We start from the raw sequence: 207,696 nt of genomic DNA, 5'->3' as shown, positions 1-207,696 counted from the left end.
TGGGTCAGCGAGTTACTTTCAGTGGCGAGGTTAACCTGATAGGGGAGCCGTAGAGAAATCGAGTCTTAATAGGGCGAGAGTCGCTGGGAGTAGACCCGAAACCGGGCGATCTAGTCATGTGCAGGATGAAGGTTGGGTAACACCAACTGGAGGTCCGAACCGGGTAATGTTGAAAAATTATCGGATGACGTGTGACTAGGAGTGAAAGGCTAATCAAGCTCGGAGATATCTGGTTCTCCCCGAAAGCTATTTAGGTAGCGCCTTGTGGGTTGATTACTGGGGGTAGAGCACTGTTTCGGCTAGGGGGCTGTCATGGCTTACCAAACCGATGCAAACTACGAATACTGGTTAATTGGACCACGGGAGACACACGGCGGGTGCTAACGTCCGTCGTGGAGAGGGAAACAACCCAGACCGCCAGCTAAAGTCCCAAAGTTATGGTTAAGTGGGAAACGATGTGGGAAGGCATAGACAGCCAGGAGGTTGGCTTAGAAGCAGCCATCCTTTAAAGAAAGCGTAATAGCTCACTGGTCGAGTCGGCCTGCGCGGAAGATGTAACGGGGCTAAAACCATACACTGAAGCTGCGGATGTGCATTAGATGCACGTGGTAGGGGAGCGTTCTGTAGGTCTGAGAAGGTGACTTGAGAAGGTTGCTGGAGATATCAGAAGTGCGAATGCTGACATGAGTAACGATAAAGAAGGTGAAAAGCCTTCTCGCCGTAAGTCTAAGGTTTCCTGCACGACGTTAATCGGAGCAGGGTGAGTCGGCCCCTAAGGCGAGGCGGAGACGCGTAGTCGATGGGAACCAGGTTAATATTCCTGGACTTTTTATAAGTGCGAAGGGGGGACGGAGAAGGCTAGGTGAGCCAGGCGATGGTTGTCCTGGTACTTGCATGTAGGCGGGCGAGTCAGGCAAATCCGACTTGCTGCTAACGCTGAGGTGCGGAGTGGTTCAGACACTTTGGTGTGCTGAGAAGTTATTGATGCCAAGCTTCCAGGAAAAGCCTCTAAGCGACAGCTTATAGAGAACCGTACCGCAAACCGACACAGGTAGACGAGTAGAGAATACTAAGGCGCTTGAGAGAACTCGGGTGAAGGAACTAGGCAAAATGGTACCGTAACTTCGGGAGAAGGTACGCCTTTGCTGGTTAGTTGCTTTACGTAATGAAGCTGGCGAAGGCCGCAGAGACCAGGTGGCTGCGACTGTTTATTAAAAACACAGCACTCTGCAAATTCGTAAGAAGACGTATAGGGTGTGACGCCTGCCCGGTGCCGGAAGGTTAATTGATTTGGTTAAGCGCGAGCTGAAGCTGATGATCGAAGCCCCGGTAAACGGCGGCCGTAACTATAACGGTCCTAAGGTAGCGAAATTCCTTGTCGGGTAAGTTCCGACCTGCACGAATGGCGTAACGATGGCCACACTGTCTCCACCCGAGACTCAGTGAAATTGAAATTGCGGTGAAGATGCCGTATACCCGCGGCTAGACGGAAAGACCCCGTGAACCTTTACTACAGCTTTGCACTGGACTTTGACAATGACTGTGTAGGATAGGTGGGAGGCTAAGAAGTATGAACGCTAGTTTGTATGGAGCCGACCTTGAAATACCACCCTGTGATTGTTGAGGTTCTAACTTGGTCCCATGAACTGGGATGAGGACAGTGTATGGTGGGTAGTTTGACTGGGGCGGTCTCCTCCCAAAGAGTAACGGAGGAGCACAAAGGTACCCTCGGTACGGTCGGACATCGTACCAAGAGTGTAAAGGCAAAAGGGTGCTTGACTGCGAGAGCGACGGCTCGAGCAGGTACGAAAGTAGGTCTTAGTGATCCGGTGGTTCTGTATGGAAGGGCCATCGCTCAACGGATAAAAGGTACTCCGGGGATAACAGGCTGATACCGCCCAAGAGTTCATATCGACGGCGGTGTTTGGCACCTCGATGTCGGCTCATCACATCCTGGGGCTGCAGCAGGTCCCAAGGGTATGGCTGTTCGCCATTTAAAGTGGTACGCGAGCTGGGTTTAGAACGTCGTGAGACAGTTCGGTCCCTATCTGCCGTGGGCGTAGGAAAATTGAGAGGAGCTGCTCCTAGTACGAGAGGACCGGAGTGGACAAACCTCTGGTGTACCGGTTGTGACGCCAGTTGCATTGCCGGGTAGCTAAGTTTGGACGGGATAACCGCTGAAAGCATCTAAGCGGGAAGCCTCCCTCGAGATGAGTTTTCCCATGAAGCCCGTTGAAGACGACGACGTTGATAGGCGAGGTGTGGAAGCGTAGTAATACGTGAAGCTAACTCGTACTAATTGGCTGATTGTCTTGACCATATAACCTGAGTTGATTCAGGTTAACGCATGCGTTTGTGTATGCCTCAATCTTTACCACTTGGAAGCGTAAGCTTCCAATACCGTTTTTCCTGGCGACCATAGCCGTTTGGAACCACCTGATACCATCCCGAACTCAGAAGTGAAACGAACGCGCGCCAATGATAGTGTGGGGCTTCCCCATGTGAAAGTAGGTCATCGCCAGGGCTTTTTTCCTAAAGCGGCTAAAGAGCCGCTTTTTTTTTTCAAAAAATTTTATCTTTTTTATCTCAGTTGTTTACCGGTCGCTCATTTTTAATGAGTCCTCTGTTTTTCTTATGATTGAACGGATTGAACATTTTTTAGTCAGTGGAATTTTCATAGCTGTTCTTTAATCGAATATAATGCTGCGCTGAATATTCTAGGTGACTTAATTCCTTAGTTGTTAATGGCCGAATGGCGCGTGCTGGATTGCCAAGGTATAAGTACCCCGTTTTTAATTGTTTGCCAGGAGGTACTAGGCTGCCTGCTGCAATCATGACGTGGTCTTCAATATAGGCGCCGTCAAGAACGATGGTTCCTATTCCAATGAGGCAATAATTGCCAATGCGGCAGCCGTGCAGCACGGCTTGATGCCCCACTGTAACACCTTCTCCCAAAATTAGCGGATGCCCATCTGCTGTATAGGGTCCAGGATGGGTAACATGCAGGGTGGCTCCATCTTGGATATTGCATGAATTTCCAATATGAATGGTGTTGACATCCCCACGGATAACAGCCATGGGCCATATGGATACTTCATCACCGATGGTCACATCACCAATGATCACCGCTTGCGGGTCAATGTAGACCCGTTGCCCGAGTATTGGGTATTTATCTTGATAAGATCGAATTGATTTATTCATAATGATGGCTGTTCTATAGGAATTTTAAGGGTATGCTATACCTTAGGGACTGTAAAACAATAACTTGGACATTTTAACATCTCATCTTATTATGATCTTGACCCGTTCTTCAATAATAAAAAAGCTGCACTATGTATGAATGAGTATGAAAACGAATGAATGTTAGAACGATAGCCAGTTTAATAGGGATGGTATGTCTGGTTGGTTGTGGTCAATCTGATCATGACCAATATCAAGGTTATGTGGAAGGTGAGGCAATTTATCTTGCTTCCCCTTATTCTGGCGTTTTAGTTAAAAAAGTTGTAGAGCGAGGACAACAGGTTAAGAAAGATGAATTGTTATTCAAGCTTGATGAAAATCCGGAAATTTTGATCATTAAGGAAAGACAATCTGAGATAGCTCAAGCTCAAAAAATTTATAAAGATTTGCAAAATCCGAAACGTATCCCTGAAATTGCCGCAATTCATGCAAAAATTTCCCAAGTGGATTCGCAATTGCAACTGGCAGAGTTACGTGTTAATCGCTATCGCACTTTATATGAAAAAGATGCTACGGATAAGGATAATTATGATGAAGCATTGGCGAGATTTAAGGAACTGGAACATTTAAAAGCCCAATATCAATCCGATCTGGAATTAGCCTTATTGGGGAGTAGAGAGGAGCAACTCAATGCCCAAAAAGCAAAAATATCTGCCTTGAACGCTCAATTAAATCAAGCGCAGTGGCGATTGGCACAAAAGCGTGTTGTTGCTCCTGAAAACGGTGTGATTTTGGATACTTATTATCAGCAAGGTGAATTTGTTGGTAGTCAAAAAGCCGTCATGTCTTTACTAGCGCCCAGACATATGCGAATTGAGTTTTTTGTTCCAGTCAAACAATTGGCTAAACTACATCTAGGCCAAGTGATTTCTTTTACCTGTGATGGATGTGATAAAAAAAACAAAGCCGTCATTAACTATATTTCTCCAGAAGCGGAATTTATCCCACCTCTCGTGTATAGTCGTGAAAACAGTGATAAATTGGTTTTTAGAGTAAAGGCCAGTATAGAAAAACCAAATCAATTTAAACCAGGTCAACCTGTCATTGTGTATGGTATTGAAAGTGGCTCGTGAAACGGTCATCGATGTGAGTAAGTTGCGAAAATCATTTGACAATAAAGTCGTGGTTGACGAGGTTGATTTGCAAGTAAAAAAGGGGAAGTATTTGGTTTTCTCGGCCCGAACGGCAGCGGGAAAACGACGACTATTCGTATGCTTTGTGGGTTATTAACCCCAGATTCCGGATCTGGAACCTGCCTGGGATATGATATTACAAAAGAATCGGAAAAAATTAAGGAGCGAGTAGGCTATATGACGCAAAAATTCAGTTTTTATACTGATTTAAGTGTCAAGGAAAATCTGAATTTTATTGCCAGTGTGTATGGGCTGAATAATCGAAAGCAGCGGGTAACTCGCATCATGGAAAGTTTTGAGTTGACGAAACGACAGGATCAGTTGGCAGAGGAATTATCGGGTGGGTGGAAACAGCGAATGGCTTTAGCTGCTTGCATGTTGCATGAACCGGATTTGCTGTTGTTGGACGAACCCACGGCAGGTATTGACCCCATCGCGCGGCGTGATTTTTGGGATAGAATTCACTCATTAAGTGAACAAGGAGTGACAACGCTGATGACGACACACTATATGGATGAGGCGGAGCGATGCACTCGATTGGCTTACATTGCGCACTCAAAATTGTTAATTACCGGTACCGTTGATGAAGTCATCAAGAGCACAAAATTAAAAACATGGGAAATTCGTGGCGACATTACCACAACATTGCTGCAAAAAGCCAAACAAATTGATGGCGTGATTCAGGCAGCATTATTTGGGAGGCATATTCATGTTTGTGGTTTTAATAAAGAAGACATTGAAAATGGTTTGGATTCTTTAAAAAAAGAACACGATATCCGCTGGTATGAAATTGAGTCTACTTTAGAGGATGCTTTTTTAAGCTTAGTCAGGCAATCCTCAGGAGAACGGGATTGAAATTCTGGATGAATTCACGCCTATTGGCAGTGATTATTAAAGAATTTATTCAAATGCGCCGTGATAAAGCAACGTTCGCCATGATCGTCGGTATCCCATTGATTCAACTGATTTTATTTGGTTACGCGATTAATCTTAATCCTCGACATTTGCCTACGGCTATTGTTGGTGATGATCACAGTGACATGAGCCGTCGAATTTTAAAAAGTATGGAAAATTCAACTTATTTCCAATTTATTAATCCATCTTCATCAGAAAGAGAAGCCAATGATTTGTTAAAGACAGGAAAAGTGCAATTTGTGATTAATTTTCCTCCCGACTTTTCCCATGATTTGCTCAAGGGGTTAAAACCTTCGTTGCTATTAGAAGCCGATGCCACGGATCCGGCGGCTACTAGTCGGGCAGTAGAGGTATTTAGTGAATTAGCGCATTTGGCATTAAATGAAGATTTGACAGGGCCTCTTGAATCACTGCGTGCAGGTTCTCCTCCTTATATTCCTTTGGTGCATGCAGTATACAATCCTTTGGCTATTACAGCTTACAATATTGTTCCCGGCTTGCTTGGTGTGGTATTGACCATGACCATGGTGGTGATTACTGCATTGGCCATTACCCGAGAATATGAAAGAGGAACGATGGAAAATTTGCTAGCAACCCCACTTAGGCCGCTTGAGGTCATGATTGGTAAAGTTCTTCCTTATATTATCGTCGGTTATATTCAAATTCTACTGATTTTACTGATGGCCAAGTTTTTATTTAATGTGCCAATGCAAGGGAGCATTTTATTGTTATTAGTCCTGTGCTTGCCCTTTATTGCTGCGAATTTAATGATGGGCTTAACTTTTTCTACGTTGGCAAGCAATCAATTGCAGGCGGTGCAAAGTGCCATGTTTTTCTTTTTACCATCCATTTTATTATCAGGATTCATGTTTCCCTTCCGTGGTATGCCTGAATGGGCGCAATTCTTGGGTAATTTCTTGCCGCTCACACACTTTTTAATCATCGTTCGCGGCATTCTTTTGAAGGGTAATCATTTTGTGGATGTATGGCGTGAAGTGATTCCCATTGTTGGTTTTACGGGAGGGGTGATGTTGATTGGCTTTAAACGCTACCGAAAAACGTTAGACTGAAAATCTATATGATAATGATTAGCGTACGGAGCCCAAATCTCTATCTTTTTCTTTTGCTTCATGAAGAAACGTTAATTCCTCACATGCAACAATTTTCTTGTTTTTAATGGTGAACTGGGCAATGACTTTACCTCGTACTGGATCACCTTCTTTAGTCAGAGCATCAATTAAATGAACCGTTGCGACTTTATCATGTTCAGCAATCATGGATTTAAATTCGATGGATACGGTAGCCACTCGTTTTTTCTGTGCCTGAATATGTTTTATGAAATCTTGATAATCCAGTTCATGGCCATCTACCCATTGCCGATACTCTTTAGAAAAGAAAGCAGCAATCGTTTCCTCATTAACGACGTCATGTTCAAAAATGGCTTTAAATGCTTGTTTTAATAATAATTTGTTTTCTTCAGTCATCATAATCTCTATTATTTATTTTTTTATTGGGCTTGCTATTTTATTACAGGTAATGATGGGTGATAATAGTAAGGGCATGGTGTCTGTATGGGAACCATGCGGCTTTTTTCTGAGTGATCATAGCAAGGTTAGCTACATTTCCCCAGTAAAGATAGCAATTGTACCTTAAAATAAATTCGAGAATTTTATTCTAAGGTATTTCTATTATGATAATAATTATAATCAGCAAGCTCATCGGTTAAATAAACAATAGCATAAGGCTTAAGTTCATTGTTGTTATATTTGCATAAATAAATAGGATAGAGAGAGCTTATGCTTAATGAAGTCATGAGGTTGGCCATTGATGTTAAAAGATAAAATTGTATTGATAACCGGAGCGTCTAGCGGTATTGGCAAGGCATGCGCCAAACAATTTGCTTACGCCGGAGCTAGATTGTTGTTATGTGCTCGTCGTCTGGAGCTTCTTCATGCTTTTGCAGCACAATTACGGGAGGAATATGCTGTTGATGTCCATGTTTTTAAACTGGATGTTTGCCAGCACTCTCAAGTCATGGAGGCTTTGAATGATTTACCTGCTTCTTGGAGAAACATTGACATTTTAATTAATAATGCAGGTTTGGCTTCGGGTCTTGAAGCAGTCCAGCACGCTGATGTTAGCGATTGGGAAAAAATGATTGATACGAATGTCAAAGGGTTATTATACGTCACTCGCGCCGTTCTTCCTCAAATGGTTGAGCGAAACTCTGGACATGTGATTAATATTGGTTCTATTGCGGGTCATCAGGTTTATCCTAAGGGAGCAGTCTATTGCGCTACTAAACATGCGGTTATGGCATTGTCTCAAGGGTTTCGGCAAGATTTATTGGGCACAAAAATCAGAGTGAGCTCTGTTGACCCAGGAGCGGTTGAAACCAATTTCAGCTTGGTGCGCTTTAAAGGGGATAAAGAGCGTGCGACAGCTGTTTATGAAGGAATGGAGCCGCTTTCTCCGGATGATATTGCGGATGCTGTCTTCTATTGTGCAACGCGTCCTGCGCACGTTAATATCAATGAGATTATTATATTACCTACGGATCAGGCGTCGGCAACGATGATATCACGCCATTCAAGTCATAAAAAATAGGATGATAAATGGCATGATTTTTTCTTCCTGCATGTTCTAGACATTTGTGAATATCGAACTAGACTTAATCATTAAATTTTAGGGCGAGGATCATTATGCATTCATCTAACTACGTGTATCATCATGGCGAGCAAGAACTATATGGTTATCTTGCTTACGATGATCAAACGATTAAACCCAGGCCAGCAGTACTCGTTATTCATGACTGGACAGGACGAAATGATTTTGCATGTCAGAAGGCTGAGTTGTTGGCAGAAATGGGGTATGTGGGCTTTGCTGTCGATATGTACGGATTTGGTCGTCAGGGAAAATCTGTGGATGAAAAACAAGCCCTTATGACGCCCTTGATGAATGATCGTCGTTTGTTGCGAGATCGTATTCAAGCCGGGCTGGACGCTGTGGTAACCATGGATGAGGTTGATAATAAGCGCATTGCTGTGATTGGCTTTTGTTTTGGTGGGCTTTGTGCTTTGGATCTGGCACGTAGTGGTGCTGATATTACCGGAGTGATTAGTTTTCATGGATTGCTGAATAAACCGGAAGGGATTTCTCAGCAATCTATAAAAGCCAAAATTCTGGCTTTACATGGATATGATGATCCTATGGTATTGCCTGAACAGATGGCGGCATTCTGCCAGGAAATGACGGAAGCAAACGTTGATTGGCAGGTTCATATGTATGGCCATACCAAACATGCTTTTACCAATCCACAAGCCCATGATGAATCCTTAGGTACGGTTTATAATGCTAAGGCTGAACGTCGTTCCTGGCAGGCAATGACGGATTTCCTTCAGGAAATATTTCAATAAGCTCAGAATTTAAAGAGCGGTCTTTAAGGTCAGGATCTCATGCCAACCGAAAGGAAAATACATCAGCTTGCCGAACAGTTGGGTACGATTTTATTAAAGCGTAATCTACGTTGTGCCGTTGCGGAATCATGTACGGGTGGTAGTTTGGCTGCGGCGATCACGGAGGTGCCTGGGAGTTCCCAATGGTTTGACCGAGCGTTTATTACTTATAGTAATGAAGCCAAAGAACAAATGCTGGCTGTTTCTCATCAGACCATCCGTACTCATGGAGCCGTGAGTGAGGCGACTGCACGAGCCATGGCGTTGGGAGTTATTGCTCATAGCGAGGCGCAAGTCAGTGTCGCAATTACTGGCATCGCAGGTCCGGATGGGGGTAGCAAAGAAAAACCGGTTGGTATGGTATGGCTAGCATGGGCTGGAGATTTTCAACCTATATACAGTGCATGTTATTTTTTTAAAGGCGACAGAACTGCTGTACGTCAACAAGCCGTAGAAGTGGCGTTGCAAGGTTTGATTCAACGATGTGCTCTTCCAAAAGACTTGCCTTATTCCACGAGAAAAGAGCGTTATTTTTTTGCGCTGCGCCCCGATGAGAAAACAGCCTTGGCATTATATAAATGCAGTCAACAAATCACCGCCAAGGTCGCCTGTTCTCCAGTTGCCATGAATCATTTGCATATCACGTTGGCTTATTTAGGCAGTGTCTCTCCTGAGTTTTTAAATGCCGTAAAATCTATGGCCTCTTTAATACACAGTCCACCGTTCACAGTGAAAATCAATGAAGTTGGTTGTTGGTTACCTACCAAGGTTTGTTGGTTAGGTATGGAAGAAAAACCAGCTGAATTGGAACGGTTACTGAATAGTCTTAACCATGGTTTAATCACCGCAGGATTTAAGCCTGATACATCGCTTTATCTTCCGCATGTGACCATCGCTCGCAAGTGGGTACAGCCATTTGCTACACGGTCTATCCCACTCATATCCTGGGTGGTTAAGGATTTTTGCTTATTAAAATCAATGTCTACTTCTGGACCTGTACAATATGATGTGATTGATTGCTGGCCATTAAATCGTAGGGGTAAATAATTTACAGCCAGCATGATACGTTTTGTGCGATTAATCAAGCGATTGTGGGTTAATGCGCAGAATCCGAGCGTCGTTGGCGGCAGGCTGGCCACGACATAAGTATAGCGAATGATTTGGTTTTGCAGAGAATCATTGGAGCGAGTCGTCACATAAAGATATAGGTGATGTGTTTTTGCAAACTGGGGATCAAGCGCCATACCTAAAAGTCCGCCTTCACCAATGGCATATACCTCTGGAATCTTGAGATATTTAGAAAGTGCTGTAAAAAGTATGGGAAAATTGCAAGTTCGACGTCTTATTGTATTGGATAATCGTGATAATAAAAAAATGGTAGGGATTCTTTCATTGGGTGATATTGCTAGAAATACACATGATAAAGCCACTTGTGGACAAGTAGTAAATCGTGTGTCTGAAGATCGTGAACAACACGCCCATTAAAAAATGGTGGCCTCTTTTTCATTGAAACCAATAGGCTTTGATAAGGCTGGAGAGATTTTAAGAAAGTTCTATTGTATAAGGACTTTCAAAATCCTCCTGACTTTTCAGGGCATAGGATAAAAAACTCATCTCTAGGGTATTTTAAGAAAAAATTCAACAAAGCTTGGATTATGAATAAAATCATTTGTATATTAGGGTCTGTTTACATTTTATTTTGCGAAGCGAAAACTTGGGTGATTGAGTGTCACTTTGCAGTTGAGTGAGGCGAATAACAAGCTCTATTTAACGAATTCAAACGTCATGTGGCGCCAATCAGACAAATTTGCAGCCGTGAAATGAAATGTAAACAGACCCTATATATTTTTGTAAAATAAACCTACCGTAATTAACGCTCAATAAAAGGATAAGGTTATGTCAGATAAATTTACCCAAATTACAAGGGATATTAGTACACAGCTAGGAAAAATGCGTAAGGAAATGCCTGAAGTCATGTCGGGTTTTGCTGCTATTTCGCAAGCGGCAAGTAAAGATGGTGTTTTGGATAAGAAAACGAAAGAATTAATTGCTATGGCTCTGGCCGTTGCTAATCATTGCCCCGGTTGTATTGGGTTTCATGCCCACACGTTGGTTAAGCTGCAGACTAGCCGCGAAGAATTACTTGAAACATTGGCGATGGCAATTTACATGGGTGGCGGGCCCTCGCTTATGTATGCTGCCGAAGCTCTGGAAGCTTTTGAAGAATTCAATAAAAATTAGCTAATAATCAATAAATTATTTAATCATCGGTAATCCACTTTGGTGAAGCATGCCACTGGTTTGAGAGTTTACGGATGAGGATTGGTTATACCCTGACTGCATCGCATTGTTTTGGACGCTTCCTGGCTGGCATGGATATTGTTTGCTGACACCTAACAAAGCAACCTGTGAGACGGTCATTTTATTTTTGTCACTTTGCTGGCTTGATAGGGAGCGGTAAGTTTGCTGAATGAGGCTATCAAGCAGCTCAGCTTTAAGTTGAGTTCCTGCAGGTAGACAAAATAATGGTTGTCCTTGAGATTTTGCCGAATCATTGGCCAATATAAGTGTTTCGGCAATGCTTTCACAGGTTAGGGTAAGAATATTTCGGGCGGATCTAGCCCATGCTTGTGATTGTGGATCAGCCTTCATCTCCATTTGTGGAATATTGTTTACAATATTCATATAATGATCGATGGTATCGGCACAGGCACCGGTGGATATTGCTAATAAAAAATAAATAATACGCCTCATGTAATGCTTACCTTAAATCAATTCTTGCTGTCTGGACTCGACATTAGCAAGTTATAATGCTCTGGATTATCTGGACAAATAAGAACTCCACACTCGATAAATGTACTGATTCCATTGGCAAGAATCAAGATGAGAAAACCACCCATCAATAATAGAGTTGGTTTTCCCAAAGGGATGAGCGTGTCGGAAAACCCATGTTCAAGAAGCATAGCAATTGCTATAAGACCTAAAATGATGAAAAATCCTACGGCTGACCAGGTATAGAGGTGGAGATTAAAAAGCAATGGTCCATAACCAGGATCACCAGGAGCCATATGTAAAAATAATTGTCGTAAAGAGATTGCAAACCCCAGGACAGCTGACAAGAGCATCAAACCATAATGGGAGGGTTTAATTCCACATTTAAGATTCATGCAGCAGCATAAGCCAATGCCCACAAACGCAATGCGTTGCAATAGACAAAGAGGACAGGGGATGTCGTGTCGGAACAATTGATCGGCAAATGCGAAGATCAAAATAAAACTTACGATGATAAGTCCTATACGATTACCCACGAGATGTAATTTATGTTGTGTCATCATAATACAGATAAATAAGCTAACAAATGGCTGTGAAAATTAAAACTAAGCATAGTAAGAAACAAACAAAATAAAAACTGTAATTTAATTAATGAGTTAGGTTTAAATATTATTTGAATGCCAATCAGAAAATAAAACAGGAAAATAAGTGCTATCATGCTTAATTAAAATAGGACTAAATTCATCATTATGGCATACAATCGGCTCAAATGAATATGAACTTGTGTCAGTTTTTTAAACGTCTTATCGTTTTCTTTAAAGCGCGCGTTTAATTTCATTCTCACCTCATATGGAATGAGGCGAGATAATGCCAAGGGCAAATGCTAAAAATAAAAAATAAAAAGACAAAGTGATAAACCAATTCTCCACGTTAATGCTTTAACCGTGCGTTTGGATTTGCCCGCATCTTTAACAAGAAAAATAAGACTGCTTGCCAGAGCTGCCAGGATGATTAACATGATAAGAATGATGATGCCTTTAATAAACATTGCTATACTCCTGCTTTTTGAGCGGTCACCCCGACTGAATCACTGCATCATGTAAATTGACATCGATAAAAAATGTTAAGTTTAACCGGTTTTAAAATTCGTTTCACCTTAAATTGGCCTATGGCAATATTGGCATTGTGTGCAATCTTGGTATTTATGCGCTTGGGATATTGGCAATTGGGGCGTGCCCATGAGAAAGAACGGATGCTTAATTTAGAAAGACAATTTGTAAATCAACCCCCTGTAGATTGGACACCCATAAGCGAACTTCCAACCCAATATCAAAAGCTTAGGGTTCATGGGCATTTTCTTCCCCAGGTCGTGCTGTTGGATAATCAACATCATCAACATCAATTTGGATATCATGTTTTTTCACCCATGCAATTATCCAATCATCAAATTATTCTTGTTGATAGAGGTTGGATAGCCGGCGATATGACCCGACAATCTTTGCCTGCCATTCATACTCCGCTTGGAGAGACTGAAATAACAGGAAGTAGTTATTATCCACCGGAAAAAGATTTTTATTGGGGCAGGTTTTGGAAAAAAAACAAGATGAAAAAATGGTCATTGAGTGGATTGATACAAAAATTATTAGTCAGTTTTTGCATAAATCAGTCTATCCATTTATTATTCGCCTTGACAAAAAGGAAGCGAATGGTTTCATTCGTGCATGGGATATTGTTTCCATGCCTCCGCAGCGACATTACGCTTATGCATTTCAGTGGTTTGCCATCGCATTGGTTATTTTTGTCTTGTTTATTTCCTTAAATAGTAAGAAAAGAACATGAAAATTATCTGGCGTCAGTATTTTATTCCAATTTCACTGGTTTTATTGTTTGCCGCTCCTGGTTTTTTTGCTTATGTTTTTTATCAGCATCCTCAATGGTTGGGAGCCACCAAAACCAATAAGGGGAAATGGTTAAAGCCGCCAATATTAATCTCGCGATCTGAAACCGCAGCTAAGTGGCGAATGTTACTTTGGAACCCACAAGGATGTGAGAAACAATGTATGCAACAATTGAATAAATTGGCACGAATTCGATTGGCGTTGGGGCGGCACTTGTATGAAGTTGAATCTGGGTTATTGATAAGCATCGATGCTCCGTCATTATCAGCCGAATTAGCTGATATTTTGCGTGACCAGGATATTCATGTGTTAAAATTAACCGCTGGTGATCTTAAAGTTTTATCTATTTTACCGCGTGTGCCGCAAATATATCTTGAAAGTCCTGATGGATTTTTGGTACTGGCTTACTCAACAGAGGCTAAGCCAGAGGATATTTTTCATGACGTTAAACGTTTATTAAATACAAAAGAGTAACGGATTAATGAAAATAAACATGTTGCGCCGAATAACGACATTGGCAATTATTTTAGCTTTGACAGTAGTCATGTTGGGAGCCTACACCCGACTGACAGATGCTGGCTTAGGATGTCCTGATTGGCCAGGGTGTTATGGCCAAATGGTATTGCCTTCTGGAAAAAGTGAGTTGTCATTCGTACAAAAACAATTTCCTGAGCAACCCTTTGAAAAACGTAAGGCATGGACGGAGATGGTGCATCGTTATGCCGCAGGAACATTGGGTCTGCTAATTTTAATTATATTCTTAAGTTGTTTGTTTACCCGTGCTTTAAAAGCAGTACCCAAAACCGTGCCTTTGGGATTGATGTGTTTGGTGATATTCCAAGCGATGTTAGGGATGTGGACGGTTACTTTAAAATTGCTCCCCGTGGTAGTGATGGCGCATTTGCTTGGCGGGATATTGATTTTTGCTGGTCTTTGTTACTTTGGCTGGCAATTAAGTGATGTCAAAGGACAAAATCTGGCAAATTGGCGTTTTTGGATTATCTTAGGAACTATTATTGTTTTTTTACAAATCGGATTAGGCGGGTGGGTGAGCTCAAATTATGCAGGGATTGCATGCATTGGTTTTCCCAAATGTAATGGCACATGGATTCCAAAACTATATTTTTCGCAGGGCTTCAATTTATTTTTACCGGTAGGGGCTAATTATCAGGGCGGCTTATTAGAATCTCATATTCGAGTCACCATCCAATTTATACATCGTTTGGGGGCCGTTGTGACCGCCGGTTTTGTTCTTTTCCTGTCGGGGTTTATCATTGCTCGGGTTCGTTCAAATTATCTGCGAGCAGTTGCCATGGCAGCCATTATACTTGTGCTGGTGCAATTTTTATTAGGGGTGATGAATGTGATATATTTTCTACCATTATGGGTAGCGGTTGCCCATAATGGCGTTGCTGCATTACTGTTTGTCACCCTGTTTAGCTTGCTGTATTTATCCAAAGGAGGTGTGGCTGATGCACCTCAAGCATAACTCGTGCATGAGCACGACATGGCGAGATTATTTGGAGTTATGCAAACCTCGTGTCGTGGCATTAATGTTACTGACGGTATTGGTCGGCATGTATCTTGCGTCCCCAGGATGGGTTTCATTGACTTTATTAGGAATGTCTCTTATTGGGATTGGGCTATGTGCAGGAAGTGCTGCTGCAATCAACCATTTACTGGATAAACGCATCGATGCCATTATGTCGCGAACTAAAAAGCGGCCAATAGCGCATGGACGAATTTCTGTAAGGCAGGCGTCTTGGTTTGCTCTTGCTATGGGAAGTTTGGGAATTGTTATTTTGATTTTTTTGTCAATACCCTTACGGCATTCCTGACCTTCATTACCTTAATTGGTTATGCCGGTATATATACGGGATATCTCAAGCGTGCCACGCCCCAAAATATTGTCATTGGTGGGTTAGCGGGTGCTGCTCCGCCTTTGCTGGGCTGGACGGCTGTGACCAATCAATTGGATCCACAAGCGCTACTGTTAGTATTAATTATATTTACCTGGACCCCTCCTCACTTTTGGGCGCTGGCTATTTACCGGTTTGAAGATTATCAACATGCGGAAATTCCAATGTTGCCTGTGACGCATGGAATTCAATTTACTAAATTAAATGTATTGTTATATACCATTTTGTTGGTCGTTGTCAGTTTATTACCTTTTATTGTGAGGATGAGTGGCTGGTTTTATCTTACTGGAGTGTTATTGTTAGGGGCCCGTTTTTTATATTGGGCCGTTATTTTATATCGCAGCGATCAGCCGGTTGTGGCCATGCATACATTTAGATTTTCTATTATTTATTTGATGTTGTTATTTTTATTCTTATTGTTGGATCATTATTTGTAAGGGGAACAAATGGCTAATAAAAAAAATGGTGTGGCATTGACGGTGATTGCTTTAGTAGCATTTGTTGCTTTAGTATCAGGCCTGTTTGTTTCACAATATATGCATAAGAAAAAGAAGATTGATGAGAGTCAATTCCACGGTACCTTGCTGAATCACCCAAGAGAAGTCAATTCCTTTGCCTTGACTGGCATTGATGAGCAACCATTTAATAATGCAAAGTTGCAAGGGCAATGGACTATGATGTTTTTCGGCTTTACCAATTGTGGCTATCTTTGTCCAACCACCATGGCGGAACTTGGTAAAATGTATCGTTTGCTGGAGGAAAAAGGCGCAAAAACCTTACCGAAAGTGGTTATGATATCCATTGATCCACAGCGTGATGATCTGGAAAAGCTGGCTCATTATGTTCATGCGTTTAATTCTAATTTTTATGGAGCTCGTGGAGATAAAAGCACCATAAAGGCTATGACACGTGAAATGGGCATTGCTTATGCAAAAGTTGCTCTTAAAGACAACAAAGATTCAGAAAATTATGATATTGAACATACGGGAACGGTTTTGTTGTTTAATCCACAAGGGCAATTAATTGCTTTCTTTACAGTACCTCATCAAGCAGACAGTCTGGCGAATGATTACCTATTGTTGGCGTCCTAATGAAACAAATTGGTTTGGCAGACTCATCCTGTGGAGTTGAGCGGATGATTGATAATTTTTTATAGAATGCTCAGTAAGTACTGTCAAGGTGATCTACACTTTTTATAGGATCTTTAAAGCAGCGCATGCATGGAATGCTAATGCTTGCTGCGGTGCAAAATATATGTATCCGTTTGAATTTATTTAAATTATTTATTATTAGACGGGAATAAATAGTACGGGCTTCCTAGTACCGTTTCCATTTAATTTTGACAGGTTGAGTGTTCTGTTTTTTGTTGAGTTACAAAAAGTTCTATTTTCTGTCATCCTCGCTCTGTTTTTTGTCATCTCCGCGAAGGCTGGGATCCATTCTGAACAGAGCACAGGGCCAGATTAAACAGGTTTCCTGCCTTCGCTGGAATGGCAGATAACCTGTCAAAATTAAATGGAAAAGGTACTAGGATAGGCTTATTAATAACAATTAAGGTTAGTAGTTATGAAAATCGCAATACTGGCGACAAATCCTAATTTATACTCTCATCAGCGTTTAAAAGCAGCTGGCGAAGCTGCAGGTCATGAAATTAAAATAATCAATTTTTTGTATTGCTATATGAATGTGGCGGCTTCAAGTCCGAAAGTTCATTATCGGGGTGGAGAAACATTACCGCATTTTGATGCCGTGATCCCGCGTATTGGCAGTTCCAATACGTTTTATGGCACGGCCGTGTTGCGTCATATGGAAACCATGGGCATGTATACTTTGAATGAATCAATAGCAATTTCGCGTTCAAGGGATAAGTTTCGCTCTTTACAACTGTTGGCGCGTAAAGGCATTCCTATGCCACTGACAAGTTTTGCTCAGTCGCCAGGTGATACAGAAGATTTAATCCGCATGGTTGGTGGTACTCCATTAGTGATTAAACTATTGGAAGGAACTCAAGGGAAAGGCGTGATTCTGGCGGACACCCAGCAATCAGCTATTAGTATCATCAATGCATTTAAAGAAATGCACGTTAATATTTTGCTGCAAGAATTTATTTCCGAATCACACGGTACGGATATACGATGTCTGGTGGTAGGTGATAAGGTGGTTGCTGCTATAAAGCGACAAGCCAAAGAAGGAGAATTTCGCGCAAATGTTCATCAAGGAGGAAAAGCCTATAAGGTTAAATTATCCTCACAGGAGCGTGCGCTTGCAGTTGCTGCAACAAAAACTATGGGCCTTAAAGTAGCTGGAGTTGATATATTAAGGTCTAATCATGGGCCTTTGGTTTTAGAAATCAATTCTTCTCCTGGCCTTGAGGCGATTGAAAAAACCACTCACATTGATATTGCCGGTGAAATCATCCAGTACATTGAAAAACATGCTAAACCCATGGGGATTAACAAGCGTTTTCAAGGATGACAGAAACTTCATAAGCTTTTAATTGTGTTTTTTGTCGCTTTTCCCCAAGAGCCAATCGGTGCTGACTTCCAATTCTTCAGCTAAAAGATCAAGTAAAGGGGCTTCAAGATTCGCATTGCCGTTTAATAGTGCTTCTGCTTTAAATCGGGGGACTTTAATAAGTTTGGCGAGTATTTCTACACGTTCATGACTACGTTGGGGTACACCGATTTCATCGAGCTCTTTATTAAGGCGTTCTGAGAATTGTTTATTACTCATATCAACCTCCTCGAAGAAGTCATCTTGTGCTGGATCAAAAATTATACTGTCTTTCGAATGGGTATAGCATAAAAATCAGGTTTTGCAATTTGCAGGGCATTTGCGAGTATTTTGCTCAATTGTTTATGTTAGTGCTTTTGAAATGTAGTTGGTGAGTCGGGTGATGTTGGTGAGTTAAGTTTGGTTAATGCTAGGATGGCATCAACCCAGTGTTCATCGTCATTCAGGGATGGAATCAGCGTAAGTCGTTCGCCTCCCATTTGATGCCATTGTTCTTTGGCACGGAGGCCAATTTCTTCCAGCGTTTCCAGACAATCAGCAACAAAGGAAGGGCAGACGACTGCCAACCGTTTAATGCCGCGGGCTGCTAGGTCTTCGAGTGTTTTATCTGTGTAGGGTTTTATCCAGGCGGTTTTTCCCAATCTTGATTGAAATGAGGTGGCGTAGCATTGCTGTGTTAGTGATAAGGTGTGGGCCAGTAATGCCGTAGTACGTAAACATTGTGCGCGGTAGCAGCTGTGATTATTGGGAGAAGCTGGATTGCAGGAATGGGAGCAATCCTTTTTACAATCTCCAATGAGTAGATGATTTTCTGGGATGCCATGATAGCTGAAAAGAATGAATTCATGGTGTTTTAAGTGGGGGGCTATGATTGCGGCTTTGGCTTGAATATATCCTGGATGCTGATGAAAATTATGAATAACATGGATTGAGGGAATCCTATTTTGTTCGGAAAGAAGTTGCAATACCTTGGCTATCGTAGAGCCGGTTGCTGCTGATGAGTATTGTGGATAAAGCGGTAATATCGTAATGGTTTCACAGTCTTGTAATTCCATTAATGCCTGCTCTATGGAAGGTTTGCCATATCGCATTCCAAGGGCAATTTTGCAATGTTCATCAACCCGAGATTGTAATTTTCTCAATAAATTTTGACTGTGATGTAGCAAGGGTGAGCCTTCGGAAAGCCAGATTGATTGATAGGCGCGGGCTGATTGTTGTGGCCTGAAAGGAAGTATAAAGCAATAAAGAATGAAGTACCGCATGATGCTTGGCAAATCAATAACTCGTTTGTCGGCAAGAAATTCGCGCAGATATCGCCTGACAGAAGGAGTATCGGGATGATCAGGAGTGCCAAGGTTGATTAATAATAAGCCATTTTTCATGAGGAAGAGACAGTAAAACACCCACGTTCATTGTATCCTAATGTTTTAGGGTTGTGTACCGCGGCATGAATTTATTTTTTGATTATCAAATAACCTAATAATACAGCAGGTACCTGCTGTATTATAGGACTTATCTGGTGGTGATTGGCGCTATTCTGCTTCTGCTGTTTCTGCCAGGGCTGAGACGTTGGTAGCATGCAAGCCACGTTCGCCTCGCTCCAGGTCAAAACTAACGATTTGACCTGCCACTAGGGTTTTATAGCCAACGCCTTGAATGGCGGAAAAGTGAACGAAAATATCATCGCCGCCTCCTTCCGGTACAATAAATCCCCAGCCTTTGGCATTATTAAACCATTTAACTTCGCCTGTAGCCATAATTTCCTCCTTATGCTAAAGCTTATTCATTTTGGCCAGCTCTGATGTTTACTGAGCCAATTGGCAAATCGCATTTCTCCCTAAATGACCATTGCTTGTACCAAACCCAATTTTCTAGGGGTGTATTTCAACATACCGCATAAATGACTTAATGCTCAATAGTTTTTTGTAAAATCAGTGAAAGATAATTTATTAAATGATCAATGAGATAATTATTTAAAATAATTGTACTTTATATGGCTTATTAATAAGCACGTTCTTTCATCAAATGGCATTACGCGAAATCAGAGGCTACTATTATTTTATGTGCATACTTTGTCATGGTCATAAAAAGCGGTAGCTAAATAATTACTTGTTATTAAATATAATTTAATAAATTTCCAGGGGAAGGAAGCGTTATGTATGAGGATGTTTATCAGAAATTTATTGCGGCCATTGATCACGCGGCAATTCCTATTGGAGAACATGAGAAGCAGTTTTTTTCTTTATTGGAAAAGATAGGGGACGCACGCTTTGTATTGATTGGTGAAGCCACGCATGGAACGCATCAGTTCTATCAAGCCCGTATTGAAATCACGAAGCAATTGATTTTGAAAAAAGGTTTTATGGCTGTGGCAATAGAAGGTGATTGGCCTGATGTACATCGTATTCATCGCTTTATACAAGGGCATGAAGGTGAAACAACACAAGAGGATGCTTATGCGTCGCTGGCTGATTTTAAGCGCTTTCCAAAATGGATGTGGCGTAATACAACGATGCCTCCATTTCTTAATTGGCTTCGCCACCATAATGATGCATTACAATCCGTTCATGAGAAAATAGGATTCTATGGATTGGATTTATATAGTCTTAATGCTTCTATGGAGGCAGTCATTAATTATTTAATGCAGGTTGATCCCAATGCTGCCGACCGGGCTCGAGAGCGTTATTCCTGCTTTGATCACATGAATATCGACCCGCAAACGTATGGTTTTTTAATCACTGCGGGGATAAAAAATAATTGTAAACAGAAAGTCATCGAACAATGGTTAGAATTGCAGCATCAAGCGTTTGGATATTTAAAGAGTAATGGCATGGCGGCAGAAGATGACTATTTTTTTGCAACACAAAATGCTCGGGTGGTCAAAGACGCGGAAATATATTATCGCTCCATGTTTGAGGATCGGGTTTCTTCCTGGAATATTCGTGACAAACACATGGCAGAGACGGTTTATACCTTAGCAAATTACTTGGAAAATCGTTATCAAAAACCCGCCAAAATAATTATTTGGGCGCATAATTCTCATATTGGTGATGCGCGTGCTACAGAAATGAAGGAGATGGGGGAAATAAATATTGGGCAATTAATAAGAGAACATTATGATGGCAGTACTTATTCAATCGGTTTTTCCACTTATGATGGACAGGTCACAGCAGCTTCCCACTGGGGAGCGCCTGTTCAATGTAAATCAATTGTTCCAGGCATGGAAGGCAGTTATGAAGCAGTCTTTCATGATGGTAAATACAAAAATTTTATTTTATATCCCCATGAACAAGAATCTCTGGAACATTTTTTAAAAATTCCTCGTTTACAACGCGCCATCGGGGTTATTTATCGACCGGAAACAGAACGTGCGAGTCATTATTTTTTTACGCATTTGCCCACTCAGTTTGATTGCATGATTCATTTTGATAAAACAACAGCCGTCCGGCCTTTAGACATTAATGAAGATTGGAAATAAGAATGTCCAAACACAATTTAGGTGCTTATAAAAAGAACAGAGATTTTAAAAGAACAAACGAGCCGAAAGAGGATAAGGCAGCCTCAACCTGCCGACGTATTTTTGTTATTCAAAAACATGATGCAAGTCATTTGCATTATGATTTTAGGTTGCAAAATGAGGATGTTTTAGTCTCTTGGGCGGTGCCTAAAGGTCTTTCGACGATTCCAAATAAAAAGCATTTAGCGATAAGAACAGAAGATCATCCAGTGGATTATGCACAATTTGAAGGCGTTATACCTAAAGGAGAATATGGAGCAGGAACCGTATTGGTATGGGATATTGGTGATTATGAACCACTGATGGAGGATGGTGAAAAATCAATGAATGAAGCGCTTGTAAAAGGTGCATTGAAAATCAAGTTGCAAGGCAAAAAGTTACAAGGAGGATATGCGCTTGCGCGCATCCGGAAAAAGAAAGATAAAGAACAATGGGTTATTTTCAAATTGGATGATAAGTTTGCTGATGCCAGGCGTAATCCAGTCAGCACGGAACCAGACTCAGTTTTGAGTGGTCGTTCTCTAGAAGAAATTGCCGAAGAAGAACAAGATGATGAATAAAGTCTTGAACGATTTACCTGGAAAAATAAAAGAAAAATTAATTAAAAAATCTCAGGATGATGTTATTTCTCCTATGTTGGCAACACTCACGAAAGACTATTTTTCTAATAAGGATTGGATATATGAACGTAAGCTTGATGGTGAGCGCTGCCTACTGCATAAGCACGGGAAACGAGTCAAAATGTTGTCGCGTAATAATAAGGAACAAAATAATTTTTACCCGGAAATAAGTCAAGCTTTGAAAGAATTTCCAGGAAATTTTATTTTAGATTGTGAATTGGTTACTTTTGATGGAAAAATAACGAGTTTTTCCCGATTGCAGAATCGCATGCACGTTAAAAATCCTTGCGAAAAGTTAATTAGAAAATACCCGGTATTTGCTTATGTATTCGATATTCTCTATCTGGATGGTTACAGCTTGGAAGAATTGCCATTACGCAAGCGCAAGGTTATTCTGAAAACTGTTTTTGCGTTTAAGGGACATTCCATTCGCTACTTACCTCATCGTAATGAACTAGGTGAACAGTATTTGCATGAAGCTTGTTCCAAAGGTTGGGAAGGAGTCATTGCTAAACATGCAAACAGTCAATACGTACGTCAACGTTCAAGACAATGGTTAAAATTTAAATGTGGACATGGACAGGAGTTTGTTATTGGTGGCTATACACAGCCCCAAGGGCAAAGAATTGGGTTCGGAGCATTACTTCTGGGATATTATCAAGATAAACAATTGAAGTATTGCGGGCGTGTAGGTACAGGGTTTGATGATGAGTTTCTCGAGTTTTTACATCATCGCATGACGTCTTTGCAGTCTGACGCATGTCCTTTCACTGATTTTTCAGAATCAAACGACCATATTACTTGGATAGAGCCGAAGTTGGTTGCTGAAGTTGGATTTACCGAGTGGACATCGAATCATAAATTACGTCACCCATATTTTTTGGGGTTAAGGAAGGATAAAGACGCTAAAGAGGTTTGTAGGGAGGATAAATAAGATGACCAATCATTTTTATATTGGTACCTCAGGATGGAGCTTTGAGGATTGGGTTGGTCGATTTTACCCAAACGACATCGCGGCTGCTCATCAACTCCAGTCGAGGACGAATGATGGAAATACATGAGGTTGAAATTTCACATCCAGACAAAATTCTTTTTTCTGAAGACCACTTTTTAAAAAAAGACATTGCTGAGTATTACTGCCGCATTGCTCCTTATATTTTGCCATGGATAGAAGGACGGCCCATCACGTTAAAACGTTATCCTGATGGTATTGAGCACGAGGGGTTTTTTAACAAGCATGTTCCGGATTATTTTCCAGATTTTATCCAACGATTGCAGGTGCCTATGGAAACAGAAGGCGGCTTAAATATGAATATGGTTGGAGTGAATGAAGCCCGGGATTTGGTTTATCTGGCTGGGCAAAACACCATTGAATTACATGTGGCATTGGCAAAAATGCAGGATGTAAAAAAACCGGACCAAATCATTTTTGATCTTGATCCTGCCGATAATGATTTTGAAAAGGTACGTGCAGTGGCTTTGGAATTAAAGGATTTGCTTGATTTTATGGAGGTATCTTCTTTTGTAAAAACATCGGGTTCAAAAGGCGTGCATATTCATGTTCCTATCAAGGTTTGTGGTTCTTTTAAAGAAATTAAAATCATTGCGAGAAAGCTTGCTGAAAAATTGCATGAGCGGTGTTTGGATTTAACCACGTTGGAACAGCGTAAAAAAAACGAGGTCGTAAGGTTTTTATTGATTATTTGCGTAATGATTACGCAATGACTGCCGTTGCCCCATATTCTTTGCGCGCGTTACGACATGCACCAATAGCTACCCCCATTGAATGGGAGGAGTTGGCTGATAAAGCACTTGGTCCACAATCCTATCATTTGAAAAATATTTTCCGGAGATTGGCAAAAAAACAAAATTCATGGAAAAATTTTGCGCAAAAAAGCAAAGACATTCGTTCTTTCACATTATAATCTTTCATGCGATTACAAAAAGTGAGCTAAGCTTATATAAATCAGCATCTATCAGGAAATAGATTTATGAATAAGGATATTTTTCAAGGTGAATGGCAAGAGTTAAAAGGTAAATTAAGACAAGCTTGGGGGAAGTTGACTAATAATGATTTAGAGGAAATCAAAGGAAACCAGCAAGAAATTTATGGCAAGTTACAAAAACATTACGGTTATACAAAAGAGGAAGCTAAAAAAGCGGTCCAGGATTTTCTCAGTTTTTACCGAGATTAGGAATTGAGGAGTTAAACCTTTCTTCTCCATGCGCTGTTTTTTTAAAAGGATTTAACCATGGCTCAAGGAAATCGCAAGCCAATCATTGTTATCACCGGATCTTCAGGAAACATAGGCACGTCATTAAAAGAGGCACTGCAGGATGAGTTTCAAATCATTGGGTTTGATCGAGATGATGCCACCTGTGATATTGCTTTTGATATTACTTCTGATTCTTCCGTTGCTTTGGCATTTAAATTATTAAAAGAACAGTATGGTGTAAAGATTAAAGCAGTGATCCACCTTGCTGCTTATTTTGATTTTAGCGGGGAAGACTCTCCTCTTTATGAAGAAGTTAACGTTAAGGGAACAAAACGACTGTTGAAAGCACTGCAGCATTTTGAAGTGGGTCGATTCATATATTCTGGTACGATGTTAGTGCATAAACCGTGTGAACCGGGCGAGATAATCAATGAAGATACGCCTCTTGCTCCTAAATGGATTTATCCAGAATCCAAAGTTCGCTCGGAAGAAATGATTAAAAAATATCATGGTAAAATGCCTTATCTCATCCTGAGGCTTGCAGGATTATATAATGAATTTACCTGTATTCCGACGCTTGCAAATCAGATTGCACGAGTTTATGAGCGAGGTATAAAAAGTCATTTGTATGCGGGAAATCGCAAAGCAGGGCAATCTTTTATTCATCAAGATGATTTGGTTGCATTATTTAAAAAAGCAATTCAACACCAAGATGAGCTCGATGAAAAAGAGATTATTCTTGCCGGCGAGCCAGAAACCGTTAGCTATGAAACATTACAAACACAAATTACGGATTTGATTCACGGCGAAGAAGCTCAATTATATAATATTCCGCCATCCATTGCTAAAGCGGGTGCCTGGATAGAAGAACAATCAGAACCAGTCATTCCTGATGATTTTGATCAAGGTGAAAAACCATTTATTCGCCCGTTCATGATTGATAGAGCATCGGATCATTATGCGTTGGACATTCGTAAAGCACGAGAAAAGCTTGGGTGGGAGCCTCAACATTCAATTAAAAACACACTGCCTAAGATAATAAATCATTTAAAGCATGATCCTAAACGCTGGTATAAAGAAAATGGCTTGACTGCGCCAGATTGGATGCAGGCATTGGGAAAAAAACGACTTGAGACAATACGCACGCGTTATGAGACTGAATTTAGGCAGCAACATCAGCAAAATCTATGGGCGCATTTTTTAAATATTGGCATGGGGTTTTGGCTGATGACTTCCCCTGTTATGTTTAACTATGAATCTTCTCCCCTCGTCGTTAGTGATGTGATCAGTGGTGCAGTATTGGTTTTTTTAGCATTTGCCTGTTTATCCTGGCGATTTGCAAGTATTCGCTGGGTTTGTGCGCTGGTTGGATTATGGGTAATTTTTGCTCCTCTTGTCTTTTGGGCTCCTACGGCGGCAATTTATCTGAATGATACGCTTGTTGGCTCACTGGTGATTGGTTTTTCGGTGCTCGTGCGGCCAGATGTTGGCGTTGCTCCCCATGCAGCGTTGACTGGCCCTGTTATTCCTCCTGGGTGGGATTATTCTCCTTCAAGCTGGTTTCAACGACTGCCTATTATTATCCTTGCTTTTATTGGGTTATTTATTTCTCACTATCTGACTGCTTATCAACTGGGATATATTGACCAGGTATGGGAACCTTTTTTTCCGGGAAATTTACAGGACCCCAAAAATGGAACGGAAGAAATCATTACTTCCTATGTATCCGCAGCTTGGCCAGTATCCGATGCTGGCCTTGGGACCGTGGTTTATCTTTTGGAAATCCTGACTGGTATTATTGGGGGGGCGAATCGCTGGCGTACCATGCCGTGGCTAGTTTTATTATTTGGTATCATGATTGTTCCTCTGGGGGCGGTATCGATAACGTTTATTATCATTCAACCAATCTTATTGGATACTTGGTGTACCTTGTGTTTAATGGCGGCCGTTGCCATGTTGATTCAAGTTCCCTATTCATTTGATGAACTGATCGCAACAGGGGTATTTTTATGGCGACGCTGGAAGGCTGGGAGACCATTGTTCCGTATTCTTTTTGTCGGTGATACGGATGAAGCATATAGGAAAAAAAGAGAATACGATGATTTTGAACAATCCCCAGGAACCATCATCAGAGAAATGCTCAATGGTGGTATTACATTACCTTGGAATTTGTTAGGGTGTATCGCCATTGGTGTATGGTTAATGTGTACGCGGTTGACTCTGGACGCATCAGGAGGGATGGCTAACGCCGATCATTTGTTGGGTTCCTTAATTATTACAGTTACTGTAACAGCGTTGGCGGAGGCCGTGCGGGTATTGCGTTTTATTAATTTAGCGTTTGCATTGACATTATTCATAACGCCATTTGTCTATGACGCTGGCTTGGCCGCAACATTGGCCAGTATTATTTGTGCGGTATTGCTTTTTATATTGACCATACCTCGTGGCAAAATTATTTCATCGTATGGTCAATGGGATAAAATGATCGTCTAAGAGCTTGTTAACAAATTCTACTAAAAATGAACACTAACCGTCATTTCCTGTGCTCCGCTGCTCATGTACTTCTATGTACACTGCGCTGCAGTGCTCGAAAATAACGGCTATCGTTCTATTTTTAGCGAATTTGTTAACAAGCTCTAAGGGTTAAAAATTTAAAATTATCTTGGCGATCATGAAGTAAATTAAAAGCCCGGTTGCATCAATGATGGTGGAAACAAAGGGTGCGCTAACTACAGCAGGATCCAAACGTAGAACCCGCGCCAAGATTGGCATAAGCGAGCCCGTCAATGCCGCCATAGTACAAATAGCAAGCAAACTGAACGATATAATCAAAGCAATTTTTTGCCGAAAAATAAGCCAAACGATGAAATAACCTGCCAATCCTAAACTCAGACCAATCAAAATTCCAACCGCCGTTTCGCGTAGGGCAACCGTCAAAAAGTCACTAACGCGCACGTCTTCTACTGCAAGAGCACGGACAATGGTGGTGGCGGATTGCGAGCCGGTATTGCCACCAATACCAATCAATAAAGGGATGAACAGAGCAAGAACAATGACTTGATTGAGTGTTGTTTCAAAGGTGTGTAAAACATTGACGGTCAATGTTCCGGCAATAGCGAGCATTGACAGCCAGATAATCCTTATTTTCATTAAACGGAAAATAGGGACAGAAAGATAAGGTTTGCCGAGAGGTCCTGAAGCGCTCCCTCTTATGATGTCTTCAGTTTCTTCCAGTTGCATGATGCTCATGGCATCGTCGATCGTGACGATGCCTACCAGACGCTGGTTGTCTTCTACGATGGGCACAGCAAGCCAATCCGTTGACTGGATAAAGCGTGCGACTTTTTCCTGATCATCATAGACAGAAAAACTTTTTATTTCTTTATACATTAATTGGGCAACCCGTTGTGTTGGGTCAGCCATCACCAATTTGTCAAGTTCTACCACACCTTGCAGATGCATGTCTTGATCGACGACTGGCAAAATATAGATGGTTTCAGCGTCTTTTCCCTTGGTTCTTACGTGTCGTAACGATTCTTCTACGGTCATGTCCGTGTGTAATGAAATGAAAAAAGGACTCATGATACGTCCTGCTGTTTCATTGGGGTATTTAAGCAGTAAAGAAGTGGCTCGACGTTCTTTGACACTTAGACGGCGAAGAAATCGTGCGCTGGTTTCTTCGGGTAATTCATCAAACAGTCTGGCACGATCATCTGGTTCCATTTTTTCCAGCAAAGCCAGCGCTTTCTTATTGTCAATGTCGCGGATTATTTGTGCTTGATGAACGGGTTCCAGGTAACTAAATACTTTATCGGCTTTATTGGCAGGCAAAAGATTAAAGATTTCACCTCGACGCTCTCTTGCTTCATGATTGATTTCTTTAACAATGATGGGAACGCTTGCTTCTGAGAGAAACCGGATCAATTCTTTTGTCGGCAAATTTTTTTTACTTATTCTCATCGCTGCTCCACGACTTTATAGAATAAAGGTAATTTCTTTGCATTAGCCATGGCCTAAATAAGTATGCCAAATGCGTTTTGCCCGAGATAAATAATTTCTTTTGCAAGCCAATAGTTATAAAAATCAATTACAAGCGTAGTCGGTTCTTATTATTTTTTCCAGAAAAACCAAAGCGAAGCTATCGTAAATTTGCTATACGTTAAAGGATAAAGAATAAAGGGAGTCAGGAATGAGTCGCAAAACAGGAAAACCCCATCCTGAAATTCAGGACATTAAAAATATTTGCGATATTGTGCAGAAAGGAAATAGAGAAATAAATCCGCCACAAAAACAAGAAAAACAGCCAGGATTATAAAGCAAAATATATCCCGAACCGGTGTCAATGTATGCGGATTATCGACCGGCGAACAAGCTAAAGAATAAAGTTGTATTAATAACAGGAGGCGATAGTGGTATTGGGCGAGTGGTGGCTTATCATTGCATTGCTGAAGGCGCTAAAGTGGCCTTGGTTTATTTAAATGAAACCTCTGATGCAGAGCAAACCTTGCAGGAAATAAAAAAAATGCATGGAGAAGTCATTGCTATCCAAGAAGATTTAAGTCAGAAGGGTTCTTGCAAGAAAGCCGTTGTCATTCCTGCCAGTTTTTCAGCGGAAGAAGTTGCCAGTTTTGGTTCTCAGTCTCCTATGAATAAGCCAGCTCAACCCGCTGATATAGCCCCCTGTTATGTTTTTCAGCGCTTTTATGACAGGACAAATTTTGCATCCAAACGGTGGAGAATTTTTTTATTAATCAGAGATTTCTTATGGACAAACAAATCAAGGCATTATTAAAGGAATATCATCCAAATCAGCCAGAGTTTCATCAGGCTGTGGAGGAAATCTATAAAGACATTGCGGATTTTTATCATGATCATCAGACCTATCGTGATTTTAAAATTCTTGAGCAATTGTTAGAGCCCGACCGCGTGATTCGTTTTAGGGTATGTTGGGAAAATGATAAGCATGAAATTTGTGTTAATCGTGGATGGCGGGTGCAATATCACAACATCCTAGGCCCTTATAAGGGAGGGCTTCGTTTTACCCCTAATCTGAATGAAAGTGTTTTAAAATTCTTAGGATTTGAACAGTGTTTTAAAAATGCTTTAACCAATTTTCCAATTGGCGGTGGTAAAGGGGGGGCGGATTTTAATCCCAAAGGCAAAAGCAATCATGAAATCAGACGGTTTTGTTGGGCATTTATTGAAGAACTGCGTAAATACATCGACCGAGATGTTGATATACCAGCGGGTGATATTGGTGTGGGGGCACGCGAAATTGGTTACATGTTTGGCCATATCCTTGAGCTGGATAATAAATACACTGGCGTTTTAACGGGCAAAGGCATACAGTTTGGCGGCAGTTGCGGTCGAGAGCATGCCACGGGATATGGTTGTATCTATTTTTTAAAAGAAATGTTAAAGGCTCATGATCATGAGTTCAAGCATAAAAAATAGTGATTTCGGGGGCGGGGAATGTTGCGCTTCATGTGGCTGAAAAAAGTATTTTTGAACAAGCTAAAGTTCTTACTCTCTCGGATAGGGAAGGTTTTGTTTATTTTAAGCAGGGGCTTTCTTTCGAGCAGTTAGAGGACATTAAAAAATTAAAATTTAAACAATATGGTTCTTTGAAACAATGGGCTGCTGATAAATCCAATGTTGAATTTTATGAAGACAAAAAGCCTTGGACTATTCCCTGTGATATAGCGATACCTTGTGCAACTCAAAATGAAATGGATGATAAGAGTCTAAAGCAACTACTGGATAACGATGTATTGGCCGTTTGCGAAGGGGCCAATATGCCGCTTACTGCTGCAGCACAATCTTTAGTACAAGACGCTGGAGTTTTGTATGGTCCCGGTAAAGCGGCTAATGCGGGTGGGGTTGCCGTTTCGGTACTGGAACAATTACAAAATCTGGAACATATTACCTGGCCACTGGAGCGTGTTGATCAAGAATTACAGCAAATCATGATAAGCATTCATAAACGTTGTCTTGAATACCTGACAAAAGAGAGGAGTGTTTATGATTACAAGAAAGGGGCAAATCTATGGTCATTTAAAAGATTGGCTGATGCTTTAATGGCGTATGGTATTAAGTAGTACCAATGGCATTCATCAAAAAAAGTAAGTTATTCCGCCAATGCCTAGCATACCTGCCAGGAATAGACTCATGGTAAGTGCGAAACGATTATGGGCAATGACCCAGATGAGTCCAAATTTAGAAAGGAAGCTTGCGGTAACAACGATGGCCAATAATTCGGTGCTTTCCAATAAAGAAAGACTTTTTTCATTATAGAGCAATGCGATAGCATAAGTCATTCCATGAATTTCAAATAAGCCAGTGATGAACGCAGTAAAAGGCAATGCTCGTGGGCCAAGGTATTGTTTTGTTACCGCCACTAGAAGCAAAATACTCATAATTAGTAGGCCCAATTTAAGAATCGCTTTAATGTCCAGTGGATTGGGGTAAGTTATTTTTATTTTTTGCTTGCCATTTTTGTGCATACATAGCCAGGAGGAAATGCCACCTAATATAATGGCAGCGAGAATAGGCCAAATGATGTATTGCAACAAGGCAGGCGCAACAACAAAAAGGACTATTAAAAATCCCAATAAAGTGGCAATGGTTGCAAAAATTCCAGCAATAACGGCAGAAAAGGCGGCGTGTTTTTGCTTGCGTTTTGCTTGTGAGAGGGATGCAAATACCGCCGTAGAGGATACAAGTCCACCAAAAAATCCCATTAAAATCATACCAATTCGCTCACCAAAAAGGCGAATGCCAATATAACCACCAAATTGCAAGCTTGCCAGGATAAGTAAAATAATACCGAAATTTTGAGGGTTGAGTAGTTGCCATGGATCGATTGTTCTATCTGGTAAAAATGAAATAATACTTAAAGAAATAATGAGAATCGTGATGGCAGCTTCAATTTCTTTCGTGGTTATTTTTTCTTTGGCAAAACGATGAAGACTGCGTCGTCCATATAAAATAATGAGGATGGTTGTCGCGATACAAATGGCGAGCAATTTTTGCTGCAATATTAAATAACCTAACATGAATACCGCTGCAGCAGCCATTTCAGTCGTAATACCGATGATTTTACTTGTCTCACAATCTCGAGTTGCTCTTAGATAACTAAGTAGTATGGCAGCAAAAACAAACAAACTAAGAGACAAGGTCAGGCTGTTATTATTAATTTTCGCTGCAAGCGTGCCCAACACGGCAAATAATATAAAGGTACGTATGCCAATGGCCTTGATGCTTTCAACTTGACTGCGTTCTCGTTCAATGCCAATCAGTAAGCCGACCATAAAAGACAGTAAGAAAGGCTGTATGGTTTCAAGCATAAACGGCCTCCTCATCGTTTATCTTCTTATTATGGTCAATTTATAAGTGATTGTCTGCTGGCTGTTCTATACTTTTAAGATGATTAGGATATTTTTTCCATGGAAGGAGTAAAAAAATGAATTCATTAGTCAATGATTACCCTGCTTGTTTTTTTAACAATAAGGAAACCCCTTGCATTTCTCTTTATCAACCAACCCATCGTACGCGGCCTGATAAAGAGCAAGATATTATTCGTTTCAAGAATTTGCTTAAGTCCATTGAAAAATCATTACAACAGCAATACCCAGAAGAAGAAATTCAGTTGTTGCTTAAACCATTCCATTCATTAATGGCCAATCATGAATTTTGGAATTATACGCTGGATGGGATGGCTGTGTTGGCAACACCAAACTCATTTCGGGTTTATACCTTTCCAAGATCGGTAGCAGAGTTGGCGGTCGTAGCGGACACATTTCATATCAAACCACTCATACGTTTGATGCAAACGGCCGAGCGTTATCAAATTCTTGGTTTAAATCGTGAACGGGTTAAACTCTTGGAAGGGAATTGTGATGGACTAGAAGAGGTGAAACTGGCTAAAGAAGTTCCGGATACGATCATTAAGGCTCTGGGATCTGAATTAACCGAACCTCATTTAAAAGTTAGCAGTTATGGTCAAGGAACAGAAGGGCCAGCCATGCATCATGGTCATAGAACTAGAAAAGACGATATTGATTTGGATGCAGAGCGATTCTTTCGTCAAGTCGATGAAACCATTCTAAAATATCATTCTCGAATTGCAAAATTACCGCTGATTTTGGCAGCACTGCCGGAATATCATCACTTGTTTCATAAAATAAGTGAAAATCCTTATTTGCTTGCCGATGGCATTAAGCTAAATCCGGACGCTGCATCACTGGATGAATTACGAGAGCAAGCCTGGAAGTTGATGGAACCTCATTATTTAAAACGGTTGGATGAAATTATAAATAAATTTTTAAAAGCGGATTCCAAACACCATGGTTCAGATGATTTAAAGAATATTGCCAAAGCAGCGGTTGCAGGAAGAGTGTCTACTGTACTGATTGATGCTGATAAGCGAATTCCAGGGCAAATCAATCATGAATCGGGTGATGTAAAGGTAAATGAGCTGCTAAATCCAGACATAGATGATTTATTGGATGACATTGGTGAGTTGGTTTTGAAAACGCATGGCGATGTCATCATTGTGCCAAGCGATAAGATGCCGACGACATCAGGCATTGCAGCCATCTATCGTTTTTGAGTAAGGTCGGCCTTGATTTAAAGACCAAAATAGAGAATAAGGCTATTTTGAGAACAGTAAGGATAAAATAGATGCAATATTGGGATGTGTTTCTTAAAACATTAAATAAATTTGCACAAAATTTTATTGCATTGCTGCCCAATCTTGTTATGGCGCTTATTATCGCGTTCATTACCCATATCGTTGCTGTTTTATTAAGTCGTCTTGTTGGTACTGGTTTGCCACGCATTGCCATTCGCGCAAATCTGGTTTTGGTTTTTCAAAAAATAGCCATTGTAGGAATATGGTTTATTGGAATTTTAATCATGGCTGCCATATTGGTTCCTTCGGTGACCACGGCAAATGTTTTGGCGACTCTGGGGCTGACTTCAGTTGCCGTTGGCTTTGCCTTTAAAAGTATTTTTGAAAATTTTTTTACCGGTATTATGCTCTTGTTAAGAGAACCTTTTAGTATAGGCGACTTAATCATCATTGATGATCAACAAGGCTACGTTCATCATATTGCTGTTCTTAATACGCATTTACGTAAAACAGATGGTACGCGCGTATTTGTGCCAAATTCCAGAATGTATAATAGCCTTGTACAAGTATTAACTGATACTAAATTAAGACGTGAAATGATTACGTGTAGCATTGATTTTAGTGCTGATATAGAAAAGGCGCGTTCAACCATTAGAAAGTGCATGGAGGAATGTGAGACAGTCTCTAAGGATAAATACATACAAGTGTATGCCGTGTCTTTTTCATCAAATGGCGTTGATTTTGAAGTATACTGGTGGACAAAACCCAAACCTAGTCAGATTCGTCGTTCTCGCGATGAAGTATTAACAAAGATTAAAAAAGCTCTGGATGAGGCAAATATTCCATTTACGTATTCTATTCCCATAAGCTTTCTTAACCCTTTAAACTCAAAAGAAAATAAAGAGGATGCTGACTCGGATTAGAATACAAATAAATTCTTCTGACTGTCTAAATAGCTCCTTGGCTATTGCAGACACTCGCGATGATATTTTAATGACGGCCTAGTTGTTCTATTTGATATTTATGCAGTAATCGTTCAACGTCGGCGATATAAGTTCGGGCATTATCTTGCGTTTGCATATTTTCTGCTTCGGCAATTTGTCTTAGATTAATATCATCTAACCAGTTTGTTAATAATTTTATTTTTCTGTCACCGATAAAGTTTTATCCTGTTCGACTTCCACTGGTTTTTTATAATAATTAAGTGGGTTGGCGATTTTATCCAGCGTTGTATTCATACGATTCCCTTATTCATACCATCTTTATATTAATTTTAGTCGATCAGGTTTATTTTTGGGGAGGATTTTTAGGATTCGATGCCCGCCATAAAGGCCCATTTAAGTGCTTCTTTTGCTGTTAAATCTACGGGGGTTACCGAAGTTTTAGGAACGTAGATGGTAAATCCTCCAATTTGATAACTCATTGGAATGTATACAGAAATCAAAGACTCATCACCAATGCCTGCTGGTGATGCTTCAAAATTAGTGCGCGTGACAATACCAAGCATGTTAAGATTTAAGTTCTCGAAATGAACCATAACGACTTCTTGCCGGGCTGGTTTGGTGGGGGTTGTTAAATATTTAATAATCGATTGCAAAGAAATATAAAGCTCGCCTAAGATAGGTAACTTACCTATAAATTTATTTAATGCATGGTTCAAATGCTGGGTGATGTAAATTTGCAGTAAAAGCCCTATGGCAAAGACAATCAATAAGGCAGTCAATAATCCCATCCCTGGAACATAATAAGAGCCTAACATTGCTTTTAGAAATTGACTAAACGTTGCTTCAATACTTTCTAATAACCACCAAAGAAAATACAGCGTTAAATATAAAGGTAATAAAGTGAATAATCCCTTCCAGAAAATCGATGAAATTTTGCCATTCAAACGCACTTTTTTCTCCTTAATCAGGCAAAAGGCTTTGACTATGGTGAGGCTATTCAGCCTGTTTTGCCAAGATTAACATGAATATGGTTTTTTCATAGGCTAAAAATGCTATTGTAGTCGAAAATTTGGTAGAAGAAGGATTTCTTATGTCTTTTCTTGTGGATGACCGCATTGCATCGACATGTTTTGAGCTGGGTGATTGGCCATTGTCGCGTGTATTTTTGAAAAATAATGCTGAATTTCCCTGGCTTATTTTGGTTCCCCGTGTGGAAAATATGCAAGATATTGAGCAATTATCACAAAATCAGCGTTATTTATTCATGGATGAAATCAGTGAATTGTCTGCTATTGTTCGTGCGTATTTTAAGCCGGATAAATTAAATATTGGCGCATTAGGCAATCTTGTTCCCCAATTACACATGCATGTGATCGCTCGCTTTGTGGATGATAAATTATGGCCACATGGCGTTTGGCAGGTTGCACAACCTGCTCAAGATTATGCGCCTGCTGAGCGTGATGAGTTGATTCAAAAACTTACAAACCGAATCCAATCCTCATCTGTATTCTTCTAAAGGCTGCTGATCAGGAAAGATTTCTGCCAATGAAACAGAAAAACCGTCTTCTCTTACAATTCTTGCATGTTTGCGTTGTAATTGTCTGGGTTCATCTACGCCGCACGAATGACAAAGAATAGCGACTTCATGAGCCATGTTATTGGCATAGTGGTAGACACGCTCGGCTTTATCTTCGACAACTAGGCCGCGCTGTAGGCGCGTATTATGGGTGGTTATGCCGGTAGGACAAGTATTATTATGGCATTTCATCGCTTGAATACAACCTAAAGCCAGCATGAATCCACGTGCGGAATTAACGAAATCTGCACCAGCGCAAAGAGCCCAAGTGACGTCCGCTGGGGTGATGAGTTTTCCGCTGGCAATGACCTTGATTCGTTCGCGTAAATTGTAAAGTGTTAATATATCAACCAATCGGGGGAGGGATTCTTGAATTGGAATGCCCATGTAATCCATGAGGCCCTGCGGCGAAGCCCCAGTGCCACCGTCGGCGCTATCCAGAGCAATGAAATCGGGTGCATAGTCTATTCCGCGCCTATGAATACTTAGGCAAAGCTCATGAAGCCATTCATAACTGCCTAACACAAATTTATATCCCACGGGTTTTCCGGTAATGTTGCGGATGTGTTCCGTAACGTCCAGTAATTCTTCTACATTGCTAATGTCGGTATGGCGATTAGGGCTGATTGAATCTGTATGAATGGGGATACCTCGAATGTTTGCAATTTCTTCCGTGACTTTAATGGCTGGCAAAATACCTCCTTTCCCTGGTTTCGCTCCCTGACTTAGTTTTATTTCAAACATTTTGATGGCATCTTCCTCGGCCATTTTGCGTAGACGTTCGTCAGAAAGATGCCCGGTTGCGTCGCGAAACCCGTATTTAGCTGTACCAATCTGGGCAATGATGTCGCAGCCATATTCTAAATGGTAAGGTGAAACACCTCCTTCGCCAGTATTGAGCCAGCAGCCGGCCATTTTTGCCCCTTTGCCCAGAGCCAAGATAGCGGGTTTAGATATAGCGCCATAGCTCATGGCGGAAATATTAAAAATATGAGAAGACGTATAGGGTTTTCTGCATTTTGGGCCAATGGTTAAGGGACGTATGGTAGCTTTATTTCTAGCCAGCGGAGGAAAAGGCGCACTGACAAAATAAACCGTACCAGTATTATGCAATGGTCGAGTTGAACCAAATCCAATGGTGGTATCTACGTTTTTAGCGGCGCGATAAACCCAGCTGCGTTCTGCGCGATTAAAAGGCAATTCTTCACGATCCCCGGCGAAGAAATATTGTCGTAAATACTCACCTAAATATTCACCAATATAGCGAAAATGGCCAATGACCGGGAAGTTTCGTAATATCGTATGTTTTTTCTGTGTTCTATCCCAAAGGTATAGGCTTATGATAAATACCATTAGACTTAGGCTAATGATAAGCCAAAAAAGCTGATCAATTTCCCAGGCGCGAAGTAAAAAAGATCTCGGGGTCTTAGCTCAATATTATCCACAGTATTTCCTTTATACTTTTAGCGTAATCATAACGTGTGCCAACCTATAAATTCCATACTTTCATACCGATGGGTTTAAAAACAGTTTTGAGGCTGTGGTATATACTTATAATAAGTGGATTATAAAGAGGGCATCGTTATGGCATCCAATACTTCCTTGGCGAATCATTTATTGATTGCAATGCCCTCCTTACGCGACCCTAATTTCAAGAGGGCAGTGATTTATGTTTGTGAACACCATGTTCAAGGCACAGTGGGGCTTATTATAAACCGTCCTATGGAGTATCCTTTGGGTATGGTTTTTAATCAGTTGCATATTGAACCAAGGTGTGTTGAACGAAATGATATGCCATTATTATTTGGTGGGCCAATCCAGCCGGACCGAGGCTTTGTTATTCATCGTCCTTTTGGTGAATGGCGTTCAAGTTTGGCTTTGCGTGATGATGTGACGGTGACGACTTCAAATGATATCATCCGTGCAATTGCCGATGATCATGGACCAAAAGATGTGCTGGTTACCTTAGGTTATGTCGGTTGGGGTGAAAATCAATTGGAACAGGAAATGCTTGATAACGTTTGGCTGGTTTGTCCTTGCACGCCGGAATTATTATATGAAGTTCCTTTTGAAGAGCGCTGGGAATATGCGGGTTTAAGCATCGGTGTCAATATGAATCAATTAACGTCCAGTGTGGGTCATGCGTGAAGGCGTTTTTTTAGGGTTTGATTTTGGCTATAAACGCATTGGTGTGGCAGTCGGCCAGCGCTTGACTGGTAGTGCTTCTCCTTTGGCTACGGTAGAAGCAAAGCAAGGAGTCCCTAATTGGGATACTATTCAAAAATTAATTAACGAATGGCGTCCTGCTGGCTTGGTAGTCGGTTTACCAACGACCATTGATGATGGTGAGCTTTACACAACCAAGGCCAGTAAGACGTTCGCCTCTCACCTTAAGCAACGTTTTTCTCTTCCGGTATATCTTGTCGATGAACGTTTATCCACCGTGGAAGCTCGCGCACATTTATTTGCGCAAGGCGGGTATCGTAAAATCAAACAGACAGAAATTGATAGCATTGCTGCCTGTATTATTTTGGAACAATGGTTACAGCATCCAGAAATTAAAAGTAACTCATTTTAGTGCCCATGTTCTGTATTAGCGGATATTTTTTGTTTACCCGGGGCAAAACGAGCAGCGGAGAATCATTAATGAAAAATAAACCGTTTAGGATATGGGAAAGGGCAAAATCATCCTTTGATTGCATGATATCTTATTTGCGTCATTTCCATATCTGATTTGTGTCATTTCCGCGTATGCGGAAATCCATCTTACAACCGAAGCCATGTCCTATCCTAAAAATAGATTTCCAAATGACAAATTATTACCACCTAATATGATTATTTTTAATAAAATGGCATAATTTTGCTCTGATACTATAGAGACTCGCTTTTTTTGATTATTGCATTATAAAATACCCCACTCATATGTTTCTGTTATAGGTATAGGTAATGAGACATTTTTGCAAATCAGTCAATTGTCTCGGCAAGAAGCAGAGCGCTTGATAGAGCGTGCTCTGATCTTTAAAAACCATGGCCGTTTTCCCACTTATGCGCAGCATACGGTCGCTAATCTTTTTTATGAAAACAGCACTCGTACACGGGTGAGCTTTGAGCTTGCTGCTAAACACCTGAAGATGCCAGTGGTTAATCTGGATTTACAAAGTTCTTCGGAAAAGAAAGGTGAGGTTATCGAAGACACGATAAAAACGCTGGCTGCTATGGGTATTTCACTGATGGTTATTCGCCATGCAAAAGATGGTTTGCCGCAATCATTGGCTGCCCAATGCGGCGATATGATTCAAATCATCAATGCCGGGGATGGCCGGCATGCTCATCCTAGTCAAGCCATGTTGGATATGATGACGATTATGGAGCTTAAACCATACTTAGAACGGTTGAAAATTGCCATTATTGGCGATATTCGCCATTCGCGTGTTGCCAATTCCATGCAGACACTCTGTTCCTTGATGGGTGTTGGTGAATTGATTTTTGTTGCCCCCGAGATTTTGCAGCCTCATTCAGTGGAGTTTGGGCATGTCACTTCGTCATTACAGGATGGCATAAAAGACGCCGATGTAGTGATGTGTTTGCGAGTACAACGCGAGCGTTTATCCGCCTCGGAGCATCTTGATGTGGAGACTTATCGTCGTGATTATGCTTTGACCAGGGACACATTAGCTTATGCTAAAACCGATGCTATTGTGATGCATCCTGGTCCGATGAATCGCGGTATTGAAATCGATAATGACGTAGCGGACGGCCCTCAATCCGTTATTTTGCGACAAGTCGGCAATGGTGTATTCATGCGTATGGCCATTTTTGACTTATTATGTAAAGCAGCCTAGGTTCTGTGCACTTATCTAAAGGAAGGAGTATTATTGATTTTCTAGCCAACGTTTTATTTCTTGCATGCTTTCTTCAATCGTGGTCACAGCTTGCTGATACAGTTTTTCAAATAAGTCACGTTGACCTGATTTCCAGTAACGCTCAAGGAACTGACAAGCCATTTTGATTTTAATGGTGCCAACGTATACGGCACCTCCTTTAATTTTATGAGCAAGTTGTTGGGTTTTGTCCCAATTATGGGATTCATAAGCGGCTTTCATCAGAGCTAAATCCTTTGGCAATGAATCATTAATCATGAAGGTTAACATGTCAGCTAACATGGATTTATTGCCTGTGGTTTTAATTCCTTCTTCAATGTCTAGGGTTGGAAACTCGGATAAATTAAACAATTCTTCCTCTTGTTCTGGTAAATCAGATAAATAATGCTCATTATTTTGTGATGTTTCTTCTTTGTGTCGTCCTGGAATAAAGGCATCGACGATATCCGTACAGCTTTTTATAGTGAGCGGTTTGGTTAAGACGGCGTTCATGCCTGCATCAATGCAGCGTTTTTTATTTCATCACCCGCATGAGCGGTGAGTGCTATGATTGGGACATGGGTGTTTTTTGCTAATTCTTGCACACGAATCAGGCGAGTCACTTCATAACCGTCTATATCGGGCAGGCCAATGTCCATGAACATTAAGTCATAATGGCCCTGTTTCCATAGTTCAACCGCTTTTTTACCTGTTTCGGCTATATCGGTGTCACAATCTAATTGAGCGAGAATTGATTTGGCAACTGTTTGTGCGATGACATTATCTTCTACCACTAAAACTTGGAAGGATCTTGCAGCAGCTTTGCTGATGGTAGGTTTTATTTGCTCCGTATAAGTCATTTCATAAGGATGGTCAATGGCTTTTTCCATGTCTTCATCAATACCTAAATCATCATCCAGAAGAGGTTCTTGTAAGGGTATAACACAGGTGAAGCGTGTACCTTTCTTAGGCTCACTTTCTACATAAATTTCGCCATCCAGATCATCAATAAACTGTTTTATCACGGAAAGACCGAGTCCGGCTCCTTTGTAAATACCTTGATAGGAAGGAGTAAGTCGTTTGAATTGTACATAAATTTCTTGTTGTTTCTCTTTAGGGATGCCAATCCCTGAGTCTTTTACTACTAATTTAAGAATCAATTCCCTATGATGGCGTTTTGCAAGCTTCACTGATAGTTTAACAAATCCAATATCAGTAAAATTTAGTGCATTGGCGATGAGTTCTAGCGCAATCCGGTGAAAACGTACTTTATCTCCAAGCACATAGGTTGGAATAGCGGCATCAACATCTAGTGAGAGCGTCAATTTTTTTTGTGCAGCTTTTGCACGATTCAATTCAATGACATTCTGTAACGATTTTTCCAGATTAAATTTTTTCTTAAGTTTTGGAATTTCACCTGAGCTGACACGAATGGCTTCAAGTACTTCATCCAGCAAATGAAGAAGAGCATGGCTTGAGGCAACTAAATTATCCGCATACTCTCGTAATTGCGGGCTATTGGCTTCTATCTTGATAATATCCGCAAAACCAACAATGCCTGTTAAAGGGGTTCGAATGTCATGGCGCATGTTTTCGAGAAATTCGGTGCGAGCAATATCAGCCTGTAACTCTTTAGTAATGTCTAAGGATGTACCCATTAATCCAATGACTTCGCCTTTTTCATCACGTATTGGAATTTTTTTTGTCATATAGAAAGCAGGACAGCCATTTGCATCAATACCCTCTTCTTTAAGGCTTTCTTCAATACCGGAGGTCATAATACGGCGATCAGTTTCCTCTAGGAGGGACAGTTTTTCACTGCTCATGACAGAGGCAAATAGGTCACGATCCGTTTTACCAACTAGATCAGAAATTTGATTTAACCCAGCAAGTTTAATGAATGCTTGATTAGCGCCTAGGTATCGTCCTTCTTTATCTTTCCAATAAAGATTGCCGGCAGCATGTTGTAAGATGAAATTTAAATCCATGAGTTTCTTAGAGATTTTTATTAAATTATAGCTACAATTTTAAATTGTAACCAAATGCAGGCTGACCATTATTATGGAAAAAAATTAATCACATATGTTAAAATGTTTGCCTTTTATACAAGGAGGCATTCATGACATTATCTTTTTCTGCCGTAATACCCGCCAATATTCCGCCTCATGAAACCATTGTTTTACCAATCAGTATGAGCCAACCCTTGGAGCGAGGGGAGAGATTAGCGGCTATTATCCAATCCATACGGGATCACAAATATGATGATCGCACAACCATTCTTGTGTGTGATTTTCTAAATCGGCACAATTCTAGTGATTCATCGTCTTTGGATCAGGGAGAAACCTTTTTGAAGGAGCATGAGACCATTTTAAAACATTTTCGTATTGTGCGGTGGCAGGAGTTTATATCTAGTAGGAATGAAGTTTTTTTAGAAAAATATGCTGAAGTATGTGATAAAAATAAAGATGCTTCTCATTTTTACCTTAAGATGAAAAAACATGGGAAAAATGCTTAAGTGCTACGCAATCGCTAGAGGCATCTGTTCAATATCAGTTGGAAGAATATGCTGCCGTGTTATGTATGGATGAATACGACCATCTTTTTTACCCAAAGCGTATTACCAATGGCCTAGCTTATGTTTATAACTATTTTTCTGGGAAAAAGCCCCAATACCATCATATAAAAATATCTGAAGCTAAGATGTTATCCAAATCAGAATTATTTGCCGATCTTAATGCGGAGCTAGAAAAGAAAGACAGACGACATATACACATTGCGTTTAGGGCATTGCTTGATCATATGGATGTTTTATTAGCTTCTGGCGAACTATCTGACAAAGCTAAGAAAGTATTTGCCGAGGAAGTTGAAAATTTATTAATGTCATATGGATTGTTAGGCGTTTCGTTAGAGATTAACCATCATACTGTTAAGCAACTTATTGTTTCTTGAAAGGTATTTCAATTTTTTTATAAGTTGCTAATTATCAGCACCAAAGAGATGTGAAATTCTGTTTTTGGCCGGATTGGCAAACAGTAGTGAGGATTTCGCCGCATCCATGCAGCGATAGATCATCTTAATCTATAACTTGTCTTTTTAAAACATTCCTTGTTATTCCTCTATTTTCAATCATATCAAAGCTAATAAAGGAGTCATTATGTGAAAAACGCAATCTTATGTAAGAAATATCTTAGATTCGATTATTAGATGTGATAGTCATAATATATTTATTTGCTTTTTTTTAAAATGGCATTAAAAGAGCGGAACTGAAGATATGTTGCGTAGCTGTGCAAAGCGAATGTATTAGAAAATGTGCAGAAAGAACATCAAAAAATGACAAACCCATGGTTCATATTCAGAAAATTAAGATTTAAATTTTTAAAGAGAGAGCCTTACGTAAAAATGCGTTATTTGTGCGCGCAGTCGATTGTCTTACTTGGGTTTCTTTTTAACGGTATACTTAAACTTTATAAGTGCCGGGTTTACTTCAATACTGACCTCTGTCTCAGAAGTGTCGAGATCGTCGGGAACAACCAATTCAGATATAAGATCACCTGTTTTTCGTTTTCATTCAGTTCAATCAAATAACCCTCAGGGAATTTTTCTGGATTTCTGCTTACGGCTTCGTTAATTTTTTTTGTTTTTGATTTCGATTATTTTATCTTCTACGTCTAATTGACTGATGTTCATTATTAAACCGATTATCTCTAGATGTTCTCTTATAAAGTGAGCTGCGTTTTTATCCCAGACTACTTTAAGAGGGCAAGGGGTAGGGGTATTTGAACTTAGTTAAGATGCATTATCATTTGAGTTAGATAACGTACCCTTTTTATCCCAAACTACATAGAGTCTGGCCATTTCATTGAGCTATGTAATACTCTTAATATTTCAATTTGCTCTGATTTAATCCTGTAAGGAACAATAAATGGAGTTCCATTAATTATTAATTCGCGCGTGTCAAAAATTCGACCTGTTCTGCCCAGAGCGGGGTTCTCAGAAAGCATTCCAACCGCCGTAATGATTTTTATTATTATATCAACTGCTGCTTTGGGATTATCCTGTGCAATATAGTCTTCGATTTGATTTAAATTATTTTTTGCGCCTTTAGTCCATTTGATTCTCACTTTATCTTGTTCTCCCAGAACTTAAGGATGCTTTCATGGTCTATTAGTTGACCTTCATCTGCCTCTGCAATACCTTTTTTAATTTCAATAAGCTGCCATTCTTGAACCTTAAGATATTCATTTATTGCTTCGGAGGCCAAGAAAGATTTGCTACGATGAGTAATTTCAGCCAACTTATCTAAACGAACTTTCATGTCAGGTTCTAGCCGAATAGTCATTGTCGTTGATGTCATCAGAGTCTCTCAATGTGTTTATATGTACACATTATAGCACAATGTGTGTGGCATGAAATGAAGTAAGTGTCCAATTGATATAATTTGTATTATTTTTCTTGAGCCAGATACGTACCTTTTTTAGAGCAGTATCTTGAATAAAGACATCCAGAGCTAGAAGAACCATTATTTGTAAGCAGGTATAATACACGCCTCAAAACGCTCGATGTCTATAGACTTTGTCAGCGACTTGTAAAACAAACTTTGGCATTTTTACCTGAAGAAGATAAGTTTGATTTTACACCGCATATGCTTCGCCACACCTTTTTAAAAAAGGTGACTGATAAACACGGAATGCACTTTGCTCAAGAGATTAGTGGTAATGTTTCGATCAAAGAAATACTTCGCTATGCTAAGCCGAGCGAAGATGAGATGCAGGAAACGGTAGAGTTGCTGTTTGATTAAACCAATGGTGAGTTATTTATGATTTGTGATCTTTCAACCACTGATTTTGATGAATTGATTAATGTGTGGGAGCAATCTGTTCGTGCTACCCATCATTTTTTAAAAGAGCATGACCTTCAAGAAATTAAGCAACAAATATTATCTGTCTATTTTGATGCGGTTGAATTGAAAGGTTTTAAAGGCGATAACGGAAAAATTCTTGGCTTCTCAGGTGTTACTGAGCAAAAGTTGGAAATGCTTTTTGTGCTGCCAAACGCACAGGGGCAGGGCGTTGGATCTTCTCTATGTCGGCATGCACTTGAGCAGCAGAAAGTCAGTCTTGTTGATGTAAATGAGCAAAATTTACGGGCAATAAAATTTTATAAAAAAATGGGGTTTAAAAAGGTAGGGCGTTCCAGTCTTGATGGTGAAGGTAGGCCATATCCCGTATTGCATCTGTTGAAGGAATAAAATGGCTTATCAAACGATATCTGAAAACCTAGGTTTATGAGGTTTCATAAAATTTTTGTGTTTCTTATGGCTTAACGGTTTGTTTAAATGATAACGCTTGTTGTAAGTCTGATAATTCAACCCGCTCTCCATATCGCATATCGGTAATGGTTCGCGCTACCTTAAGAAGCCGATGAAAAGCTCGCGCAGATAATTTAAAGTGCTTCATGGTTTTACTTAAAAATTCTTGTTCTTTATTTCCTAAGAGACAAACTGCTTCACAGTCTTTAGTATTGAGTGCCGCATTGATGCACCCCTGTCTTGCCATTTGATGTCGGCGAATATCTTCTACGATTTTTCTTATTTTTGCGCTTTCTTTGGCAGTGGTTTGATTTGGTTTAACTAATTCTTCTTCAGAAAGAGCCTGGACATTGACTTGCAAATCAATGCGATCCAGTAAAGGTCCGGAGAGTTTAGCAAGGTAACGGCTAATTCGGTCAGGTGTGCATAGACAGGTTGCTTTTGGATTTCCCCATTGACCACAGGGACAGGGATTCATGGCAGCCAGCAATTGAAAGCGTGCGGGAAATTCGGTTTGGATTGCGGCTCTGGAAATGCATATATGACCCGATTCCAGCGGTTCACGTAGGGTTTCCAGGACTTGACGATGAAATTCTGGCAATTCATCAAGAAATAATACACCATGATGAGCAAGTGAGATTTCACCAGGCGTGGGTGGATTGCCCCCTCCGACCAAGGCAACTGGCGAGGCAGTATGATGGGGTGCCCGGAAAGGAGGTTGACGCCAATTGGAAAAATCGGGTGTGCGTCCACGGATGGAGCGAATCGCTGCGCATTCTAAGGCTTGCGATTCAGATAATGCCGGAAGCAACGTGCGAAAGCGGGTGGCCAGCATGGTTTTTCCACTTCCAGGCGGACCACTGAGTAAAATACTATGCCCACCACAAGCTGCAATTTCCAGGGCGCGCTTTGCATGCGCCTGGCCTTTGATGTCTGACCAGTCTAAATGCTCATCCTCTCGTTCGATTTTTGGTCTTTCTGGTAAGTCATGCAATGGAATGTCCTGGCTCAAATAACCGCAGACGGCACGTAAGTTGTCGGCTGTTTTTACATAGCTTTGCCCGGCAAGAGAAGCTTCTTTTCCATTTGCATGAGCAATAATCAGTTGATGTTGGTCACGCTGCGAGGCAAGTACGATTGGAATAATTGCTGATATCCCTCGCAGGTTACCATTCAGTGCCAGTTCGGCAATAAATTCATGAGAGTCTAATGTATGCAGAGGAATTTGACCTGACGCTGCTAGGATTCCAATGGCAATAGGTAAATCAAATCCACCACCTGTTTTTGGCAAATCAGCAGGCGCAAGATTGACGGTGATTTTCCGACATGGGAAGTCAAACTGACTATTAATAATAGCGCTTCGTACGCGATCTTTGCTTTCTTTTACGGCGGTTTCTGCCAGTCCCACGATAGTAAAAGCAGGTAGGCCGTTGGATAAGTGAACTTCTACCGAGACGGGTTGTGCGTCAATGCCTAAAGCACTGCGCGTTTTAACAATCGCCAGGCTCATGATTAAACTCTATTTTTTAGGTTGGACTAAACTCATTCTACTTCATGAATACGAAGCCGTCGATGTTTTTGCGTAGGATTAAATGCAAGCGTTTAGGTCAAAGCATTATCGTCTTTATGTTCAGAAAGCAATGCGTCAATTTGCTTTTGCAAGGAATCAACTTTTTCGCGAGTACGTGCCAGCACTTTGAGCTGAACATCAAATTCTTCACGAGTGACCAAATCCATCCGGACAAATGCAGATTGCAATATTTCTCGGAATTTTTGTTGAATCTCATTTTCAAAATTTTGTACACTGGCGGGTAAAGCAGCGGAAAGCTTTTTTGCCAGCTCTTCAAATTGGCTGAGTTCAACCATCACATAGGCTCCTGATGTAGGGGTTATTGCTGAGAGCTAAAGTCTAGCAAAATTGGCCTAAAACAGCTATGTAAAATCTTTACTGACGATTTAAAGGTAAAAAATGAAAATGATTACCGCAATTATCAAACCTTTTAAACTGGATGATGTTCATGAGGCATTGATGGAAATTGGTGTTCCAGGCATTACGGTATCTGAAACCAGAGGTTTCGGACGACAAAAAGGTCATACCGAACTCTATCGGGGAGCGGAATATGTGGTTGATTTTTTACCTAAAATAAAAATTGAATTGGCACTGCCTGATAATATGGTTGAACTGGCCATCGATGCCATTTGCAAATCAGCCTATACCGGTAAAATTGGTGATGGCAAGATATTTGTTTATGATCTGCAGCAAGTGGTCAGAGTAAGAACGGGGGAAGTAGGGGAAGATGCATTAAATTGAAAATCTTTTTTATATGATTGAAGCATGTTCCTTTGAGCAAAGAACATTCGAACCCTTTTGAGAAACTCTCTGCAGTGCATTTATTTTATCGTAATTTCTGGTTTATAAAATTCCACGCTTGGGCGCTGACAGGCATAACGGATAAACGATTGCCCTTGCGCAGCAACGGCATGCTGCCTAATTCAGGGTGGTATTTGAGTGTATTTAAGGGAATGATTTCCGGAAATTTTTCTTTAAAACGAATATCCACCATAAACCACCTTGGGTGTTCAGGCGTGCTGTTGGGATCCGGATGCTCGCTATTAGGATCAAACGCGGTGTAATCAGGATAGGCAGAACTTACAATTTCCGCAATGCCTACAATACCAGGAGGATTGCAATTTGAATGATAAAAAAAGACCAAATCGCCAATGTTCATTTGATCACGCATGAAGTTTCGAGCTTGATAATTACGTACTCCATCCCAGGGGGTTGTTTGCTTGGGAGCATTCTGCAAATCATCAATGCTGAAACAAGATGGCTCAGATTTCATTAACCAATAATGGGTCATATTTTACTCCAGTATATTGTGCGGTCAGTTATGATGGCTGATAACGGTACATCCCAAGGTTGCGCCTCGATGAAGGGAAGACGCTGAAAATCGTAGGCCACGCCTATTAAAAGGCGGGCCTTATATTTTGCTAACGTTCGATCATAGTAGCCAGCCCCCATGCCTAAGCGTGTACCTCGTTCGTCAAATGCAACAAGTGGCATAAAAATAATATCAAGCTCATCGGGTCTTAAAACCTCATCAAGGCTGCCATGCGGTTCTTGAATGCCATAACGGTTTTCATAAAAGTGAGTTGCGGGTGTTGCTGGAAGGAATAACAAGCTCAAATCTTCCCTAAGGATAGGGAAATAACAATATTTGCCTTGTAAAGGCGCAGATTTCCATAAGCTGTTTAAATTAACTTCACCGTGAATAGCGTGATATAGAGCGATGCGCTTGGCATAACGATACTCTTTTAGTGCGCGAATTTGCGTGCATATTTTTTTTGCAGCAGCTTGCTTGTAAGCGTGTGGGAGATTTTTACGTATTAAGCGATAAGTCTGTCTCAGTGCTTCTTTGAATTGGTCAGCCATACAAATTGATAGATAATTTTTTTTATTGATTATCACGTAGATATATTTCATAGTTCAAGACAAATAAAAAAATAGCTAGGCAAAAAAAAAAAAATAGGGTATATAGCTTTCACCTTTTTAGAGTCTTTGCTTCATGGAAGGCAATAAAGGGCCTGAATCGCAGGAGCGAAGATTATTGCTATTTAAACTTTCGAGAGGATAGCATGAGCGAACTATATGATGATGAAGAAGAAAAAGAATTGATTGCAGAAGATGAGTTTATAGAAACGGAGGAGATCATTTTAGACGATCCTAATCGTCCTCCTTCTGATGCTCGCAAGCGTTTGGAAAACTTATTGGAAGAGAAGCGATTGCGTGATGAGCTAGAGGATTTTCTTGACTATTAAATATAGCGATCAACGGGTACCATTTCGGGCAGATGATCGTATTTTTTAGGTGAGGGGTTATTTGAAACCATAAAAATTGAGAATCATCTGCCTCTTTATAGCAAGCTGCATTGGCAGCGTATGTCAACTTCTGCAATACAGCTTAAAATTCCTTTTAACCATGCTTATGAAGCTTGGTATGAGCTGCTCCTTCAGCGCATAAACGATGCAAACATTCAAGCTGGCGGAATCAGAATCATTCTGACTAGCGGCCGTGCTACCCGCGGATTAGCTGTGGAAGGGGATTGTCCAAGTTTATTAGTCGAACCCTTTAAATATCAACCATTGACGCAGGCTTTAAATTTGGTAACGACCCCTTGGTCGCGCGATGCCGTTAATCCTATTTATCAATTTAAAACGGTTAACTATCTGGAGTCTGTTTTGGCTCGCCGTCATGCATTGTCTGTAAAAGCAGATGATGCTTTATTTTTTAATACACGACGCTATGCCACGGAAACTACCGTCGCCAATCTTTTTGTTGTTCGTCAAAACAAACTTTATACTCCAAGCCTTACCTGTGGAGTATTGCCAGGCATCATACGGAGTCGACTATTTAGCATATGCTCGGAACATGCAATTGAATTGAAGGAGGATAGCGTGTCTCGAGAATTCATCATGAATGCGGACGCTGTATTTGTTACCAATGCTCTACAGGGCATTAGACCAGTCAAATCTTTGGATGGTGTTGTTTTAAACATTGAGCATCCATTGTTAAACCAATTACAGTACTTATTGAAATGCGATAGACAACGTTAGTTGCGTTTAAACCATCGGAATAAAATAAGTAAGAAACCAAAGATAAACAGAAAAATCAAACTGATTCGTTTATACACTTCCCCGGAATGGATAAAAGCATCCATGCTGGCATAACCGCAATACGTTGAAACAATTTCAGTAGGTATTAGAAAAATAATGGTCGTTATTAAATAATGGCTAAATTTTATACGTGTCAAACCCAGGCCATAATTAACCAAATTAAAAGGAATGACAGGTACAATGCGTAACAAGGCTACAAACTGCCACCCCCAGCGTTCAACACCAGCGATAAGTTTATTGATACGTTTATTTTGCTTGCTGACTATCCAATCAAAAACCAGATGACGACTGATGAAAAAAGCGCAAGACGCCCCCAAGGTGGCTCCTATTAAATTAAACAAAATGCCGAGGACAGGACCAAAAAGGGCGCCACCAGCCAGGGTCAAGATCATGGTGGGAAGAAAAAAAAGCGTGGCAAAACAATATAAAAGCAAAAAAATAATGGGGGCAATAAAGCCTAAGGTATTAATCCAGTGAATTAGGCTTGAAACATTTTGTTGAAAAATAGATGCGCAAACAGCAAACGCTGCTATCGCGAAAGCGATGCAGAGTCCTTTCATGGATGGTAATAAATAGGCAGCATGCTGGATACTGTATTACAGGTATTTAATTAAGGCAAGTTTGGAGTAGATAATAAAACCTTAATCTTTGATGTGTATGATGAATTCATGGGCTTATTTTAAAGGAGCCATGATGAGTGGTAGTACAACGTACATGCTGGGTAAACTGAAATCTAGGCATTCACAGAAACAAACTATTGAACCTGAAAAAACACAGGCAAGTAACGATGGGAATGCTAGGTTAGATGGTGGCGTTGATTCTCAGCTTCTTCAGGAAGCGTTGATAAGTCATCAGGATATCGCCCAGCCGCAATTACAACCACAACCAACGAAACGTCCTTTGCCTGCGTTAGCGGATGTTCTGGCAAATTGCTTATCTCCTCAAGAGAAAAGCGAAAATACCATCCTATAATACTAATTATTGCTAAAATTCTGGCTTGCATTGCCTTTCTCACACGATATACTTAGTTAGAGAGATGAAATACAGGGGAATGGCATGGCTGGATTTTCGCAAACATCACATTGGCGTGATTCTGCTCGCAGCGCTCGGTTTTTTATGGTGGATGCCAGAGCAGCGTTCCCCATTTTTCTTTTTCTGATGCACATTCGAATATGGACTGGTGTGTTGGTTGTACTCTCTGCTATATTTTTTGGTATTCTTGAGCATTACGGTTTTACCGTGCCGGTTTTTTTACGTTGGATAAGGACGTTCATTGCCGGCAGTGTTAAATCTTCCCAGCCCTGGTGGCGATAAATGAAAATAGATCTCAGCAAAGGTATGGCGCTCATTGCTGCCAGCATGAATGCAAAATTTTATTTAAATGATCGCTTTGTCAGTTTTGAAGAAGTATTTTCCCCAACTGGCTTATTGCCAGCAATAGCTCGGCGCGCCGATCAACTTTGTTCATTATGCTTGGGGTATGGGTTAGGAGTGACATTTGACGAAGCAGAAAATGCACTGTTGGGAACTCGCGTTGTTTTTGATGAAGTAACACCCAATGTGTTGCGTTTATTATGCATGACTGATGTGTTGAATGAATTGATCCAAGGTGGACCAAGCCGTGATTATACGCCTTTGGATGAACTGATGTATGATTAGAATTTCAATATGAAGTGTAAAGAATATGCAAATAAGAGATTTTTTAAGATTATGTTAAGCTAAATTCTGTTAAGCTATAATCAATTAAAGAGCATATTTTTTGAGGTCATTATGGTTAATCCATGGCGAACGAGAGCGGGAGCTCAACAAGGTAGGGACACACTAGGTTTTTTTGCACCCACAAAAGAAGGCACAAGTATAGATACTGCCACGAAGACGTTGGCAGATTATAGACAGAAGGTCATGGATCCTCTTACGAAACTAGCATCTATCTCTCCTACAGAGTCTGCAAAACTAGGATTGGAAGTTGCTTCCGTATGCTGGCAAGCAATGAAAACTGTTATTTCTGGCCCTTCTGCAACGGTACAACAGTCTGCCGAAAGACAACCTGAAGTTAGAGAGGAAGCCAAAGAGGATGAAGAAAAACATCGTTCATTAACAATGTAACTATGAATTCAATGAGTTGAATTCATAGGTCTATCATATGCTAAAATAAGTTAAGAAATAAGCTGCACACCATCTACTTGCAATACAATTGGTGCTATAATTTATTGACCATAGGTGTGCAAAATCCTGCTGCTTTCCGCACCAACGTGTTGCACGTTGATTTGTGCTTGCCACCTTACCTATAGTAGCGTTTCGTACAAGTATTTGGACGAAACAAGTTGTCTGGCATACTCAAATTGGTGGTAGAATCCTGACTTTTATGAAAGATGAATTATCAGAAGAACAAGCAAATGCCATATTAAAAGCTCTGGATGATGCAATTGAGCAAGGTCCGTGGGAGGAATCAAATTTTTTGCGTGTTATTGGTAAAAATTTACGTGAAATCCGTGAACATTTTGCCAGTCAAGTGCAGACATCCGGTCAAGGAAAGGAAAAAATAGCGTCTCATTTAGCGAATAGAATTGCTCTGCGCAGCGGCCAGCGGGAAATATTTGTTGCGCTTTATTCTTCCAGTGGCAGTAGTCTATCGTCATGGGAGCGTATTATTACTAATTTGCCAGGGCAAATGATTTCACGCCCAATTTATGCTAATGAAAAAGACGTGAAAGAAATCATAGGAACTAAGGAAAATAAAGTAAACGAAGGTTATGTTTCCATCTATGTGAGTCAAACTGATATTTTACCCACTTCTCCAGAAAAAACACCAACGGACAAACTCGGCAAGCCATTGTTAACTCTAAAAGACAGGGCATTGAAATTGGAAAATCTTAACCGTTTTATCCACATGACCGGTACTTATAAATACGTCGGGGGCCGATTGGTTAAAATATCCAATCATGAATTAGAAAAACCAGCCTAACTAACCTAAGCTGCATATCGCAAAACAGTTAAAAATAGGTATATACTTTAATTTAAGTAATCTTAAAATTATTAGTTTCGGATGGCACAACAACCACAGCAACAATCTGGCGATAATTCAATGGCCCCAGTATGGGTCATGGTATTATTTATTTTAACGGTGTATGTCTTGTGGAGTGTCGGACACAAGTACATTGTTTCCGCCGTTTTTTATATTAATATTCTGCAAGCGAAACTGATTAATTTTTTCATAGGTTCTGGTCAGTTATCGAATGAAATCTATTTAATGCAGACTCTTGACCCGAGTGCGGTAGACTGGGAGCAAATGCTCATACTGTCAAGAAGCGTGGGCGATTATACGCGTTATCCGGTTGCTGCTGCGTTGGTTGCTCTGGGGATTTTTCTTTATAGGTCAAATGTTACTTTAAAATTTCGTAAAGTATATAACATGCTGACGTTGCGGGCACAGGAACAGTATAACTGGCCGGCTATTATGCCAGTAGTCAAGCTGGATTTGGTAAGCATTGATATTAATGAAGGTCCGTGGGCAATGGCAATGACTCCCATGGAGTTTGCGCGTAAATATCAATTGTTAAAAAAAGAAGATGTTTTACTGGATAAGCCCATACCTGGGCAAGAAATGACGGCGGGGTTGCGGCGAGGCGATGCCAAAAGAGTATTCACGTTGCAGCTGGGGCCTTATTGGGATGGATTTGAACGGTGTCCCCCGCATGCTCGTGCGTTAGCTGCTGTATTTATGGCGCGTATGAATCGCGACAGAGGTTCTGCGGTGATGATCCTGGAATCCCTTGATAAAGGTTATGCTGAGGGAAAACCAGATTATAGCGTCGCAAATAACACACTTAGAAAATTTCAGGATGCAGAAAATGTACAGCAAATTGTTACAAAACATGCTTATCTTTTAACAGTAATGGCTTCTTTATTACAGGCAGCCAGGGATGATGGTGTTGTGCCTAGTTCCGAGTTTTTATGGTTAAAGCCAATAGACCGTCGCCTTTGGTATATGTTGAATTGCGTAGGAAGACAAACCCCATACGCAGAGGTTGCTGGGCCTTTTGCTCATTGGAAGGCGGAAAAAGCCATGGGACGCCGCTCGTTGGTACCCATGATTGATGAGGCGATTAAGGCTCTTGAAATTGCCGTTAAAGACGTCAAATTGTCTCCAAAAGAAATGCAGGAGTTAGAACCATGATGCGCGGTATTGATTCCCGTAGTGAAATTGACCCAACCCAGCTTTTGCGGGATACGCGAACGGTCGGTCAGCGTATTAGTGATTTTTTCTCTAATCCTACTAATATTTCTATTGTGCTGCTGTCTTTGGCTGTGTGCGCCTATTACATATCGGAAGCAGCGATTTTATTATTCATGATTGGTTTTTTCTGCTTTCTTTTTGCATTTACTCGCAAGCAAACATTACCGTTTCGCTTACCTAAAATCGCACGGGTTAAGGATTATAATGATTTAAAACCGGGCATTCAAACTCCTAACCTGGCGCGTGGCATCGCTTTTTTTGGTAATGATCGCAAAACTAATGAAGAACTATGGTTTGCCAACGATGATATGCGAACCCATGCATTGATTTTTGGATCAACGGGTAGTGGTAAAACAGAAGCGCTGGTTTCAATTGCTTTTAATGCTCTGGTGCAAGGGAGCGGTTTTATTTATGTGGATGGAAAAGGCGACAACTCATTATACGCTAAAGTGTTTTCTATGGTTAGAAACATGGGACGCGAGGATGATTTACTGCTAGTCAATTTCATGACGGGTGCACGGGATATTATTGGACCACAAGAAAAACGATTATCAAATACCTTAAACCCATTTTGCCAGGGCTCTTCCAGTATGTTAACCCAATTGGTCGTTAGCTTGATGGGGGGGTCGAGTCAATCATCCGATGGTGACATGTGGAAAGGTCGAGCCATTGCCTTTGTGGAAGCACTGATGCGATTGCTTGTGTACATGCGTGATGAAGGCGCTATTTTGCTCGATGCAGATACCATTCGTAATTACTTTGATTTGCAACGGTTGGAGACAATTGTTATTGATAAGATTTTTCCACGAGATGATCAAGAAAGCATTAACATCGAATCCGTACCCAAGTTGGTGACAGACCCGTTGCGTAACTATCTTGGAACATTGCCTGGATACAATAAGGAGAAAAAAGGAAAGCAAGTCTCGCAAGTATTTGAACAACATGGATTTATTACCATGCAGTTGGTACGAGCCTTTTCATCTCTTGCAGATACTTATGGCCATATTGTTCGCACCAATTTGGCGGAAGTTGATTTTAAAGACGTGGTATTAAACAGGCGGATTCTCGTGGTGTTGCTTCCTGCCTTAGAGAAATCCCCCGACGAATTATCCAACTTAGGGAAAATTATTGTTTCTTCTTTGAAAGCTATGATGGCAGCCGGTCTTGGTGAAGAAGTGGAAGGGGATTATCGTGATGTGATTGAACGTAAACCTACCAATTCTCCAACGCCTTACATTTGTGTTCTGGACGAATACGGTTATTATGCTGTTCAGGGATTTGCCGTTGTTCCAGCCCAGGCACGGTCATTAGGCTTTTCAGCCATATTTGCTGGACAGGACTTACCTGCGTTTCAGAAAGCATCTAAAGAAGAAGCAGCATCAATCGGTGCAAACACCAACATTAAAATCTGTATGAAATTGGAAGACCCAACTGAAACCTGGGACTTTTTCACCAAAACAGCTGGTGAGGCTTATGTAACCAAGGTTGATTCCTTCCAGACTAAAGAGACAAGTATTGCCAATAGTTATATGGACACTAAAAGTTCATCGTTTGAAAAACGCTCTCGTATTGATCTATTGGATTTAAAAGAGCAGACAGAAGGTGAAGCACATATCTTTTTCCGTTCAAAAATTGTGCGCGCCCGTATGTTTTACGCCAATCCAAAACCAGTAAAAAAATTAAAATTAAATCAATTTTTGAAAGTAGAGGCACCAGCAGATGATTATCTTGATAAATTACAAAAACAACTTACAGGTTTCCAAAGCATCGTAGAGAGTGGTGACATCAGTATCCACAAGGAAGTACAGAATGAAGAAATTGCACTGATAAGCAAGGCATTGCATGAATCTAAAATTACTGAACCGATTGAACGCGGTGTAGCGGCCTTATTGGCTTTCCATGGGCATAATGAACCAGAAAAAATAGAAGAGCTTATTGAAGAAGAGCCAGTAGGTACCTTAACGATATTTAGTAAATTGCAATCTTCTGCAGGCGCTTTACCCATTTTGGTGAAAGATGTTGAGCGTTTTTCAGAGCCATTGTTGCCTATTAATGAAACCCGTGATTACCTGATGTCGATCGAGCGATTGAGCGGTGAAAAAGATAAACTTGCAGGCAACATTGCTAATGAATTAATAAAAGACTTTCAAATGGCCACTTCATATCCACCGGATGAACGGGATCAAATCAGTTCTGATGAGCTAGGGGCTTTGGTGGATTCATTATCGGAAAAACTCCGAAATGAGCGGGAAAAGGCAAAAAGTACCGCATAGAACATAATTCTTGCCCTATTAAATCCATTGTTTCTTACAGCCTGGGTTATTTCTATAAAATAAAATACTTAAGTCCATTCATGAAAATGCATTAAGCTGATTTTTGTTATGAGCTACCGTATTTAAATTTCAGTGAATGATCAAGTGCACTTCTTACCCTCATTATGTGTTTATATTTATTCCAAATTAGAATATTTTTTTCATAAATGATGCGAATTATTGAAATTTTCATGTACTGCTTGTAACGTGATGATTTGTATGTTTTTATTTCTCTAGAAATTTTATTGTTTTCGATATGAGGGTTTACATTGAGACGATTGCATGCTCGTTTTATAAGCTTCTCAACATGGCTAGTTTCATTTTCCATGCTTGTTATGACGGGTTGTTATAAGCCTGTTCAAACGGTAGCTAGTACACCCGCCTCGTTGCCCTACAAAGTGGATGGAGCATTGGACACTGCTGTCATAAAAATGCAGGAGAATTTTAATAAAAACGGCATTCAGGTCATTACTCTTGGCCAAGATTATTTAATAAGCATCCCGTCCAGTCATTTATTTGCCAATCAATCTCCTCGGCTCACATGGGTGTCTTACGCACTTTTGAATGATATCGCTTGTTATCTGAGGCAGTTTCGCAAAATTACTATTCATATCACTGCATACAGCAGCAAGTGTGGTTCTCCGCAACGTGAGCGTGCCTTAACGCTGGCAAGAGCAAGGGCGGTTGCTAATTATTTATGGACACAAAATATTGATAGTCGTTTTATCTTTACACATGGTTTAGGTAGTGATAAACCTATATTAGGACTTGTCCAGGGTGGTGACAAATCACCAAATTCCAGAATTGAAATAACATTTCGGGATGCTGTGGCTTAGGATGGAGATAAGATGAGTCGTGCAACTTGGGATTTAATTAAGAATTCTAAACGTTTTTACGTTAATACTTATCGGAAGGCTGCAACATTCCTCCTGATTTCTGCTGTATTTAATGTACTTTTAGGAGTCGCTATTTATTTCGCTTATTTTAATCTCCCAGATCCGGATTTTTATGCAACAAGTGGCGTGACTCCTCCAGTTATGCTAACAGCTTTGGATGAACCAAATTATACCTCTGATCCATTACTGGCGAGTGAAAGCGGAACAATTGATAACAAAGTCATGCCTAACTAACTGAGGATATTATGGCTGAAGATGCATTAACAGCGGTCGTGATGAGAAATAAATTTTATCGCGATGGACAACGAAAAATAATACTTATCTTAATGATTTCCATGACAGCCAATTTTATATTGGGAGGGATACTCACATATATCATGACGCATCCACCGGAACCAAAGTATTTTGCAACAAGCATTAACGGTCGAATAACACCATTATTTCCACTGAATGAGCCTAACCAATCGGATTCAGCTGTTTTACAATGGGCAAACCAGGCTGCCATTGCCGCATTTAGTTATAATTTCGTTAACTATCGCAGTGAACTACAAGCTGCGTCTGGCTTCTTTACCGCCGAGGGATGGACGCAATTTCTAAATGCCCTCCAGCAATCTAATAACTTGGATGCTGTTAAAGCTAAAAAGCTGATTGTTTCTGCCGTGGCGACAAGAGCACCAATTATTTTACAAAAAGGTATTTTGAACAATCGGTTTTCGTGGCGCGTGCAAATGCCAATTTTAGTAACTTATCAAAGTGCCAGTGAATTTTCTCAACAGAATAACGTGGTCACGATGTTGATTACTCGCGTATCAACATTAAATTCTCCTAGAGGAATTGGAATAGCCCAGTTTGTAGTTGGACCTGCTAGTGGTGAGATGAGCTGATGAGTTATAATAAATTAGCAATAAAAATTTCTTTATTGGCATTCTTTGTACCTGTTTCCATCGCTGTAAGTGCTCAGCAAGCAGATTCTGCTCAGCAAGCTTTAGAACAGTTACGGATGTTACAGCAACGTTTGTCTACTTCTCCTGATAATCAGCAAGCGGCTGAAGGAGGTTCGGCTACGCCGCCGCCGACAGGATCTCGAGCTCAATCTTCTGCTGCTGCCCCGTCAAGAGGTTCTCAGCCGGCTTCGGGAGCCAAGCCAGAAGCTCCGAAGCAAGGAGCGGATAATGCAAGCCTTGATCCAATGGTTTCTTCTGATAAAGAAGCATTTGATGAGATGGCTTTTGAAAATGTAACCGATCAATTATTTCCTTTGTCCCCGGAGCAGACCATACAACTTAAACAAATGTATCAAACCTCCGAGTATGCTAAGCAATCTCCGATTGGGACCCCACCAAAGCCAACAGCCACCTCCCAAATAGTCAATTTATCTCCTGGGTCTACCCCGCCGGTGATTCGGCTTTCGCAAGGATTTGTTTCTTCTTTGGTGTTTCTTGATTCAACGGGTGCTCCATGGCCAATCAGTGCTTATGATCTCGGTGACCCCTCTGCTTTTAATATTCAATGGGATAAGACCAGTAATACGTTGATGATTCAGGCAAGTAAATTATATACCTATGGGAATCTTGCCGTTCGATTGCGTGATTTGAATACTCCTGTCATGCTGACGTTAATTCCGGGGCAGCAGGCAGTTGATTATCGAGTTGATTTACGTATTCAAGGCTATGGACCTAATGCTAAAAATCTGCCTACTGAAATAGGCATCCCCCCATCGGCCAATGATGTGTTATTGAATGTTCTGGACGGTGTGCCTCCTCCAGGAAGTACAAGACTTACAGTTAGTGGTGGAGATGCAAGAGCTTGGCTGTTGAATGAGAAAATGTACGTAAGAACTAATCTTACTATTTTGTCGCCAGGCTGGATAGGAAGCATGACAAGTGCGGATGGAATGCATGCTTATGAAATGCAAAAATCCCCAGTTTTACTGGTTTCTTGGCATGGTAAAGTCATGCAACTCAAGGTAGAAGGGTTATAAAAAAATGGCAGGCAAAAAAGAAAATTTAAAAGCGCTATTTACGAATACTCGTTCAAGAGTAATTATTATTTTTACCGCTGTCTTGTTGATCATTGCCGTTTTAATCGGTGTTATCCGATTCTCGGCTTCTACATCGAGGACAGGACTTACCGCGGGGGCTCAAGTTGGTACTGCCCCGGTGGGAATTCAGTCTATCCCGGGTTCCATGGACCCTACTGCTCAATATGCTGCATTACAAGCTCAGCAAAATGTGGAACAAGCTAAGCAGGCAGCGGAGGAGGGTGGTAGTGCTATTCCAACCATTATTCGTACGCAAGCTTTTGGTGGCGATATCCAATCCGTAGGGCCTCAGCACGGAGAGGGAGGGGTTGGGTTTTCGACATTAGCTCTTGAAGGCTCAATGGGCCCGCAAAAGAATCAATGGATACAATCATTGAAGGATGCTAATTGCAGCAGTACCGCAGTTCAGCAGGCACTTCAGCAAGGAGCAACTTTAAATGACCTCAAAGAAGCTTGTACCTGTCTACAATTAAAAGATAATGGTTATAAATTAACACAGTTGCAGCAAGTTTGTTCTTGTACTCAATTAAAAGCTTCTGGGTTTAATGCAAGGCAACTGAAAGAAGCTGGTTATACGGCTGGTCAGCTGAGAATATGTGGTTTTGATGCTTGTGAATTGCGGAATGCCGGGTTTACTGCCCAAGAAATGAAAGATGGAGGATTTTCTGACGGGGAATTAAAAGGGGCTGGATTTTCAGAGAAGGAAATTGCTCAAGCAGGGGGGTTACCTGATGGTATTACTGCGGCTGACGTCACTAGAGCGGGTTGTGATCCGGATGCATTGCGCAAACTTCGCGAAGCAGGAGTAAGTGCTGGCGCTATTCGTCGTATCAGTGGCTGTAGTGCTGCGCAATTGAAAGCAGCGGGTTACACAGCCCAAGAGCTTAAAAATGCTGGGTTTAGCGCGGCTGATTTGAAAAATGCTGGTTTTACCCCAGACGAATTAAGACGAGCGGGTTTTAGTGCCAGAGATTTATTAAATGCGGGTTATAGTCCTGCTCAGCTGGCAGCAGCAGGTTATACTCCCTCTGAAATTAGCCAAGCTGAAAATCAGTTGCCACCAGGCATGACGGATCAAGATGTCAAGGAAGCAGGTTGTAACGTTGAAGCGTTGAAAAGAGAGCGTCTTGCCGGTGTGAGTGCAAAATTAATTCGCCAAGACGCAGGCTGCAGTGCTGCAGCCTTAAAAGCTGCAGGGTTTACTGATAATGATCTGGCAAATGCTGGCTTCACCCCTGCCCAAATAGCGGCGGCTCAGGGAGTAAACGATGCGGCCATCCGTGCAGCGGGTTGCGATCCGACGAAATTGAGTGCATTGCGTGCACAAGGTGTGACGGCAACGCAGATTCATGAATTAAATGGCTGCAGTGCGGCAGCGCTTAAAGCGGCAGGATTTGATGCAAGACAGCTGACGGATGCAGGCTTTACCCCACAGGAGTTGGCTGCGGCGGGATTTACGCCGGCGGAAATAAGTGCAGCGCAACAAGCCAGTGATGCGGCGATTCGTGCGGCCGGTTGTGATCCGACGAAACTAAGTGCACTGCGCGCTCAGGGAGTCTCGGCCGCACGTATTCGTCAAGTCAATGGTTGTAGTGCGGCAGCGCTTAAGGCAGCAGGTTTTGATGCGCGAGATTTGGCGGCTGCAGGTTTTACACCGCAGCAATTGCTGGATGCTGGTTTTACTCCTGCCCAAATAGCGGCGGCTCAGGGAGCAAACGATGCTGCCATCCGTGCAGCGGGTTGCGATCCGACGAAATTGAGTGCATTGCGTGCACAAGGTGTGATGGCAACGCAGATTCATGAATTAAATGGCTGCAGTGCGGCAGCGCTTAAAGCGGCAGGATTTGATGCTAAAGATTTGGCAAACGCTGGATTTACACCGCAACAATTACTTGATGCTGGATTTACGCCACAACAATTAACCGCGGCTGGGTTGAATCCGGCGGGTGTAATAGCAGCAGGAAGGACGGCAGATTGCAGCGTCGCATCACTAAAAGCAGCCCATGCAATGGGAGTGTCTGCTAGTACAATTAAAGATACATTAGGTTGCAGTGCGGCAGCACTTAAGGCAGCTGGATATACGGCGGCAGAATTGAAAAATGCTGGATTTACCGCAGCAGAATTGAAAAATGCTGGATTTACTGCAGCAGAATTGAAAAATGCCGGTTTTTCAGCAAAAGAATTACGCGATGCCGGATTCACAGCCCAACAATTAAAAGATGCTGGGTTTAGTGCTTCTCAGCTTAAAAATGCTGGTTTCAGCGCTGCTGATTTAAAAAATGCCGGATTTACCGCAGCTCAGCTAAAGGCGGCTGGATATAGTGCAAAAGATCTAAAAGATGCGGGATTTAGTGCGGCGGACTTACGGCAAGCGGGTTATTCCGCAAAAGAAATGAAGGATGCCGGATTTACCGCAGCACAATTAAAAAATGCCGGCTTTTCAAATCAACAATTACAAGATGCAGGTTTTTCACCTCAAGAATCTGCAGTTGCCGGACTGGGAGAAGCTCCAGAAATACCGGGAGGTCCTTCTGCTGTTGCAGCAATTCCGGGCATTGCCGGCCCCACATTGGCAAGCCAGGCTGATTCTGATGCCAGTGCCAAGCAATTACAGGACATTTTAAAGCGGCAGCAAACTCAAATGGCTGATCAGCGTTACCAACAAAAACTCCAGGCACGAACGAATGTGATGCTTTCTACGGCTACGCAATCCATACAAGATTGGCGTAAAGTCGGCCAACAAGTATATATTGAAGGAAAAGAGAAAAGTGGAGCAGCCCAGGAGAAAGCAAATGTTGCTGTGCCTGGTTCGCAACCTGGTGCTCAACCGGCTGGGGGGCCTGCTGGTACAAGTGGGCAAAAAGCTCTTATTAAGACGGGAGAGGTTATGTTTGCTGTGCTGGATACGTCCGTCAATAGCGATGAGCCAAGCCCTATTTTAGCAACGATTGTCTCAGGTAAATTTAAAGGTACAAAATTAATTGGTAGCTTTAATTTGCCAAGTAATGCGGACAAAATGGTGATTAGTTTTAATACGATGTCTGTACCTGGGGCTGCAAAAACAACGTCTATTAGTGCCTATGCTATCGATCCAAATACGGCACGTACTGCGCTGGCAAGCTATACAAATCATCATTATTTGCTTCGATACGGTTCTTTATTTGCCTCTTCTTTTTTGGAAGGATTTGGAAATGCGTTTCAGTCAGCTAATACAACCATAACCATTGGTGGAACGGCTGGTGCCCAGACCACGACGGTTCAAAGTGGTATTGGGCGGTCTATTATGGAGAATGCTGTGATTGGTTTGGCAACCCTTGGAAAGAACTGGGGGCAAGAAGCACAGCAATTGTTTAACACACCAACTACTGTGGAAGTATGTGCTGGTACGGGTATAGGGATCCTGTTTACTCAGGACGTAACATCACTTTAATTTGATGAGTGGGTAAGAAATGGCAGATAATGATCAATATAATGATGAATATCAATTCTCAGATTTGGATGCTCTTAGTCCTGAGCCTGTAGAAGAAACCCAACAAGGGACACGGACAGTTCCGCCGGCGGATAGGAAAGGGAACCTGTTTGCTTCAGGAAACTTGAAACGCAACGTATTAATCGTTGTGGGAATGATTATCCTCGCTATGATCGTTTATAAGTTTCTTGGCTCTTTTTTTGCTGACAGAAAAACAACCACTCCAGGGGATGTTGCTGTTGCTCCCTCAACTCCAATACCCGAGCAGCCCGCTCCAACGCCTTTACCCCAGCAGGTGCAACCCATCCAGCCTGTTGCATCTCCTGTTGCGGTGGATCCTAATATGGCACAAAAATTATCTGCACTGGAAGTAACCCAGCAAAGCATGCGCTCGGAAGTTAGCTCCATGAGCAATCAACTGGGTGGGGTAAATTCTAATGTCAATGAATTAGCGGCACATTTGTCGCAGCTTAATCAGGCCATAACCGCTTTAAATGCTAAAATTGATGAGCAATCACAGGAGATAGAGCAATTGATGGCTAGAACGAAGCCAAAATCGGCTCCTCGTCTTGTGAGGAAAATGGTTCCTGTAAAAAATATTATATTCAGGCCGTAATTCCCGGTAGAGCGTGGTTAATTTCTTCAAATGGTACTACACTTACTGTTAGAGAAGGGTCGATTGTTCCTGGTTATGGTTTAGTAAAATTGATTGATCCTAATCAAGGACGAGTCATGACTAGCAGTGGTCAGATTATTAGGTTCAGTCAAAGCGATAGCTGAGGTAGTTTATGGCTGATTGGAACTGGGGCTGGGTTACTGATAATGCCAATATATTAGTTAATATTGCTAATAATATGGTGCCTGTTCAAAGTATGCTTACAGGTGCCGCTTATTTAATAGGATTGTCTTTTGCATTTAAAGCCATATATAGTTTAAAGGTGTATGGGGAAGCGCGGACGATGATGTCATCCAACGCGAGTATAAAGGAGCCATTAACGTATCTTTTGGTTGCCGGCATATTTATTTATTTTCCCACGGCCTTTGAAATATTTTTGAATAGTACCTTTGGTTATACTAATGTATTGGCATACGCGCCAATTAATACCAGCAACCAGACTTTGGATTTCTTATTTGGGCCAGATAGTGTGGTTGGCCAGCCGTTGGCCATTATCATTCGGACGGTTGGCTTAATTGCTTTTATCCGCGGCTGGATTTTGATTGCTCGCTCTGCCTCTCAGGGACAACCGCCCGGAGGTACTGGCAAAGGAATGATGCATGTATTTGGTGGAATTCTTGCAATGAATATTGTAGGAACACTGCAAGTGGTTAATAATACTTTATATGGTTAAAATTGTAATATCATCAAGGGGGAAATAACTGTGAAAAATACTCTAAATTGTCAATTGTACAAGTGGGCAATTCTTTGCTTCGCTTTTTTGGGTCTGGCGCTGTTTGCCGATGTGGCCGCAGCGGCAGCTACGTCGGTAGGAGCAATGGCTTCAACAATAACGGATTCCTTCGCAAGAGTTGGTAAATTAATTACAGGGGGATCTTATCTTGCAGGTCTTGCTTTCTCCATCGGTGCTATCATGAAGTTTAAGCAACATAAAGATAACCCGACTCAAATACCTATTGGTACGCCAATTGCATTGGTATTAATAGCGGCAGCACTGCTGTTTTTACCAACATTGCTTTCAGTCACAGGCGGAACCATGTTTGGGGCTGGTGCTAAAACAGCTGGTCCTGGTGGTGTTACTTATACTGGTGAGTAATCCTAGTTACTCCGGGGATAGAATGTATTTCTTTCCCCGGAATTTTATTTCCTTAGGTCAATAACTGGATAATTGGTGAGTTAAATTACATGATGAGTAAGCAGGAGCGCTGCGAATTAAAATTGATCGCTAGTCCAGGCTCTTGGCGCCTATATTCTGCAAGAAAGGCAGATCCCCGTTTTAAATCATTCGAACAGAAAGTCTTTCAGCGTGATCGCTATACCTGTCAATTTTGCGGTTTTCAGGCAAGGCTTTATCAAGATGTTATTAATTTGGATGGTAATTACAATAACAATAGACTGGCAAATTTGGTAACTGCTTGTTGTTTTTGTTCCCAGTGCTTTTTTATTGAATCTGTTGGTGTGGGGGGATATGGGGGGGGGACATTAGTGTATCTGCCTGAACTAAGTCAGTCTGAACTAAACAGTCTGTGCCATGTTTTATTTTGTGCCATCACGAATGACACTGGATATAAAAATAGTGCTCAAACCATCTACCGCAGTTTTAAATTTCGATCTCAGGTCGTTGAGGAAAAATATGGAGAGGGAACCAGTGACCCGGCTATTTTTGGGCATCTGTTAATTGATTCTGGCCATATAGCCGATGAAGTATCGGTTAAAATATTTAACAATATTCGATTACTGCCTTCCAGAGCTAAATTTCGCAAGCAAATTGAGCATTGGGCCGCGAGTGCTTTGGAAGAAATTGCAGAAAAATAAACGGTACGTTTTCACAGCAATCATGATGATTTAATGGTATCAATTTGGGGATATGGAATGGGGAAGTGGGCAGATTCTTTTTTTGAAAGCGTAGATACCTTTTTTGCCTGGTTAAGCACGTCATTAAAGCAAACGACGGAATCCTATTGTGAACTGGAAACAGCAGATAGTCCGACCGTTTTGGTTAATCATGATGGCACTCTTATTTCTATTTTACAGATTGAAGGAGTGACGACACTTGCCGGGGCGGATGAATTTGAAATGCTTGTCGAGGGATTAACCAATTCATTTCAAGCGGCTATGGGACGTCCGGGCCATGCTTTGCAAGTTTATTTTAGTCATGATAAACAAAATATCCAAAAAGTGATTCGAGATATTTATGCTCCGGCCGAAGCGACGGAAAAGCGTTTGGAGCTTTCTCTTGAGGACTTATTTAATGAAAGGGTTAATTTTTTATCACAATATTGCGCTGAAGAATGTGTTTATTTTGTTTTAATGACAAGACCGTTTAATTTACCTGGCGATCAATTAAAGGCTGCCAATAAAGCCAAGCTTAAAATGATTCAGGAAAAAAAGTTTCCAGCCTTTAAAAATTCGCAAACCATTTATGCAGCCATCCCCGAGCTACGTGACACGCACAGTGCATACGTGCGTGCGGTTCAAAATGATCTTGAACAGCTCAATGTGATGGCAAAGCTCCTAGATGTTCATGAAGCTATCCATGCAATCAGAATGACTGCGGATCCTGATTTTACTGCCGATGATTGGAGAGCGACACTTCCTGGCGATAAAATTCGAGTCAGAGAAGTCAACAGCTTTGAAGGTGATGCGTCTGATTTATTATGGCCATCGTTGGCAAAGCAAGTGATCCCACGAGATGCAGAAATTCTGGACAGAAGAACGGTTCAGGTTGGCAATAAAATTTATTCCTCGGCTTATATCGATCTTTTTCCTAAAGATATTCGGCCTTTTCTTATGCTTTTTTCTCGTATTTTGCCCACCCATATCCCTTGGCGAATTTCATTTTTGCTGGAAAGCGAAGGGTTGGAGACCATGAAGCTGAAAGGATTATTGGCATCAATTTTGAGCTTTTCTTCAGCGCAAAATCGATTGATCAGTGATTCGGTTAACTTATTAAAATATTTGCAAGTTAACACGGACGAAGCGCTTATTCGTCTGCGTGTGGTTGCCACCACATGGGCACCAGAAGGGAATATACCATTATTGCGACGTCGCAGTTCGGAGTTGGTGAAAGCCATTGAAGGATGGGGTTCCACCGATGTATCCGAGATTTGTGGTGATCCTTTTGCAGGATTTGTATCCAGCATGCTTGCTGCCACAACGGCAAGTTCTGCAGTGCCTGCTGTTGCCCCGCTTTCAGATGTGATTGTCATGCTGCCAATCACCAGACCGGCTTCTCCTTGGCAAACGGGTGCTTTATTATACCGTTCTCCCGATGGGAAACCCTGGCCATTCCAGCCTGGATCCTCTCAGCAAACTACTTGGATTGATTTGGTGTATGCTCGTCCGGGTTCGGGTAAGTCCGTATTATCAAATGCACAAAATTTGGCATTATGTTTATCTGCTGGTCTCACACGCTTACCTCGTATTGCTATCATTGATATTGGTCCTTCCAGTAGTGGTCTGATTTCACTGCTAAAAGAAGCATTGCCTGCTTCCAAGCGTCATCTAGTGGCGTATCACCGAATACGCATGACACCGGAATACTCTATTAATCCGTTTGATACCCAGCTCGGGTGTCGGTTTCCAACGGCACTGGAGCGTTCTTTTTTAGTTAATTTTTTAACCTTATTGACAACACCACTTGGTGCCAGCAAACCATATGATGGTATGGCGGATTTGAATGGTATGGTGGTTGATGAATTATATAAATCGTTTTCCGATGATTTTAATCCAACGCCTTATTCTCCCGGCATAGAAGAATTCATTGACAGTATTTTGGAAGAAATTGGCTTTGTGCGTGATTCCAAATCAACGTGGTGGGAAGTAACAGATGCGCTTTATTCAGCGGGGTTTGTGCATGAAGCCATGCTGGCTCAACGCTATGCGATGCCGTTGCTTGCTGATGCAGCATCCATTTGTCGTACTCCTTCTATTGAAGATTTATATGGCAAAATTACAGCACCTACTGGTGAATCTCTCATTAGCTCTTTTTCAAGAATGGTATCGGGGGCCGTGCGCGAATATCCTATATTATCACGGGTGACGGCTTTTGATATTGGTGATGCCCGTGTGGTTTCACTGGATTTGGATGAAGTGGCTAAAAGTGGCGGGGATGCTGCTGATCGTCAAACGTCGGTCATGTATATGTTAGCCCGCTATGTACTTGCTCGTCATTATTATTTAACAGAAGAAAGCATGGGGAATATCCCTGAGCAGTATCAATCCTATCATGCGGATCGTATTTCTGAAATTCGTGAAGATCCTAAACGAATTGTCTATGACGAATTTCATCGAACTTCCAAATCTGCTTCAGTACGCGAGCAAGTGATCATTGACATGCGGGAGGGTAGAAAATGGAAAGTACAAATTTCTCTCTTGTCGCAGTCCGTGGACGATTTTGATCCCGTCATGATTGAATTTGCTACGTCCATTTATATTATGGATGCAGGGCCCGCTCAGGCGATTGAGAAAACGTCTAAGATTTTTGGATTATCGGAAACTGCCAAAACTGCTTTGCGTACCCGTGTGCATGGCCCAAGACAAGGAGGAGCTACCTTTCTGGCGCAGTTTGCAACCAAGCAAGGTGTTAACGTGCAGTTACTGACATTAACCCTTGGTCCTATTGAATTATGGGCATTTAGTACTACAGCGGAAGACGCGACGGTTCGAAACAAGCTTTATCGCCATCTTGGACCGGCAGAAGCAAGGCGTTTTCTTGCATCTTTATTTCCTAGTGGGACAGTGACAAAAGAACTTTCTGCCCGTCTGGATTCTCTGAAAGAAGCAGGGGGGTTGATAGAGGATGAAGTTAAGGCGGGTGTTGTTGATGAATTAGTGAGGGATATTCTGGACGCCTATGCCCGTGATCCAAACAGCAAAAGCCTTCCAATCAAATAAACTTTGTACATGATAAAGTTCATTATGTCCACCTAGGCGGGCATGTCTTTATATAGGTATATTGTTGAGCAGATTACCAATGCAACATTGAGTAATATTGTGTATTGTGTTTTTGTTCAAATATGCGATAATCCGAGCAAATTTAAAGCCGGGTTATCCACTAATGAGTCGAATTTCACAGCACTTAAGAAACGGATTTAATGGAGTTTCCTTATATACAGGAAAATTAATTTCTGCTGGGGTGGGAGCTGTTTTATATCCAATGGCGAGACTTTGGCGATTATCGATTTCATTTTTATTCATTAGCGTTGTTGCATTTATTGCAATTCCTATACTGTCTGTAGTCGCAGGATCTTTCTTGCATTCTCTGTTTCCTTCCATGGGCTGGGTGGGAGCAACCTTTGGCGGTATGTTAGCGGCTAGTGCACTCATAGGACTTACTGCCGGTTTATTACCAGCAGCGTTTTTGATTAGTGCACTTTTCACTCTAATTAAATCACCGATTGATGGCGCGAGAAATGGCTGGAATGATGGCTTTTCATCCATGTTAAGTCATGCTTTTGAGAGCGCTGCGCTGCCAGGCGCAGAGGGTGTAGATTTTCAAAGAATTTTAGAACAACTGGGGGAGCAGGCAACCAATGCCGCGCGTCAACCCATGACTGAAGAACAATTTAACGCTCTGGAAATGTCAACCGCAGATGTTCGAGCTCTAAAATCCGAACAACTTCCTCCATTGTCTTCAGAACAGCTGGCTATGCTTGAAAAAGCGGACGACGTTCAAATTAAGGCGATGGTTGAGCGCTATAAAAATCTTCAGCGTCTGGAAACTGATAATTGCAGTATACTCGCTGACCGTCCAGAACGAGATGATACCATTTTGTTGGTTAAGCAATATCAAAAAGATGGTCAATGGCTTCCTGTTCCTGCAGCTGCGCATATTTTTGATAAATCTGCATTAAAAATGGCGATGGTTGGTAACACAGGAACTCGCGGAAATGGAATACATCCTGTTACTCGAGAGAAAATCATGGAGCCTTCTGAATATACTGATGTCGATGGGATCCGTTATCGAACAACACGATACGTCTTTCATCCTTACTACGTTGATGCCAGCGGACCTGGTATCAGTCAAGAAATAAATCAGGTGACCGCTTATTTAAATCAGTATTTGATGCCCAAAAGGCAATCTAGTTCCGAACACGAAATGCCACCTGGCTATGTCCCCTCGTTTCCAGGATTGGGCGGCGCTGTCTTTTAGCTTTATTGCTGCGTTGTAAACGCTTTACGGCGTTCATGTACTCTAGGTGGACATTCTGTGCCCCGAAAAATGTTTGCGCCTTTCCCTAAACCAAAATAATCAGGTTGGCATGAAGTTTTTATTAAACAATGACTTCAGGCAAGGTAAATCCATTTAATACTCCTGGAGTAAATGGATTAATCTGATTTTGTGTCTTGAGAACATAGCGGCCAGAATTACCATTCACTTCAAACAGAATTTGTAAACTGGAGCTATCTTGTTCATCCACAAGGACATTTACTTTTTGTAATATTTTAAAGAATGCCCAAGGTCCTGTTTCTTCCAATTCATATTGTTTGCCTTCAATGGAATTTAACTTAAGTTTTACATCGGACTGTGGCCAGGAGAAACGTACAAAAGATTCTGAATTTTGATCGTCGTATAAGCGAGTATGACCCAGCATGAGTTGAAAACTGGAAACGACTGGATCCAGACTGACTTTTTGCAAGCTAAATTCAATATTACTTTTTTCACCTTGTTCTGGGAAGAACATGTTGGTAATAATGTTTGCACGAATCAGCTCGTTAATCGTCTCGGCAGCAATAGGAAGTACATAATGGTTTAATTCTTTTGGTTGCCATTGAGGATGGGAAGTATCTAAAAAGGGTTTTAAATAAAACTCTAGAAACCCATTAAGAATGCCATGCGTTGCAAAGAAATGATCAAAGTCGGTAATCGTCACTTCCTGGCTTTGTGTCGCATCAAATGGATAATGTTGTGCGATCTGTGTTTGATAAATTTGCAAGACGCTCTCTCGCCATTGCTGATTTATATGAGCTTTGCTGTCTTTAATAAGAATAAACCATGCATCATCTGCCACTTGATTTACCCATGATGAGACAGGTTCTGGCAGTTGTTGTGCCCGAGTATATAGAGTACTGAGTGGGTTTGTTAGGGTATCCCCAAGAAATCGTGCCTTAGTGAGGGTAAATGCCGTTTTTCCCTGATCATTAATAACGGATAAGGTGGCCATGAATTTTTCTAATTCCTGGAAATTTATTGTCAAATCTTGGGTTGTCGATTGACTTAGTAAATTAAGTTGTGTGAATTGGCTAGCTACTTCTTGATTAAAAAGCGTTGAATTATCACCAAATTCCGGACTGGTTTGCTGTTGAATAAAATGGACAAGATTATTAATAGCGTTTGATTGATGTAATTGCTGCGCAAGTTGCCGTGCTTGCTGATAATCTTGAAAATGCAATGGGCCAGATCTGCGAATGAAATTTTGCCACCAAGCGACGTATTCGTAACAGTAGGCTTGTTGTAAAATAGACGGTAGATTATTCAAATCCTGACGAGCTAAAACCCAGTTTTCATTTTGTAGTTGTTGACTTGTAGTAGCGAGCTGTTGAATTACCAGCGAAAAGCCTGTCTTGGTAAAATAGGCAGGGACTTCCTGATTGGCAAGTTGAAACCCTTCAATTGTAATCGTTTGCTTTTCTTGAGGAAAAGTCTTTTTAGCAAGCGAGTAATATAAATAACCTGCTGGTAAAGCGTTTAAATAATTACGCACGTCACTGACCATTTGCTGATTAATGGCGATGGGCTGCAGGGGTTGACGTAATATAGTTTCCATTAATGCCAATTTTTTTTGCCTATGTTCCGGAGAATCAGCCTGCCAATGGTGCTGAAACCAAGTCATCACTTCCGCTTGTGAATATTTTTGTGGATCACCCAGCATGAGATAGATTTTTAATGCTTGATAACGGGCTTCATGTGTTTGTCCTGCGTCCATCATGGTTTGCTCAATTTCGGCAAGAAGCGTTGGCAAAAAGTTTCCCTGTAGGTATTTTTGAGTGTTTAAACGTAATTGCGTTTTCAAGTGTTGTATTGTAGGTAACGATAAAGAATCTCCTGTAATACCGTCTAATGCAGTGGAGGCTTGAGTCAAATGAAACAATGCTGGTGCGGTATTATTGCCCTGAGTGGATATTGTTTCATACATGAGCAACTCTTTGCTTGCTGCGTCAAGTAAATGGGAAGATTTTATATGGTGATGCCCGAGCCATAGCAAAGATAGACCAGCAGTCCCGGATAATAGTCCTACTACCCATTTTTGTGAGATAGTCACATAAGGCAAATGACGTTTGGTTTGTTCTTGAAACGTCTGTATAGCACCTTCAATAAAGTAGGGACGATAATTAATCGATTGGTGAAATTTATCTTGAACAGTTAAGGCATATTCATGCTGAATTTTTTTATTCAGCCGATCCTGGCTGATACCACCTTGTTTTGCACTGGTGAAATATAAAGCCTGCAAATGAAAGAAATTTAATGGCAAGTGTTGTAAGAGCGACTGGATTGCTACACCTAAACTGGCTAGTTGTAAGGGAAACTCCCGTATTAAAGTACGTTTAAGGCTTGAACGGGCCGGATGCATTTTACTGATGACTTGTTGTCCTAACATTTCAATCAATTGATCAAATTGCTTTCTATAGGCCGCAATCATCTTGTCTTGTTGTGTGGTATGATAGAGAGAAAAACCGAGAGGTTTTTTTAAGTTACTCTCGTGTTCGTAATGAAAAAACTCGCAAAAACCTGCTAATGCATCGAGTTTGGTAAATAAAATGGCCACATCGACTTTGTACCCAAGACTGAGGCCAAAGCGCTTTAACAAGTCGGCATGTGCTTGATTTTGTTCTATAAACTGCGTGGGTTCTGAATTAAATAATTCATTAATATCAATGCATATTAGAATACCACTGATTTTTAATGCTTGATGACAGCGATTTAATTGTTTTAACGTGTGTTGTAATAAGCTCTTGTTTTGATTTAGCCAAGACTCCCCGAGATCAACAATAATGCCATGTTGGTTAAAATAAATATCGGCACCTCGCTCACTTTCAACAGGATAATGTTGAAGCTGGCTTTGACGCATAAGCGTTGTTTTTCCCTGGCTTATTTTTCCGGTAAGCAGTAAAAATGAAAGCGCATTATTTCGGGGTTTTAATTGTAGAATAATTTTTTTAATGCGTTGCATAATGCAAGTAATGATTTATCCATCAACTATCCATATTGGCAAGTACAGTATGTTCATACAGAACGGTTTTCGCTTTATATTCAAGCAAGGTGTGGCTTGCTAAATATACGATGGTTAATATTCCCGCAGCAAGCAGGATTCCTGTCACAAACGGTTTATGATTGATTGGCTCTGGCATCGAAGGCGTTTGTTCTCTAAAAAGCCGATGCGGCTTGCTTACACGATGCTGTTGAATTAACTGATAGAGTTCTTCAATTAAATTATCAAGAACGTGCCTGCCATCGGGACGAAGGTGTTGCTCTCCTTCAAATCCGGCAATTAGACAATAATAGGCTAATTCAAGTAAATCAAGATATTGGGTTGCACGTTCTTTAATGTGGTAGACAATATCAAAAAAACGGCGTTGAGGGCCGATGTCTTCATGAGATGAGGGGGTAAAGGCTTTAAATTCAGCGGGTTGTCCATAAAGCCTAACATAATTTTTACCCAATAATTCATCAATCGTAGCACTTAAAAGATATTGGGCAACAGCAACCAGCTCTTCAGCATAATCCTGCCCAAGCAGACGACCATGAAAAGCATACAGTTCATGTTCAATATTATCGCGAATTTGGTCGATTGGCGGCAGTGTAGGACTGATGCAAAGTCTTTCCATTAAAGACAACAGTGGGCTTGCAGCAGCAACAAGCGGGTTGGTTGCCGACGTAGCAATAAATAGTTTTGAACGATAATAAGTTTGGGGAATATGTTGTTTCTCAGCAATAGGCAATCGGCTTACAAGAGAGGCCGAATAAGGTTCGGCTATCATGGTATTTTACTCCAAATACTATTGGCCATGTGGGTATGGGTGAAGTTATAACGATAATACGTTATCTGTTATAACTTGTCGATAAGCATACTTTGCTGGGATGATGGAAGTGGTTAGTTTGTTTTTAATTCCTAGTGGCGTTGTATTGCTTTTCAAAAGCAAGCAACTGAGTTTCAAGCTGCCATTGTAATCGCGCTTTTTCATTATCTTTAATGAAAGATTTGCATGCTTGACTATTTAAGTTTAAGCAGACTTTAACAGGGATGCCTTGGTTTGCATTGCTCCATAAGCTATTTCCTGGCAAAAAGCTGTAGGTCAAGGCGTTGCGATTGATTGTTTTAATGGTTTGATAATCAAGCCCATGATGTAAGACGGCTTCAACGTATTGCCGAGTTAAGTCGGTTCGCAATATTCCTTCATCATCTGTCGAGAGAACGACAGGTACCTGATGCAAAAGATAGTAGCGCAGGGGATGATTTACTCCTGAAATATTGAGAATTTCCTGATTACTGGTCAAATTGATTTCAACGGCTATGGGTTTCTTGGCCATATGGTTCATGAGTATTTCCGCATTATTTTCGTAAGCAATATCGACCCCATGGCCAATTCGCTCAGCTTTGCCAGTGAAGACGGCATCATGAATATGAAAGTTCAATGCATCAGGAGAAACTGCCTTAGGAGATAATTCTCCAGCATGTAAGGCAATATGTACGTTGGGGTAGGTTTCATGTAAAAAATTTATAATTTGCATCTGATGGCGATAATCTCTTAATGAAATAATGCCATCTTCGGCCTGTACAAGATTAATGGCAATGATGTCAGGAGATTGCGATGCGGCTATAAAACCGTTTAACGCTTGAGCGAATACTTGGTCTAAAGGTTGTTCTCGCAAGATATAATATTGAAATTTTACCGTCAGGTTACAAACTGGTTGTTGTGGCTGAGTGTCACAATGCAATTCGTGGCGTGCTTGTTGTAAAATACGCCGACTTTCATTGATGGTATGTTTATTGTTATCCAGAAACTTTTTATTTGATAAAAGAAGCTTTTTTTATCATTTAAGGACGGTATATCTTTGAGTAACGCTCCGTAATTGGCTGATTGAGCATTATCCGGCAATATCATGATTTCTAAATAAAGCTCGTGCTGATTGGCTGCTCGTTGCATAATTTCAGCCAATAATTGTGGGCGGAAATCAGCCACTATGGGCATGAATTTGTAAAAACTGGAAAAGAAATGATCGTGGGCGGATTCTTTTCCGGGAATAAAATCTTTCATCGACCAGGCTCGAATGGTTTGTTCATACACCCAAGGCTGGGAAAGGAGATCGCTGGCCATTATTCCTTTGCAGAGTTCTGTGGATTTAAGAATGGAAAATGACTTTGTGTCCAGGCAATAACCGTGTTTTTGAGCCAGGTTTAACATGGCTTCCGGATACGCTCCACCAGCAAGATGATAATGTAATTCTCCCCCCTTAGGCATTTCTTTAAAAAAGGCGTACAAGGCATTAGGGTCGGTTTGGATGTCATGAACGTGGTGATGGATATCTGCGATTACATTTGTTTGAAAAAAGAACGAAAAAACAAAAAAAAGATATTAAGGCGCATGCAAGAATATTCTGAATAAAATTTTTGCAATTATCTCATAGTCGGAGTCTTTAGCCAAGATGAAAGATCATAGCATTTTGATCAACAAACGCCTTCATAAAGTGACTAAAAACTTGTCATTTCTGCGCGGGTAGAAATCTATTGCTTATGATGCGTTATGACTTCGTGTGCAAGATGGATTTCCGCCTGCGCGGAAATGACACAAATATAATATGATTAAATGATGATTTTACTCTGTTCATGCCAAAGGAATCATGAGATTTCCTTGGCATGAAACATCGTAAAACCATTAACGATGGGCGACAGATAATCCTTTCAAGATCGTCAAAGCGGCATACAGCTGATAATCCTCACGGATTAAATTGTGTTCGTCTTGAGAGGTGGCTTGTTCAAGATTTGATTTTTTGTGATCGGCGTCATTGCCGTTAAGAAGATGTCCATTTAGATCCGCTTCACTAAATCCAGAAAATTTATCTTCATTCTCGGCTTTGGCAATGGAGACTTCTTCGATAACGATATCAGGTGTGATGCCCTGAGCTTGAATGGATGTGCCAGACGGAGTGTAGTACAGCGCTGTTGTTAATTTGATGCCGCGTTTGTTGTCGAGAGGCAACACGGTTTGTACAGACCCTTTTCCAAAACTTTTTGTTCCCACGATGATTGCACGCTTATTATCTTTAAGCGCTCCGGCAACAATTTCTGAAGCAGATGCCGAACCATTATTAATTAAAACAACGATTGGCGCATTGTGAAGAATGTCTCCTGGATTGGCAATGGCAGTGAATTTTGAACCAGGCAAACGGCCTTCTGTATAAACAATTATTTCCTCTTCACCTTTTTTATCATTATTAATAAATGCATCTGAGACTTGAATGGCCGAATCCAGCAATCCCCCCGGATTATTACGTAAATCAAGTACCAGACCTTTTAATTTTCCTCCTGATTCTTGTTGCAACTGGGCAATAGCCTGCTGCATGTCTTTTCCTGTTAGAGCTTGAAATTGAGTAAGACGAATGTAGCCGTATTTTTTATCAAGCAATTTGCTTTTTACACTTTTAACGAGGATTTTTTCGCGTACAAGCGTGAAATTTAAAGGCTTGTTTTCCCCTTTACGCAGGATGGTTAAATCAATGGTGCTTCCCGGCTTTCCCCGCATCAAGTTAACGGCATCCTTAAGTTCCATGCCTTGTACGGGTTGTGTACCTAGTTTAACGATGTAATCACCTGCTTTTATGCCTGCTTTATAGGCAGGGGTGTCTACCAGGGGAGTAACAACTTTTACGAGGCCTTCTTCCATGGTGACCTCAATCCCAAGACCGCCAAATTCACCGGTGGTTGCGGTTTGTAATTCTTTAAAATCTTCTTCATCGAGATAGGTTGAATGGGGATCAAGACCACTTAACATGCCGCGTATGGCATTATCAAACAATTCTTTATCATCGGTCGGCTTGACGTAATATTTTTTTATCTGACCGATGGCGTTCGAAAAGCGTTGAACATCTTCCATTGGAATTCGCTGAGTCGTTTGTTCATTTTCTTCTTCTGCAGCCAAGATTTGTGTAGGAAAAGCCATGACGGTCACTAGCAAGGTTACCACAGTTTTAGCATACAATCGTTTCTTAGACATAGGATTCTCCTTGAAAGCTCGGCTTCTTTGGCCGTTTGTTTGCTTTCTTATTGTTGTTATTCTTCTACATCTACCGCAATTTACGTGCCAGAGAAATAATCAAGACAACCATTCAAGCGGAGGAACTGCTTTTCCACGTTGTCTTACTTCAAAGTATAGACCGTTTTGTATAAGTCCACCGCTATGACCAACCGTAGCAATTTGTTCTCCTTGGCCAACCATTTCACCCTTTTGTTTGAATAAAGATTGATTATGTGCATATAAGGTCATAAATCCCTGACCATGATCAACAATTAACAAAAGACCATACCCTTTTAGCCAATCACTGAAAAGAACTTTTCCGGGATAGACTGCTTTAACTGGCGTACCTTCTTGGGCAAAAAATATGATGCCTTGATTTATTTTTTGCAAAGATTTATGTTCAATCGTTACTGGTTTTGGCAATTTGTGCCGCAGCCTTGCAAAGGGCACTTGATTTTGCATCATGCTTTTTTGGACAAGCGAAGCAAGAAGCCGAGTCAGGTTTTCCTTATTAGTCTGGTGGTCTTGCAAGGCCTGTTGTTTACTGTGAATTTCTTGTTGTAATGAATGAATCAGATTTGTCTGGTAATGCTTTTCCTGACTCAGTTTTTGTTGATTGAATACTAATTGTTGCTGAAGGTGTTTCTGAGCGGCCATTTCTTGATTTAATTTATCTTGGTCGAGTGCAAGCTGCTTTTTGGTTTGCCGCACTTGGTGAATGGCTTCTTCGCGGGATTTTATTAGGTATTGATAAAACGTTAAAAGACGGCTAACCAGGTAGGGATTTTCTTGATTTAATAACCATTTTAATGGTTGATATACTCCTATGCGATAACGAGTGCGTATATGCTTGGCAAGCAACTGTTGTTGATCGCGTAATTGATTACTTAATTGATCGATTTCACGTTGTAATTCTTGAATGTTCTGTTGTTTGTTGGTTATCGTTTGTTGAATCAATTGCAGGTTTTTCACTCCTTGGCCAATGCTTTTTTCAATATGGCTTAATTCTTGGGTAAGAACGGTTTGTTTGTCATGGGCATGGGTTAATACCTGCTTTAGTTTATTGATTTTATCATCCAGTTCTTTGAGCTGGTTTTTTTTATGGACTACCTCTGAATGTTCACCATAGCTGACACCAAACGTGAATAACGTGAATTCGATATAACTGCTCAAACAACAGCCATAAAAGATCGTTGAATATTTAAAGAGGGCTTCTTTGGTTTAAGTGCATAAGCAGCTAAACCGGCCAATATATTGACCATAAAATTGAATATAGAGCGATGCCTTGAATGTTCAATATTGGAAATATTTTTCAATTGATCGATAACTGACTCAACAATGGCTCTTTTTCTAAGCAAAGCTTTATCAAATGTATTGAGTACTTTTTGTTTCATGTTTTTCCTGGCTTTAGTAAGGAGTTGTAATCCTCGCTCAGCCAATTTGTCAGTTAAATTTTGAGAAATATAACCTTTATCGCCAATCATTTTACCAAACAGATTTTCGCTCAAATTAGGAACGACAAATCGGTCATCAGTTCGGCTTGATGTTATTTTAAAAGCCATTAATTCGCCTTTGTCATTGACTATCAAATGAAGCTTAAAGCCGAAATACCATCCCATTGTGGACTTGGACTTCTCTGCCAAACCCTTAAAGACCTTGTTCTGGCTTGCTCTTTTTACATTGCACACCTCTATTGGTGTTGAATCTACAAAGTAAATTCCAGTGGGTGTTTTTGTTTGATGGTGGCAAAAGGCCATTAAGGGTACCAGACAAGAAGACATTAGTTCTGTCATTCTGCTGTAACTCACCAAGCTTGGAAAATAGGGGTGTAAATTTTTCTGCAACACGAACAAGTAGTAACTTTTAAAATTTCGGTAATTTGATTGATGATAATGAATTACAATAGTCATAATTTCTGACATGCTCATGCTGCATGGTTTTCTTCTGGTCTTACTTGAAATATTTATCAGATGTTGCTCAAATCGTGGCATATATTTTTGGCAAAAATCATCGACAACACAGAATAATTCTATTAATTTATCCACTCCAGACCTCTTGATTCTTATTTTTGTTCTTCGAAAAAACGAATAAGATCACAAATGGTCTGGTTTTTCAATATGTTACCATTCTTAAGTTTGTTTTTTAGACAGTTATATCGAATTCACGTTGAATAATAAACAACAGGTAAGAATGATATTAATTCGATGCGTCATGGTTTTTTGCCAATAATACTGTTCCAGTCATTTCAACAGGCGGTTTAATGCCAAGAAGAGCGAGCAGAGTTGGAGCAATATCAATTAAACTGCCCTTTTGAGTCTTAAACGTCCAACCATGGCCGACATATAATAAAGGCACAGGTTGATTAGTGTGTGCAGTTTGAACTTGTTGAGTTGTTTCATCATACATGATTTCAGCGTTGCCATGATCGGCGGTGACTAATAATTGCCCTCCTACTTTATTCAGTGCTTCGCCGATTGTATGCATGGCTTTATCCAAATATTCAATTGCTTTTACCGTTGCGGCAAAATTTCCGCTGTGGCCAACCATATCAGCATTGGCATAATTACAAATAATGACATCATAAACCTGTTGTTGTATAGCATCCACTAAAGTTTTTGTCAGTTCGGGCGCACTCATCTCAGGTTTTAAATCATAGGTTGCTACTAAAGGGGATGGAATTAAGATTCTATCTTCATTGGCATAAGGGGGTTCACAGCCACCATTAAAAAAAAACGTCACATGAGCGTATTTTTCAGTTTCTGCAAGCCGTAATTGGCGTAAGCCATGATTGGCCAAAACCTCTCCTAAGGTATTATTCATGGATATTGGAGGGAAGGCACTGCGCGCGCGGATATTGTTTCCATAATTGGTCATGGTTATAAAATAGGCAATATCCGGTATTTTATGGCGATTAAATCCTGAGAACTTTCTATCTGTTAAAGCATGAGTTAATTGCCTTGCTCTATCTGCGCGGAAATTGAAAAAAAACACGGAATCCCCTGATTCAATTGCTTTGCCTGTACCAATACGGGCGGGTGGGATAAATTCATCGTAGATTTTTTGTTGATAAAATGCGGTTAAGGCAGCATCGGCGGTGGCATAATGATGTGAACTTGCGTTTTCTGTAAGCAGTTGATAAACCGGTTCAATGCGTTGCCAGCGTTGATCACGGTCCATGGCATAATAACGCCCACTGAGTGAGGAAATCACTGCCACGGGGTATTTTTTTAGGCAATTTTGTAATTTTTCCAAGCTCAGATGAGCACTTTGAGGAGGGGTGTCACGGCCATCCAAAAACAGATGCAGGTAAACGTTTGTAAATTGACGTTTGGCGCAGAGTCCCAGAAAAGCAAATAAATGTTGTTCGTGACTATGAACGCCCCCTGGAGAAAGCAAACCCAGCACATGCAAGGCTTTACCCTGTTTTTTCATGGCGTCAATGACTTCAATAAATATCTCATTTTTATCGTATTCATTCTGTTCAATGGCCTGATTGATGCGGGTATAATCTTGGGCAATGATTCGTCCTGCACCAATGTGCATATGACCGACTTCGGAGTTTCCCATTTGGGCATCGGGTAAACCAACGCTACTTCCAGAGGCATCGAGCATTATATGGGGACAAGTCTGCCACCACGCGTCCCATTGCGGAGTATGAGCTGCAGCAATGGCATTATATTGGCTATCCTCACGTACACCCCATCCATCCAGGATAAGTAATACAATCGGTTTTTTTGCTAACATGGATTTTCCTAGTACAGATTACTTAATCTTTTCTTATAAAAAAGGTAGACTATAGGCCATTTTTGTTGATGGAAGAAGTGGGTTTGAATCAAAAATTACCGCAACACATTGCCATTGTGATGGATGGGAATGGTCGTTGGGCTGAAAATCGTGGTTTGCCTCGTGTTGAAGGTCATCGTACGGGTATTGAGGCTGTAAAAGCGGTTGTGCAGTGTTGTTTGCAGAAACAGATTGCTGTTTTAAGTTTATTTGCCTTCAGCAGTGAAAATTGGTCTAGGCCAGTGATAGAAGTTGATTTTCTGATGCAACTTTTTATTAATGCCTTGCAACAGGAAATAAGATCACTGCACGAACATGGTGTTAGTTTGCGTTTTATCGGGGAACGTGAGCAGCTATCCTTTCCTCTGCGCGAACAAATGCAGGCTGCTGAGACTTTGACGCAGGGGAATACTCAATTGATTTTGAATGTGGCCGTTAATTACAGTGGTAAATGGGACATTATTAAAGCCATTAAAACGCTTGCCAAACAAGTGGCCCAAGCAGAATTGTCGGCTGGAGAAATTGATGAAACAGTATTTTCTCACTATCTTAGCACCCATGGGTTACCTGATCCGGATTTGTTTATCCGCACGAGCGGTGAGCAACGGGTGAGTAATTTCTTTCTCTGGCAGCTGGCTTATACGGAACTTTATTTTGCCGATGTTCATTGGCCGGATTTTACTGCTAAGGAATTTGAAAAAGCATTGCTCGATTATAGCAAGCGCGAGCGGCGATATGGTTTAATATCAAAGCAATTAACTGAGAAAAACATGTTTAAACAACGATTGTTAACCGCCTTGGTTCTTGTGCCTCTCGTATTGATTGCTATTTATTTTGCATCTCCCTGGGTACTTGTACTGATTATTTTGTTAGCGGTCATGGCCGGTGGATGGGAATGGTTACTATTAATGCCAGTTTCTCGCTTGCTACCCAAGTGTATTTTTATTCTGGCCTTAGTGTTGATGACATGGTTAAGCATGTATTGGCTTGATTACTGGTTATTTGCTGGTCTTGTTGTCTGGATCTTGATTTTATTGGCCGTCCTAACCTTTCCTGCTTCGCAGGTTTTTTGGGGATTTCCTGCGGTCGTGGGAGGCGCTTGTTTGCTATTGTTGCCATTGTTTGCAAGTTCATTAGTGGCAGTATTTCAATTCCCGCAAGGGAAGGATTTGGTGGTTTATCTGTTTTGCCTGATATGGGCAGCGGACATTGGTGCCTATTTAAGTGGAAAAAGTTTAGGTCGAATTAAGTTAATTCCACAGGTGAGTCCGGGCAAGACCATTGAAGGGTCTGTGGGCGGTGTTTTGCTTGCCATGCTTGTTGCTTTCATTGCCTATTTTTATTTTAGGCCGTCCAGTGTCGTCAGTTGGTTTGGCATTGCATTAGGGACGGTATTTATTTCTGTGCTTGGTGATTTATTTATTAGTATTTTAAAACGACGCTGTAAATTAAAAGATACCGGTCATATTTTTCCAGGTCATGGCGGCGTTCTAGACCGCCTGGATAGCTTGATTGCAGCTTTGCCATTATTTTATTGCGGCATGCGCTTTATGCCACCTGGGCTTCATTAATGATGATATTATTTACTTTATTTTATTTTTTTATTGCACTCCTTCTTTTAATTATTATCCATGAATTTGGACATTTCATAGTTGCTCGTTGCTGTGGAGTAAAAGTTCTGCGTTTTTCATTTGGGTTTGGCAAAGTATTAGCCAGTTGGCGCGATAAACATGGCACAGAATTCGTTTGGTCTATTTTTCCGCTAGGTGGTTATGTCAAAATGCTCGATGAGTCGGAGGGGGAGGTTCCTGAAAACGAGCGTCATTTGGCTTTTAATAATCAATCAGTTTGGGTACGTATTGCCATTGTATTTGCGGGGCCATTCTTTAATTTCCTGTTTGCATTTATTGCGTTGTGGTTCATGTGGATCATCGGTATTAAGTCGCTTGCTCCCATGATAGAAAGTGTTAAGGTAGGTAGTATTGCCGCACAATCTGGCTTACGGCCAAATCAAGAAATTTTAGAAATGGGTGCAAAAAAAATTAACAGCTGGCGTGATTTTCAATACGCTTTAATGCCTTTATTAGGCACGCATGAGCCTGTTACTTTAATCGTAAAATCTTTGAAAGATGGTCATGTTAACACGCTTAAACTTCGCCTGGACCATTGGACATTGGATGTAAAAAATCCGGATGTATTGGCAAGCCTTGGTATTACTCCATTTGTACCCAAAGTTCCGCCTGTGGTGGGATCTGTCGTGCCAGATTCACCGGCACAATCCGCAGGATTACAAGTCGGCGATGAAATTCTTGCGATCAATCATGAAGTCATTAATGATTGGCTTGTTCTTGTTGATTATGTCAGGCAGCATTCCGATCAGTCTATGTTGCTTTCCATCAAGCGAAACAACAAGATTGAGCAAGTGAATGTACATATTGGCCGTACCATGAATGATGGACAAAACCAAGGTTTTTTAGGTGTAAGTTCCAGGCAGGTTAAGTGGCCAGAACATTGGTTACGCCTGCATCGAGCTTCCCCGCTTCCAGCAGCAGGTCATGCGTTGTCACAGACCATAGAATTAACAGGTGCGACATTTGCTTTAATTGGGCGGCTTGTTACTGGTAAATTGCCCATACAAAGCATCAGTGGTCCTGTAGGTATTGCCCAAGGAGCAGGAGAGTCAGCACGCAGTGGCTTGCCTTATTACTTGTCTTTTCTTGCGTTAGTCAGTATCAGTTTGGGTGTGTTAAATTTGTTGCCAATTCCTATATTAGATGGTGGTCATTTGCTTTATTGTTTCATTGAAATCGTCAGGCGTCGGCCGTTGTCTGAGGAAGTAAAATCTGCCGGGATTTATCTCGGTTTGGTGTTCCTTGTGACGTTGATGATCATTGCTTTGTCTAATGATTTAGCAAGATTGATTGGTTAGGTAGCCGATGAAAGGTGAGTAGAACAACCTTGACAGAGTTTCTTACTTCCTATAAAAGAGTGCAATTTGTTGAATGAGACTGATCATGCATATAGCCAAGATCTACATCTCGACTGATTTGTCTATGCCATAAGGATATGCATTGTCTTGGATGTAAAAATAATAATGAATAAATTGAGTAAAAAAGTTGTCTTGAGTGTGTGTTGTTCAACTGCATTGACCTGGTCAGCGCAGCTTATTGCTGCAAATGGTTTTGTCGTTCAGGACGTTAAAATTATTGGTTTACAGCGAGTCAGTGCTGGCACCGTATTAAATTATCTCCCTGTCCAGGTAGGAGAGGAAGTGGGGCCTTCTACCACACCTCAGATTATTCGCGCCTTGTATGATACCGGTTTTTTTCAATCCGTTGTGCTTGAGCGCCAAGGAAATACGTTGATTGTAAGGGTCGTAGAGCGTGCGACTATCGGTTCCATTAATGTGGTGGGCAATAAAGAAATTCCAAGCGATAAAATGAAGGAAATTCTCAAGAATTTGGGACTGGTAAAAGGACATGTATTTCAAAGAGCATCACTCGAACGGCTCGAAAAAGAGTTAAAACAGGCTTATAACGCTCATGGCAAATATAATGCACGCATTGAAACGCACATTACTTCCTTAACTGAAAATCGAGTTGCCATTAATGTTACTGTTTCCGAAGGACGGGTATCAAGAATTAAAGAAATTAAAATCATTGGGAATCATGATTTTACGGAGGAGCAATTGTTACCTGAACTTGCCTTGTCATCCAGTAGTCTTTTTACCTATTTCAGTAAGAAAGATCAATATTCAAAAGCGGCCATGGATGCTTCGCTGGAATCTTTACGTTCGTTTTACTTGGACCGCGGGTACTTAAAATTTAAAATTATTTCATCACAGGTATTGTTATCTCCGGATAAAAAAGATGTATTTATCAATATTCATATTGAAGAAGGGCCGCAATACCGCTTTGCCGGCTATCAGATTATGGGTAAAACCATTCTTCCTGAATCTAAAATACGATCGCTCGTGCAGGTAAAACAAGGCGATGTTTTTTCCCGCAAGAAAGTGACAGAAAGTATTTCAGCGATTGGTCTGGCTCTAGGGGATGTAGGTTATGGTTTCCCAGCCATTAATGCTGAGCCAAGAATTAATGAAGAGGACAAAACTGTCTTTATTACCTTTGTGGTTGATCCAGGCCGGCATGTGTATGTACGTCGTATTAATTTTCATGGTAATACGAAAACAGGTGATTACGTTTTGCGCAATATCATTCGTCAGGATGAAGGCGCTTTGTTGTCTTTGCATAATATCAAGGAATCAGAACGGCAATTGCGTCTGGTAAGCTATTTGAAAAACATTAATGTTAAAACAACACCCGTTCCCGAGGCCAATAATCAAGTGGATTTGGATATATCCGTAGAGGAAGCCCCATCTGCGGAAGCAAGCGCATCACTTGGTTATGGTACCACCGGACCGCAATTTAATGCATCTTTTAACCAATATAACTTTATGGGAACAGGGCGGACAGTAGGATTTGGTTTTGATGCCAACTATTGGGGGCAGAGTTACTCATTTAACTATTACAATCCTTTTTATACAAATACCGGCGTTGGTCGTGGCGTTAATCTCTACTATCAAGTGGTTGACCCCAAAAAACTGGATGTTGCCGCTTACTCTTCTGACCGTTATGGCGGTGATGTGAATTACAGTGTTTTATTAAATGAAAATAGTAGCGTGCAATTCGGATATGGATATCAGGGATTAAACATTAAATCAGTAGGTACCGTACAGCAAATTCAAAATTTCGTTAACTTATATGGTCGAGATTTTAATCAGATTCGCCTCACTACTGGCTGGAACCGTAATACTTACGATCAAATGCCTTATCCTAACAAGGGAGTCAATCAGCAAGCCAGTGCTATGGTGGCTTTACCGGCGAGCTCGCAATCACTTAAATATTATAAAGCCGGCTATCAAGCGCGCATGTATTATCCTTTGGTCCGCGGCCTTATTTTTACCGCACTTGGGAATGTTGGGTATGGAAATACCTTTAATAATCGAGGGTTGCCTTTTTATGAGAATTATTTTGCCGGCGGTATTGCGCAACCAGGTCAGGTTCGTGGTTACGACAGTTACTCGTTAGGGCCGCAGGATAATAATGGAAATTCTCTTGGTGCCAACTTCCTTGTTAACGGCAGCGCAGGTCTTATTTTACCTTATCCATTAAGCAGAGATAATGTACGCACTACGGTATTTTTGGATGCTGGAAACGTGTTTGTACGCGGTACCCCCGTCGCTTTGGCTGGGACTGCTGCGGGACCATTACGATATTCCAGTGGTATATCGGTAGAATGGCGCTCCCCATTTGGTCCTTTGGCATTTAGTGTGGCAAAACCACTGAATAAACAGCCCACGGATATAGAACAAATTTTCCAATTTTCTTTGTCTTCGAGTTTTTAAAACATGCAATTATCGCAACCGCAAGTGAATTGTGCTAGCATTTATATCGTTGCAAATCATGGCTTGTTGAAGCATACCTCGACTCATCAAAGAGGTTATGGCATCCGTACGTTTTTTGTGATTTAAGTTTAAAATATCTTTCAATCGGGAGTAGAAAATGAAGCAATTAGTGGGTGTTGTAATGGCGTTGATGTTTACATTAGGAAGTGCAAGCGCGCTTGCTGCTGATGGAACAAAAATAGGTGTTGTTGATTTACAGAAAATCATGCAAACCTCTACGCAAATGAAAACAATTCAGGAAAAGCTTGAAAAAGAGTTCAAGCCTCGTCGTGATAAGTTAATTGCCATGGAAGAAGATTTAAAAAAGGACATGGAAAAATTTAAGCGTGACAGCGCCGTTATGAGTCAGGCAAAGCGCAAAGAATTGGAAAAGAAAATTGTCAGTACTCAACAACAATTTGAACGAGAAGGGCAACAATATCAACAAGAATTAAGCACTGCGCATAATGAAGCGATGGAAGAATTTTACAATAAAATCCGTGCTGCCATTGCCAAAGTGGCCGAAAATGATAAGTATGATATTGTGTTGCAAAAAGATGCGGCACCTTTCAGTGCTGATAAGCTTGATGTGACTTCTAAAGTAATGAAAGAAATTAATTAGTATTTAAGACACTCCTCCCATGACCTTCTTGCTCTTTAAGTGAAATTGGTTTGTCGGTCAGGCTGAATTATGGCTTGACCTTAAGCTATTTCCTAACAGAATTGTTAGGTTGTGGCTATTTAACCTGACGTTTAGTCAGGTTTTTTTGGGGTTTTCGCCGACGACGTGTTCAAGAGTAAGCGGTAACTGCATTAGAGCTGATTTTAAGTCCATGAAATTAGCTCTTTAACACCCCTAAAAATAAGTGAGACCTGATTTATGAGCGGATTTGTGGATATAAATAAAATTCTTAATTTGTTGCCTCATCGCTATCCTTTTATTCTGGTTGACAAGGTCTTGGAATATAAGGAATTTGATTATTTAGTGGGCGTGAAGAACGTCACCATCAATGAGCCTTTTTTCATGGGTCATTTTCCTGGGAATCCAATCATGCCCGGCGTATTAATGTTGGAATCATTGGCACAGGCTAGCGCCATTTTATCAAATTTATCACGTACTCCCTCAGAGGGGCATGAATTCTTGTATTTTTTTGCAGGAATTGACAAGGCGCGATTCAAGCAAGTCGTTATTCCCGGGGATCAACTGCGTCTTGAAGTGAAGCTGATAGGACAGAAACGAGATTTCTGGCGGATGCAAGGGGAAGTATTTGTTGGGGACAAGCTTGCTTGTTCTGCAGAATTAATGAGTGCAGCGAAGGAAGTGAAAAGTGATAAGTGAACATGCGATAATCCATCCTTCAGCTAAACTGGCTAAAGGTGTAACGGTAGGACCGGGTACCATTATAGGAGAGGATGTTGAAATTGATGAAGGCACTTGGGTAGGTCCTCACGTCGTCATCCAAGGTCCGACACGTATTGGAAAAAACAATAAAATTTTTCAATTTGCTTCAGTAGGCGATGAACCGCAGGATATTACCTATAAAGGCGAACCAACACGTCTTGAAATCGGCGATAATAATATCATTCGCGAGTTTTGTATGATCAGCCGTGGAACGGTCAAAGGTGGTGGTTTGACCCGCTTGGGGAATTATAATTTTCTGATGGCTTATACGCACATAGGGCATGATTGCATGGTAGGCAATCACGTCATTATGGTGAATTACTCTGCACTGTCTGGGCACGTTATCATCAATGATTATGCAAATATTGGTGCTTATGCGGCCATTCATCAGTTCTGCCATGTGGGGGCATATGCATTTATTGCCCGAGCTACTTATGTGACCAAGGATGTTTTGCCATACGTCATGATTGCTGGGCATACCACGTCAGCCTGCGGTATCAATACAGTTGGTTTGCGCCGTCGAGGATTTTCATCCACGGCTATCGATTGTTTGCGCAGAGCCTATAAAATTATTTTTCGTAAAGGATTAACCGTCCAACAGGCCATTGCTGAATTGGAATTACTGCAACAAGATTGCCCTGAAGTGCTTCCAATGATTAATGCATTAAATCAATCTACTCGCGGAATAGTGAGATAAAGCATGCTGAGGGTTGCAATGACTGTTGCCTGTGGCGGGGCATTGGGAGCACTGTCTCGGTTTGCCATGGTCACCATGGTGCAAGTTTTAGTCAATATGCGCTTTCCTGTTGGCACTTTAATCGTAAATTGCTTGGGTTCATTTTTGGCTGGTTTCGCCATGAGTTTTTTATGGATCGCTTTTCTGTAGAGGCAGAATCATGGCGATTATTTTTCGTCGTTGGTTTTCTGGGGGCCTATACGACGTTTTCCAGTTTTGCCTGGGAAACGTGGGTGCTTTATAGTAATGGCCAATGGTTAAGTGCTGTGTTTAATATTTTAATTAATAATGTAGGTACTCTGATACTTGTGATAGTAGGGATTCAGGCAAGCCGCATAGTCGGGGGCATATAATGCAAGTCAAGATAGTTCGAGTGTATCTTAGCGAAGAATCGCCTTTATTAAAGGAATTATTTGATTATTTACATCAACAAAAAATCAAGGGTGCTACTGTTTTTCGAGGTGTTAAAGGATTTGGCGTCAGTGGTAAGACACGTGAAACTAGTTTCCTTGATTTGCACTTCGATCTGCCAATGATCCTTGAGTTTTTTGATATTCCTGCACGAGTGGATGAAATTTTAAATCACTTTAATGAAAAAATTGAAACAGGCCGTGTATTACAATGGTTAGCAGAGGTTAATTGAAATGCTGGATCCTCATTTACTACGGGAAAAACCTAATGAAGTCGCTGAGCGCTTAAAGTCACGTGGTTTTCAGTTTGATGTACAAGCGTTCATGGCGCTGGAAGAACAGCGTAAATCGTTGCAGGTTGCAACGCAAGCGCTACAAAATGAGCGTAATCTACGTTCAAAGGAAATTGGTCTTGCCAAAGCCCGCCATGAAGATATTACACCCATGCGTGAACAGGTCAATCAAATCAGTGTGGATCTAGAGAAGAAAAAAGTGGAGCTGTCTCTTGTTTTACAAAAATTGGAAGCCATTAGCCTAAGCTTGCCTAATTTGCCTCATGAATCGGTACCGATTGGCAGTGATGAGCAAGAGAATCAGGAAATACGTCGATGGGGTACACCCTCCTCATTGGATTTTCCAATTAAATCGCATGATGAATTAGGTGAAGCATTGGGGCAAATGGATTTTTCCCTGGCCGCTAAAATTACCGGCAGCCGTTTTGTGGTTTTGAAATCGCAACTTGCAAGACTGCATCGTGCATTAATTCAATTTATGCTTGATGTTCATACACAGATGCATGGCTATCAGGAAATTTATGTGCCTTATATTGTTAATTCTGAAAGTCTTCGTGGCACCGGCCAGTTGCCTAAATTTGAAGAAGATTTATTTAAATTGACTGGGGAACAAGGATATTATTTAACATCTACCTCAGAAATTCCCGTGACAAATACCGTTCGTGATACCATTTTGCAGGCAGAATCATTACCCTTATGTTATGTATGTCATTCTCCTTGTTTTCGCAGTGAAGCAGGGTCCTACGGTAAGGATACCAAAGGTATGATTCGCCAGCACCAATTTGAAAAGGTCGAGCTGGTATGGATTACTACGGCAGAGCATTCCTATGAGGCATTGGAACAATTGACCAGCCATGCTGAAGCGATTTTGCAGCGTTTGCAGTTGCCTTATAGGGTCATGGCGCTTTGCACAGGGGATATGGGGGCAGGAGCTGCGAAAACGTATGATCTTGAAGTATGGTTGCCCAGCCAGAATACTTACCGTGAAATTTCATCCTGCAGTAATATGGAATCTTTTCAAGCGCGGCGCATGCAAGCACGTTATCGTCATCCGGTCACCGGTGATATGGAATTGGTGCACACTTTAAATGGCTCAGGTTTGGCGGTAGGCAGAACTTTAGTGGCAGTGATGGAAAATTATCAGGACAAACAAGGAAATATTTCCATTCCAAGCGTTTTGCGTCCATACATGGGTGGCCTGGAGGTGATCCGAGTAGATGAGTAGGATTGAGTTTTCCCTAAAGTTGATATAGCATGGCTCAGACTGATTATTTTTAGATAACAATGGAGTACTAAATGAGCACAGTCCGAACATCATTATCTGCCTTGCTTGCTTTTTTTACATTAGGAAGTGGTATCAATGTGTATGCTGAAACAAGAGCAGATTATGCAGATTATTGCACTAAAGCAGGTGGTGTTGCCGAGAAAATGACGGCTGAATTTTTGACGCCCGGCCGTTGGGTACAAGGGCAATCAAAATCTTTTTGTAATTTTTATCTTGAAAATGCTTTTGTTTCTATCGGGTTGGAAACATTTGCTTCAAACAAGCCAAGTATTGCGGCAACCTACAGTAAACGATTAAAAGAAGTTGATGTTGACTCTGCTTTATGGAAAGGGGAAAGCTCTAATCCTGCACATAATGTTTGTAAAAATTTAGGTGGCGCAAACATAGGGTTTGTGACGGATGGTGGATTTGCCAATCATTTAGGACAATCCGATATTTGCGTATTTGGCGATGGCTCCATGGTTAGCGGTTGGTCGCTGATTTATATGGCTAATCATCGGGAGGGTTATGATGAAATTAAGAGTCAAGTGAAAGCTGAGCCATTGAATATTCACATTCCAAATTAAGTCATGAGCTCACCCGGCAGGGTGGGCCGCATGAGGTTATTGCTTCGAATTGACTAAATACGGCTGCTAATGTGATCTCTGGTAACTCTTCATGCGTTTTCTTTAAGTTCTACTCGGTGGCATTGGGTGCCACGCGCACGATAATAATGGGCAAATCAACGGATAGAAACAATATTTAAGGCTTGTAATGCATTCAATAAAGCTAACAATGGTAAGCCAATGATTGTGCTTTCATCGCCATGATGGATTTCTTTAAATAACCACTTTCCCAAACCTTCATAATGATAAGAACCGCAACTATGATAAGGTTGTTCTATGTGCAGATAATTCTCAATGGTGCTAGGCTTCAGGCAATGCATCGTCATGATTGTGCATACCAGATGCTGCCATAGGATTTGATTGTTTTTAACAAGACAGACAGCGGTTAGCAGTTGATGACTTTTGCCGCTTAACTGCTCTAATTGTTGTTTAGCAATTGCATGAGCAATGGGCTTATCAAAATATTGATTATCCAGTACACATAATTGATCAGCTGCGATGATGACGTCGTTTGGTAATTCTTGGCTGACACTCATGGCTTTGCTTTTGGCAAGAAGCATGGCCAAGTCTGAAAAGGAATGGCCTTTATAATGCTTTTTAATATGGCTTTCATCAATATTAGAAGGCCTTATAGAAAATTGTAGGCCGCAATTTTGCAAAAGCTTTTGGCGATTTTTCGAGGCAGAGGCCAGTACTAAAGGAACTTGTTGTAGAAAATCAAGCATAGGCAGCCACCGATGCCATTAATAAAAAGCCAATAATGACAAAACTGAAATGACGCAAATTGCAGCAACGTTCAACCATGACACAACGTTCCAGTCCATGTAAGGTCCCAAGATAAAGAAACGTTCCGGCTGAGGTAGCGATTAATATGGGGTCAAAAAGCGAATTGGTTTCTCCGCCGTATTCAAAATACCAGCCAATAAATATCCCTAATGGGGTCATTAAAGCAAACAAAAGGAAAAACAGAAGGCTTGTGCGAGGACTTAAAGAACTTTTGTTTAATTGCACAGCAATGGCAAAACTTTCAGCCCATTTATGAGTAATGATGGCTAAAAAAAGCATGATGACCACAGGATAGTCATGACTGAATCCCAAGGCGGCGGCAAGAACCAGAGAATGAAACGATAACATCAACCAGGCAAGTAGGGCAAAAGCTGGGTGATTTACATCGTGATGATGGTATAGTTCTTTGCCTAAATGTTCAAACCATAAAAATACCAGAAAAACGATGCCAGTAATGATGAAAGCAAAAGGATATTCATAACCCATCTTGATGAATATGGCATTGGATTCTGGCAGCATATGTAATAATGCTGCGCCTAGGAACACACCGGTTGCCAGTGTTTCTCCTAGGGGGAAATCAAAATGTTCGTCTTGATGAATGCGTTTTTTAAAAGGATACCATCCTGCCAATAAGATGACCACGAATATACTTAAAGCAAAAAAAGTTTTAATGAGGCGGTGGCCATAGTTTGAAATCTCCTGAGAGATAAGCGAGTTTGACTCTTGATGCTGTGTGGATCATTTAAAAATAAGCGCAGGCAGTATATTTTTACATCCGGTAATTAGCAAGTGATTTTTAGGCGGTTTTGTTCACAGAAGAAGCGAATGCATTGAATAGGGGCGTATTTGGCCAAGTCATGACGAAGGCGTTTATTTAGTTCGGCCCATTGCGTAAACGTTGTCTCCATAATTAAATCAATGGTTAGTTTCCCATCCAAATAATGCAAGACCCAAGATTGAATGCCAGGAAAATCCTGGCGCCATGCGTGTAAAAATTGTTGTTCTATGGTGTGGCGATTAGGCAAATGCAATGAAGGGCAGACCATTTCATCATCTTCCGGATCCACATGCACGGTGACGTCTTTTATTTCCTCCATGTTGTCAACCAGTTGATGATGTACATGTTGGGCAATAAAATGGCCTTCAGACACAGAAATGAATGGAGAAACCAAAATATGCACATCCACAAAAACATCTTTTCCCATGGAGCGGCTACGTAATTGATGAATTTTTTGCACACCATCAATGTGTTGAATGATGTTTTTTATCTTTGCCAAGGTTTGCAAATCGACGGCGGTATCTACTAATTCCTTAACACTGTTCCAGCCATAATTCCACCCCATTTTAACAATCATAAGACCCACGATGATAGCAGCAACGGCATCTAAATAGGCAAATCCGAGAACGCTTCCAATTAAGCCTACCAGCACAACCACTGAGGAAGCCGCATCCGAGCGGTGGTGCCAGGCATTTGCAATAATGAGCTCAGAGCGGATTTGTTTACCAATATGATGCGTATAATGAAATAGCCCTTCATTGGCTAAAATAGAGAGTAAGGCTATAGGCAAAGCTAACAATCGAGGTTGGCTTTGGTTATGGTGCAGCATATCACTCAATGAATCCCAGGAAATTCCAATACCAGCCAAAATGAGAATTAAAGCCAAAAGAAAAGTAGCGGCGGTTTCTATCCGTTGATGACCGTAAGGATGAGTGGCGTCCGCATCTTGACTGCCATATTTTGAAGCAAAAATAACCATGGCGTCCGTCAAGAGATCGGAGAGTGAATGGAAGCCATCAGCAACCAGCGCATGAGAATGATACATAACGCCGCCAAGGAGTTTAATGAAGCCCAGCAAGGCATTTGTTATGGCACCGAGCACGGTGATCCTTTTTGCTTGCTGATAACGTTCGTGCTGATTCATGCCTATCCTTGTAAAAAAGTTTCAAAATGTCCTAACCATCGTCTGGCTATTTTATAAGCCGTTTCAGGTTCTTCAGCCGCCAGGTGATGGGCGGCTTTTTCTACTGCAGGCAATATGATTTGATCGCGTTGCAGGTTGGCAACTTTAAATGAGCGGTAGCCTGTTTGGCGGGTTCCAAGTATTTCCCCGGCACCACGCAATTGCAAATCCTTTTCGGCAATTAGAAAACCATCGCAGGTTTCCCGCATAATGCTTAAACGTTCTTTGCCTACGATAGATAATGGCGCTTGATAAAGCAATAGACAATGTGCCTGATTACTGCCGCGCCCGACTCTTCCCCGCAATTGATGCAACTGTGATAAGCCTAAGCGTTCGGCATTTTCTATAATCATCAGGCTGGCATTGGTAACGTCCACCCCCACTTCAATAACGGTTGTGGCAACCAGCAAATCCAGTTTGCCGCCCTTGAATGCGGTCATGATTTTTTCTTTTCCTCCGTGTTCATTCGTCCATGAACCAACCCTATCCGAACGTTGGGTAATTGCTGTTTAAGACTCTGGGCTGTTTCCATGGCTGCCATGCATTGTAATTTTTCTGATTCCTCAATAAGAGTACAAACCCAATAAGCTTGACGCCCATTACTAATAGCTTTTTGCAGACGGTAAATAATGAGTTGGCGTTTTTCCTGATTAAGGATTGCGGTGGTGACGGGTGTTCTTCCTGGTGGTAATTCATCAAGAATCGATAAATCAAGATGAGCATAGTGGGTCATGGCAAGGGTTCGTGGAATCGGAGTTGCTGTCATCAGCAACTGATGGGGAGTGGTTTGTGAGCACGGGCTTTTTTGTGACAAAGATAATCGTTGTTCAACGCCAAAGCGATGTTGTTCATCAATGATGACCAGTCCTAAACGGGAAAATTGTACGTTGTCTTGAAATAGGGAATGAGTACCGATGATAAGCTGGCATTGATGTTGTGCCAATGCGGATAAGGTTTCTTTTCGTTCTTTTTCTTTCATTTTACCACTAAGCCTGCGAACGGAAATGGATAATGAAGAAAACCATGGCAATAACGTTTGGGCATGCTGTTCACTTAGGATGTCGGTAGGAGCCATGAAAGCCACTTGATAACCGCTAGCAATCGCTTGCATGGCTGCAAGAGCGGCTATCACTGTTTTTCCTGAACCTACGTCTCCCTGTACTAGACGCAACATGGGTACCGATTGTGCTAAGTCTTGCTCAATTTCCTTAATGACCCGTTGCTGGGCTGCGGTTAAGGTAAAAGGCAGCGCCTTTAAAAAAGAGGTTTTTGCCTGAGGGTCAGGATTTAAAGGTGGTGCTGTAAGCGTAGAACGTTGTTGTCTTGCAAATTGCATGCTTAAACGCTGGGCGAGCAGTTCGTCAAATGCTAGACGTTGGAATGCGGGGTGCTTTCCTGTTTCAATGGATTGAATGCACGTGTCAGGAGGCGGGTTATGTAAATAAGTCAGTGCGTGTGGCAATGGTTGAAATCGATATTGCTGTAATTGTTCTGAATTCATCCATTCCAGCGTCATCAATTCCTGTTGAAATGAAGTTAATGCTTGTTTAACCATGCGACGCAAACGATTTTGACTTAAGCCTTGAGTTGTTGAATAGATGGGTGTTAGTGTTTCTTCAACCATGTATTCGCTGTCTTCTTCCAGAAGCTGATACTCTGGGTGAATCATTTCATAATGGCTGCTAAATTGCCGTATTTCCCCAAAGGCACGAATCTTTGTGCCTGGATTCAGGCGCTGAATTTGTTGTTTATTAAAGTGGAAAAAACGTAATGTTAGCCCCCCTGTTTTATCTTCTACATAACAATACAGCATAGGCCGTTTACCATATTTTATTTCTGCCTTGCTTATTCTGCCAGCAATCACACACCAGTCATTGCGGCAAAGATCTTGTATGGGGGTAATGCGGGTGCGGTCTTGATAGCGATAAGGCAAGTGAAATAATAAATCTTGTACGGTGTGAATGCCGCATTTCGCTAGTTTTTTGGCCAGAGTTGGCCCGATCCCAGGCAACGTTTCACAGGAGTTTGTTAACACGGTATGATTCATTGTTAAAAAAATTTAATAATAGAATTATACAAATATCTCACTGTGAGGAAACCATTTAATTAGGAGTATATGGAATGAACCGCACGGTTACGTTTGCTGCAGGGTTGGTTCTGGTTTGGATAACGGGTTATCTGCTGATTACTGGCAGAGGATTATTAATCCCTTTGATCATCGCTATTTTCATCTGGAACTTATTAAATACTATTCATGGTGCTATTCAGCGTGCGCCGGTGGTGGGGGCGCGTCTTCCTTATGGCTTGAGTATGAGTTTGTCGCTGGTTGTTGTTGTTATTTTTGTCAAAATAGTGATTGATATTATTTCTAACAACGTCAATGATGTGATCTCAGCTTCCTCTCGTTATCAAGAGAATCTTATGCGCATTTTAAATGCATTGGATACTCGATATCAGATTAAGACCTTGGCAAGTTTTGACAGTTTCTTTAAAGAATTAAGTGTCCAGCATATCTTGGCAAATATTTACGGCGTATTTACTACCTTGACTGGTTCTGCTGTATTGATTGCTTTATACGTTGTTTTTTATTTGTCGAACAACACTTTTTTAAACAAAAATAAACGCACTGTTCCCGCAACCCGGGCATCGCCAGTTGGTGGATAGCATCATTTCTCATATTGTTAAGGATATTCAGACTTATCTGGGTTTAAAGACATTAATGAGTCTTATTACAGCAATAGCCAGTTGGCTTATTATGAAAATGGTTGGACTGGATTTTGCCGAATTTTGGGCATTGCTGATTTTTTTTCTCAGTTATATCCCCAATATTGGTGCCATTGTTGCAACGGCATTTCCTGCTTTGCTTGCCTTGATTCAATTTCAAACTTGGATTCCGTTTATTATTGTGACCTCGGGGATTGTGATCATTCAATTTGTCATTGGCAATTTAGTAGAACCGCGTTTTCTTAGTAAATCTCTGAACTTGAGTCCCTTGATCATATTATTTGCATTGGGGTTATGGGGGTCTATCTGGGGAATACTGGGGATGTTTCTTTCTGTTCCCATTACGGTGATGATGATGATTTTTTTCGCGCATTTTGAGGCAACTCGGCCCATCGCTATTTTATTATCTCAGGATGGTTATGTTAAAAATAGCTATACGATGCAACAGTGATGGGAAATAATTTATAGTTTTTATTTCATCACAGGATTCTTTGCAACTGATATAAAAAAGAGCATAATAACTGCTTTTTAATAACGAAAAATGGTATGAAATCTACGGTTGAGGAATTATTAAGGCAGGCAGTAGAGGAAGTCAGACAATCTGGCGTGATTCCACCAGACTATGTTGCTCACATCAAGGTTGAACGCACCAAAGACAAAGCTCATGGTGATTTTGCAACCAATCTTGCGCTTGTCTTGGCAAAACCTTGTCATCAAGTTCCGCGCCAGCTTGCCGAATTATTAGTCCGGGCTATTCCTGAACATCCGCTGCTTGATCGGGTGGAAATTGCAGGCCCCGGATTTATTAATTTTTATATGCGAGCCAGTGAGCGTGCTCAAATCATAGCGACGGTATTATCTCAAGGTGTTGAGTATGGCCGCAGTCAGTTAGGGCATGGGCAGCACGTTTTATTAGAATATGTTTCCGCTAATCCAACCGGTCCGTTGCATGTAGGACATGGCCGCAGCGCCGCTTTTGGCGCAACATTGGCAAATTTGCTGATGGCGGCAGGATTTGAAGTCAGCCGAGAATATTATGTGAATGATGCTGGTCGGCAAATGAATATATTGGCGGTCAGTGTTTGGTTACGTTATCTTGCTTTGGCTGGAGAACCCATTATTTTCCCAGCCAATGGTTATCGCGGCGATTATGTGCATGACATTGCAAAAAACATCCTTGCTGTCCATGAGCGTGACTATGTACACAGTTGGTATGCCGTGAGCGAGGGTTTACCTCCGGATGAAGTGCAGGGCGGTGATAAAGAACACTATATTGATGCGCTTATCCATTCAGCCCGCAAGTTTCTTGGCGATTCTGGATTTGCTTTCTTCCATAAACAAGCCTTGGATTCGGTATTGGCTGATATTAAAGAAGATTTGGCCGAATTCGGTGTAGAGTACGACCGCTGGTTTTCAGAGCAGTCTTTGTTGGATGAGGGAGCCATTAAGGAAGGCATTCGCGCACTAAAAGAAGCAGGTCATACTTATGAACAGTCTGGCGCCTTATGGTTCCGTGCTACGGATTTTGGCGATGAAAAGGACAGAGTGTTGATTCGCGCCAATGGACAAACCACTTATTTTGCTTCTGATGTGGCGTATCATTGGAACAAGTATGATCGTGGTTTTACACGCGTCATTGATATATTTGGTGCTGATCATCATGGGTATGTCACGCGGGTGAAAGCGGCTGTTCAAGCATTGGGTCATGATGATAATGCTTTGGATGTTTTGTTGGTTCAATTTGCCATTTTATATCGTGGCGAAACCAGGGTCCAAATGTCCACTCGTAGTGGTTCATTTGTGACATTACGGGAATTGCGTGAGGAAGTGGGTAAAGATGCAGCCCGTTTCTTTTATGTGATGCGTAAACCAGAACAGCATATGGATTTTGATCTTGATTTAGCCAAATCACAATCCAGTGATAACCCGGTTTACTACATTCAGTATGCTCACGCACGCATCAGCAGCGTGCTTAGGCAATTACTTGAACGTGGTTTAAGTTGGGACGAGGACAAAGGATTAGCGCACACGCATTTACTGACAGAGCCTCATGAGGAAACGTTAATGTCGTTAATTAGCCGTTATCCGGATGTTATTGATTCAGCGGCCAGAACCTGTGAACCCCATCAATTAGCTTATTATTTACGTGAATTGGCAAATGGTTTGCATAGCTATTACAATGCAATTCCACTGTTATGTGAGTTGGAAACTTTGCGTTGCGCGCGATTGTGCTTATTGACAGCTGTCCGGCAAGTGCTGCGTAATGGTATGCATATTTTAGGTGTTTCTGCCCCGGAAAGTATGTAATGGCAAAAGATTATAGAAAAAAAGGCAAAAGCAGTTCAAATGGATGGTTAAGGCAGATGACGTTGGTGCTGATGTCTTTTTTTTGTGGTTATTTAAGTGCTTCATTGTTTAATTTTACCCAGGCGAGTGCCTGGGTAGAAGATCACTTTTTTTCTAAACACAAGGAACAAGCGATAAGTCAACCCAGCAAGCAGCAAGCGCAGTTGCCTAGGCCAAAACTTGAATTTTATACCTTGCTGGCAAAAGAACAAAGCGCCGTGCCTTCAGCAGTCAATCCGCAAGTTGCTAATGCTATAAATACATCTAGTAATACTGCTGCTAAAGCGTCTGCTACCACGGCCAAGGTCGTTGAAGCTTCTTCTGCATTCCAAAAAGAAATGGCTAATAAGCCTGCCACTGAGAAAGTAACTCCTGCGGTAGTTCATAAGGAATCCTATCTGGTGCAAGTGGCTTCTTTTAGAAAAAGGGAAGATGCAGAACGTATGAAGGCCAGTTTAATATTGAAAGGATTTAGTGTTAATGTGATGGCCGTCGTCAATCAACAAATTCATTGGTACCGGGTGATCATTGGTCCTTTTTCATCACGAATTCAGGCCGAAAAAGCCCAAGTTGAAGTGGCACGCAGTGAACATATCACAGGTATGATTCGAAAGATGGATGCCTGATGGTTCCGTACTTTGTCTTCCTTTGCAAAAGAGAGCAGTATAGAATCTGCATTTGCCTCGCTCAGGCTCAAAATACCTCTCAATCACCCGATGTTTGTTTCAAAGAATGGTTGAGGACATGTCTTGGGTTTATCGTTCTAAAAACAAAGAGGTTTTATGACAGCCACCACATATTGTTTTTCCCTTCCTGGCATTCGCTGCGTCAATTGCGTGCGACCCATAGAACAGGTCTTACGTACTTGCAAGACCATGATGATTGAAGATTTTTCAGTTGAAGTGGTGGAAAAGAAATTAACAATCAGAATAACGAATGACGGACGTTCCCCGGCAATCATAAGAGAATTAATACGCAAGACATTAGATGAAGTAGGGGTGGAAGCGGTTGATCTCGAAACACCTGCAGAAGAAGTTCAGTCGCCATTACCGGATGCATTGGATATGGCCGGTGTAGATTCAGCTGGCATTGAGATGCTTTCTACTGAAACGTTAGTTGAAGAACCTAAGCGTCGAATAAAAAAAACTCATTTTTTAAAAAGATTTTAAATTCACACTGGTTTTGGGGATTACTTGGCACGGCTGGTGGTGTTGCCTTGCTTGTTTTGTCTTTGACTGGTATTACTGTTTCATTGCCCGTATTGATTGCTATCGGAGTGGGTAGCATCGCGCTTTCTTTGCTGCTAGGCGCAGAATCCTATTATGAAGCCATAAAAAAACTTTTCAAAACCAAGGCATTAACGATGGATACGTTGTTTGCCATCAGCACATTGACGGTGATGATTGTTTCTGTTGCTGCTTTTTTCTTTCCTTGGTTACCCATGATGTTTGAAGCCAGCTTGCTAATTTTTGGATTCCGTCATCTTGGGATAGCCATTGAGGAATCCATCAAACAAACCATTGATGCAGGCAAGCATTTTAAAGATCGAGTTCCTAAAATGGTACGCCAGCTGGTTGTTGAAACGATAAAACATACCCCATTAACAATGATAAAACCTGGTGACGTAATTTTAATCCAGCCTGGTGAAATTATTCCTGTTGACGGTGTTTGTGAGGGAGAAGAAAGCCAGGTTTTTGAGACCATTGTAACAGGCTCAACGTTGCCACGGCCAATTAGGCATGGAGAATCATTGCTTGCTGGAATGGTTTTGGCCGAAGGAGCGTCGCCACTTCGTTTAAAAGTCAGTGCTGCGGTTGGAGATTCTTACCTGGCTCAACTGGATGCTCAGATCGCGCGCACCAATTTTGAGAAAGCCCCATTAGAAACAGCCACGAATAAAATTTTGCAATATTTTATTCCAGCTGTGATTTTGTTTGCCTTGATTTCAGCCACGGTCATCAGCTTTTTCTTTCCAATGGCATTGGCTATTAAATGCGCGGTAGCTGTACTGGTATCTGCTTGCCCTTGTACCTTGGGATTCATAACCCCCTTGGCCGTCAAAATTGGGATGAATAAAGCAGCAGAGCATGGTGTACAGTTTAAAAGCGCTAAAACCTTGCAGGAAGCGGAACAAATAGATAGCGTTGTCTTTGATTTAAATGGCACATTAACCACTGGGGTTCCTTCAGTACGTCATTATGAAGTTATTGCTGATAGTGGTTTGACTGCCAATGAGTTAATGGCTTATGCGGCTGTTTTGGAACAACATTCACAGCATCCTGTTGCCAAGGCAATTTGCAAATTTGCTAAAAAACATGACGTTCGCATCGCCAGTGATGTCCATATAACGGAGGTGGATGCATCGAATCATTCTGGTTTAAAAGCAAGAATTAATGGTGAATTATACGTCATTGGCAACGAAAATATGATGGATGAACAAGGTATTGAGACCCAGGATTTGAGGCTTGCAAAAGCACCAGAAGGCGGTGATAGCATGATTTACCTTGCTCGTGATCGTAAGGTGGTAGGCTATATTTTACTATCTGACCCTCTCCGTCATAATGCCCGTCATGCGGTGGATTCTCTTAAGGAATTGGGAAAACAAGTTTATATTTGCACCGGCGCGGATACGACAACAGCTCGGCGTTATGCCAAGTTACTGGGCATCCCGACTGCCAATATACGCGCTGCTTGTGTTGGCTCATCCAGTATTCCAGTGAATGATAAGGAAGCCTATATTAAACAGCTGAAGCAGCAAGGACGCCGTGTTGCCATGATTGGTGATGCAGCAAATGATGCAGTGGCAATTGCGGCCAGTGATTTTGGCATCGCCATTAAATCACGCCATAGTGATGAAGTGACCCAGCAACAGGCAGGAGCCGTCATTCAAAGCGGATCATTATTGCCAGTGGTAAGTGCATTTGCTGTGGCTCAGCAAGCCGTAAACAACATCAAGCAAAATTTGCTGATGAGTTTAGGGTATAATCTTGCTTCCATGCTGATAGCTGGCGGATTGCTGTTGGCGATTGGTGTCTCGTTGAATCCTGCAGTGGGTGTGGCTTTAATGATTTTGCAAAGCAGCCTGTTGTTGCTGAATGCTTATCGTTTCAAGCAACAATCATTAAAACATTTGCAGGCAAGCGATGCGGACGGGATGGAACAAACTACGCTAAGCAGTTATCGCCGCTTACACGCCAGCATGCCAACTCATGGGACTCGAATACAGCGTGATGCACTTTTGGAAGAAGAGCAATCTCCTGACGAGAGAAGGCCATTGACCAAGAGCATGCGCCCATGCATTGAACCGCCGGGTGTATCAATAGGTCAGCCTGGTTTTTGTTAAAGTATTGCACTTAACGGTTAATGGTAATGCTAATATTCCCAGCGTTTTTAATGGCATCAGGTTTGCTGACGCGCACACTTAACTGACTGACAGGAAATTCGTTTTTTATCAGTTGCGCTATTTTTTCAGCAACCGTTTCAATTAAATTAAAGCAATTGGATTCTACGAACGTGGTAATACGCTGGCAGAGTTGATCATAGTCAATCGTATTGAATAATTCGTCATTGCAGCTTGAACAATTGATTGGAATGCTGATGTCTATCAGTAAACGCTGCAAGATGCGCTGCTCCCAAGCATGTATTCCAATATAGGTGGAAACATAAAGCGATGAAATATCAAGAGAATCCATGTATGTATTCATCCTAAAAGAAAAAGACATAGGCAAGAGTAACGTGATTTCAGGTTCAGGTAAAATTGAATGTTGTGGTTTCTCGCTCTCCAATGCCATGTTCTGCACCAAGTTGGGTGACTGCTTCTTCGAATGCAGCAATTCGGTGGTCAAACAGGCCTGCCCCGGATTTGCTTGCAAGTGGATTCATACGCCATGCACCGACTTGATCTAAATGGGGTAAATCCATGGCGGCATGCTCCCGGGATGCAGGTCGTAAGCTTTTGGATGTTGTATGGTGTTCAAATCGCTGTTCGTCTTGCTGGATTTCCTGCTCTCTTTCCGGGCTAATGGCCATGATTTTGGGTGAGTAAATAAAGCCCAGCACACGCAACTTAAACACCAGTTTAAATGCTCCCCAATAAGTCAGTTTTTCATAGTCATTATCTTGTGGATTTTGCAAGGTGCGTTGATATTCTGTTGGAGACAGCATGCGGATTTGGCTTAAGTTCGAACGAACATACACCGTGCCATCCTGGCCTTGTATCAACAAGGGCTGAGTTTGACGTTTGCTGTAATCAATTTCTGGTAAAAAGGCTAAACCTCCATAATCTTGGGAACGGCGTATTTCGCCAGTTGTTCTGGCAAGGTAAATATCCCCCAGTGAATTATCCATCCCATTGATCAGCATGTTACTGTTTTCTGCATTATCACGTTGTAGATAAGTGCCATCACCATAGGCAACATTATCTTCACGAATCATGCGAAATGGTTTGTCTGCGGATGTGTAGGGCGCGTGTCGTTCCGGTTGAAAAGGATCAGTCACGGTTACACCATCGGAATTATCTTCATTGTGCATGTTGTTGATTAAAATGCTTCCCCAAACGCCAAATTGTTCGGGCATGCTTTGGCGAAGCCTACCGATACGGCTTATATGGCCTCCAGCATAATGATCGGAATAAAAATGCATGGCGAACAAATCCTGGCCAATGGCCAAGGCATGATAGCGATGCATGAGTTCATTGTATAAGGTTTTATTGTCTTTAATTTGTTCTTGCAGCTTGAATGCTGCTGGATTTAAACGACTCTTCTGTAAGGCATCGCGCAAGGCTTGTGGTATCTGCTCATCCGTTTCTCTAACGCTTCCATTAGCCAGTTGTTCGCAATAAAAGGCCAGCTGAGCGTTTTGCAAAGCAGTGTGATGTCCAACAATATAAGCGCGTGCTGACCAGGGAGCAAAATGCGCTTCATTTTCATTTAATTTTTTACCATAATCTTTCACGGTCCAGCTATATACCAATTGCTGAATTAGGCTATTTAAGGAACTAAAAAAGGAATATAAGTCCGTTTTTCAATAGCATAAATACGATCAACATCACGCTTTTTAACGGAAGGGGAGGCTAGATCGCTATAGGCACTATGGAAGGCAGCATTTTCACCAGGTAATACTGGTTCATGAAATAGTTGTTCATTTTCTGCCACGACGTTACGATGTCTGGGAGGCAGTTGCAATTGTTTTCCCCAACCAGGAAGCGTGTAGTAATCACCGGCTAAGGCGATAACGTCACCCGCGCTTAATTCCAAATCAAGAGGTACTGGTATACTGTCAATGGTTTGCATCATCTTGATAAATAGTTTATTTTTTTCGGATGGAGACAAATCATCGCTGCCGCGTAAATAAGGATTTTCCACTTTTTCTACTCTGATTTGATCGCCTGCAGCCTTATGTTCATAAGTTTCCATCGGGTATACTCTAAGCTAATTTAATTCATTAATTTTACTGAATTTATCTTAAGAACGCATTAAGTATATTTTTTATTCGAAATACTGCGCTTCATGCTGGACAAGCAATTAAAAAGGCAGCTTAGCAATATAAGCATGACAGTAATGAATATTATGTTCATTTAAGTTTCATTATGTATTCTTTATAATAAATCCATACTGAATTTAATCTATCCAATCATGATGAGCATACGAGCATGGCTGACGAAGAAGTAAGAGTTATTATATATGCTAGGTGATCCAGCAATTGAATTTACCATGCGTGCATTATCGGCTAAAGAAAAAGGAAAGAATCACAAAGTGGTCGCTTTATCTTTGCCATTTGATGAAGAGCAACTTGCGCAACATTGGCTAACCTTACAAAATGCAGGTCAATTAAAATTTAATGTCATTGGCATGGTAAGGTAGGTGCAGTCAGTATTTTTGGTCAAGATAACAAGGAATACAAGTTAGAGTATATCGTGGATGTGCTGCGTATAATTCACGATATTAATCCTGCTTGTACTGAAGTTGCAAAAATTAATTTGCTTGCTTGCATGGGAGGCAAAGGGGCAGATGATGAGTTAAATGGCTTGCTTTATTCAACGGCAGAGCACTTAGCTGGCTTGTGTCGCAGATCTTTTGAGCGAGTGAGTCCCTGTATAGTTTTCTTATCAAAGCGCGCATCTTCTTCAAGTTGTTTTTGAACGGCAATGTGGTGTTTGACCGTTGCTTGCAATTCTTCCACGATTTTTGTTAATGCTTCACGGGCTATCGATAGTTTTTCCTGAGTTAAGGACATTTCAGACAGTCGTTTTTTATTCCGTTAAAAGAGGTTGTGCGTCTGTCTAAGTGCTTTACTCACACGGTCAAGAAGGGCAGTGATATCCAGAAGTTGCAGGTTAGCGTCAATGCTTCATTGGTTTTCAAGCCATTGATGAAGGTATTGTTTGGTATCATTTAAGACTTTGATGAGTTGTTGGTAGAGTGGTTCAAGCAAGGCGTTCTGGCCAGCTTTCTGATAACGTTCCAGGTATTGGCAAGCGTACTTTATTTTAATAGTTCCAAGGTAGACGGCGCCACCTTTCATTTTGTGGGCTAATTTTTCTACCGTTGTCCAATCGTGTTCAGCGTGTGCTTTTGCAATGGCTGCGATATCGTTTGGAATTTCCTGTTCCGCCATGATGTGTAGTATTTGCCGCAATAAGTCTTCATTGCCAGTGTTTTGCATGGCGGCATCTTCGTCGAGAAGCGAGTATTTATCAAGCATAAATAGTTCTTCTTCCGTATCGGGTAAATCAAGGCCTAGTTTACCTTCGGTCTGAGCGACAGGATTTTTTAGCCTGTTTTCATTAATGTCTTTGGGTAGTTTAACAAATTGTTGCAGAATGCTTTGGGTAAGTTCTAAGGTAATGGGTTTTGAAAACACTTCATTCATCCCCGATGCAAGACATTCTACTTTGGCTTCCTCGCGTACATGGGCGGTTAATCCTATGATGGGCACCGGTTTTTTATGAGAGGCAGATTCCCATTCACGAATCAACCGTGTTAATTGATGACCGGATATGCCTGGAAGTCCAATGTCAGTGATGATGAGGTCGAATTGGTTTGATAGAGCAAGCTTTAGAGCACGCTCTCCATCCATGGCGGAAGTATATCGACAACCTATCTTGAAGATAAACGTTTCAGCAATTTTTAGAGCTATGTGATTATCTTCCACCAGTAAAACATGAGGTGCTTCTGACGGGAGGGATTGGTGTTCATTGAATTTAAATTTTTCTGATACAGTGGTTGTATCCTTAACTTCATATTCTTCTTGCTCTTTAATGAGAGGAGTGGATTTACTATGTTTTCCCTCACCTATTTTAAAGGTTAAGTTGAAATAGAAGGTTGTGCCTACCCCTTCCTCACTGTCTAGCTTAATTTCTCCACCCAATAATTTCACATAAGATTGGGCGATATGTAATCCGATACCGTGACCGGTATAAATGCCTTTATAGGATGGATTGACACGAAAGAAGCGGTCAAAGACACTTTTTTGCATTTTTTTAGGAATCCCAATGCCTGTGTCTTCCACTGAAAATCTCAATTGTGCTTGCTCGGAGGTCTGCGTGATGCAATGTACTCCAATTGTAATCCCACCTTTTTCGGTAAACTTAATGGCGTTGCCTAAGAGATTTAACAAAATGCGATGAATTTTGGTGCGGTCACTGAGGATGTATGGTGGAACGCTTTGGCCTATTACAATGTTTAACTCCAGCCCTTTTAAAGTCGTAGAAGGGCGCTCTAATTGTACTAAATCGTAAAGGCATTGTGGCAGATTAAATTCTTCTTCATGAATGTCTTTTTCTGAGATGTTATCCGATGATACAACATCCAGAATTCCATTTAATAATCCTAATAATTGTTCGCCGCATTCATTAACCCAAGCCGCATATTGTTTCTGGTCGGCATTCTCAACCTGTTCTTCAAGAAGCTCGGACATGCCCACAATACCGCTTAAAGGGGTGCGAATGTCATGGCTCATATTCGCTATGAATTCTGTTTTAGCATGGCTTGCTGCTTCGGCTTTTTCTTTGGCATCACGAAGCTCTTTCTCCAGATTTTTTTGTTTAGTAATATCAAGAGAGATACCAAGAACCCCTATAATATTATTTTTTTATCTCTTAATGGCACTTTTTGTGATAAATAGGTACCTAGACCATTTGCCATGAGAGCCATCTCTTCTTCAACTTGAGGTTGGCCAGTTTCCATAACAAGATTATTTATGCGATTTAATTCTTCAGCTTGATCTTTCCAAGGTAAGTCAAAATTTGTTTTACCAACAATTTCTTCTCTAGAATTTAATTGCGCATTCTTGGCTTGCAAATCATTGCACCCTAGGAAGACATTATTTCTATCTAACCAATATACATGACCGGGCATAAGTGCGATGATGCTTTCATAATATTCTTTTTGTTTATTCAGTTCAGCGAATAGACGTTTTTGTTCAGATTTGAGGTATTTCTTTAATTCCTCAATCTGTTTTTCCTGCTTATTAATTAGCTTAATTAATTTTTCCAAATCGTTTGTTTGCATGTAGGTACGCAAAATATATCTAGGTCATTTAATTATAGGTTAATAAATAGTACATTATTCATACAGTTAATATGACGGATAAGGTGGCAATAATAAGGTGGCAATAATAAGAAGGGATAGAGTATAAAATAAAAATTATAGCCATAAATTGGGCTAATTGTGCTATCATTCGCTCCCTTTGTTAGTTATCTTGTCGCTGGGGCTTAAGGAGAGATTATGGCAAAAGTTCGAGGCTCAAAAGATGGAAAAATTATAAAGGCAAGTTTTAAAGGTCAAGCTAAATCCTTATTTCCAACATTAAAACAAACAAAACTTCTAGTTCTTTTAAGCATCATTGGAAATGAATTTTGTAGTGGTAATTATCTTAGATCGATTATTCAAACGGCTACATTTACCCATGAATTTACGACATTTCTAATCGCTGACGAAGTATATTGGCATAATTTAAGACGGGATTTTTCAAAAGAAGAAGAATTGGCCTTAAAAAGAAAGGCCATAGAAATGGGTGCAGATTATTTTGAAAGAAACTTGGAGCATTTCCTTTTTCCACTTGGGATAACTAAGGAAGCGTTTAATGAGCAGCATGCCGATAAAAGCATTCATAAAAAATTGTCTATCTTAAACGATCTGGCCATGAAACATTCAAACTATGAAGTAATCTTATGGAATGATTGGCTAAATAAAAATCATGAATTCCAAAGTATAAAAAAGCCACTCATAGATTTATTTGAAAAGGAAAAATCTCTTAAAAAGAGTATTGAACAAATGGCTAGTAATTTCGCAAGCCGTCACCAAACTGATGATAAACCATACGATCTCTTAATGAAGCGATCATGCAGTTATTTGGTAGAAGAAACACCGGGTGTCATTTGGATTGCGGCTTCTTTAGGTTATCATTTTATTGGTTATCCTGGGGAAATGATTAAACCCTTCAAAGCAGCTAAGGAATATTTTATAAGAGAGACGGATGATCTCGCGGTTAATGAATTTGGTATTTACGTTGATGAGCCAAAACTACTGGTAAATTGGCTAGAAATTACATTTCAGCGTTGTCGTGAAAAACAAGAAAAATCCTCTATAGCAGAAGATCATGCATATTCAATCACTTCTGAAATTTTAAAAGGGGTAACTCAAGGGATTTTTTCTCTAGAGATCGATTCAGTCTCAAAAGTTAAGATGCTGGTTGATGTTATAGAAGAATATCAGTCGCGCAAAGCGAATGTATTAGAAAATGTGCAGAAAGAGCATCAAGAAATGACAAACCCAGGGTTTGATATTCAGAAAATAAATATTTAAATTTTTAGAGAGAGCCTTACGTAAAAATGCGTTATTTGTGCGCGCATTTAATTGTCTTATTTGGTTTTCTTTTTAACAGTATACTTAAATGGTAACTCCCCACGTCATCCGGAGTGCAGCGAGGGATCTGCCTGCAGTGGCACAATTTTTAAAGTAGCGATGGATACAAATCGTTCCATTCAGGATTCAATGCATTAATCAAATCATGCTTCTTTTTTCGAGACCACCCTTTGATTTGTTTTTCTCGCTCAATAGCCATGACGATGCCTGAACAAACTTCAAAATAAACCAGTCGATCCACATTGTATTTTTGGGTAAATCCAGCCACCAGTTTATTTTTGTGTTCATAAACACGGCGTATCAAATCATGGGTAACACCGGTATACAAAACATTATTGTGTTTATTGGTCAGAAGGTAAACGCAAGACTCCGTATGCATATACTATTCCTTGCTCTGTTGGACTGTATTGTTATCTCAGATTCCTGATAACACAGGGATAGTACCAGAAAATATAGATTGGATGGAACTGATAATGCTTAATCCTTGTTTACGGATCGTACTGATAAATCCTCGGATACGAGCAAATTGTTCAGCGCCTTGAGCGGTCCGAAAACCACCGGATATTTTTGTTTGCATTTCATCATTCGTAAATCACGCTCAGCATCATTATTGGTAAATGGAACTGCCAGATCATGAAGAAACCGTAAAACGTCTTGTTTGTAATGAAATAAACGCCACAAGAGGTTGTGACCTGTCCGTCGAGGTTGTCGACCCTGTTTGCCTTTGCATGGCAATGGCGGCAGCGTTTCATGATACGCCAGCCCATCTCGAATAATCTTCTTGTAGATGTTGGTCAACCGCTTGATGCGAGCAACAGGTATTGCATGATGTGCATTAAAATGACGACAGCGAAGAGCAACACGTAATAGTCGGGTCATAGCCTGTGCCCATGGTTCTTTGTCATGCTCGGTTATTGCTTTTAATTCATGCAAGTGATGCTGGTTGCATAGGGCATGCTCCACACCTCCCAAATTGTAATAACTTTTCCAGTGATCATGAATGACGGTACCTGAAAGGTCATCCAGTAATGATTTTCGTTTTGGAGATATGTGATAATAAGTTGCCGTTTTAGTCGATGCCACATGCAACCATTGTGTTTTTCCGGCCACACGAAACCCTGTTTCATCCAGGTTTTTTACGGCAGCAGTTTTGACTGCAGACAATACCGATTCTTCAAATGATGCCAATGTATCAAAGGCAATCCGGTTATATCCAGTCCGTGTTGCAGTAGCCAGTTGAATTCCGTACAGGTCATAAAACAACTGTTGCATCCTGTCTTCTGGAATAAAATGCTGATATTGATAAATGCTGCTGTTATCGTTTTATTACAGCACTCGCAATATTTTACTTCAGCCTGATGTTCCGTGACTTCAATTTTGGGTGGTGGAATATCAAAAACCTGGCGCTTCACAATTCCAATCACCGGCGTTGAAACTAATGAACCATAACAATCCGGGCATGTTAGCAATACATGGTTTTTGACAATATCTGGTGATTTAATCTGTTTTAACGTTTCGCCCTTGTGGCCTTTTGGGCCACCACTGTTACGTTTCCCATTTTCACGTAGTGATGTCGTACGGCGTAGTTTGCCTAACCCGTCACTTGAGGGGGGCTTTGAGCTGTTGCTGCTATTCTTGTTCAGTCGTTTTTCCAGCTCTGCTATTCATGCAGCTATTTGATCATAACCGCATAATTTTTCAAGTGTTTTTTACATTAATTTAATACGTGCCAATTGCTGGAGATCCCTCGCTGCACTCGGGATGACGTGGGGAGTTACCTTAAATTTTACAAGTGCCAGGTTTACTTCAATAATAGCCTCTGTCTCAGAAGTGTCGAGATCGTCTGGAACAACCAATTCAGAGATAAGATCACCTGTTTTTTGCATGAGTTCTTGATATTTGGGTGAATTTTTAGGGGTGGTAGCGCTTTAATTGTCCTTGTTATTTCCCTTACTTTTGCGAAAGTATCAATGATGACTAATGTTACTTCAGTTCCTTTTTGGTTTTTTAAGATGTAGCTAGCATATATAAACCATGTTCTGTAAAGGCTTTTGGCAGAACAGTAGAATGTTTTCTTAAAAATGGATGCCAGGCGTAGAAAACACAGAAAAGGGTTAAAGAGGTTATTTGCAAGTTATGCTGACAAGTATGGTGCTTCCTGAGTTTGTGATGAAATTATTGATTATGGCCAATTTCATGGAATTTAAAATGGCAATCCAGGCTTTACCAAGGACTAACCCTGGTAAAACATAAGAGCTCATAGGTGATATTCTGTCTTATTGTTGGGATATTACCGCAGGAGGTCATGGAGTGCTGGCTGAATGATTAATGACCCGGGCTATATTCGGAAGAAATAAAATAGCCATTTAAGATTTCATTAAATTCTTGCATATCATGATCAGAGAGGGTTGGTTTATTCATTAAATCTAGCATCCGTTCTAATTCCTCTGTTCGGAACGTGACCATCAAAGGAAGATTGCTTAACGCTTCAATGACTTTTTGTTGATTTAATAGACCATTATGTCTACAAATTTTTTGATAGTTTTTAGTATCTAGCATGTCTGCTTGCTGCAAATGCTTCATAAAATGAAAGGCCCCACTTCCCAAGGTGCTGACGACGCGCATATCCTCTAAATTGTGGTAATTAATCAGTGATGCATTGTGTAATAACAAAACATTTTTAGCGAAAATGTTCGCTTGTTGAGGGGAGTGTTCAAGCAGTTCAAAATAATCCCCTAACACGAGATGCGCCGCAGTCAGTTTTTTGGTGCCCTCGTAAATTTTATCGATGTATTGTTTTTGTCTTAAAAGAATATCGACCACACCCGGATAATAGAGGTCATGTTCTAATGTTAAATTAAGTAGGTCAATGGCAGTACTCATCTGAGATGCTGAAAGCGAGCTTGAACTTAGTTTCTCTACTAAAGTCGTAGCACTATAAGCATTCTTTTGAAGATTAATGATCAATTGTGAAATTTTGAAGGATTGCTCAGGATATTTAAGCATGAATTCAAAAGTAGCTAAATCAAGGGCGCTTGCCTCACTCAGCTTGCGTGTGCTTTGTGCTATGGTTGATTCATGTTTTGCAGCATTAAATAAAATCTTCAATGACAAAGAGTCAGGGGCAATGCCTACTTCTTTTGTCAATTTTAATAAATGGGCAAATCCACCAACATCAGCAATATTAGCGGCAATGCTATTTATAAGCTCATCCGTTAAGGAGACTCTAAGTTCTTTGCACACTTTAAACAAAGCAATCAGACGGTTACCATACCGAAGATTTGCTTCAAAAAGTTCAACCATTCGATGATCATGCCCCAAGTTTAATTTATTCAACCGGGTAAGAAAATCAGTGATTAGTGTCGTTTTTCCTTCTTCACCTTTATCTGCATCGGGGGCTAAGCTTTGCATAATCATTCGAGTACTTATAGCGTCAGGATTATCGCCCATTTATGTCCTTAAAACAATCTATAAGATTAAATATAACACAACGAACTATTTTTGTAACTCCCCATGTCATATGGGCATTTGCTGGAGATCTCGTTACGCTCGGGATAATGTGGGGAGGGTCCTGGGTGAAGAGTCATCAAGATAAAATATTAACAGGAAAAAAGAATTTAAAATACAGTTTTTCACTTGCTGATGTCACCTCATTTATGGTTACCAACCAGTAATTTCAAAAAATTCACACATTAATATGCCAACAATCAACCTGTGTAATTTTATATCATATAAAAATATGGTCTATATTCTTAAATAATAATCACAGTGACTTATTTGTGTTCATCTTTCTGTGAGGAGATGCATGATGGGTGCTAGCCGAGACGTTGTTGCAAGACAGATTGCCGAACTTAGAGATTATACAGATACTGTTGCAGCGGTTCATTTATTAAAAGAAGTTGCAACCAATGGAGCCGTAGTAACAGTAGGGGCAGCAAAGGAAATTATTGCAGTAGAAAACTCAAAAAAAGAGCCTAAGATTGGAAATGTCGTAAAAGCAATTTTAGCAAGAGCAGGTAAGCCGGGAGAAGATAGAAATGAATGGACAGATAAGGAAGGCAAACCGCATCTTGAAGCCGCAATTACGATTGGGGGTGCTGTCTATACGGTCGATTTAACCTATGATGGGATAAGAGGCGATAAACAAGAATATACGGTTAATATCACCAGCAAATTAGCGGCAGACGTTGAAAGAGGGAAATTATTTTTTAATGAAGGCCATACTGCCACCGTTAAATTATTATACGATGAAGAAGGTGATCTTCGTGCAGTAACTCAGAAAGGATTAGCTGTTGATACAACCTCTTTTGTTCCTTATGCCTATCAAAATGAATCATTAGCTAAATTTTGCGACAGTCTACAAGCAGGAAGTGCACAGCGGTTAGCAGTCATGGGAACAGGGTCAGGTAAAAGTATTATTATGGGAGGGGTTGCCCAAGCGATTGGACGCACCGTGATGATTGTTCCCGATCAGACATTGGTTCAACAACAAATGCTTGAAACACAAAAAATGCTTGGTGCAGGGGAGGTCCATGGTACTAAGCATACTCCTAGCGTTTTCACTTTGGAAACTCTTAAAACTCAGGTTGATGTTGCAGATTGGGAGCATTTAACTGAGGAAGAGATTCAGGCGGTCAAGGAATATTTTAATAAAGTTATTACAGGTACTGTGGATGGCGAAAATTTTGATCAAGTTGTTTTACAAGCTGAACATCCCTTATTCAAAATGATTGCGAGCGAAATAAAAGATTCTATGGTGTTAATTGATGAAAGCCATCGCCATACCTTTAATGAAGAGGATGTAAATATTTTACAAGGGTTAAAAGACCGTAATTCAATTTTGGCATTAACAGCAACACCAACTTCCAAATTGTATGATATTTTTCCAGGTGATCCTGTGGATGATTTAAGCCTTGGAGCTGCAATTGAATTAGGAACCATTCGACCAGTTAAACCAGAAGTAGCTTACTTGGAGGAGGGAAATCTGATTGATCAAGCTGTGCTTCATTACTTTGATGATTATTATCTTACAGAAGGGATGAGTGGGTATGCTGATCCGGTTGAATTAAAGAAACAGATCATGAAAGAGCATAGTGACATGGAGAACTCTGAGGCAGAAAAAATGGCCATTGAGCAAGCTTTAAAATTGAACCGTATCCGTGCTCAACGTAATATGGGTTTTTCTGACGATAAAAGAACCCGTGAAGAATTAGCTTCCGTCTATCAGAGCCTTGCAAATGGAGACCGAGATACTCTTGAAAAGTACCAGGATAGGGTTGCAGCGCTCAGACAACAGTCTGAATTCCAGGCAAGACTGCAATTGGCCCAGGCATTTAATCCAGACGTGGAGGCAGAGGAGGTACGTCGACAAACTCTTCCACAAGCGGTGGATTTAAAAAGAGATATCGATGAAGCACAACGAGCAGACATTCAAAGAACGATCAATAGTTTTGCTCTTGCATTGGTGTTGAATGGGAAATTCACAGATTTTGCTGAAAAAGATAGAACCCATACACTGGAGGATTACTTAAAAGAATGTGATATCCATATTCAGAAATATAAAACGGGAGAACAGGCACAGATCCCTTCATTATTTTTGAGAAAGTTACAAGAATGTGAAGGAAAAGATAGGGCTAAATTAAATGAATCCCTAATAAAGTTAGGAGCACCGATTTCTAAGTTGCCTCCCGAACAAAGAGACATCATTGCTCATTTAATTTTGGACAGAGCAGAAGCAATGGTGACCAATATCAAATCTTCAAGACCCATCACGGAGCTTGTAACTCGGCCTGTGCCAGTGGACTTGATTGCATTAAAAGCAACCGAAAATTATGCCGGTGCCGTTGATATGAGCACTGAGCAATCTATCATTGATGCACAGCTTGCTCAAATCGAGGTAGGACTGAGAACGCATATTGTAGCGGATCAAGTGATTGCTACAGGCGTGAGTATCAGAGATATTTTGAATGTGCAGATAATCAATACTTATTCGCCAGTGATTGAACCGGATATCAATGCGATTAACGGCATCTTGTCAGGACCTCAGGCTGCTGGCCGTTGTGTAAGGAATAAAGATGTTTCGGCCCGTGCTCAACAATACATTGACCAACGATATGAAGGTAAAGATCTAATTCTTACAGTACATGATATCATTGATCCTAAACAATCAGCAGTAAAAGCAAAGGCAGTGGCAGAGAATAGGGAAAGACAAGCTCAAATAGAAACTCAACAAGTTACCCTTATACAAAGGGTGGTAAAAAGTTTTCAATCTGCTCGGTTGAGATTGTTTAAAGAGTTGCCTGTACAAGTTGAGAAACTTGAGGAAGGTTTGAGGTTAGCCCAAGTCCAATTAGAGAGTATCGTGGAAAGTTTAGGAGTGAAAAGGGAGGCGTTGGCGCGTTTGCTTCAAACTGAACATCCAGTGGTACCAGAAAGAAGCGATGGAGAAGCTATTGTTGATGACGTCGAAAAAGATATAAAAATAATGGAAGAAAGACAAACCACACTTGTAAAAACAATAGAGAAAGGAGAGTCACTCTTGCAAACAATGAATGCTCAAGCTCGAACAGGAGAAAGTTTAGGCGGATCAGGTCCACGAGCATGATGAATCGAGAGGCTGAGTGAAAAATAAAACCAAATGTAAATATTGATCATAAAGGTATGATCTTGCCCTGCGGAAGGCGATGGAACCACAGCAGTCTATTAAATTTTTATGCTAAACTTTAATTTTTTATATGGCGTGGTTTTTATGATCGATGTAAGTGAGTCACTGTTTATCCGCAGTTTAAACAAGAAGAAGGTGGAGCGGACACCGGTATGGTTGATGCGTCAGGCAGGACGGTATTTGCCCGAATATCGGCAGGTACGCAAAGAGGCCGGTGACTTTTTAAGTTTATGCAAAAACCCGAAATTAGCCTGTGAAGTTACACTCCAGCCCTTACGGCGTTTTTCTCTGGATGCAGCCATTTTATTTTCTGATATTTTGACTATTCCTGATGCGATGGGATTGGGGCTTTATTTTGCTGAAGGAGAGGGGCCGGGTTTTGCAAGACCCATTCGTGGTCCTGCTGATATTGAAGCGTTGCCAATGCTTAAGGCAAAAGAGGCGTTGGGGTATGTGATGGATGCAGTCCGACTTATTCGTCAGGAAATGCCTGCCGATTTGCCTTTAATTGGTTTTTCCGGCAGTCCATGGACGCTTGCTTGCTATATGATAGAAGGACGTAGTGGTCGGGATTTTAAAGAGATTTTACGATTTATGTATACTGATCCTGCTGCAACGCACCAATTGCTGCATAAATTAACATCCGCTGTTACTGACTACCTGCAAGAGCAAATACAGGCTGGCGTGAATGCCCTCATGCTTTTTGATACTTGGGGTGGGATTTTGACTATGGCCAATTATCAGGATTTTTCCTTAAATTATATGACTATGATAGTCAAACAGTTAAAGAATAATCATCCGGAGATTCCCGTCATATTATTTACAAAAGGCGGAGGGCAATGGTTGCGGCAAATGGCTGAGTCAGGTTGCGATGCTTTGGGTGTTGATTGGACGTGTGATCTTGCTATAGCGCGTGCCCAAGTGGGTGAATCTGTAGCCTTGCAAGGTAATCTTGATCCAGTTGTGTTACTGACTTCACCGCAATGCATTCGTCAGCAAGTGAGAGAAGTATTAGCGTCTTATGGCCAAGGGTCTGGGCATGTATTTAATTTAGGTCATGGCATAACGCCTGATGTTCCTCCTGAGCATGTGGCAGTCTTGGTTGATGCTGTTCGTGAGTATAGCCCCGAATATCATTGATTAAGGCATTGAGAATTATGATCATCAAAAGCTCATTCACACCGGCCTGGTGGTTGGCTAATCCCCATGCGCAAACGGTGTATCCCACACTGGTTCGCCGTTTAATGGCACCCGTTGATCGTATTGAGCGATTTGAGCTTCCTGACGGGGATTTCATTGATTTGGCATGGGCTGTGAATGGCTTGGGAACTGATGCTCCTTTGGTAGTGCTGTTGCATGGATTGGGAGGCAACATGAACTCTACTTATGTGGGGGGATTGATGCATGCGTTTAATCGTTGTGGCTGGCGTGGCGTGTTAATGCATTTTCGTGGAGCAAGCTCGGAGCCTAATCGCTTATTGCGTGCTTATCATTCCGGGGATACTGGTGATTTAGCGTATTTTATAAAAACGCTTGTGCAACGAGAACCTCATACAAGAAAAGCACTGGTAGGGATTTCTTTGGGAGGAAATGTTTTATTAAAATGGCTTGGCGAACTGGGCAAGCAATCTTGGATCCAAGCGGGAGTTGCTGTGTCTGTCCCTTTTCAGTTACGTTTGGCGGCAGATCGTATGAATCGAGGGTTATCGCGTATTTACCAGGCTTATTTATTAAGAGAGATGCGTGTTATCTTTGCCCGCAAATTGCAAGAACATGCCAGTAAATTTTCTCCCATATTAAGAGATATAAAGCATATTGATACATTGCGTTGTTTTTGGACGTTTGATGATTATATAACGGCTCCTCTACATGGGTTTACGAATGTTCATGATTATTATCGCAAGGCAAGTTCACGACAATATTTGCCTGACATTGCAACGCCTACCTTAATTATTCATGCGCTGGATGATCCTTTCATGACTTCGGATGTTTTACCGAAAGCCAGGGAATTATCTCCTTACATCATCTTGGAACTCAGCCACAAAGGCGGTCACGTCGGCTTTATTAGTGGCAGCATCCCCGGCAGGCCTATTTATTGGCTGGATCAGCGCATTCCTGACTATTTACGGACTTATCTAGATTAGGGTGTTTGCCTTTCACGGCTTTGCAACATGAAAATAAACCGATCCTAGACGGATTTAAATTTTCGACTTAACTGGATGGCCATTTCCAGGGATTGCTCATAATTCAAACGAGGATCGACTAAAGTATGATAGGCATGTTTTAAATCGTCAGCTGCCAATCCTCTTGCTCCGCCAATGCATTCGGTTACGTTTTCTCCCGTCAATTCAAAATGCACGCCGCCAAGGTAACTTCCTGATTCTCGATGAATTTTGAAAGCTTGTTGAAGCTCATGCAAAATGTTGTCAAAATGCCTGGTTTTGATTCCTTCCGTTGTGGTTTCTGTGTTTCCATGCATGGGATCACAAGACCAGGTAACCGGTATTTGGGTTGCCCTGACGGCTTCGATCAAAGGCGGAAGTAATCTTGCAATATCATTCGCGCCCATACGACTTATAAGCAATATCCGTCCTTCTTCTCGTTGTGGATTAAGGATATTTAACAATTCACTAATCCATTCACCCGTCGCTGTAGGACCTATTTTAATCCCTATGGGATTCTGCACGCCCCGTAAAAACTCAACATGAGCGCTATTGGGTTTGGCCGTGCGCATACCTATCCATGGCAGGTGAGTAGACATATTATACCAAAGGCCATCATGCGTGTGGCGTGTTAATGCTTGTTCATAATGCAGATGTAAAGCTTCATGGGAGGTATAAAAATCCACGTTGCTTAAGTTGCTGTTACGGAGGCCATCGATGGATTCGAGAAAATCCATAGAGTCCGCTATTGAGCGCACAATGGCGTGATATTCTTCTGCTTGTGTTGAATGTTCAACAAAACGTAAATCCCAGCGTTGAGGGTGATGCAAATCGGCAAAGCCGCCGGCAAGAAGAGCACGAATAAAATTCAGAGTCATGGCAGCGCAACTGTAGCCTTGCAGCATGAGTTTGGGATTGGGCATCCGGGCTTCAACGTTGAACTCCGGGGAATTAACCAGGTCACCTCGGTAGCTTGGCAAGGTAATGCCATTGATGGTTTCGTAATCCGATGAGCGTGGCTTTGCATACTGGCCAGCGATGCGTCCAATACGGATAACGGGTTTACGCATGCCGTAAATCAGTACCAGACTCATTTGTAAAAGAATTTTAAGTTTGTTGCTGATGATGTCTGCGCAGCAATCCTGAAATGATTCAGCGCAATCACCACCTTGTAAAATAAATGCTTCCCCACGTCCGGCTTTGGCAATGGCGGTTTTCAGGTTCTTAATTTCTCCATGGCTGACTAATGGTGGCAGTTGGCTTAGTTGATCTACGACGCGTGCCAACTGGGTTTCATCAGGATAGCTGGCTGCTTGTTCGTATTGGTATTGAAGCCAGGAGGTTAAAGACCATTCACCCATGAAAAACCTATTATTGTTTTGATAAAAATCCAAGTATGCAATGAATGAACACTCACTGCAAGCAGTTATCAGGGTTTAGTACAATGAGTGATACCTTAATGAAGGAAACCCTCAATGGTTAGGCCTTTTATTGGATGCCAAACCAGCCACCCGTATCACCGCCAGCCCAGCACTCGATGTTTTTGCAGGATGCAATTTTTTCTGAACATAATTTTTTAAATGATTCAGCTTTGCTGATATCCTGATTTTGATAATGTTCAGGTTGACAAATACGGTTAAGATATTGACCTTTGACACGGATTTGACCCATAACATAAATGGTAGGCGACACAGAATAAACACCGGATTGGTGTGAATAGCAGGCAATATAACAGCCTGGTTTTTCTGTATAACTGTTATCGGTTGGCAGCCATTTTTTTTCTGCACCCGGGTAAGGGTGATTGATCACCGTACTTTTATCCTGGCCAATCACATAAACAGGAAATGGAGAAGGTAACAAACCCATTTCAGTATCTTTTGAGATGAGTGATGCATCATTTGCAAACGCAATAGAGACACATAAAGCAGATATTAACCATCCTATGAATCTGTTCATGGTAATTCCCATTGAATGTTTTTAAAAGGTGTATGCGCTTAGTATAGACTGCTTGGATAAATATGCATAAATTATGCACATAATAAGCAATGGTTGTTATTTCGGAAGCAAATAATGGAGAAAAATTATTTTTAGACTTGATTTCCGAATGGTTTGCCCCTATTTAACATGCATTCGTGCTTTTGGGTTTTGGAGTTTACATGAGTGAAAAAAGAACAAAAGATTGGAAAAAAATGAGAGAAGATACTGCATTGCAAGATGAACAAACACTTGATGAGTTCTTGAATGATACAGAAGAAGCAGAATCAGGCAGTAGTGCACTTGAGCATCCATCTTACCCTGAACTGGAAGAAAAATTAACTCTTGCTGAACAAAAAGCTCATGAAAACTGGGAGAAATCAGTAAGAGCGCTTGCGGAACTGGATAATGTGCGTCGACGGGCAGAACGAGATGTGGCGAATGCCCATCGTTATGGTTTGGAGAAACTTGTCCAGTCTCTTCTGCCTGTTGTAGACAGTTTGGAGCAGGCTTTACAGCTTGCCAGTCAGCAAGCAGATTCGTCTATGCGCGAAGGGCTTGAACTGACCATGAAATTATTCCTGGATAGTTTGCAAAAATATAATGTAGAGCAAATAGACCCTCAAGGCATGATGTTTGATCCCCAAATGCATGAGGCAATGTCAATGCAAGAATCAGCGGATGTGCCTGCGAATACAGTTTTGGCTGTGTTCCAAAAAGGATACAAGCTTCATGACAGAGTCATTCGTCCGGCTAGGGTGATTGTTGCCAAGAGCAAATAAAACAAACCAAGGGATGTCGCTTGAAATTAACGCAAACATCCCCATATTTAAGGTATTGCGTGATAACCTACAGATTGGAGCAAGAATAAAAATGGCAAAAATAATTGGAATTGACTTAGGCACAACGAATTCCTGTGTGGCAGTGATGGAAGGTGACAAGCCAAGAGTCATTGAAAACAGCGAAGGACATCGTACTACACCTTCGATTGTGGCTTATACAAGTGATGATGAAATTCTGGTGGGACAGGCCGCTAAACGTCAGGCGGTTACTAACCCGGACAATACGTTGTTTGCCATTAAGCGCTTGATTGGCCGCCGTTTTGATGACTCTATTGTACAGAAAGACATTAAAATGGTGCCTTACAAAATCATCAAGGCCAATAATGGTGATGCGTGGGTACGTGTCAAAGATCAAGATAAGGCTCCGCCGCAAATTTCGGCTGAAGTATTAAGAAAAATGAAAAAAACGGCTGAAGATTATTTGGGTGAAGAAGTAAAAGAAGCAGTGATTACTGTTCCTGCCTACTTTAATGACTCACAGCGTCAGGCAACGAAAGATGCTGGCCGTATTGCGGGTCTTGAGGTAAAACGCATCATTAATGAGCCAACGGCTGCCGCTCTGGCTTATGGCATGGATAAAAAGCGTGGTGATTCGATCATTGCGGTATTTGATTTGGGTGGTGGAACGTTTGATATTTCCATTATTGAAATTGCAGAAGTGGATGGTGAGCACCAATTTGAAGTATTGGCAACCAATGGGGATACATTCCTTGGGGGTGAGGATTTTGACCTTGCTTTAATTGAATATCTTGCTTCCGAATTTAAGAAAGATAGTGGCATTGATTTACATAATGATCCATTGGCCTTGCAACGTCTTAAGGAAGCCGCTGAAAAAGCAAAAATTGAGTTGTCTTCTTCTCAACAGACAGACGTTAACCTGCCTTATATTACGGCAGATGCTTCTGGTCCAAAGCATTTAAACATCAAACTAACGCGAGCTAAATTGGAATCTCTTGTAGAAAAATTAGTAGAGAAAACCATCGAGCCTTGTAAAACAGCGCTTAAAGATGCAGGTTTAACGGTTGGACAAATTAATGAAGTAATTCTGGTTGGCGGACAGACTCGCATGCCTTTGGTACAAAAGACCGTTCAGGACTTTTTTGGTAAAGAGCCACGCAAAGACGTTAATCCAGATGAAGCTGTTGCTGTGGGCGCTGCGATTCAGGCTGCTGTATTGTCTGGTGAAGTGAAAGACATTCTGCTTTTGGATGTTACCCCATTGTCTTTGGGAATTGAAACACTGGGGGGTGTCATGACCAAATTAATTGAAAAAAACACCACCATCCCAACGAAAGCGAACCAAGTGTTTTCTACGGCAGATGATAATCAAACGGCTGTTACGGTTCATGTATTGCAAGGAGAACGTGAACAAGCATCTGCCAATAAATCATTGGGTCGCTTTGACTTGACTAATATTCCATCAGCCCCGCGTGGTGTCCCGCAAATTGAGGTAACGTTTGATATTGATGCAAATGGTATCTTAAATGTGTCTGCTAAAGATAAAGCAACTGGCCGGGCGCAATCCATTATTATTAAAGCTTCCAGTGGTTTGTCGGATGAAGAAGTGGAAGCCATGGTTAAGGATGCAGAAGCGCATGCTGAGGAAGATAAAAAATTCAAAGAATTGGCAGACATTCGCAATCAGGCAGATAGTTTGATTCATAGCAGCGAAAAGTCCATGCAAGATTTGGAAAGTGAGTTATCCGCTGAAGAGAAGAAAGATATTGAAGCTGCTGTTGCTGAGTTGAAGGAAGCCGTAAAGGGTAACGACAAAGCCTTGATGGAAGATAAATTAAAAGTGTTAAGTAATGTATCTGCCAAGATGGCTGAACGTATTTACGCGAAAAAATCAACCGAGGGTCAGACACAAGCTGAAGCAGGCGCCTCGCAACAGTCTGCCAAAGCAGATGAAGGCGTTGTGGATGCTGAGTTTGAAGAAGTGAATGAGGACAAAAAGTAAGTAATAATATGCAGTAATAATGTAGCCTGGTTAGCGTATAACGCTAACCGGGTTTTTCTGGCTTAGGATGCCTCGGGTATTGAGTCATTCTCTGTTTCTTTCGAGCGAAGTCAGCATAAACCCGCAGAGAATACATAGATTTTTTTATATCCTATTTGCAAAGAATGTATGCAGTTTTGTTATAATTAATAATTAGGCTTTATTCTAAATATGATGAATTGGATTAGAGCCTAAAAAATTCCAACTTAATCAAGTAGTGTGAGTGCTCATGCAACAGCAGGATTATTACGAGCTCCTCGGTGTCAGTCGTGATGCTGATGATGCTGAAATTAAAAAAGCTTATCGTAAACTGGCGATGAAACATCATCCAGACCGAAATCCTAACGATAAAGCGGCTGAAGAAAAGTTTAAAGAAATTCAAAAGGCTTATGCTATTTTGTCGGATAAGCAAAAGCGTGCTGCTTATGATCAATTTGGCCATGCCGGGGTTGATGCTTCAATGGGTGGGGGCGGCCATGGATTTGGCGGATTTGGTGGATTTGGTGATGTCTTTGAAGATATTTTCGAAAATATTTTTTCCGGAGGAAGACAGCAGCGTCAATCTCGCGGCCAACGTGGTGCGGATCTGCAATTCAGTGTGCAGCTAACTCTGGAAGAAGCCGCCGTAGGCAAGCAGGTGGACATTACTGTTCCACGTCATACCAGTTGTAATGCATGCGATGGGTCTGGTGCGAAAAAAGGTACTTCACCACAAACCTGTGAAACCTGCAATGGTATTGGCCAGGTAAGAATTCAACAAGGGTTTTTTTCCATACAACAAACTTGTCCAAGCTGTCATGGAGAGGGCAAAATCGTTCGTGATCCATGCCCTGCATGCCACGGTCAAGGACGTGTGCGTGAAAGCAAAAAATTAACCGTTAAAATTCCAGCCGGAGTAGATAATGGGGATCGTGTTCGCTTAAATGGTGAAGGTGAAGCGGGTATTCACGGTGGGCCAGCTGGTGATTTATACGTTCAGGTTTCCGTTAAATCACATGCTATTTTTGAACGGCATGAGGGTGATCTGCATTGTGAAGTTCCCATTAGCTTTGTAACCGCAGCTTTAGGTGGTTCGATAGAAGTTCCAACGTTGGAAGGCCGTGTGACTTTGAAAATTCCAGCAGAAACGCAAACCGGTAAGTTATTTCGCTTGCGAGGAAAAGGCATGAAATCGGTTCGTGGCTATGCTACCGGTGACTTATTGTGTAAGGTGGTGGTAGAAACCCCTGTCAATCTGTCACGCGAGCAAAAAGATTTATTATTGCAGTTGCAGCAATCTCTGGAACAGGGCAAGCATTCTCCCCGTTCTTCATCCTGGTTTGATGGGGTAAAGAAATTTTTTGAAGACATGAAATTTTAGCTTCTTTTCCATGTAGTGGAGGTTGCGGCTCTTAATTCATTAGATTTCTTTCAATCTTACAGGAGAGTAGGCTACAATAAGCACACTTCGGATTTGTAACGTCTCGTATTAAAGAGTGTTGTTTGATGATTTATAAACCCGCAATATTAGCCCTTGCCGATGGCAAAATTTTGCATGGCGTTGCCATCGGTGCCAGCGGCCACTCTGTTGGTGAGCTGGTGTTCAATACGTCCATGACGGGTTACCAGGAAATGCTTACCGATCCGTCCTATGCTCGCCAGATCATCACATTAACAACGGCTCATATAGGGAATACAGGATGTAATCCGGATGATATGGAATCATCCCGGGTGTGGGCCAGTGGCCTTGTTATTCGTGATTGCACGTTTAATCACAGTAATTACCGGGCAAAACAAACGTTGCCAGATTGGTTAAAAAAGCATGGCGTGGTGGCTATTGCCGGACTTGACACCCGCCAGCTTACGCTACGCTTACGTGATCAAGGAGCGATGGCGGCTTGCATTAGTACCGATGTTGATGCAAGCGAAAAAGCCTTGGAGTCGGCTTATTCTTTTAAAGGACTTAAAGGTCTGGATTTAGCTAAAACTGTCTCACGACAAACCGTAGAGCGTTGGCACGAAGGGCGAGGGGAATGGGCTAAAACATCCAGGCCTTTATCGCATCATGTCGTAGCTTATGATTTTGGTGTTAAGCATACCATTTTGCGAATTTTGCATGATATGGGATGTCATTTAACGTTGGTTCCGGCTCAAACGCCGGCAGCGGAAGTATTAGCCATGAATCCGGATGGTGTTTTTTATCAAATGGTCCCGGAGACCCTGAAGCTTGTGATTATGCCATTCGAGCGACTCAGGACATTTTGGCGGCTGGCATCCCGCTATTTGGCATTTGTCTCGGCTTTCAAATTTTGGCATTAGCTTGCGGTGCCAAATCCCTAAAAATGAAATTTGGTCATCATGGAGCGAATCACCCTGTGGTGGAAGTGGATGGAAAAAACGAGTGTTTATTACCAGCCAGAATCATGGTTTTACAATTGATGAATCTTCTCTACCTGCTTGTTTGCAAGTGACGCATCGCTCTTTATTTGATCAAAGTTTACAAGGAATAAGGCATCAGGAAAAACCGGCCTTTGGTTTTCAAGGACACCCGGAAGCCAGTCCAGGACCACATGATATTGAAATTATTTTTGCTGAATTTATTAAATTGATGGAATCGCCTTAATTTATATTTTAGGAGCATGTGCAGTGAAATTTTCCCATGTTTTTACCTCAGAATCCGTGTCTGAAGGTCATCCAGATAAAATAGCCGATCAAATTTCAGACGCTATTTTGGATGCAATTATAGCTCAGGACCCTGGTTCAAGAGTCGCTTGTGAAACGTTCGTAAAAACCGGTATGGTGATTGTTGGCGGCGAAATTACGACCAGTGCCTGGGTGGATGTGGAAGAAATTACGCGAGGTGTTATAAAGGAGATTGGTTATAACAGTTCGGAAATGGGATTTGATTGGGAATCATGCGCAGTATTATCCGCTATTGGTAAACAGTCGCCGGATATTGCGCGAGGGGTTGATAATAAGGACACAAAAAAACTTGGTGCAGGTGATCAAGGGTTAATGTTTGGTTACGCCAGTTGCGAGACGGATGTCTTTATGCCGGCTCCTATCGCCTATGCGCATCGATTAATGATTCAGCAGGCTAGCATGCGCAAAGGTGGTATTTTGCCGTGGTTGCGGCCAGATGCTAAATCGCAGGTGACTTTAAATTATGAAGATGGTAAGCCTGTTTCGGTCAATACCGTGGTTTTTTCCACACAACATGACCCGGATATATCTCATCAAGAGCTTGTGGAAGCCGTACGCGAGGAAATTATTAAGCCTGTGCTTCCAGCAGAATGGCTATTGCCAGAGACCAGATTTTTCATTAATCCCACTGGTCGTTTTGTGATTGGAGGGCCGCAAGGAGATTGTGGATTGACTGGTCGTAAAATCATTGTTGATACTTATGGTGGTATGGCAAGACATGGCGGGGGATGTTTTTCAGGAAAAGATCCATCCAAAGTGGATCGATCTGCTGCTTATGCGGCAAGGTATGTTGCCAAAAATCTCGTGGCCGCAGGGATAGCCGAAAAATGTGAAATTCAAGTGTCTTATGCCATTGGTGTCGCTGAGCCGACTTCCATATCCATTGAAACGTTTGGTACAGGAAAATTGGATGAAGCAACCATCATTGATTTGATCAATACTCATTTTGATCTGACTCCGCAAGGCATTATTGATCATCATCAATTATTGCGTCCAATTTATCGCCAAACGGCAACTTATGGTCATTTTGGTCGCCATAATGTGCCCTGGGAACGATTGGATAAAGTCGATGAGTTGCGCAAAGCATTATAAATTTGGTTTAAGGATACAATTATGAGATTAGCGAGTGACGTTAAATCTGGCCTTGATTATAAGGTGGCTGATTTATCTCTGGCTGAATGGGGCCGAAAAGAAATTGCTATTGCCGAAACAGAAATGCCTGGTTTGATGGCATTGCGCAAACAATATGGGCATGACAAGCCATTACGCGGTGCCCGTATTGCTGGTTGTCTGCATATGACGATTCAAACGGCTGTGCTGATTGAAACGTTGATTGCCCTCGGCGCAGAAGTCCGATGGTCTTCCTGTAATATTTTTTCTACTCAAGATCATGCGGCTGCCGCTATGGCTGCTGTAGGAGTGCCGGTATTTGCCTGGAAAGGTGAAACGGAAGAAGAATATTGGTGGTGTGTGGAACAGACATTGCAGGGCCCTGATGGATGGACTCCAAATATGTTATTGGATGATGGCGGCGATCTGACGCAAATCATTCATAATAAATACACTCATTTACTGGAAGGAATTAAAGGCGTTTCCGAGGAAACGACGACTGGCGTGGCTCGATTATATGAAATGGCCAAAAAAGCGCAATTGAAAATACCGGCTATTAATGTGAATGATTCCGTGACCAAATCCAAATTTGATAACTTGTATGGCTGCCGTGAATCTTTATTAGATGGCATAAAACGAGCAACGGACGTCATGATCGCAGGTAAGGTTGTCTTAATTCTTGGTTATGGCGACGTGGGCAAAGGATGCGCTCAAGCGTTGCGCGGGCAAGGGGCAGTCGTTTGGATTGCGGAAATTGACCCTATTTGCGCTTTACAGGCTGCCATGGAAGGGTATCGAGTTGTCACCTTGGATGATGTTGCAGAACAAGTCGACATTGTGGTGACTGCTACAGGCAATTATCATGTGGTCAGTCATGATCATATGCTGCGCATGAAAAATCAGGCCATTTTATGTAATATTGGCCATTTCGATTCCGAAATTGATATTCAAAGTCTGCGTCAGTATCCATGGGAAAACATCAAACCGCAGGTGGATCATGTGATTTTTCCAGATGGTAAGCGTATCATTGTTTTGGCAGAGGGCCGGTTGGTTAACTTAGGCTGTGCGACAGGACATCCAAGCTTTGTTATGTCAGCGTCTTTTAGTAACCAGGTTTTGGCACAAATTGAATTGTTTCAGCATAGTGAACAATATGACCACCAAGTGTATGTCTTGCCTAAGCATTTGGACGAGCGTGTGGCCAGCTTGCATCTAGACCGTATTGGTGCCAAGCTGACAAAATTGACGGAAGAGCAAGCCGCCTATATTGGTGTTCCTGTGAATGGTCCTTTCAAACCTGATCATTATCGTTATTAGGCATAGGCATTCATGAGATTACAGCCTGGTAAACATTGGAAAGTTTTCCAGGCCGAAACGAAGCAGGAATTAGTCGCAATTAAAATCAAAGGGAAAGACCACTGATATATTGCTGTCTGGATTGTTTAAGGCAATTTCTCCTGCTTGCAACGTGCATTGACCTATGGCCGAGGTGTTCATAAGTGGATTTACAGCACTGGAATAAAGGGTAGCTGAAATCGTGTAGGCATTATAACAAGGTAATTGTTCAATGGTTCTGGCCGCATCGCCCCCATTTAAGGTTAAAGAGCGATAGATGCCGCTGCTATTACTAACGTTGAATGCGACCCGCTCACTGACGAGTACTGGCGGTGATGATACGGCAACCTCAACGAAGCAAGAGTTGGTAACGTCTGCATGCGCTGGGAAAACAGACCCTAGGGTGATGACGGATAACGTTGTAGCAACCAGTTTTTTAACATATTGATCCCTTTTTATGATTATATTGAATTTAAAAACCACAGCCGTCATTATGGCGTGCTTGATGATTTGATTCAATAATGAAACGAACATGAGAGAATAAGGTATAAGTTTTTAACAAAAATAGATAAAATAAACCACTTATATTTTTTAGTTGTGACTATGTCAAAGCGAACTGATATTCATTCCATCCTTGTTCTAGGTGCAGGTCCGATTGTTATCGGGCAAGCTTGTGAATTTGATTATTCCGGAACCCAAGCGGTACGGGCACTGAAGAAAGAAGGTTTTCGCGTTATTTTGGTCAATTCAAATCCAGCGACCATCATGACGGATCCCGAGTTGGCGGATGCAACTTACATTGAACCTGTATTATGGCAAGAAGTGGCCCGGATCATTGAAAAAGAAAGGCCTGATGCACTTTTACCCACGATGGGTGGACAAACTGCATTGAATTGCGCGTTGGATCTAGCACGAGAAGGTGTGTTAGAGCGATTTAACGTGGAATTAATTGGCGCCAGTCGGGAAGCAATCGATAAAGCCGAAGATCGGGAAAAATTCCGTCTGTTGATGAAAAAATTGGATTGGAAATGCCACGCTCGGCTATTGCGCACAGTTTAGAAGAAGCATTGTCCGTCCAAGCGCAACTTGGATTTCCCACCATTATCCGGCCTTCTTTTACCATGGGGGGAAGTGGCGGTGGCATTGCCTATAATCGTGAAGAATTTGAAGACATCTGCACGCGTGGTCTGGAATTATCGCCCACTCATGAGTTATTGCTGGATGAGTCCGTCCTTGGTTGGAAAGAGTATGAAATGGAAGTCGTGCGTGATAAGCAGGATAATTGCATCATTGTCTGCACCATCGAGAATTTTGATCCTATGGGTGTGCATACTGGCGATTCCATCACGGTAGCACCCGCCCAAACGTTAACGGATAAAGAATTTCAACGCATGCGTGATGCAGCTATAAAGGTGCTGCGGGCTGTGGGTGTGGATACTGGAGGTTCAAACGTCCAATTTGCGGTTAACCCCGAAGACGGCAGAATGCTGGTGGTGGAAATGAATCCCAGGGTTTCACGAAGTTCTGCACTGGCTTCCAAAGCAACGGGATTTCCTATTGCCAAAGTGGCCGCTTTGCTTGCTGTAGGCTATACTCTGGATGAATTGGCTAATGAAATCACTGGTGGAAAAACACCGGCATCCTTTGAGCCAACCATTGATTATGTCGTTACTAAAATTCCCCGTTTTAATTTTGATAAATTTCCGCAGACTTCGCCAGTGTTATCGACGCAGATGAAATCGGTGGGAGAAGTAATGGCTATTGGCAGTAATTTTCAAGAATCTTTACAGAAAGCCATTCGTGGTTTGGAAATTGGACGCAGTGGCCTGCATCCACTTTTTAAGCAAGGAGACATGGCGGTATTGCGTGGTCATTTGCGTGAACCTACTCCTGATCGATTATGGTATATTGCCGATGCATTCCGCTGTGGCTTATCTGTCGATGAAATTTATCAAGAAAGTAAGATTGATCCATGGTTTCTTGCGCAAATTCATGAGCTTGTTTTATTGGAGAAAATGGTTCATGGACGCTCAATTCATGAGTTGGATAGAGCCATGCTGCAGCGACTTAAGCGTCAAGGATTTGCTGATGAATTTCTTGCTAATCTCTTGCACTGCAGTGAAGAAGATGTCAGAGCACGGCGATTGCAATTGGAAGTGATTCCCGTTTATAAACGGATTGATTCGTGTGCGGGAGAATTTCCCAGCGAGACCGCTTATTTGTATTCTTCCTACCAGTCAGAGTGTGAGGCAAGACCTGAATATGGCAAGAAGAAAATTATGATTCTTGGTGGCGGGCCAAATCGAATTGGCCAAGGCATTGAATTTGATTATTGTTGTGTGCATGCTGCCATGGCGCTTCGGGAAGCGGGTTATCAAACCGTGATGGTAAATTGCAACCCAGAGACGGTTTCCACGGATTTTGATACTTCCGATCGCTTGTATTTTGAACCAGTGACGCTTGAAGATGTGTTGGCCATTGTGGCGGTGGAAAAACCGGATGGTGTGATTGTTCATTATGGCGGACAAACGCCACTGAAATTAGCGCGTGCGTTAGCAGCGAATGGGGTTAACATTATTGGTACGTCTCCTGATGCTATTGATAAAGCGGAAGATCGCAAACGTTTTCAGCAAATCGTCAGTCAATTGAATCTGCATCAGCCAGCAAATGGTACGGTACGCAGTGAAGAAGAAGCCATCAAATTGGCTGAGCGTATCGGTTATCCATTGGTGGTTAGGCCCTCTTATGTATTGGGTGGAAGGGCCATGGAAGTGGTCTATCAGGAAGAAGATTTACGGCACTATTTAGCTCATGCTGTCGCAGCTTCTGAAGATTCTCCCATTTTATTGGATAAATTTTTAAATGATGCCATTGAAGTGGATATCGATGCTGTCTGTGATGGCAAAGACGTCTTGATCGGTGCCATTATGGAACATATCGAGCAAGCTGGTGTACATTCTGGAGACTCTGCCTGCACGCTTCCGCCGTTCAGTTTAAGTGTGGTAGTACAGCAGGATTTGATTGAGCAACTGCGGCTTATGGCGTTAGAGTTAGGTGTGATTGGTTTGATTAATGCACAATTTGCTATTCAGGCCGATGATATCTATGTACTTGAAGTAAATCCACGTGCTTCGCGGACAGTGCCTTTTGTGTCTAAGGCAACTGGATTGCCTTTAGCTAAAATTGCCGCTCGCTGTAAAGTAGGACAAAGTTTGAAAGAGCAAGGTCTCTCTCAACACTATCCAATGCCGGCCTTTTATTCAATCAAGTTGCCTGTATTTCCATTCATTAAATTTTCAGGCGTTGATTCAATCCTTGGCCCTGAAATGAAATCCACTGGTGAAGTGATGGGAATTGCACGACGATTTGGACAGGCGTATGCTAAGGCGCAATTAGGGGCAGGCGTTAATATTGTCAAACGTCGTCGAGCCTTTCTTTCTGTACGTGATGCGGATAAATCGCGGATTGGTGAAATAGCCAAGCGCTTGATTGCGCTTAACTTTGAAATTATTGCTACCCGGGGAACGGCTGCCGTACTTCAGGCTGCAGGAATTACATGCCGGCGTGTATTTAAGGTTGCAGAAGGCCGTCCTCATGTGGTGGACTATATTAAAAATAATGACATCGATTTTATTGTCAATACAACGGAGGGCAAGCAGGCAATTGCGGATTCTTTTGCAATTCGTCGTAATGCGTTACAGCATAAAGTCAGTTATACCACCACGCTTTCTGGAGCTGAAGCAGCCTGTTTGGCCATGAAGTATGAAGATCGGGAAACGGTGACCCGATTACAAGATTTACATTAGGAAATATATTATGCAAAAACATCCTATGACATTGAATGGTGCAGCCGCACTGAAAAAGGAATTACATCATTTAAAAACTGTTGAACGTCCACGCATCATTGATGCGATTGCAACGGCACGTGCGCATGGCGATTTGAAAGAAAATGCTGAATATCATGCAGCCCGTGAGCAGCAGAGTTTTGTTGAAGGGCGTATCCAGGAACTTGAGGCTAAATTGTCCAATGCACAAATTGTTGATATTAGCAAAATGAATAATCAGGGCAAGGTCATCTTCGGTACCACGGTGCGTTTGTGCCATGTACAAACCGAGACTGAAATTACTTATCAGATTGTTGGTGAGGATGAAGCGGATTTGAAGTTAAACAAGATTTCCTACAGTTCGCCAATTGGTCGGGCGCTGATAGGTAAGCAGTTGGATGATATTGTCGTTGTTCATACCCCAGGAGGCATGGTGGAGTATGAAATCATTGCCGTGGATTACGTCATTGAAGACGCCTGATGCTGCAGAGGTCGGCTTGTAACATAACAAGCCATGCCTCCACGAAGTAGGCTACCAATCAATGATTGAATCGTCATAACCGCGCAATACTTCCGCATGGCTATTGTCTTTATGGCGGATAATTACTTTTAATAAGCCGGTGACGCTGGTTTTAGCGTCAAGCGGCGCATTGTCTCCTCCCAAATCTGTTTTTACCCACCCTGGGTGTAATAACATGACTTGAATGCCCTCATTGGCCACATCGAGGGCAAAAGAACGCATGGCACAATTTAATGCGGCTTTACTGCTGCGATAGGCATAGCTTTGTCCTTGCTGATTATCACGAATGCTGCCCATGCGAGAACTAATACAAACAATTAATTTATCGTTGCTGCGCCGCAGGTTTGGTAATAATGCGTCACTGACTTTTAAGACGCTGAGGCAATTGGTATTGAAGACTTGAAGAAAATTGTCGCGTTCAATATGACCGACGGTGACGCCTTGGGCTCCAAACATTCCGGCATTATTTATCACCCAGTCAATGGGCAGATCACCAAGCTCTCTGGTTAAGGTTGCAAGATGTTGATCATTGGTGACATCCAGAGTGTAAATGGATACATTTTTTTTATGACTACTCCATTGTTGTAATTCTTTGGCGTTGTTCGGATGGCGGCAGGTGGCTATGACATGATAATGTTGACTTGATAATTGTTTGACAAATTCAAGCCCAAGGCCGCAATTACTTCCTGTAATGAGTACACGTTTCATTGTTTCTCCCTCATCCAATTTTTAATTTTTCATCTATATTTTATATATCAAGTCAAAAATCTTTGCCGGAATAAAAAGAAAACAGGGCGTCTGGTGAGGGGGACTCCAGGGATGAACGAAGCGGAAAAAAGACAATTTCTTCGTCAATATCTGCAAAGTCGAAGTGCTGATCGCGAGGTTGCAATTGATGATGCAGCCTTAGACGGATATCAACCTATTCTTGATAGAATCCATTTAATTGAAAGAGAAAACCCAGTCTTTTTTGCCCGCATGACCGCGGATCCGGGGCGTAGTCCATTACTGGAAACCATCCTAAATTCGGCTTGCAATTTTGACGAGGGTTCTCCTCCAGTGTTGCGGGCAATTGATGATGCTCGATTAAGAATGGCCACGCGAGAATTAGAGCTTACCACTCTTCCTGGTTGTGATTATTATGCACGCGAAACCACGTCTCCGCCGGATGCGGCATTAAATGATTTGATTGTTGCAAGCCGGGAAAAATTACGTCCCATCATTGAGAGTTTTGCTCCTGGCTTGAATGTTGCCAACAATGAAGCGGTGCTTGCAAAAATCAAAGAAGTGGAGGGCAGAGTAAAAGCGGCTGCGGCAGGAAGTCCCGAGAAAGCACTTGCTGAAAAGCAACTGACCATTTTGCAGGATTTAAATAAAATTAACAGGCTGACCTTGATAGAGATTCCTCAAGAGGGCGCTCCTCCTCGGCAGTATTGTGTTTTGGCAGAAGCCGCAGCAGGGGTGACTGAGAAAGTTTCTTTGGTTCCACGTGGCCGTCCAGATCGTCCTGATGAGCGCAGTGTTGATGCGCAGTTAAGGCGATTAATTGCCGCAGACGATGTGACCACCTTGGATCAGTATCATGCACGCCGGTCTGGTCGTCCTGGACCTGAGGGGGATACTGGGTTTAAGCTGAGCATGCAAGCCATTATTAAATTACCCAAACATGGTGAAGTCAAAGAAGTACAGCGTGAAGCCATGGCGCTTAATGTATCAAGACTATTAGGCTTAGATACGACAGATTCTACGATGGTAACGCATGGAGGGCGTCCGGGCCTCTTTGTTCCGTTTGCCGACATTCGCTTATTAAACGAAGTGGCTCGCGGAAAAACCATGCAGGCAAGATTAGGTTCCAGAGGTGAATATTCGCATTATTCCACCATCAATTCCGTCGGTGCTGGCCTGCAAGCCAATCGGTTCGTGGAAGATTTTGGCAATAGTCTCGGGTTGTTTTATCTGTGCAGCGATACCGATGCTATTGGTGGTTATAATCAGAACAAAGCGTTGCGGGGCAATCATTTATTTATCTTTGATCAAGTCATTATGGCGGATGATAAGCTTGGACTGGATTCACGAATGAGCATGCAGCCCATCAGTTTTATAACCAAGCATACTCGTCATGATCAAGGTCGAAATAGAACCTTGATTGAAGATTCCTCCATGGATAGCAAATTTGCCTCGTTGATGCAGCTTAAAGCTGAGCAGGAAAAATTATTGGCTTATTTTACCCGGGTTGCCGACGGTCATCAGCGTAAAGTGATCGAGATACAAGATCAGTTAATGCGGCGTGATCTTGATCGTGATGTTCGTAAAGGTTTGGAGGCGCAATTAAAAGAAGTTCGTTTGCTAAGGGATGATGCCGTGACCTTGCAAACCAAAGTTGCTGAACGCATCAGGAAAATTGATGATATTTTCCCTAGACGCGACGCTGGCGTTGGGACAGAACTTCTTAAAAATACGCTGGTGTTGGAAAAATTGGTGAACAATCCTAAATTATTTGCGGAAGATAAGCGAGCTTACCGCAATCCTTGGGTTAACCGCAATGAGAATCGGATTACCAACATTGCGTCACAACCGGGGGGGCAATACCTTGTTGTGACGTTTAAATCTGCAATACCGGACGATATGCTTGCAATGATAAGACGTAATACTCACAGTGGACATTCGCCAATTCGTCGCTCAGACAAAGAAATGTATATTTTAATAGAGGATTTACAAAGGCTGACAGAAAGTGCATTGCTTCCCGAACATCACCTGCAATTAAATGCCGCAACTAATTATCTTGACGTCAGGGATTTACAGGTGATTCAAAGAGCCTACGATGAAGGACACCGGACCAGAATCATTGCAGCGGTTCAATCTTATCAAGACGAAATGGCTCGATTAAGGGCTACAGGAGCAAATCCTCGGGAAGTGTGTCGCTTGATGAGTGAGACAGAAGCCACCCTAAAAGGCTTTATTGACCCGGAAAAAGATCAAGGATTTGCCATGCATGTCCTTAAGAAGTTCCAGTTTGAACAGCAGCGACAATTGCAGCAACTCATGCCAGAAGAACAGCGGACGGTGCAACTCAACGAGGCGTTTAGTGCGGCTTTGAAACTTGATCGGGTGGAAGAGTTTAATGCGGTTGTGCGGGAAGCGGTGAAACATGATAGACTTGCCGATGGGGTATTTACGGCATTTTTGCAGCGCTGCATGGATGATGAGGCAACGGCTTCAGCTGCTCCCAGCGCGCATTTTCGTGCCATAGAGCTAAGTCGTGGTCTGCAGGAGGCTGCAACGGCTGCTATTGTGCAATTGCAACAACCTGTAGTCCGTGAGGCGGTGGTGTTGCCTGTAGCACTTGAGCCGGTGGCACCTGTGGTTGCAGTACTCCGTGAGGAAGATGAATTAGCTGGCGTAGATCCGTTGGAAGATCAGGATGACATGCTCCACCGGGAGGCAGAAATTTTTGATGAGAGTGACCGGGTTTTTGCCCAATTGGGAGCGGCTGCAGTAGACGAGCACACAACCGAGGAATCACAACAGCAAACCGTAACTGTTGGCGGGGTAGGGTAGGTTATTGAGAAGCAGAAATTTTTGATGACAGTCAGTGGATCATTTGCAACTGAAGAATTACAACCCATTTTTTATTGAGATAGAAAAGAGCCAATCAAACAGGACCGCAATCATGTCTTTTTTCGAGAAAAGCAATTTAAAGCCGTGGATGATTTATTGACCAAAAACGATTATTCTGCAGCCATTGCCTTAATGCAACTTTGGGCTCCAGCCAGTTTGGCGTTGTTTCAACTGCAATATCCTGCTCATACTTCGAAATTGCGGCAGGCAGAATTTGATGATTTTTGGCAAGATTGCCGGGAAAAACTGCGATTGCCTGGGCATCCCGAGTTCCGTTTTCAAAAACAAGCAAATCTTTCCGATGCGGATTTCGTTAGCGGCTATGTCTTTTATCTGTTAGCGTTGAAAAATAAAGAAGACAAGGAAACCTATCAGACTTATATGCAGCAGGCGATCAGCCATAAGTCTGTGCATGCTCTTCAGGCATTGATGCATGGTTTAATTATTCAAGAATCAACCTCGAAAGAGAAGTACTATGAGCTCTTAAGCCAAGCGGTGTTAACCATCGAAAATGTTGTTAAACATCATGGCACTGCAGGTTATTTGCTCTTGGCAAAAGGCTATTTTCGTTTGGCTATGATTGCCAGCGAATGTGATGACGAGGCTCGGGCTCGTAGCAGTGCTGTATTTATTTTTGTATTAAAGGCGCTGTATTTGGCACGATTTGCCGAGGCCGATTCGTCGGCCGAAATTCATAATGCCTTTTTTGGTCGTGGCCTTTCAAAAGGGGCGCCATTCGACTTTGAACGCATCGATGACATGATTGATAAATGTCGAGATTTGCTGGGTGATTCTTTACCCAGGCCTATGCAGGAGTTCATTAGAACACAGGCTAAACATACTTACGAGCAACATCGAAGAAGTATTGAACATTCTTCTCCTCGTGTTACCGCTACTCCCGTTAATTAGAACGTTTTATTTCTATGGCGTTAGGACTCTCTGCAGATGCTATTTGCCAGAGAGAAGTTGAACTCAAAACAATAAAGCGTGCCTTGATTGCTCTTATGGAATCCATTTGGTTATTTTTTACATTATGTACTATAATTTTACATGTAAGCGACCTATGGAGGAACAACATGGCCCAGCAAATCAAAAAGAATAATTTTGAAGACTCTTTTGGCATTCATCAATTGTACATTGATATTTTAAATTGCATGCCGAATATTGTTTACTGGGTTGATAATGACTGTATTCTCAAGGGTTGCAATAATCAGTTTATCCAAATGCTTGGTTTAAAGGAAGTCGGTGATTTAAAGGGAACTCCTTACGAGCAAATGGCAAAACTTACTTCATGGTCCAATAAGCGTATTGAATCCTTTCGATTGGATGATATGAAAGTCATTTTTTCCGGGGTCGCTCAATACGACGTTGAAGAATCGCCCATTTTTAATAAAAAAGGCGAAGCGGTCCATTATTTGTCCAGACGAGTGCCCTTGTTTGATAATAATCATCAAGTGATTGGTCTTGTGGTGGTACTAACAGATGTTTCAGAGCGAAAAAAATTGGAAGCTCAATTGAGTGAGCAAAAGAGTGGTCAGGAGCATTCCAAGGCAGAGCCCGTGCTTGTGGAAGAACCACATGTGTTGATGGTGGAAGACAATTTCATTGCGCAAAAAGTGGAAGAGGCATTGTTAACTGCGCTTCATTGCCATGTGGATATTGCTGATTCAGGGGACAAAGCGCTGAAATTATTTGGCCCTGGCAAATACGATATTGTATTTATGGACATTGGCTTGGAAGATACTTCCGGGTATATGGTTGCTAAAAAATTTCGACAAATGGAAGAAAACACCAAGTTTCATGTGCCTATCATTGCCTTAACGTCTTATCAGGCAGATGTGGTTAAATACGATTGTAATGATTATTTTATGGATGGTGTTCTTACAAAACCACTTACCAGTGAACAGGCAAAACAAATCATCCAGCACTTTATCTATCATGAAAATATTGATGTGGCTGGATTAAAATCCGTTAAATGAGTTAGGGTCTAGGGAAGATAATAATAAGGATTGGGCAACTTAAATCCTTTTTCCGCATAACCACCTGCTAAATCACTTAATTGATCGCCGATGGTTGCAATAATAGTATAACCGCGGCTAGCAATGGTGGCTCTCGCATTGGATTTAAAGGGAACGATGGACGGCTTATCATAATTATCGGGTTTTAAATAAATCTCAGCCCATTGTTGATATCCGGCTAATTTTAAATTTTTGGCGGTGGCTTCACGTTCTGATTCTTTTCTGCCGGTTACAAAAAAGACGGTGACTCCATGAGTCAATGCTTCCTGATAAAACGACAACATCGGTTGAATGGCTGGTGCATCAGCTGCCAAAATTTCTTTATGCAATTGTTCTTTATTCGCAACAAAATGACGTGCGGCCATCTTGTCGTAGTTGGATAAGCTGGTTTCATCGATATCAAGAATAATGGCTAGTTTTTCTGGCCGGGATGCCTGTTGATTGGTTTTGATTCTCGCCATGACATAATTGCGTGCATGAATGATTGCTTCGGTTAATTCTTTTTGATATTCGCCTGAATCATGATAGGCCATGACTTCCTGGGTTAGCCGCGCAAGATTTTGCGGTTCGGCAACGGAAGTGGTTGTTAATAAGAAAGAGCAAGCGATTGCAAGCAGGGTGTTGGTGACCATCTGAAATTTATTCATAGACATGCCGGTAAACTGCTTAAGTGCATGCGTTGCATTATACTCAGCCTTTTATGTTTGTCAATGGCTCATAATGATTATATTTAAGTCAAATTGATATTAATCAGATGTCTGGTTTTGAGGAAACGTTTGTTCTAATTCACATTCAGTGAACTCATTGAAGAAGTGGAATTAATCACTATTTAAACGATCTAGTCAGTTCTTTATAAAGCAGATAGAATGAACATTTCGTCTAAAGCGAGGTAATCGGATGACCTGGGCTGCATTTTTCAAGTCTCGTTCTTTCAAGTATGGTGCTCTGATTGGTGGTATTGGATTCGCTGCCGGGGCTGGAGGTTCGGCTGCTGTTGCACTAAAACTCGCTTCGCTGTGTTCAACGGCTGTGAATTCATTTGTGACGGAAGTAGGGACTCATTTCTCTCTATCTGAGTTAAGTGCTGTTGTCCATATTGATGGGTATAATGCGACATTGACGCTTGATGATATTAATGCGGCTCTTCCTCCCGGATGGTTGGATATTATCAATCATGCTCAGGAATTACCTTCCTATTGTTTCTCTGCTCCATTCACCATTGGCTTGTGCATTACTGCCGCGGCTTCTTTGGCTTTAGCAAGTACCATTGCGATTGCTATTCATATTCACGATCATCCGGCTGAATCCTGTGAGCAATCTGACGCGGGCGAAGAGGATGCTCGTCAAGGATTATTGGGACATTTTTAATCTTCTTTCTGAACCTGTTGCTTCTATAGCGATAGGTTCATGCCGTTACTTAAAAGATTACCTTGCTTGGTTTTGAGCATAAATAACACAAATAAGGTATAATACAATCAAAATATGATTTTGCCCTGTAAATAGATGATTTTACATTGTTCACCATCCTTAAAATAAGGTATTATTAACACTTTTCTTTAAATAGAACTAAATTAGTACTATATTATACATAGGATTTAAATTAAGACTTAAATGGTACTAGATTGTTCAAGGTAGGAGTGGTATGCTGCGCATCAGTAAGTTGGCCGATTATGGAACAGTAGTGATGGTGTATCTTGCCAAGCGTTCGCAGCAGGTTTGCAATGCACGTGATATTGCTATGCATACCCATTTAACCATACCGACGGTCAGCAAATTATTAAAACGCTTGACGTCGGCCGGTTTGTTGATGTCTGTACGTGGTGTCACAGGCGGTTATCGATTGCAGCGGCCAGCGGGGGAGATTTCTGTGGCGGAAATTATCTATGCCTTGGAAGAAAATCGTGGACTGACAGAATGCAGCACTCATCCTAATGAATGTTCTTTGCAAGGTGTTTGCCATATTCAAGGTAATTGGCGATTAATCAGTCAGGCAATTGAGTCGGCATTGCACAGCGTCAGTTTGGAAGAGTTGGCAAAGCCATCTCTGCAAGCGGTTGATCTTGAGCGCATCAAGCAAATATCTCTCGGCATGCCTGTTTGAGAGGTCGTAACGGAGTTAGTAGTGGCTAAAAATGCACAAATCAATTCTCTCCTTGAGCGGGAATATCAACATGGTTTTGTAACGGATATTGACGTCGAAACATTCCCTCCTGGATTGGATGAGCAAGTCATTCGGCGTTTATCCGCCATTAAAGGCGAACCGGACTTTTTATTGGAATGGCGTCTTAAGGCGTACCATCATTGGTTGACAATGGCACATCCTGATTGGTCAAGCGTGCATTATCCGCCGGTGGATTACCAAGCTATTTCTTATTATTCTGCACCCAAGAGTAAAAAAGACGGACCAAAAAGTCTCGATGAAGTGGATCCGGAATTATTACGTACTTATGAAAAACTTGGCATCCCGTTGCGCGAACAGGAAATGTTAGCAGGGGTTGCGGTGGATGCGGTTTTTGACAGTGTTTCGGTAGCAACGACGTTTAAGGCCAAGCTTGCTGAAAAAGGGGTCATTTTTTGTCCTCTTTCCGAAGCTGTAAAAGAATACCCGGATTTGGTGCGTCAATACTTAGGGTCAGTTGTACCTTATCGTGATAATTTTTACGCCGCCTTGAATTCTGCTGTATTCAGCGATGGTTCCTTTGTTTATATTCCTAAGGGGGTACGCTGCCCAATGGAATTATCGACGTATTTTCGGATTAATGCGGCTTCCACAGGTCAGTTTGAACGCACCTTAATTGTAGCGGATTGTGACAGTTACGTGTCCTATCTCGAAGGTTGTACGGCGCCAATGCGTGATGAAAATCAATTGCATGCTGCGGTGGTTGAATTGGTTGCCCTGGATGGTGCACAAATTAAATATTCAACCGTACAAAACTGGTATCCCGGCGATAAAGAAGGCAAGGGCGGCATTTATAATTTTGTGACGAAGCGTGGCGCCTGCCGCGGCAAGCGTTCAAAAATTTCCTGGACGCAAATAGAAACCGGTTCCGCCATTACCTGGAAATATCCCAGCGTTATCTTGCAAGGCGATGAATCGGTGGGTGAATTTTATTCCGTTGCTGTTACTAATAATCATCAGCAAGCTGATACTGGAACAAAAATGATTCATTTGGGTAAAAATACTCGTTCGACCATTATTTCTAAAGGCATCAGTGCAGGATATGCTCATAATGCTTATCGAGGTTTGGTACGTATTGCGCCAACAGCAATCAATGCGCGCAATTACACGCAGTGCGATTCGATGTTAATGGGAAGTGAGTGTTCTGCCCATACGTTTCCTTATATTGAAGTCAAACATCCATCCGCGCAGGTAGAACATGAGGCTACGACATCAAAAATCAGTGAGGAGCAATTGTTTTATTGTCAGCAACGAGGCATTGGCACTGAAGATGCTGTCTCCATGATCGTCAATGGTTTTTGTAAACAAGTACTAAAAGAATTGCCAATGGAATTTGCGGTAGAAGCCACTAAATTATTAGGTATTAGTCTGGAAGGGGCAGTAGGTTAACATGTTATCAATTAATCAATTACAGGTTGCAATCAATGATCAGCCGATTTTAAAAGGAATTGATTTAGAAGTTCGTGCCGGAGAAGTGCATGCCATTATGGGACCAAATGGTTCAGGAAAAAGCACCTTATCAAAAGTATTGGCCGGGCATCCTGCTTATCAAGTGATGAGTGGTGAAATCACTTATTTGGATCAGGATTTACTTCTTCTTGACCCTGTTGAGCGTGCACAGGCTGGTATTTTTATGTCATTCCAGTATCCAGTGGAAATACCTGGGGTAACCAATATTAATTTTTTAAAAGCGTCTGTAAATGCAGTGCGTAAAGGCCAGAATAAAAAACATTGGATGCCATTGAGTTTTTAAGTTTCATTCGCGAAAAATGTCAATTGCTCGATATGGATGAAAATTTTCTGTACCGCAGCATCAATGAAGGGTTTTCTGGTGGTGAGAAAAAACGCAATGAAATCTTGCAAATGGCCGCGCTTGAACCGAAACTGGCCATTCTTGATGAAACGGATTCTGGCCTGGACATTGATGCTTTGCGTGTGATTGCACAGGGAGTTAATGCTATGCGTAACGACGATCGTGCTATTATTTTAGTGACGCACTATCAGCGGTTATTAAATTATATTGAGCCTGATTATATTCATGTGCTGGCGAATGGCCGAATTGTTAAATCCGGTGATAAATCATTAGCCCACGAACTTGAAGATAAAGGCTACAGTTGGTTGGAAGAAACGGAGCAGGCATGAGCGAACTTCTGGACTTTTACCAACAGCAGGCCGCATTACAGCAATCGCAAATACCTTGGCTTGCAAATTTGCAAAAGAAAGCCTTGGCTGATTTTGCCAAACAAGGGTTTCCTGCACGCCATCATGAGGATTGGAAATACACAACCATTGATTCCTTTCTTAAGCAGCGTTTTTCCACAAAGCAGACTGCCCAGGTAGCAATGCAAGACATCCGTAGGGATATTCCAGACGCCCATCTTATTACCATCGCTAATGGTACAATCATTGGTTTAGATACGGTGGCTGCTCATTTGCCAGAAGGCGTGATTGTACAACCTCTAACGGCAGCATGGTGCAATTACGCTGAAAAAATGGAACTTTACTTGGGCAAGATCTTGCAGCATGAGCATGGTTTTCAAGCTTTAAATACGGCTATGTTGCAACAGGGATTATTTATCTATCTTCCTAAAGGGATTCAACTTGAGAAGCCATTGGCGGTGGTGCATTGGCAAGGCAATGAGAATCAGGCAGTTTACTCGCGGCATGTGGTTGTGGCGGAGGCGGGCAGCAGCATAAGTTTTATTGAGGATTTTCAAGGAAAGGAGACGTGTTGTTATTTTACGAATACCGTTACTGAAATGCATGCAGCAAAAGGGGCAACCATCCATCATTATAAGATTCAGCGTGAAAGTAGGCACGCGTATCATGTTGGGCATGTTGCCGTAAGTCAGGCCGCTGACAGTGAAGTTAATAGTCATTCTTTAAGTTTGGGTGGGAAACTTGTGCGCAGCGATATAAGCATCCGCTTGTCTCAATCGCACGCGCGCTGCTTGTTGAATGGTATCTATGCTTTGGGTGAAGAACAACATGTGGATCATCACACGCTGGTGTCTCATGAGGCTGCTGATTGTCAAAGTGTTCAGGATTATAAAGGAATTTTAGGTGGAGCTTCACGAGCAGTCTTTAATGGCAAGGTCTATGTTGCCAAAGGGGCTCAGCATACGGAAGCAAAGCAGCAAAATAAAAATTTATTATTGAGTAAAAACGCTGAAATTGATACCAAGCCTCAACTGGAGATTTTCGCGGATGATGTGATTTGTACTCATGGCGCGACCGTGGGGCAATTGGATGAAGAGGCTTTATTTTATTTGGCTACCCGCGGTATTGATAGAGTTGAAGCAAGCCGCTATTTAATTGAAGCATTTGCTGCAAACAATTTGCAACAAATGGCCAATCTGAAATTGGCGGATTGGATGCGCCAGTTATTATTAACCGTTTGTCGCGACTACAATTTTTAAAGGTGGGGCATGAGCAGAACAAAGTTGATTGAAACATTGGACTTGGATGCCATACGTCTTGACTTTCCTGTCTTGCAGCAGAAGGTGAATGATAAGAAGCTGATTTATCTGGATAATGCTGCGACCACGCAAAAGCCGAAATCAGTCATTCAAGCCATAGCGAATTTTTACAGTCATGATAATGCGAATGTGCACCGCAGTGTTCATGCACTTAGTGTGCGTGCTACCCAGAAATTTGAGGAAGCGCGGGAAAAAGTTCGGCGTTTCATTCATGCAAAACATGCCTATGAATGCATTTTTGTGCGTGGCACGACGGAAGCCATTAATCTGGTTGCACAAAGCTTTGTGGCGCCGCGTATTCGACCCGGCGAGGAAATTTTGATCACTCACATGGAGCATCACTCAAACATTGTTCCATGGCAGATGGTTTGTAAAAAAACGGGTGCTCGTTTAAGCGTGGCGCCTATTTCACTCGAGGGGGAAATCTTACTGGATGAGTTTGAGAAAAAATTATCTAACAACACCAAGTTTGTTGCTATCAATTACGTTTCAAACGCTTTGGGTACGATTAATCCTGTTAAACAGATGATTGATATGGCGCATGCACACGGCGCTTTGGTATTGCTGGATGGTGCTCAGGCGACTGCCCATTTGCCGATTGATGTGCAATCCCTTGGTTGTGATTTTTATGCTTTTTCTGGACATAAAATGTATGGTCCAACTGGCATAGGGGTCCTTTGGGGAAAAGAGCGTTTGCTGGACGATATGGCCCCTTATCAGGGTGGGGGTGAAATGATTCATTATGTGACGTTTGCCGCTACGGATTATGCCCCCTTGCCCTATAAATTTGAGGCAGGAACTCCCAACATTGCCGGGGCGATTGGCCTTGCAGCGGCAATGGATTATTTATGGTCATTGGACATGGAAGCCATCGTTGCTTATGAATCCCATTTACTTGAATATGCAGCTCAAGCGGTGCAATCGGTCAAGGGGTTTAATTTGATTGGCACGGCAGCCGATAAAGTGCCTATCATTTCCTTTGTCCATGGCAAAATTCATGCCCATGATATTGGTACGATTTTGGATACAGAGGGGATTGCCATCCGCAGTGGCCATCATTGCACCATGCCACTGATGGATTTTTTTGATGTACCGGCAACCACCCGAATTTCCTTGTCTTTTTATAATACGGAAAAAGAAGTGGATGCTTGTGTTAAAGCATTACATAAGGTGAAAGAGGTATTTGCCAAATGATGAATTTACGCGAGTTATATCAGGAAATCATCATCGACCATAACCGTAATCCGCGCAATCATCATGAGATGGCAAATCCAACTTGCCAGGCGAAAGGATTTAATCCACTGTGCGGCGATAAGGTAACGATTTACGTACAACTTAAAGACAATGTAATACAGGATATTAGTTTTTTAGGCTGTGGTTGTGCGATTTCTCAGGCTTCCGCTTCGTTGATGACGGATGTATTGCGTGGGAAATCCGTTGAAGAGGCTCATGAGTTATTCAGACGATTTCATCATATGGTCACTATTGCTGAAGACCCCGCGCCACAGTCAATGGATAAATTGACAGTCCTGGCTGGTGTGCGTGCTTTCCCGGCACGCGTAAAATGTGCAACGCTGGCATGGCATACGTTGGAGAGCGCCTTGAAACAGGAAGAGACCACGGTGACGACGGAGTAACCTTATGTTAGGGTTTAAAAAGAAGCAAGATAACAAAGCAGCGTTGCAAGAAGCGGTGATAGCCGCGCTCAAAACGGTGTTTGATCCTGAAATCCCGGTGAATATCTATGATTTGGGTCTGATTTACGACATTGCCATCGATGAAGCAAAACAAGTGCAAATCCAAATGACATTGACTTCTCCTGGCTGCCCTGTCGCGCAAACATTTCCTGGCACGGTTGAGCAAACCGTAAATCAAGTCGAGGGTGTTAAAGATTGTACGGTTGAATTGGTGTGGGAGCCTCCCTGGACGCAAGAACGCATGAGTGAAGCGGCGCGTTTGGAATTGGGAATGTTTTATTAAATATGGCCATGAATTTAACTCGTTGGCGGCCCTCAGCCACCATTGAAACATTACGTCGGCGTGCTGCTATCCTTGGTCACATTCGCTCCTTTTTTAATGCACGCGGCTATTTGGAAGTGGACACTCCCGTGATGGCGCAATTTGGAGTAACGGATGTTTATTTAACAAACATCGAGGCTCAATTTCGGGGAAAATCCTATTATTTGCAAACATCACCTGAATATCATATGAAGCGTTTATTAGCGGCTGGCAGCGGCCCTATTTTTCAGCTGGCACGTGTATTCCGTGATGATGAGCTTGGACGTTGGCATAATCCTGAATTTACTTTGCTGGAATGGTATCAGCTGGACATTGATCATATTGCCTTGATGGATGAAGTGGATGTTTTGTTGCAAACTATCCTTGCTTGCGGGCCGATGCGGCGGCAAACGTATCAGCATTTGTTTTCAGAAGTATGTGGTTTTGATCCTTTAACGGCGGAACTTTCTGAATTAAAGCAAGCCTTGCGGCGTTTTGAGCTGCAAAATGTGTTGACTGCTGAGGAGTCAGACAGAGATCAATATTTATTTCTACTGATGAGCCATGTGGTTGAACCGAAGCTTGCCAACGAAGCAGTGCCGGTTGCGGTGTATCATTTTCCACCATCTCAGGCAGCTCTGGCTCAAATCAAGCATGGTGTGGCGGAACGGTTTGAAGTGTATTTCCGCGGGGTGGAGCTGGCGAACGGTTTTCATGAGTTAACGGATGCAGCCATTCAGGGTGCGCGATTTGAGAACGATAGAGTTACTCGCCGGCAACAGGGTTTTGCTGAACGTGCTCCAGATGAATATTTCTTGCAAGCACTCAATCATGGCTTGCCTTCTTGCAGTGGAGTAGCTCTAGGCATTGATCGATTGCTTGCGTTAGCGCTTGAGCAATCTTCGCTCGCTTCGGTGATGGCGTTCGATTTTTCCAATGCTTAAAGAGACATTCTGTCATGCTTAGTTTGGGCCGATATTCTTCAATAACCGAATCATAGAACGTCATCGAGAACGATGAGGTCTAAGACACTCTTTTATATCGGGCTCGGTTTCAATTAAGTTATCTGCTCCGCTAACAGGGGACTCAGGGCGTTTTTCCGTAGCTGATTTTTCTTCAGTACTTGAAGCTTTTCTTTTCTTTTCTGCTTCGAGTGCCTTGCGGGAAGCATCAAGAAAAGACCAGGATTTTGGGCTTCTTTCTCTTTCCATTGTTTCTCCTTTTGTAAGCAGTTATCTTACCATTGAAATAGATAAATTAAAAATTAAGTTCCTTGTTCCTGTCCTAAATATTAGGAGCTCAATCCCATGCTCGATTCTGTTGCTGGGGCTGCCTCTACTAAATCATCCGCAGGACAATGCGTGAAATCAAGCGTAAACCCTTTTGCTAATAACGGAGCAAAATAGTCGGCAGTACTACGAATAGCGGCGCCAGTATATAAGGTTTCAACACTATCGGCTTTAGGATTGATGGTTTCTTTCCTAATCCAATTTTGCAAATCTTTCTCATTATAAATCATAATGACTCTACTGTGCATATCAATGGAAGCAAACATTCTCAAATCGGAAGAATTATTATCATACATTGCCACACTGACATTGCCGCCAATGAGTTCGTCCTGATTCAGTGATTTGATAAGCTCTCCAGGCACGGCTTGATGAGAGCCTAATAACCCCTCAGTATGTTCATATCGGTTTGTTCTTTCTCCACGATGGTAGGCTCGTTCTATGGCGGCCTCGGCATCGGTTGATACGGCCGCAATAATTAATTGTCCATAGCGCAGATTGGCTTCTTTCAGCTCGTCTGGTTTTAATTTCGTTTGATCATGCATAAAATGAGGATAATGGCCGGTTGAATGGCTTTGCTTGGCAATGATGGCCATGACCCGTTCCTTGACCGCCAATGCTTCTTCATAGGTGAATTGCGAATAGCGTTTGCTGTCTTTTTCTGGGTTTAAGAGAAACGGCTTGATTCGGTCTGCGTTATGATGGACAAGCTCATTCCACATAATAGGGGCAGGCGTTCGTCTTTTTAAAGAGTCTTCGATATTGCGAAGACAGGTGCCCTTACCGGAAGCAACGCCGCCAGTTGTAAAAATGGCGACACCTTCTGCCTTGGGAACGTAGGGTAATCGCTCCAACGCACCTTCCGAGCAATGCCGCTCAATATGAGTACTTATGACCGCGTCAATACGTTCCTGTGAACGCTTTGTATAAATAAGAGCCAGACATCGTTGGGTGCAGACGTTGTTCAATAATTCCTGATCTTCAGAATAGGGTGATTTTGTGGCTATTTCTGCATACAGTTGCCGCATGGCCTCTTGTTCATCCTCAGAAAAAGGTAAATCATCCGTGGGATTATCTTTAGTAAGTGCAGTAAAAAAAAGAGGTAACGTTGTTAACAAGCCGGAATATGTTTCTCTGCAGAACTCTTGAAGCTCTGTGTCATCACCGGATCTGACCATGGAGGATTTAATCCGTTCAAATGCCCCACGAAACGTGAATTCTTCATCATCGGTCGCCATATCAAGTTTTACACTTGCCTGCAAATGAGCAAGAATTTCATTGTTAATCAGTCTTTCAGGCTGCAGGCAAACCAAATTTCTGACAAATTCTTTCGGATAAGCGTCCATACATGCTTTCAAAAGCGCTAAACCACTTTCGTCATGGGTATTGATTGAATTGGAAAGGATGGTAAAGTCCGTCTCCTTAATTTTTTTCTTTTGGCAATTTTAGCTTTTAAATCTTTTGTTGGTATAAAAAAGCTAAACGGATTTGGCATGATGATCAACCTTCATTATGAACATATTTTAATAAAATAGTACATAAAAAGTACAAAAACAAATGCATGCCAATCTGATTCAATGAGCAATTGTACAGATTACAGTTGCTTATCATAAAACAGCCGTGTTTTTGTTTAATTAAAATTGAGTATGCATAAAAAAAACCTTATAATGCATTGCTTTTAAAAATACAATAATAAGGATTTGCTATGCCGTCTTTTTTTTCAAAACCCGCCAATGAATTGTTTGAGCATGCTTTAACGTTATCCGAGTATCAGGGACGAATTAAATTTAATCCGGAAGACTTGCAACACCAAACATTACTGACGGAATGCACCCGTTCAGTGCAAGAAAAATTGCACAGTTTGCAAACGATTGACAAGAAAATAGTGATCGGGTTTTCGTTGGGCATCTTGGCCTTGGGTTTATCCTGGATTTTACCAGTGAATGTAGTTGCGGTGGGAGCTTTTGCCTATGCTGCGTATCAGTTAGGGCGAAGAAAACAAGCTTATATTGAATACACGCAAGCGCTCGAAAATCTGGTCAAATGTTGTATTTGGACGTTGGGGCAAGTTGAAAAAGACAGCATTACCAATCATCCTGCCGTCAAAGGCATGATTGATGTCTTGGCACCAGTGACTAGCGCTCAACAGTTACGTGATTTTATTGATGATCGCGTAGAAGATGGCTTCGTTGAACAGGCTGAGGAAACAAAAAAACAAACCGAATTGTTAGACCAACATTTAAATCAGGAGCAGGCCGATCTTTACTATAAGATCTATGGCTATCAGCAGGGCAGCATTTTAGCGATTTTAAAAGGAATAGGGTATATCATTAAAAATGGCTTTAAGACGGTGAAAGAAGCGTGCTTTGGCTCTTCTTCAGAAGAAGAATCACAACCAGCAACGCTTACAGCGGCAATGTAAGGTTGATTGATGTTTCCCGGATTAAATAAAGTTTGTAGCCTGGTTAACGTCAAGCGTTAACCGGATTTGCTACGCTTTAAATCATCAGGAAAATTCTCGAGCCAGTGCCTCCTTAAGTGTAGGATAGGCAAATTTAAACCCTTCTTCCGGTAAACGTTTGGGCAAGACGCGTTGACCATGATTAAGAAGACATTCCCCCATTTCACCGAATAACAGACGAATGACAAAAGCAGGCGTTTTTAAAAATAAAGGACGTTTCATGGCTTTGGCTAAAAGTGTTGCGAATTCCTTTTGACTAACTGGGTTGGGAGAGGTGACATTAAATGCACCAATGAGCTCAGGATGCGTAATTAAAAAATGAAAAGCTCGTATGACATCCGCAATATGTATCCAGGAAATGACTTGCTGACCATCACCAATAATGCTTCCTAACCCCAGATTAAAACTGGGGGCAAGTTTTTTTAACATGCCTTTACCATGTTTCAGGACGACACCAAAGCGGGTAATTGTCACTGGGATGCCATGGTCAATGGCCGGCTGCAGTGATTTTTGCCAGCGGACACCCACCTCACTAAAAAAATCATGGGGATGATCAAAATCAATAGGGCTGTCTTCATCAAATGCCTGGGATGTGCCATTTTCTTGCAATCCATAAATGCCTACCGCATTAGCACTGTAATAATGAGGTTTACATTGATGATCAGTAAGCCATTTGATCAAGGCAGTATTGGTTTTGACGCGAGACTCAATGATTTGTTTTTAATGTGTTCTGTCCAGCGTAAGCCAGCAATAGATTGACCGCATAAATTAATAACAACATCGTAGCGGCTGGCATCCAGATGCTCGAGATCTTGCCAGGTGCATGCCTGTACCCGCTTACCAAAGACATCTTGAATATGATTATTATCACGGCCAAGTACCGTTATCTGATGATCGGAGCGTAAGGAATCCACCAGCTCTGATCCAATAAAGCCAGTACCTCCTGCAATCAAAATATTCATCATCGTTTCCTTTCGGTTTTACTCAAAACTGGCATTGTATGGAGGAATAGTCAAGATTTTTGGTGTTTTGCAAATTTTTCAGGGCAACTCAATGCGGCATAAACTGGGAAAATCGCATTGTTGGCATAGGGTTTCATGCATGGGTTGGATAGAGCAATCACCCAGACGAAACTCATTGGCCAAGGCTGTTAATTGTTGGTGCCATTGTTGTTGTAATACAGACCATCGCTCTTCTTTCTTTAACTCCTGAATACCATGCACAGTGATTGGTTCTTCACTCAATCCATGACAGGTTAGCTTTCTATTTTTTAATTGTATAAATAATAAAGCATTGATCTCATTATCCAGTAAAGCGTACAACAGCAACTGAGGTTCTTGTGGACGCTCTTCTTTCCAGGGGTGTTTGGGAGGCAAAGAACTTTTGTAATCAATGACCCATTTTTTATCGCCAACTTGATCAATGCGGTCAACGCGCACATGAAAATCAAGGTCAGCGAGCTGAATGGTAAACATTTGCTCAAGAGCAGCAATTTTAAAAGGTGGCCGTTGCTTTTCCCAGTCAAGGCAGGCTTTAACCAGTTGCTGTAGTCGCTCTTGTTCCATATCTTGCAGCAACATGGGAAATGAATAGCGGCGATAGTCCATCATTGCAGGCAAGGTGGTTTGAATGACCTGGGTAATACAGGCATCCATTTCAGACTGGGTCAGCTGCAACAGTTGTTGTTGACTACCAATGAGCTGCCATATTTTTTCCATAATTTTATGCAGTATTTGTCCACGCTCTTTCGCATCGGGTCCTAAAGAAAGTTTTAGGCCTGCTTTGGCGTGCAAGCGATGCATTGAAAATGCCCGGAAAGGGCATTTTGCCTGGTTGGCCAGTAAAGCGGTGCCACCAGATATTTGTTCGTTTGCTGCCAAAGGGATACGGTAAGAGTCTGTTCTCTGACATAACAATGAAGGACGTGGTGGAGGCAAGGTTTTGATGGTTAAATGAGGAAAATCACGAATAAAAGGACTGGGCAAATTGGGGCGGTCTTCTTGTAATTTCGGGTAACTGAAGACGCAATCCTGACAACCATTTTGCAATCGTTGCAGCAATTGTTGAGCAAATTTTAATTCTTGTTCGGGCAAAGCATGCGGCATGCGGTATCGCTTTTGTAATTCTATTGGAATAAAAGCGGATAAACTGGTTTTTTGGGGTAGGCATTGGTCGGTCATACCACATATCCACAAACTATCAAACGTACATCCGCAAGCTTCCAGTAGCCCTAATAGTTGGATGGGGCTTGCTGGTTTTTGTTCCTGAAAGATTGTTGATCTAACCATATGACGTAAACTGTCCAGGGCTTGTCTTTTAGTCATGACCGGATAGAGGATGGACAGTTGTAAGAATTCATCCAGTAAAGCAAGCAATCGTTGAAAGCATTGATAGGCAGAAGAATTAAGAGAGTATTCTCCCGGGAATCCCAACCCATGAAGACGAGATTTGAAATGGCTTATCCATTGATAGGGAGCAGCTTCTTTCGGATAAGGCAGAAGCGTTGTAAGTAACTTGGCAAGAGCAGGTGTTAAGCGTTGGAATTCTTTAAGCAGAAGAGGAAAAGAAATCTGGGCTTCCTGCAATATTTTGCAGGTTTGTAAGGCTTCTGTTCGTTGCTGAAATTCGGTTTTTGCTCCTCCAAGATAAGGAGAATGAAGCAATAGGCGAGCTTTGGTATTGCTGATGGTTTCTGCATCAAGTTCCAGCCAGTTGAGTGCATGAGACACGAGCGGATAATTTAGGAGAGGTTTGCCCAACGATAGATTGAATGAATATTGAGGTAGTTGTTGTTGGAAAAGGCGTTGCAGGCGGCGAGATTGATTTTCCAAATCGGGAACCACCACGCCAATACGCTGATCATTGGCGGCAAGCCGTTCTTTAATCCATTGAATTATCTGTAAATATTCATCTTGGGTATCTTTTGCCGCATATTGGTGGGTATTGGGGAATTTTGTTGGTAAATCATAATGATATTGCTGACAGTCAGCCTGATGGAACGCCTGCTGCAGCAATTGTTGCTGCGGTGTGTAATCATTAAAACATACCCAGATGAACGCAGGAATGTCCAGCAAGTGGAGGTGATGGACTACATAGTTGGCCAGCTGGTCTTCTGTAATCGCATTAAGATTTGTCAGCTCGGTTTGAAATTGTTGTTGCCACTGCTGAAATTGCAGAGTTTGTGGTGTTCGTATAAATGATGAGGGGATACTATCAAGACCCCAGTTTTGGCAATGAGACCAAGCTTCCTGAATTTCATGAAGAAGCCCTTCCGTAACCAATGGATGTTCCGAGTGACTGAGAATTTTTTTCCACAAATGATATTGTTGAAGCTGAGTCAGCACGATGGGATGGTTTGCATGGGGGTGTTTATGACGAATTTGTTTAAATAAATAATGTAAAAATCCTTGATAAGGAAGGCACAGAGGTTTTATCTCGGCTGCGGTGTTCTGAGTTTTTAAAAAATCGTGCAGCAATTGATGACTTAAGCGGATATTGGGTGTGATAGCCACAGCGCCATTTTTCATGTTCGCAAATAAGTTTTGCTGTTCTGTTATTACACTATGGGTTGTGGGCATGGTTTAGTGATGATTGTTTTTGGGGGGTGTGATGGTTGCTTCACCATATTTTGCCGTTTTATTTTTGATGACGCTCTCTCGTGGAGATTTTCTTCGTACATTCAGGGACTGTAATAAATAATAAACCAAATAACTGCGCAGATAAACTGCTGCAAGTCCAGCAATCAAGGCAAGCCAAAACCCAACCAAAATAAAACTGTAGATCAATACAATAAAGTACATATATAGGACATCTTGAAAAGAAGCGCCCGTAAACAAGTCAGCATGATGCTGATGCAGAAAAAAAAGAAAGCCTAAAGTATAGATTGGCAGGGCAGCCATAACCATTAAAAATGCCCACCAAAATGCATGTTTTTTATAGGGCGCTTTACTATAGACGATTCGCTTACCAAATAGCGCACCGAAACAGGCCGCAATAATAACCGCAAGCACAATGGCTTTGAATATTGGTAGTAATTGTTCAACACCCATGGCATAGAAAATGGTATCAATGGCGATCGTGGCAATGATTGCCAGCAAACTGAAATAAATCGCTGATAACATGCGCGGATTGGATATGGTTAATGCTTCGTCCTGTTTATCCATGGCAGTATCCTTAAGCGAGATCAATAAGCCCTACAAGCCTTATGCATGGGATTGAAAGTGCATTTGCCTCTGTCCTTTTAAACGTCCATGTGGCATATAAGCACTGTCCTTAGCGCTTCAGCGTCAAGAGGCAGCATGCACTTTCAATCCCATGAAATCACGGCCATCTCTGTATAATTTTAGACCATATTTTGTTATTTTGGTGTAATTATCTACACTTAATTCAAATGATAAAAGAAAAATAATGGATAACCTCATGGATATTATTCCTTTTTTAAAATTAATGGTTGACCGTGGCGCATCGGATTTATTTTTTAGCGTTGGCACGCCTCCGCACATTAAAATCGAAGGCGTTACTTCGCCAATAGGACAAGCGCCGCTTAAATCTCAACAAATGGCAGAAATCGCCAAATCCATGATGAATGATCAACAACGAAAAGAATTTGATGCCACGATGGAATTAAATATGGCTATTTCACTGGACAATATTGGCCGATATCGCATCAATTTATTTCGGCAACGTGGTGAAATTGCAATGGTGGTACGTTACATTAAAGGCATGATTCCTTCCTTGGCAGATTTAAACTTGCCTCCGATTTTAAGTTCCATCGTTATGGAACAGCGCGGTCTTATTCTGGTAGTCGGTTCAACGGGATCAGGTAAATCAACAACGTTGGCCTCTATGATTGATTATCGTAACAGTCATGAATGTGGCCATATTTTAACCATTGAAGATCCCGTTGAATTCATCCATCTGCATAAAAAATCGGTGGTTGATCAGCGTGAAGTTGGCATAGATACATTAAACTATGATAATGCATTGAAAAATGCCATGCGGGAAGCACCGGATGTCATTCTGATAGGTGAGATTCGTGACCGTAACACCATGAAACATGCGATATCTTATGCCGAAACAGGTCATTTATGCTTATCCACCTTGCATGCTAATAATGCCAATCAAACCATGGATCGCATTATTAATTTTTTTCCAGAAGAAGCAAAACAACAGTTGTTGCTGGATTTATCTTTGAATTTACGTGCCATTGTTTCCTTGCGTTTAATTCCCGGCCTGCATGACAAACGAGTTCCTGCTGTGGAAGTGTTGTTGAACACACCGTATATCGCGGATTTGATTGATAAGGGAAAAATTGATGAAATTAAGGAAGTGATGGCAAAAAGTACTGATCAGGGTATGCAAACTTTTGATCAGGCATTATTTGATTTATACAAGGCAGGTAAGATCAGTCAGGAAAATGCAATTCGTTATGCCGATTCCAAAAACAATGTCGGCTTAAAGATTCGCTTGTCAGAAGAAGGTAATTTTGATAAGGACACGGACTTAACCATCGAGCAAGGGGACTTGGATAAATTCTAAGAGCCTAACAAATCTACTAAAAATGAACACTAACCATCCTTCGCCATCCAGAGTGCGGCGAAGGATCTCCCGAGTAAGACACTGTGCCAAACCCATGAGATCCTTCGCTACGCTCTGGATGACGGTGATATGCCCCTTTATTCTTACAAAAAACTGCACTTTAAATCGCACCTTCACTTTCTGTGCTCCGCTGCGGTGCTCGTAAGTAACGGTTATTGTTCTATTTTTAGCGAATTTGTTAACAAACTCTAAAGTATATTTTTGTATTTTATGAGCAATTTGTTATAATAATATCCATGTTATTTTCTTGATAATACCTTATGCACGTGTATCAGTATGAGCAGATTGTTCCTGGTCAGCGCAAGTTACGCCTGGGGCATGTTGTTTATCCTGATGCAACTTATATTTCTCAAACTTACCCCGCCGGGCGGCATATTATTTATAAGGAAAATAAAAATAATAATTCTGAGCTATCCCGTTTGGAGGTTTCTTTCGGCCGATTGGCCCGTTTATTTTTGGGTGCTGATTTGGCGCCGAAATCCAAACTGGTTAAAAATAGCGATGGAAATATCGTGGGGTTGGCTTCTGAATATCTTGGGTATGACATTGCTCGGCGTGAGGGTGTAAATCAAGAGTTTTATCGCCTGCTCACTGGACAAAAAGAATTGCAATGGTCTTCAGTACGTCCTGGCGCTGCTGAAGATATTCCTTTTCATTTTTTTAGCCAATTTCCTCCTGGATATTTTAATACCTTATATGAGGCACACAGGCGCGGTGAAATTCAACTGGATATGGAGTCATTTATCAGTGTATTAGCGACTTCCTATACGTTAGAAGAAGATGATTTACATAAAGGAAATTTTGGTTTTTACGTGGTAAAAAAAGAGGATAAACCACGGATTGTTTTTTTCAAGATAGACCATGATTTAATGCTGGCTGACAGTGTCATGTCTCATTATCAATCCCGTTTCCTGAACTGGTTTCTTGGTTCAGATGCGTTTAAAGTGACCGCACGTGATTTAATTCATTTTCCCAGGCTCATGGACTCACAAAATTACTACTGGCCAACGACGCCACGGTTGTTTCATTTTAATCCTTTTCATGCCTATACGTCTGAAGCGGAGCGGAATGCATTTATGCAACTGGGCCAATCACCGGGATTTTGCGCCATAAAATGGCAAACGTTTTACAAACATGTCTTGATGCCGCCGGAATTAATCAGTCAACAGTTGGCTCATGATTTGGATATGAATAAAGCCGATGAGCGGGCGAAGCTTTCTCTTATTATGCAGGCAGTTGTTGCTCGCCAGGCAAAATTACGCGCTGTGTTATTTACCATTCCGGAATTTCGTCAATATGTTTTAAGCCTTGATGAACAAGCTTGCCATGCTTTGGTGCAAAGCATGGCTGGTGATGTTGTGACAAAGGAGGCCACGTCATGGCCTGTCGAAGTTGCTGAGAGCATAGCGCGACATCAATCTTTATGCCGGCCAGATGGTGGCTTTGTTTCTGGGGATACCCCCTTACATGCTGCGATTCGTTTAGGAGATTACCGTTATCATGAAACCTGGCAGTCCTTTGGATGTTATGCCGCTGACGTGAATGAGCACGGCGAGACTGCGCTTGATTTAGCCGTTAGACTTGCAGAAGATGTGCCGGTACGGTCGGATGATTTCCGCATGGATTTAACGGCAACCATTCATCATTTGCACCAAGAAGGCGCCAAAACAACCATAACATGGGATTCAAAGAAACTTGTAGATGAGGCGCCATGGCGTTATTTATCCAATTCTTCTTATCTTGAACGGGTACGAACAATCACAGACTCCACAGCATTAAACGATTTATTACGTGATATTGGCGAAGATCATCGTTACAGTTTAAAGTCGCAAAAAGAACTTGCTGTTTTATGCGTTCGCCGGTTTATGGAAGAGCACAAGCACGATCCCCAATTAAAAAAAATGTTACTGGATTTGAAAGCCAATTTAAATGGAACTGCGGATAAAGCGCCGGCGCCTGAGCTGCAATATATTCGCCAGCTTCGCAGTCAGTTATGGATTGTCCGTATCATTCGTGGATTGTTTGGTGGAACTGCAACCAAAGTCATGCTTAATCAGCTCATCAATGAGGAGTTGCGACGATTAACCAAGTCGTCTTCGTGCACTTCTTCCTTTTTTTCGCAGAAAGAGATTTTATCCAAGGAAAAAAATGAGGGGTATGATGATATCAGCCCTTCCATTATTCCTGCGCCTGACTAAGAACTTGTTAACAAGCTCTAAGAACCTGTCTTCAGTGTCTAACGAGGCAGGGCTAAAAGCTTAACGACTCTGAAGACGGGTTTTGATTCTAATATGGATGGCAAAAAACAAACCTATGCACGCTTTATTTTAAATAATCATGCACGACTCGGCCATAGGGCAAAGTTAAATCGGTGAGAATATGCGTAGCACCCACTACTTTTTTAACGGGTAATTCAGCAACTGGCGCTAAAGCATGATGAAATAATTCCAACTGCGCCGGTCCTTGCCAGGCTCCCTTGACGGTAATATTTTCCAATTCATATTCAACCAATTCACAAATACGCACACTGCCATCGACGTGCGGAATAATTTTTAATAGATAATTTTTACCCTTAAGCGATTCGGCTACTTTTTGTATGTCGAGGGTTTGATACTTATACCCCATGGTTCCAGTGGCTACGCGGCAGTTCCCATAATCGAGCGTTCCAATTAAGGTTTCCTTTTCAACTTGCAATTTTGGTTGAGCCATTTTTTTGGGAAAACCCCATATTTCACGACCACCTGCAATGGGAGGATGATCATCTAAGTACATGGCATGCGAATAACCACCAGGTTGGCCTTTATAACGCACCGGTATCACTTGTCCGGATTCAGTATAATCGCCAAATCCGGTAGAGTCGGGCATGCGGATAAATTCAAATTTTACGATGGGATCGACCACTTCCAGAGGCGCGGGGACCACTTCCCGTAATAAGTCCATGTCCGTTTCATAGGTAATAATTAAAAATTCGCGGTTGATAAAGCGATAAGGGCCATGAGGATAACTTGGGCGCCATAACGGCATCGCAAACGCTTGTTCTTTGACTTCTGATTCCTTCATAATCACACTCCAAATTTAAGTTAAATTTATTTTTTTCGTTTTAGCCATGTCATACACGGCAATGCCAGTTTCGGCAGGAACAGGCTCTAACCAGGGTGATTGTTTAAGCGCTTTTATCCCATTCTGATAACCTTCCTGGATATGCTCATCAATTGATTTTTTTGAAAATTCGTAATCTTTCGAAGACAAATCGTCCGCGTCTCCCGCATACAGAAATCGTACGAGTGATACGGTTTTATCCCAGCCATTATCCAAGCATTGACGGATCCATTCATGACGTTTTTTAGTTTCAGGAACTAGTGATGCTACTTGATGAAGCTGATAGCGGAGTTGATGAATTTCATGATGCATTTCTATAATTTTTTCAAAACGGCTTGAATACTCAATGTCTTTTTTACGTTTCTCCACATCGTCAAGATTGGTGGGCTCAAGCCCATAGGAATCAAATAAATGCACCATAAAACATAATAATGCTTTAGGATGCTTATCCGCCAAGACATAGCTTACAGGACTATTGCTTGATAAGCCCCCATCCCAGTAAAGCTTTCCTTCTACTTCTACTGGAGGAAATCCGGGCGGTAAGGCGCCGCTGGCCATAATATGTTCTGGGCCGATGTGTTGTTTTTGCGTGTCAAAATATTGAATGGCGCCAGAAGAAACTTCTACCGCACCGACACTCAAACGTGTTTTGCCCTGATTAAGCCGGTCAAAATCGACAAAGCGTTCCAGGGTACTGCGCAAAGGCGAAGTATCATAGTAACTTAACAGCGGTTTAGTCGAATTTAGCCATGGCGTTGCCCATGCAGGGGAAAAAAAGCCTGGCTGCCCAAAGAGTACAGCAGATTGTGATGATAAAAAGTGCTGCAGCCTGCGGCTTAATGTATCGTCCGGCAGTAAAGATTCATCCAGTAATGAAGGCGTTGCAATGGTATGCCAGAATGAGCGCATTTTATCTATGCGCTCTTCTTTTGCATTTCCGGCGGCTATGGCGGAATTGATGGCACCAATAGAGGTGCCGACAAACCAGTCAGGAAAATAACCGGCTTCCTGAAGCGCTTGCAGCACACCCACCTGATAAGCACCCAGAGCACCTCCACCTTGAAAACTGCAAGCCAGATAATCGTAGGTTGGAGGGCTGGATTTATGGTTTCGCGATGTTGGCACGAGATTACTCCATATACCATCCATGACTAACCACCAAAGACTGGCCGGTCAAGGCATTGGTGGGGAATGCCGCAAAAAATAAAGCGGTTTGTGCCACATCCTCTGTGGTGGTAAATTCGCCATCCACGGTGTCTTTCAGCATGACTTTTTTAATGACGTCTTCTTCGCTGATGCCAAGCTCCTTGGCTTGTTCCGGAATTTGTTTATCCACCAATGGCGTACGCACAAAGCCTGGGCAAATCACATTGGCACGGACATTATGGGCAGCCCCTTCTTTGGCAACGACTTTGCAAAGTCCCAATAGCCCGTGTTTTGCCGTTACATAGGGGGCTTTCAGCAGGGAAGCTTCCTTGGAGTGAACGGAACCCATATAAATAATACTGCCACCTCGTCCTGAAGCATACATATGCTTCAGGCAGGCCCGAGTGGTTAAAAAAGCGCCGTCAAGGTGAATGGAAAGCAATTTTTTCCAATCCGAGTAAGGCAGTTTATCCACAGATTGAATGATTTGAATACCGGCGTTGCTCACCAACACATCCACGCTGCCGAATTGTTTGACAACGGCATCCACCCCTTCCTGAACTTGCGCCTCATCGACAACGTTCATTTCAACCGCCATCGCTTGCCCGCCCTTGGATTTAATTTCTTGAGCGACGTCATTGGCTTGAGACAGGTTAAGATCAGCGATTGCAACGTTTGCTCCTGCAGCAGCATACACCAAGGCAATTTCCTTGCCGATACCGCTGGCGGCACCAGTAACAATGGCGACTTTATCTTGTAAACGCATGGTTTCTCCTTTTTATTATTATTCCTTAGACTTATGAAAGTTATAGCACTATTTTTAAATTTTACTAATTTTTTATGAAGAATCAGGGCAAATGCATGTTCAAAATTTAGATGCGTTTGCCCTGATGAAGGATTGTTAAGCCTCTCTTTGTCAAGAGAGGCTTAAAGAGCGTGGATTAATAATAATAGTAACGGCCATTGCGGTAGTAACGTCTTTCCTGAGATTGACCGATTTGATTGCCAATCAGGGCGCCAGCTCCAGCACCAATAGCGGTTCCTAGAGCATCACCGCCGCTGACGGCATAGCCAATACCAGCACCTGCGGCAGCGCCCGTGGCGGTGCCTACTTGCGTGGGAGTGCAGGCGCTTAGGGTAATAACAGCCGAACCGGCAAGCAGTAAAGATAAAAGATATTTTTTCATGACTCAAATCCTCTTGATAGAATTAATTCCTTCATTACACATATTAGTACAAAAAATAAATTAATAGTAAAAAATATGACCACAATGAAAGTCCGCGCTTGTTAAAGTTTCATTGTCCGATTAGTATTGACACATCAAAATAGACTGGATGAGGACATCATGTTTCGAGGCAGTATCGTGGCACTGGTTACCCCCTTGAAAGAAGACAAAGTGGACGTGGAACGTTTGCGTGAACTCGTTGAATTTCATATTCAAGCTGGCACGCATGCCATTGTTGCTGCGGGTACTACGGGAGAAGCCGGTACGTTAACGCATGCTGAGAAATTGCTGGTGATTAAAACCGTCGTCGAACAGGCAAATGAGCGCCTACCGGTCATTGCGGGCACTGCAGCCAATGCGACAAAAGCTTGCATTGAGCTGACTAAAGAAGCGATGGAGTGTGGGGTGGATGCGGTTCTCATCATGACCCCTGCCTATATTAAGCCAACGCAGGAAGGGTTGTATCAGCATTATCATCAAATTGCCCATGAAGTGGCGGTGCCCATCATCCTCTACAACGTCCCTGGACGCACGGCTTGTGACATGTTGCCGGAGACGGTTGCACGGCTTGCCAAAATATCGAATATCATTGGCATTAAGGAAGCGACGGGCAACATGTCGCGACTGCAACAGATTCTACGTCAATGTGAGGGCAGCCTTGATGTCTACAGTGGTGATGATTTAACGGCCGCACCATGGATGCTTGCTGGTGCCAAAGGCGTGATTTCAGTGACGGCCAATGTAGCGCCAAAGTGGATGGCTAAATTATGTGATGCCGCTATGGATGCAGAGCAAGGCGACTGCTTACGCCTGCACGAACAGCTGCTGCCTTTGCATCAATTGATGTTTATTGAATCAAACCCCATTCCTGCCAAGTGGGCGTTGAGCAGGATGGGATTGATTGGCGATGAGATTCGTCTGCCATTAACTTCATTGAGCAGTACTCACCATGCATCGCTGGAACATGCATTACGAACGCTGCAATTGATTTAATACACTCGGGGTTTTGTTTTAAAAAGAGGTTTTTTGTGCGAAAAATAATATTTATGACGTTGTTGGCCTTGTTATTATCGTCCTGTGCATCCTATTATTCCAGTAATGGCGAAAAAAAGTACTTGGAGAGTCGGAATGGTCCCAATTTGGTGGTGCCACCGCCACTAACCAGTGCGAACATCAGTCATTTTTATGATTTGCCCCCGCAAAATCAGGATCCGCGGGTGCGCATCGAGCCGCCACAAAACTGAGGTGCGATATGTCAGAACGAGAAACCGAATTTGCAGTCATTCAGGAATTATCCAGGCGCATTGTAGAAGCACAAAGCAAGATTCGTATTCTCGATTTTATCAAATGGGATGACGCCATCCGCGAAGATTTTTTTCAGCATAAAGGCAAAAAACTGCCCGCGGTCGATGAAGCGTATTATCAAAAAAGGCCGTTGCCGTTTGATGCTAATGAAAAAATAGAAGAATTTCGTTTGATTCTGCGCGACGCTCAGAACCAGCTTGGCCAGTATTCCCCGGTGACGCGTCTTATTAAGCGTCAGTGCGATGAATACATCCGCGCGTTGCAAATGCTCGATGCTCGCGGGACTCCCACCTTTTGTGAAATTGCCAGGGAATTGTATGGCAGCCCCGATGATGCATTTTACGTCGGCGGACCACGTTTATCGGAACTGGGTGCTTTGCTCTTTGATATTCTCACCGCCCTGGATGTGCAATTGCAGTCGGATGCCGATGTCAAACGCTACAGTGCTGAAGAAGCGCAGCAATTATTACAAACGCGCTTAAGTGCCTTTTTCAATCAGCATCCAGACAGGCTGACGGTGATGGTCAGTGATGACATGGTCGCGGATGCCTCTGCCGGTGCCGATACCATTAAATTAAATCAGCGGGTAATTTTCAGCGATCGTGATCTTAAATATTTGGAAGTGCATGAAGGCTGGGTTCATGTGGGAACGACTTTAAATGGCGCCTCCCAACCGTATTGTTTTTTCCTCTCCAAAGGTTCTCCTTCCTGCAGCGTCATTCAGGAAGGGCTTGCCGTTTTGACCGAAGTCGTCACTTTTTCATCCTATCCGGGGCGGATGCGTAAAATCACCAACCGGGTGGTGGCGCTCGATAAAGTTACCAAAGGGGCCGACTTTCTTGATATTTATCGTTATTTTCTTGAATGCGGCTTTAACGAGGACGACAGTTACAAGCAAAGCGTGCGCGTGTTTCGCGGCAGTACGCCAACGGGCGGGCCGTTTACCAAAGATTTATCATACGCCAAAGGCTTTGTGTTAATTTATAACTTCATCCGTTTTGCCATCAGTCAGCATCGGATTGATGCCATTCCTTTATTATTTACCGGTAAAGTGGTTCTTGATGATTTACCATTGCTTGGTGAATTGAAAGAGCATGGGTTATTGACCGACCCGGTTTATCTGCCGCCGCAATTTCGCGATCTGGCCGCCTTAAGCGCCTGGATGAGCTTTTCTCTTTATCTTAATAAATTTGATTTGAATGAAATTCAGAAGAATTTTAAGTTTTTATTGGTGTAATTAATAAAACGCATTGACAAATTTCAGGATAATTTTTCCACAACTTGCTATACTTTGAACATAAACGTTAGGTAAGTGTAGCCTGGTTAACGCCCAAGCGGTAACCGGGTTTTGTCGGAACCTGGATATCGCTTCGCGCTATCCAGGCTACGGGGTCATGGTAGCCTGGTTGCAAGCAACCGGGGAATAGATTTTTAAAAAATAACCAGGTCTTTGTTCTCCATATTAAACTCAAGGCCAGGGTATTAAGAAAGCCTTAAGAATAGAGGCTTAAACTATGTATATAACGATGAGGAATGACGGAGCTGGGCATGGCTAATAAGAACCAAAAACTTTTAGAAGCGATACAGAGGCTAGAGAGCGAAGCTGCAAAAGCTGCCTTGGATGCCTTGATTCAGGCAAGCGATGATACCAAGTTCAGAAAGGCGGTGCGTGCGCACAGTGAAGCATTAGGCCTTGGTGAAGATTTTATAGCCGCAGCAAACGTCGGTAAAGACGAAGATCTGAAAGCGGCTGGGAATGATGATGATAGTGCTGATCCGGAGGAGAACAAGATCGAAGCCCTGCGGCAAGCTGCCGCTGGAAAGCGCGTCATGCTTGAATTAGAAGCACTGAATACTCAGGAATTACAGAAATTGTCTGAAGCTCGAGATGAGGCAGAGTTGCGTCGTTTGCTAACAGCCAGTCAGGCATTTGCTTCACTCCGCTCAAGGGCTGATTGGGCCAATTTATTAACTGAAGAGGCACTTGAGAGAATTAAAGAAGAAGCAGGAAATCTTGCAGTGATTAAGGACGTTCAAGAGCGTGTTGCTGCAGCCGAGCATGCTATTGATGAAGGAAAACCTCGAATTCAAGCGGCTGTTGCAAATTTTGGTGCCGCTGATCCTGGCAATCATGTGGAGGAGTCTTTAAAGCATCTAAAAGGCATGCAAGAAGAAATAACTAAGCTTAAAGAAAAGGTCGTTGCTAACCAAGATCTTCTAACTGATCGCGAATTAAAAGATGGCCTTGATGCCCGGCTGGTGTCTATGCAAGAAGCGTTAACCGCAGACATTGACGCTGTGAAGGCTAAAAAAGCAGAATTGCTGGCTTTCGTTGCCGCGAAACATGCAATTATTCAGCAAAAGGCAATCGATGCAGCGCTTCCCGCCAATGCTGGTGCTTTTGATAATCTTTCGCCCATATACGCTGATGCAAAAAAAGCATTAGACGCCGTATTGCAAGCGGAAGAATTAGCCCGATTTGTTGAGGTTGATGGACCAGAAGCTTTTGATGACCCAGTACGTAATGCGGGGACTGAATTCGACAAGGTAGCAAAAGCATACGCCACACCGCTTGCAGAAAAAATCAAGGGTTTGTCTCAGGCAGCTGCTTCTGTGGATATTCGTGGCAAAGCTACTGCAATTGATGCCATTGACGTCAGCACACTAAGACTAACAGAAGCGCAGCAAGCGTTGTTTGATATTCGCCAAAAATTAACTGGAATTGAGCAAAAATTAAAAGAAGCCGAATTTATAGAGCGTCGTGCAGCGACCGTTTTTCAAGGTGATGCTGCGGCGCAAACGGCGTTTAATACCAAGCTTGCTGCAGCCAGGGCTGAACATAGACAAGTTGCGGACAAATTTGCGGAGCTGCAACGTAAAGTAACTGCGGAATTTGGGCCTACGGTGGTGGTTAGTGGTGAAAAGGCCCCTACACCACCAAAAAAAACGCTGGGAGAAGCAGTACGCTTGATGGAGCGAGACGGGCTTATGCCACAATTCACCGATACGGTGGTTTTGCAGGGCCGTGATTTTTATAAAGACATTCCTCCAGGTCCAAGAGGCGCAGGTGTTTCCATAGCGGCTGCGGCGGCGCATCCTCTCCCTTCTTTTGCAGGCGTCACCTTAAAAGAAGGAGATTGTATTCGTTCAACGGCGGTTTTTGCTACAGGACAAGACCCAAGACATAGCCAGACTGGAGGTAAGGGTTATGCCATCATTCGCCAGGATCATCAGGCAAAAGTCACTGATGAGTCTATAAATTTAACGGCAGAACAAAAACAGATCGTAGCTCTTAAAATGGCTAAAATGTTGTTAGCAAATTATAAGCCCTCGGATGGAGCTATTATTATTCGTTGTAATAATGCTTCAGCCGCCGATACAGAAATGGCAAATAAAGTGTATGCAGCGTTGCTTCTGCTTAAAGACAGTAATCCAAAACTTTCAGGCATTACAATTGATTCTCGTGTTCCGGGATGTACAGGTCCTGGTAAATGGACACGCAATAGTACATTCATTAAGGAACATTTAGGGGATGCAGCCACCAGCCATTTGACTAAAGGCGATCGTGAGGATGCGAAAACACAATTGGGTGCATTAACTGAAGCGAAATATGCGACCCAACGGGCAACAAAAGGTTGGTTTAAGAGTCTTAGGACGGAAGAGGTAGAACGAAAAATTCAAGAAGGCACAGAGTTTACAGCGAAAAAAGAAGGTGGTTTTGGCTTTAAACCATAATAATAAGGACCATCATGAACCCCTCACCATTGGCGGTTGGTGTTTTTGATTCTGGAATGGGTGGTTTGACGGTGTTGCGCGCGTTACGGGCGGCAATGCCGGATGAATCGTTTATTTATTTAGGCGATACGGCGCGCCTGCCGTATGGAACCAAAAGTCCGGCGACGGTGCAGCAATACGCCGTGCAAATGGCGCGTATTTTAGTTGAGCGTCGTGTCAAGGCCTTGGTCATTGCCTGCAATACGGCCACAACAGCGGCCTTGCCACATTTACAAACCATGCTGCCCGATGTCCCCGTGTTGGGTGTGGTCTCACCTGGCGCATCGGCTGCGGTGGCGGCCACCAGAAACCGGCGTCTGGCGGTGCTTGCGACGGAAACGACAATTGCAGCCAACGCCTACCAGCGGCTTATTACTGAACAATTGCCGGATGTTGCCATTCATGCTCGCGCGTGCAGCTTGTTAGTGGCCTTGGCGGAAGAAGGCATGGTGGACAACGCCATTGCCGAAGCAGCCCTTCGCCATTATCTTACGGAATTGACCGACGAAGACACGCTGCTCTTGGGATGTACGCATTTCCCGGTGTTTAGACCTTTATTGACCCGTTTGTTGCCTGCAGGCGTTAATATCGTCGATTCCGCCGAAGCAACGGCTTCTTCCCTGAAAGCGTTATTAACCCGGGAAAATTTATTAAACCCACAAAAAAATTCAGCCGCACAAGTGCAGTATCTGGTCACCGACTCCATCCATCGTTTTCAAGCCGTGGGTGAAATTTTCTTAGGAAATCCCCTCGCCAAAGCCGATATCGAGCTGGTGGATGTTTGATGTAGCCTGGTTAACGCGAAGCGGTAACCGGGGTTATGGTGGCTTATCCCCGGATGTCGCTTTGCGTCATCCAGGCTACAAGGACTTTGAATTCACTCACCAAAGTTTCTTTCTGGTGAATATCCTCCTGCCCAATCAGGGGATAAATCACCGTTTTTTACGAATTTATGAAAACTTGAATAAGGCCAATCCATCACCTTGGTTACATGGCCATGTTTAACTGGATTATGGTGGATGTAATCAACATGATTGCATAAATCTGTTTCATTTCTTATTCGATGCTCCCAGAATCGGCGTTGCCAGATATTAAATTCTCCTCTTGCGTTGCAAAATACCGGTTCTCCGTTCTTTATTAGTGAACGAGTAAAATGAGTTTTAATATGTCGCCATCGAGTGGAGTAGTCATCATCGCCATCTGGCAATTCCCATAGGGTATGAAGATGGTCGGGTAACACAACAACAGCCCTGGTTTTAAAAGGTTGATGTTGACGAGTATGGCGGAAAGATTCTCCTAATAAAGCAATGTGCTTGGTCAATAAATTTGACTGGCGATTTTTTAGTGACAGAGTGAAAAAATAGACAGCAGCGGGCGTTTTATCCCGGCGATAATGGACCATGCCTTCCTCCTGGTTGCATCCATTAAGCACCTTAACAAGTGCGAACATGATATTCAAGTATTGTTTGTTATATATCGGGTTTGGGAAGGTTAATCCCCGGATGTCGCTTTACGGCATCCAGATTACAGATGGTGGTTCATATGCCATGTAACCGGTTTTTGATGATTTCTACGAATTATTCGTCTTTTGGGGGGCGGTTCATGAGGTGTTCTGCGGCTTGTTTGGCGGTTATTTTGCCCTGGAGCAAGGCATGGACCTCTTGGCAAATGGGCATTTCGACTTGATGATGTGCCGCTAAAGCACAGACTTGCGCTGCATTGTGTTTGCCTTCCACCACCTGGCCGATGTGCTTTTCTGCTTCAACCAGACCAATGCCTTGCCCTAGTTGCAAGCCAAAACGGCGGTTACGGGATTGATCATCGGTGCAAGTCAGAACTAAATCGCCAACGCCCGCCAGTCCCATAAACGTTTCCTGACGTGCGCCTAGGCAAATTCCCAGACGACTCATTTCAGCCAGTCCGCGGGTAATAAGGGCCGCCTTGGCATTGGCACCATAGTGTAAGCCATCACTGATGCCACAGGCGATGGCCAGTACGTTTTTAACAGCGCCGCATAGCTGCACGCCAATGATATCATCACTTTGGTAAACACGAATATTTTTTTGATGCAAGATATCACGTATGGTTTGCGCATAATGATTATTTTTTCCGGCAACGACCAAAGCAGTCGGCAAGAATTTTGCTACTTCGCGGGCAAAAGAAGGCCCGGAAATAACGGCCATAGGGAAAGAGTCTCCCCAATGTTCTGTGACCAACTGGCTTAATAATTTATGGCTGCCCGGATCCAGGCCTTTGGTTAACCAGGCAAGACCTGAGGCAGGCTTGGGTAATTTAGTTAAAAGCTCGGCAAATGCATGCGAAGGAACGGCCACAATGATTTCAGACGCTTGGGCGATGCATGCCGCAAGATCGGCAATTGGCTTAAGGTTATCCGGGAAACGGACCTCTGGTAAATAGCGGCGATTGCATTGCTCTCGCAACATGTCTTCTACATGTTGGGGAGAATGTCCCCATAATAGTACCCGATTGCCATGCTGAGCCAGATGAATAGCAATGGCTGTTCCCCAGGAACCGGCACCTAAGATAGCAATCGAGGTTGTTTTCATTGGGAAGAATGACTTAAATCAGTGAGATGCCTCACTTGGTTTTTCCTTAGCGGCTTTTTGTTTTCTTCCAATTGCTGCAGGTAAAGTGCATCGAAGTTAATGGGTGCTAAAACCAGTTGCGGGAAGCTGCCTCGAATAACTTCTGTGGTGATGGCTTCACGAGCATAAGGGAAGAGAATGCTGGGACAAAAACTACCTAATAAATGATCCAATTGTTCTGCAGGAGCTCCCTGGATGGTAAAAATCCCGGCTTGTTGCACTTCAACCAAAAAAGCAGTGGCATTTTGATTTTTGACGGTGGCAGTCACGGTCAAGGCAACTTCATACACATTTTCTTCCAGGCGAGTATGTTGGGTATTTAAATCCAGTGATAATTCCGGTTCCCATTTTTGTTGAAAAATCGCTGGTGTATTGGTGGTTTCGAAGGACAAATCTTTAATGTAAATACGTTGGATCATGAATTGTACTTCAGAGGCCTGGTGTTGGTTGTTATTTTGTTCGGTCATTCTATCGTTATCCTTGTATAAATTTATTAACGTTGGATGGATGAAACATGCAGGTTAGCATCTTTATTTTTTGCCTTTTATAACAGGCAGATTAGCGGAAACCCAGGCTGCCATCCCTCCTGCAAGCACCATGGGATTCTCAAATCCTTGTTCATGTAATTTAGCGGCTAATGCCGGTGATTGCAAACCACGAGCACAAACAAGGATGATGGGTTTTGTTTTGTATTTATCCATGCGTTGCTGATTAAAATCATCTGCGGAGGCTCGTACTGCGTCAATGATGTGGCCATCACGGTAGGCTTCTGCATCCCGCAAATCAATGATAACGGCATGTTCATTATTCATTAGATCCACCACGGCGGATGGATTGAGCTCTTTTGCTTTTTTCCTTTGGTTCGTCCATTCATTCACAAAGATCAACAAGAGGATGATAATAAGTGCCAGCCAAAGCGGCCAGTGATTTATGATGAATTGTCCTAATTGCTGCATGAGATACCTGACATTCGAATACTTGTGGCGAATTATCCTAAGAACGGCGAGACAACGCAAGTCCTGAAGGCTTGTCTAACGCAGTTGTTTCATCTCTAGTTTGACGTGGCCGCGGTGTATCCACGGCTACGTACACAAGGCGGGACGTAGGTTCGTTCCAGCTTCATAAACCGTTCATCACGTTTAAGCATAGAATTATGGACAGGGTTTAATGGTTAGATCTTGCGGTAATTTGACGTTTGTACCGCAAGCCTTATCAAGGTTTTTTGTTGCAAGCCGAACGCTTGCTGCAAATCGGCGTTTGTCAAATTGGTACCATTTAAAATTGCTTGATTAAGCCATGCTCTGTTTAGCTCGGTATTACTCAGGTTGGCCTGACTTAAATCAGCATAACTTAATTGTGTTCTTGTTAAGTTGGCTTTATTAAGATTGCTATGGCTTAAATTGGCTGCTTGAAGGTTAGCATGTTCCAAATTGGCGCTACTTAAATTAGCTCCCTGCAGATTGGCGTGGGAAAAATCAATGTTGCGTAAATCCCGGCCTTGTAAATTAGCACCTTGTAAGTTAGCCCCAACCAGATACCCTTGATTCAGGTTAGGATTTTGCGGATTGATGATGGGCTTATTGTTCAAGAGTCTTGCCAGCTGATTATGGGCTGCAATTTTACCGATATGAAACCAGGGCAAGGCAAGGATTAGATAGACCACGGCTATAAACAGTGCAAGCATGGTATTAACAGGTTTTATCATGCTCAGCCAGGGTTTTTGGCTGAAAAAAATGGCCAGGCTATAGCTGACGTTATATAAAGCATGAATGATAAGAGCAATCAATAACAATAACGCCAAGGGGGTCATGCCATAGTTCCACATCTCCAGCCAGGGGTATTTGAGAACAAATAAAGAATATAAGGCACTGAGAATAAAGCATGCATAAATCAGATAACAAAACCAGTGGACATAAGGTTCCTTATCCAGCCCTGCTTGAAAAATGCCATTAAACAAGAGGATGTTGAAAGCACTTAAAACAACAATAACTGGCCAAAAATCGGCAAATGCGCGGTTTGCAAAAGGAATTGCCAAGAGAAATGCCAGGCAAATTACCACAAAAATAGGATAGAGGAATTTGCAAAAAGCCAGCAATATGTTCCTGAGTTTTGTTAAAATTTGCTCATACTGATGAAGAATGGTCATTGCAATGCCAAAGAAAAAAGGTGGCATGATGTAGAAAAAAGCCGGGCTGAAGACAATTTTTTGAATGAAGGGGATATCCAGCAATTGAAATAAAAGGGCAGCCAGCGTGCATAATCCCATGGTTAATGTAACCAATAATTGCCCAAGAATAAGTTTTAAAATGATTTGCCAGACTTCGCTAAACAGCGTTGCATAGGAAAAGGCAAAACGCTTTTCTTCAATGACGACGCAATAAAAATAAAAACGATAAAGGCACTGACCGCGCCTTGCGCTGCCAGTATTGGTGTTACGTAAGAAACAGCATTCGTAAGGTCGTTAAGTAAATGATAGGCGACAAAACCATAGACAATGGCCATCATGATTAACATACCAAGGCCAAGTGCCAGCGTATCTCGCTCAGGCAGCTTGACTTGCAAGGCAAACAGCGGAAAGGTCAGTATGATGATGGCACAAAATGTGCTAGCGATACTAAAATGGCCAAAGTTAATCAGTGCGTAAATAATAACGCCTTGAAGTAAGCCGAGCGCAGGTCTGATAAATGTCATCTTCTTATCCTTAAGGTATGGAGCTTTTGTATTACTAATACGTTGTAAACCGTTCTATGGTGCTCATTTACTTAATGTAAACTCTGCTCCTTCAATCCTTACGCGCTTTGCACTAAAGCAAAATCCACAGGGTATGCGGGAGCCTGAATGTTTCTAAATTATTTTTCCACGGGATAACCGCAGAGGTCCCATTCCATAATTCCGCCATCCACAGAGTAAACTTGTTGGTATCCCATGTTGATAAGGCATTCGGCAGCGTATAGGGAGCGTACTCCGCCACGGCAATGAAGATAAATAGGGCATTCGCGTTCAGGAATTTCATGCTCTATTCGAGCGACAAGTTCATCTTTAGGAATGTGGCGTGCGCTTGCAATATGCATGCTTTGCCATTCATGCTTTTCCCGTACATCAATAAGGCATAATTGGGGATCCGCATCAAGGCGCCTTTTTAATTCATGCACATTGATGGTGGTTACTTTATTATCGCTCATAATTAGTCTCTCGAATGATGGGGCGGGTCAGTGTGGAATGATGAATAAACCAATAAATGGTTGCCGTAATTACTCCGCCGATTAATGTTGCAAACGCCCAGGTAGCAGCAGATACTAGAGCAGGCCGTTGGCCAATTTTATGTAAAATACCGGCATCGCGCGCGACTGCTCCGGCAAAAATAACATGTAAAATGGCATTAATTAAAATTAATAAATAATAAAAGGTTTGTATCTGACCGCTAAATTGTTCCACCAGTTCCGGCAGCATCTGCAAACTTCCTCAAAGCGTGTCGAGTTTGTTTCTCATCATATCAGAAAAATGATTGAAAGCATTAGGGTCATATAAAAATCCGGCTGCTCCATTAAACGGTCGTCATTGCTTCACAGGGCAAACGCATCTTTATGTCCAAAAATAATACTAAATGTCGTTTTTGCGAGCGATAGCGAAGCATCTAGACCCAATTTTCAATAGGGTGTTGATCTGGGTTGCTTCGCTATCGCTCGAAAAGACAAATTTTTAAACAAATACATGTTCAAAATGTAACTCCCCACGTCATCCCGAGTGCAGCGAGGGATCTGCCTGCAGTGGCACAATTTTTAAAGTAGCGATGGATACAAATCGTTCCATTCAGGATTCAATGCATTAATCAAATCATGCTTCTTTTTTCGAGACCACCCTTTGATTTGTTTTTCTCGCTCAATAGCCATGACGATGCCTGAACAAACTTCAAAATAAACCAGTCGATCCACATTGTATTTTTGGGTAAATCCAGCCACCAGTTTATTTTTGTGTTCATAAACACGGCGTATCAAATCATGGGTAACACCGGTATACAAAACATTATTGTGTTTATTGGTCAGAAGGTAAACGCAAGACTCCGTATGCATATGCTATTCTTTGCTCTGTTGGACTGTATTGTTATCTCAGATTCCTGATAACACAGGGATAGTACCAGAAAATATAAATTGGATGGAACTGATAATGCTTAATCCTTGTTTACGGATCGTACTGATAAATCCTCGGATACGAGCAAATTGTTCAGCGCCTTGAGCGGTCCGAAAACCACCGGATATTTTTTGTTTGCATTTCATCATTCGTAAATCACGCTCAGCATCATTATTGGTAAATGGAACTGCCAGATCATGAAGAAACCGTAAAACGTCTTGTTTGTAATGAAATAAACGCCACAAGAGGTTTTGACCTGTCCGTCAAGGTTGTCGACCCTGTTTGCCTTTGCATGGCAATGGCGGCAGCGTTTCATGATACGCCAGCCCATCTCGAATAATCTTCTTGTAGATGTTGGTCAACCGCTTGATGCGAGCAACAGGTATTGCATGATGTGCATTAAAATGACGACAGCGAAGAGCAACACGTAATAGTCGGGTCATAGCCTGTGCCCATGGTTCTTTGTCATGCTCGGTTATTGCTTTTAATTCACGCAAGTGATGCTGGTTGCATAGGGCATGCTCCACACCTCCCAAATTGTAATAACTTTTCCAGTGATCATGAATGACGGTACCTGAAAGGCCATCCAGTAATGATTTTCGTTTTGGAGATATGTGATAATAAGTTGCCGTTTTAGTCGATGCCACATGCAACCATTGTGTTTTTCCGGCCACACGAAACCCTGTTTCATCCAGGTTTTTTACGGCAGCAGTTTTGACTGCAGACAATACCGATTCTTCAAATGATGCCAATGTATCAAAGGCAATCCGGTTATATCCAGTCCGTGTTGCAGTAGCCAGTTGAATTCCGTACAGGTCATAAAACAACTGTTGCATCCTGTCTTCTGGAATAAAATGCTGATATTGATAAATGCTGCTGTTATCGTTTTATTACAGCACTCGCAATATTTTACTTCAGCCTGATGTTCCGTGACTTCAATTTTGGGTGGTGGAATATCAAAAACCTGGCGCTTCACAATTCCAATCACCGGCGTTGAAACTAATGAACCATAACAATCCGGGCATGTTAGCAATACATGGTTTTTGACAATATCTGGTGATTTAATCTGTTTTAACGTTTCGCCCTTGTGGCCTTTTGGGCCACCACTGTTACGTTTCCCATTTTCACGTAGTGATGTCGTACGGCGTAGTTTGCCTAACCCGTCACTTGAGGGGGCTTTGAGCTGTTGCTGCTATTCTTGTTCAGTCGTTTTTCCAGCTCTGCTATTCGTGCAGCTTGCTGTTCTACGATTTTTTCCAGTTCAGCAATCTTTGCCAAAAGCGTTGTGATGATTTGTTCATGGTCTTTCATGCAGCTATTTGATCATAACCGCATAATTTTTCAAGTGTTTTTTACATTAATTTAATACCTGCCAGTTGCTGGAGATCCCTCGCTGCACTCGGGATGACGTGGGGAGTTACTTCAAAATTTAGATGCGTTTGCCCTGATTGCTTCACGTTGTTCGCAAAAACAGATGATGAGTATATCATACTCAAAAAAAGACATTGGTCTGTTTAAAAATCCCTTCCGTGTTGCAACGATCCTGAGTAGGTTTGTGCTGTATTTTTGAATAATGGTTAGGTTGTTTTTGAATGGTTGCTCAACCTGAGCTAATATCCATGCATTGATTTGTTTATAAGAGGATACCACGTGATCGATGTCCCTGTACCTCATTTAACCACAGCCCATACTGGCCCGCTGTATCATGTCGAGAAAGTCATTTTAAGTCAGGTGGCTGTTATTGAAGCATGGTTTCGCCGCCAATGGCAAAAAACCCCTCCACCTATTACGTCGTCGGTGGACTTGCGGCATGCCGGCTTTAAATTGGCGCCGGTGGATACTAATTTATTTCCGGCGGGGTTTAATAATTTAAATCGTGCGTTCATGCCTTTATGCATTCAGGCCGTGCAATCGGTTCTTGGTGAAAGTTATCCAAATTGTACAAAAATATTGATTTTGCCGGAAAGCCATACGCGCAATCGTTTTTATTTGCATAGTTTAAGTGTGCTGCGTGATATTTTTGTTAAAGCGGGATTTGTGGTTCGGATTGGCAGCCTGGATACAACCATGACTGTTCCGGTGGAAGTGGTTACCGATGATGGCGAAGTTTTGTTGATTGAACCTTTGTTACGTGTCGGCAATAAGGTTCGTTTGGCAGAGTTTGATCCCTGTTTATTGTTGCTGAATAATGATTTATCTTCGGGTATCCCTGATAGTTTACAAGACTTGCAGCAACCTATTCAGCCAACGGCCAAATTAGGCTGGGCTTCCCGACTGAAATCCAGCCATTTCCATTGTTTTGCTGAAATTGCAGAAGAATTTGCAGCATTAGTGAATATGGATTCATGGTTGATTTGCCCTGCGTTCAACGCCGTTAATGGTATTGATTTTATGGCTCAGGAAGGCATCGATGCTTTGGTTGAGGTGGTGGATGGGATTTTGGCCAATATTCGTGAAAAATACTCAGCCTATGGCATTACGGAAGATCCTTTTGTTGTCATCAAGGCTGATAATGGTACTTATGGAATGAGCGTCATGATGGTGCATGAAGGGAAACAAATTTTACAGTTAAATCGTAAGCAACGTACTCGCATGGCGGCCAGTAAAGGCAGTCGTAAAGTCAGCCGCGTTATCGTGCAAGAGGGAATTTATACGTTTGAAACCATGCCGGACGGCGCTGTGGCAGAACCTGTGGTGTATATGATTGGTCCGTTTGTTGTCGGAGGTTTTTACCGCGTTCATCATGGTCGTGGTAAAGCAGAAAATCTGAACGCGCCCGGAATGCATTTTGAGCCTTTGGCATTTGCACAAGCCTGTAACATGCCGCGAGAGGATTTAGAGGTTGTTGATTCCCCCAACCGTTTTTATGTGTATGGTGTTATTGCGCGACTGGCCGCACTGGCAGCGGCTCGTGAAATTGCGGCAATCGCTTAGGGTTTCTTTTCTGCTTTTTTAAAAAGATAGGCATACGAGTAAAAAGTTAAGGTGTGTTTGGTTAACATTTAAACTTAAATTAAACGAGATAAATCATGAAGCTTGGCGTGTTGATGGACCCTTTAGCAAACATAAAACCTTATAAAGATTCAACCGTGGCAATGATTCAAAGCGCTGAGTCTATGGGTTGGAGTTGCTCATATTTCACTCAATATGATTTGGTTTGTCGCGATGGGCAAGCTTATGCCCAGGTTTTTGCAATTCATTTGCAGGATGAACAAACTGCAGACTGGGCAGAAACTGTTTCTTTGGGGGAACAGCCTTTGTCATCGTTTGATATTATTTTAATGCGTAAAGATCCTCCTTTCGATATGGAGTACATCTATGCGACGTATGCTCTGGAATTGGCAGAGCATGAGGGCGTGCTGGTGGCCAATAAACCACAAAGTTTGCGCGATGCCAATGAAAAATTCTTTACCATGAATTTTCCTCAATGCTGTCCGAAAACGTTGGTGAGTCGAGACATTCAGCGATTGCGGGTGTTCTGGCAACAACATCAACAGGTTATTTTTAAACCCTTGGAAGGAATGGGCGGGAGATCGGTCTTTCACGTGGATGAACAAGGCCATAACTTGTCTGTGATTTTGGAAACGTTGACCCACGGCCAAATGGTCAGCATTATGGCCCAGCAATACATTCCTGAAATCAGGACGCACGGTGATAAGCGAATTTTGCTGATAGATGGTGAACCTGTGCCTTATGCACTTGCCCGCATGCCCGCCAAGGGGGAATTGCGCGGTAATTTGGCAGCCGGTGCGCACGGCAAGGTGGTGGCGATAAATGAGCGCGATCGGTGGCTTTGTAAGCAAATTGCGCCTACGCTGCGAGCCAAGGGTTTATATTTTGTAGGCATAGATGTCATTGGCGATTATTTAACGGAAATTAATGTCACTAGCCCTACCTGCATACGGGAAATAGCGGCTGAAACCAGTTTGGACATTGCCGGCGATTATTTACGCTGTCTTGCAGCAAAGCGTCAGGGCTCTAGGAAGCTTGCTACGTAAGTAAATCCCTCTCTCTTTATTAAATGATCCAGCAGCAGGCTGTTCACTGATGTTCCCAGGAGAGTTTTATCTTTGGTTGTCAGCTAAATTTAAGCTGGCGCCATGCTTCAAAAAGAATGATGGCAACGGCATTGGATAAATTCAGGCTCCGACTGGTAGGGCGCATAGGGATGCGGATGCTTTGATACGCATTCAATAAATGGCTTGGAAGTCCCTTGGTTTCCGGTCCAAACAACAGCATGTCTTCCTCTGCATAAGCGATGTCACTGTAATATGGTTGTGCTTTGGTTGAGCAAGCATAAATTCGCCGGGCTTGGTTTTGCATGATAAAAGCTTGCTCATTCTCATAATGAATGATGCTGGCCCATTCATGATAATCCAAACCTGCACGCCGCATGCGTTTGTCATCCAGAGAAAACCCAAGAGGATGAATTAAATGCAATTGTGCGCCGCTGTTAGCGCACAAGCGTATGATGTTGCCGGTATTAGGTGGAATTTCAGGCTGGAACAGCGCGACGTGCAGCATGTTTAGCTTCAGTGAGTGGGAATTCAGGTTGGGGGTTGGCATCAGCGGGCGTGCTTTCAGATTCGCCTGCTTCATCGTCTACGTATAAAGAGCCTAAATCATCCTGCGTTCCATTGTCTTGTGCGCCATTGATGCGATAATTGCGATTTTGCAGATAGGCGTCACGGATAAAAGTATATTGATCCATCGCTTCAGCAATTAAGCGATCGTTTTCCAGCATTTGCGAACGTAAGTCAATGTAGCGCAATCCTAAAATGGAATACAGCCACTTGTCAGATTTGATATAAGGGTATGGAGTAAACAAGGCATAATCAAACATCATGCCCATGCCATCACGAATCGTGCTGGGGCCTAAGAAAGGAATGACCACGTAAGGGGATTTTTTATCACCCCATTTGGCGAACGTTAATCCCAAATCATTGCTGTGTGCTGGCAAACTGAATGAGTTTGCGGCAACATCAAACACACCGGCAATTCCAAACGTTGAGTTAATCAGAAAACGCCAGCTGTCTTTAATGGCATAATTCCATTCCCACTGCAAGACATCATTGGCCACCGTAGGCAGCATATTGATGTTGTTATAGGCATTATTAATGCCTGCTCGTATTGGTGATGGCAAAATGGCTTTATACAGTTTTGCCGGAGGCTTTAATACCGTGGCATCAAACGCCATGTTAAATTGATGAATTTTGCGGTTAATTGGCTCATAAGGATCGACAGGATTCGTGCCTTTCTGAACGCAGGAGGTCAATAATAGAGTTCCTGTGAAGGCAGCAAGTGTAACAATTAAGCGCATAATCATTCTATTTATTGGGCTGAATATTAATACTACACCAGATATGTCAACTTGAAAACGGCAATACATTTAGATGATTTTGTTTAAAATTAAAACATCTTTAGCAGAGGGTTATTGTTTCCTGACGATTATTATGTGAGAATGCGCGAAATTTTTACTGTTAGGACATATTATGCCAGGAACAGTCGTGTATAATTTAGGCATTGCAGCAGGCCGAAAAGCCCTTGAAACGGTTATTAGTAAGCATTTGCAAGCCCAATATCCATCGGAAGACATGCATTTTAAATGCACTGCAGAAGATGGTACGCCAATTTTTATTGCATTGGTCCCACGGTTGTCCCATATTCCCAATGCCTTTGGTGCTTTTGCCAGCCGGCGCATTGCCAAAGGGGAGGAGTTTGTTTATGCAGGAAAGCGTTTGACCAGCAAAGAGGCAAGTTCTGCCAGAACAGAATATCTTTATGAATTAAGCCGCGATGTTGTAGAAGATTGTGAAGAAGTCGGAAATGCTACCCGCTTTGTCAATCATTCTGCCCAATATTTTAATCTTTATCCCGAAATTCGTGAAACGCCAGAGGGAAAAGAATACATTGCTTATGTTGCATTGCGAGACATTGAGCCTGGCGAACAGCTTCTCATTCATTATGGACCAAATTACAATTATCCGGAAGGGCTTGTTTATTTGCATCCCAGCGATGGTCATCGTACATCGGAAGATTTAATTCAGACTTTTCAGTTAGCGCCAAGATTGTTGTCGTTGACGATAAAAGATAAACATCGTGTTGGAGAATACTACCTTTCTCCTCTATGTCAGGCTATTTTGGATGATAAAAAATTGCCCTTGGTGGCGGGAGAAGCGGCTGCTCTTTCGATGCATTTAATGAAATCTGATGCAATGTTCTTAGGTTATATCAGCCCACTCATGCTGGCAGTAGCACTTGGACGTACAGCGCATGCAGCCATTTTACTGGCACAATCGGATTCTTTAAAACTTGATTTGATAGGCATGGTGGACGAGGAGCATGACGCTGCCCTCCATTACGCTTTGTATCATCAGCGACCCGATTGTGCGGCTTTAATTCTTGAGGCCATCGAAAGGCAGATTGATGAGGCCATAGAATCCAAAAATGACTTTCTTATTCTGAAAGCCCGGCATCTTTTGATCTTACAAAATAAACATGAATTATCACCTCTGCATTTGGCGGTGAAGTTTCATGATTATCAGGCTATCGAAAAACTGCTCCTGCTTTTTAAGAAACTCAGTGCTTTTCCGTTGGGCAAGCTTTGTGGTATGGTCCAGAAAGATCCATTTGTGCTGGTTGATAACGATAACCTCTGCCCCTTGTTACTCGCCATTAAAAATAATGATTGGCTTGCCATTAAACGGTTTGCAACATTTATTCGGGAAAATGATTGGGTTGTTTATAATAAGAAGCGAAAAAATCCCGATGTAAATCATGAAGAAGCTGTGGAAAATTACGCAAACGTATTTTCTTGCTTGCATCCAAGCATGATTGAACTGGTTTTGGAAGAGTTGCATACCTCGACTAATCTGTTTGATAACCGAAAATTTAATATCAAACTTTTAAAAGCTTTAACGCTTAAAAATTCAGAAACAGCCGGTGAGTTTTTGAATGTTGCCGCGCAAGTTGGAATGATTTCTCGCAAAGAAAAAATTGAGCTTGAGGCGGATATACGGCCTAAGCCGGCCAGATCTTCTGAAGTTGGCTTATTCGCACCTGCAGCAAAATCGGGCAAAAGGAAACGTCATTTTGCAGCATCTGTACCCGAAATCGATAGAACCACCGTGTTGGCTAATGGTCATTCGGTTGCGCTTCGTGGTGAAGCAGCAAAAATTGCGATAACCGAGTTACCAGCAGATGCTTCTACTGTAACTTCGGTGGGACAAGTGGTTGTTGAACCGTCAGAAGGACAACCGCTGGCTGCCTCTCTGAGGTTTTTTTCACCTTGGAGCTTGCCTTCTTTGTTGCCACAATTGTGGAGCAGCCAACCATTGTATCCGTCATCCCGGTGATTTATCCAATATTTGGTATAGGAGTTCTTTCATGCCAAAACCTGAGACTGAATTTACTCATCTTTCAGATGACGCACTAAGTCGCATTGGTTTTTTTTTGAGTGATACCGATCGTGGACGTCTTGCCAGCGTTAATAGGCAATCATTTGCCGTTCTTGGTTTTTCAGGGTATGTAAAACGCGTTTTTGGCATTGACTTGAGCACTTTCCCATTGCAGGCGCTTTTTTTTGATGCTTCAATGGTTTCCGAGCGCCCCGAGCAATTACAATTATTACGTGTCTTGTCGTTACAGGAAGACTATTGGCAATATGCCATCGTCTCCGAATGAAACTAGGCAGCCTTTTGGGAATAGATTCTCCAGGACAATATTTTGAGTCTGATGTTTTCTCTGCCTCACTAGTAGATATGGCGCTTTCTTCTATTGAGCAGTTGTTAGATAGAGAAGAAAATAAAAAACGTCAGGCAGAAGCAGCTGCTGCTTCTACGGATGGTGCGGAGAAAAGCTTGCCTGAACCAAAGCGGATTCATTTGTCGCAAAGCAATTCTTTGTTGTTTCCCAAGCTGGCCTCTACAAAACGAGATCATAGCCAATTTGCAGATGAACGAGGCGAGCAGCAAGTAAAACGCCTGAATGCGCGCGGATATCCTGCTGTTAGTGGCTTACGTTTGCCCCATTGGCAGCCTCCACAACCTCATGATGAGTCGGATGAGGATGACATAGATGCCGGGCCAGCACCTGCTGCTTAAGTGCTTTCGATTTCTTCTCTTTATGAAAAGAGGGGCCAATGTGATTTCACAGGTTCATGCTGTCTAATTGGTTAAAAATGAAGAATAAAGGTCACTGGACCATCATTGCAAAGACGGACTTGCATATCAGCGCCAAAAGAGCCGCAAGTCACGTGGGGATATTGTTCACGGGCGTGTTCAATCAGTGCCTTAAATAAAGCACGGCCAAGGTCAGGAGGCGCCCCTTTGGTAAAGCTGGGGCGCAGGCCGCGCTCGGTTTCGGCTAATAGAGTGAACTGTGGCACCAGCAACAGGCCACCGCCAACGTCTTTGAGGCTTAAGTTCATTTTTCCCTGAGTATCACTGAATATCCGATAATTTAGACATTTTTTTACCATGCGCTTTAAGGTTTCGTCTGTGTCGTGTTTTTCAAAGCCGCACAGGATAAGCAATCCCTGCTCTATTTGAGCCACTATGTCTTGGTGGATGGTGACAGAAGCGTCGCTGACTCGTTGAACAACTGTTAGCATGGATTAAATCCTGGTAGATTGCGGTATGATTTTTACGCCTTATTTGGCTTGTAGCCTGGTTGCTTGCAACCAGGGCACCTGTGCTCAAGAAAAGATAATGGAAGAATACTGCTGTTGCAAGCCATCAGGCCAGATCATAGTCAGAAACTTAGCCAATGTTTTGTAATTAATTGCTAAATTTATGATAATGCACACCTCTTTTTTTATTAGGATAGACGTATGACAGCTTGGTTGCAGGGGCTTAATGAATACCAACGCCGTGCTGTGACGGCACCACTGGGTAATGTGCTGGTGCTCGCTGGCGCAGGCAGTGGTAAAACACGAGTATTGGTTAATCGCATGGCTTGGCTAATCGAGCAGGAATCCATTTCACCCCATGCTATTCTTGCTGTAACGTTTACCAATAAAGCGGCAGGAGAGATGAAGTCTCGTTTGAGTCATTTGCTGTCTTGTCCGGTGCAAGGATTATGGGTAGGTACCTTTCATGGTTTGTGTCATCGTTTGTTAAGACGACATTATCAGGAAGCGAATTTACCAGAACAGTTCCATATTCTTGACAGCGATGACCAGGCACGCTTGCTCAAACGCGTCATCACTTCTTTAAATCTTGATGTTGAGCAATGGCCGGTTAAACAAGCGCAACTGTTTATTAATGGTAAAAAAGATGAAGGCCTGCGTCCGCAGCATATTCATGTGCCTCAGTATGGGCCAGGCCGTACCTTGGTTCGTATTTATGCTGCTTATGAACAGGCGTGCCAGACGGCGGGCGTGATTGATTTTGCTGAATTGTTATTGCGGTGCCATGAATTGCTTCGCGATCATGAAGTATTGCTTGCTCATTACCAGCAGCGCTTTCGCGCAATTCTTGTGGATGAGTTTCAGGATACCAATACCATACAATATGCCTGGATTCGCCTGTTGGCTGGAAATCAAGCGGCTGTGATGGCGGTTGGCGATGATGATCAATCCATTTATGGCTGGCGGGGTGCAAAAATAGAAAACATTCAGCGCTTTGCCCATGATTTTGCAGACACGAAGGTAATTCGGCTTGAGCAAAATTATCGTTCAACCAGCACCATTCTTGATGCAGCAAATGCGTTGATTACGCACAATCAATCGCGTATGGGAAAGAATTTATGGACAGCCGGGCAGGCTGGCGAAAAAATTACGGTTTACAGTGCCTTTAATGAACTTGAGGAGGCAAGGTTTGTAAGCGATCGTATTGGTCTGGAAATAAATCGTGGGCGGCGTGCTGATGAAATGGCTGTTTTATATCGTTCTAATGCGCAATCACGGTTATTAGAAGAATCTTTATTACGTGCTGGCATTCCTTATCGCATCTATGGTGGCGTACGTTTTTTTGAGCGAGCTGAAGTAAAAGATACGCTGGCCTATTTGCGGCTGATTGCTAATCCGGATGATGATGCTTCCTTTGAGCGAGTGGTTAATTTCCCCACTCGTGGTATTGGTGAAAAAACCTTGGATGATTTGCGTACGTATGCCAGGGATGCATCTTGTTCTCTTTGGCATGCGGCCCAGCAATTGCTTTCCTCACAGCAATTGCCACAACGTGCCTCTGCAGCATTATCCAAATTTGTAGGTTTAATTCGACAATTGCAAGTCAGTACACTGACGTTAACGCTGGATGAACAAATTTGGAAAATCATTCAAGACAGTGGCTTATATGACCATTTCGCCAAAATAAAAGGTGATAAGTCGGAATCCAGACTGGATAATTTGCAAGAATTGGTGAATGCTGCCAAGCAATTTCGTTATGAGCAGGATGTAGAAGAAGAGTGGCCGTTGCTGGTGTCGTTTTTAGCGTATGCTTCACTGGAGGCTGGTGAAATGCAAGGAGGGGAGCATGAGCATTGCGTGCATTTGATGACGCTGCATGCAGCCAAAGGACTTGAGTTTCCTCTTGTCTTTCTTGTGGGGATGGAGGAAGGCTTATTTCCGGGTAAACAATCCATTGAAGAGCCAGGTCGACTTGAAGAGGAGCGCAGGCTTTGTTACGTAGGCATGACCAGGTCGATGGAAAAACTCATTATGACGTACGCTGAGGTCCGCCGCCAATACGGCCGGGAAGAGTATCATCGGCCCTCTCGTTTTTTAAGAGAGTTGCCGGCGGAGTTGTTGGATGAAGTACGTCCCAAAGCCCATTATCAATTTCCTGCCCCAAACAACAAGGTGCCTTCTGCGGCTGAGGAAGCTGGGCTTAAGCTCGGGCAATCGGTTCATCACGTAAAATTTGGGCATGGAGTTGTATTGGCTGTAGAGGGTAGTGGTGCTCATACACGCGTGCAAGTCAAATTTGCTGAGCATGGCATGAAGTGGCTGGTGTTGGCTTATGCCAATTTAACTTTGTAAAATTGTGGGCAGAGCCTTGAATTTAGCATGAGCTGGTGCTAGGGTTCGTTACTGAGATTGAATAGAAACTGAGGGGAAAGGCGTGAAGTTAAAAAATCTGGTTACTGCAACCATGCTGGCGACAGCGATGACATCTCCCGTGGTATTGGCGGCAGATACTTTGTCAGCGGAACAAAAAAAGAAATTGAGCAATTGGTTCATGATTATTTGGTGAATAATCCTGAAGTGTTGATAGAGGCTTCTCAAGCTTTACAGCAAAAACAGCAGCAAAGCATGCAAGAGCAAGCCAAAGCGGCCATCGCAGAAAATGCCGAGCAATTATTTACAGAAAATTTGGCAGTAGGGGGTAATCCGAAAGGAAATGTTACGCTGGTGGAATTTTTTGATTACCAATGCATTCACTGTAAAAAAATGAAGCCCGTCATCAATGAACTTATTAAAAAAGATAAAAATTTGCGCGTTATTTACAAAGAATTCCCTATTTTTGGTAAAACGTCTGAACTGGCTTCACAAGCCGCTCTGGCAGCTGCCATGCAGGGCAAGTATCAGCAAATGCATGATGCCTTGTTAAGTGTTGATAAGCGTTTGGATGAAACCGTTATTATGGATACCGCAAAATCCATTGGCTTAAATCTCGAACAACTGAAAAAAGACATGGAAGGCCAAAAAGTAGCCGATGCATTGAAGGGAAATCGTGAACTTGCTGAAAATATGCATTTAATGGGTACCCCTGCTTTTATCATTGCGGCAACGCCAGATGGTAAGTTCAAAAAAGACAGCGATCCGGCTTTTATTCCGGGAGCTGCCAGTGAGGAAGCACTGCAGGATTTGATTCAAAAAGCGGGAAGTTAAACGCTATTTTAGCTGTTTTCTTATATAATCTTTCTTAATAGAGCCTCCCTTTGAAAGGGAGGTTTAAGAGGGATTTCATAGCCAGCTGGCGTGGATGATATTAATCAATAGCCAGCAATGATTTTAGAACCTGTCTTCATAGTCTAATGATGCAGGGCTAAAAAATATCCCTCTCTTTCCTTATTTAAAAAGGTTATCAAAGCGTTTAATTGAACCAGGTATTAATTTGAGAATTACATGACAAAACCTAATACTTTTCAGGATATTATTCTGACCTTGCAGCAATTTTGGGCGGCACAGGGGTGTGTCATATTACAACCATTGGATATGGAAGTGGGTGCTGGTACATTTCACCCGGCAACATTTTTACGCGCGATTGGACCTGAACCTTGGTTTGCGGCCTATGTTCAGCCTTCGAGGCGGCCCACGGATGGCCGTTATGGTGAAAACCCAAATCGTGTCCAGCATTATTATCAATTTCAAGTCGTTTTAAAACCATCGCCTCTGGATATTCAGGAAAGATATCTTAATTCTCTGCGTGTATTAGGCGTTGATCCACTGACGGATGATATCCGTTTTGTTGAAGACAATTGGGAATCTCCTACGCTGGGTGCCTGGGGGTTAGGTTGGGAAGTGTGGCAAAATGGGATGGAAGTTTCACAATTTACTTATTTTCAACAAGTCGGTGGTTTGCCATGCAAACCGGTTACTGGGGAGTTGACGTACGGGCTTGAGCGTTTGGCCATGTTTATTTTAGGTGTGGATAATTTGTTTGATTTGCCCTGGAGTCAAACGGCACAAGGTTTAGTGACTTACGGGGATGTGTTTCACCAAAATGAAGTAGAAATGTCGGCTTATAATTTTGAACATGCAAACGTTGATGTGTTATTTAAGCAATTTGACTATTATGAGATAGAAGCCCAAAAGTTAGTTGATTTGCAACTTCCTCTACCAGCGTATGAAATGGTGATGAAAGCCTCTCATACGTTTAATTTGCTTGATGCGCGCCATGCTGTTTCTGTGACAGAGCGGCAGCGCTATATTTTGCGAGTCAGGCAATTATCCAGAGCGGTAGCGCTTGCTTATTATCAAGCGCGTGAGGCGTTAGGTTTTCCTATGCAGAAGGTGTGTGATGTCGAATGATTTGCTATTTGAACTAGGTACTGAAGAATTACCTTCTGGTGCGGTATGGCCTCTGGCTGATGCGTTGGCAAACAATATAGCGGCAAATATCCGTAAAGCAGGACTAAACCATGGTGAAGTCCGGCGATTTGCAACGCCGAGGCGGCTGGCTGTCTTAATCCAGCAGGTGGAAGACAAACAGCCAAGCCAGAAAATAGTGCGACGTGGCCCGGCTTGTGTTGCTGCTTGTGATGCCGAGAGCAAACCTACGGAAGCTTTGTTGGGTTTTGCGCGATCTTGTGGCGTTTCTTTGGATGAGCTTACCAAGATAAAAACGGATAAGGGGGAATGGTGGGCGTATGAGTCGGATAGCCCTGGAGCCGATACGTGTGATTTATTACCGCTGATGGTAAAGGAAGCCATTGCTGCTTTACCAATGGCTAAACCCATGCGGTGGGGAGACGGTGATGTTGAATTTGCCCGGCCGGTGCATTGGGCTGTCATGTTATTTGGTGATCGCGTCATCCCTGCTGAAATTCTAGGTGTTGTCGCTGGGAGACAAAGTTATGGGCATCGTTTTCATCATCCACAAGCCATTGAGATTTCCAGCCCCCACCTTTATGAGGTGCTATTAAAAGATGCTTTTGTGATTGCGGATTTTAATGCGCGTCGGCAATTGATTATTGAGCAAGTGGAAGATTTGGCAGCGCAACACGGATTTGATGCAGTCATGCCTGAAAGCCTTGTGGATGAAGTGACCTCCATTGTGGAATGGCCGCGAGCTTTGCTTGCAAGTTTTGAACAAGAGTTTCTGGATGTTCCTGCGGAAGCGCTTATTGCCGCCATGCAATCTCATCAAAAATGTTTTGCCTTACGTGATTCGCGGGGCCAATTACAGCCTTACTTTATTGCTGTGGCCAATATCGTTAGCCATCACGCAGAGCAAGTGATTGCGGGTAATGAAAAAGTGATGCGGGCTCGTTTAAGCGATGCCGCGTTTTTTATAGACAAGATCAAAAGCGTGCCCTGAGTGATTATATCCCTGCAACGGAAAACGTGATATTTCAGGCACGTTTGGGCAGCTTGCAGGATAAGGCCATGCGCATTCAGACCCTGATGAATTTTCTCATTCAACCATTACAACTCAATGAAAGACAAGCGTTGCGCGCAGCCGAACTTTGTAAATGCGATTTGATGACTGGGATGGTGGGTGAATTCCCCGAATTGCAGGGGTTGATGGGATATTATTATGCCCAGCATGATGGTGAAGACATGCTTGTCGCGCAAGCATTAAACGAACAATACATGCCTCGTTTTGCTGCTGATGCACTGCCTGAAACCACTTTGGGACTTGCCTTATCCCTTGCTGATCGGCTTGATACCTTGGTTGGAATTTTTGCGATTGGCCAAAAACCAACAGGGGTAAAGGATCCATTTAAGTTGCGACGGCATGCGTTGGCCGTGGTAAGATTGTTGATGGCAACATCCGCGCCACTTAATCTCTCGACGTTAATAGAACAAGCGTTGCATGGTTATGAAGACAGCTTGCAGCCCGGAAAAGAAATGGTTGCAGAGTTGCATGCTTTTATTCTTGAGCGCATGCAGTCATTTTATCAAAGTCAGGATATTGCAACCGATTTGATTCAAGCCGTGCGGGCTCGTCAAAATGACTGGCTTTATGATGTTGATATGCGAGTCAGAGCGCTGCTTAATTTTATTCATTTGCCAGAGGCAGTTAGTTTATCGGCTGCTTGCAAACGCGTTAACAATATACTGCAGCAAGCGTCTCTGGCGTCGCTGAATACAGCCGTTGAACCTCAGCAATTAGAAGAAGCTGCAGAAAGAACTTTATTTGATCACATTCAAACCATGGAACAGGCGGTGATTCCTCTGTACAGTGAGGGGAATTATGTTCATATTCTTGAACAGTTGGCCACTTTACGTGAACCCGTAGATGCCTTTTTTGATCATGTGATGGTCATGGTTGATAACGAAGCAGTTAAAAATAATCGGTTGCGCTTGCTATTGCGCTTGCAAGCATTGTTGCAGGGCGTTGCAGATATTTCCTTATTGTCGATCCAATGAATAATTTGTTCCTATTAGATAGAGATGGTGTGATTAATCAGGATTCCCTCCACTACATTAAGTCAGTGGATGAATTTGAATTATTGCCTGGTAGTGTTGAGGCAATCGCTCGTCTTACACAAGCAGGTTATCGGGTGGCTATTGCCACTAATCAATCAGGAGTTGCACGCGGCTATTACGATGAAGCGCAATTAGCGGCTATACACGCTAACTTAATCGCCAATGTATGTCGTGCAGGAGGGCGCATTGATAGAATTGAATATTGCCCTCATATGCCGGATGCTGGCTGTGCCTGCCGCAAACCACAGCCTGGCATGCTTCTTGCCATTGCACATGCGTTTAATTGCTCTTTAGCCAATGTCCCTTTTGTTGGTGATCGTGTGTCCGATATTCAAGCCGCAATGGCGGCCGGAGCAAATCCTATCATGGTGTTGTCTTCCATGACGGATCGCGCAGGTTTGGCCGCTTATCCTGATGTTCCTGTGTTTAATTCGCTGGCGGATTGTGTGACTGACTTTTTGGCATCACGATGAAATCTTTGTTGACGATAGGCTTTGATCATGAAGGTTTATATGAGCAAACGAAATCACTGGCTGAACGCTTGGCGCTTAGAGTAGATAATCAATGCTTGCCTCGTTTACAGGTTACCGCGGAACGGTTGGAGTTGCTGGTTGAAGGCTTTTCACCTTTATATGCAGATTTCAGCACTGCGAATTGGCAACGGCGCCACGCCGCAGGCAAACATCAAGGGTTGGTGCGTGCTTGCAAACCAGCTAAAGGGATGACTATTTTTGATGTAACGGCAGGTTGGGGGCGAGATGCAGCGATATTGGCCAGTTTTGGGGCTTGCGTGGTCATGATTGAGCGTAATCCTGTGATGGCAGCTTTACTTGCGGATGGCTTAAAACGCCTGAACGCCCAATCACCAAGAGCGTTGTGTTTATCATTGCTAAGCATGGATGCCAGGCAATATTTGCAGACGTTGGCCATTGAAGCATATCCGGATGTGATTTATATGGATCCCATGCATCCGCATCGACAAAAATCCGCCCTCGTCAAAAAGGAAATGCAAACTCTGCAGCAGATGATTGGAGCAGATGAAGATGCGGTTGAACTGCTTCATCTTGCCAAATCATGCGCGCGCCAGCGAGTTGTTGTCAAATGGCCACAACGTATACCGCCGTTATTGACACCTGCCGGTAGTATTGAAGGCAAGACGGTAAGATTTGATATTTATTCCTGATGTGTAATAACGAAGGTATTGGCATATCGCTGCCATGCAGAGTGCGGCGAAGAATCCGCTGAATAAGGCGCTGTGCCAAACTCATGAGATTTTTTGCTGCGCTCTGGATGACGAGATACTAAAAAACTGCACTTTAAATCACACCCTTGCGGTGCGGCATGTCCGTTATACAAATGAGCTGTTATGCAAACTCATTTAATTCTTCACGTAATCGTTTTTCTTCTTCAAGCTCTTCAATTCGCCGCCGTCTTTCAAGCTTGGTTGTTAAACTGGTATGATGGGCGCTGTCTTGAAAATCAACGAGCTCATCTACGCCTGCTGCTTCAAACTCTTCAAATCGTCGCGCGCTCATGGCTATTCTCCTTTGCGGCTGGTAATCCCAATATCCGGCGGGATTAGATAAAATCGGTACACACGCAGGTTTGGAATTTTAATTCCTAAAAACATGCAACAATAAAAATACCAGATTTTTATCCATAAGAGTAGCTTTATTTTAAGTGTCTAACCATGACTATGACCATGACCACGAGTTGCTTCCTCCTCAGGGGTGGTTAATGTTGCCGCTTCCGCAGCTGCAGCTGCCTTTTTTTCCTCACGATATTTTTGCAGTGCCGTATCAAACTCTTTAGCTGCACCTTTGTCGTCTTTTGCGACCATGATGTGTTTTTCTCGTTCTTCTTGATACATCTGTGCCCGACTGGTGACGGCCTGCAGTCTTGATGGGTATTCTTTATATAATTCTTTTACTTGCTCGGCGGATAATTCTTTGCCATTGACTTTAATGGTTATTTCATCTTCCTTATAACCGGCTTCAAGACAAGCTTCATAAGCCTTGCGGGCCAATTCATTGGCATGTTCGGGGTCTTTATGGTTTAAAGACATGGTGATGGTTTCATGACCTGAAGCTTTAACCAGCAAGACCATGCTCATGATGTCTTCTTTCATCTTGCTGTTCCAGCCGCCATAATAAAATGGGCTGCTTAGCCGATGCGGAAATTCCATGGCGAAACCACCGTCTTTCGTGCGTGTCAATGATCGGCCAGCAACGGTTTCAATGGTTTCCAAATCTTGTATTTGTATGCCTTGGAAAAGAACTTTTTTTAACCGCTTCTCATCGTCCGATGTTTCGAGAGAAAGCGTTATACCGCCTGTGCCTTTGGGTTTTCTGTTTTTATCAGCCAACTCATTAATGATTCGGCGCATGGTGGCATTATTTTCATACATGGCAGCCAGAATATGAATGCGATCGCGCTCGTTTTGCGCTTCCTGATGCATCTTGGTGAGGCGTTCATTCATGGTTTTATCAAAAGCTGCCAATTCTTTTTGATGCGATTCTTTAAGAGAGGTCTCCATGTCTTTTTGCAGTTGTTCAATTTGTTCATCGTCCATGCCTATGGTTTCAAGATGTGCTCGAAAGTCACTGCCTTCCGCAAATTTATCAGCAAGCGCATGCAGTTCTTCTTCATGTTGTGTGTTAATGGCACTGCGCGCTTCATTGCGGATGACATGCAATCGAGACACCAGTCCGGCTGGATCATAACGAAAGGCTGGATCGGCAATGGCCTGGTTTATTTCGGCAACTTTGGCGGCAAAAGTTTCCTGCGCAGCCGTTGTGGTCCCATGCAGAGCGAGAGCTTGTTCTATCCCTGTTTTTATGGCCGCTGCTGCATCGCGTTGGGGCTCATCAGTGTGCTCGGCGGCTGCTTTTAATCGCTCACCGAGGGTTTGATCGCCTACTTTTATAGCGGCAAAGCCATCAGCGTTTTTAATGCGTCCATCCACATACGCGTTAAAGGCTTCAGCTCCTGGCAACCCTTTTGCCAGCCCCATACTGTCAATGTAAGTATTCAGAAATTCTTGTTGGTCAGCGGGTAACATACCTCTTGGGTCCCCGGCCATTTTGTGTTTTAGCTTGGCAATTAATTGCGCGGTTCCATATTGTAGAGCCCCTAATCCGATTAAAGCACCAGCACCTGCAGCACCTAAGAAACTCATGCTATATACCTGCGAATAGAAAGAAAACTTAACTAAAGTATAACACTAATTCATTAACTGGCGATTAAGAATCTGTCTTCAGAGCAGGGCAAATGCATCTAAATTTTGAACATGTATTTGTTAAAAAACTTGTCTTTGCTTCGCTATCGCTCCAAAGATGACATTCAGGATTATTTTTAGTCATAAGATGCGTTTGCCCTGCCCATGGGGTTAAGAGTAGTAAATCACGCCTTCATGGGCTAAACTCAAATCAAGTGCACTCATTACTATACTAATAGATCATCTTTGCTAGGGGATGTCAGTTGAGCAATCATAAAAGGAGAGGCAATGTCAGGAGATAATGCTGCAAAACTTGTTGTAAAATGCCTAGAAGCTCGCGGGGTGAAATATGTTTTTGGAATTCCTGGTGCAAAAATTGACGCTGTTTTTGAAGCATTGGAAGATTCATCTATCGAGCTGATTATTTGTCGGCATGAGCAAAATGCGGCATTCATGGCCGCGGCATATGGTCGCATCACTGGAACACCCGGTGTGGTGTTAGTGACATCAGGGCCGGGAGTTACAAACTTGGCGACGGGTTTATTAACAGCGACAACCGAAGGCGATCCGGTGGTAGCCATTGGCGGCAATGTTCCACGTAATATGAGCTTAAAAGAATCTCATCAGAATACTAACAATGTGTTAGCAATGAAGTCTGTCACAAAGTTAAGTGTTGAAGTCACAGTGCCTGAAAATATCCCTGAAGTCATTGCTAATGCATTTCGTATGGCAAGGGCGCCTCGTAGTGGCGCCTGCTTTATTAGTTTACCACAAGATGTACTCGCCGAATCAACCGATGCAGCGGTGATTCCACCCATGAAAAAAGTCAGTTATGGTGCTGCGCATCCAGAGACGATACAAGCCGCTGCTACTTTAATTAATCAAGCCAAGTTTCCTGTGTTATTACTGGGAGAAGAAGCAAGCCGCCCAGAAAATACTACAGCAATTCGTGCTTTATTGACAAAAACCCATTTACCCGTTGTCAGTACTTTTCAAGCAGCTGGTGTGGTATCACGGGAATTAGTTTCTTGTTTTGCTGGGCGTGTTGGATTATTTCGCAACCAGCCCGGCGATCAATTGCTGGCCAAAGCAGATCTCGTGATCACGATCGGCCTGAATCTGGTGGAGTATGATCCGGAGGTATGGAATGCATCATGTAAAAAAACAGTCATCCATATCGACTATATTCCGGCAAAAATTCATGAGGGCTATCAACCCCAATACGAATTGTTGGGAAGCATTGATGCCAGCATCTCTACATTAAAAAACTTGTTGAATGAGGAGATGGTTGCTCGCAATCAAAACAATGTGAAACCCTTCTATGATGCATATCAAAACATCATTCTCAGCCGCCATACATCAAGAAATAACCTGATGCATCCCTTGCATTTTATTCATCAACTGAGGAATGTGATTGATGATGATACCATGGTGATTTGTGATATTGGCACAATTTATATGTGGATGGCTCGATATTTTTTATCCTACCAACCACATCATTTACTTTTTAGCAACGGACAGCAGACGTTGGGTGTAGGTTTACCTTGGGCTATGGCTGCACGCTTTGCCTACCCACATAAGCGTATTATTTCGATGTCAGGTGATGGCGGTTTTTATTTTCAGCCATGGAACTAGAAACTGCTGTTCGTAACAAACAACATTTCATTCATTTTGTCTGGCGTGATGGCTCATATGACATGGTGAAAGAACAAGAGCTAATGAAATATAAGCGTGAAGCTGGCGTTAAATTTGGCAAAGTTAATCTTGTGGATTTTGCCAAAGCATTTGGGGCAAAAGGTTATGAGTTAGAACATCCAGATCAATTTGAGCAGATCTTTGCAGAAGCTTCTAAACAAACCGTTCCTGTACTCATAGATATTCCCATCGATTACTCGGATAATCCTGAATTATTTAAAGCGGGTTACCCAGATACAAACCAATAGAGACCACATTCTGTAACACTGGAGGCCATATGGAAATTGCTGCTTTTGTTGTTCTAAGAATCATATTGGCATGGATGTTTCTGTATCCATTAAAAGCACAGCTATCTGACTGGGATGCAACGGTTGAATTAGTCGACTTAATTGCACCATTTCAACCACAGCTTTTTGCCGTTTTGATGGTGTTTGTCATGATTGCCGGCTCGTTATCTGTGTTGTTTGGTATATATGCGCAAGTGGGTGCGGCGTGCTTGATGATTTACAGCCTGATAGGCGTGTTGGTGCATTATAAATTAAGCCGCTTAATTACCAGCTTTTATTTAAGCGCTACAGCATCAAACGCCGATCAAAAAATTTTAGAAAAAGTCCAAAGTCTAGGTGTGGTTGGACATGTGACTTCAGCACAAAAAAATATTGTGATCGCTAGTGCTTTATGGGTCATCGTTTGTTTAGGCTCAGGGCCTTATAGCCTTTCGGGTAATCTATTTTAACTAAGGAGGTCATCATGGTTGATCGTTATGAAAAAGGTCTAAAGTCTATGCGAAAACATTTGGGACCTGAGGCAGATAAATATGTAGCAGCCATTCGAGAAGTCGCTCCTTTATTTTCAAAAGTAAATGTGGAGTTTGCGTTTGGAGATATCTATGATGCTGACGGTAGCGTATTATCGGATAAAACTAAAGAGCTATGTACCATCGCTGCATTAGTTGTTCGAGGAGATAGTTTGCCGCAACTCGATCTACATATTGAATGTGCTTTACGCTGTGGCGCAACAAAAGAAGAAATTGTTGAAGTGATCACCCAAATGATTTTATATGGAGGGTTTTCTGTGGCAACAAATGCTATTATGACCGCAAAAACGGTGTTTAAAAGAAAAGGACTACTGTAAGTCCATCGCAGTGGGCAGGATAAATACGCTGAGATCGTATGCAGTTAAGCAGATTTCATTAATGATCTAGCGCAAATCAGGCATTAGGTGCATCTTTAGGCTCATTCACCAGCCCACAAAATAACAACATTCTTTAAATAGAAATTCGGGATGGGTTTCCTGAAAATATAAACTGCCAATTTCTGTGCTTGGAATTTGGGCAGCAATGGCCAAGACAAGCGCACGATTACGTTGGTAATCATATTATATATACTAACAATCTGTCTTCGCGAGCGTTAGCGAAGCATATAGATGCTTTTAGGTCGCCGTGATCTGGATTGTTTCACGTTGTTCGCAAGGACAACGGTTTAATGGGGCAGCCCCTGGGAATAAGCTCAGTGAAAAAATCATTCTGGCGAATCATTGCCAGAATGACTTACCATGCTGGAATAGCTGCATCACCAAATAACTCGTGAGCTTTTTCTTTGACTTCAGGAGAGTTGAGCGCTTTAACCAATAATTCCAATTGGGGCTTTTTAGGACTATTGCGACGAATGACGATTAAGTTGGCATAGGGAGAATCTTTGCTTTCCCTAAATAACGTGTCTTTTGTTGGGCTCAATCCTGCCGGAATAGCAAAGGTCGTATTGATCACGGCGGCATCGACATCTGTCAGTACCCTGGGTAATTGCGCGGCATCTAATTCTTTAAAACGAAATTGTTTAGGATTCGTTGCAATATCCTGTAAGCTTGCATTGCGTGTGTCTTTTAAAGTAATTAATCCTGCTTTTTGCAGCAAGAGCAGGGCACGTGCTTCGTTGCTGGGATCATTGGGTATGGCAATCACTGCTTGCTTAGGAAGGCTGGCTAATGATTTGAATCTTTTGGAATAAAGCCCAGTTGGATAAACGAAGGTTTTGCCAATGACTTCTAAATCGTATCCATGCGCTTTACTGGCCGCTTCCAGGTAGGGCAGGTGTTGATAAACATTAGCATCGAGGCTGCCGTCTTGCAGTGCTTCATTTGGCAAATTATAGTCGCTGAATTCAATGATTTTTACGGTCAAGCCATAACGATCTTTTGCGACCTTTTGTGCTGTTTCCACCAGTTCGGATTCCGGGCCAGAAATGGTTCCTACCACGAGCGTGTTGGGTGAAGGTTTACCGCAGGCTGTTAACAATAAAAACAGGGCAAATAGATTGACAATACGCATGATAATCTCCAGCAAGGCTTAGCTTAATGATGTATAAACCGGCGTGCCATTCGGTCGCCCCCCATTTGCAGCAATTGCACGATAACAACCAGAATAAAAACGGTTGCCAGCATGACCGTGACGTTAAATCGCTGATAACCATAACGAATGGCCAAATCTCCTAATCCACCGCCACCAACGGTGCCTGCCATTGCGGAATAATTAACCAGTGTAATTGCTGTTACGGTTATGGCATGAATCAACTGTGGAGTGGCTTCAGGCAATAAAATATGACGAATCATTTGCCAGGTATTTGCACCCATGGCATGCCCTGCTTCAATCAGTCCACCGGAGAGACTCTGATAAACATTATCGACCAGACGGGCGAAAAATGGTGTGGCTCCAATCGTGAGTGGTACCATGGCGGCATGAATTCCAATGGAGGTTCCTATGAGCAGTCGAGTAAATGGAATTAATGCAACCAATAAAATGATAAATGGTATGGAACGACTAAAATTAATCAAACCGGCAATCAGACGATTAATGGTCTGATTCGGCTTTACTTTCGCACTGGTGAATAAAAGAGTGCCTAATGGCAGACCGAATAATGCTGCAAAAAGCGTACTGATGAGTACCATGTACAAGGTCTCACCCGTTGCAATTAGAAAATCAGAAAACATCGTCAGTGACATGGTAACTCCAGAGTTCCCCAAACGGAATTTAAATGCATCTTGTTTGTTGAATGAGCGCTACGTAACATAACCCAGAACCTCCACAGTCAGGCCAAACTCTTCGCAGCGATGGATGAATTTTGTCATTAAGGAAGGATCGGCTGCTAACTCGGCTATCAGTACCCCACACGTGACGGTATCAAAACGATCAATATTAGCCAGTAAGATGTTGATATCCAAATGAAGATCACGACTTGTTTGACTAATAAACGGCACGGTTGCTCCTTCGCCTTCAAAAAATAAGCGTACCAGCGGTTTATTATTGATTTCTTGGGTCAACTGGTTGCTTAGGCATAAAGGTAATTCAGGACTTAATTGTGCATACAGCATGCTGCGTGCCAAGCTGTTTTTATTACGGAACACATTGGAAATGGCGGTGGTTTCTACGATTCGGCCAGCCTCCATCACCGCAACTCGATGACAAATTCGTTTAACGACTTCCATTTCATGAGTGATAAGCACTATCGTAATGCCATACAATCCGTTGATTTTTTTTAGAAGGGTTAAAATGGCATCAGTGGTTTCAGGATCAAGGGCTGAAGTGGCTTCATCGCATAATAAAATTTTAGGAGAGCAGCTCAATGCTCTGGCAATGGCAACCCGCTGTTTTTGCCCACCACTTAATTGCGTAGGATAAGCATGTATTTTGTCAGTCAATTCAACCAAAGGTAACAATTCATCAATTTTGCTTTTGATGGTGGACTCGTCAATTCCCTGAATGCGCATGGGCAAAGCAATATTGTCATAAACGGTTTTTGAATTCAGTAAGTTAAATTGTTGAAAAATCATGGCCATTTTATGACGTGCATTCCGCAAGGCAGCGCCAGTTAGGGTCGTGATGGTTTCTCCGTCAACGATAACATTTCCCGCATCAGGGTGTTCCAGTAAATTGATGCAACGCAATAAGGTGGATTTGCCAGCACCACTTTTACCAATAATGCCGAAAATCTCACCTTCTTGAATGAATAAATGAATATTTTGTAGGGCAGCATGGCCAGCGTAGGATTTTGTTAATCCAGAAAGTTCAATCATTTGGTTACCAGAGTCTGTTTACAGCAGGCGGGATGCTAGAAAGGGGAATCAATGACCCGCTTTAGCCGTATTTTCAAAGACAACGGTATTCATTTGATTTTTTCTAAACAAATGGATGTCATTGAGCGCCCGCAAGCTGTGTGTTCAAATCGGCGCTGTTGTGATTATACATGAGTTGAATCGATTGACAACCTGTTTGTGGATTACGGCAGCTAAACGATCGTCATTGCGAACAACGTGAAGCAATCCAGATCGAGGAGATATAAAAGCATCGATCTGGATTGCTTCGCTAACGCTCGCAACGATAGATTGTGAGTAGCCCAATAATTTATAATGGAATAGCCTTGGAGTACTGCAGGAGGGATTATGTCTGAAAAAATTCTTAACTTCTGGGGCTTGCGAACAAATTTCGAGACATAGGAATATGGTTGTAGATCTTGGGATCGCTGAGTAGAGATTATTCCTGTAATTCTTGAATGTTTTTAAAATAATCCAATGCGTTTGGATTGGCTAATGATTGTATGTTTTGTACGGCTTGTCCATGCACGACTTGACGAACGGCGAGCTCTACGATTTTGCCATTGATGGTTCGGGGGATATCTGCCACTTGCAGGATTTTTGCCGGAACATGTCTTGGCGAAGCATGAGTACGGATGGTTTGACGAATGGTGGTTTTTAGTGCCTCATCCAAGAGCGTCCCTTCTCGTAATTTTACAAACAACACAATACGAACGTCATCTTGCCAATCTTGACCAATCACGACGCTGTCCAATACGTCCGGAATTTTTTCAACTTGACGATAAATTTCCGCGGTTCCTATACGTACTCCTCCAGGGTTAAGCACAGCATCGGAACGGCCATAAATAATCAAGCCGCCATGAGCGGTCACTTCGGCAAAATCTCCATGAGCCCAAACGCCAGGAAAGCGTTCAAAGTAGGCATGTTTGTACAATTGATTATCTGGGTCTTGCCAAAATCCAATGGGCATGGAAGGGAAGGGTTTGGTACAAACCAATTCGCCACGTGCTTCGCGTATGGAGTGTCCTTGTTCATCAAATACTTTGACACTCATGCCTAAACCAAGACACTGCAATTCTCCGCGATAAACAGGCAAGAGGGGATTCCCAAGTGCAAAGCAAGAGACAATGTCAGTGCCCCCGGAAATGGAAGATAATTGCACTTCTGGTTTGATTTGCTGATAGACATAATCGTAATTTTTAGGCAAAAGTGGTGAACCGGTTGAGAGAATACAGCGTAGCTCCTTTAATGCAAATGCTTCTCTGGGTTTGGTGCCTTCTTTTTCAACACTTGACAGGAATTTGGCGCTGGTGCCAAACACACTGATTTTTTCTTTCTCTATTAATTCAAATAACCGATCCGTTGTAGGATAAGTGGGTGAGCCTTCATACAAGGTAAGCGTTGCTCCTAAAGCGAGCACGGATACCATCCAGTTCCACATCATCCATCCGCAGGTGGTATAAAAAATAAATTGTCGTTTGCTGTGATGTCTGAGTGGAGGCCCAACTCCTTAATATGTTGCAATAAAGCACCACCAGCACCATGCATGATGCATTTGGGTTTACCAGTGGTTCCTGATGAAAAGAGAATATACAATGGATGAGAAAAAGACAGGGACGCACAATGCAATGCCTCGGTGGGCTTAAGAAAATTATCCCACAAAATGGTTTTGTCCGTTATGGATAATTCACTGATGTTATTCATGACAGGACAAACCACAATGTGCTGCAAACTGGGCATCATGGCAGCAAATTCTTTTACTTTTACAAAATCGTCATGAATTTTTCCATGGTATTGATGGCCATCACAGATAAACAATATCTTAGGCGTGACTTGCCCGAGTCGGTCAACAGCAGCAGGGACACCGAAATCAGGAGAGCAAGAAGACCAGATGGCACCAATGGAGGCAGTGGCGAGAAAGGCAATGATGGTATAAGCCACATTTGGCATGAAACCAGCAACGCGATCTCCTTTGTCAATACCAGCTTCTTTCAGACCAGCCGCGCATGCAGCCACTTGCTGCCTGAGTTCACGATAAGTCAGAGTCTGTCGTTTCCCTTGTTCATTAACGCAAACAAGCGCTGTACGCTCATCTGCATGAGATAATAATGCCTGGGTATAATTTAATTTAGCACCGGTGAACCATTTCGCTTCCATCATATGAAAATAATCATTTAGGATTTGATTAGCCGGTTCATCAAAAGGAATGTTAAAGAATTCACAAAGCGCCTGCCAGAAAAGAGCGGGCTGTTGCACGGACCAGGCATGTAATTGCTGATAATCGGAAAAATGCTCTTGGTGAGTTCGTTCAACGAAGCGCATGAATTGCCACATTCTGCTTGCTTCAGGATGTTTGGGCTTCCATACTACCGTGTTCATAATCATATCCTTTTATTTAGGTTGCCCCTCTCAAAAAGGCGGTTGAATTTAAACATATAACAATGCCTCTTATTAAAAGAGGCATTGTGAATATCCACACATTAACCTGCTTTAGGCTGTTGTTGTGTAATGCAATGAATACCACCACCGCCAGCAAAAATATCCAAGGCCATCACTTGAGTTATCTTATGCTCAGGAAACAATTTAATAAAGAGCTCATGAGCTGCCTTATCATGATATTCATACCCAAAAGCTGGCATAACGATGCCATGATTAGCGCGATAAAAATTGATGTAAGACAAGGTTAAACGCTCGTTTTCCAGATAAGTAGCCGGAGGTTGCTCTACAACAAATATCTCAAGTTTTCGGCCTTTTGCATCGCTTGCTGATTTTAAAATCTCCAGATTTTCCTGAAGAATATCATAATTGACATCGGATTTATCGTTGGTTATTAAAGCCAGCACTTTACCTGGCGCTATAAAACAAGCAATCTCATCCACATGTCCATCTGTTTCATCACCTATTAATCCCTGATTAAGCCAGATTATTTTTTCAGAACCCAGGAAATCAAATAAATATTGTTCAATAGTTTGCTGTGAAAGTTCCGGATTACGATTTTTGTTCAGTAAACATTCCCGGGTGGTTAAAACAGTACCTTCGCCATCCACATGAAATGAACCGCCTTCCATCACTAAGGGAGCGTGAAAATAGCGGGCGTGCGTTTGCTTAATCACGGCAGCAGCAATTTTATTATCCAGCTCACAGTGTTCATAATTTCCTCCCCACGCATTATGAATCCAATCCACCCCGGCCAATTCTCCCTCTGCATTTATGAGGAAGGTTGGACCGGTGTCTCTTGTCCATGAATCATTGAGGGCGAATGGAATAAGACGGATTTCTTCGGCGCATAAAGCGGTTGCTGAAGCCATATCTTCAGGGTTAACCAACATGGTCACGGGTTCGTATTGGGCAATGGCTTTAGCAATATTTGCAAACGCCAGGCGAGCCCGTTGTATACCGATTTTTTCCCAAGTTAGCCTATGACAGGGCCAAGCCATCCAGCATCCTTGATGTGGGTACCATTCGGCAGGCATAAAATAACCGGATTGTTTAGGGTTCATAATGTCCTTCACTTACTGTCAAGATAGGTTAATTGCGTAAAAATACTGCGTAACTCATTCAGATAAGTCTGAACAGTTTCATCCGGCAGATCACTTTTAATCAATTGCTTTTCATAAGATTGCAACAGTTTTTTTGAATCAAAGTGAGCAAAATTTAACACATTGGTGACCGTGTCTCCACTGACGAGATCATTAATTTCAAAAGTGCCAGCACCCGTTAGCTTGACATCCAGGGAATTGGTATCACCAAATAAATTATGTAAATTGCCAAGAATTTCCTGATAAGCACCTACTAAAAAGAAGCCGAGCACGTAGGGCTTATTGGCATGATAAGGTGGTAGCAGCAAGGTGGTGTTAATGCAGCTACTGCCCGTGTATTGTTTTAATGTCCCATCGGAATCGCAGGTTAAGTCTTGCAAAATACAGTGCATGCTTGGTTTATCACTTAACTGGGTAATGGGTGCAACTGGGAAAATTTGACCAATAGCCCAGGCATCCGGGAGCGATTGAAAAAAGGAAACGTTGCAAAATACTTTGGTTGCCAGTCGCTCGTTGATTAAATCAATGAGTTCACCGTCACCTGGATTATTTTCATCCAGACGTTGTTGGATCTCAAGACAAATCGCATGATAGAGTTGCTCGACTTTTGCTTTTTCAGTGAGACTGATGACACCATGTTTAAACATGGAGTTTGCTTCATCCAGAGCATGGGCTGCATAATGATAAATTTCTGTTGGCGAACTATCAGGAATGGCTTGATAAGTATCCCAAATATCATGAATAATGCGTGATTCACTGTCTTCTATGGTTGGCAATGCTGAGGAGCTTTTTATCATTTCTACGCCAGTGATGTTGGTGACTAGAACCGCATGATGGGCAGTCAATGCCCGACCGGATTCGGAAATGATATTAGGTTCAGGCATTTGTGCTTCGTGACAGAGATCGCGCACAGCCAGAAGAATGTTGGTAGCGTATTCATGAAGACTGTAATTCATAGAGCACCCTGTATTAGAACGGGTGCCTTCATAATCAACACCCAGGCCGCCGCCGACGTCGATGGTATTGATAGGAGCTTGCAAACGGCGCAATTCGACGTAATAACGTGCAACTTCCAGCATGCAACTACGGATATCACGAATGTTGGCAATTTGTGAGCCCAGATGACAATGCATCAACTGCAGGCACTCCAAAGCATTGTGTGTTTTGAGTTGATGAATAAGATCCAAAACTTGCTCAGCATTGAGCCCGAATTTTGATTTGGCGCCTGCTGTATTTTCCCATTTGCCTGCACCTTTGGTCACTAACCGTATACGAACACCAATGCGTGGCTTCATTTGTAAACGTTCGGCTTCCCGTAAAATAACATCAAGTTCGGAGAGTTTTTCAATGACGATGAAAACGGAATGCCCAATTTGTTGTGCAATTAAAGCAATACGAATGTAATCGCGATCCTTATAACCATTGCAAATGATGGTTGACGAATGTTCTCCCAATAAGCCCAAAACGGCCATTAATTCTGGTTTGCTGCCAGCTTCAAGTCCTATGGGATGATTAGGGGCCTTGAGTAATTCACGTACTACGCATTGTTCCTGATTTACTTTAATGGGATAAACCAGTTGATAACTTCCATGATAATTGGTTTCTTCTATGGCTTGAGAAAAAGCTTCATAAAGTTTCACAACACGGTCATGTAAGATGTCAGTAAACCGGATAAGCAGGGGCAGATGTAATCCTGCACGGCTGGCGGCATGCACGATGGTCTGTAATTCCACTCCTTGTTCGCTGACATGTTTGCATATTTCCATATTACCCTGAGGATTAATGGTGAAATATCCTTCTCCCCAGTTGCTGATGTTATATAAATTTTCGTCGGAAATAGCGTTTTGATTCATGGTTTAACCTTGTTGCTGGACGTGATGAACATTAATTGGCTCCAAGACGAACTAATTCTTGATAGGTTTCCGGTTGTCTTTGACGATTAAATGGGAATAATCGGCCCCACAAGGCGCGTTGTTCAAAATTCAATTCGGCCACCAATACAGCGGATTCATTGCGTGGCGCTTGTACCAGTATTTCTCCCAGAGGATTGCTAATGAAGCTGCTGCCATAAAACTCTAAACCATCCTCGCAACCAATTCGATTGACAGCAATAATAAAGGTGTTACTCATGATGCCCTGAGCCACCATGACCTTTTGCCACATGGGTTGACTATTAAATCCTGGCGCGGTTGGCTCGGCACCGATGGCCGTAGGGTAGACTAAAACCTCTGCACCTTTTAAACCATAAATTCGGGAGAGTTCTGGGAACCATTGATCATAGCAGGTAGGTAAACCGAACCGATGACCTATAATTGAATGAACAGGATAATTGGAATCTCCTGGTTTGAAATAGTAATCCTCATGATATTTCTCACCGCTCGGAATATGTTGTTTACGAGTAAAACCAATGAATTTACCCTCGTTGTCGTAGGCAATAGCGGTATTATATCCGGCCTGTTCAAATAAGGAAGCGGTAATGCAAACCTTTGCTTCTCGTGCGCAAAGGCTTACAAATTGCGCGGTAGGGCCTGTGTATAAATCTTCTTTATAGGGTGTCGCGTCTACGTCTGCACGGGTGCAAAAATAAGGAGATAATGTTAATTCCTGCAAACAAACGAGCTGTGCCCCTTGTTTGGCCGCGGCAAAAATTCCGGAAGCAATATGATCCTGGTGTTCCTTGGGATTTTCATACCATCGCTCCTGGACTAAAGCAACTTTTAATGTGTGTTGAATCATAAAAACGCCCGTTAACATTAAGGTTATGTAAAGTTTTTAGTTTTTGAATTGTAATATTATATTGCCCTTGGTTCTTCTTATAGAAGAAGACTGGAAGGAATGTTTTTAAGAACTTCTTCCTCATCTAACTATGCAGGGCTAAAAGCCTGGCAACTCTGAAGTCAGGTTCTAAGATTGTATGCATTGGTTTTTTTGACTCTATGAAAGAATCAGGGTGCATGCATGACAACAATTCATACGCTATAAGAATGATATTATAACGGCGATGATTTGCTGATGTATACGAAAATATTGGGATGTTAACACGGATTTGCAAGTAGGGCATTGGCTACTTTGGATTGATTTTTGCGTCCCAAGACTTTGCAAATCATGTCACCGGCCGCGACGATTTTAAAAATATCAACGCCGGTTTTAATTCCCAAGCCATGCATCAGATACAAGACATCTTCAGTGGCAACATTTCCTGTGGCGCCGCGAGCATATGGACAGCCACCAAGACCCGCTACGGAACTGTCAAACCGATTGATTCCACATTGCAGCGCTGTGTATATATTTGCGATGGCTTGCCCATAAGTATCGTGAAAATGCATGGCGGCTTTTGCTAAAGGCATGCACGAGGCAATGGCTGCAATTAATTCGTTGGTTTGTTTAGGTGTACCAACCCCAATCGTATCACCAAAACTGATTTCATCCACCTCAAGCTCAAGCAATTGACGAGTGACCTCTGTCACTTGCTTGGGTGTAATATGCCCTTCATAAGGACAGCCAAGGACACAGGAAATATAAGCACGAGTCCGGATTTTTTCAGTTTTTGCCAATGACACGACTGGAATGAAACGACGAATGCTTTCTGCAATAGAGCAATTTATATTGCGTTGATTAAACGATTCACTGGCGGCCGTGAAAATAGCGATTTCTTCAACACCTGCCTCGATGGCTTTTAATAGACCTTGCTCATTGGGGACCAGCGCCGAAAAATGCATTCCTGCCGGTTTGTCAATTCCACGGAATACGGCATCGCCGTCTGCCAGCTGAGGAATGGCTTTCGGCGAGACAAAGCTTGTTACTTCAATGTGTTGTAGGCCACTTTGGCCTAGTAAGTTAATTAAATTGATTTTGTTTTCTGTGCCTACAAAGGAAGGTTCATTTTGTAAACCATCGCGCGGCCCAACTTCAATGATTGTCACTTGCTGTGGATAATTCATTGCTGTCCTTATGCAAACGTGCTTGCATGTTCCTAACTTGATTTTTCAACGGAATTAATGTCGTTTTCTGTTCCTAAAGCAATTAATTCTGCGCCTTCATGGACTTGGGCGCCAATCTCAAAAAAAATGTCTGTCAACACACCATCGCTGGGAGCTTGAATGGTGTGCTCCATTTTCATGGCTTCCAAAACCATGAGTTGTTCACCTGCTTTAATTCGATCTCCTTTGTTTTTCAGAATGGCAACGACAGTCGCTGGCATGGGCGCTGTAAGTTGTGCCCTAGGATTTCTGGATGCGCTGGTAGACTGTTGCCAGTTAAAGCGCTCGACTGCAATGGAACCGATTGGTGTGTAAAAAATCAGGCGTTCAGGCAAAGGTTCGACAAAGGCTTGCCAGCGTTCGTGACCATCATCAAGTTGCAACTGATTTCCGGCCAGTTTAACATGCATCTTGATGAGTTTCTCTCCATATTGAATCGTTAGTTGCTCAGCATCCACCGGCATCACCATGACTTCGAACGGTTCATTTTCAATAAGATAGCGCCAGCGCCACTGGCCTTTTAAGTGCATTTGCCAGGCAAATGTTGCTCTATGCAAGCTATCTTTTTGTGCCATGTTATTTAAGGCATAATCGAAAGCCGTTGCCATGTGTAAGGCCAATTGTTTATTGACCGTTGGCAATTGGATAGGTTCCTGAACCAGGAAGTCAGTACAAAGTTCGGCTTGAATAAACCTTGGGTGACTTATAATGGCTTGCAAAAAAGAAATATTTGTTTTAAGCCCGCCTAGATAATAATGTTTTAAACCTTGCTGAAGACGCAACAGAGCTTGGTGACGGTCATTTCCCCAGGCAATTAATTTAGCAATCATCGGATCGTAATGCATGGTAACGAAGGAATGACAGGCAACACCGCTGTCAATGCGTAAACCTTCTCCTACTGGTTCTTTAAGAAAACGAATCTGACCGATGGAAGGAATAAAATTCTGGGTTGGATCTTCGGCGTATATTCGACATTCAATGGCATGTCCCTTGGCTTTTAGCTCGTCCTGTTTGCACGGCAAAGGTTCACCGGCAGCGATTTTTAGTTGCCATTCCACCAAATCTAGTCCAGTTATCATTTCCGTGACCGGATGTTCTACCTGCAGCCGGGTATTCATTTCCATGAAATAAAAATGTTCTTGTTCGTCAACCAGGAATTCAACCGTGCCTGCGCCGAGGTATTCAATTTCACGCGCTACGGCTATAGCAGCTTCTGCCAATCCTTGACGCAAGGATTTTGATAAGCCAGGTGCTGGTGCTTCTTCAATGATTTTTTGATGGCGGCGTTGAATGGAGCAGTCGCGCTCATATAAGTGAACAATATGGCCATGGCTATCGGCCATAATTTGTATTTCTACATGGCGTGGGTTACTGATAAGTTTTTCAATGAGCATGGTGTCATCGCCAAAACTGGCTTTCGCCTCACGGCGGGCACCGGCCAGTGCTGCAGAAAAATCGGCTTCTTCATAAACGGCGCGCATGCCTTTCCCGCCGCCACCTGCTGCCGCTTTGAGCAAAACGGGAAAACCTAGTTGTTTGCTTTCGGCAAGCAAGCGTTCATCAGATTGGTCACTGCCATGATAGCCGGGGGTTAAGGGCACACCGGTTTTTTCAAGCAGTTGTTTGGCTATTTGCTTGGAGGCCATGGCTTCCATGGCTGCTATCGTTGGGCCAATAAAAATAATACCTGCCTTGGCGCAAGCTTCTGCTAAACGCGGATTTTCTGATAAGAAACCATAACCTGGATGAATCGCTTGGGCACCCGAGGTCTTAGCCGCTGCTAAAATGGCATCAATATTCAAATAGCTGGCAGACGCTTGAGGCTGACCGATGCAAAATGCTTCGTCGGCTTGGGATACATGCAAGCTGTTACGATCCGCAGTGGAGTAAATGGCAACGGTTTCAATACCCATGCGACGTGCGGTTTTAATAATGCGACATGCGATTTCACCGCGATTGGCAATCAAAATTTTACTAAACATAGGTATACTTTTTCCTTTCTAGTATCATGATTGTTGTTTCCGCCTCTTTCTTACTTCTTTATTTTCAAACCATTGCCGTAAGCCTTTTTTCTTTAACCAACATAACATTCGTTGCAAAAGGGGAGGACATGCAGGCTGATGGTTAATCCCAATTGGGTGTTTCCTTATTTAAAAATGCTTGCAGACCACGTTGACCTTCTGCTGAAGTTCGTTTTTTGGCAATTAAAAAAGCCGTTTTATGCAGCAGTGCTTCATCAATGGGTTTTCCTGCCACTTGATGCACTAATGTTTTGGCTTCACGAACAGCCAAGGGCGCTAATTGAGACAATTGTTGGGCATAGGTGAGTGCATAGTCTGCAAGTGCGTCTTCAGGAACACAAAATTGCACCAGTTGCAATTCATAAGCGCGTTTGGCATCGAATGTTTCAGCCGTCATAAATAACCAGGTTGCTGCTCTGGAACCAATGGCTTTGATGACGTAAGGACTAATGACGGCCGGGATTAATCCTAATTTGACCTCAGAAAAACAAAAACGGGCGTTTTCTGCAGCAATGGCAATATCGCATGCGGCAACCAATCCGACGCCACCACCAAAAGCGGCACCTTGTATGACTGCAATGGTAGGTTTTGGGCTATGATGCAAGGTATACATCACTTTTGCTAAAATTTCTGCATCGGCCACATTTTCCTCTTCACTAAACTCAGCCATGCGCTTCATCCAATCCAAATCAGCACCGGCGGAAAAATGACGACCATTTGCTTTTAAAACGATCACACGCACGTCAGGATTGCTGTTGGCTTCTTCTAACCGTTGTTGTAAACCTGCCAATAGTCGATCATCAAAGGCATTATGTTTATTCACTCGATTCAGAGTTAGCAGCAATACATGACCTTGTTGTTCACTTAATATATCATTCACATTAAATCCTTGTGCTTACATGCGAAAGACACCAAAAGAAGTGGATTCTATCGGCGCGTTTAATGCAGCCGATAGACTTAACCCGAGAATTTTACGCGTGTCTTGAGGAGCAATGACGCCATCGTCCCATAACCTTGCGCTGGCATAATAGGGATTTCCCTGCGTTTCGTATTGTTCGCGCAATTTGGCTTTGAACCGTTCTTCTTCCTCGATAGGCCATTGAGTGCCTTGTTTACTATGCTTGTCTCGGTTAATTTGTGCGAGTACATTTGCGGCTTGTTCTCCGCCCATCACTGAAATGCGTGCATTTGGCCAAGACCATACAAAACGAGGAGCGTAAGCTCGTCCACACATGGCATAATTACCGGCTCCGAAACTGCCACCGACCATCACTGTAAATTTAGGTACTTTGGCATTGGCAACGGCGGTGACCATTTTAGCACCATGTTTAGCAATGCCCCCCGCTTCATATTTGCTTCCTACCATAAAGCCAGTGATGTTTTGTAAAAATAACAATGGAATTTTCCGGCTGCAACAGAGTTCAATAAAATGCGTTCCTTTTAAAGCACTTTCAGCAAATAGAATACCATTATTAGCAATAATACCGATTGGATAGCCGTAAAGATGAGCAAATCCGCAAACCAAGGTAGTGCCATACAACGCTTTGAATTCTTCAAATTCTGAGCCATCAACAAGACGTGCAATAACTTCGCGCATGTCGAACGGTTTACGCGCATCGGTTGGTATAATACCGTTAAGTTCGGCAGGGTCGTAAGCCGGTTCAAAACTGGTTATGCGTTGCAGGCATTCTGGTTTGCGACGATTTAAGTGGCCAACCACACAACGGGCCAGATGCAAGGCGTGTTCATCATTTTCAGCGTAATAATCGGCAACTCCGGATTCCCGACAGTGCACGTCCGCACCACCTAATTCTTCAGCGCTGATTATTTCACCCGTTGCTGCTTTAACAAGAGGTGGGCCCCCTAAAAAAATAGTGGCTTGATTGCGCACCATGATGGATTCATCTGCCATAGCAGGTACATAAGCGCCACCGGCGGTGCATGAACCCATGACTACGGCAATTTGAGGAATATTTTGCGCAGACATGTTGGCTTGGTTATAAAAAACTCTGCCAAAGTGATCGCGGTCAGGGAACACTTCATCTTGCAGTGGTAAAAAGGCGCCGCCTGAATCCACTAAATAAATGCAAGGAAGGTGGTTCGTCTGGGCTATCTCCTGGGCGCGTAAATGCTTTTTCACGGTTATGGGATAGTAAGTTCCTCCCTTTACAGTCGCATCATTAATGACAATCATACATTCCTGATTGGCAACTCGGCCAATTCCCGTAATTAATCCTGCGGCCGGTAATTTATCCTCATAAACGTCATAAGCCGCCAATTGGGATAATTCAAGAAAAGGACTGCCAGGGTCTAATAGTTGTTGCAAACGTTCTCGTGGCAGCAATTTTCCATGTTTTAAATGACGAGCACGAGCTTTTTCATCGCCACCCAAGGCAATGTCTGCAATGGTTTTTTCCAGCTCATCCACTAGACGCTGCATTGCAGCCTGATTCGTTTTGAACTCGGAACTGGTTGAATTCAGTTGACTGATAATTTTTGCCATCGTTGGCCCTTTATTGAATAAGCACTTTGCTAAGCACAACAACCAGCCATAATAGCCAAGTTATGTGGATAAAATAAGGCATATGTCGGCCTTTAATCAATCGATAGACAAGAGCAGGCACGGCTGCTATGGCCACTGGAATTAATACCAGGGAAAACACTTTGCGAATCATGATGCCTGTTTCGTTAGCACTGAAGATGGGTGATAATTTGAGATTGACGTAGGTATAAAACATATCAATATAGACAATCATTAAATGCGCATAAGCAGCAAAGATAACAACGAGTATACTTAAAAAAGATACATCATACTTTGTTTGAGCATAAACTCCCTCAACGTTATTAGAGACTTATGTCTCATTCCAAGAGGTTGGAATGAGCATAAGCCTTCATTGGGTTTAAATCAATTCCAGTGCTACGGCGGTTGCTTCACCGCCACCAATACAAAGAGATGCCACGCCTCGACGTTTATTCTTTTGCCGGAGGGCATGGATGAGTGTCACCAGGATTCTTGCTCCTGATGCGCCAATTGGATGTCCTAAAGCACATGCTCCACCATGGACATTCACGGTTTCAATATCTAATTCCAAATCTTTAATCGCTGCCATTGTTACCACAGCAAAGGCTTCATTGATTTCATAAAGATCAACATCATTTGGTTTCCAACCCGCTTTATTAAGTACATGGCGGATTGCTGCAACTGGAGCGGTGGTGAACCATTCGGGTTCTTGCGCATGGCTGGCATGAGCAACGATTCTGGCTAATGGTTTCAACCCACGTTTTTCTGCGTTTTCTGCCGTCATTAAAATCAAACTGGCGG

The 207,696-nt window shown here is 42.3% G+C and carries 197 protein-coding genes, 2 rRNA genes and 17 pseudogenes (2 of these 216 running past the window's edge); 124 read left to right on the top strand and 92 right to left on the bottom strand.

Going from position 1 to position 207,696, the window contains the following annotated elements:
* Together LOA_RS10925 and rrf are read left to right on the top strand one after the other, a co-directional pair.
* Positions 1-2,320, top strand: a 23S ribosomal RNA gene (locus LOA_RS10925) (it extends 580 nt beyond the left edge of the window).
* A gap of 88 nt (positions 2,321-2,408) precedes the next feature.
* A 5S ribosomal RNA gene (gene rrf / locus LOA_RS10920) occupies positions 2,409-2,524 on the top strand.
* Between the two features lie 134 nt (positions 2,525-2,658).
* On the opposite strand, the gene LOA_RS10915 is transcribed toward rrf, so the two are convergent.
* Positions 2,659-3,201, bottom strand: a complete 543-nt coding sequence (locus LOA_RS10915) for a gamma carbonic anhydrase family protein (RefSeq protein ID WP_025386372.1) — start codon at positions 3,199-3,201, stop codon at positions 2,659-2,661.
* A 155-nt stretch (positions 3,202-3,356) separates the two neighbouring features.
* Here LOA_RS10915 and LOA_RS10910 point away from each other — a divergent pair, with 155 nt between their 5' ends.
* Genes LOA_RS10910 through LOA_RS10900 form a run of 4 tightly spaced genes read left to right on the top strand, consistent with a single transcriptional unit; the run spans position 3,357 to position 6,358 of the window.
* Positions 3,357-4,313 (top strand): HlyD family secretion protein, encoded by a 957-nt coding sequence (locus LOA_RS10910; RefSeq protein WP_025386371.1) that lies wholly within the window; start codon positions 3,357-3,359, stop codon positions 4,311-4,313.
* The gene (locus tag LOA_RS15510; protein ID WP_238551237.1) at positions 4,303-4,470 is read left to right on the top strand and encodes a P-loop NTPase family protein; all 168 of its coding nucleotides are present in this window, start codon (positions 4,303-4,305) and stop codon (positions 4,468-4,470) included. The genes LOA_RS10910 and LOA_RS15510 overlap by 11 nt, the downstream gene beginning before the upstream one ends.
* Positions 4,446-5,228 carry an ABC transporter ATP-binding protein gene (locus tag LOA_RS10905; RefSeq protein ID WP_238551379.1) on the top strand — a complete coding sequence of 261 codons (783 nt, stop codon included), beginning with the start codon at positions 4,446-4,448 and terminating at the stop codon, positions 5,226-5,228. The genes LOA_RS15510 and LOA_RS10905 overlap by 25 nt, the downstream gene beginning before the upstream one ends.
* A gap of 8 nt (positions 5,229-5,236) precedes the next feature.
* Entirely contained in the window at positions 5,237-6,358 is a 1,122-nt protein-coding gene (locus LOA_RS10900) for an ABC transporter permease (protein ID WP_035895431.1), read from the top strand.
* An 18-nt stretch (positions 6,359-6,376) separates the two neighbouring features.
* Here LOA_RS10900 and LOA_RS10895 read toward each other — a convergent pair whose 3' ends face one another.
* A complete protein-coding gene (locus LOA_RS10895) occupies positions 6,377-6,775 on the bottom strand; it encodes a nuclear transport factor 2 family protein (protein WP_025386369.1) in 399 nt (132 codons plus the stop codon).
* A 340-nt stretch (positions 6,776-7,115) separates the two neighbouring features.
* Here LOA_RS10895 and LOA_RS10890 point away from each other — a divergent pair, with 340 nt between their 5' ends.
* From LOA_RS10890 to LOA_RS10870, 5 genes are all read left to right on the top strand, one after another.
* On the top strand, positions 7,116-7,895 hold the full coding sequence (locus tag LOA_RS10890) for an SDR family oxidoreductase (RefSeq protein ID WP_035895426.1): 780 nt from the start codon (positions 7,116-7,118) through the stop codon (positions 7,893-7,895).
* A 95-nt stretch (positions 7,896-7,990) separates the two neighbouring features.
* Positions 7,991-8,704 carry a dienelactone hydrolase family protein gene (locus LOA_RS10885; protein WP_025386367.1) on the top strand — a complete coding sequence of 238 codons (714 nt, stop codon included), beginning with the start codon at positions 7,991-7,993 and terminating at the stop codon, positions 8,702-8,704.
* 39 nt (positions 8,705-8,743) lie between these two features.
* Positions 8,744-9,790: an RNA 2',3'-cyclic phosphodiesterase gene (thpR, locus tag LOA_RS14240; protein WP_025386366.1), complete on the top strand. Its 1,047-nt coding sequence runs from the start codon at positions 8,744-8,746 to the stop codon at positions 9,788-9,790.
* A 240-nt stretch (positions 9,791-10,030) separates the two neighbouring features.
* Positions 10,031-10,228, top strand: coding sequence for a CBS domain-containing protein (locus LOA_RS14935; protein ID WP_202814057.1), 198 nt, complete (start codon positions 10,031-10,033; stop codon positions 10,226-10,228).
* Between the two features lie 411 nt (positions 10,229-10,639).
* Positions 10,640-10,984 carry a carboxymuconolactone decarboxylase family protein gene (locus tag LOA_RS10870; RefSeq protein ID WP_025386364.1) on the top strand — a complete coding sequence of 115 codons (345 nt, stop codon included), beginning with the start codon at positions 10,640-10,642 and terminating at the stop codon, positions 10,982-10,984.
* A 15-nt stretch (positions 10,985-10,999) separates the two neighbouring features.
* Here LOA_RS10870 and LOA_RS10865 read toward each other — a convergent pair whose 3' ends face one another.
* The 4 genes from LOA_RS10865 to LOA_RS14235 form a co-directional block, all read right to left on the bottom strand.
* A complete protein-coding gene (locus LOA_RS10865; protein ID WP_025386363.1) occupies positions 11,000-11,497 on the bottom strand; it encodes a hypothetical protein in 498 nt (165 codons plus the stop codon).
* A gap of 17 nt (positions 11,498-11,514) precedes the next feature.
* The gene (locus LOA_RS10860) at positions 11,515-12,078 is read right to left on the bottom strand and encodes a disulfide bond formation protein B (RefSeq protein WP_025386362.1); all 564 of its coding nucleotides are present in this window, start codon (positions 12,076-12,078) and stop codon (positions 11,515-11,517) included.
* Positions 12,075-12,233 (bottom strand): DUF5993 family protein, encoded by a 159-nt coding sequence (locus LOA_RS16285; protein ID WP_420324039.1) that lies wholly within the window; start codon positions 12,231-12,233, stop codon positions 12,075-12,077. The genes LOA_RS10860 and LOA_RS16285 overlap by 4 nt, the downstream gene beginning before the upstream one ends.
* 165 nt (positions 12,234-12,398) lie before the next feature.
* Positions 12,399-12,563: a twin transmembrane helix small protein gene (locus LOA_RS14235; RefSeq protein ID WP_042238947.1), complete on the bottom strand. Its 165-nt coding sequence runs from the start codon at positions 12,561-12,563 to the stop codon at positions 12,399-12,401.
* Between the two features lie 72 nt (positions 12,564-12,635).
* Here LOA_RS14235 and LOA_RS15925 point away from each other — a divergent pair.
* From LOA_RS15925 to rimK, 7 genes and pseudogenes are all read left to right on the top strand, one after another.
* Positions 12,636-13,007, top strand: a pseudogene (locus tag LOA_RS15925) (SURF1 family protein); the annotation flags it as partial.
* A 119-nt stretch (positions 13,008-13,126) separates the two neighbouring features.
* Complete coding sequence (locus LOA_RS15920) at positions 13,127-13,354, top strand: SURF1 family cytochrome oxidase biogenesis protein (RefSeq protein WP_274544559.1); 228 nt, start codon at positions 13,127-13,129, stop codon at positions 13,352-13,354.
* Complete coding sequence (locus LOA_RS10845; protein ID WP_035895419.1) at positions 13,351-13,887, top strand: hypothetical protein; 537 nt, start codon at positions 13,351-13,353, stop codon at positions 13,885-13,887. Before LOA_RS15920 ends, LOA_RS10845 begins: the two co-directional genes overlap by 4 nt.
* Positions 13,888-13,894: 7 nt before the next feature.
* Entirely contained in the window at positions 13,895-14,902 is a 1,008-nt protein-coding gene (locus LOA_RS10840; RefSeq protein ID WP_025386361.1) for a COX15/CtaA family protein, read from the top strand.
* A pseudogene (gene cyoE, locus LOA_RS10835) lies at positions 14,886-15,769 on the top strand (heme o synthase). The gene LOA_RS10840 and the pseudogene cyoE overlap by 17 nt, the downstream one beginning before the upstream one ends.
* Positions 15,770-15,778: 9 nt before the next feature.
* Positions 15,779-16,423, top strand: coding sequence for an SCO family protein (locus LOA_RS10830; protein ID WP_025386360.1), 645 nt, complete (start codon positions 15,779-15,781; stop codon positions 16,421-16,423).
* A 475-nt stretch (positions 16,424-16,898) separates the two neighbouring features.
* The gene (rimK, locus tag LOA_RS10825; protein ID WP_025386359.1) at positions 16,899-17,807 is read left to right on the top strand and encodes a 30S ribosomal protein S6--L-glutamate ligase; all 909 of its coding nucleotides are present in this window, start codon (positions 16,899-16,901) and stop codon (positions 17,805-17,807) included.
* 18 nt (positions 17,808-17,825) lie between these two features.
* Here the strand turns inward: rimK and LOA_RS10820 are convergent, their stop codons facing one another.
* The 3 genes from LOA_RS10820 to LOA_RS10810 form a co-directional block, all read right to left on the bottom strand.
* A complete protein-coding gene (locus LOA_RS10820) occupies positions 17,826-18,065 on the bottom strand; it encodes a hypothetical protein (RefSeq protein WP_025386358.1) in 240 nt (79 codons plus the stop codon).
* 128 nt (positions 18,066-18,193) lie between these two features.
* Positions 18,194-19,228 (bottom strand): ferrochelatase, encoded by a 1,035-nt coding sequence (gene hemH / locus LOA_RS10815; RefSeq protein WP_025386357.1) that lies wholly within the window; start codon positions 19,226-19,228, stop codon positions 18,194-18,196.
* Between the two features lie 150 nt (positions 19,229-19,378).
* Complete coding sequence (locus LOA_RS10810; protein WP_025386356.1) at positions 19,379-19,603, bottom strand: cold-shock protein; 225 nt, start codon at positions 19,601-19,603, stop codon at positions 19,379-19,381.
* Positions 19,604-20,001: 398 nt separating this feature from the next.
* Between LOA_RS10810 and LOA_RS10805 the strand changes: the two genes are divergently transcribed.
* The 6 genes and pseudogenes from LOA_RS10805 to LOA_RS10780 all read left to right on the top strand — a co-directional run bounded on the left by LOA_RS10805 (position 20,002) and on the right by LOA_RS10780 (position 26,692).
* Entirely contained in the window at positions 20,002-21,324 is a 1,323-nt protein-coding gene (locus LOA_RS10805; protein ID WP_025386355.1) for an erythromycin esterase family protein, read from the top strand.
* Between the two features lie 2 nt (positions 21,325-21,326).
* Complete coding sequence (locus LOA_RS10800) at positions 21,327-21,923, top strand: DNA polymerase ligase N-terminal domain-containing protein (RefSeq protein ID WP_025386354.1); 597 nt, start codon at positions 21,327-21,329, stop codon at positions 21,921-21,923.
* Positions 21,913-22,917, top strand: a complete 1,005-nt coding sequence (gene ligD / locus LOA_RS10795) for a non-homologous end-joining DNA ligase (RefSeq protein ID WP_202814053.1) — start codon at positions 21,913-21,915, stop codon at positions 22,915-22,917. Before LOA_RS10800 ends, ligD (LOA_RS10795) begins: the two co-directional genes overlap by 11 nt.
* Positions 22,918-23,027: 110 nt before the next feature.
* A pseudogene (ligD, locus tag LOA_RS10790) lies at positions 23,028-23,908 on the top strand (non-homologous end-joining DNA ligase).
* 66 nt (positions 23,909-23,974) lie between these two features.
* Positions 23,975-24,178: a CsbD family protein gene (locus LOA_RS10785; RefSeq protein ID WP_025386352.1), complete on the top strand. Its 204-nt coding sequence runs from the start codon at positions 23,975-23,977 to the stop codon at positions 24,176-24,178.
* Positions 24,179-24,235: 57 nt separating this feature from the next.
* Positions 24,236-26,692, top strand: coding sequence for an NAD-dependent epimerase/dehydratase family protein (locus LOA_RS10780; RefSeq protein ID WP_025386351.1), 2,457 nt, complete (start codon positions 24,236-24,238; stop codon positions 26,690-26,692).
* Between the two features lie 150 nt (positions 26,693-26,842).
* On the opposite strand, the gene mgtE is transcribed toward LOA_RS10780, so the two are convergent.
* The gene (gene mgtE, locus LOA_RS10775) at positions 26,843-28,159 is read right to left on the bottom strand and encodes a magnesium transporter (protein WP_025386350.1); all 1,317 of its coding nucleotides are present in this window, start codon (positions 28,157-28,159) and stop codon (positions 26,843-26,845) included.
* A 229-nt stretch (positions 28,160-28,388) separates the two neighbouring features.
* Here mgtE and LOA_RS15915 point away from each other — a divergent pair, with 229 nt between their 5' ends.
* The 4 genes from LOA_RS15915 to LOA_RS14925 are packed head-to-tail and all read left to right on the top strand — an operon-like array spanning position 28,389 to position 30,297.
* Entirely contained in the window at positions 28,389-28,514 is a 126-nt protein-coding gene (locus LOA_RS15915; RefSeq protein WP_272946922.1) for a hypothetical protein, read from the top strand.
* Positions 28,515-28,541: 27 nt separating this feature from the next.
* On the top strand, positions 28,542-28,991 hold the full coding sequence (locus tag LOA_RS13850; protein WP_025386349.1) for an SDR family NAD(P)-dependent oxidoreductase: 450 nt from the start codon (positions 28,542-28,544) through the stop codon (positions 28,989-28,991).
* A complete protein-coding gene (locus tag LOA_RS14930) occupies positions 28,964-29,653 on the top strand; it encodes a Glu/Leu/Phe/Val dehydrogenase dimerization domain-containing protein (protein WP_202961882.1) in 690 nt (229 codons plus the stop codon). The genes LOA_RS13850 and LOA_RS14930 overlap by 28 nt, the downstream gene beginning before the upstream one ends.
* Positions 29,653-30,297, top strand: coding sequence for a dehydrogenase family protein (locus LOA_RS14925; protein WP_202961881.1), 645 nt, complete (start codon positions 29,653-29,655; stop codon positions 30,295-30,297). Before LOA_RS14930 ends, LOA_RS14925 begins: the two co-directional genes overlap by 1 nt.
* A gap of 15 nt (positions 30,298-30,312) precedes the next feature.
* Here the strand turns inward: LOA_RS14925 and LOA_RS10760 are convergent, their stop codons facing one another.
* Positions 30,313-31,545: an MgtC/SapB family protein gene (locus tag LOA_RS10760; RefSeq protein WP_025386348.1), complete on the bottom strand. Its 1,233-nt coding sequence runs from the start codon at positions 31,543-31,545 to the stop codon at positions 30,313-30,315.
* A gap of 116 nt (positions 31,546-31,661) precedes the next feature.
* Here LOA_RS10760 and LOA_RS10755 point away from each other — a divergent pair, with 116 nt between their 5' ends.
* Together LOA_RS10755 and LOA_RS10750 are read left to right on the top strand one after the other, a co-directional pair.
* Positions 31,662-32,810: a baeRF3 domain-containing protein gene (locus tag LOA_RS10755; protein ID WP_025386347.1), complete on the top strand. Its 1,149-nt coding sequence runs from the start codon at positions 31,662-31,664 to the stop codon at positions 32,808-32,810.
* 71 nt (positions 32,811-32,881) lie between these two features.
* Positions 32,882-33,754 (top strand): mechanosensitive ion channel family protein, encoded by an 873-nt coding sequence (locus tag LOA_RS10750; RefSeq protein ID WP_025386346.1) that lies wholly within the window; start codon positions 32,882-32,884, stop codon positions 33,752-33,754.
* Between the two features lie 383 nt (positions 33,755-34,137).
* Here LOA_RS10750 and LOA_RS10745 read toward each other — a convergent pair whose 3' ends face one another.
* Positions 34,138-34,725 (bottom strand): DUF502 domain-containing protein, encoded by a 588-nt coding sequence (locus LOA_RS10745; RefSeq protein ID WP_025386345.1) that lies wholly within the window; start codon positions 34,723-34,725, stop codon positions 34,138-34,140.
* 140 nt (positions 34,726-34,865) lie between these two features.
* Here LOA_RS10745 and LOA_RS10740 point away from each other — a divergent pair, with 140 nt between their 5' ends.
* Positions 34,866-35,291: an HIT family protein gene (locus LOA_RS10740; protein ID WP_025386344.1), complete on the top strand. Its 426-nt coding sequence runs from the start codon at positions 34,866-34,868 to the stop codon at positions 35,289-35,291.
* On the opposite strand, the gene LOA_RS10735 is transcribed toward LOA_RS10740, so the two are convergent.
* On the bottom strand, positions 35,274-36,704 hold the full coding sequence (locus tag LOA_RS10735; RefSeq protein ID WP_025386343.1) for an FMN-binding glutamate synthase family protein: 1,431 nt from the start codon (positions 36,702-36,704) through the stop codon (positions 35,274-35,276). The two genes, LOA_RS10740 and LOA_RS10735, sit on opposite strands and share 18 nt — an antisense overlap.
* A 231-nt stretch (positions 36,705-36,935) precedes the next feature.
* Here LOA_RS10735 and LOA_RS10730 point away from each other — a divergent pair, with 231 nt between their 5' ends.
* From LOA_RS10730 to LOA_RS10720, 3 genes are all read left to right on the top strand, one after another.
* A complete protein-coding gene (locus LOA_RS10730; protein ID WP_025386342.1) occupies positions 36,936-37,499 on the top strand; it encodes a YqgE/AlgH family protein in 564 nt (187 codons plus the stop codon).
* Positions 37,492-37,929: a Holliday junction resolvase RuvX gene (gene ruvX, locus LOA_RS10725; RefSeq protein ID WP_025386341.1), complete on the top strand. Its 438-nt coding sequence runs from the start codon at positions 37,492-37,494 to the stop codon at positions 37,927-37,929. The genes LOA_RS10730 and ruvX overlap by 8 nt, the downstream gene beginning before the upstream one ends.
* A gap of 379 nt (positions 37,930-38,308) precedes the next feature.
* Complete coding sequence (locus tag LOA_RS10720) at positions 38,309-39,193, top strand: aspartate carbamoyltransferase catalytic subunit (protein WP_025386340.1); 885 nt, start codon at positions 38,309-38,311, stop codon at positions 39,191-39,193.
* Positions 39,194-39,223: 30 nt separating this feature from the next.
* Here the strand turns inward: LOA_RS10720 and LOA_RS15500 are convergent, their stop codons facing one another.
* Both LOA_RS15500 and LOA_RS10710 read right to left on the bottom strand, forming a co-directional pair.
* Positions 39,224-39,724: an Hpt domain-containing protein gene (locus LOA_RS15500; protein ID WP_081726648.1), complete on the bottom strand. Its 501-nt coding sequence runs from the start codon at positions 39,722-39,724 to the stop codon at positions 39,224-39,226.
* Positions 39,721-41,199, bottom strand: coding sequence for an ATP-binding protein (locus tag LOA_RS10710; RefSeq protein WP_052335942.1), 1,479 nt, complete (start codon positions 41,197-41,199; stop codon positions 39,721-39,723). Before LOA_RS10710 ends, LOA_RS15500 begins: the two co-directional genes overlap by 4 nt.
* Before the next feature lie 131 nt (positions 41,200-41,330).
* Between LOA_RS10710 and LOA_RS10705 the strand changes: the two genes are divergently transcribed.
* Positions 41,331-41,726, top strand: a complete 396-nt coding sequence (locus tag LOA_RS10705) for a hypothetical protein (RefSeq protein ID WP_025386339.1) — start codon at positions 41,331-41,333, stop codon at positions 41,724-41,726.
* Positions 41,727-41,791: 65 nt separating this feature from the next.
* Positions 41,792-42,160: a hypothetical protein gene (locus tag LOA_RS10700; RefSeq protein ID WP_158423053.1), complete on the top strand. Its 369-nt coding sequence runs from the start codon at positions 41,792-41,794 to the stop codon at positions 42,158-42,160.
* A 530-nt stretch (positions 42,161-42,690) separates the two neighbouring features.
* Here LOA_RS10700 and LOA_RS16280 read toward each other — a convergent pair.
* From LOA_RS16280 to LOA_RS10690, 3 genes are all read right to left on the bottom strand, one after another.
* Positions 42,691-42,840, bottom strand: a complete 150-nt coding sequence (locus LOA_RS16280) for an ORF6N domain-containing protein (RefSeq protein ID WP_118996668.1) — start codon at positions 42,838-42,840, stop codon at positions 42,691-42,693.
* Between the two features lie 207 nt (positions 42,841-43,047).
* The gene (locus LOA_RS10695) at positions 43,048-43,332 is read right to left on the bottom strand and encodes a type II toxin-antitoxin system RelE/ParE family toxin (RefSeq protein ID WP_025386337.1); all 285 of its coding nucleotides are present in this window, start codon (positions 43,330-43,332) and stop codon (positions 43,048-43,050) included.
* Complete coding sequence (locus LOA_RS10690) at positions 43,329-43,526, bottom strand: CopG family ribbon-helix-helix protein (RefSeq protein WP_237758027.1); 198 nt, start codon at positions 43,524-43,526, stop codon at positions 43,329-43,331. Before LOA_RS10690 ends, LOA_RS10695 begins: the two co-directional genes overlap by 4 nt.
* A 210-nt stretch (positions 43,527-43,736) precedes the next feature.
* On the opposite strand from LOA_RS10690, the pseudogene LOA_RS10685 reads away from it, so the two are divergent.
* Positions 43,737-44,009 (top strand): annotated as a pseudogene (locus LOA_RS10685) (tyrosine-type recombinase/integrase); the annotation flags it as partial.
* Between the two features lie 18 nt (positions 44,010-44,027).
* Positions 44,028-44,459, top strand: a complete 432-nt coding sequence (locus tag LOA_RS10680; protein WP_025386334.1) for a GNAT family N-acetyltransferase — start codon at positions 44,028-44,030, stop codon at positions 44,457-44,459.
* A gap of 64 nt (positions 44,460-44,523) precedes the next feature.
* Here the strand turns inward: LOA_RS10680 and LOA_RS10675 are convergent, their stop codons facing one another.
* Both LOA_RS10675 and ubiK read right to left on the bottom strand, forming a co-directional pair.
* On the bottom strand, positions 44,524-46,029 hold the full coding sequence (locus LOA_RS10675) for a YifB family Mg chelatase-like AAA ATPase (RefSeq protein WP_025386333.1): 1,506 nt from the start codon (positions 46,027-46,029) through the stop codon (positions 44,524-44,526).
* Positions 46,030-46,121: 92 nt separating this feature from the next.
* The gene (gene ubiK / locus LOA_RS10670; protein ID WP_025386332.1) at positions 46,122-46,385 is read right to left on the bottom strand and encodes a ubiquinone biosynthesis accessory factor UbiK; all 264 of its coding nucleotides are present in this window, start codon (positions 46,383-46,385) and stop codon (positions 46,122-46,124) included.
* A gap of 103 nt (positions 46,386-46,488) precedes the next feature.
* On the opposite strand from ubiK, the gene LOA_RS10665 reads away from it, so the two are divergent.
* Positions 46,489-46,830: a P-II family nitrogen regulator gene (locus tag LOA_RS10665; RefSeq protein WP_025386331.1), complete on the top strand. Its 342-nt coding sequence runs from the start codon at positions 46,489-46,491 to the stop codon at positions 46,828-46,830.
* A gap of 85 nt (positions 46,831-46,915) precedes the next feature.
* Here the strand turns inward: LOA_RS10665 and LOA_RS10660 are convergent, their stop codons facing one another.
* Both LOA_RS10660 and LOA_RS10655 read right to left on the bottom strand, forming a co-directional pair.
* Complete coding sequence (locus LOA_RS10660) at positions 46,916-47,380, bottom strand: EVE domain-containing protein (RefSeq protein WP_025386330.1); 465 nt, start codon at positions 47,378-47,380, stop codon at positions 46,916-46,918.
* Entirely contained in the window at positions 47,377-47,952 is a 576-nt protein-coding gene (locus LOA_RS10655; RefSeq protein WP_025386329.1) for a 5-formyltetrahydrofolate cyclo-ligase, read from the bottom strand. Before LOA_RS10655 ends, LOA_RS10660 begins: the two co-directional genes overlap by 4 nt.
* 203 nt (positions 47,953-48,155) lie before the next feature.
* Between LOA_RS10655 and LOA_RS10650 the strand changes: the two genes are divergently transcribed.
* The gene (locus LOA_RS10650) at positions 48,156-48,338 is read left to right on the top strand and encodes a PA3496 family putative envelope integrity protein (RefSeq protein WP_025386328.1); all 183 of its coding nucleotides are present in this window, start codon (positions 48,156-48,158) and stop codon (positions 48,336-48,338) included.
* A 69-nt stretch (positions 48,339-48,407) separates the two neighbouring features.
* Positions 48,408-49,133 (top strand): aminotransferase class IV, encoded by a 726-nt coding sequence (locus LOA_RS10645; RefSeq protein ID WP_338010478.1) that lies wholly within the window; start codon positions 48,408-48,410, stop codon positions 49,131-49,133.
* On the opposite strand, the gene LOA_RS10640 is transcribed toward LOA_RS10645, so the two are convergent.
* On the bottom strand, positions 49,130-49,753 hold the full coding sequence (locus tag LOA_RS10640) for a TVP38/TMEM64 family protein (protein WP_025386327.1): 624 nt from the start codon (positions 49,751-49,753) through the stop codon (positions 49,130-49,132). The genes LOA_RS10645 and LOA_RS10640 overlap by 4 nt on opposite strands.
* Before the next feature lie 97 nt (positions 49,754-49,850).
* On the opposite strand from LOA_RS10640, the gene LOA_RS10635 reads away from it, so the two are divergent.
* The 18 genes from LOA_RS10635 (at position 49,851) to LOA_RS10540 (ending at position 68,978) form a co-directional block, all read left to right on the top strand.
* Positions 49,851-50,165: a hypothetical protein gene (locus tag LOA_RS10635; protein WP_147370131.1), complete on the top strand. Its 315-nt coding sequence runs from the start codon at positions 49,851-49,853 to the stop codon at positions 50,163-50,165.
* Positions 50,166-50,249: 84 nt separating this feature from the next.
* Positions 50,250-50,507 (top strand): IcmT/TraK family protein, encoded by a 258-nt coding sequence (gene icmT, locus LOA_RS10630; RefSeq protein WP_025386325.1) that lies wholly within the window; start codon positions 50,250-50,252, stop codon positions 50,505-50,507.
* Positions 50,508-50,852, top strand: coding sequence for a type IV secretion IcmS family protein (locus LOA_RS10625; RefSeq protein ID WP_025386324.1), 345 nt, complete (start codon positions 50,508-50,510; stop codon positions 50,850-50,852).
* 243 nt (positions 50,853-51,095) lie between these two features.
* Positions 51,096-51,299, top strand: a complete 204-nt coding sequence (locus LOA_RS14545; protein ID WP_147370130.1) for a hypothetical protein — start codon at positions 51,096-51,098, stop codon at positions 51,297-51,299.
* Between the two features lie 259 nt (positions 51,300-51,558).
* Entirely contained in the window at positions 51,559-52,158 is a 600-nt protein-coding gene (gene icmQ / locus LOA_RS10615; RefSeq protein WP_025386322.1) for a Dot/Icm secretion system protein IcmQ, read from the top strand.
* Positions 52,159-52,239: 81 nt separating this feature from the next.
* Positions 52,240-53,370: a type IVB secretion system coupling complex protein DotM/IcmP gene (gene icmP, locus LOA_RS10610; RefSeq protein WP_025386321.1), complete on the top strand. Its 1,131-nt coding sequence runs from the start codon at positions 52,240-52,242 to the stop codon at positions 53,368-53,370.
* Positions 53,367-55,703, top strand: coding sequence for a TraM recognition domain-containing protein (locus tag LOA_RS10605; protein ID WP_025386320.1), 2,337 nt, complete (start codon positions 53,367-53,369; stop codon positions 55,701-55,703). Before icmP ends, LOA_RS10605 begins: the two co-directional genes overlap by 4 nt.
* A 308-nt stretch (positions 55,704-56,011) precedes the next feature.
* Positions 56,012-56,578, top strand: a complete 567-nt coding sequence (icmN, locus tag LOA_RS10595) for a type IVB secretion system protein IcmN/DotK (protein ID WP_025386319.1) — start codon at positions 56,012-56,014, stop codon at positions 56,576-56,578.
* A 12-nt stretch (positions 56,579-56,590) separates the two neighbouring features.
* A complete protein-coding gene (icmM, locus tag LOA_RS10590) occupies positions 56,591-56,872 on the top strand; it encodes a type IVB secretion system protein IcmM/DotJ (RefSeq protein WP_025386318.1) in 282 nt (93 codons plus the stop codon).
* 11 nt (positions 56,873-56,883) lie between these two features.
* Positions 56,884-57,522 carry a type IVB secretion system apparatus protein IcmL/DotI gene (locus LOA_RS10585; protein WP_025386317.1) on the top strand — a complete coding sequence of 213 codons (639 nt, stop codon included), beginning with the start codon at positions 56,884-56,886 and terminating at the stop codon, positions 57,520-57,522.
* Positions 57,522-58,619 (top strand): DotH/IcmK family type IV secretion protein, encoded by a 1,098-nt coding sequence (locus tag LOA_RS10580; protein ID WP_035895386.1) that lies wholly within the window; start codon positions 57,522-57,524, stop codon positions 58,617-58,619. The genes LOA_RS10585 and LOA_RS10580 overlap by 1 nt, the downstream gene beginning before the upstream one ends.
* Before the next feature lie 4 nt (positions 58,620-58,623).
* Positions 58,624-62,109, top strand: a complete 3,486-nt coding sequence (gene dotG / locus LOA_RS10575; protein WP_025386315.1) for a type IVB secretion system protein DotG/IcmE — start codon at positions 58,624-58,626, stop codon at positions 62,107-62,109.
* A gap of 19 nt (positions 62,110-62,128) precedes the next feature.
* Complete coding sequence (gene icmG, locus LOA_RS10570; protein WP_052335941.1) at positions 62,129-62,764, top strand: type IVB secretion system protein IcmG/DotF; 636 nt, start codon at positions 62,129-62,131, stop codon at positions 62,762-62,764.
* Positions 62,765-62,936: 172 nt separating this feature from the next.
* Complete coding sequence (locus tag LOA_RS10565; protein ID WP_025386314.1) at positions 62,937-63,497, top strand: hypothetical protein; 561 nt, start codon at positions 62,937-62,939, stop codon at positions 63,495-63,497.
* A gap of 30 nt (positions 63,498-63,527) precedes the next feature.
* Entirely contained in the window at positions 63,528-63,920 is a 393-nt protein-coding gene (locus LOA_RS10560; protein ID WP_420324038.1) for a type IV secretion protein IcmD, read from the top strand.
* Between the two features lie 89 nt (positions 63,921-64,009).
* Complete coding sequence (gene icmJ / locus LOA_RS10555) at positions 64,010-64,639, top strand: type IVB secretion system protein IcmJDotN (protein WP_025386312.1); 630 nt, start codon at positions 64,010-64,012, stop codon at positions 64,637-64,639.
* Between the two features lie 57 nt (positions 64,640-64,696).
* The gene (locus tag LOA_RS10550; protein WP_025386311.1) at positions 64,697-67,720 is read left to right on the top strand and encodes a type IV secretion protein IcmB; all 3,024 of its coding nucleotides are present in this window, start codon (positions 64,697-64,699) and stop codon (positions 67,718-67,720) included.
* Positions 67,721-67,883: 163 nt separating this feature from the next.
* Positions 67,884-68,978, top strand: a complete 1,095-nt coding sequence (locus tag LOA_RS10540) for a CvpA family protein (RefSeq protein ID WP_147370129.1) — start codon at positions 67,884-67,886, stop codon at positions 68,976-68,978.
* Between the two features lie 121 nt (positions 68,979-69,099).
* On the opposite strand, the gene icmF is transcribed toward LOA_RS10540, so the two are convergent.
* The 7 genes and pseudogenes from icmF to gpmI all read right to left on the bottom strand — a co-directional run bounded on the left by icmF (position 69,100) and on the right by gpmI (position 79,804).
* Positions 69,100-71,997, bottom strand: a complete 2,898-nt coding sequence (icmF, locus tag LOA_RS10535) for a type IVB secretion system protein IcmF (protein WP_202961880.1) — start codon at positions 71,995-71,997, stop codon at positions 69,100-69,102.
* 22 nt (positions 71,998-72,019) lie between these two features.
* On the bottom strand, positions 72,020-72,805 hold the full coding sequence (gene icmH / locus LOA_RS10530) for a type IVB secretion system protein IcmH/DotU (protein ID WP_025386308.1): 786 nt from the start codon (positions 72,803-72,805) through the stop codon (positions 72,020-72,022).
* Positions 72,806-72,929: 124 nt separating this feature from the next.
* Positions 72,930-74,359: pseudogene (locus LOA_RS16275) on the bottom strand (adenosine deaminase family protein).
* A gap of 342 nt (positions 74,360-74,701) precedes the next feature.
* The gene (locus LOA_RS10520) at positions 74,702-76,039 is read right to left on the bottom strand and encodes a S41 family peptidase (RefSeq protein WP_025386307.1); all 1,338 of its coding nucleotides are present in this window, start codon (positions 76,037-76,039) and stop codon (positions 74,702-74,704) included.
* Positions 76,040-76,138: 99 nt separating this feature from the next.
* Entirely contained in the window at positions 76,139-77,233 is a 1,095-nt protein-coding gene (locus tag LOA_RS10515; RefSeq protein WP_025386306.1) for a murein hydrolase activator EnvC family protein, read from the bottom strand.
* On the bottom strand, positions 77,230-78,051 hold the full coding sequence (locus LOA_RS10510) for an IS982 family transposase (protein WP_237758065.1): 822 nt from the start codon (positions 78,049-78,051) through the stop codon (positions 77,230-77,232). Before LOA_RS10510 ends, LOA_RS10515 begins: the two co-directional genes overlap by 4 nt.
* Before the next feature lie 205 nt (positions 78,052-78,256).
* Positions 78,257-79,804 (bottom strand): 2,3-bisphosphoglycerate-independent phosphoglycerate mutase, encoded by a 1,548-nt coding sequence (gene gpmI / locus LOA_RS10505; protein ID WP_025386305.1) that lies wholly within the window; start codon positions 79,802-79,804, stop codon positions 78,257-78,259.
* A gap of 83 nt (positions 79,805-79,887) precedes the next feature.
* Between gpmI and LOA_RS15485 the strand changes: the two are divergent.
* The 7 genes and pseudogenes from LOA_RS15485 to lpxA all read left to right on the top strand — a co-directional run.
* Positions 79,888-80,595, top strand: a pseudogene (locus tag LOA_RS15485) (isoprenyl transferase); the annotation flags it as partial.
* 18 nt (positions 80,596-80,613) lie between these two features.
* Complete coding sequence (locus LOA_RS15480; protein WP_035895371.1) at positions 80,614-81,414, top strand: phosphatidate cytidylyltransferase; 801 nt, start codon at positions 80,614-80,616, stop codon at positions 81,412-81,414.
* Positions 81,415-81,419: 5 nt separating this feature from the next.
* Positions 81,420-82,772 (top strand): RIP metalloprotease RseP, encoded by a 1,353-nt coding sequence (gene rseP / locus LOA_RS10490; protein WP_025386304.1) that lies wholly within the window; start codon positions 81,420-81,422, stop codon positions 82,770-82,772.
* A 165-nt stretch (positions 82,773-82,937) separates the two neighbouring features.
* Positions 82,938-85,250 (top strand): outer membrane protein assembly factor BamA, encoded by a 2,313-nt coding sequence (gene bamA / locus LOA_RS10485; RefSeq protein ID WP_025386303.1) that lies wholly within the window; start codon positions 82,938-82,940, stop codon positions 85,248-85,250.
* A gap of 157 nt (positions 85,251-85,407) precedes the next feature.
* Positions 85,408-85,911 carry an OmpH/Skp family outer membrane protein gene (locus LOA_RS10480; RefSeq protein WP_025386302.1) on the top strand — a complete coding sequence of 168 codons (504 nt, stop codon included), beginning with the start codon at positions 85,408-85,410 and terminating at the stop codon, positions 85,909-85,911.
* A 258-nt stretch (positions 85,912-86,169) separates the two neighbouring features.
* Positions 86,170-86,628, top strand: coding sequence for a 3-hydroxyacyl-ACP dehydratase FabZ (gene fabZ, locus LOA_RS10475; protein WP_025386301.1), 459 nt, complete (start codon positions 86,170-86,172; stop codon positions 86,626-86,628).
* Entirely contained in the window at positions 86,618-87,388 is a 771-nt protein-coding gene (gene lpxA, locus LOA_RS10470; RefSeq protein ID WP_025386300.1) for an acyl-ACP--UDP-N-acetylglucosamine O-acyltransferase, read from the top strand. Before fabZ ends, lpxA begins: the two co-directional genes overlap by 11 nt.
* On the opposite strand, the gene LOA_RS16270 is transcribed toward lpxA, so the two are convergent.
* Positions 87,361-87,549 carry a hypothetical protein gene (locus LOA_RS16270; RefSeq protein ID WP_238551232.1) on the bottom strand — a complete coding sequence of 63 codons (189 nt, stop codon included), beginning with the start codon at positions 87,547-87,549 and terminating at the stop codon, positions 87,361-87,363. The genes lpxA and LOA_RS16270 overlap by 28 nt on opposite strands.
* Between LOA_RS16270 and crcB the strand changes: the two are divergent.
* The 4 genes and pseudogenes from crcB to LOA_RS10450 all read left to right on the top strand — a co-directional run bounded on the left by crcB (position 87,464) and on the right by LOA_RS10450 (position 89,981).
* Positions 87,464-87,780: pseudogene (gene crcB / locus LOA_RS15470) on the top strand (fluoride efflux transporter CrcB). The gene LOA_RS16270 and the pseudogene crcB sit on opposite strands and share 86 nt — an antisense overlap.
* Positions 87,780-88,070 (top strand): DUF190 domain-containing protein, encoded by a 291-nt coding sequence (locus LOA_RS10460; protein WP_035895365.1) that lies wholly within the window; start codon positions 87,780-87,782, stop codon positions 88,068-88,070. The pseudogene crcB and the gene LOA_RS10460 overlap by 1 nt, the downstream one beginning before the upstream one ends.
* Before the next feature lies 1 nt (position 88,071).
* On the top strand, positions 88,072-89,355 hold the full coding sequence (gene serS / locus LOA_RS10455) for a serine--tRNA ligase (protein WP_025386298.1): 1,284 nt from the start codon (positions 88,072-88,074) through the stop codon (positions 89,353-89,355).
* Positions 89,356-89,426: 71 nt separating this feature from the next.
* On the top strand, positions 89,427-89,981 hold the full coding sequence (locus LOA_RS10450; protein ID WP_025386297.1) for a hypothetical protein: 555 nt from the start codon (positions 89,427-89,429) through the stop codon (positions 89,979-89,981).
* Between the two features lie 155 nt (positions 89,982-90,136).
* On the opposite strand, the gene LOA_RS10445 is transcribed toward LOA_RS10450, so the two are convergent.
* The 4 genes and pseudogenes from LOA_RS10445 to recG all read right to left on the bottom strand — a co-directional run bounded on the left by LOA_RS10445 (position 90,137) and on the right by recG (position 94,802).
* Positions 90,137-90,745, bottom strand: a complete 609-nt coding sequence (locus LOA_RS10445; RefSeq protein WP_025386296.1) for a Maf family protein — start codon at positions 90,743-90,745, stop codon at positions 90,137-90,139.
* Positions 90,738-91,478: a ZIP family metal transporter gene (locus LOA_RS10440; protein WP_025386295.1), complete on the bottom strand. Its 741-nt coding sequence runs from the start codon at positions 91,476-91,478 to the stop codon at positions 90,738-90,740. The genes LOA_RS10445 and LOA_RS10440 overlap by 8 nt, the downstream gene beginning before the upstream one ends.
* A gap of 110 nt (positions 91,479-91,588) precedes the next feature.
* Positions 91,589-92,728, bottom strand: a complete 1,140-nt coding sequence (locus tag LOA_RS10435; protein ID WP_025386294.1) for a cation diffusion facilitator family transporter — start codon at positions 92,726-92,728, stop codon at positions 91,589-91,591.
* 2 nt (positions 92,729-92,730) lie between these two features.
* Positions 92,731-94,802: pseudogene (gene recG / locus LOA_RS10430) on the bottom strand (ATP-dependent DNA helicase RecG).
* 86 nt (positions 94,803-94,888) lie between these two features.
* On the opposite strand from recG, the pseudogene LOA_RS16050 reads away from it, so the two are divergent.
* From LOA_RS16050 to LOA_RS10405, 5 genes and pseudogenes are all read left to right on the top strand, one after another.
* A pseudogene (locus LOA_RS16050) lies at positions 94,889-95,942 on the top strand (AI-2E family transporter).
* Positions 95,943-96,037: 95 nt separating this feature from the next.
* Positions 96,038-97,798: an arginine--tRNA ligase gene (gene argS, locus LOA_RS10420; protein WP_025386293.1), complete on the top strand. Its 1,761-nt coding sequence runs from the start codon at positions 96,038-96,040 to the stop codon at positions 97,796-97,798.
* Positions 97,798-98,463 (top strand): SPOR domain-containing protein, encoded by a 666-nt coding sequence (locus tag LOA_RS10415; protein WP_025386292.1) that lies wholly within the window; start codon positions 97,798-97,800, stop codon positions 98,461-98,463. Before argS ends, LOA_RS10415 begins: the two co-directional genes overlap by 1 nt.
* A 156-nt stretch (positions 98,464-98,619) precedes the next feature.
* On the top strand, positions 98,620-99,006 hold the full coding sequence (locus LOA_RS10410; protein ID WP_042238931.1) for a hypothetical protein: 387 nt from the start codon (positions 98,620-98,622) through the stop codon (positions 99,004-99,006).
* Positions 99,007-99,053: 47 nt separating this feature from the next.
* Positions 99,054-101,180 (top strand): heavy metal translocating P-type ATPase, encoded by a 2,127-nt coding sequence (locus LOA_RS10405; RefSeq protein WP_052335940.1) that lies wholly within the window; start codon positions 99,054-99,056, stop codon positions 101,178-101,180.
* Positions 101,181-101,190: 10 nt separating this feature from the next.
* Here LOA_RS10405 and folB read toward each other — a convergent pair whose 3' ends face one another.
* From folB to LOA_RS13845, 3 genes are read right to left on the bottom strand one after another with little or no spacing between them, the layout of a single operon-like run.
* Positions 101,191-101,529: a dihydroneopterin aldolase gene (gene folB, locus LOA_RS10400; protein ID WP_025386291.1), complete on the bottom strand. Its 339-nt coding sequence runs from the start codon at positions 101,527-101,529 to the stop codon at positions 101,191-101,193.
* 55 nt (positions 101,530-101,584) lie between these two features.
* Positions 101,585-102,790, bottom strand: coding sequence for a hypothetical protein (locus LOA_RS10395; RefSeq protein WP_052335939.1), 1,206 nt, complete (start codon positions 102,788-102,790; stop codon positions 101,585-101,587).
* 35 nt (positions 102,791-102,825) lie between these two features.
* Positions 102,826-103,251 carry a hypothetical protein gene (locus LOA_RS13845; protein ID WP_052335938.1) on the bottom strand — a complete coding sequence of 142 codons (426 nt, stop codon included), beginning with the start codon at positions 103,249-103,251 and terminating at the stop codon, positions 102,826-102,828.
* Positions 103,252-103,518: 267 nt separating this feature from the next.
* On the opposite strand from LOA_RS13845, the gene LOA_RS10390 reads away from it, so the two are divergent.
* Positions 103,519-103,698, top strand: a complete 180-nt coding sequence (locus LOA_RS10390; protein WP_025386290.1) for a hypothetical protein — start codon at positions 103,519-103,521, stop codon at positions 103,696-103,698.
* 169 nt (positions 103,699-103,867) lie between these two features.
* Here LOA_RS10390 and LOA_RS10385 read toward each other — a convergent pair whose 3' ends face one another.
* From LOA_RS10385 to LOA_RS15445, 3 genes are all read right to left on the bottom strand, one after another.
* Positions 103,868-104,071 (bottom strand): hypothetical protein, encoded by a 204-nt coding sequence (locus LOA_RS10385; RefSeq protein WP_025386289.1) that lies wholly within the window; start codon positions 104,069-104,071, stop codon positions 103,868-103,870.
* Positions 104,072-104,185: 114 nt separating this feature from the next.
* Positions 104,186-105,796: an ATP-binding protein gene (locus LOA_RS15450; RefSeq protein WP_238551226.1), complete on the bottom strand. Its 1,611-nt coding sequence runs from the start codon at positions 105,794-105,796 to the stop codon at positions 104,186-104,188.
* A 116-nt stretch (positions 105,797-105,912) separates the two neighbouring features.
* Positions 105,913-106,347 carry a hypothetical protein gene (locus LOA_RS15445; protein ID WP_238551225.1) on the bottom strand — a complete coding sequence of 145 codons (435 nt, stop codon included), beginning with the start codon at positions 106,345-106,347 and terminating at the stop codon, positions 105,913-105,915.
* A gap of 216 nt (positions 106,348-106,563) precedes the next feature.
* On the opposite strand from LOA_RS15445, the gene LOA_RS10375 reads away from it, so the two are divergent.
* A complete protein-coding gene (locus LOA_RS10375; RefSeq protein ID WP_025386288.1) occupies positions 106,564-107,643 on the top strand; it encodes a hypothetical protein in 1,080 nt (359 codons plus the stop codon).
* A 148-nt stretch (positions 107,644-107,791) separates the two neighbouring features.
* Here LOA_RS10375 and LOA_RS10370 read toward each other — a convergent pair whose 3' ends face one another.
* The 5 genes and pseudogenes from LOA_RS10370 to LOA_RS10360 all read right to left on the bottom strand — a co-directional run bounded on the left by LOA_RS10370 (position 107,792) and on the right by LOA_RS10360 (position 111,153).
* A complete protein-coding gene (locus tag LOA_RS10370) occupies positions 107,792-108,082 on the bottom strand; it encodes a GIY-YIG nuclease family protein (protein ID WP_025384802.1) in 291 nt (96 codons plus the stop codon).
* 98 nt (positions 108,083-108,180) lie between these two features.
* On the bottom strand, positions 108,181-109,011 hold the full coding sequence (locus LOA_RS10365) for an IS66 family transposase (RefSeq protein ID WP_274544680.1): 831 nt from the start codon (positions 109,009-109,011) through the stop codon (positions 108,181-108,183).
* A gap of 32 nt (positions 109,012-109,043) precedes the next feature.
* Positions 109,044-109,358: pseudogene (locus LOA_RS16265) on the bottom strand (DUF6444 domain-containing protein); the annotation flags it as partial.
* 54 nt (positions 109,359-109,412) lie between these two features.
* Positions 109,413-109,589, bottom strand: a complete 177-nt coding sequence (locus LOA_RS14830) for a hypothetical protein (RefSeq protein WP_174375508.1) — start codon at positions 109,587-109,589, stop codon at positions 109,413-109,415.
* Positions 109,590-110,028: 439 nt separating this feature from the next.
* The gene (locus LOA_RS10360; RefSeq protein ID WP_025386286.1) at positions 110,029-111,153 is read right to left on the bottom strand and encodes a hypothetical protein; all 1,125 of its coding nucleotides are present in this window, start codon (positions 111,151-111,153) and stop codon (positions 110,029-110,031) included.
* A gap of 355 nt (positions 111,154-111,508) precedes the next feature.
* Here LOA_RS10360 and LOA_RS10350 point away from each other — a divergent pair, with 355 nt between their 5' ends.
* From LOA_RS10350 to LOA_RS10340, 3 genes are all read left to right on the top strand, one after another.
* Positions 111,509-114,307 carry a DEAD/DEAH box helicase family protein gene (locus tag LOA_RS10350; RefSeq protein ID WP_237757967.1) on the top strand — a complete coding sequence of 933 codons (2,799 nt, stop codon included), beginning with the start codon at positions 111,509-111,511 and terminating at the stop codon, positions 114,305-114,307.
* A gap of 144 nt (positions 114,308-114,451) precedes the next feature.
* On the top strand, positions 114,452-115,507 hold the full coding sequence (hemE, locus tag LOA_RS10345) for a uroporphyrinogen decarboxylase (protein ID WP_025386283.1): 1,056 nt from the start codon (positions 114,452-114,454) through the stop codon (positions 115,505-115,507).
* 17 nt (positions 115,508-115,524) lie between these two features.
* Positions 115,525-116,511 (top strand): hydrolase, encoded by a 987-nt coding sequence (locus tag LOA_RS10340; RefSeq protein ID WP_025386282.1) that lies wholly within the window; start codon positions 115,525-115,527, stop codon positions 116,509-116,511.
* A gap of 44 nt (positions 116,512-116,555) precedes the next feature.
* Here the strand turns inward: LOA_RS10340 and LOA_RS10335 are convergent, their stop codons facing one another.
* Complete coding sequence (locus LOA_RS10335) at positions 116,556-117,890, bottom strand: 3-deoxy-7-phosphoheptulonate synthase class II (protein WP_025386281.1); 1,335 nt, start codon at positions 117,888-117,890, stop codon at positions 116,556-116,558.
* A 127-nt stretch (positions 117,891-118,017) separates the two neighbouring features.
* Positions 118,018-118,485: a hypothetical protein gene (locus LOA_RS10330; protein ID WP_025386280.1), complete on the bottom strand. Its 468-nt coding sequence runs from the start codon at positions 118,483-118,485 to the stop codon at positions 118,018-118,020.
* Between the two features lie 200 nt (positions 118,486-118,685).
* Here LOA_RS10330 and grpE point away from each other — a divergent pair, with 200 nt between their 5' ends.
* The 6 genes and pseudogenes from grpE (at position 118,686) to ahcY (ending at position 126,453) form a co-directional block, all read left to right on the top strand.
* Positions 118,686-119,285, top strand: a complete 600-nt coding sequence (grpE, locus tag LOA_RS10325; protein WP_025386279.1) for a nucleotide exchange factor GrpE — start codon at positions 118,686-118,688, stop codon at positions 119,283-119,285.
* A 91-nt stretch (positions 119,286-119,376) separates the two neighbouring features.
* Positions 119,377-121,305: a molecular chaperone DnaK gene (gene dnaK / locus LOA_RS10320; protein WP_025386278.1), complete on the top strand. Its 1,929-nt coding sequence runs from the start codon at positions 119,377-119,379 to the stop codon at positions 121,303-121,305.
* Positions 121,306-121,573: 268 nt separating this feature from the next.
* Entirely contained in the window at positions 121,574-122,704 is a 1,131-nt protein-coding gene (gene dnaJ, locus LOA_RS10315; RefSeq protein ID WP_025386277.1) for a molecular chaperone DnaJ, read from the top strand.
* A 125-nt stretch (positions 122,705-122,829) separates the two neighbouring features.
* Positions 122,830-123,946, top strand: a pseudogene (gene carA, locus LOA_RS10310) (glutamine-hydrolyzing carbamoyl-phosphate synthase small subunit).
* Between the two features lie 23 nt (positions 123,947-123,969).
* Entirely contained in the window at positions 123,970-125,118 is a 1,149-nt protein-coding gene (metK, locus tag LOA_RS10305) for a methionine adenosyltransferase (RefSeq protein ID WP_025386276.1), read from the top strand.
* Positions 125,119-125,139: 21 nt separating this feature from the next.
* Positions 125,140-126,453, top strand: coding sequence for an adenosylhomocysteinase (ahcY, locus tag LOA_RS10300; protein WP_025386275.1), 1,314 nt, complete (start codon positions 125,140-125,142; stop codon positions 126,451-126,453).
* A gap of 69 nt (positions 126,454-126,522) precedes the next feature.
* On the opposite strand, the gene LOA_RS10295 is transcribed toward ahcY, so the two are convergent.
* Complete coding sequence (locus LOA_RS10295; protein ID WP_025386274.1) at positions 126,523-126,963, bottom strand: hypothetical protein; 441 nt, start codon at positions 126,961-126,963, stop codon at positions 126,523-126,525.
* Positions 126,964-127,074: 111 nt separating this feature from the next.
* Between LOA_RS10295 and LOA_RS16350 the strand changes: the two genes are divergently transcribed.
* Genes LOA_RS16350 through greA form a run of 3 tightly spaced genes read left to right on the top strand, consistent with a single transcriptional unit; the run spans position 127,075 to position 130,776 of the window.
* Positions 127,075-127,530 carry a carbamoyl phosphate synthase preATP-grasp domain-containing protein gene (locus LOA_RS16350; protein WP_274544558.1) on the top strand — a complete coding sequence of 152 codons (456 nt, stop codon included), beginning with the start codon at positions 127,075-127,077 and terminating at the stop codon, positions 127,528-127,530.
* Complete coding sequence (carB, locus tag LOA_RS10290) at positions 127,500-130,277, top strand: carbamoyl-phosphate synthase large subunit (RefSeq protein ID WP_274544557.1); 2,778 nt, start codon at positions 127,500-127,502, stop codon at positions 130,275-130,277. The genes LOA_RS16350 and carB overlap by 31 nt, the downstream gene beginning before the upstream one ends.
* Before the next feature lie 10 nt (positions 130,278-130,287).
* Entirely contained in the window at positions 130,288-130,776 is a 489-nt protein-coding gene (gene greA, locus LOA_RS10285) for a transcription elongation factor GreA (protein WP_025386273.1), read from the top strand.
* 51 nt (positions 130,777-130,827) lie between these two features.
* Here greA and LOA_RS10280 read toward each other — a convergent pair whose 3' ends face one another.
* The gene (locus LOA_RS10280) at positions 130,828-131,523 is read right to left on the bottom strand and encodes an SDR family oxidoreductase (RefSeq protein ID WP_025386272.1); all 696 of its coding nucleotides are present in this window, start codon (positions 131,521-131,523) and stop codon (positions 130,828-130,830) included.
* 111 nt (positions 131,524-131,634) lie between these two features.
* Between LOA_RS10280 and LOA_RS10275 the strand changes: the two genes are divergently transcribed.
* From LOA_RS10275 to LOA_RS10265, 3 genes are all read left to right on the top strand, one after another.
* Positions 131,635-134,373, top strand: coding sequence for a hypothetical protein (locus LOA_RS10275; RefSeq protein WP_025386271.1), 2,739 nt, complete (start codon positions 131,635-131,637; stop codon positions 134,371-134,373).
* Positions 134,374-134,517: 144 nt separating this feature from the next.
* Positions 134,518-135,342, top strand: a complete 825-nt coding sequence (gene mesI, locus LOA_RS10270; RefSeq protein ID WP_025386270.1) for a Dot/Icm T4SS effector metaeffector MesI — start codon at positions 134,518-134,520, stop codon at positions 135,340-135,342.
* Between the two features lie 167 nt (positions 135,343-135,509).
* Complete coding sequence (locus LOA_RS10265; RefSeq protein WP_025386269.1) at positions 135,510-136,412, top strand: response regulator; 903 nt, start codon at positions 135,510-135,512, stop codon at positions 136,410-136,412.
* 8 nt (positions 136,413-136,420) lie between these two features.
* Here the strand turns inward: LOA_RS10265 and LOA_RS10260 are convergent, their stop codons facing one another.
* On the bottom strand, positions 136,421-137,098 hold the full coding sequence (locus tag LOA_RS10260; protein WP_025386268.1) for an HAD family acid phosphatase: 678 nt from the start codon (positions 137,096-137,098) through the stop codon (positions 136,421-136,423).
* A 250-nt stretch (positions 137,099-137,348) separates the two neighbouring features.
* Here LOA_RS10260 and LOA_RS10255 point away from each other — a divergent pair, with 250 nt between their 5' ends.
* The 9 genes and pseudogenes from LOA_RS10255 to epmA all read left to right on the top strand — a co-directional run bounded on the left by LOA_RS10255 (position 137,349) and on the right by epmA (position 145,051).
* Positions 137,349-137,819, top strand: a complete 471-nt coding sequence (locus LOA_RS10255) for a hypothetical protein (RefSeq protein WP_025386267.1) — start codon at positions 137,349-137,351, stop codon at positions 137,817-137,819.
* A gap of 274 nt (positions 137,820-138,093) precedes the next feature.
* Positions 138,094-138,552, top strand: a complete 459-nt coding sequence (locus LOA_RS10250) for an SUF system Fe-S cluster assembly regulator (RefSeq protein WP_025386266.1) — start codon at positions 138,094-138,096, stop codon at positions 138,550-138,552.
* A 21-nt stretch (positions 138,553-138,573) separates the two neighbouring features.
* Positions 138,574-140,019, top strand: coding sequence for a Fe-S cluster assembly protein SufB (gene sufB, locus LOA_RS10245; protein WP_025386265.1), 1,446 nt, complete (start codon positions 138,574-138,576; stop codon positions 140,017-140,019).
* 1 nt (position 140,020) lies between these two features.
* Positions 140,021-140,772: pseudogene (gene sufC / locus LOA_RS10240) on the top strand (Fe-S cluster assembly ATPase SufC).
* Positions 140,769-142,049 carry a Fe-S cluster assembly protein SufD gene (gene sufD, locus LOA_RS10235; RefSeq protein WP_025386264.1) on the top strand — a complete coding sequence of 427 codons (1,281 nt, stop codon included), beginning with the start codon at positions 140,769-140,771 and terminating at the stop codon, positions 142,047-142,049. Before sufC ends, sufD begins: the two are co-directional and overlap by 4 nt.
* A gap of 9 nt (positions 142,050-142,058) precedes the next feature.
* Positions 142,059-143,303: an aminotransferase class V-fold PLP-dependent enzyme gene (locus LOA_RS10230; protein ID WP_025386263.1), complete on the top strand. Its 1,245-nt coding sequence runs from the start codon at positions 142,059-142,061 to the stop codon at positions 143,301-143,303.
* Positions 143,300-143,746 (top strand): Fe-S cluster assembly sulfur transfer protein SufU, encoded by a 447-nt coding sequence (sufU, locus tag LOA_RS10225; RefSeq protein WP_025386262.1) that lies wholly within the window; start codon positions 143,300-143,302, stop codon positions 143,744-143,746. The genes LOA_RS10230 and sufU overlap by 4 nt, the downstream gene beginning before the upstream one ends.
* A gap of 4 nt (positions 143,747-143,750) precedes the next feature.
* A complete protein-coding gene (locus tag LOA_RS10220; RefSeq protein WP_025386261.1) occupies positions 143,751-144,089 on the top strand; it encodes an SUF system Fe-S cluster assembly protein in 339 nt (112 codons plus the stop codon).
* 8 nt (positions 144,090-144,097) lie between these two features.
* A complete protein-coding gene (gene epmA / locus LOA_RS10215) occupies positions 144,098-145,051 on the top strand; it encodes an elongation factor P--(R)-beta-lysine ligase (RefSeq protein WP_025386260.1) in 954 nt (317 codons plus the stop codon).
* A 60-nt stretch (positions 145,052-145,111) separates the two neighbouring features.
* Here the strand turns inward: epmA and LOA_RS10210 are convergent, their stop codons facing one another.
* Entirely contained in the window at positions 145,112-145,318 is a 207-nt protein-coding gene (locus LOA_RS10210) for a hypothetical protein (protein WP_025386259.1), read from the bottom strand.
* An 80-nt stretch (positions 145,319-145,398) separates the two neighbouring features.
* Complete coding sequence (locus LOA_RS10205) at positions 145,399-146,739, bottom strand: DEAD/DEAH box helicase family protein (protein ID WP_174375507.1); 1,341 nt, start codon at positions 146,737-146,739, stop codon at positions 145,399-145,401.
* A gap of 359 nt (positions 146,740-147,098) precedes the next feature.
* Here LOA_RS10205 and LOA_RS10200 point away from each other — a divergent pair, with 359 nt between their 5' ends.
* Positions 147,099-147,815, top strand: coding sequence for a hypothetical protein (locus LOA_RS10200; RefSeq protein ID WP_025386258.1), 717 nt, complete (start codon positions 147,099-147,101; stop codon positions 147,813-147,815).
* An 84-nt stretch (positions 147,816-147,899) separates the two neighbouring features.
* On the opposite strand, the gene LOA_RS15905 is transcribed toward LOA_RS10200, so the two are convergent.
* The 4 genes from LOA_RS15905 to LOA_RS10185 form a co-directional block, all read right to left on the bottom strand.
* Positions 147,900-148,535 carry an epimerase gene (locus tag LOA_RS15905; protein ID WP_274544556.1) on the bottom strand — a complete coding sequence of 212 codons (636 nt, stop codon included), beginning with the start codon at positions 148,533-148,535 and terminating at the stop codon, positions 147,900-147,902.
* The gene (locus LOA_RS15900) at positions 148,532-148,819 is read right to left on the bottom strand and encodes an NAD-dependent epimerase/dehydratase family protein (protein WP_274544555.1); all 288 of its coding nucleotides are present in this window, start codon (positions 148,817-148,819) and stop codon (positions 148,532-148,534) included. The genes LOA_RS15905 and LOA_RS15900 overlap by 4 nt, the downstream gene beginning before the upstream one ends.
* 75 nt (positions 148,820-148,894) lie before the next feature.
* The gene (locus LOA_RS10190) at positions 148,895-151,432 is read right to left on the bottom strand and encodes a PD-(D/E)XK nuclease family protein (RefSeq protein ID WP_025386257.1); all 2,538 of its coding nucleotides are present in this window, start codon (positions 151,430-151,432) and stop codon (positions 148,895-148,897) included.
* 3 nt (positions 151,433-151,435) lie between these two features.
* A complete protein-coding gene (locus LOA_RS10185) occupies positions 151,436-152,017 on the bottom strand; it encodes a hypothetical protein (protein ID WP_025386256.1) in 582 nt (193 codons plus the stop codon).
* 256 nt (positions 152,018-152,273) lie between these two features.
* Between LOA_RS10185 and LOA_RS10180 the strand changes: the two genes are divergently transcribed.
* Both LOA_RS10180 and ankK read left to right on the top strand, forming a co-directional pair.
* A complete protein-coding gene (locus tag LOA_RS10180; protein WP_025386255.1) occupies positions 152,274-153,392 on the top strand; it encodes a PilT/PilU family type 4a pilus ATPase in 1,119 nt (372 codons plus the stop codon).
* A gap of 320 nt (positions 153,393-153,712) precedes the next feature.
* Positions 153,713-155,650 carry a Dot/Icm T4SS effector AnkK/LegA5 gene (gene ankK / locus LOA_RS10175; protein ID WP_025386254.1) on the top strand — a complete coding sequence of 646 codons (1,938 nt, stop codon included), beginning with the start codon at positions 153,713-153,715 and terminating at the stop codon, positions 155,648-155,650.
* 124 nt (positions 155,651-155,774) lie between these two features.
* On the opposite strand, the gene LOA_RS10170 is transcribed toward ankK, so the two are convergent.
* The 4 genes from LOA_RS10170 to LOA_RS10155 all read right to left on the bottom strand — a co-directional run bounded on the left by LOA_RS10170 (position 155,775) and on the right by LOA_RS10155 (position 158,884).
* Positions 155,775-156,512: an acetoacetate decarboxylase gene (locus LOA_RS10170; RefSeq protein ID WP_025386253.1), complete on the bottom strand. Its 738-nt coding sequence runs from the start codon at positions 156,510-156,512 to the stop codon at positions 155,775-155,777.
* 15 nt (positions 156,513-156,527) lie between these two features.
* The gene (locus LOA_RS10165; RefSeq protein WP_025386252.1) at positions 156,528-157,676 is read right to left on the bottom strand and encodes a patatin-like phospholipase family protein; all 1,149 of its coding nucleotides are present in this window, start codon (positions 157,674-157,676) and stop codon (positions 156,528-156,530) included.
* 4 nt (positions 157,677-157,680) lie between these two features.
* Positions 157,681-158,463 carry a 3-hydroxybutyrate dehydrogenase gene (locus tag LOA_RS10160; protein WP_025386251.1) on the bottom strand — a complete coding sequence of 261 codons (783 nt, stop codon included), beginning with the start codon at positions 158,461-158,463 and terminating at the stop codon, positions 157,681-157,683.
* Positions 158,464-158,638: 175 nt separating this feature from the next.
* The gene (locus LOA_RS10155) at positions 158,639-158,884 is read right to left on the bottom strand and encodes a glycine zipper domain-containing protein (RefSeq protein WP_025386250.1); all 246 of its coding nucleotides are present in this window, start codon (positions 158,882-158,884) and stop codon (positions 158,639-158,641) included.
* 159 nt (positions 158,885-159,043) lie between these two features.
* On the opposite strand from LOA_RS10155, the gene dapA reads away from it, so the two are divergent.
* From dapA to murI, 5 genes are all read left to right on the top strand, one after another.
* The gene (dapA, locus tag LOA_RS10150; protein WP_025386249.1) at positions 159,044-159,916 is read left to right on the top strand and encodes a 4-hydroxy-tetrahydrodipicolinate synthase; all 873 of its coding nucleotides are present in this window, start codon (positions 159,044-159,046) and stop codon (positions 159,914-159,916) included.
* A 53-nt stretch (positions 159,917-159,969) separates the two neighbouring features.
* Positions 159,970-160,167 (top strand): hypothetical protein, encoded by a 198-nt coding sequence (locus LOA_RS10145; protein ID WP_420324033.1) that lies wholly within the window; start codon positions 159,970-159,972, stop codon positions 160,165-160,167.
* A gap of 8 nt (positions 160,168-160,175) precedes the next feature.
* Entirely contained in the window at positions 160,176-161,465 is a 1,290-nt protein-coding gene (locus LOA_RS10140; protein ID WP_025386247.1) for a flavohemoglobin expression-modulating QEGLA motif protein, read from the top strand.
* A 311-nt stretch (positions 161,466-161,776) separates the two neighbouring features.
* The gene (locus tag LOA_RS10135) at positions 161,777-163,963 is read left to right on the top strand and encodes a coiled-coil domain-containing protein (RefSeq protein ID WP_147370128.1); all 2,187 of its coding nucleotides are present in this window, start codon (positions 161,777-161,779) and stop codon (positions 163,961-163,963) included.
* Positions 163,964-163,977: 14 nt separating this feature from the next.
* A complete protein-coding gene (gene murI, locus LOA_RS10130) occupies positions 163,978-164,787 on the top strand; it encodes a glutamate racemase (protein ID WP_025386245.1) in 810 nt (269 codons plus the stop codon).
* Between the two features lie 92 nt (positions 164,788-164,879).
* Here the strand turns inward: murI and LOA_RS10125 are convergent, their stop codons facing one another.
* The 13 genes and pseudogenes from LOA_RS10125 to LOA_RS14740 all read right to left on the bottom strand — a co-directional run bounded on the left by LOA_RS10125 (position 164,880) and on the right by LOA_RS14740 (position 172,047).
* A complete protein-coding gene (locus tag LOA_RS10125; protein ID WP_025386244.1) occupies positions 164,880-165,404 on the bottom strand; it encodes an REP-associated tyrosine transposase in 525 nt (174 codons plus the stop codon).
* Positions 165,405-165,579: 175 nt separating this feature from the next.
* Positions 165,580-166,569 (bottom strand): NAD(P)H-dependent glycerol-3-phosphate dehydrogenase, encoded by a 990-nt coding sequence (locus LOA_RS10120; protein WP_025386243.1) that lies wholly within the window; start codon positions 166,567-166,569, stop codon positions 165,580-165,582.
* The gene (gene secB, locus LOA_RS10115; RefSeq protein ID WP_025386242.1) at positions 166,566-167,075 is read right to left on the bottom strand and encodes a protein-export chaperone SecB; all 510 of its coding nucleotides are present in this window, start codon (positions 167,073-167,075) and stop codon (positions 166,566-166,568) included. The genes LOA_RS10120 and secB overlap by 4 nt, the downstream gene beginning before the upstream one ends.
* A gap of 63 nt (positions 167,076-167,138) precedes the next feature.
* Positions 167,139-167,564 (bottom strand): rhodanese-like domain-containing protein, encoded by a 426-nt coding sequence (locus LOA_RS10110; RefSeq protein ID WP_025386241.1) that lies wholly within the window; start codon positions 167,562-167,564, stop codon positions 167,139-167,141.
* A gap of 215 nt (positions 167,565-167,779) precedes the next feature.
* Positions 167,780-168,889 carry a pentapeptide repeat-containing protein gene (locus LOA_RS13840; protein ID WP_025386240.1) on the bottom strand — a complete coding sequence of 370 codons (1,110 nt, stop codon included), beginning with the start codon at positions 168,887-168,889 and terminating at the stop codon, positions 167,780-167,782.
* 20 nt (positions 168,890-168,909) lie between these two features.
* Complete coding sequence (locus LOA_RS10100; RefSeq protein WP_025386239.1) at positions 168,910-169,299, bottom strand: hypothetical protein; 390 nt, start codon at positions 169,297-169,299, stop codon at positions 168,910-168,912.
* A 158-nt stretch (positions 169,300-169,457) separates the two neighbouring features.
* The gene (locus LOA_RS10095) at positions 169,458-169,790 is read right to left on the bottom strand and encodes a rhodanese-like domain-containing protein (RefSeq protein ID WP_025386238.1); all 333 of its coding nucleotides are present in this window, start codon (positions 169,788-169,790) and stop codon (positions 169,458-169,460) included.
* Positions 169,780-170,058, bottom strand: coding sequence for a hypothetical protein (locus tag LOA_RS10090; RefSeq protein ID WP_025386237.1), 279 nt, complete (start codon positions 170,056-170,058; stop codon positions 169,780-169,782). Before LOA_RS10090 ends, LOA_RS10095 begins: the two co-directional genes overlap by 11 nt.
* 329 nt (positions 170,059-170,387) lie before the next feature.
* Positions 170,388-170,678, bottom strand: coding sequence for a GIY-YIG nuclease family protein (locus tag LOA_RS10085; protein ID WP_025384802.1), 291 nt, complete (start codon positions 170,676-170,678; stop codon positions 170,388-170,390).
* A 36-nt stretch (positions 170,679-170,714) separates the two neighbouring features.
* Positions 170,715-170,981, bottom strand: a complete 267-nt coding sequence (locus LOA_RS14535) for an IS66 family transposase (RefSeq protein WP_025386236.1) — start codon at positions 170,979-170,981, stop codon at positions 170,715-170,717.
* A gap of 18 nt (positions 170,982-170,999) precedes the next feature.
* Positions 171,000-171,608, bottom strand: a complete 609-nt coding sequence (locus LOA_RS14530; protein ID WP_274544679.1) for an IS66 family transposase — start codon at positions 171,606-171,608, stop codon at positions 171,000-171,002.
* Positions 171,609-171,640: 32 nt separating this feature from the next.
* Positions 171,641-171,769: pseudogene (locus LOA_RS16260) on the bottom strand (IS66 family transposase zinc-finger binding domain-containing protein); the annotation flags it as partial.
* Between the two features lie 122 nt (positions 171,770-171,891).
* The gene (locus LOA_RS14740) at positions 171,892-172,047 is read right to left on the bottom strand and encodes a DUF6444 domain-containing protein (protein ID WP_158423051.1); all 156 of its coding nucleotides are present in this window, start codon (positions 172,045-172,047) and stop codon (positions 171,892-171,894) included.
* Positions 172,048-172,386: 339 nt separating this feature from the next.
* On the opposite strand from LOA_RS14740, the gene gshA reads away from it, so the two are divergent.
* Together gshA and gshB are read left to right on the top strand one after the other, a co-directional pair.
* Complete coding sequence (gene gshA / locus LOA_RS10070; RefSeq protein WP_025386233.1) at positions 172,387-173,670, top strand: glutamate--cysteine ligase; 1,284 nt, start codon at positions 172,387-172,389, stop codon at positions 173,668-173,670.
* Positions 173,671-173,765: 95 nt separating this feature from the next.
* Complete coding sequence (gene gshB / locus LOA_RS10065) at positions 173,766-174,734, top strand: glutathione synthase (RefSeq protein WP_025386232.1); 969 nt, start codon at positions 173,766-173,768, stop codon at positions 174,732-174,734.
* Positions 174,735-174,813: 79 nt separating this feature from the next.
* Here gshB and trmL read toward each other — a convergent pair whose 3' ends face one another.
* Both trmL and LOA_RS10055 read right to left on the bottom strand, forming a co-directional pair.
* Positions 174,814-175,260, bottom strand: coding sequence for a tRNA (uridine(34)/cytosine(34)/5-carboxymethylaminomethyluridine(34)-2'-O)-methyltransferase TrmL (trmL, locus tag LOA_RS10060; protein ID WP_025386231.1), 447 nt, complete (start codon positions 175,258-175,260; stop codon positions 174,814-174,816).
* Positions 175,232-176,056 carry an MlaA family lipoprotein gene (locus LOA_RS10055; protein WP_025386230.1) on the bottom strand — a complete coding sequence of 275 codons (825 nt, stop codon included), beginning with the start codon at positions 176,054-176,056 and terminating at the stop codon, positions 175,232-175,234. The genes trmL and LOA_RS10055 overlap by 29 nt, the downstream gene beginning before the upstream one ends.
* A 172-nt stretch (positions 176,057-176,228) precedes the next feature.
* Between LOA_RS10055 and LOA_RS10050 the strand changes: the two genes are divergently transcribed.
* The 3 genes from LOA_RS10050 to LOA_RS10040 are packed head-to-tail and all read left to right on the top strand — an operon-like array spanning position 176,229 to position 178,838.
* Positions 176,229-178,091, top strand: coding sequence for an SET domain-containing protein (locus LOA_RS10050; RefSeq protein WP_025386229.1), 1,863 nt, complete (start codon positions 176,229-176,231; stop codon positions 178,089-178,091).
* A 31-nt stretch (positions 178,092-178,122) separates the two neighbouring features.
* A complete protein-coding gene (locus tag LOA_RS10045) occupies positions 178,123-178,419 on the top strand; it encodes a hypothetical protein (protein ID WP_025386228.1) in 297 nt (98 codons plus the stop codon).
* 14 nt (positions 178,420-178,433) lie between these two features.
* Positions 178,434-178,838 (top strand): hypothetical protein, encoded by a 405-nt coding sequence (locus LOA_RS10040; RefSeq protein ID WP_147370127.1) that lies wholly within the window; start codon positions 178,434-178,436, stop codon positions 178,836-178,838.
* 71 nt (positions 178,839-178,909) lie between these two features.
* Here LOA_RS10040 and dtd read toward each other — a convergent pair whose 3' ends face one another.
* The gene (gene dtd, locus LOA_RS10035) at positions 178,910-179,347 is read right to left on the bottom strand and encodes a D-aminoacyl-tRNA deacylase (RefSeq protein WP_025386226.1); all 438 of its coding nucleotides are present in this window, start codon (positions 179,345-179,347) and stop codon (positions 178,910-178,912) included.
* Between the two features lie 219 nt (positions 179,348-179,566).
* Here dtd and uvrD point away from each other — a divergent pair, with 219 nt between their 5' ends.
* The 6 genes and pseudogenes from uvrD (at position 179,567) to LOA_RS10005 (ending at position 187,019) form a co-directional block, all read left to right on the top strand.
* Positions 179,567-181,717 (top strand): DNA helicase II, encoded by a 2,151-nt coding sequence (gene uvrD / locus LOA_RS10030; protein WP_025386225.1) that lies wholly within the window; start codon positions 179,567-179,569, stop codon positions 181,715-181,717.
* 82 nt (positions 181,718-181,799) lie between these two features.
* Positions 181,800-182,569: pseudogene (locus LOA_RS10025) on the top strand (DsbA family protein).
* Positions 182,570-182,806: 237 nt separating this feature from the next.
* Positions 182,807-183,712: a glycine--tRNA ligase subunit alpha gene (glyQ, locus tag LOA_RS10020; RefSeq protein WP_025386224.1), complete on the top strand. Its 906-nt coding sequence runs from the start codon at positions 182,807-182,809 to the stop codon at positions 183,710-183,712.
* Positions 183,702-185,776: pseudogene (glyS, locus tag LOA_RS16255) on the top strand (glycine--tRNA ligase subunit beta). Before glyQ ends, glyS begins: the two are co-directional and overlap by 11 nt.
* Complete coding sequence (gene gmhB / locus LOA_RS10010) at positions 185,773-186,309, top strand: D-glycero-beta-D-manno-heptose 1,7-bisphosphate 7-phosphatase (RefSeq protein ID WP_025386223.1); 537 nt, start codon at positions 185,773-185,775, stop codon at positions 186,307-186,309. Before glyS ends, gmhB begins: the two are co-directional and overlap by 4 nt.
* Positions 186,306-187,019, top strand: a complete 714-nt coding sequence (locus LOA_RS10005; RefSeq protein ID WP_025386222.1) for a class I SAM-dependent methyltransferase — start codon at positions 186,306-186,308, stop codon at positions 187,017-187,019. The genes gmhB and LOA_RS10005 overlap by 4 nt, the downstream gene beginning before the upstream one ends.
* Before the next feature lie 181 nt (positions 187,020-187,200).
* Here the strand turns inward: LOA_RS10005 and LOA_RS14805 are convergent, their stop codons facing one another.
* Together LOA_RS14805 and LOA_RS09995 are read right to left on the bottom strand one after the other, a co-directional pair.
* Positions 187,201-187,371: a PA3496 family putative envelope integrity protein gene (locus LOA_RS14805; protein WP_169728703.1), complete on the bottom strand. Its 171-nt coding sequence runs from the start codon at positions 187,369-187,371 to the stop codon at positions 187,201-187,203.
* A gap of 149 nt (positions 187,372-187,520) precedes the next feature.
* The gene (locus LOA_RS09995; RefSeq protein WP_025386220.1) at positions 187,521-189,014 is read right to left on the bottom strand and encodes a hypothetical protein; all 1,494 of its coding nucleotides are present in this window, start codon (positions 189,012-189,014) and stop codon (positions 187,521-187,523) included.
* A 327-nt stretch (positions 189,015-189,341) separates the two neighbouring features.
* Here LOA_RS09995 and alsS point away from each other — a divergent pair.
* The 3 genes and pseudogenes from alsS (at position 189,342) to LOA_RS09980 (ending at position 191,882) form a co-directional block, all read left to right on the top strand.
* Positions 189,342-190,996, top strand: a pseudogene (gene alsS, locus LOA_RS09990) (acetolactate synthase AlsS).
* A 29-nt stretch (positions 190,997-191,025) separates the two neighbouring features.
* Positions 191,026-191,484: a DoxX family protein gene (locus LOA_RS09985; protein ID WP_025386219.1), complete on the top strand. Its 459-nt coding sequence runs from the start codon at positions 191,026-191,028 to the stop codon at positions 191,482-191,484.
* Between the two features lie 14 nt (positions 191,485-191,498).
* Positions 191,499-191,882, top strand: coding sequence for a carboxymuconolactone decarboxylase family protein (locus LOA_RS09980; RefSeq protein ID WP_025386218.1), 384 nt, complete (start codon positions 191,499-191,501; stop codon positions 191,880-191,882).
* A 415-nt stretch (positions 191,883-192,297) separates the two neighbouring features.
* Here the strand turns inward: LOA_RS09980 and LOA_RS09975 are convergent, their stop codons facing one another.
* From LOA_RS09975 to LOA_RS09965, 3 genes are read right to left on the bottom strand one after another with little or no spacing between them, the layout of a single operon-like run.
* A complete protein-coding gene (locus LOA_RS09975) occupies positions 192,298-193,074 on the bottom strand; it encodes a MetQ/NlpA family ABC transporter substrate-binding protein (RefSeq protein WP_035895272.1) in 777 nt (258 codons plus the stop codon).
* Positions 193,075-193,097: 23 nt separating this feature from the next.
* Positions 193,098-193,745 carry a methionine ABC transporter permease gene (locus LOA_RS09970; protein WP_025386216.1) on the bottom strand — a complete coding sequence of 216 codons (648 nt, stop codon included), beginning with the start codon at positions 193,743-193,745 and terminating at the stop codon, positions 193,098-193,100.
* Positions 193,746-193,802: 57 nt separating this feature from the next.
* Positions 193,803-194,816: a methionine ABC transporter ATP-binding protein gene (locus LOA_RS09965; protein ID WP_025386215.1), complete on the bottom strand. Its 1,014-nt coding sequence runs from the start codon at positions 194,814-194,816 to the stop codon at positions 193,803-193,805.
* Positions 194,817-194,867: 51 nt separating this feature from the next.
* Between LOA_RS09965 and LOA_RS15895 the strand changes: the two genes are divergently transcribed.
* Positions 194,868-194,990, top strand: a complete 123-nt coding sequence (locus LOA_RS15895; RefSeq protein WP_272946928.1) for a hypothetical protein — start codon at positions 194,868-194,870, stop codon at positions 194,988-194,990.
* Between the two features lie 283 nt (positions 194,991-195,273).
* Here the strand turns inward: LOA_RS15895 and LOA_RS09960 are convergent.
* The 10 genes and pseudogenes from LOA_RS09960 to LOA_RS09915 all read right to left on the bottom strand — a co-directional run.
* Positions 195,274-197,213 (bottom strand): annotated as a pseudogene (locus tag LOA_RS09960) (acetoacetate--CoA ligase).
* 101 nt (positions 197,214-197,314) lie between these two features.
* On the bottom strand, positions 197,315-198,334 hold the full coding sequence (locus LOA_RS09955; protein WP_025386214.1) for an agmatine deiminase family protein: 1,020 nt from the start codon (positions 198,332-198,334) through the stop codon (positions 197,315-197,317).
* 8 nt (positions 198,335-198,342) lie between these two features.
* Positions 198,343-200,226, bottom strand: a complete 1,884-nt coding sequence (gene speA / locus LOA_RS09950; protein WP_025386213.1) for a biosynthetic arginine decarboxylase — start codon at positions 200,224-200,226, stop codon at positions 198,343-198,345.
* A 31-nt stretch (positions 200,227-200,257) separates the two neighbouring features.
* A complete protein-coding gene (locus tag LOA_RS09945; protein ID WP_025386212.1) occupies positions 200,258-201,109 on the bottom strand; it encodes a carbon-nitrogen hydrolase in 852 nt (283 codons plus the stop codon).
* A gap of 299 nt (positions 201,110-201,408) precedes the next feature.
* Positions 201,409-202,314, bottom strand: a complete 906-nt coding sequence (locus tag LOA_RS09940; RefSeq protein ID WP_025386211.1) for a hydroxymethylglutaryl-CoA lyase — start codon at positions 202,312-202,314, stop codon at positions 201,409-201,411.
* 32 nt (positions 202,315-202,346) lie between these two features.
* Complete coding sequence (locus tag LOA_RS09935) at positions 202,347-204,335, bottom strand: acetyl-CoA carboxylase biotin carboxylase subunit (protein WP_025386210.1); 1,989 nt, start codon at positions 204,333-204,335, stop codon at positions 202,347-202,349.
* A 142-nt stretch (positions 204,336-204,477) separates the two neighbouring features.
* Positions 204,478-205,254: an enoyl-CoA hydratase-related protein gene (locus LOA_RS09930; RefSeq protein WP_025386209.1), complete on the bottom strand. Its 777-nt coding sequence runs from the start codon at positions 205,252-205,254 to the stop codon at positions 204,478-204,480.
* A gap of 15 nt (positions 205,255-205,269) precedes the next feature.
* A complete protein-coding gene (locus LOA_RS09925; protein WP_025386208.1) occupies positions 205,270-206,877 on the bottom strand; it encodes a carboxyl transferase domain-containing protein in 1,608 nt (535 codons plus the stop codon).
* A 10-nt stretch (positions 206,878-206,887) separates the two neighbouring features.
* Positions 206,888-207,130 carry a hypothetical protein gene (locus LOA_RS09920; protein WP_338010451.1) on the bottom strand — a complete coding sequence of 81 codons (243 nt, stop codon included), beginning with the start codon at positions 207,128-207,130 and terminating at the stop codon, positions 206,888-206,890.
* Positions 207,131-207,274: 144 nt separating this feature from the next.
* Positions 207,275-207,696: the final stretch of a thiolase family protein gene (locus tag LOA_RS09915; RefSeq protein WP_025386207.1), read on the bottom strand. It continues 763 nt past the right edge of the window; 422 of the gene's 1,185 nt are visible here — the last part of the coding sequence; the start codon falls outside the window, past its right edge; the stop codon is at positions 207,275-207,277.

The organism is Legionella oakridgensis ATCC 33761 = DSM 21215, assembly GCF_000512355.1.
GTDB classification, from domain to species: Bacteria; Pseudomonadota; Gammaproteobacteria; order Legionellales; family Legionellaceae; genus Legionella_A; species Legionella_A oakridgensis.
The sequence above is the reverse complement of the archived record's forward strand: the minus strand, read 5'-3'. Positions and strand labels throughout refer to the sequence as shown.

Excerpts from the sequence above, each read along its gene's own strand:
- LOA_RS16270 (WP_238551232.1), bottom strand. The coding sequence starts at position 87,549 with ATGGCGAAACCAGCCAAAAATGAACCCAAGCAATTTACGATTAAAGTG.
- LOA_RS10585 (WP_025386317.1), top strand. The coding sequence starts at position 56,884 with ATGGCTGAAGATGCATTAACAGCGGTCGTGATGAGAAATAAATTTTAT.
- LOA_RS10700 (WP_158423053.1), top strand. The coding sequence starts at position 41,792 with ATGGATGAATACGACCATCTTTTTTACCCAAAGCGTATTACCAATGGC.
- glyQ (WP_025386224.1), top strand. The coding sequence starts at position 182,807 with ATGACAAAACCTAATACTTTTCAGGATATTATTCTGACCTTGCAGCAA.
- trmL (WP_025386231.1), bottom strand. The coding sequence starts at position 175,260 with ATGCTGCACGTCGCGCTGTTCCAGCCTGAAATTCCACCTAATACCGGC.
- sufD (WP_025386264.1), top strand. The coding sequence starts at position 140,769 with ATGAGCGAACTTCTGGACTTTTACCAACAGCAGGCCGCATTACAGCAA.
- LOA_RS15915 (WP_272946922.1), top strand. The coding sequence starts at position 28,389 with ATGAGTCGCAAAACAGGAAAACCCCATCCTGAAATTCAGGACATTAAA.
- LOA_RS10360 (WP_025386286.1), bottom strand. The coding sequence starts at position 111,153 with ATGGGCGATAATCCTGACGCTATAAGTACTCGAATGATTATGCAAAGC.
- icmF (WP_202961880.1), bottom strand. The coding sequence starts at position 71,997 with ATGCAACGCATTAAAAAAATTATTCTACAATTAAAACCCCGAAATAAT.
- LOA_RS10755 (WP_025386347.1), top strand. The coding sequence starts at position 31,662 with ATGAATTCATTAGTCAATGATTACCCTGCTTGTTTTTTTAACAATAAG.
- LOA_RS10810 (WP_025386356.1), bottom strand. The coding sequence starts at position 19,603 with ATGGCTACAGGCGAAGTTAAATGGTTTAATAATGCCAAAGGCTGGGGA.
- LOA_RS10335 (WP_025386281.1), bottom strand. The coding sequence starts at position 117,890 with ATGGGTGAATGGTCTTTAACCTCCTGGCTTCAATACCAATACGAACAA.
- LOA_RS16350 (WP_274544558.1), top strand. The coding sequence starts at position 127,075 with ATGTCAAAGCGAACTGATATTCATTCCATCCTTGTTCTAGGTGCAGGT.
- LOA_RS10885 (WP_025386367.1), top strand. The coding sequence starts at position 7,991 with ATGCATTCATCTAACTACGTGTATCATCATGGCGAGCAAGAACTATAT.
- carB (WP_274544557.1), top strand. The coding sequence starts at position 127,500 with ATGCCACGCTCGGCTATTGCGCACAGTTTAGAAGAAGCATTGTCCGTC.
- LOA_RS10735 (WP_025386343.1), bottom strand. The coding sequence starts at position 36,704 with ATGGTATTTATCATAAGCCTATACCTTTGGGATAGAACACAGAAAAAA.
- LOA_RS10450 (WP_025386297.1), top strand. The coding sequence starts at position 89,427 with ATGAGCACAGTCCGAACATCATTATCTGCCTTGCTTGCTTTTTTTACA.
- LOA_RS10625 (WP_025386324.1), top strand. The coding sequence starts at position 50,508 with ATGAAAATAGATCTCAGCAAAGGTATGGCGCTCATTGCTGCCAGCATG.
- LOA_RS10190 (WP_025386257.1), bottom strand. The coding sequence starts at position 151,432 with ATGCCCACAACCCATAGTGTAATAACAGAACAGCAAAACTTATTTGCG.
- icmJ (WP_025386312.1), top strand. The coding sequence starts at position 64,010 with ATGATGAGTAAGCAGGAGCGCTGCGAATTAAAATTGATCGCTAGTCCA.
- dnaJ (WP_025386277.1), top strand. The coding sequence starts at position 121,574 with ATGCAACAGCAGGATTATTACGAGCTCCTCGGTGTCAGTCGTGATGCT.
- mgtE (WP_025386350.1), bottom strand. The coding sequence starts at position 28,159 with ATGAGAATAAGTAAAAAAAATTTGCCGACAAAAGAATTGATCCGGTTT.
- LOA_RS10385 (WP_025386289.1), bottom strand. The coding sequence starts at position 104,071 with ATGTCCTTAACTCAGGAAAAACTATCGATAGCCCGTGAAGCATTAACA.
- uvrD (WP_025386225.1), top strand. The coding sequence starts at position 179,567 with ATGACAGCTTGGTTGCAGGGGCTTAATGAATACCAACGCCGTGCTGTG.
- LOA_RS09920 (WP_338010451.1), bottom strand. The coding sequence starts at position 207,130 with ATGATTGTCTATATTGATATGTTTTATACCTACGTCAATCTCAAATTA.
- dtd (WP_025386226.1), bottom strand. The coding sequence starts at position 179,347 with ATGCTAACAGTTGTTCAACGAGTCAGCGACGCTTCTGTCACCATCCAC.
- LOA_RS10710 (WP_052335942.1), bottom strand. The coding sequence starts at position 41,199 with ATGGATTTAAATTTCATCTTACAACATGCTGCCGGCAATCTTTATTGG.
- LOA_RS10200 (WP_025386258.1), top strand. The coding sequence starts at position 147,099 with ATGCCGTCTTTTTTTTCAAAACCCGCCAATGAATTGTTTGAGCATGCT.
- LOA_RS10655 (WP_025386329.1), bottom strand. The coding sequence starts at position 47,952 with ATGGCTGACCAATTCAAAGAAGCACTGAGACAGACTTATCGCTTAATA.
- LOA_RS10230 (WP_025386263.1), top strand. The coding sequence starts at position 142,059 with ATGAGCAGAACAAAGTTGATTGAAACATTGGACTTGGATGCCATACGT.
- rimK (WP_025386359.1), top strand. The coding sequence starts at position 16,899 with ATGAAAATCGCAATACTGGCGACAAATCCTAATTTATACTCTCATCAG.
- LOA_RS15900 (WP_274544555.1), bottom strand. The coding sequence starts at position 148,819 with ATGATGAATATTTTGATTGCAGGAGGTACTGGCTTTATTGGATCAGAG.
- LOA_RS10480 (WP_025386302.1), top strand. The coding sequence starts at position 85,408 with ATGAAGCAATTAGTGGGTGTTGTAATGGCGTTGATGTTTACATTAGGA.
- LOA_RS10085 (WP_025384802.1), bottom strand. The coding sequence starts at position 170,678 with ATGCATACGGAGTCTTGCGTTTACCTTCTGACCAATAAACACAATAAT.
- LOA_RS10760 (WP_025386348.1), bottom strand. The coding sequence starts at position 31,545 with ATGCTTGAAACCATACAGCCTTTCTTACTGTCTTTTATGGTCGGCTTA.
- LOA_RS10915 (WP_025386372.1), bottom strand. The coding sequence starts at position 3,201 with ATGAATAAATCAATTCGATCTTATCAAGATAAATACCCAATACTCGGG.
- LOA_RS10520 (WP_025386307.1), bottom strand. The coding sequence starts at position 76,039 with ATGTCTAAGAAACGATTGTATGCTAAAACTGTGGTAACCTTGCTAGTG.
- icmG (WP_052335941.1), top strand. The coding sequence starts at position 62,129 with ATGGCAGATAATGATCAATATAATGATGAATATCAATTCTCAGATTTG.
- LOA_RS09945 (WP_025386212.1), bottom strand. The coding sequence starts at position 201,109 with ATGATTCAACACACATTAAAAGTTGCTTTAGTCCAGGAGCGATGGTAT.
- icmP (WP_025386321.1), top strand. The coding sequence starts at position 52,240 with ATGGCACAACAACCACAGCAACAATCTGGCGATAATTCAATGGCCCCA.
- LOA_RS09925 (WP_025386208.1), bottom strand. The coding sequence starts at position 206,877 with ATGGCAAAAATTATCAGTCAACTGAATTCAACCAGTTCCGAGTTCAAA.
- folB (WP_025386291.1), bottom strand. The coding sequence starts at position 101,529 with ATGGATTCTCTTGATATTTCATCGCTTTATGTTTCCACCTATATTGGA.
- gshB (WP_025386232.1), top strand. The coding sequence starts at position 173,766 with ATGAAGCTTGGCGTGTTGATGGACCCTTTAGCAAACATAAAACCTTAT.
- LOA_RS10250 (WP_025386266.1), top strand. The coding sequence starts at position 138,094 with ATGCTGCGCATCAGTAAGTTGGCCGATTATGGAACAGTAGTGATGGTG.
- dapA (WP_025386249.1), top strand. The coding sequence starts at position 159,044 with ATGTTTCGAGGCAGTATCGTGGCACTGGTTACCCCCTTGAAAGAAGAC.
- LOA_RS10370 (WP_025384802.1), bottom strand. The coding sequence starts at position 108,082 with ATGCATACGGAGTCTTGCGTTTACCTTCTGACCAATAAACACAATAAT.
- murI (WP_025386245.1), top strand. The coding sequence starts at position 163,978 with ATGAACCCCTCACCATTGGCGGTTGGTGTTTTTGATTCTGGAATGGGT.
- LOA_RS10265 (WP_025386269.1), top strand. The coding sequence starts at position 135,510 with ATGGCCCAGCAAATCAAAAAGAATAATTTTGAAGACTCTTTTGGCATT.
- LOA_RS10055 (WP_025386230.1), bottom strand. The coding sequence starts at position 176,056 with ATGCGCTTAATTGTTACACTTGCTGCCTTCACAGGAACTCTATTATTG.
- LOA_RS09995 (WP_025386220.1), bottom strand. The coding sequence starts at position 189,014 with ATGAGTTTCTTAGGTGCTGCAGGTGCTGGTGCTTTAATCGGATTAGGG.
- LOA_RS10650 (WP_025386328.1), top strand. The coding sequence starts at position 48,156 with ATGAGCGAACTATATGATGATGAAGAAGAAAAAGAATTGATTGCAGAA.
- LOA_RS10185 (WP_025386256.1), bottom strand. The coding sequence starts at position 152,017 with ATGGATAAACAGGACGAAGCATTAACCATATCCAATCCGCGCATGTTA.
- LOA_RS10845 (WP_035895419.1), top strand. The coding sequence starts at position 13,351 with ATGAAAATTATCTGGCGTCAGTATTTTATTCCAATTTCACTGGTTTTA.
- LOA_RS10255 (WP_025386267.1), top strand. The coding sequence starts at position 137,349 with ATGACCTGGGCTGCATTTTTCAAGTCTCGTTCTTTCAAGTATGGTGCT.
- LOA_RS10160 (WP_025386251.1), bottom strand. The coding sequence starts at position 158,463 with ATGCGTTTACAAGATAAAGTCGCCATTGTTACTGGTGCCGCCAGCGGT.
- LOA_RS10410 (WP_042238931.1), top strand. The coding sequence starts at position 98,620 with ATGACAGCCACCACATATTGTTTTTCCCTTCCTGGCATTCGCTGCGTC.
- LOA_RS10800 (WP_025386354.1), top strand. The coding sequence starts at position 21,327 with ATGTCCAAACACAATTTAGGTGCTTATAAAAAGAACAGAGATTTTAAA.
- LOA_RS13850 (WP_025386349.1), top strand. The coding sequence starts at position 28,542 with ATGTATGCGGATTATCGACCGGCGAACAAGCTAAAGAATAAAGTTGTA.
- LOA_RS10155 (WP_025386250.1), bottom strand. The coding sequence starts at position 158,884 with ATGAAAAAATATCTTTTATCTTTACTGCTTGCCGGTTCGGCTGTTATT.
- ubiK (WP_025386332.1), bottom strand. The coding sequence starts at position 46,385 with ATGGTTGAACTCAGCCAATTTGAAGAGCTGGCAAAAAAGCTTTCCGCT.
- LOA_RS15500 (WP_081726648.1), bottom strand. The coding sequence starts at position 39,724 with ATGAACGCCGTCTTAACCAAACCGCTCACTATAAAAAGCTGTACGGAT.
- LOA_RS10635 (WP_147370131.1), top strand. The coding sequence starts at position 49,851 with ATGATGAATTCATGGGCTTATTTTAAAGGAGCCATGATGAGTGGTAGT.
- LOA_RS09940 (WP_025386211.1), bottom strand. The coding sequence starts at position 202,314 with ATGAATTATCCACAGCAAGTGACAATCATTGAAGTTGGGCCGCGCGAT.
- LOA_RS10120 (WP_025386243.1), bottom strand. The coding sequence starts at position 166,569 with ATGAAAACAACCTCGATTGCTATCTTAGGTGCCGGTTCCTGGGGAACA.
- LOA_RS10135 (WP_147370128.1), top strand. The coding sequence starts at position 161,777 with ATGGCTAATAAGAACCAAAAACTTTTAGAAGCGATACAGAGGCTAGAG.
- LOA_RS09935 (WP_025386210.1), bottom strand. The coding sequence starts at position 204,335 with ATGTTTAGTAAAATTTTGATTGCCAATCGCGGTGAAATCGCATGTCGC.
- LOA_RS14545 (WP_147370130.1), top strand. The coding sequence starts at position 51,096 with ATGGATCCTCTTACGAAACTAGCATCTATCTCTCCTACAGAGTCTGCA.
- sufU (WP_025386262.1), top strand. The coding sequence starts at position 143,300 with ATGATGAATTTACGCGAGTTATATCAGGAAATCATCATCGACCATAAC.
- epmA (WP_025386260.1), top strand. The coding sequence starts at position 144,098 with ATGAATTTAACTCGTTGGCGGCCCTCAGCCACCATTGAAACATTACGT.
- LOA_RS15920 (WP_274544559.1), top strand. The coding sequence starts at position 13,127 with ATGGTCATTGAGTGGATTGATACAAAAATTATTAGTCAGTTTTTGCAT.
- LOA_RS10005 (WP_025386222.1), top strand. The coding sequence starts at position 186,306 with ATGAAATCTTTGTTGACGATAGGCTTTGATCATGAAGGTTTATATGAG.
- LOA_RS10050 (WP_025386229.1), top strand. The coding sequence starts at position 176,229 with ATGCCAGGAACAGTCGTGTATAATTTAGGCATTGCAGCAGGCCGAAAA.
- LOA_RS10705 (WP_025386339.1), top strand. The coding sequence starts at position 41,331 with ATGACATTATCTTTTTCTGCCGTAATACCCGCCAATATTCCGCCTCAT.
- LOA_RS13845 (WP_052335938.1), bottom strand. The coding sequence starts at position 103,251 with ATGGAAACTTATGAACATAAGGCTGCAGGCGATCAAATCAGAGTAGAA.
- LOA_RS10740 (WP_025386344.1), top strand. The coding sequence starts at position 34,866 with ATGTCTTTTCTTGTGGATGACCGCATTGCATCGACATGTTTTGAGCTG.
- ligD (WP_202814053.1), top strand. The coding sequence starts at position 21,913 with ATGATGAATAAAGTCTTGAACGATTTACCTGGAAAAATAAAAGAAAAA.
- gmhB (WP_025386223.1), top strand. The coding sequence starts at position 185,773 with ATGAATAATTTGTTCCTATTAGATAGAGATGGTGTGATTAATCAGGAT.
- ahcY (WP_025386275.1), top strand. The coding sequence starts at position 125,140 with ATGAGATTAGCGAGTGACGTTAAATCTGGCCTTGATTATAAGGTGGCT.
- LOA_RS10870 (WP_025386364.1), top strand. The coding sequence starts at position 10,640 with ATGTCAGATAAATTTACCCAAATTACAAGGGATATTAGTACACAGCTA.
- LOA_RS15445 (WP_238551225.1), bottom strand. The coding sequence starts at position 106,347 with ATGCAAACAAACGATTTGGAAAAATTAATTAAGCTAATTAATAAGCAG.
- LOA_RS10730 (WP_025386342.1), top strand. The coding sequence starts at position 36,936 with ATGGCATCCAATACTTCCTTGGCGAATCATTTATTGATTGCAATGCCC.
- LOA_RS10295 (WP_025386274.1), bottom strand. The coding sequence starts at position 126,963 with ATGACGGCTGTGGTTTTTAAATTCAATATAATCATAAAAAGGGATCAA.
- argS (WP_025386293.1), top strand. The coding sequence starts at position 96,038 with ATGAAATCTACGGTTGAGGAATTATTAAGGCAGGCAGTAGAGGAAGTC.
- greA (WP_025386273.1), top strand. The coding sequence starts at position 130,288 with ATGCAAAAACATCCTATGACATTGAATGGTGCAGCCGCACTGAAAAAG.
- LOA_RS10805 (WP_025386355.1), top strand. The coding sequence starts at position 20,002 with ATGTATGAGGATGTTTATCAGAAATTTATTGCGGCCATTGATCACGCG.
- gpmI (WP_025386305.1), bottom strand. The coding sequence starts at position 79,804 with ATGTTAGCAAAAAAACCGATTGTATTACTTATCCTGGATGGATGGGGT.
- secB (WP_025386242.1), bottom strand. The coding sequence starts at position 167,075 with ATGACCGAACAAAATAACAACCAACACCAGGCCTCTGAAGTACAATTC.
- LOA_RS10895 (WP_025386369.1), bottom strand. The coding sequence starts at position 6,775 with ATGATGACTGAAGAAAACAAATTATTATTAAAACAAGCATTTAAAGCC.
- speA (WP_025386213.1), bottom strand. The coding sequence starts at position 200,226 with ATGAATCAAAACGCTATTTCCGACGAAAATTTATATAACATCAGCAAC.
- LOA_RS14930 (WP_202961882.1), top strand. The coding sequence starts at position 28,964 with ATGGACAAACAAATCAAGGCATTATTAAAGGAATATCATCCAAATCAG.
- LOA_RS10830 (WP_025386360.1), top strand. The coding sequence starts at position 15,779 with ATGGCTAATAAAAAAAATGGTGTGGCATTGACGGTGATTGCTTTAGTA.
- LOA_RS10375 (WP_025386288.1), top strand. The coding sequence starts at position 106,564 with ATGGCAAAAGTTCGAGGCTCAAAAGATGGAAAAATTATAAAGGCAAGT.
- LOA_RS10415 (WP_025386292.1), top strand. The coding sequence starts at position 97,798 with ATGGCAAAAGATTATAGAAAAAAAGGCAAAAGCAGTTCAAATGGATGG.
- LOA_RS10280 (WP_025386272.1), bottom strand. The coding sequence starts at position 131,523 with ATGAAACGTGTACTCATTACAGGAAGTAATTGCGGCCTTGGGCTTGAA.
- LOA_RS10390 (WP_025386290.1), top strand. The coding sequence starts at position 103,519 with ATGCTAGGTGATCCAGCAATTGAATTTACCATGCGTGCATTATCGGCT.
- dotG (WP_025386315.1), top strand. The coding sequence starts at position 58,624 with ATGGCAGGCAAAAAAGAAAATTTAAAAGCGCTATTTACGAATACTCGT.
- LOA_RS15450 (WP_238551226.1), bottom strand. The coding sequence starts at position 105,796 with ATGAGCCATGACATTCGCACCCCTTTAAGCGGTATTGTGGGCATGTCC.
- LOA_RS10675 (WP_025386333.1), bottom strand. The coding sequence starts at position 46,029 with ATGAGCCTGGCGATTGTTAAAACGCGCAGTGCTTTAGGCATTGACGCA.
- LOA_RS10445 (WP_025386296.1), bottom strand. The coding sequence starts at position 90,745 with ATGCTTGATTTTCTACAACAAGTTCCTTTAGTACTGGCCTCTGCCTCG.
- ankK (WP_025386254.1), top strand. The coding sequence starts at position 153,713 with ATGCACGTGTATCAGTATGAGCAGATTGTTCCTGGTCAGCGCAAGTTA.
- LOA_RS09955 (WP_025386214.1), bottom strand. The coding sequence starts at position 198,334 with ATGAACCCTAAACAATCCGGTTATTTTATGCCTGCCGAATGGTACCCA.
- LOA_RS10605 (WP_025386320.1), top strand. The coding sequence starts at position 53,367 with ATGATGCGCGGTATTGATTCCCGTAGTGAAATTGACCCAACCCAGCTT.
- LOA_RS14830 (WP_174375508.1), bottom strand. The coding sequence starts at position 109,589 with ATGCAAAAAACAGGTGATCTTATCTCTGAATTGGTTGTTCCAGACGAT.
- LOA_RS10865 (WP_025386363.1), bottom strand. The coding sequence starts at position 11,497 with ATGAGGCGTATTATTTATTTTTTATTAGCAATATCCACCGGTGCCTGT.
- LOA_RS10220 (WP_025386261.1), top strand. The coding sequence starts at position 143,751 with ATGTTAGGGTTTAAAAAGAAGCAAGATAACAAAGCAGCGTTGCAAGAA.
- LOA_RS10110 (WP_025386241.1), bottom strand. The coding sequence starts at position 167,564 with ATGCAGCAATTAGGACAATTCATCATAAATCACTGGCCGCTTTGGCTG.
- LOA_RS10785 (WP_025386352.1), top strand. The coding sequence starts at position 23,975 with ATGAATAAGGATATTTTTCAAGGTGAATGGCAAGAGTTAAAAGGTAAA.
- icmT (WP_025386325.1), top strand. The coding sequence starts at position 50,250 with ATGGCTGGATTTTCGCAAACATCACATTGGCGTGATTCTGCTCGCAGC.
- LOA_RS14805 (WP_169728703.1), bottom strand. The coding sequence starts at position 187,371 with ATGAGCGCGCGACGATTTGAAGAGTTTGAAGCAGCAGGCGTAGATGAG.
- LOA_RS10275 (WP_025386271.1), top strand. The coding sequence starts at position 131,635 with ATGAACGAAGCGGAAAAAAGACAATTTCTTCGTCAATATCTGCAAAGT.
- LOA_RS10095 (WP_025386238.1), bottom strand. The coding sequence starts at position 169,790 with ATGAGCGATAATAAAGTAACCACCATCAATGTGCATGAATTAAAAAGG.
- LOA_RS10510 (WP_237758065.1), bottom strand. The coding sequence starts at position 78,051 with ATGCCACGATTTGAGCAACATCTGATAAATATTTCAAGTAAGACCAGA.
- grpE (WP_025386279.1), top strand. The coding sequence starts at position 118,686 with ATGAGTGAAAAAAGAACAAAAGATTGGAAAAAAATGAGAGAAGATACT.
- icmQ (WP_025386322.1), top strand. The coding sequence starts at position 51,559 with ATGAAAGATGAATTATCAGAAGAACAAGCAAATGCCATATTAAAAGCT.
- icmH (WP_025386308.1), bottom strand. The coding sequence starts at position 72,805 with ATGATAGCCGAACCTTATTCGGCCTCTCTTGTAAGCCGATTGCCTATT.
- serS (WP_025386298.1), top strand. The coding sequence starts at position 88,072 with ATGCTGGATCCTCATTTACTACGGGAAAAACCTAATGAAGTCGCTGAG.
- LOA_RS10460 (WP_035895365.1), top strand. The coding sequence starts at position 87,780 with ATGCAAGTCAAGATAGTTCGAGTGTATCTTAGCGAAGAATCGCCTTTA.
- LOA_RS09970 (WP_025386216.1), bottom strand. The coding sequence starts at position 193,745 with ATGTCACTGACGATGTTTTCTGATTTTCTAATTGCAACGGGTGAGACC.
- LOA_RS10180 (WP_025386255.1), top strand. The coding sequence starts at position 152,274 with ATGGATATTATTCCTTTTTTAAAATTAATGGTTGACCGTGGCGCATCG.
- LOA_RS15895 (WP_272946928.1), top strand. The coding sequence starts at position 194,868 with ATGACCCGCTTTAGCCGTATTTTCAAAGACAACGGTATTCATTTGATT.
- LOA_RS10580 (WP_035895386.1), top strand. The coding sequence starts at position 57,522 with ATGAGTTATAATAAATTAGCAATAAAAATTTCTTTATTGGCATTCTTT.
- LOA_RS10550 (WP_025386311.1), top strand. The coding sequence starts at position 64,697 with ATGGGGAAGTGGGCAGATTCTTTTTTTGAAAGCGTAGATACCTTTTTT.
- bamA (WP_025386303.1), top strand. The coding sequence starts at position 82,938 with ATGAATAAATTGAGTAAAAAAGTTGTCTTGAGTGTGTGTTGTTCAACT.
- LOA_RS10340 (WP_025386282.1), top strand. The coding sequence starts at position 115,525 with ATGATCATCAAAAGCTCATTCACACCGGCCTGGTGGTTGGCTAATCCC.
- LOA_RS10435 (WP_025386294.1), bottom strand. The coding sequence starts at position 92,728 with ATGAATCAGCACGAACGTTATCAGCAAGCAAAAAGGATCACCGTGCTC.
- LOA_RS10350 (WP_237757967.1), top strand. The coding sequence starts at position 111,509 with ATGATGGGTGCTAGCCGAGACGTTGTTGCAAGACAGATTGCCGAACTT.
- LOA_RS10540 (WP_147370129.1), top strand. The coding sequence starts at position 67,884 with ATGAGTCGAATTTCACAGCACTTAAGAAACGGATTTAATGGAGTTTCC.
- LOA_RS10690 (WP_237758027.1), bottom strand. The coding sequence starts at position 43,526 with ATGAAAGTTCGTTTAGATAAGTTGGCTGAAATTACTCATCGTAGCAAA.
- LOA_RS10210 (WP_025386259.1), bottom strand. The coding sequence starts at position 145,318 with ATGGAAAGAGAAAGAAGCCCAAAATCCTGGTCTTTTCTTGATGCTTCC.
- LOA_RS10045 (WP_025386228.1), top strand. The coding sequence starts at position 178,123 with ATGCCAAAACCTGAGACTGAATTTACTCATCTTTCAGATGACGCACTA.
- LOA_RS10750 (WP_025386346.1), top strand. The coding sequence starts at position 32,882 with ATGCAATATTGGGATGTGTTTCTTAAAACATTAAATAAATTTGCACAA.
- icmM (WP_025386318.1), top strand. The coding sequence starts at position 56,591 with ATGAGTCGTGCAACTTGGGATTTAATTAAGAATTCTAAACGTTTTTAC.
- LOA_RS10640 (WP_025386327.1), bottom strand. The coding sequence starts at position 49,753 with ATGAAAGGACTCTGCATCGCTTTCGCGATAGCAGCGTTTGCTGTTTGC.
- LOA_RS10780 (WP_025386351.1), top strand. The coding sequence starts at position 24,236 with ATGGCTCAAGGAAATCGCAAGCCAATCATTGTTATCACCGGATCTTCA.
- LOA_RS10090 (WP_025386237.1), bottom strand. The coding sequence starts at position 170,058 with ATGCTGCCGGAACTGGTGGAACAATTTAGCGGTCAGATACAAACCTTT.
- LOA_RS10170 (WP_025386253.1), bottom strand. The coding sequence starts at position 156,512 with ATGAAGGAATCAGAAGTCAAAGAACAAGCGTTTGCGATGCCGTTATGG.
- LOA_RS10665 (WP_025386331.1), top strand. The coding sequence starts at position 46,489 with ATGAAAATGATTACCGCAATTATCAAACCTTTTAAACTGGATGATGTT.
- LOA_RS10205 (WP_174375507.1), bottom strand. The coding sequence starts at position 146,739 with ATGGACGCTTATCCGAAAGAATTTGTCAGAAATTTGGTTTGCCTGCAG.
- dnaK (WP_025386278.1), top strand. The coding sequence starts at position 119,377 with ATGGCAAAAATAATTGGAATTGACTTAGGCACAACGAATTCCTGTGTG.
- fabZ (WP_025386301.1), top strand. The coding sequence starts at position 86,170 with ATGAGCGGATTTGTGGATATAAATAAAATTCTTAATTTGTTGCCTCAT.
- LOA_RS10820 (WP_025386358.1), bottom strand. The coding sequence starts at position 18,065 with ATGAGTAATAAACAATTCTCAGAACGCCTTAATAAAGAGCTCGATGAA.
- LOA_RS14235 (WP_042238947.1), bottom strand. The coding sequence starts at position 12,563 with ATGTTTATTAAAGGCATCATCATTCTTATCATGTTAATCATCCTGGCA.
- hemH (WP_025386357.1), bottom strand. The coding sequence starts at position 19,228 with ATGAAAAATGGCTTATTATTAATCAACCTTGGCACTCCTGATCATCCC.
- LOA_RS10840 (WP_025386361.1), top strand. The coding sequence starts at position 13,895 with ATGAAAATAAACATGTTGCGCCGAATAACGACATTGGCAATTATTTTA.
- LOA_RS10330 (WP_025386280.1), bottom strand. The coding sequence starts at position 118,485 with ATGAACAGATTCATAGGATGGTTAATATCTGCTTTATGTGTCTCTATT.
- LOA_RS10145 (WP_420324033.1), top strand. The coding sequence starts at position 159,970 with ATGACGTTGTTGGCCTTGTTATTATCGTCCTGTGCATCCTATTATTCC.
- thpR (WP_025386366.1), top strand. The coding sequence starts at position 8,744 with ATGCCAACCGAAAGGAAAATACATCAGCTTGCCGAACAGTTGGGTACG.
- LOA_RS14740 (WP_158423051.1), bottom strand. The coding sequence starts at position 172,047 with ATGAAAGACCATGAACAAATCATCACAACGCTTTTGGCAAAGATTGCT.
- hemE (WP_025386283.1), top strand. The coding sequence starts at position 114,452 with ATGATCGATGTAAGTGAGTCACTGTTTATCCGCAGTTTAAACAAGAAG.
- ruvX (WP_025386341.1), top strand. The coding sequence starts at position 37,492 with ATGCGTGAAGGCGTTTTTTTAGGGTTTGATTTTGGCTATAAACGCATT.
- LOA_RS10140 (WP_025386247.1), top strand. The coding sequence starts at position 160,176 with ATGTCAGAACGAGAAACCGAATTTGCAGTCATTCAGGAATTATCCAGG.
- LOA_RS16285 (WP_420324039.1), bottom strand. The coding sequence starts at position 12,233 with ATGATAGCACTTATTTTCCTGTTTTATTTTCTGATTGGCATTCAAATA.
- LOA_RS09965 (WP_025386215.1), bottom strand. The coding sequence starts at position 194,816 with ATGATTGAACTTTCTGGATTAACAAAATCCTACGCTGGCCATGCTGCC.
- LOA_RS10125 (WP_025386244.1), bottom strand. The coding sequence starts at position 165,404 with ATGGTCCATTATCGCCGGGATAAAACGCCCGCTGCTGTCTATTTTTTC.
- LOA_RS10260 (WP_025386268.1), bottom strand. The coding sequence starts at position 137,098 with ATGAATAAATTTCAGATGGTCACCAACACCCTGCTTGCAATCGCTTGC.
- LOA_RS10660 (WP_025386330.1), bottom strand. The coding sequence starts at position 47,380 with ATGACCCATTATTGGTTAATGAAATCTGAGCCATCTTGTTTCAGCATT.
- LOA_RS09980 (WP_025386218.1), top strand. The coding sequence starts at position 191,499 with ATGGTTGATCGTTATGAAAAAGGTCTAAAGTCTATGCGAAAACATTTG.
- LOA_RS10565 (WP_025386314.1), top strand. The coding sequence starts at position 62,937 with ATGGCTGATTGGAACTGGGGCTGGGTTACTGATAATGCCAATATATTA.
- LOA_RS10860 (WP_025386362.1), bottom strand. The coding sequence starts at position 12,078 with ATGATGACACAACATAAATTACATCTCGTGGGTAATCGTATAGGACTT.
- LOA_RS10100 (WP_025386239.1), bottom strand. The coding sequence starts at position 169,299 with ATGACATTTATCAGACCTGCGCTCGGCTTACTTCAAGGCGTTATTATT.
- LOA_RS10890 (WP_035895426.1), top strand. The coding sequence starts at position 7,116 with ATGTTAAAAGATAAAATTGTATTGATAACCGGAGCGTCTAGCGGTATT.
- LOA_RS15480 (WP_035895371.1), top strand. The coding sequence starts at position 80,614 with ATGTTTAAACAACGATTGTTAACCGCCTTGGTTCTTGTGCCTCTCGTA.
- LOA_RS10910 (WP_025386371.1), top strand. The coding sequence starts at position 3,357 with ATGAATGTTAGAACGATAGCCAGTTTAATAGGGATGGTATGTCTGGTT.
- LOA_RS09975 (WP_035895272.1), bottom strand. The coding sequence starts at position 193,074 with ATGCGTATTGTCAATCTATTTGCCCTGTTTTTATTGTTAACAGCCTGC.
- LOA_RS10900 (WP_035895431.1), top strand. The coding sequence starts at position 5,237 with ATGAATTCACGCCTATTGGCAGTGATTATTAAAGAATTTATTCAAATG.
- LOA_RS09985 (WP_025386219.1), top strand. The coding sequence starts at position 191,026 with ATGGAAATTGCTGCTTTTGTTGTTCTAAGAATCATATTGGCATGGATG.
- LOA_RS10680 (WP_025386334.1), top strand. The coding sequence starts at position 44,028 with ATGATTTGTGATCTTTCAACCACTGATTTTGATGAATTGATTAATGTG.